180 protein-coding genes, 8 pseudogenes, 3 CRISPR repeat arrays and 2 other annotated features are annotated in these 230,686 nt (G+C 69.4%); of the genes and pseudogenes, 110 read left to right on the top strand and 78 right to left on the bottom strand.

From position 1 onward, the window contains the following. The first annotated feature begins 354 nt into the window (after positions 1-354). Positions 355-3,636, top strand: a complete 3,282-nt coding sequence (locus NGK70_RS14715) for a coiled-coil domain-containing protein (RefSeq protein WP_251969274.1) — start codon at positions 355-357, stop codon at positions 3,634-3,636. A gap of 6 nt (positions 3,637-3,642) precedes the next feature. On the opposite strand, the gene NGK70_RS14710 is transcribed toward NGK70_RS14715, so the two are convergent. The 3 genes from NGK70_RS14710 to NGK70_RS14700 all read right to left on the bottom strand — a co-directional run bounded on the left by NGK70_RS14710 (position 3,643) and on the right by NGK70_RS14700 (position 7,430). Then, positions 3,643-4,974, bottom strand: a complete 1,332-nt coding sequence (locus tag NGK70_RS14710; protein WP_251969273.1) for a hypothetical protein — start codon at positions 4,972-4,974, stop codon at positions 3,643-3,645. 67 nt (positions 4,975-5,041) lie between these two features. Continuing rightward, positions 5,042-5,539 carry a retropepsin-like aspartic protease family protein gene (locus NGK70_RS14705; RefSeq protein WP_251969272.1) on the bottom strand — a complete coding sequence of 166 codons (498 nt, stop codon included), beginning with the start codon at positions 5,537-5,539 and terminating at the stop codon, positions 5,042-5,044. A 43-nt stretch (positions 5,540-5,582) separates the two neighbouring features. Continuing rightward, entirely contained in the window at positions 5,583-7,430 is a 1,848-nt protein-coding gene (locus NGK70_RS14700; protein WP_251969271.1) for a glutamine--tRNA ligase/YqeY domain fusion protein, read from the bottom strand. Between the two features lie 315 nt (positions 7,431-7,745). Here NGK70_RS14700 and NGK70_RS14695 point away from each other — a divergent pair, with 315 nt between their 5' ends. Further along, positions 7,746-8,420 (top strand): hypothetical protein, encoded by a 675-nt coding sequence (locus tag NGK70_RS14695; RefSeq protein ID WP_251969270.1) that lies wholly within the window; start codon positions 7,746-7,748, stop codon positions 8,418-8,420. Between the two features lie 22 nt (positions 8,421-8,442). Here the strand turns inward: NGK70_RS14695 and NGK70_RS14690 are convergent, their stop codons facing one another. The 8 genes from NGK70_RS14690 to NGK70_RS14655 all read right to left on the bottom strand — a co-directional run bounded on the left by NGK70_RS14690 (position 8,443) and on the right by NGK70_RS14655 (position 16,914). Then, the gene (locus NGK70_RS14690; RefSeq protein WP_251969269.1) at positions 8,443-9,321 is read right to left on the bottom strand and encodes a LytR/AlgR family response regulator transcription factor; all 879 of its coding nucleotides are present in this window, start codon (positions 9,319-9,321) and stop codon (positions 8,443-8,445) included. Further along, positions 9,318-10,436 (bottom strand): sensor histidine kinase, encoded by a 1,119-nt coding sequence (locus tag NGK70_RS14685; protein WP_251969268.1) that lies wholly within the window; start codon positions 10,434-10,436, stop codon positions 9,318-9,320. The genes NGK70_RS14690 and NGK70_RS14685 overlap by 4 nt, the downstream gene beginning before the upstream one ends. 43 nt (positions 10,437-10,479) lie before the next feature. Continuing rightward, positions 10,480-11,778: a hypothetical protein gene (locus tag NGK70_RS14680; RefSeq protein WP_251969267.1), complete on the bottom strand. Its 1,299-nt coding sequence runs from the start codon at positions 11,776-11,778 to the stop codon at positions 10,480-10,482. A gap of 5 nt (positions 11,779-11,783) precedes the next feature. Then, complete coding sequence (locus NGK70_RS14675) at positions 11,784-12,590, bottom strand: outer membrane lipoprotein-sorting protein (RefSeq protein ID WP_251969266.1); 807 nt, start codon at positions 12,588-12,590, stop codon at positions 11,784-11,786. 76 nt (positions 12,591-12,666) lie between these two features. Then, complete coding sequence (locus tag NGK70_RS14670) at positions 12,667-13,911, bottom strand: ABC transporter permease (protein WP_251969265.1); 1,245 nt, start codon at positions 13,909-13,911, stop codon at positions 12,667-12,669. Next, the gene (locus NGK70_RS14665; protein WP_251969264.1) at positions 13,908-14,648 is read right to left on the bottom strand and encodes an ABC transporter ATP-binding protein; all 741 of its coding nucleotides are present in this window, start codon (positions 14,646-14,648) and stop codon (positions 13,908-13,910) included. The genes NGK70_RS14670 and NGK70_RS14665 overlap by 4 nt, the downstream gene beginning before the upstream one ends. Next, positions 14,645-15,202 carry a hypothetical protein gene (locus NGK70_RS14660; RefSeq protein WP_251969263.1) on the bottom strand — a complete coding sequence of 186 codons (558 nt, stop codon included), beginning with the start codon at positions 15,200-15,202 and terminating at the stop codon, positions 14,645-14,647. Before NGK70_RS14660 ends, NGK70_RS14665 begins: the two co-directional genes overlap by 4 nt. A 152-nt stretch (positions 15,203-15,354) precedes the next feature. Then, positions 15,355-16,914, bottom strand: coding sequence for a helicase HerA-like domain-containing protein (locus NGK70_RS14655; protein ID WP_251969262.1), 1,560 nt, complete (start codon positions 16,912-16,914; stop codon positions 15,355-15,357). Between the two features lie 179 nt (positions 16,915-17,093). Between NGK70_RS14655 and NGK70_RS14650 the strand changes: the two genes are divergently transcribed. From NGK70_RS14650 to NGK70_RS14595, 12 genes and pseudogenes are all read left to right on the top strand, one after another. After that, the gene (locus tag NGK70_RS14650; protein ID WP_251969261.1) at positions 17,094-17,819 is read left to right on the top strand and encodes a YebC/PmpR family DNA-binding transcriptional regulator; all 726 of its coding nucleotides are present in this window, start codon (positions 17,094-17,096) and stop codon (positions 17,817-17,819) included. A 257-nt stretch (positions 17,820-18,076) separates the two neighbouring features. After that, positions 18,077-19,381 carry a phosphoribosylamine--glycine ligase gene (gene purD, locus NGK70_RS14645; protein ID WP_251969260.1) on the top strand — a complete coding sequence of 435 codons (1,305 nt, stop codon included), beginning with the start codon at positions 18,077-18,079 and terminating at the stop codon, positions 19,379-19,381. 112 nt (positions 19,382-19,493) lie between these two features. Next, the gene (locus NGK70_RS14640) at positions 19,494-20,102 is read left to right on the top strand and encodes a 1-acyl-sn-glycerol-3-phosphate acyltransferase (protein WP_251969259.1); all 609 of its coding nucleotides are present in this window, start codon (positions 19,494-19,496) and stop codon (positions 20,100-20,102) included. Positions 20,103-20,173: 71 nt separating this feature from the next. Further along, the gene (gene hemF, locus NGK70_RS14635) at positions 20,174-21,142 is read left to right on the top strand and encodes an oxygen-dependent coproporphyrinogen oxidase (protein ID WP_251969258.1); all 969 of its coding nucleotides are present in this window, start codon (positions 20,174-20,176) and stop codon (positions 21,140-21,142) included. Positions 21,143-21,148: 6 nt separating this feature from the next. Beyond that, a complete protein-coding gene (gene nadD / locus NGK70_RS14630) occupies positions 21,149-21,814 on the top strand; it encodes a nicotinate-nucleotide adenylyltransferase (protein WP_251969257.1) in 666 nt (221 codons plus the stop codon). Positions 21,815-21,877: 63 nt separating this feature from the next. Beyond that, positions 21,878-22,672, top strand: coding sequence for a ribosome silencing factor (rsfS, locus tag NGK70_RS14625; protein ID WP_251969256.1), 795 nt, complete (start codon positions 21,878-21,880; stop codon positions 22,670-22,672). A 34-nt stretch (positions 22,673-22,706) separates the two neighbouring features. After that, a complete protein-coding gene (rlmH, locus tag NGK70_RS14620) occupies positions 22,707-23,177 on the top strand; it encodes a 23S rRNA (pseudouridine(1915)-N(3))-methyltransferase RlmH (RefSeq protein ID WP_251969255.1) in 471 nt (156 codons plus the stop codon). A 23-nt stretch (positions 23,178-23,200) separates the two neighbouring features. Further along, the gene (locus NGK70_RS14615; protein ID WP_251969254.1) at positions 23,201-23,800 is read left to right on the top strand and encodes a Maf family protein; all 600 of its coding nucleotides are present in this window, start codon (positions 23,201-23,203) and stop codon (positions 23,798-23,800) included. Positions 23,801-23,844: 44 nt separating this feature from the next. Beyond that, positions 23,845-25,338, top strand: a complete 1,494-nt coding sequence (gene rng / locus NGK70_RS14610) for a ribonuclease G (protein WP_251973790.1) — start codon at positions 23,845-23,847, stop codon at positions 25,336-25,338. Positions 25,339-25,486: 148 nt separating this feature from the next. Next, positions 25,487-26,716, top strand: a pseudogene (locus NGK70_RS14605) (IS3 family transposase). Beyond that, positions 25,765-25,881: a sequence feature (AL1L pseudoknot), on the top strand. It overlaps the preceding pseudogene by 117 nt. A gap of 92 nt (positions 26,717-26,808) precedes the next feature. Then, positions 26,809-27,435, top strand: coding sequence for a tyrosine-type recombinase/integrase (locus tag NGK70_RS14600; protein WP_310742534.1), 627 nt, complete (start codon positions 26,809-26,811; stop codon positions 27,433-27,435). A gap of 451 nt (positions 27,436-27,886) precedes the next feature. Next, entirely contained in the window at positions 27,887-28,873 is a 987-nt protein-coding gene (locus NGK70_RS14595) for a sigma 54-interacting transcriptional regulator (protein WP_310742533.1), read from the top strand. Position 28,874: 1 nt separating this feature from the next. Here the strand turns inward: NGK70_RS14595 and NGK70_RS14590 are convergent, their stop codons facing one another. The 23 genes from NGK70_RS14590 to NGK70_RS14480 all read right to left on the bottom strand — a co-directional run bounded on the left by NGK70_RS14590 (position 28,875) and on the right by NGK70_RS14480 (position 62,943). After that, the gene (locus NGK70_RS14590) at positions 28,875-33,038 is read right to left on the bottom strand and encodes an eCIS core domain-containing protein (protein WP_251969252.1); all 4,164 of its coding nucleotides are present in this window, start codon (positions 33,036-33,038) and stop codon (positions 28,875-28,877) included. Positions 33,039-33,041: 3 nt separating this feature from the next. Further along, positions 33,042-34,718 (bottom strand): eCIS core domain-containing protein, encoded by a 1,677-nt coding sequence (locus tag NGK70_RS14585; RefSeq protein WP_251969251.1) that lies wholly within the window; start codon positions 34,716-34,718, stop codon positions 33,042-33,044. A 32-nt stretch (positions 34,719-34,750) separates the two neighbouring features. Continuing rightward, on the bottom strand, positions 34,751-36,757 hold the full coding sequence (locus NGK70_RS14580; protein WP_251969250.1) for an ATP-binding protein: 2,007 nt from the start codon (positions 36,755-36,757) through the stop codon (positions 34,751-34,753). Next, positions 36,754-38,241: a hypothetical protein gene (locus NGK70_RS14575; RefSeq protein WP_251969249.1), complete on the bottom strand. Its 1,488-nt coding sequence runs from the start codon at positions 38,239-38,241 to the stop codon at positions 36,754-36,756. Before NGK70_RS14575 ends, NGK70_RS14580 begins: the two co-directional genes overlap by 4 nt. Positions 38,242-38,248: 7 nt before the next feature. After that, positions 38,249-40,459: a hypothetical protein gene (locus NGK70_RS14570; RefSeq protein WP_251969248.1), complete on the bottom strand. Its 2,211-nt coding sequence runs from the start codon at positions 40,457-40,459 to the stop codon at positions 38,249-38,251. A gap of 13 nt (positions 40,460-40,472) precedes the next feature. Then, on the bottom strand, positions 40,473-42,149 hold the full coding sequence (locus tag NGK70_RS14565; RefSeq protein ID WP_251969247.1) for a hypothetical protein: 1,677 nt from the start codon (positions 42,147-42,149) through the stop codon (positions 40,473-40,475). Between the two features lie 10 nt (positions 42,150-42,159). Continuing rightward, the gene (locus tag NGK70_RS14560) at positions 42,160-44,661 is read right to left on the bottom strand and encodes a hypothetical protein (RefSeq protein WP_251969246.1); all 2,502 of its coding nucleotides are present in this window, start codon (positions 44,659-44,661) and stop codon (positions 42,160-42,162) included. Between the two features lie 12 nt (positions 44,662-44,673). Beyond that, positions 44,674-46,878, bottom strand: a complete 2,205-nt coding sequence (locus NGK70_RS14555; RefSeq protein ID WP_251969245.1) for a hypothetical protein — start codon at positions 46,876-46,878, stop codon at positions 44,674-44,676. Next, complete coding sequence (locus NGK70_RS14550) at positions 46,875-48,854, bottom strand: putative baseplate assembly protein (protein ID WP_251969244.1); 1,980 nt, start codon at positions 48,852-48,854, stop codon at positions 46,875-46,877. The genes NGK70_RS14555 and NGK70_RS14550 overlap by 4 nt, the downstream gene beginning before the upstream one ends. Positions 48,855-48,867: 13 nt before the next feature. After that, entirely contained in the window at positions 48,868-49,272 is a 405-nt protein-coding gene (locus NGK70_RS14545; RefSeq protein ID WP_251969243.1) for a GPW/gp25 family protein, read from the bottom strand. Then, positions 49,269-50,039, bottom strand: a complete 771-nt coding sequence (locus NGK70_RS14540) for a hypothetical protein (protein WP_251969242.1) — start codon at positions 50,037-50,039, stop codon at positions 49,269-49,271. The genes NGK70_RS14545 and NGK70_RS14540 overlap by 4 nt, the downstream gene beginning before the upstream one ends. Positions 50,040-50,048: 9 nt before the next feature. Beyond that, positions 50,049-50,555: a phage baseplate assembly protein V gene (locus NGK70_RS14535; RefSeq protein WP_251969241.1), complete on the bottom strand. Its 507-nt coding sequence runs from the start codon at positions 50,553-50,555 to the stop codon at positions 50,049-50,051. A 1-nt stretch (position 50,556) separates the two neighbouring features. Further along, positions 50,557-51,804 carry a phage late control D family protein gene (locus NGK70_RS14530; protein ID WP_251969240.1) on the bottom strand — a complete coding sequence of 416 codons (1,248 nt, stop codon included), beginning with the start codon at positions 51,802-51,804 and terminating at the stop codon, positions 50,557-50,559. Positions 51,805-51,812: 8 nt separating this feature from the next. Next, complete coding sequence (locus tag NGK70_RS14525) at positions 51,813-52,511, bottom strand: CIS tube protein (RefSeq protein ID WP_251969239.1); 699 nt, start codon at positions 52,509-52,511, stop codon at positions 51,813-51,815. Continuing rightward, positions 52,508-52,717 carry a hypothetical protein gene (locus tag NGK70_RS14520; protein ID WP_251969238.1) on the bottom strand — a complete coding sequence of 70 codons (210 nt, stop codon included), beginning with the start codon at positions 52,715-52,717 and terminating at the stop codon, positions 52,508-52,510. The genes NGK70_RS14525 and NGK70_RS14520 overlap by 4 nt, the downstream gene beginning before the upstream one ends. After that, positions 52,717-53,265, bottom strand: coding sequence for a phage tail protein (locus NGK70_RS14515; protein ID WP_251969237.1), 549 nt, complete (start codon positions 53,263-53,265; stop codon positions 52,717-52,719). Before NGK70_RS14515 ends, NGK70_RS14520 begins: the two co-directional genes overlap by 1 nt. 1 nt (position 53,266) lies before the next feature. Continuing rightward, positions 53,267-55,285 carry a phage tail sheath family protein gene (locus NGK70_RS14510; RefSeq protein ID WP_251969236.1) on the bottom strand — a complete coding sequence of 673 codons (2,019 nt, stop codon included), beginning with the start codon at positions 55,283-55,285 and terminating at the stop codon, positions 53,267-53,269. A 1-nt stretch (position 55,286) separates the two neighbouring features. Then, the gene (locus tag NGK70_RS14505) at positions 55,287-55,736 is read right to left on the bottom strand and encodes a phage tail protein (protein ID WP_251969235.1); all 450 of its coding nucleotides are present in this window, start codon (positions 55,734-55,736) and stop codon (positions 55,287-55,289) included. 13 nt (positions 55,737-55,749) lie between these two features. Beyond that, positions 55,750-59,193, bottom strand: a complete 3,444-nt coding sequence (locus NGK70_RS14500; RefSeq protein ID WP_251969234.1) for a phage tail sheath C-terminal domain-containing protein — start codon at positions 59,191-59,193, stop codon at positions 55,750-55,752. A 30-nt stretch (positions 59,194-59,223) separates the two neighbouring features. Continuing rightward, positions 59,224-60,384, bottom strand: coding sequence for a hypothetical protein (locus tag NGK70_RS14495; protein ID WP_251969233.1), 1,161 nt, complete (start codon positions 60,382-60,384; stop codon positions 59,224-59,226). 2 nt (positions 60,385-60,386) lie between these two features. Beyond that, on the bottom strand, positions 60,387-61,025 hold the full coding sequence (locus NGK70_RS14490) for a Pvc16 family protein (RefSeq protein WP_251969232.1): 639 nt from the start codon (positions 61,023-61,025) through the stop codon (positions 60,387-60,389). Positions 61,026-61,037: 12 nt separating this feature from the next. Further along, on the bottom strand, positions 61,038-61,295 hold the full coding sequence (locus NGK70_RS14485; protein ID WP_251969231.1) for a hypothetical protein: 258 nt from the start codon (positions 61,293-61,295) through the stop codon (positions 61,038-61,040). 421 nt (positions 61,296-61,716) lie between these two features. Further along, positions 61,717-62,943 (bottom strand): IS110 family RNA-guided transposase, encoded by a 1,227-nt coding sequence (locus tag NGK70_RS14480; RefSeq protein ID WP_251969229.1) that lies wholly within the window; start codon positions 62,941-62,943, stop codon positions 61,717-61,719. A 390-nt stretch (positions 62,944-63,333) separates the two neighbouring features. Between NGK70_RS14480 and NGK70_RS14475 the strand changes: the two genes are divergently transcribed. Beyond that, entirely contained in the window at positions 63,334-63,903 is a 570-nt protein-coding gene (locus NGK70_RS14475) for a hypothetical protein (RefSeq protein ID WP_251969230.1), read from the top strand. A gap of 130 nt (positions 63,904-64,033) precedes the next feature. Here the strand turns inward: NGK70_RS14475 and NGK70_RS14470 are convergent, their stop codons facing one another. From NGK70_RS14470 to NGK70_RS14445, 6 genes are all read right to left on the bottom strand, one after another. Further along, positions 64,034-65,260, bottom strand: a complete 1,227-nt coding sequence (locus NGK70_RS14470) for an IS110 family RNA-guided transposase (protein ID WP_251969229.1) — start codon at positions 65,258-65,260, stop codon at positions 64,034-64,036. A gap of 328 nt (positions 65,261-65,588) precedes the next feature. After that, positions 65,589-66,194, bottom strand: coding sequence for an IncC plasmid conjugative DNA transfer DtrJ family protein (locus NGK70_RS14465; RefSeq protein WP_251969228.1), 606 nt, complete (start codon positions 66,192-66,194; stop codon positions 65,589-65,591). An 8-nt stretch (positions 66,195-66,202) separates the two neighbouring features. Beyond that, positions 66,203-68,110, bottom strand: coding sequence for a conjugative transfer system coupling protein TraD (traD, locus tag NGK70_RS14460; RefSeq protein WP_251969227.1), 1,908 nt, complete (start codon positions 68,108-68,110; stop codon positions 66,203-66,205). Between the two features lie 13 nt (positions 68,111-68,123). Then, positions 68,124-69,737: a MobH family relaxase gene (gene mobH, locus NGK70_RS14455; RefSeq protein ID WP_310742532.1), complete on the bottom strand. Its 1,614-nt coding sequence runs from the start codon at positions 69,735-69,737 to the stop codon at positions 68,124-68,126. A 176-nt stretch (positions 69,738-69,913) separates the two neighbouring features. Continuing rightward, positions 69,914-70,783 carry a nucleotidyl transferase AbiEii/AbiGii toxin family protein gene (locus NGK70_RS14450; protein WP_251969225.1) on the bottom strand — a complete coding sequence of 290 codons (870 nt, stop codon included), beginning with the start codon at positions 70,781-70,783 and terminating at the stop codon, positions 69,914-69,916. Continuing rightward, complete coding sequence (locus tag NGK70_RS14445) at positions 70,780-71,385, bottom strand: type IV toxin-antitoxin system AbiEi family antitoxin domain-containing protein (protein WP_251973789.1); 606 nt, start codon at positions 71,383-71,385, stop codon at positions 70,780-70,782. Before NGK70_RS14445 ends, NGK70_RS14450 begins: the two co-directional genes overlap by 4 nt. 213 nt (positions 71,386-71,598) lie before the next feature. Between NGK70_RS14445 and NGK70_RS14440 the strand changes: the two genes are divergently transcribed. Together NGK70_RS14440 and NGK70_RS14435 are read left to right on the top strand one after the other, a co-directional pair. Continuing rightward, positions 71,599-71,901, top strand: coding sequence for a type II toxin-antitoxin system ParD family antitoxin (locus NGK70_RS14440; protein ID WP_251969224.1), 303 nt, complete (start codon positions 71,599-71,601; stop codon positions 71,899-71,901). Further along, entirely contained in the window at positions 71,888-72,205 is a 318-nt protein-coding gene (locus NGK70_RS14435) for a type II toxin-antitoxin system RelE/ParE family toxin (RefSeq protein WP_251969223.1), read from the top strand. Before NGK70_RS14440 ends, NGK70_RS14435 begins: the two co-directional genes overlap by 14 nt. A 197-nt stretch (positions 72,206-72,402) precedes the next feature. Here the strand turns inward: NGK70_RS14435 and NGK70_RS14430 are convergent, their stop codons facing one another. The 7 genes from NGK70_RS14430 to NGK70_RS14400 all read right to left on the bottom strand — a co-directional run bounded on the left by NGK70_RS14430 (position 72,403) and on the right by NGK70_RS14400 (position 75,885). Then, entirely contained in the window at positions 72,403-72,972 is a 570-nt protein-coding gene (locus NGK70_RS14430) for a TraK domain-containing protein (protein ID WP_251969222.1), read from the bottom strand. Beyond that, positions 72,920-73,294 carry a TraK domain-containing protein gene (locus NGK70_RS14425; RefSeq protein ID WP_251969221.1) on the bottom strand — a complete coding sequence of 125 codons (375 nt, stop codon included), beginning with the start codon at positions 73,292-73,294 and terminating at the stop codon, positions 72,920-72,922. The genes NGK70_RS14430 and NGK70_RS14425 overlap by 53 nt, the downstream gene beginning before the upstream one ends. Further along, on the bottom strand, positions 73,284-73,847 hold the full coding sequence (traE, locus tag NGK70_RS14420) for a type IV conjugative transfer system protein TraE (protein ID WP_251969220.1): 564 nt from the start codon (positions 73,845-73,847) through the stop codon (positions 73,284-73,286). Before traE ends, NGK70_RS14425 begins: the two co-directional genes overlap by 11 nt. 15 nt (positions 73,848-73,862) lie before the next feature. Then, entirely contained in the window at positions 73,863-74,162 is a 300-nt protein-coding gene (gene traL / locus NGK70_RS14415) for a type IV conjugative transfer system protein TraL (protein WP_251969219.1), read from the bottom strand. 29 nt (positions 74,163-74,191) lie between these two features. After that, positions 74,192-74,536: a hypothetical protein gene (locus tag NGK70_RS14410; RefSeq protein WP_251969218.1), complete on the bottom strand. Its 345-nt coding sequence runs from the start codon at positions 74,534-74,536 to the stop codon at positions 74,192-74,194. Between the two features lie 87 nt (positions 74,537-74,623). Then, entirely contained in the window at positions 74,624-75,373 is a 750-nt protein-coding gene (locus tag NGK70_RS14405; RefSeq protein ID WP_251969217.1) for an OmpA family protein, read from the bottom strand. Next, the gene (locus NGK70_RS14400; protein ID WP_251969216.1) at positions 75,370-75,885 is read right to left on the bottom strand and encodes a lytic transglycosylase domain-containing protein; all 516 of its coding nucleotides are present in this window, start codon (positions 75,883-75,885) and stop codon (positions 75,370-75,372) included. Before NGK70_RS14400 ends, NGK70_RS14405 begins: the two co-directional genes overlap by 4 nt. A 345-nt stretch (positions 75,886-76,230) precedes the next feature. Here NGK70_RS14400 and NGK70_RS14395 point away from each other — a divergent pair, with 345 nt between their 5' ends. After that, positions 76,231-76,515, top strand: a complete 285-nt coding sequence (locus NGK70_RS14395) for a helix-turn-helix domain-containing protein (RefSeq protein WP_251969215.1) — start codon at positions 76,231-76,233, stop codon at positions 76,513-76,515. A 10-nt stretch (positions 76,516-76,525) separates the two neighbouring features. Then, entirely contained in the window at positions 76,526-77,782 is a 1,257-nt protein-coding gene (locus tag NGK70_RS14390; RefSeq protein ID WP_251969214.1) for a type II toxin-antitoxin system HipA family toxin, read from the top strand. A 295-nt stretch (positions 77,783-78,077) separates the two neighbouring features. Here the strand turns inward: NGK70_RS14390 and NGK70_RS14385 are convergent, their stop codons facing one another. Then, the gene (locus NGK70_RS14385) at positions 78,078-79,109 is read right to left on the bottom strand and encodes a universal stress protein (protein ID WP_251969213.1); all 1,032 of its coding nucleotides are present in this window, start codon (positions 79,107-79,109) and stop codon (positions 78,078-78,080) included. A 182-nt stretch (positions 79,110-79,291) separates the two neighbouring features. Here NGK70_RS14385 and NGK70_RS14380 point away from each other — a divergent pair, with 182 nt between their 5' ends. From NGK70_RS14380 to NGK70_RS14345, 8 genes are all read left to right on the top strand, one after another. After that, positions 79,292-82,054 (top strand): winged helix-turn-helix domain-containing protein, encoded by a 2,763-nt coding sequence (locus tag NGK70_RS14380; protein WP_251969212.1) that lies wholly within the window; start codon positions 79,292-79,294, stop codon positions 82,052-82,054. Between the two features lie 205 nt (positions 82,055-82,259). Continuing rightward, the gene (locus NGK70_RS14375) at positions 82,260-83,096 is read left to right on the top strand and encodes a TauD/TfdA dioxygenase family protein (RefSeq protein WP_251973788.1); all 837 of its coding nucleotides are present in this window, start codon (positions 82,260-82,262) and stop codon (positions 83,094-83,096) included. Positions 83,097-83,286: 190 nt separating this feature from the next. Beyond that, positions 83,287-84,342, top strand: coding sequence for a beta-keto acid cleavage family enzyme (locus NGK70_RS14370; protein ID WP_251969211.1), 1,056 nt, complete (start codon positions 83,287-83,289; stop codon positions 84,340-84,342). Next, positions 84,342-84,941, top strand: coding sequence for an RBBP9/YdeN family alpha/beta hydrolase (locus NGK70_RS14365; protein ID WP_251969210.1), 600 nt, complete (start codon positions 84,342-84,344; stop codon positions 84,939-84,941). Before NGK70_RS14370 ends, NGK70_RS14365 begins: the two co-directional genes overlap by 1 nt. 18 nt (positions 84,942-84,959) lie before the next feature. Further along, positions 84,960-85,952, top strand: coding sequence for a quinone oxidoreductase family protein (locus NGK70_RS14360; protein WP_251969209.1), 993 nt, complete (start codon positions 84,960-84,962; stop codon positions 85,950-85,952). 104 nt (positions 85,953-86,056) lie between these two features. After that, positions 86,057-87,394, top strand: coding sequence for an MFS transporter (locus tag NGK70_RS14355; RefSeq protein ID WP_251969208.1), 1,338 nt, complete (start codon positions 86,057-86,059; stop codon positions 87,392-87,394). A 12-nt stretch (positions 87,395-87,406) separates the two neighbouring features. After that, positions 87,407-88,474: a YeiH family protein gene (locus NGK70_RS14350; RefSeq protein WP_251969207.1), complete on the top strand. Its 1,068-nt coding sequence runs from the start codon at positions 87,407-87,409 to the stop codon at positions 88,472-88,474. 37 nt (positions 88,475-88,511) lie between these two features. Continuing rightward, positions 88,512-89,504 (top strand): Bug family tripartite tricarboxylate transporter substrate binding protein, encoded by a 993-nt coding sequence (locus NGK70_RS14345; protein WP_251969206.1) that lies wholly within the window; start codon positions 88,512-88,514, stop codon positions 89,502-89,504. Positions 89,505-89,541: 37 nt separating this feature from the next. Here the strand turns inward: NGK70_RS14345 and NGK70_RS14340 are convergent, their stop codons facing one another. The 6 genes from NGK70_RS14340 to NGK70_RS14315 form a co-directional block, all read right to left on the bottom strand. Then, positions 89,542-89,856, bottom strand: a complete 315-nt coding sequence (locus NGK70_RS14340) for a hypothetical protein (RefSeq protein ID WP_251969205.1) — start codon at positions 89,854-89,856, stop codon at positions 89,542-89,544. After that, positions 89,849-90,136 carry a BrnT family toxin gene (locus NGK70_RS14335; RefSeq protein WP_251969204.1) on the bottom strand — a complete coding sequence of 96 codons (288 nt, stop codon included), beginning with the start codon at positions 90,134-90,136 and terminating at the stop codon, positions 89,849-89,851. Before NGK70_RS14335 ends, NGK70_RS14340 begins: the two co-directional genes overlap by 8 nt. 611 nt (positions 90,137-90,747) lie before the next feature. Continuing rightward, complete coding sequence (locus NGK70_RS14330; RefSeq protein WP_251969203.1) at positions 90,748-93,207, bottom strand: efflux RND transporter permease subunit; 2,460 nt, start codon at positions 93,205-93,207, stop codon at positions 90,748-90,750. Between the two features lie 79 nt (positions 93,208-93,286). Further along, positions 93,287-94,282 (bottom strand): WD40/YVTN/BNR-like repeat-containing protein, encoded by a 996-nt coding sequence (locus NGK70_RS14325; protein ID WP_251969202.1) that lies wholly within the window; start codon positions 94,280-94,282, stop codon positions 93,287-93,289. 25 nt (positions 94,283-94,307) lie between these two features. Further along, the gene (locus NGK70_RS14320; protein ID WP_251969201.1) at positions 94,308-95,720 is read right to left on the bottom strand and encodes a DUF1329 domain-containing protein; all 1,413 of its coding nucleotides are present in this window, start codon (positions 95,718-95,720) and stop codon (positions 94,308-94,310) included. 34 nt (positions 95,721-95,754) lie between these two features. Then, positions 95,755-97,395: a DUF1302 domain-containing protein gene (locus tag NGK70_RS14315; protein ID WP_251969200.1), complete on the bottom strand. Its 1,641-nt coding sequence runs from the start codon at positions 97,393-97,395 to the stop codon at positions 95,755-95,757. 270 nt (positions 97,396-97,665) lie between these two features. On the opposite strand from NGK70_RS14315, the gene NGK70_RS14310 reads away from it, so the two are divergent. Beyond that, positions 97,666-98,858, top strand: a protein-coding gene (locus NGK70_RS14310) for an IS3 family transposase (protein ID WP_251969199.1) whose coding sequence is annotated in 2 segments (ribosomal slippage) — positions 97,666-97,921 and positions 97,921-98,858 — 1,194 coding nt in all. Because the reading frame shifts where the segments join, the coding sequence is not laid out codon by codon here. A 285-nt stretch (positions 98,859-99,143) separates the two neighbouring features. On the opposite strand, the pseudogene NGK70_RS14305 reads toward NGK70_RS14310, so the two are convergent. From NGK70_RS14305 to NGK70_RS14295, 3 genes and pseudogenes are all read right to left on the bottom strand, one after another. Continuing rightward, positions 99,144-100,265, bottom strand: a pseudogene (locus tag NGK70_RS14305) (IS5 family transposase). Between the two features lie 324 nt (positions 100,266-100,589). Beyond that, positions 100,590-101,159 (bottom strand): TIGR01841 family phasin, encoded by a 570-nt coding sequence (gene phaP, locus NGK70_RS14300; protein WP_251969198.1) that lies wholly within the window; start codon positions 101,157-101,159, stop codon positions 100,590-100,592. A 193-nt stretch (positions 101,160-101,352) separates the two neighbouring features. Continuing rightward, the gene (locus tag NGK70_RS14295) at positions 101,353-102,111 is read right to left on the bottom strand and encodes a TetR/AcrR family transcriptional regulator (RefSeq protein WP_251969197.1); all 759 of its coding nucleotides are present in this window, start codon (positions 102,109-102,111) and stop codon (positions 101,353-101,355) included. Between the two features lie 180 nt (positions 102,112-102,291). Between NGK70_RS14295 and NGK70_RS14290 the strand changes: the two genes are divergently transcribed. From NGK70_RS14290 to NGK70_RS26485, 9 genes and pseudogenes are all read left to right on the top strand, one after another. Continuing rightward, on the top strand, positions 102,292-103,464 hold the full coding sequence (locus tag NGK70_RS14290) for an isovaleryl-CoA dehydrogenase (protein ID WP_251969196.1): 1,173 nt from the start codon (positions 102,292-102,294) through the stop codon (positions 103,462-103,464). 10 nt (positions 103,465-103,474) lie between these two features. Beyond that, a complete protein-coding gene (locus tag NGK70_RS14285) occupies positions 103,475-105,109 on the top strand; it encodes a carboxyl transferase domain-containing protein (RefSeq protein WP_251969195.1) in 1,635 nt (544 codons plus the stop codon). 212 nt (positions 105,110-105,321) lie between these two features. Next, positions 105,322-106,353 (top strand): CocE/NonD family hydrolase, encoded by a 1,032-nt coding sequence (locus NGK70_RS14280; protein ID WP_251969194.1) that lies wholly within the window; start codon positions 105,322-105,324, stop codon positions 106,351-106,353. Continuing rightward, positions 106,353-107,129, top strand: a complete 777-nt coding sequence (locus NGK70_RS14275) for an enoyl-CoA hydratase/isomerase family protein (protein WP_251969193.1) — start codon at positions 106,353-106,355, stop codon at positions 107,127-107,129. The genes NGK70_RS14280 and NGK70_RS14275 overlap by 1 nt, the downstream gene beginning before the upstream one ends. Positions 107,130-107,209: 80 nt before the next feature. Next, a complete protein-coding gene (locus NGK70_RS14270; RefSeq protein WP_251973787.1) occupies positions 107,210-107,860 on the top strand; it encodes a DUF4126 domain-containing protein in 651 nt (216 codons plus the stop codon). Between the two features lie 26 nt (positions 107,861-107,886). After that, complete coding sequence (locus NGK70_RS14265; protein ID WP_251969192.1) at positions 107,887-109,917, top strand: acetyl/propionyl/methylcrotonyl-CoA carboxylase subunit alpha; 2,031 nt, start codon at positions 107,887-107,889, stop codon at positions 109,915-109,917. A gap of 7 nt (positions 109,918-109,924) precedes the next feature. After that, positions 109,925-110,863, top strand: coding sequence for a hydroxymethylglutaryl-CoA lyase (locus NGK70_RS14260; protein ID WP_251969191.1), 939 nt, complete (start codon positions 109,925-109,927; stop codon positions 110,861-110,863). Between the two features lie 407 nt (positions 110,864-111,270). Then, a pseudogene (locus NGK70_RS26640) lies at positions 111,271-111,391 on the top strand (IS3 family transposase); the annotation flags it as partial. A gap of 219 nt (positions 111,392-111,610) precedes the next feature. After that, on the top strand, positions 111,611-113,494 hold the full coding sequence (locus NGK70_RS26485; protein ID WP_310742531.1) for a methyl-accepting chemotaxis protein: 1,884 nt from the start codon (positions 111,611-111,613) through the stop codon (positions 113,492-113,494). 167 nt (positions 113,495-113,661) lie between these two features. Here NGK70_RS26485 and NGK70_RS14245 read toward each other — a convergent pair whose 3' ends face one another. Beyond that, positions 113,662-114,573 carry a LysR family transcriptional regulator gene (locus tag NGK70_RS14245; RefSeq protein WP_251969190.1) on the bottom strand — a complete coding sequence of 304 codons (912 nt, stop codon included), beginning with the start codon at positions 114,571-114,573 and terminating at the stop codon, positions 113,662-113,664. Between the two features lie 205 nt (positions 114,574-114,778). Between NGK70_RS14245 and NGK70_RS14240 the strand changes: the two genes are divergently transcribed. Both NGK70_RS14240 and NGK70_RS14235 read left to right on the top strand, forming a co-directional pair. Then, a complete protein-coding gene (locus NGK70_RS14240; RefSeq protein ID WP_251969189.1) occupies positions 114,779-115,744 on the top strand; it encodes a Bug family tripartite tricarboxylate transporter substrate binding protein in 966 nt (321 codons plus the stop codon). A 224-nt stretch (positions 115,745-115,968) separates the two neighbouring features. After that, positions 115,969-116,385 carry a cupin domain-containing protein gene (locus NGK70_RS14235; RefSeq protein ID WP_251969188.1) on the top strand — a complete coding sequence of 139 codons (417 nt, stop codon included), beginning with the start codon at positions 115,969-115,971 and terminating at the stop codon, positions 116,383-116,385. Between the two features lie 683 nt (positions 116,386-117,068). Here NGK70_RS14235 and NGK70_RS14230 read toward each other — a convergent pair. Beyond that, complete coding sequence (locus tag NGK70_RS14230; RefSeq protein ID WP_251969187.1) at positions 117,069-117,212, bottom strand: hypothetical protein; 144 nt, start codon at positions 117,210-117,212, stop codon at positions 117,069-117,071. A 554-nt stretch (positions 117,213-117,766) separates the two neighbouring features. Between NGK70_RS14230 and NGK70_RS14225 the strand changes: the two genes are divergently transcribed. From NGK70_RS14225 to NGK70_RS14200, 6 genes are all read left to right on the top strand, one after another. Next, positions 117,767-118,936 carry a protein NO VEIN domain-containing protein gene (locus NGK70_RS14225; protein WP_251969186.1) on the top strand — a complete coding sequence of 390 codons (1,170 nt, stop codon included), beginning with the start codon at positions 117,767-117,769 and terminating at the stop codon, positions 118,934-118,936. A gap of 950 nt (positions 118,937-119,886) precedes the next feature. Continuing rightward, a complete protein-coding gene (locus tag NGK70_RS14220; protein ID WP_251969185.1) occupies positions 119,887-120,273 on the top strand; it encodes a hypothetical protein in 387 nt (128 codons plus the stop codon). Between the two features lie 12 nt (positions 120,274-120,285). Then, positions 120,286-121,517 (top strand): IS3 family transposase gene (locus tag NGK70_RS14215; RefSeq protein WP_428985519.1). Its coding sequence is split into 2 segments (ribosomal slippage): positions 120,286-120,577 and positions 120,577-121,517, totalling 1,233 coding nucleotides; the frame shifts between segments, so codons are not numbered across the junction. Beyond that, positions 120,564-120,680: a sequence feature (AL1L pseudoknot), on the top strand. (Overlaps the previous gene by 117 nt.) Positions 121,518-121,600: 83 nt before the next feature. After that, positions 121,601-122,629 carry a hypothetical protein gene (locus NGK70_RS14210; RefSeq protein ID WP_251969183.1) on the top strand — a complete coding sequence of 343 codons (1,029 nt, stop codon included), beginning with the start codon at positions 121,601-121,603 and terminating at the stop codon, positions 122,627-122,629. A gap of 97 nt (positions 122,630-122,726) precedes the next feature. Beyond that, positions 122,727-123,656, top strand: coding sequence for an SOS response-associated peptidase (locus NGK70_RS14205; protein ID WP_310742530.1), 930 nt, complete (start codon positions 122,727-122,729; stop codon positions 123,654-123,656). Positions 123,657-123,844: 188 nt separating this feature from the next. Next, on the top strand, positions 123,845-124,507 hold the full coding sequence (locus tag NGK70_RS14200) for a hypothetical protein (RefSeq protein ID WP_251969182.1): 663 nt from the start codon (positions 123,845-123,847) through the stop codon (positions 124,505-124,507). A 182-nt stretch (positions 124,508-124,689) separates the two neighbouring features. Here the strand turns inward: NGK70_RS14200 and NGK70_RS14195 are convergent, their stop codons facing one another. From NGK70_RS14195 to NGK70_RS14185, 3 genes are all read right to left on the bottom strand, one after another. After that, the gene (locus tag NGK70_RS14195) at positions 124,690-125,088 is read right to left on the bottom strand and encodes an endonuclease domain-containing protein (protein ID WP_251969181.1); all 399 of its coding nucleotides are present in this window, start codon (positions 125,086-125,088) and stop codon (positions 124,690-124,692) included. 1,172 nt (positions 125,089-126,260) lie between these two features. Continuing rightward, entirely contained in the window at positions 126,261-126,755 is a 495-nt protein-coding gene (locus NGK70_RS14190; protein WP_251969180.1) for a hypothetical protein, read from the bottom strand. Positions 126,756-126,764: 9 nt separating this feature from the next. Then, complete coding sequence (locus NGK70_RS14185; RefSeq protein WP_428985518.1) at positions 126,765-127,487, bottom strand: arylesterase; 723 nt, start codon at positions 127,485-127,487, stop codon at positions 126,765-126,767. Here NGK70_RS14185 and NGK70_RS14180 point away from each other — a divergent pair. Genes NGK70_RS14180 through NGK70_RS14165 form a run of 4 tightly spaced genes read left to right on the top strand, consistent with a single transcriptional unit; the run spans position 127,486 to position 130,181 of the window. Next, positions 127,486-128,268, top strand: a complete 783-nt coding sequence (locus NGK70_RS14180; protein WP_251969179.1) for an ABC transporter ATP-binding protein — start codon at positions 127,486-127,488, stop codon at positions 128,266-128,268. The two genes, NGK70_RS14185 and NGK70_RS14180, sit on opposite strands and share 2 nt — an antisense overlap. A 19-nt stretch (positions 128,269-128,287) precedes the next feature. Then, positions 128,288-129,118, top strand: a complete 831-nt coding sequence (gene rlmB / locus NGK70_RS14175; RefSeq protein WP_251969178.1) for a 23S rRNA (guanosine(2251)-2'-O)-methyltransferase RlmB — start codon at positions 128,288-128,290, stop codon at positions 129,116-129,118. Between the two features lie 39 nt (positions 129,119-129,157). Next, positions 129,158-129,781: a uracil phosphoribosyltransferase gene (gene upp / locus NGK70_RS14170; RefSeq protein WP_251969177.1), complete on the top strand. Its 624-nt coding sequence runs from the start codon at positions 129,158-129,160 to the stop codon at positions 129,779-129,781. A gap of 31 nt (positions 129,782-129,812) precedes the next feature. Further along, on the top strand, positions 129,813-130,181 hold the full coding sequence (locus NGK70_RS14165) for a hypothetical protein (protein ID WP_251969176.1): 369 nt from the start codon (positions 129,813-129,815) through the stop codon (positions 130,179-130,181). 30 nt (positions 130,182-130,211) lie between these two features. On the opposite strand, the gene NGK70_RS14160 is transcribed toward NGK70_RS14165, so the two are convergent. From NGK70_RS14160 to NGK70_RS14145, 4 genes are read right to left on the bottom strand one after another with little or no spacing between them, the layout of a single operon-like run. Continuing rightward, positions 130,212-130,748: a chromate transporter gene (locus tag NGK70_RS14160; RefSeq protein WP_251973784.1), complete on the bottom strand. Its 537-nt coding sequence runs from the start codon at positions 130,746-130,748 to the stop codon at positions 130,212-130,214. 50 nt (positions 130,749-130,798) lie between these two features. Further along, positions 130,799-131,407 carry a chromate transporter gene (locus tag NGK70_RS14155; RefSeq protein WP_251969175.1) on the bottom strand — a complete coding sequence of 203 codons (609 nt, stop codon included), beginning with the start codon at positions 131,405-131,407 and terminating at the stop codon, positions 130,799-130,801. Continuing rightward, positions 131,400-132,590 carry an MFS transporter gene (locus NGK70_RS14150; RefSeq protein WP_251969174.1) on the bottom strand — a complete coding sequence of 397 codons (1,191 nt, stop codon included), beginning with the start codon at positions 132,588-132,590 and terminating at the stop codon, positions 131,400-131,402. The genes NGK70_RS14155 and NGK70_RS14150 overlap by 8 nt, the downstream gene beginning before the upstream one ends. Positions 132,591-132,594: 4 nt before the next feature. Continuing rightward, complete coding sequence (locus NGK70_RS14145) at positions 132,595-133,602, bottom strand: D-2-hydroxyacid dehydrogenase family protein (RefSeq protein ID WP_251969173.1); 1,008 nt, start codon at positions 133,600-133,602, stop codon at positions 132,595-132,597. Positions 133,603-133,709: 107 nt separating this feature from the next. Between NGK70_RS14145 and NGK70_RS14140 the strand changes: the two genes are divergently transcribed. From NGK70_RS14140 to NGK70_RS14130, 3 genes are all read left to right on the top strand, one after another. After that, positions 133,710-136,229, top strand: coding sequence for a penicillin acylase family protein (locus NGK70_RS14140; RefSeq protein WP_251969172.1), 2,520 nt, complete (start codon positions 133,710-133,712; stop codon positions 136,227-136,229). Positions 136,230-136,396: 167 nt separating this feature from the next. Beyond that, entirely contained in the window at positions 136,397-136,804 is a 408-nt protein-coding gene (locus tag NGK70_RS14135; protein ID WP_251969171.1) for an MbcA/ParS/Xre antitoxin family protein, read from the top strand. After that, entirely contained in the window at positions 136,801-137,568 is a 768-nt protein-coding gene (locus NGK70_RS14130; protein WP_251969170.1) for an RES family NAD+ phosphorylase, read from the top strand. The genes NGK70_RS14135 and NGK70_RS14130 overlap by 4 nt, the downstream gene beginning before the upstream one ends. Positions 137,569-137,743: 175 nt before the next feature. Here NGK70_RS14130 and NGK70_RS14125 read toward each other — a convergent pair whose 3' ends face one another. Beyond that, on the bottom strand, positions 137,744-139,405 hold the full coding sequence (locus NGK70_RS14125; RefSeq protein ID WP_251969169.1) for a hypothetical protein: 1,662 nt from the start codon (positions 139,403-139,405) through the stop codon (positions 137,744-137,746). A gap of 111 nt (positions 139,406-139,516) precedes the next feature. Here NGK70_RS14125 and dapC point away from each other — a divergent pair, with 111 nt between their 5' ends. From dapC to NGK70_RS14030, 19 genes and pseudogenes are all read left to right on the top strand, one after another. Beyond that, on the top strand, positions 139,517-140,752 hold the full coding sequence (gene dapC / locus NGK70_RS14120) for a succinyldiaminopimelate transaminase (protein WP_251969168.1): 1,236 nt from the start codon (positions 139,517-139,519) through the stop codon (positions 140,750-140,752). A 106-nt stretch (positions 140,753-140,858) separates the two neighbouring features. Then, positions 140,859-141,692, top strand: coding sequence for a 2,3,4,5-tetrahydropyridine-2,6-dicarboxylate N-succinyltransferase (gene dapD / locus NGK70_RS14115; RefSeq protein WP_251969167.1), 834 nt, complete (start codon positions 140,859-140,861; stop codon positions 141,690-141,692). A 106-nt stretch (positions 141,693-141,798) separates the two neighbouring features. Next, entirely contained in the window at positions 141,799-143,019 is a 1,221-nt protein-coding gene (locus NGK70_RS14110) for a PilT/PilU family type 4a pilus ATPase (protein WP_251969166.1), read from the top strand. A 75-nt stretch (positions 143,020-143,094) separates the two neighbouring features. Beyond that, entirely contained in the window at positions 143,095-144,243 is a 1,149-nt protein-coding gene (gene dapE, locus NGK70_RS14105) for a succinyl-diaminopimelate desuccinylase (RefSeq protein ID WP_251969165.1), read from the top strand. Next, complete coding sequence (prmB, locus tag NGK70_RS14100) at positions 144,240-145,298, top strand: 50S ribosomal protein L3 N(5)-glutamine methyltransferase (RefSeq protein ID WP_310742529.1); 1,059 nt, start codon at positions 144,240-144,242, stop codon at positions 145,296-145,298. The genes dapE and prmB overlap by 4 nt, the downstream gene beginning before the upstream one ends. Before the next feature lie 8 nt (positions 145,299-145,306). Continuing rightward, complete coding sequence (locus NGK70_RS14095; RefSeq protein ID WP_251969164.1) at positions 145,307-145,774, top strand: signal peptide prediction; 468 nt, start codon at positions 145,307-145,309, stop codon at positions 145,772-145,774. A 191-nt stretch (positions 145,775-145,965) separates the two neighbouring features. Next, positions 145,966-146,295, top strand: coding sequence for a DUF485 domain-containing protein (locus NGK70_RS14090; RefSeq protein WP_251969163.1), 330 nt, complete (start codon positions 145,966-145,968; stop codon positions 146,293-146,295). After that, positions 146,292-147,278, top strand: a pseudogene (locus NGK70_RS14085) (sodium:solute symporter family transporter); the annotation flags it as partial. The gene NGK70_RS14090 and the pseudogene NGK70_RS14085, both read left to right, overlap by 4 nt. A gap of 111 nt (positions 147,279-147,389) precedes the next feature. Beyond that, positions 147,390-148,814 carry an IS66 family transposase gene (gene tnpC / locus NGK70_RS14080; protein ID WP_251969162.1) on the top strand — a complete coding sequence of 475 codons (1,425 nt, stop codon included), beginning with the start codon at positions 147,390-147,392 and terminating at the stop codon, positions 148,812-148,814. A gap of 73 nt (positions 148,815-148,887) precedes the next feature. Then, positions 148,888-149,592 (top strand): annotated as a pseudogene (locus NGK70_RS14075) (sodium:solute symporter family transporter); the annotation flags it as partial. Between the two features lie 269 nt (positions 149,593-149,861). Beyond that, a complete protein-coding gene (cas1f, locus tag NGK70_RS14070; RefSeq protein ID WP_251969161.1) occupies positions 149,862-150,863 on the top strand; it encodes a type I-F CRISPR-associated endonuclease Cas1f in 1,002 nt (333 codons plus the stop codon). Then, positions 150,860-154,228 carry a type I-F CRISPR-associated helicase Cas3f gene (cas3f, locus tag NGK70_RS14065; RefSeq protein WP_251969160.1) on the top strand — a complete coding sequence of 1,123 codons (3,369 nt, stop codon included), beginning with the start codon at positions 150,860-150,862 and terminating at the stop codon, positions 154,226-154,228. Before cas1f ends, cas3f begins: the two co-directional genes overlap by 4 nt. A gap of 68 nt (positions 154,229-154,296) precedes the next feature. Then, positions 154,297-155,595 (top strand): type I-F CRISPR-associated protein Csy1, encoded by a 1,299-nt coding sequence (gene csy1 / locus NGK70_RS14060; RefSeq protein ID WP_251969159.1) that lies wholly within the window; start codon positions 154,297-154,299, stop codon positions 155,593-155,595. After that, positions 155,588-156,670: a type I-F CRISPR-associated protein Csy2 gene (csy2, locus tag NGK70_RS14055; RefSeq protein WP_251969158.1), complete on the top strand. Its 1,083-nt coding sequence runs from the start codon at positions 155,588-155,590 to the stop codon at positions 156,668-156,670. The genes csy1 and csy2 overlap by 8 nt, the downstream gene beginning before the upstream one ends. Positions 156,671-156,686: 16 nt before the next feature. Next, the gene (gene csy3, locus NGK70_RS14050) at positions 156,687-157,730 is read left to right on the top strand and encodes a type I-F CRISPR-associated protein Csy3 (protein WP_251969157.1); all 1,044 of its coding nucleotides are present in this window, start codon (positions 156,687-156,689) and stop codon (positions 157,728-157,730) included. A gap of 3 nt (positions 157,731-157,733) precedes the next feature. Continuing rightward, the gene (gene cas6f / locus NGK70_RS14045) at positions 157,734-158,312 is read left to right on the top strand and encodes a type I-F CRISPR-associated endoribonuclease Cas6/Csy4 (RefSeq protein ID WP_251969156.1); all 579 of its coding nucleotides are present in this window, start codon (positions 157,734-157,736) and stop codon (positions 158,310-158,312) included. A 129-nt stretch (positions 158,313-158,441) separates the two neighbouring features. Beyond that, positions 158,442-161,771: direct repeats of the CRISPR family, unit length 28 nt; unit sequence ATTCACTGCCGTGTAGGCAGCTCAGAAA. Positions 161,772-161,854: 83 nt separating this feature from the next. After that, a complete protein-coding gene (locus NGK70_RS14040; RefSeq protein WP_251969112.1) occupies positions 161,855-162,868 on the top strand; it encodes an IS701 family transposase in 1,014 nt (337 codons plus the stop codon). A 97-nt stretch (positions 162,869-162,965) separates the two neighbouring features. After that, a CRISPR array of direct repeats spans positions 162,966-166,538; the repeat unit is 28 nt; unit sequence ATTCACTGCCGTGTAGGCAGCTCAGAAA. A 172-nt stretch (positions 166,539-166,710) separates the two neighbouring features. Continuing rightward, the gene (locus NGK70_RS14035) at positions 166,711-167,676 is read left to right on the top strand and encodes an agmatinase (protein WP_251969155.1); all 966 of its coding nucleotides are present in this window, start codon (positions 166,711-166,713) and stop codon (positions 167,674-167,676) included. Between the two features lie 133 nt (positions 167,677-167,809). Continuing rightward, positions 167,810-168,364, top strand: a complete 555-nt coding sequence (locus tag NGK70_RS14030) for a hemerythrin domain-containing protein (protein ID WP_251969154.1) — start codon at positions 167,810-167,812, stop codon at positions 168,362-168,364. Between the two features lie 76 nt (positions 168,365-168,440). Here NGK70_RS14030 and NGK70_RS14025 read toward each other — a convergent pair whose 3' ends face one another. After that, positions 168,441-168,920, bottom strand: coding sequence for an Lrp/AsnC family transcriptional regulator (locus NGK70_RS14025; protein WP_251969153.1), 480 nt, complete (start codon positions 168,918-168,920; stop codon positions 168,441-168,443). 161 nt (positions 168,921-169,081) lie between these two features. Here NGK70_RS14025 and aptA point away from each other — a divergent pair, with 161 nt between their 5' ends. The 12 genes from aptA to NGK70_RS13965 all read left to right on the top strand — a co-directional run bounded on the left by aptA (position 169,082) and on the right by NGK70_RS13965 (position 183,843). Then, entirely contained in the window at positions 169,082-170,389 is a 1,308-nt protein-coding gene (gene aptA / locus NGK70_RS14020) for an omega-aminotransferase AptA (RefSeq protein WP_251969152.1), read from the top strand. 15 nt (positions 170,390-170,404) lie between these two features. Beyond that, positions 170,405-171,715, top strand: coding sequence for an NAD(P)/FAD-dependent oxidoreductase (locus NGK70_RS14015; protein WP_251969151.1), 1,311 nt, complete (start codon positions 170,405-170,407; stop codon positions 171,713-171,715). 151 nt (positions 171,716-171,866) lie between these two features. Then, positions 171,867-172,655, top strand: a complete 789-nt coding sequence (locus tag NGK70_RS14010; protein ID WP_251969150.1) for a gamma-glutamyl-gamma-aminobutyrate hydrolase family protein — start codon at positions 171,867-171,869, stop codon at positions 172,653-172,655. Between the two features lie 126 nt (positions 172,656-172,781). After that, positions 172,782-174,149: a glutamine synthetase family protein gene (locus NGK70_RS14005; RefSeq protein WP_251969149.1), complete on the top strand. Its 1,368-nt coding sequence runs from the start codon at positions 172,782-172,784 to the stop codon at positions 174,147-174,149. A gap of 117 nt (positions 174,150-174,266) precedes the next feature. Further along, on the top strand, positions 174,267-175,649 hold the full coding sequence (locus NGK70_RS14000; protein ID WP_251969148.1) for an aspartate aminotransferase family protein: 1,383 nt from the start codon (positions 174,267-174,269) through the stop codon (positions 175,647-175,649). A gap of 185 nt (positions 175,650-175,834) precedes the next feature. Further along, positions 175,835-176,953: a polyamine ABC transporter substrate-binding protein gene (locus NGK70_RS13995; protein ID WP_251969147.1), complete on the top strand. Its 1,119-nt coding sequence runs from the start codon at positions 175,835-175,837 to the stop codon at positions 176,951-176,953. A gap of 38 nt (positions 176,954-176,991) precedes the next feature. Next, the gene (locus tag NGK70_RS13990) at positions 176,992-178,131 is read left to right on the top strand and encodes an ABC transporter ATP-binding protein (RefSeq protein WP_251969146.1); all 1,140 of its coding nucleotides are present in this window, start codon (positions 176,992-176,994) and stop codon (positions 178,129-178,131) included. Beyond that, on the top strand, positions 178,128-179,075 hold the full coding sequence (locus tag NGK70_RS13985) for an ABC transporter permease (protein ID WP_251969145.1): 948 nt from the start codon (positions 178,128-178,130) through the stop codon (positions 179,073-179,075). The genes NGK70_RS13990 and NGK70_RS13985 overlap by 4 nt, the downstream gene beginning before the upstream one ends. Continuing rightward, on the top strand, positions 179,072-179,920 hold the full coding sequence (locus NGK70_RS13980) for an ABC transporter permease (protein WP_251969144.1): 849 nt from the start codon (positions 179,072-179,074) through the stop codon (positions 179,918-179,920). Before NGK70_RS13985 ends, NGK70_RS13980 begins: the two co-directional genes overlap by 4 nt. Positions 179,921-179,971: 51 nt before the next feature. Further along, on the top strand, positions 179,972-181,393 hold the full coding sequence (locus NGK70_RS13975) for a DUF3138 family protein (protein ID WP_251969143.1): 1,422 nt from the start codon (positions 179,972-179,974) through the stop codon (positions 181,391-181,393). A 2-nt stretch (positions 181,394-181,395) separates the two neighbouring features. Then, a complete protein-coding gene (locus tag NGK70_RS13970; RefSeq protein WP_251969142.1) occupies positions 181,396-182,892 on the top strand; it encodes an aldehyde dehydrogenase in 1,497 nt (498 codons plus the stop codon). A 27-nt stretch (positions 182,893-182,919) separates the two neighbouring features. Next, entirely contained in the window at positions 182,920-183,843 is a 924-nt protein-coding gene (locus tag NGK70_RS13965; RefSeq protein ID WP_251969141.1) for a DMT family transporter, read from the top strand. 45 nt (positions 183,844-183,888) lie between these two features. Here the strand turns inward: NGK70_RS13965 and NGK70_RS13960 are convergent, their stop codons facing one another. Further along, entirely contained in the window at positions 183,889-184,173 is a 285-nt protein-coding gene (locus tag NGK70_RS13960; protein WP_251969140.1) for a type II toxin-antitoxin system HicA family toxin, read from the bottom strand. 245 nt (positions 184,174-184,418) lie between these two features. Between NGK70_RS13960 and NGK70_RS13955 the strand changes: the two genes are divergently transcribed. The 5 genes from NGK70_RS13955 (at position 184,419) to NGK70_RS13935 (ending at position 186,565) form a co-directional block, all read left to right on the top strand. Next, positions 184,419-185,045 (top strand): FMN-binding negative transcriptional regulator, encoded by a 627-nt coding sequence (locus tag NGK70_RS13955; RefSeq protein WP_251969139.1) that lies wholly within the window; start codon positions 184,419-184,421, stop codon positions 185,043-185,045. A gap of 17 nt (positions 185,046-185,062) precedes the next feature. After that, positions 185,063-185,422, top strand: a complete 360-nt coding sequence (locus NGK70_RS13950; RefSeq protein WP_251969138.1) for an antibiotic biosynthesis monooxygenase family protein — start codon at positions 185,063-185,065, stop codon at positions 185,420-185,422. A gap of 148 nt (positions 185,423-185,570) precedes the next feature. After that, positions 185,571-185,933, top strand: coding sequence for a LiaI-LiaF-like domain-containing protein (locus tag NGK70_RS13945; RefSeq protein ID WP_251969137.1), 363 nt, complete (start codon positions 185,571-185,573; stop codon positions 185,931-185,933). Between the two features lie 67 nt (positions 185,934-186,000). Next, a complete protein-coding gene (locus tag NGK70_RS13940; RefSeq protein WP_251969136.1) occupies positions 186,001-186,222 on the top strand; it encodes an FmdB family zinc ribbon protein in 222 nt (73 codons plus the stop codon). A 37-nt stretch (positions 186,223-186,259) separates the two neighbouring features. Beyond that, complete coding sequence (locus NGK70_RS13935; RefSeq protein WP_251969135.1) at positions 186,260-186,565, top strand: hypothetical protein; 306 nt, start codon at positions 186,260-186,262, stop codon at positions 186,563-186,565. 156 nt (positions 186,566-186,721) lie between these two features. On the opposite strand, the pseudogene NGK70_RS13930 reads toward NGK70_RS13935, so the two are convergent. Continuing rightward, positions 186,722-186,958 (bottom strand): annotated as a pseudogene (locus NGK70_RS13930) (acyl-CoA thioesterase); the annotation flags it as partial. A gap of 827 nt (positions 186,959-187,785) precedes the next feature. Here NGK70_RS13930 and NGK70_RS13925 point away from each other — a divergent pair. Both NGK70_RS13925 and NGK70_RS13920 read left to right on the top strand, forming a co-directional pair. Then, the gene (locus NGK70_RS13925; RefSeq protein WP_251969134.1) at positions 187,786-189,144 is read left to right on the top strand and encodes a DEAD/DEAH box helicase; all 1,359 of its coding nucleotides are present in this window, start codon (positions 187,786-187,788) and stop codon (positions 189,142-189,144) included. Between the two features lie 90 nt (positions 189,145-189,234). Further along, on the top strand, positions 189,235-190,350 hold the full coding sequence (locus tag NGK70_RS13920; RefSeq protein WP_251969133.1) for an MFS transporter: 1,116 nt from the start codon (positions 189,235-189,237) through the stop codon (positions 190,348-190,350). Between the two features lie 43 nt (positions 190,351-190,393). Here the strand turns inward: NGK70_RS13920 and rocF are convergent, their stop codons facing one another. From rocF to NGK70_RS13895, 5 genes are read right to left on the bottom strand one after another with little or no spacing between them, the layout of a single operon-like run. After that, positions 190,394-191,341 carry an arginase gene (rocF, locus tag NGK70_RS13915; RefSeq protein ID WP_251969132.1) on the bottom strand — a complete coding sequence of 316 codons (948 nt, stop codon included), beginning with the start codon at positions 191,339-191,341 and terminating at the stop codon, positions 190,394-190,396. Between the two features lie 32 nt (positions 191,342-191,373). Then, positions 191,374-192,324 (bottom strand): LOG family protein, encoded by a 951-nt coding sequence (locus NGK70_RS13910; RefSeq protein ID WP_251969131.1) that lies wholly within the window; start codon positions 192,322-192,324, stop codon positions 191,374-191,376. A gap of 34 nt (positions 192,325-192,358) precedes the next feature. Beyond that, positions 192,359-193,675, bottom strand: a complete 1,317-nt coding sequence (locus NGK70_RS13905) for a sulfatase family protein (RefSeq protein WP_251969130.1) — start codon at positions 193,673-193,675, stop codon at positions 192,359-192,361. After that, the gene (locus NGK70_RS13900) at positions 193,675-194,676 is read right to left on the bottom strand and encodes a Bug family tripartite tricarboxylate transporter substrate binding protein (RefSeq protein WP_251969129.1); all 1,002 of its coding nucleotides are present in this window, start codon (positions 194,674-194,676) and stop codon (positions 193,675-193,677) included. The genes NGK70_RS13905 and NGK70_RS13900 overlap by 1 nt, the downstream gene beginning before the upstream one ends. A gap of 4 nt (positions 194,677-194,680) precedes the next feature. Continuing rightward, positions 194,681-195,649, bottom strand: a complete 969-nt coding sequence (locus NGK70_RS13895; RefSeq protein WP_251969128.1) for a Bug family tripartite tricarboxylate transporter substrate binding protein — start codon at positions 195,647-195,649, stop codon at positions 194,681-194,683. A 120-nt stretch (positions 195,650-195,769) separates the two neighbouring features. Here NGK70_RS13895 and NGK70_RS13890 point away from each other — a divergent pair, with 120 nt between their 5' ends. Further along, on the top strand, positions 195,770-196,237 hold the full coding sequence (locus NGK70_RS13890; RefSeq protein WP_251969127.1) for a MarR family winged helix-turn-helix transcriptional regulator: 468 nt from the start codon (positions 195,770-195,772) through the stop codon (positions 196,235-196,237). A gap of 45 nt (positions 196,238-196,282) precedes the next feature. Here the strand turns inward: NGK70_RS13890 and NGK70_RS13885 are convergent, their stop codons facing one another. After that, positions 196,283-197,041 carry a HesA/MoeB/ThiF family protein gene (locus tag NGK70_RS13885; RefSeq protein ID WP_251969126.1) on the bottom strand — a complete coding sequence of 253 codons (759 nt, stop codon included), beginning with the start codon at positions 197,039-197,041 and terminating at the stop codon, positions 196,283-196,285. A 147-nt stretch (positions 197,042-197,188) separates the two neighbouring features. After that, a complete protein-coding gene (locus tag NGK70_RS13880) occupies positions 197,189-198,640 on the bottom strand; it encodes a S41 family peptidase (RefSeq protein ID WP_251969125.1) in 1,452 nt (483 codons plus the stop codon). A gap of 333 nt (positions 198,641-198,973) precedes the next feature. Here NGK70_RS13880 and queF point away from each other — a divergent pair, with 333 nt between their 5' ends. The 13 genes and pseudogenes from queF to NGK70_RS13815 form a co-directional block, all read left to right on the top strand. Next, the gene (queF, locus tag NGK70_RS13875; protein ID WP_251969124.1) at positions 198,974-199,858 is read left to right on the top strand and encodes an NADPH-dependent 7-cyano-7-deazaguanine reductase QueF; all 885 of its coding nucleotides are present in this window, start codon (positions 198,974-198,976) and stop codon (positions 199,856-199,858) included. Positions 199,859-199,906: 48 nt separating this feature from the next. Then, positions 199,907-200,257: an ArsC family reductase gene (locus tag NGK70_RS13870; RefSeq protein WP_251969123.1), complete on the top strand. Its 351-nt coding sequence runs from the start codon at positions 199,907-199,909 to the stop codon at positions 200,255-200,257. Between the two features lie 80 nt (positions 200,258-200,337). Beyond that, positions 200,338-201,618 carry a metallophosphoesterase family protein gene (locus NGK70_RS13865; RefSeq protein ID WP_251969122.1) on the top strand — a complete coding sequence of 427 codons (1,281 nt, stop codon included), beginning with the start codon at positions 200,338-200,340 and terminating at the stop codon, positions 201,616-201,618. Between the two features lie 38 nt (positions 201,619-201,656). Beyond that, positions 201,657-205,205 carry an ATP-binding protein gene (locus tag NGK70_RS13860; RefSeq protein WP_251969121.1) on the top strand — a complete coding sequence of 1,183 codons (3,549 nt, stop codon included), beginning with the start codon at positions 201,657-201,659 and terminating at the stop codon, positions 205,203-205,205. Beyond that, positions 205,202-206,770, top strand: a complete 1,569-nt coding sequence (locus tag NGK70_RS13855) for a TIGR02677 family protein (protein WP_256490673.1) — start codon at positions 205,202-205,204, stop codon at positions 206,768-206,770. The genes NGK70_RS13860 and NGK70_RS13855 overlap by 4 nt, the downstream gene beginning before the upstream one ends. Further along, on the top strand, positions 206,767-208,053 hold the full coding sequence (locus tag NGK70_RS13850) for a TIGR02678 family protein (RefSeq protein WP_251969120.1): 1,287 nt from the start codon (positions 206,767-206,769) through the stop codon (positions 208,051-208,053). The genes NGK70_RS13855 and NGK70_RS13850 overlap by 4 nt, the downstream gene beginning before the upstream one ends. A gap of 4 nt (positions 208,054-208,057) precedes the next feature. Further along, positions 208,058-212,287, top strand: coding sequence for a TIGR02680 family protein (locus NGK70_RS13845; protein WP_251969119.1), 4,230 nt, complete (start codon positions 208,058-208,060; stop codon positions 212,285-212,287). A 16-nt stretch (positions 212,288-212,303) separates the two neighbouring features. After that, positions 212,304-213,617 (top strand): TIGR02679 family protein, encoded by a 1,314-nt coding sequence (locus tag NGK70_RS13840; RefSeq protein WP_251969118.1) that lies wholly within the window; start codon positions 212,304-212,306, stop codon positions 213,615-213,617. Between the two features lie 272 nt (positions 213,618-213,889). Further along, on the top strand, positions 213,890-214,840 hold the full coding sequence (cas6, locus tag NGK70_RS13835; protein ID WP_251969117.1) for a CRISPR system precrRNA processing endoribonuclease RAMP protein Cas6: 951 nt from the start codon (positions 213,890-213,892) through the stop codon (positions 214,838-214,840). 70 nt (positions 214,841-214,910) lie between these two features. Next, positions 214,911-216,542 carry a hypothetical protein gene (locus NGK70_RS13830; protein WP_251969116.1) on the top strand — a complete coding sequence of 544 codons (1,632 nt, stop codon included), beginning with the start codon at positions 214,911-214,913 and terminating at the stop codon, positions 216,540-216,542. Beyond that, the gene (locus NGK70_RS13825) at positions 216,539-218,395 is read left to right on the top strand and encodes an RAMP superfamily CRISPR-associated protein (RefSeq protein WP_251969115.1); all 1,857 of its coding nucleotides are present in this window, start codon (positions 216,539-216,541) and stop codon (positions 218,393-218,395) included. Before NGK70_RS13830 ends, NGK70_RS13825 begins: the two co-directional genes overlap by 4 nt. Positions 218,396-218,413: 18 nt before the next feature. After that, positions 218,414-222,166: a TIGR03986 family type III CRISPR-associated RAMP protein gene (locus NGK70_RS13820; protein WP_251969114.1), complete on the top strand. Its 3,753-nt coding sequence runs from the start codon at positions 218,414-218,416 to the stop codon at positions 222,164-222,166. Positions 222,167-222,374: 208 nt separating this feature from the next. Next, positions 222,375-223,055 (top strand): annotated as a pseudogene (locus tag NGK70_RS13815) (IS701 family transposase); the annotation flags it as partial. A 49-nt stretch (positions 223,056-223,104) separates the two neighbouring features. On the opposite strand, the gene NGK70_RS13810 reads toward NGK70_RS13815, so the two are convergent. Then, entirely contained in the window at positions 223,105-224,118 is a 1,014-nt protein-coding gene (locus NGK70_RS13810) for an IS701 family transposase (RefSeq protein ID WP_251969112.1), read from the bottom strand. Between the two features lie 82 nt (positions 224,119-224,200). Between NGK70_RS13810 and NGK70_RS13805 the strand changes: the two are divergent. The 6 genes and pseudogenes from NGK70_RS13805 to cas2 (NGK70_RS13780) form a co-directional block, all read left to right on the top strand. Next, a pseudogene (locus NGK70_RS13805) lies at positions 224,201-224,551 on the top strand (transposase); the annotation flags it as partial. Between the two features lie 174 nt (positions 224,552-224,725). Continuing rightward, positions 224,726-225,428: direct repeats of the CRISPR family, unit length 35 nt; unit sequence GGCCACACTCGGCTGAATTTGCAGCCGGTTAAGAC. A gap of 261 nt (positions 225,429-225,689) precedes the next feature. Then, a complete protein-coding gene (locus tag NGK70_RS13800; protein ID WP_428985517.1) occupies positions 225,690-225,911 on the top strand; it encodes a DUF559 domain-containing protein in 222 nt (73 codons plus the stop codon). A gap of 386 nt (positions 225,912-226,297) precedes the next feature. Then, complete coding sequence (locus tag NGK70_RS13795; RefSeq protein WP_251969109.1) at positions 226,298-227,461, top strand: hypothetical protein; 1,164 nt, start codon at positions 226,298-226,300, stop codon at positions 227,459-227,461. Between the two features lie 15 nt (positions 227,462-227,476). Beyond that, a complete protein-coding gene (cas2, locus tag NGK70_RS13790; protein ID WP_251969108.1) occupies positions 227,477-227,779 on the top strand; it encodes a CRISPR-associated endonuclease Cas2 in 303 nt (100 codons plus the stop codon). Between the two features lie 41 nt (positions 227,780-227,820). Then, complete coding sequence (gene cas1 / locus NGK70_RS13785; RefSeq protein WP_251969107.1) at positions 227,821-230,184, top strand: CRISPR-associated endonuclease Cas1; 2,364 nt, start codon at positions 227,821-227,823, stop codon at positions 230,182-230,184. Positions 230,185-230,189: 5 nt separating this feature from the next. Beyond that, positions 230,190-230,477: a CRISPR-associated endonuclease Cas2 gene (gene cas2 / locus NGK70_RS13780; RefSeq protein ID WP_251969106.1), complete on the top strand. Its 288-nt coding sequence runs from the start codon at positions 230,190-230,192 to the stop codon at positions 230,475-230,477. The last annotated feature ends 209 nt before the right edge of the window (positions 230,478-230,686 follow it).

Here is a 230,686-nt window from a genome sequence, read left to right as displayed (position 1 = left end):
CCCTGCTCCGCGCTGACCGCGCGGTGCGCCGCTGCGCCGCTGCGCCGCGGTTGCGCATCGACGTGTCCGGCCAAGGCGGGCGTGCAGGAATGCGCGCAGATGAGCCGGGCAGGGCTTTTTTCCGGTTTCGGCTTGCCTCAACATGCGTGGCGGCCTGTCCATCCCGCGAACATGGGGCCGGGTGTGCAGGGTTTCGCAGTCCCCTCGGCTACGATCGTTCGCTGGATGGCGGGGCGTTCCGGGGCGAGCGGCTTGGCGCTGCCCGGAAGGTGTGGCGGCTGAATCGGGCTGCTGGTTCAGGTCGCTGCTTGGAGGGATGTCGTGCTCGGAAATCAACCAGTTGCTCGGCCTGGAGTGCTTGGCCGGATCGGCATGTTCGCGGCGGCGCTGGCATCGGCCGGCTGGCTGGTGCCGGCGGCCCTGGGCATCGACCGTGTGCTGGCCTTCCTCAATGAGGACATGGCCCGCCTGAGCGTGCTGCGCAACACGCGCCCGAGCCTGGCGCTGCCCACCGAGTTCAACGCGGCGCCCAACCTCCTCCAGGCGCGTGAATACCTGACCGTTGCCGGGGTCTGGCTGGCGCTGGTCATCGCCGGCTGGGCGATCTATTTCGTGCGGTCGCGCCGGGCGTTGCAGCAGGCGAACTCGGTCCCGGCCGGTGACCTGCTCACCGCGCACCGCCACGCGCTGGACCACCAGTTCAGCGAGTTCACGCAGCAGATCGACCGCCATCGGCGCGACCTGAGCAGCGAGTTCGGCAGCCTGACCCAGGCGGGCGAGGGGGCCCAGGGGCTGCTGCAGGTGCGTTTCGACGCGGTGCAGGCCCGCTTGGGCGAGGTGGACAGTGCCGTGGCGCACCAGACCGAAACCTTGCGCGCCGTGGCCACCTGGCTGGAAGGCAGCCTGCAGGCGAGCACGGCCCAGCTGGGTGACGCGATCCGGGGCGCGCGAGAACAGGCCGAGACCCAGCATCGCAGCGAGCAGGACCAGCGCTTCGTCTCGATCCACAACGCCGTGCAGGTGCTGGGCGCGCAGATCGAAGCCCGCATGGAGGTGGCGCAAACGCAGGCCGAGGCGCGGTCCGAGCGCCTTGATGCGGCGGTGCAGGATTGGTCGCAGCAGATGGCGCAGGGTCAGGCGCAGACGGCCCTCCAGCAGCAGGAGCAGGGCGAGGTGCTGGCGGCCCGGCTGGAGGAGCGGCTCGGAGCGCATTTGGGCAAGCAATTGGGTGAGCAGTTGGGCGAGCAGTTGGGTGAGCGACTGGGTGAGCAGTTGGTTGGCCACCTGACCCAGCAGGTTGGCCCGCAACTCGATGAACGGCTTGGCGAGCGCCTGGGTGCGCTGCTGGGCGAACTGGGCCAGCGCTTCGAATCGAAGGCCGAGGCCCGCCAGGGCGAGTGGCAGGCCAGGCTTGATCAGCGCCTGGGCGCCGACGCGCAGCGTCAGCAGGAGGGGTTTGGCGCGCTGCAGTCGCTCGTGCAGGCCCTGCGCGACCAGCTCGGCGAGGCCCTGCAGCTGCAGCGCGATGCGGGCAGTGAGACACGCCGCCGTGCCGAGTCCGCCATTGACGCCCGCCTCGCCCACCAGGAGGCCCAGACCCGGGCGCTGGCTGATCTGTCCGAGCGGGTCGAAGCGCTGGGCCGCATCGCCCAGGCGCTGCATGGGGAGCGCAGCGCGGCCGACCACGAGCGCTCGCAGGCCCTGGCCCTGCAACTGCAGGGCTGGGTCGAACAGGCCCAGGCCGTGGCGCGCTCGCACAGCGAGGCATTGCCGGCCCCCTGGCTGGCCCAGACCGAGTCCTTGCTGCGGGCCGTGACGGCGCTGGAGGCCGCGCAGCTGCAGGTGGCCGACCGTGCCGAGGCGGCTGCAATGGCGGCGGCGCAGCAGGCGGCTACGCAAGTAGCCACGCAGGTGGGCGATGCCATCGGCCGCCACGCCACCGCGCAGGCCGAGCAGTGGCAGCAGACCATGCAGACGATGCAGTCTGCCCTGGGCGATGTCGCCGGCGTGGCTGCGCGGCAGGCGCTGGAACAGGTACAGCCGCAGGTGGCGGACGAGCTGCTGCAGCGGGTGGCCGGCCAGGTCGCCGCACCGCTGGTGGAGCGGGCCGCCGAGGCGGGGGAACAGCTCGGCGCTCTGCAGGAGGGCATCACTTGGCTGGCCCGGCAGGTCGAGCGCTCGCAGCAGGTGGCCGAGCAGCACCAGCTGGCTGCCGAGGCGGCGCGCGAGACACAGGTGCGCCAGTTGGCCGAGCTGGCCGACGTGGCGGGCCGCGTCGACCGGCAGGTGCTGGGGCTGCAGGGCCAGGGGGATGTTCAGGCGGCCCACCGTGCCGATCAGCTGCAGGCGCTGCAGCAGCAACTGGCCGCGCAGGCCGGGCAGGCGGCGGATCAGCAGGCCGCGCTGGCCGAGCGTTCGCAGGCCCTGGAAGCCGCGCTGCAGGGGCTCTCCCAGCGGCTGGACGAGGGCTGGCGTGCCCTGGAGCGCCAGCAGCGCGACGACTGGCAGGCGCATGAAGCGGCGCTGCGCGCACGCCTGGACGGGCTGGGCGTTCAGCTGGAGCGGACCCTGGCGCAGACCCTGGTACAGACGCAGGCCGAGCTGGGCTCTCAGTTGGACCAGCAGTTCGGAACCCAGTTGCAGGGTCTGCAAGAGCGCGTGCTGGCGGGCGTGCCCTCCGGCGAGGCCCTGCGCGAGCCGGTCGAGCGGCTGCTGCAGGTGCAGGCCGGCTTGCAGGCGCTGGCCGATCAGGTCGGCGGGCACCAGGCGGCCTCGCTGCAGCAGCGCCGGGACGATCAGGCGCTCTGGCAGCAGGCCTGGCAGGGGCTGGCCACCCAGGTGCGTGATGAGCTGGCCGCCACCCGGCAGGCGCTGGCCGCGCCGGCGGCCCAGGCCGCCTCGGCTGCCGAGACCGTGCAGGCGGGGCAGGCCCAGGCCCTGCAGCGCGTCGAGGCGCTGCAGGGCGCCATCGCAGGGCTTGGCGAGCGGTTCGAGGCACAGCGCAATGCCTGGGTGCAGGAGCGCCAGGCGCAGCAGGCCGCGCAGACGCAGGCCCTGCAGGCCCTGGCGGCCGACCTGGAGCGTGGCCTGGGGGCCGCGCAGGTCGAGCGGGTGCAGCAGCAGGAGCAGCGCCTGGGCGATCTGCAGGTGCTGGTGCAGCGCATCGACCAGCAACAGCAGGCCTCGCAGCAGCAGCGCCAAGCCGAGCAGGGCGCGATGATGCAGGCCCTGGAGCGGCGCCTGGGCGCCCTCGACACGCTGGAGGCGCAGGTCGAGCGCCTGGAGGGCCTGCTCACCCGGGCGGGCGTGCAGGGCGTGGCAGCGCGGCTGGCGCAGATCGAGGCCATCCTGTCGGCCCAGGGGCCGGCCCGGCTGGAGACCCGCCTGGGGCAGCTGGAGGCGGTGCTCACCGACACATCCAGCCGCATCGACAGCCGTCTGGGCGAGTTGCACGGGCTGGTGACGCAGCAGGGGGCCTTCGTCGAGACGGCGCCCGCGCCGTTGACCGGGCGGCTGGTCGACGAGCGCAAGCTGCAACAGGTCTTCCTGAACCTGTCGGACCTGCAGGAGAACCTGCGCCTGGAGCGGCGCCAGCTGCGCAAGAAGGCCGAGAGCCTCAACCAGCCCATTGGCTGAGGCCGCCTACTGCAGCACGGGCAGGGTGTCGATGCGCTGCTCGATGCGCTGCAGCATCTCGCGGTAGGCCGGCGAGCCCACCTCGCCGTAGCGCTGGCGGAAGTCCTCGCTGGTCAGGAACTCGGGTAGGTCGTCCAGGGGGGGCAGCAGATCGGCCTCGCGCAGGCCAGGGCCGATGCGCTGCGACAGCCGCTCGGGCTGCTGCGCCGAGCGCTGCCCGAAGCGCGTGCCGGTGCGGTCGGCCGCAATGTCATTGAAGCTGAAGCCGCTGCCGCCGCGGGTGTCGGCCATCTCCTTGTAGACGCCGATCATGTCGGCCAGCCGGCCGCCGCCCTCCGCCGCCAGCACCGCCGAGACCAGGAAATGCAGCGCGAAGTCGTCGCGTCCACGCAGGGTGACGGTGCGCGGGTGGGGGTGTGGCCACTGGCGGGCGGCAGCGACGATGCGTGCCATCGGCTGCCCAGAGGCGTACATCGCCAGTGTGATCAGCACGGCCCGCTGCTCCGCGGCGAGCCCGCCCTGGCCGGTGATCGCCGCCATGCCCGCGGAGCGCTGCTGGGCCCGCTCGAACAGCGGCGCCAGCAGGTCCGCCAGTGGCACGGGCTGGCCGGCCGGGCGCTGGGCGCTGGGCGCCACCAGCGCCAGCAGCTCGGCGTTGCAGGCGAGCAGGCGCTGTTGATCGGCCGGTTGGATCAGGGCTTCGCGCAGGCGGTCGCGCCACTCGGGCCGCCAGTGGTAGCTGAGTTCGACGGCCTCGGGCGTGATGCGAAGCAGCTCGACCAGGCCCAGCGCCAGGTCGTACTCGACCCCCAGGTTCAGCTGCGCTGCCAGGCGGCGGGCCAGCCAGGTGGCCAGCGCGGCAGGCACACGCAGGCGGCCGATGTGCAAGGCGTCCAGCGCGGGCAGGCCCTGCGGCGTGGCGCGCAGGCGGGCCCGCAGGTTCAGCCAGGGCCCGAAGGCCCCCAGAAGGCGGGCCGGCCCGAGCCGAGCCAGCGGCCCGCTGCGCAGTGGCAGGCTGGCCTGCAGCTGGGCCGAACCCTCGGCCAGCTCCACCCGGGCGGCGCCCTGCACGGCGCGCTGCAGGCCGTCGTGGGCCAGCAGGTCGAGGTCCTGCCGGCTCAGGCGCAGCAGGCGGGGTCGGTCGGCACTGGCGCCGCGGGGGTCTTGCTGCAGCAGCAGCGCCTTGACCCGCCCGGCGGTGTCGGCCGACGCGGCGCCGTCGCGCTGAACCGCCGGCTGCGGCTGCACCATGGCCCAGAGCACCAGCAGCAGGGCGAGGCTGCCCGCCAGCAGTGCCGCCACCAGCACCTGGGCAAGGAGTCGGAGCCGGCGGTTCATGGGTGAGGTCGCGCAGGGGCGAACGGGTGGATGGCGGGTGGATGGTCAGGGCCGGGGGACCGGGCGCTCAGCGCACCGCTGCCTGGCCGGACTCGATGTGCAACTCGCCGCCGCGCTGGCTGAAGTGCAGCCGGCCGAGCACGTCCATGCCCAGCAGCGGCGTCTCCAGGCGCGGCAGTACTGCCACGCGCAGCCGGTCGACCTGCACGCCGCCACGCAGGCGCAGGTCGGCGCGCGAGGCGTGCCCGTCGGCCAAGCCGCCCGCGGTGGCCGAACGCAGCGGGGCGCCCTCGGCCAGCCCGGCTTCGCGCGCCAGCCGCAGCGGCAGTGCCGTGGAGGTGGCACCGGTGTCGACCAGGAAGTCCACGGCGACACCGTTGACCTCGCCGGGCCAGTGGAAGTGGCCATCGGGCGCGCGCCGCAGCACGATGGTCTGCTGCAGGTCGTCCACACTGAAGCGGCTGCGCTGGCGCTGCCACTGCGCCCACTCCACCCCCAGCCAGACGGCGGTGATGATGAGCAGCCAGACCGTCACCAGCTTGGCGGTGCGGGGCAGCTCGTTCATGGCCGGCCCGCAGCCGGTGACCGAGCGGGTGCCGGGGCCAGTCTCACTTGGCCCAGCCGTCCTTCAATCCGGTGATGCGATTGAAGACCGGCCGGCCGGGTGCATGGTCGACGCGGTCGGCCACGAAGTAGCCAAAGCGCTCGAACTGGAACTTCTGGTCCGGTTGGGCCGCCGCCAGGCTCGGCTCGACGTAGGCGGTGATGACGCGCCGGCTGGCCGGATTCAGGCTGGCCTTGAAGTCACGGCCACCCGCATCCGGCTGCGCCTCGGTGAACAGGCGGTCGAACAGGCGCACCTCGGCGGCCACGCCATCGGCCACGCCCACCCAGGTGATCGCGGCCTTGACCTTGACGCTGTCGGCACCCGGCGTGCCGCTCTTGGTGTCGGGCACCAGGGTGGCCAGCACGGTGGTGACGCGGCCATCGGCGTCCTTCTCGCAACCGCTGCACTCGATCACGTAGCCGCCCTTCAGGCGCACCTTGTTGCCGGGGAACAGGCGCTTGTAGCCCTTGGGCGGCACTTCCTCGAAGTCCTCGCGCTCGATCCAGACCTCGCGGCCGATGGTGAACTGGCGCGCTGGCGGAGGCTGCTGGTCCTCGGCCACGTGCGGCAGCGCCGGCAGGCTGCAGGGCTCCAGGTGGCCCGCGCCCATGACGTCATCCCAGTTGGTCAGCACCAGCCTGACCGGGTCCAGCACCGCCATGCCGCGGTGGGCCTTGCCTTCCAGGTCGTCGCGCAGCGCGATGTCCAGTGTGCTGTAGTCGATCCAGCTGTCGGCCTTGGACACGCCGATGCGCTCGGCGAAGAGCTGGATCGCCTCGGGTGTGTAGCCGCGCCGGCGCAGGCCGACGATGGTAGGCATGCGCGGGTCGTCCCAGCCGCTGACGATGCCCTCGTCCACCAGTTGCTTGAGCTTGCGCTTGCTGGTGATGACGTAGGTGAGATTGAGCCGGGCGAACTCGTACTGCCTGGGCAGCGGGTGAGCCAGCAGACCACCGACGACGCGGCCATCGGGCAGCGTGTGGCTCTCGGTCAGGCGCTCCAGCACCCAGTCGTAGAAGGGCCGCTGGTCCTCGAACTCGAGCGTGCAGATGCTGTGGGTGATGTTCTCCAGCGCGTCTTCGATCGGGTGCGCGAAGGTGTACATCGGGTAGATGCACCAGCGGTCGCCGGTGCGGTGGTGCGTGGCGCGCTTGATGCGGTAGATGGCCGGGTCGCGCAGGTTGATGTTGGGCGAGGCCATGTCGATCTTGGCGCGCAGCACCATCGCCCCGTCCGGATGCTTGCCGTCGCGCATCTCCCGGAATCGAGCGAGGTTCTCGGCCGGCGTGCGCGCGCGGAAGGGGCTGTCGGTGCCGGGCGTGGAGAAGTCGCCGCGGTTGGCGCGCATCTGCTCGGGCGTCTGCTCGTCGACGTAGGCGTGGCCGGCCTCGATGAGGAACTCGGCCGCCGCGTACATGAAGTCGAAGTAGTTGCTGGCGTAGTACAGGTGGCTGACCCGCTCGCCGCCGAATTCGGAATCCCAGCCGAAGCCCAGCCACTTCACCGCGTCCAGGATGGAGTCGACGTACTCCTGCTCTTCCTTTTCCGGGTTGGTGTCGTCGAAGCGCATGTGGCAGACGCCGCCGTAGTCGCGCGCCAGTCCGAAGTTCAGGCAGATGCTCTTGGCGTGCCCCACGTGCAGGTAGCCGTTGGGCTCGGGCGGGAAACGCGTGCGGATGCGGGCAGGGTCGAGGACACCGGTCTGGTGGTGGGCCGCATCACCTGGCGTGCCTGCAAAGCGGCGCTGGGCGTGCGTACCGGCGGCGAGGTCGCGTTCGATGATGCCGCGCAGGAAGTTGCTCGGCTTGACGGATTCGGGTGCTGCGGGGGTCTTGCTCGCGTCGCTCATGGGGGAGGGAGTCGGCTCGTTCGCGGACGGCACTGGGCTGGCCGGGCTGTGACAGGTGTCAGGACAGGGGCACCCGCGGCCAGTCCGGCGGTCAACCCCCTCGAATGATTGTAGCCAGCGGGGTGGCCTGCCCCCCTGGGCTGCAGGGCGCCGCGGGCTGGTCGGTCGATGGCGGGCAAAGTAACATGTTGATACAACAAGGTTTGCCAAACGCGATTCGATGTCATGAAGCCAAACACAGGTCGCCAAGATGGATTCCCGGGCCGAGGGCGAGGAAGGAATGTGCTCTATCCGCGCGTGGAGGCGTGGCTGCCGATGGCACGCATCACCCGGGCGGCAAGGGGGGAGCCCCCGCCTGTTTCGACCGTTCCGGCCGATGCGAAGGGGAGTGACGACTGGGTGGCGCTGCGCATCGACTGGCCCGATCCCGCTGCGCTGGCTGCGTGCAATGTGGACGATTACCAACCAGTCCAGGCTGCAAGTGCACCGGCAGGCCTCGCAAGCGGTAACCCTGCTGTGCAACCGGAGGTAACGCAGGGCACAATGATTTTGCAATTTGAAGGCTCAGGAGTCACGATGGACGGCAAACCGGTTTCTTCCGACGAGCGAGCGTTTGCACGCACGGAGGTGGCCGGCCTCGATGACGTGCCGAACGAGAGGAGCAGTGTCATGCAGGATCGCAGAGGCGCCGAGGCGTCGCATGGGTTCCACGGCACGCACGCGCCCCCCCTGGCCGGGGAGCGGCTCACTCCGGACGGCGATCGCTGGCTGAAGACGCTTCCCGTCACGGTGCGCCCGGTGATCACCGCCCGGCGCCACCCCCACATCGTCAACAAGCTGGCGCGGGTGTGGGACCGGCCGGCGGCGCTGGCCGCCTACATGGATGAGCTGCTGATCAGCAGCCGGCCCGGGCGTCGCGGCTTTGCGATGGAGGTGCTGGAGGAGCTGGTCGACCTGCAGCGGGCGCTGCAGGAACGTCGGCGGATCTGAGCGTCCACGTCCCCGTCCCCGTTCACATGCCCTTGAATAGGTGCGCGTACAGGCGGCTGACGCTCAGCGCCTGCGGCCGGCCACGCAGGCTCAGCGAGATGCGCCCGGCCTCGTCGCGTACCGCCCGCTCGATCCACCGCACCTGCACCACGGTGCCGCGGTGCACCTGCCAGAAGCGCTGGGCATCGAGTTGCGGCAGCAGCTCGCGCATGGCGGTGCGGATCAGGTGCTCACGCTCGGCAGTGACCACGCGCACGTACTTGTCGGCCGCCTCGAAGTAGATCACCTCGTCGATCGGCACCAGGTGCACGGTGTGGCCCACCTGCGCCTGGATGACTTCCAGCCGCCGTGGCGGGGCCGATGGTGTTGCCGAACCGGGCAGGGCCAGGCTGGCGGCCAGGGCGCGCAGCTGTTCGACCGCCCGCGCGAGCTCTTCGGCCCCGCTGGCGGGGGCGGCAGCCGCCGCCGCCGCGGGGCTGGCCTGGGCCGAGGGTGCGCCGAGGGCCAGGCGGGTTTTCAGCCGCAGCACGCAATCCGCCAGCCGCGGGGCGGCCACGGGCTTGAGCAGGTAGTCCACCGCCTGCCGCTCGAAGGCCTGCACCGCGTACTGGTCGTAGGCGGTGACGAAGACCAGCAGCGGGAACGCGGCCACATCGTCCGGCCAGTCCTCGGCCAGCGCCTCGGCAGCTTCGAGGCCGCTGAGGCCCGGCATGCGGATGTCCAGGAAGCACACCTGCGGCCGCAGCGTCAGCGCCTGCCGCAGCGCCGACTCGCCATCACCCACCTGGGCGACGACCTGCAGCTCGGGCCACAGGCGGCCCAGCTCCCGGCGCAGGTGCGCAGCCAGCAGCGGCTCGTCCTCGGCGATCAGCGCCGTGGGTGCGGAAGGGAACGTGGTCATGTCGTGATCGGCAAGGTCAGCGTGGCGAGGGTGCCACCACCCGCGGCAGGCTCCAGCGTCAGGCTGGCCTGCGCGCCATGGAGCGTGGCCAGGCGCTCGCGCACCTGGGCGAGGCCGAAGCCGGTGCCGCGGCTCGGCCGCGTGGGGTCCAGGCCGACGCCGCTGTCGTGCACCGTCAAGAGCAGAACGGCGCCTTCGCGCCTGGCGCGCAGCGTGATGCGCCCGCCCGCCACCTGCGGCTCCAGGCCGTGCAGGATGGCGTTTTCCACCAGCGGCTGCAGCAGCAGCGGCGGCACCGGCAGGGTGCGCAGGTCGTCGGGCAGGTCGAGCTCGACCTCCAGGCGCTCGCCCATGCGCACCCGCATCAGCGCCAGGTAGTCGGCCACGCGTTCGAACTCCGCGGCCAGCGGGTGCCGGGCCGCCCGGGAGGCGCTGAGCGTGGCGCGCAGGAAGGCGATCAGGTGGTCCAGCATGGCCTGTGCCTGGACCGGGTCGAGCCCGATCAGCACGCGCAGGTTGGCCAGCGTGTTGAACAGCATGTGCGGTTCGAGTTGCGACTGCAGCAGCATGAGCTGCGTCTCGGCGGCGCTGCGCTGCGCCGCCTGGGCGGCTGCCTCCGTGGCGGCGAGCTGGGCGCGGCTGTAGAACACCCAGGTGGTGCCAGCCGACACCACCAGCACCACCACCGAGATGACGGCCAGGTAGCGCAGGTCCCCTTCCATGAGGCTGTGCAGGTGGCGGGTGTCGGTGAGCGCACCGGCCAGCGTGGCGCCGGCGAGGTAGCCCAGCACCACGCTCACCAGGATCCAGGGCCCCATCAGCCCCCAGCCGGGCCAGGGGCGCTGCGCCGCCGGGTCGTTCGGCCGGCGCCGGGCCATCCATGCGGCCAGGGCGTAGCGCCCGGCTTCGATCAGCGCCTGGATCGTCAGGCCGATGCACAGCGAGTAGACCAGGTTGAGGTGGAAGGGGTCGTGGAAGACGGCGGTGAGAAAGAGCGCGACGCCCAGGCACAGCGGGATGCCGATGCGCAGCTCGCGCAGGAACACCTGCCGCCAGGTGTCGGCCTGGCCGCCGCAGAGGGCGTCCTGGGGTTGGAGGGGGGGGCGTGTGGGCATCGGCGATCGATTGTGCGCTGCAGGCTGCATCAGGACGCCAGCGTCAGAACGACCGGGTGGCGGCCAGAACGGCCTGAGTGCGGGTGGGCAGTTGGGCCAGCACGCTGGTGGCCGGCCCGCCGACGTGCCGCCAGGCGGCGTTGAGGCGCCAGCGGTCGCCCTGCCACTGCAGGCCGGCGGTGACGACGCGGCCGTGGTCGGCGGGGTGGTAGAGCCCGTCCAATGACGCCTGCCAGCCCTCGGGCTGCCAGGCCAGCCGGATGTAGAGGTTGTCGCGCTGCAGGCTGGCGCCGTCGAACGGGGTGGTCTGCCAGGCCAGGTTGCCGGCCGTGGCGATGCGCAGCCCGTCGGGCAGGCCCAGCTGCGTGCCAACAGAAGCCAGCGCGGTGTTGCGGGCCTGCCAGTCGCGCCACTGGCGGCGGCTGGGGGCGCTGCCGTCGTGCCAGGCCTCGGCCAGCAGGCTGATCTGGCGGGCGCCGGTCCAGCTGGCGCCGAGCAGCCACTGCGAGGCAGCGCCCTGCGTGCCGAGCTGCCAGGGGTTGGCGGCCACCGGAGCGCCGCCGGTACCGTCGGCCAGGGCCCAGCCGTAGTGGCGCTGCAGCCTGCGGGCCGACGCATGCAGCTCCACCTCGTCACCCGCCACCCAGGCGAACGCCACGCCCAGGCTGGCGCCGGTGCGCCGCCCCAGGCGCGCCGTGCCGTGCCAGTCCAGCGCGCCATCGCGGCGGTACCAGCGCGCGGCGAGGGCCGATTCCTCCGCGCGGCGCTGCTGCTCCAGCGCTGCGTTCAGGCGGTGCGGGTTGACCCAGACCAGGCTGAGCGCGTCGTCGGCGCCGAAGCGCTCGGCCTGCAGCAGTGGCCGGCCTTCCGGCGTGCTCGCCAGCAGGCTGCGGCGCTGCTCCTGCTGCACCACGTCGTTGGGGCGAAAGCCCTGGCCGACGTCCCAGCCGACGATCTTCTTGCCAACATTCCAGGCCCAGCCGGCCGCCTCGCAGGACCACTCCAGCTCGTTGAAGCGGGCGGTCGATTCGCCGGGGCCGCCGTCCGTGTGCTCGTGTGCCAGCAGCGCGTCGGCCGACAGGCCGCGCCAGCGCGCGCGGCTGTGCAGTTCGAGGCCGCTGCTGGACGCGGGCGCGGCGGTCAGCCCGGGCTGTAGCCGCAGCGCCTCGGCGAGGGGGCCCGCCGTGTTGCCTCCGCGCCAGGTGCGCAAGGCGCGCAGCTCGGTGTCGAAGGTCCACGGCGAGGGCGTCGGCATGGGTTCCGGTGCGGGCTGCGATGCCTGGGCAAAGGCAGCCGTGCCGGCCAGGGCCAGTGCGGCAACCGGCAGGGCGTGCAGGGCCATGGCCATCACTCCAGTGACGGGTTGCGGGCCAGGAACATCGGGTTCAGCCAGGCCTCTGGCACCGTCTTCGGCGCACGGCTGAGGTACTTCACCCGGGTCTCCTTGTGGCTGGCGAGCTGGTCGAGCAGCACCATCTCCTCGACCTGGCGCGGGTTGGCGGGCCGGTCGGTGATGAAGCGGGCCTGCTTGGCCAGCTTGTCGGACTGCACGTAGAGCTCGGCGCGCAGCGGCTCGTGGTGGCGCTTTCCGATCCACAGCTCGATGCGCTGATAGGTCACGCCCTTGCGAGCGGCCTGCAGACTGAGGTGCAGGCAGGGCTGGGCCGCACCCGCACCCACACCCGCAACGGGCGACACAGGTTCGCAGCGCTCCTCGCCGACCAGGGTGCCGCTGTAGTCCTCGGCCCAGCGCAGTGTGGCGATGTCGCCGGTGGAGGCGTCGCCGAGCAGCTTCTGGCTGGGCGTGATGCGCATCGGCCGCTGGCTGCCGGGCATCAGCAGCCAGAAGTCGTCGCCCAGCATCAGCACCTTCTGGCCCGCCTCGGCGGGCGAGCGCATCAGCACCAGCGAGCGGTGGCCGCCCTGGGCGTAGACGGTGTAGCGGCGCTCCTTGTCCAGGCTGCCGTCGCGGCCGAAGACGCTGACCTGGGTCTCGACGACCAGGTGCTCGCTGCCGGTGCGGTAGCGGTCGGCATCGACCAGCAGGGTGGCGATGTCGTCGGCGGCCCGGGCCGGGCTGACCACGCCGACCAGACCGAGCAGACCCAGCGCCGCGGCGAGGCCGAGGGCGCGAAAGACAGGGCGCGATGTCATGCGGAACTCCGTGGGGTTTCTCCCTCTCCCCATGCGGGAGAGGGCGGGGGTGAGGGGGCCGGTGCTGCGGGGCTTTTCAGACATGGGCCAGCGCCTCGACTACCGGCGTGCGCACCGTGCGCCGCGCCACCCAGGCCGAGGCCAGCGTCGCCAGCAGGACCATCGCGACCAGGGTGCCCGCGTAGAGCGCCGGATCGATGGCGATCTGCAGCGGGTAGCCGCTGCTGCGCCCGGGCGGCGGGGGCATCTCGACCGGGACGATCAGCAACATCACCGACACGCCCAGCGCCACCAGCGCGCCGATCAGCGCCCCGGCGCCGCCCAGCACCATGCCTTCGAGCGCCAGCGTCTGCAGCATCTGGCCTGGGAGGGTGCCCAGCGCACGCAAGGTGCCGATCTCGCGGGTGCGCTCGATGATCGCCATGGCCATCGCGTTGGTGACCACGAAGACCACGATCACGCCGATGATCAGCCCCAGCGCGCCGAAGATGCGGTTGTAGAGCTCCTTCACGCTGCGGTAGAAGGCCGCCTGCTGCACCCAGGTCTGGAGCTCCAGGCCGTGCAGGCCGGCGGCCAGCCGTTCGCGGGCCGGGTCGGTGGCGTCCATGCGGTCGAGGAAGATGCCCAGGCTGGAGACGCGCTGCGTCACCAGCAGCTTCTGCGCCGTGGCCACGTCGGTGTAGACCAGCCGCTGGTCCAGCTCCGGCACGCCAGTGGAGATGACGCCGCTGACGCTCACGTCCAGCGCATTGAGTGCGCCCTCGGTGGTGCTGGCCAGCAGCGTGAGCGAGCTGCCCGGCTGGGCCTTCAGGCTGCGCGCCAGCCCGGTGCCGAGCATCACCGCCAAGGTGGGACGCCCGTCCCGGGCGGTCGCCAGGACCCGGCCGGACTGCACCGTCACGAAGGGCCCCTTGACGGCGAACTCGGCGTCCGCATCGATCCCGACGGCCATCATCACGGTGGACTTGTCGCCGTTGCTGATCAGGCCGCTGAACTCCACCCGCGGCAGCACCTGGCGTACGTGCTCGTCGGCCAGCAGCGTGCGGGTGAGCGCGGCCGCATCGTCCAGGCCGTGCTGCAGCGGCACGTCCTCGTCGCGCTGGAACTGGGCCGGCCTCGCGAGGATGAGGTGGCCGGTGCTGCGGGCCGACATCTGCGCCAGGCCCTGGTAGGTGTAGAGGGCAAACCCACCCGCCAGCAGGATGGCCGCGGTGCCCAGCGCCGCGATCGACACCGTCACCAGCGAGCGGCGCCGGTTGCGCAGGGTGTTCAGCCCGGCAAAGCGCAGCCAGGCGAGGGCTTCACGGAAAGGTGCGTTCATGCCGGGCTCCGCAGGGCAGGTCGAAGGGGGGCCACAGCGGCCTGGATCTGCCCGTCCAGCAGGCCGATGATCCGGTCGCAGCGGTCGGTCAGGCGGGCGTCGTGCGTGGCGATCAGGAAGGCAGCGCCCTCGGCATGGCCGAGCGCGCGCATCAGGTCGAGCACCTGGTCGGCGGTGTGGCTGTCCAGGCTGGCGGTGGGCTCGTCGGCGATCACCAGACTGGGGCGCTTGACCAGCGCCCGCGCAATGGCCACGCGTTGGCGCTGCCCGCCTGACAGGGCGTCCGGGCGGTGGGCGGCGTGTTCGGCCAGGCCCACCGCGGCCAGCATGTCGGCCACCCGCTCACGCCGCTCGCGCAGCGGCACGCCGGCCAGGAAGAGCGGGTAGTCGACGTTGTCGGCCACCGTCATCACCGGCACCAGGTTGAAGCCCTGGAAGATGAAGCCGATCGCGTCGCGGCGCAGCAGGGTGGCGCTGTGCGCGTCGGCATCGTGTACACGCCTGCCCTGCAGCAGCACTTCGCCCGCGTCGGCGTGGTCGATCAGCCCGGCGATGTTCAGTATGGTGCTCTTGCCGCTGCCCGAGGGGCCGGTCAGCGCGACCAGCTCGCCCCGTTCGACGCGCAGGTCTACGCCCTGCAGCGCGGGCACGGTGTGCGCGCCCAGCCGGTAGGTCTTGTGAACACTGCGCAGTTCGATGGCCGGCGGCTGCCCGTCCTTGCAAGGGCCGCTGCTCACGATGCGGCCTTCGCTGTGAGCTTGCGCGCGGTCTCCTGGAAGCCGGCCGGCGTGCCGGCATAGGCCGGGTGCTTGAGCACCTCGTCGAGCAGGCGCCGGCCGCGCTCGCCGCGGTTGAACATCGAGGGCAGGGCGAGGAAGGTGCTCGCCGCCGTCAGCTTGGTCTCCAGCGCCACCGGCACGCCGTTGTGCAGCGCGGTCTCGTGCGCCACGCCGAGCAGGGCCAGCGCCTTGTCGATCTGCGCCAGGCCGTCTTCGGCGTGGGCCATCTTCTTCCAGGGCGCCCAGGTGGTGCGCGCCTGCAACGCGGTGGCCGAGCCGGCGTAGGCCAGCCACAGCGGGTGACCGGGTTCGGCCCGGCTGATGGCCGCCAGCTGGGTGGCAGCGGCGTCGATGCGGCTGTCGTCACCGCCGCGGGCCTGGCTGAAGGTGGCCAGGGCGGCGCGCTGGGCGGCTTCGTCGGCGCAAGCCGGGCCGGTCAGCGCAGCCAGGCCGATCAGCAAGGCGGCCGCGAGGGCGGTGACCTGGAATGTGGGGCGGGGCAGGGCGGTCATCTGAGCTCCAAGGCAAGTCGGTTGCGATGGAGCTCATCCTCGGCGCACCGGGCCGCGCGGTCAGCCGGCTTGCGACGCTTCGCCGGCTGCGGGCGCGAAACGCCGCGGTGGCGGCGCGAACGGCGAGGGGAAAGTGGGCGGGAAAGACCGCGTCAGCGCCGCCGGCTGCCGCCCAGCAGTCCGCCGAGCACCCCGCGCACGATCTCGCGCCCGACGGCCGAGCCGACGGTGCGCACCGCTGACTTGACCACCACCTGCGCCACGCCGTCGCGCCGCCCGCCGCGCGGGCCGGTGCTGCCGAACAGCAGGTCCGACAGCCCCCCCATGATGACGCTGCCCATGCCGCCGCCGCCTGCCTCCTCGGCCGCCGCGCTGGCGCCGCTCACCGTGGCTTGGCTGGCCTGCTCACGCAGGTCGTTGCCGACGTCGGCCGACTGGACGGCACGGCCCTTGAGCTTCTCGTAGGCCGATTCGCGGTCGACCGTCTTCTCGTAGACGCCGGCCACCAGCGAGCCCTCGATCAGCGCCCGGCGCTGGGCCGCGTCGATCGGCCCGATCTGGCTGCCCGGCGGCAGCACGTAGACGCGCTGGGTCACGCCGGGGCGGCCCTTCTCGTCGAGCAGGCTGACCAGGGCCTCGCCGACGCCGAGCTCGGTGATGACCGTGGCGATGGCCAGCCCCGGGTTGGCGCGCATGGTCTCGGCCGCCGCCTTGACGGCCTTCTGGTCACGCGGCGTGAAAGCGCGCAGCGCGTGCTGCACGCGGTTGCCGAGCTGGCCCAGCACGGTGTCGGGGATGTCCAGCGGGTTCTGGGTGACGAAGTAGACCCCCACGCCCTTGGAGCGCACCAGCCGCACCACCAGTTCGATGCGCTCGGTCAGTGCCGCGGGTGCGTCCTTGAACAGCAGGTGGGCCTCGTCGAAGAAGAACACCAGCTTGGGCTTGTCCAGATCGCCCACCTCGGGCAGCGACTCGAACAGCTCGGAGAGCATCCACAGCAGGAAGGTGGCGTACAGCCGCGGCGCGTTCATCAGCTTGTCGGCGCTGAGGATGTTGATCACGCCGTGGCCGTCGACCGTCTGCATGAAGTCGGTGATGTCGAGCATCGGCTCGCCGAAGAAGCGGTCGCCGCCCTGTTCCTCGATCTGCAGCAGGCCGCGCTGGATCGCACCCACCGAGGCAGCGCTGATGTTGCCGTACTCGGTCTGGAACTCGCTCGCGTTGTCGGCGGCGTACTGCAGCATCGCGCGCAGGTCCTTCAGGTCCAGCAGCGCCAGGCCGTTGTCGTCGGCGATCTTGAACACCAGCGAGAGCACGCCCTGCTGGGTTTCATTCAGGTTGAGCATGCGCGCCAGCAGCAGCGGGCCCATGTCGGACACGGTGGCGCGCACCGGGTGGCCCTGCTCGCCGAAGACGTCCCAGAGCGTGGCGGGGCAGGCGCTCCAGTCGGGCTCTTCCAGGCCGCGTTCGGCCAGCGCCTTGGCCAGCTTGGGGCCCAGGTTGCCCTTCTGGGTGATGCCGGTCAGGTCACCCTTGACGTCGGCCATGAACACCGGGATGCCCAGGCGCGAGAAGCTCTCGGCGAGTTTTTGCAGCGTGAAGGTCTTGCCGGTGCCGGTGGCGCCGGTGATCAGGCCGTGCCGATTGGCCAGCGCGGGCAGCAGGTGGCATTCGACATCGCCGTGGCGGGCAAGCAGGATCGGTTCAGCCATCGTGGGGTCTCCGGGAGAGCGGGGTAGCGGGCATCTTCGGTGGGTGCCAGCCCGAAAAGTAGAATGGCAGTCTAGCGAAGAAACCCGGTGGCCGGCCCTGTGGCCTGCCACCCGCCCCCATCCAGGGCGCCGGCCCTGCAGGGCTGGCGGCCGTCAGCCTCCAGGAGCAGCAGAGCATCATGGCCGGACATTCCAAATGGGCGAACATCCAGCATCGCAAAGGCCGGCAGGACGAGAAGCGCGGCAAGGTGTGGACCCGCATCATCCGTGAGATCACGGTCGCGGCGCGCCAGGGCGGCGCGGACGTCAGCGCCAACCCGCGTCTGCGTCTGGCCATCGACAAGGCCAAGGCGGCCAACATGCCCGCCGACCGCATCAAGTACAACGTCGACAAGGCCAGCGGCAACCTCGAAGGCATCAACTACGAGGAAATCCGCTACGAGGGCTACGGCATCGGCGGCGCCGCGATCATCGTCGACACGATGACCGACAACCGCGTGCGCACGGTGGCCGAGGTGCGCCACGCCTTCTCGAAGTACGGCGGCAACCTGGGCACCGAGGGTTCGGTGGCCTTCCAGTTCAAGCACTGCGGGCAGATCGTGTTCGCGCCCGGTACGTCCGAAGACAAGGTGATGGAAGTCGCTCTGGAGGCCGGCGCCGAGGATGTGGTGACCGACGACGACGGCGCCATCGAGGTGCTGACCGCGCCAGCGGACTTTGAGGCGGTCAAGGACGCCTTGGAAGCCGCCGGTCTGAAGGCGGATCTGGCTGAGGTGACGATGCGTGCCGAGAACCCGATCGACCTGGCCGGTGACGATGCCGCCCGCATGCAGAAGTTGCTGGATGTGCTGGAGGACCTCGACGACGTGCAGGCCGTTTTCCACAACGCCGTGATCGAACAGTGACCACTGGGCAGTGATCGCGCACCGGTCGTACGGTGTTCGGGGCCCGGTCCTGCGGTTCAGCCACCCTGGGCATGGCAACGTGTCTGTGGTGTATTGGCGACGAATGACGCCCCTTGCCGGGGGATGCCCAGACACTGTCGGGAATATGGCGAGCGGGTAGGATCGAAAAGAGCCGGTGTGTGAGGCGCAGGTGCCTGTCCGCGAGGAAGGGCGCCAGTAGCCCGGCGTGACATGAAACAAACGACTTGGTTGGATACATGAGAGTTCTGGTGATCGGCTCAGGGGGCCGCGAACATGCCCTGGCGTGGAAGCTGGCCCAATCTCCCCGCGTGACGAAGCTCTACGTCGCGCCGGGCAACGGCGGCACGGCGCTGGACGCTCGCATGGTCAATGTGGCGATCACCGATCCCGTGGCGCTGGCGGAGTTCGCGCTGGCCGAGAAGATCGGCCTGACGGTGGTCGGCCCCGAGGCACCCTTGTCAGCGGGCGTGGTGGACGTGTTCCGCGACCGCGGCCTGCGCATCTTTGGCCCCACCCGTGCCGCCGCGCAGCTGGAGAGCTCCAAGGCCTTCGCCAAGGATTTCATGCAGCGGCACCGGATCCCGACCGCTGCCTACGAGACCTTCACGGACGTCGCGGCCGCGCACGCCTACGTCGACCGCATGGGCGCCCCGATCGTCATCAAGGCCGATGGCCTGGCGGCAGGCAAGGGCGTGGTCGTGGCGATGTCGTTGGACGAGGCCCACCAGGCGGTGGACTGGATGCTGGCCAGCGACGGCGACAACCGGCTGGGCGTGCAGCACAACGCCGGCGCGGATGGGCAGGCGGTGCCGCGGGTGGTGATCGAGGAGTTCCTGCAGGGCGAGGAGGCCAGCTTCATCGTCATGGTGGACGGGCGCCACATCCTCGCGCTGGCCACCAGCCAGGACCACAAGCGCCTGGGCGATGGCGACACCGGCCCGAACACCGGTGGCATGGGCGCCTACTCGCCCGCGCCGGTGGTCACGCCCAACGTGCATGCCAAGGTGATGCAGGACATCATCCGCCCGACGGTCGAGGGCATGGCGCGCGACGGCATCCCGTTCACCGGCTTCCTCTATGCCGGACTGATGATCGACCCCAAGGGCCAGGTCCGCACGCTGGAGTTCAACACCCGCATGGGCGACCCGGAGACGCAGCCCATCATGATGCGGCTCAAGAGCGACCTCTTCGAGGTGCTGCTCAAGGCCACCGACGGGACGCTCGACCAGGTGGAGCTGGACTGGGACCGCCGCGTCGCGCTCGGCGTCGTGCTGGCTGCGGCCGGTTATCCGCTCGATCCGCGCAAGGGCGACGTCATCCGCGGCCTGCCGGCGGCCAGCGACGACTGCGTGGTCTTCCACGCCGGCACGGTGCCCGCGGGTGGCAACACCGTCACCTCGGGCGGGCGGGTGCTCTGTGTCACCGCGCTGGGCGACTCGGTGCGCACGGCGCAGCAGCGCGCCTACCAGGTGCTCCAGGGTGTGCAGTTCGACGGCATGCAGTACCGCCGCGACATCGGCCACCGGGCGATCAAGCGTTGAGCCTGGGGCGGTGGCCGCGCCTGTCTGTGGCAGGCGACGGTTGCTGCACTGCATCGTGACGCAGGTCACATCGCGCCGTATCGTTGTCCGCGCTGCATGACGGACGACCACGATGGCGCACAAGACAACGGATCCGGCGGCCCTGTTCTTCCCGGGCCGCTCCTGGGCTGGCCAGTTGCTCAGGCTGTTTGGCTGGCGCATCGAGTTCTCGGGCCTGCCGGGCCGCCAGGGGGTGATCGCGGTGTACCCGCACACCTCCAATTGGGATTTCCCTGTCGGCCTGCTGGCCAAGTGGGCGCTCGGCCTGCCGGTGCGTTTCTGGGCCAAGGACAGCCTGTTCCGCACGCCGCTGCTGGGCCCCTTCATGCGATGGGTCGGTGGCATCGCGGTGGACCGCAGCGCCGCCCACGGCCTGGTGGGCAGCACGGTGCAGCAGATGCAGGCCGCCCGGCAGCAGGGCGAGTGGTTCTGGCTGGCGCTGGCACCAGAGGGCACGCGCCGGCCGGTGCCGGGCTGGCGCTCCGGCTTCTACCGGGTGGCGCTGGGGGCGCAGGTGCCACTGGGCGTGGCCTCGCTGGACTACGGCCGGCGCGTGGTGCGCCTGACGGACTTCCTGACATTGAGCGGGGACGAGGCACAGGACCTGACGCGCATCGCCGCCTGCCTGGAAGGCGTGCGGGGCTTCAACCCGGCCGCGGCGGGGCCGGTGCGGTTGGTCTGACGACGCCCCCTTTCCAGTTTCACCGATTCCTTTCCCCATTCCTCAGATTCGACGACCCGAGCACGCGACCGATGAGCGATACCGACCTGTCCACCCCCCTGTCCACCTCCTTGTCCACCGAGACCGTGCGCGACTGGCTGCTGGGCCTGCAGGAGCGCATCTGTGCCGAGGTGGGCCGCGCCGACGGCCAGGCCTTCATCACCGATGCCTGGGAGCGCCCGCCTGGCGGGCGGCTGGAGGGCCGCGGCATCACCCGCTTGCTGGAGGGGGGCGAGCTGATCGAGCGCGGGGGCTGCGCCTTCTCGCAGGTGCGTGGCAGCGCGCTGCCGTCTTCGGCCACGCAGCACCGGCCGGAGCTGGCCGGCGCGCCTTTCGAGGCGATGGGCGTGTCGCTGGTGTTCCACCCGCGCAACCCCTATGTGCCGACCGTGCACATGAACGTGCGCATGCTGGCCGCCACGCCCACCCAGGGGCCGGCCGCCGGGCAGACGGTGCGTTGGTTCGGCGGTGGCATGGACCTCACGCCCTACTACGGTGAGGTCGAGGACACCGTGCACTTCCATCGCACCTGCCGCGATGCGCTGGCGCCGCACGGGCCCGATCTCCACCCGCGCTTCAAACGCTGGTGCGACGACTACTTCTTCCTGAAGCACCGCAACGAGGCGCGCGGCGTCGGCGGCATCTTCTTCGATGACTTCTCGGAGCTGGGCCCGGCGGGCAGCTTCGCGATGCTGCGCTCGGTGGGCGATGCCTTCCTGCCGGCCTGGCTGCCGATCGCCGAGCGCCGCCGTGGCCGTGCCTACGGTGAGCGGGAGCGCGAGTTCCAGGCGCTGCGGCGCGGACGCTATGTCGAGTTCAACCTCGTCTGGGACCGCGGCACGCTGTTCGGCCTGCAGTCCGGCGGGCGCACCGAGTCGATCCTGATGTCCATGCCGCCGCAGGTGCAGTGGCGCTACCAGTGGGCGCCCGAGCCCGGCACGCCGGAGGCGGCGCTCTACACCGACTTCTTGCCGGTGCGCGACTGGCTCGAAGCGGCCTGAGCGCCGATGCCGGCCACCACGTCCAGTTCCAGTCCCGCTCGGATACGCCGCATCGGCCTGTTCGGTGGCAGCTTCGACCCGGTGCATGTCGGCCACCGCCAGCTGGCCGAGTGCGCGCTGGCGCAGCTGGGGCTGGACGAGCTGCGCTGGGTGGTCGCCGGCCAGCCCTGGCAGAAGGAGCGCGCCCGGGAGCTGGCCCCGGCGGCCGACCGGGCGGCGATGGTGGCGCTGGCGATCGCCGACGAGCCGCGCTTTCGCCTGGAGCGCTGCGAGCTGGACCGCAGCGGGCCGAGCTACACCATCGACACCGTCGATCAACTGCAGGCCCGCCCCGATGCGGCCGGCGCGCAGTGGTTCCTGCTGCTCGGCCAGGACCAGTACGCCAACCTCGCCACCTGGCACCGCTGGCCGGAGCTGCTGCAGCGCGTCGAGCTGGCCGTGGCGGCCCGCGATGGTCAGCCGCCCCGCACGAGCGCCGCGCTGGCGGCCGTGCCGCACCGCCTGAGCGTGCTGGCCATGCCCCCGGTAGCGGTGTCATCGACGGCCCTGCGCACGGCTCTGCAAGGGGGCGCGTCGGCCCGATCCCTGGTTCCCGACAGGCTCGCCGCAGCTGTGGCGCAGTACGTCGAGCGCCGCGGGCTGTACCATTCCACCCCCGCACGGCCCGGCTGATGCATCTGCATGGCCGAATCGTCCTCTCCCTACCCCACCTAATCACCGCCCCGACGGACCTGAATGGACATCCGCAAGCTGCAACGCGCCATCGTCAATGGACTCGAAGATGTGAAGGCCCAGGACATCGTGGTCTTCAACACCGAGCAACTCTCGCCACTGTTCGAGCGCGTGGTGGTGGCCTCGGGCACCAGCAACCGGCAGACCAAGGCACTCGCCTCCAGCGTGCGCGAGGCCGTCAAGGCCGCGGGCGGGCAGATCCTCAGTGTCGAAGGAGAGGATAACGGCGAGTGGATCATCGTCGACTGCGGTGCCGCCGTGGCGCACATCATGCAGCCAGCCATCCGCCAGTACTACCACCTCGAAGAGATCTGGGGTGGCAAGCCCGTGCGGCTGAAGCTTGGCAGCACCGCACCACGCGGTCTGCCCAAGGCCTCCGAGGGGCAGATGATGGACGACGAGGGTGAAGGCACTTCCGCCGGCGTCGACGTGGCGAGCAGCAGCCGAGCGCGCGCGCGCCGCAGCGGCAGTGCGGCCGAGGCTCTCGCTCCCGTGAAGAAGCCAGCCCGCAAGGCACCGTCCACCAAGGGCGGGGCGGCAGATGCCGACGCCCCTTCGGCCGCACGCAAGACGGCCCCCCGCAAGGCGGCGCCGCGTCGCAGGCCGGCGGCCGAGGCGCCGGTGCAGACCGTGGTGATCCAGCCGGCCCGCAAGAACACCGGCACCGCTCCGGCGGGCAAGACCGCTGCCCGCAAGGCGCCGGCCCGCAAGCCTGCCGCTCCGGCGACGGCTCCCGCCCGCGCCCCTGCGGCCAAGAAGGCAGCGCCACGCAAGACCGCAGCCGGCCCGCGCGGCTGAGACGGCGTAGACCGATCAACGCTGGCGCCTTGCGATGAAGCTCTGGCTGATGGCCGTGGGCCAGCGCCTGCCGGCCTGGGCCGAAACCGCCTACGACGACTACGCCAAGCGCTTCCCGCCCGACTGCCGCCTGGAGCTGAAGGCGGTCAAGACCGAGCCGCGCACCACCGGCAAGCCGGTCGATGCGCTGATGGCGGCCGAGCGGGCCCGCCTGGAGGCCGCGCTGCCCAAGGGCTGCCGCCGCGTCGTGCTCGATGAACGCGGCACCCGTCTGACCACCGCCCAGCTGGCCGACCGCCTGCGGGCCTGGCAGCTCGACGGCCGTGACGTCGCGCTGTTCGTCGGCGGGCCGGACGGGCTCGACCCCGCCCTGCGCGCCAGCGCCGACGAGGCGCTGCGCCTGTCGGACCTGACACTGCCGCACGCCTTCGTGCGGGTGATGCTGGCCGAGGCGCTGTACCGCGCCTGGTCGGTCAGCGTCGGCCACCCCTACCACCGCGAGTGAGGCGGGCTGCGGCCCGCACCGACTTGGACTTCATCTACCTCGCCTCCCAGAGTCCCCGCCGCCGCCAGCTGCTCGACCAGATCGGCGTGCGCCACGAGCTGCTGCTGCCCGAACCTCATGAGGACGCCGAGGCGCTGGAGCACCTGCTGCGGGGCGAGTCCGCGACGGCCTACGTGCAACGAGTGACCTGGGCCAAGCTCGAAGCCGCGCGCACCCGGCTGGCCACGAGCGGCCGCACCCCCGCGCCGCTGCTGTGCGCTGACACCACCGTGGCCATCGGGCGGCACATCCTCGCCAAGCCGAACGACGCGGCCGATGCGGCACGGATGCTCGGGCTGTTGTCCGGGCGGGAGCATCGGGTCCTGACGGCGGTGGCGCTGGCGGTCGGTTCGCACCAGCAGCTGCTGCTGAGCACCTCCACCGTGCGCTTCGCCACGTTGAGCGCCGCGCAGATCGACACCTACGTGGCCAGCGGCGAGCCCATGGGCAAGGCCGGCGCCTATGCCATCCAGAGTGCCGCTGCGGCCTGGGTGCAGGCGATCCGCGGCAGCTATTCGGGCATCATGGGCCTGCCCCTGTACGAGACCGCCCAGTTGTTGCGTGGCATCGGCTGGCCGATCTGAACGAGAACACGAGAGACATGCTTCCCACCACCCACCACGCACCGATGCAGGACATCCTCGTCAACTGGGCGCCACAGGAGACCCGCGTCGCCGTCGTCGAGAACGGCGCGGTGCAGGAACTGCACGTCGAGCGGGCCGCCGAGCGCGGGCTGGTCGGCAACGCCTACCTGGGCAAGGTGGCGCGGGTGCTGCCGGGCATGCAGAGCGCCTTCGTCGACATCGGGCTGGATCGGGCGGCCTTCCTGCACGTGGCCGATGTGCACGTGGCCGGGCAGGTCGGGCGCCACGGCGGCCATGGCGGGCGCGCCGATGCGCCGCCCGTGCAGCCGATCGAGAAGCTGGTCTTCGAGGGCCAGTCGCTGGTGGTGCAGGTCATCAAGGACCCGATCGGTACCAAGGGTGCACGCCTGTCCACACAGATCAGCATCGCCGGGCGCATGCTGGTCTACCTGCCGCAGGACGACCACATCGGCATCTCGCAGAAGATCGGCTCGCACGAGCTGCGCGAGCAGCTGCGCCAGCGCATGGCCGCGCTGGTGGGCACGCGCGAAGAGGGCGGTGGCGGTGGTTTCATCCTGCGCACCAATGCCGAAGAGGCCTCGGACGCCGAACTGGCCGACGACATTGCCTACCTGCGCAAGACCTGGGCCCACATCCGCGCCCAGGCGCTCAAGGCACCCCCGGCAACCCTGCTGCACGAGGACCTCAACCTGGCCCAGCGCGTGCTGCGCGACCTGGTCAACGAGCGCACCGCGACCATCCGCATCGACTCCCGGATGCAGTTCGACGCCCTGCGCGAATTCGGCCAGCTGTACACGCCCAGTGCGGTCAATCGCCTGCAGCACTACAAGGGCGAACGGCCGATCTTCGACCTGTTCAGCGTCGACCAGGAAATCGAGAAGGCCCTGGCGCGCCGTGTCGACCTCAAGTCCGGTGGCTACCTGGTGGTCGACCAGACCGAGGCGCTGACCACCGTGGACGTCAACACCGGCGGCTTCGTCGGGGCGCGCAACTTCGAGGACACGATCTTCAAGACCAACCTCGAAGCGGCGCTGGCGATCGCCCGCCAGCTGCGCCTGCGCAACCTGGGCGGCATCATCATCATCGACTTCATCGACATGGCCCGGGCGGACCACCAGGAGGCGGTGCTGGGCGAGCTGCGCAAGCAGCTTTCGCGCGACCGCACCAAGATCACGGTCAGCGGCTTCACCCAGCTCGGGCTGGTGGAGATGACGCGCAAGCGCACCCGCGAGTCCCTCGCCCACATGCTGTGCGAGCCCTGTCCGGCCTGCGCCGGTCGCGGCCAGGTCAAGACCGCCCGCAGCCTGTGCTACGACATCCTGCGCGAGATCCTGCGCGAGGCCCGCCAGTTCAACCCCAAGGAGTTCCGCATCATCGCGTCGGCCCCGGTGGTGGAGATGCTGCTCGACGAGGAAAGCCAGAACCTGGCCGGCCTGAGCGACTTCATCGGCAAGCCGATCTCCCTGCAGGCAGAGGCGACAATGACGGCAGAGCACTACGACATCGTCTTACTTTGATGGTTCACGGGGTGTCGCCCCGTGTCGGTCGCCACACGTAAGCGGTTGTCGCGCAAGGAGTTTTTTCCGGGCGAGTGTTTTCGAGTGTCTTGAAGTCCTGAATCGCCCCGGGTTTCGAGGAGGCTCCAACCTTTGAGAAGATGGAGCCATGAACAAGTCGAACAAGTTCTCACCTGAGGTCCGTGAGAGGGCCGTGCGGATGGTGCAGGAGCATCGCGGGGAGTACCCGTCGTTGTGGATGGCGGTGGAGTCGATTGCGCCGAAGATCGGCTGCGTGCCGCAGACGTTGCTGACCTGGGTCAAGCGTCAGGAGATCGATGCCGGTGTGCGTGAAGGCGTCACGACATCGGAGGCCCAGCGCGTCAAGGAGTTGGAGCGCGAGGTCAAGGAACTGCGCCGGGCAAACGAGATCCTGAAGGTAGCGAGCGCTTTTTTCGCCCAGGCGGAGCTCGACCGCCGATTCAAGTTCTGAGGGAGCTCATCGACGAGCACCGGGATACGTTTGGGGTCGAGCCGATCTGCAAGGTTCTGCAGATTTCCCCATCTGGGTATCGACGGTACGCGGCGCTTCAACGCGAGCCGCACAGACGCTGCACACGAGCCCAACGCGATGACGTTCTGGCGCCCCAGATCGAACGCGTATGGCAGACCAACATGCAGGTCTACGGCGCCGACAAAGTCTGGCGTCAACTGGCCCGCGAAGGAACGGCGGCAGCGCGGTGCACGGTCGAACGCCTGATGCGTCGCCTCGGCCTGCGCGGCGTGATGCGCGGCAAGGTCGTGCGCACGACGATCAGTGACAAGAAAGCGCAGTGCCCGCTGGACAAGGTCAACCGGCAGTTCAAGGCCGATCGACCGAACCAGCTCTGGGTCTCGGACTTCACCTACGTCTCGACCTGGCAGGGGTGGCTGTACGTGGCCTTCGTCATCGACGTATTTGCCAGACGCATCGTGGGCTGGCGCGTCAGCAGCTCGATGCGCACGGACTTCGTCCTCGACGCCCTGGAGCAGGCGCTCTATGCAAGGCAGCCCGAGCGAGACAGCAGCCTGATCCACCACTCGGATCGCGGCTCGCAATACGTGTCCATCCGGTACTCAGAGCGGCTTGCAGAAGCAGGCATTGAGCCCTCTGTGGGCAGCAAAGGAGACAGTTATGACAACGCCCTGGCCGACCATCAACGGCCTCTACAAAGCCGAGCTGATCCATCGTCGAGCCCCCTGGAAGACCAAGGAAGCGGTAGAACTTGCCACGCTCGAATGGGTGGCTTGGTTCAACAACCATCGTTTGCTCGAACCCATCGGCTACATCCCGCCGGCAGAGGCTGAGGCAAACTACTACCGGCAGCGCGCCAGTCAGACCACCACGGTGGCGGCCTGACTTAAACCAAACAGCCTCCACGGAAACCGGGGCGATTCAGGATCATGATCAGCTCTCTCCTGGGGCCTCGACCACCGGTTCGCAAGCGCCTGATGCTGACCCGTCAGGAACTGCACCTCCTGCTGAACGCCCCGATGCGGCGTCCGAACGCGCTGGCGATTCGCATCCTGCTTGGCACTGGCGTGCGTGGCGCGGAGCTTTTCACCGCCAGATGGGAGGACGTGCATCTCGACGAGGCCCGCTGGCACATCCCGGCGAGCAAGACAGGGACCTCGATGGACGTACCGCTCGCTCCAGCAGTCGTCGACTGGTTTAGAGAGCTCCGGACACTTGCCTCTCAGTCTGACTTTGTGTTGCCTGCAAGGGCGAGTAGCCGTGCAAAGCGAAATGGCGGCGATACCTACCTGGGCAAGGGTACCGTGCACCGGGCGATCATGTACTGGCTTGCCCTGCACAAGCCGAAGGTACGCCGATTCACTCCCCATGACCTGCGCAGCACCATGAAGTCGCACATGCGCGCGCTCGGCGTGCCACGGGATGTCTCGGAGATGTGCCTGAATCACAAGCTCTCTGGGGTGGAAGGCATATACGACCAGCACAGCTACTACCCGGAACGCCGGCAAGCACTGCTGACTTGGGCGCAGTTCCTTATCACCTGTGAGGCTTCGTCGGAGCCGGGGGTTGGTGCGGATGGACGGCCAGTCCGGACGTCTATGTGAAGCGGACCATCTCTCTGGATCGGCTCGGGCGATGTGAAGTGGGTCTTGAGCGTCTTTGCCAAGGGATCGCCCCTCAGGGGGATCGATCCAGCGTGGCGGGCTGCAATGCAGCGGTTGAAGTCGTTCAGCTATCGAGGCTCGACCGGCCGCAGTCGGCCATTACCCGTCCTTCGCCGATGACCGCTTTGGTGCATGCCAGTACGGCGGTGTCTCCGCGCTCGCGCGACGGGCAAGCGAATCCGTCAGACTGCGAACTCCGCCTTGGTGCCAACTGACTGACTTCGGCGCCTGGGGCCGTGAGCAACCGTGAGCACTTGGCGCCGGCGCCGTGCGAGGTAGCGCGTGGCCGGTCCGTTCTTCCTTTGAGGCTGCTACCTTCGGCTAGGGTGGGGTTGTCGCGTCCCAGGGTCCTATTGCATAATTTTTCCGAATTACGCGCCGGGAGGTCACCGTGTTGCTGTCGAATGCGCTTCAGTGGGAGTCTGCGTGCGAACGCGCGGGGCTAGTGGGCCGCAGCCCGGCCTTTCGCACCATGGTCGACTCGCTGCTGCGGTACGCGGCGGTCGACGTCACTGTGCTGATCGAAGGCGCGACCGGCACCGGCAAGGAACTCGTCGCGCGCGCGCTGCATTACATGGGCCCGCGCAGCGGCCATCCCTTCGTGCCGGTCGACTGCGGCGCGCTGCCCGAGACGCTGTTCGAGGACGAGCTCTTCGGCCACGCGCGGGGTGCCTTCACCGACGCCAGCCGCGACATGCACGGCTTGGTCGCGCAGGCCAAGGGCGGCACGCTTTTCATCGACGAGATCCACACGCTGTCGCCGCGCTCGCAGGCCTCGATGCTGCGCTTCCTGCAGGACCTGCGCTTCCGGCCGCTGGGCGGGCAGCGGTGGTTCGACGCCGATGTGCGCGTGGTGGTGGCGACCAACCGCGACCTGGAGCGCGGCGTGCGTGAGGGCTGGTTTCGCATCGACCTGTACTACCGGCTGAACGTGGTTCGCGTGCACGTGCCCACGCTGGCTGAGCGCGCGAAGGACGTGCCGCTGCTCGCCCAGGCCATGCTGGCGCGACTGGCCAAGCGCTACGGCGTGGCGCCGCGCGCCTTCGACGACGCGACGCTGGCGCGCCTGGGCACGGTGCCGTGGCCGGGCAACGTGCGCGAGCTGGAGAACGTGGTGCACCGCGCCTTCATCGAAGGAGAGGATGGCGCGCCGCTGCGCCTGCCCGGAGAGGCGCGCGCGGTCGAAGCCTCGCCCTGCGATTACGCCAGCGAACGCGCGCAGCTGCTGGACGCCTTCGAGGCGCGCTACCTGCGCCGCGTGCTCGCCGCAGCGCACGGCAACGTGACGCAGGCCGCGCGGCTGGCGGGCAAGGAGCGGCGCCTGTTCGGCCGCATGATGAAACGCCACGGCATAGAACGCGCCGACTTCGCCGGCTGAGTCATTTCTTCGCCGCCGCCTTGCGCGTGCGCGCCTCGCGGATCGCGGTCTCCATCGAATCCAGCGCGGCCCCCATGTCGACCGTGTTGGTCACGAGGTCGAAGTCGGCCACGGTCTTCGGCATCTGCAGCACCAGCGTGCGCGCCGGCTTGGCCTTGTTGCTGTAGTCGGTCTCGATGCGCACCGCGAACAGCTCGCGCCGTTCGCCGTTCTCGACCACCGACAGCCTATAGTCGATGAACTGTTGCATCGTCGTGCCCTCGAAGCTGCGGTGCTCGGTCGACAGGCGCAGGTCCAGGGTGGGGCGCGCCTTCTTCAGCTCCGACAGGTACAGCTCGATGCCGCGCGCCTGCAGCGTCTGGTTGACGTAGGTCGGCGCCAGCAGGATGTGGTTGTACAGCTCGAAGCCGGTGCCCTGGCCGCGCGCGTGCGCGCGCTCGTGGTCGACGCCGGTGGACTTCATCACGTCGACGCCTTCGTTCGACACGCCGTGCTTGTTGATTCGCAGCTGCGAGGGCGTGCCGGCCTCCCAGCCCTGGCGGCCGATCGGCGCGCCCAGTGGGGCGTCGGTGGCGATGGTGTTGTGCGGGGTGCGCCACGCGCGCCGGCCGCCGGGGAATTCGAAGATCGTGCCGTGCGGTATCGCCTCGGTGCCGAAGTCGACCAGGTTGTCGTCGTTGATCTTCACCAGCACCCAATCGGTCGGCCGGCGGCCCTTGAACGGCGACGCCGGCCGCAGGCGGCGCAGGTCCTCCACCTTGGTGATGGTCTCGACGATGTTGAAATCCTTTGTCTCGCTGGTGGCGCGCACCTGCGCCTCGACCGCCGGGTCGACCTGCGGGAACAGCGGCTTCTCCTTGTTCTTGACGAACTGCGTGCCGTCCCATTCCATGCGCGGCACGTAGATGCTCTTGCGCTGGAAGCGCAGCGTCCCGGTCTTCTTGACGAAGATCCAGCCGTACTTGTCCTTGTCGAACTGCTGCGCGGCGTCGCCGTAACGCTTGCCCGCCTCGGTGAAGCCGCCATCCTCGTAGGCCAGATTCTCGTCGTCGATCTTCTTGCGCAGCGTCGCCATCTCGTCTTCGATGGCCTTGGCGCGCGCCAGCACCGCGTCGCCCGCCGCCTTCTGCTTGCCCTTCGGCATGCGGCCAACTGCGGCCGCCACCTCCTGCAGGTCCGACGCGCGGCTGGCCAAGTCCTGCAGCGCTGCGTGGTGCGTGCTCTCGGCCAGCATGTGATCGGACATGTCGGTCACGCGCTCGACCAGGCTGCGGCTCATCAGCAGGCAGGGCGGCTCGCTGCAGCGCGTGATGCGGCCGTCGTCCCACAGCCGGTAGGTGTGCACCTCGCGCTTGTGCGGGTCGATGTGTTCGAGTGTCGTCACCTCCTTGGCCTTGGTCCCCTTGCGCGCGGCGTCGTGCTGCGCGGCCTCGGCGGCGGCCTCGCCGACCTCGTCGAAGGTGGCGATGCGGCGCGCCGGGTCCGCCGGGTCGACGTCGATCCTCAGCACCGGCTTCTTGTTCCAGTCGCGCACGCCGGCGCGCAGCGACACGTAGCTCAGCGCGCCGCTCAGCAGGCCCATCGCGAACAGCTCCTGCAGCGCACGCTGCTTTTCCCCGGCGTTCATCTTCGAGCCCTGGATCGCCTTGTACTGCGCGATCAGGTCGTACGAGACGATGCCGACGTTGACCGCGTCCATCGCGATCTCGGCGCGCCGCACGTAGAAATACGCGCTCTCGGCCACGCGCGCCACGCGCGCGGCGTTGGCGGCGCGCGCGACGGTCGCCACCTTGCCCAGGCCCAGGGTCAGCATGTTGGCGATGTCAAGCGCGATGTCCCAGTACAGGCGGTCCTTCGCCGACTCGGTCAGCTTGCCGACCTCGCGCATCTCCTCCATCTGCGCGAAGCTGCCGGCGATCGACAGCGCGGTGCCGCCGGCCATCGCCGCGAACGCGACCGCGGCCGGCGCGCCCAGCATTGGCAGCAGCACGCCGCCGATCAGCGCCACCGCCATGCCGATCAGCTTCAGCCAGTCGCCGAACGAGCGCGGCGCGGTGGTCTCCAGCGAGCCGGGCTTGCCGCTGACGGGGTAGCGCCAGTACAGATGGCCCTCCGGGAAGAAGAACTTGTTGTTCAGCTTCGCGAACAGTTCGTAGGGCGGGTCGATCTTGTTGACCGGCGTGCCGCCGTATGCGAAGTCGGAGATCTGCGCGTCCAGCATGGTCATCTGCTTGGTATGCGTCACCGTGCGGCCGTCGTCGCGCTTCGGCGCGGTGATGTCGATCAGCTCCCAGGTGTAGCCGGCCGGCATCCTGGTCTGGTAGTCGGACAGCTTGGTGCGCAGCAGGTAGAAGTGCCAGGGGATGCCGCGCGCGCCTTCCTTCGTGCCGCCCTTCTCGTCGGGGACCTGCTCGAACTCGTGCTTCGGGTAGAAGACCGCCTGCACCTTCAGCGCTTCGGGGTCGCGGTCCTGCACCTCCTGCTGGCGCTCGAGCGGGCCCTGCGTGAACTCGAGCTGCTCGACGCGCTCCTTGCCGCCCCAGCCGCCGCCGCCCTTGGCCTTGAGCACCGTGTCGAGCTGCGACACGGTCCAGCGGTAGTCGAGGCGCGCGCTCTTCCAGGTCTCGATGTCCTTCGCACCCTGCGCGGACTTGATCGCCGCGTTCGCGCGCGTCACCAGCGGACCGAACTCGGTCTTGTAGGGGCGGAACAACGCGATCGCGGCGTCGGCCATCGGGGGCTCTCGGTCGGGGTAGGCGTCCAGCAGCGAGGGCCCGAGCAGGAAGTCGTTGTCCGGCGCCGCGGGCGCCGAGTGGCAGCTGTTGGTCGGGCAACCTAGCTTCGGCCGCGAGCGCTTCTTCTGCAGGGCCGCGGCGCGGCGCCGGGCGATCTTGTCGTTCAGCCGGTCCATCGCGCCGAGCAGCTGGCTGATCGTGCCGTAGTAGGTCACCCAGGCCTTCTGCACCGGCGCCATAGTGTCGGCCGCGATGCTGTCGGGCGGCGCGAGGACGAACTGGTCCACCAGCACCGCAGCCTGCTCGGCCAGCAGCCAGTGGCTCTTCAGGTCCGGCGGCAGCTGCCCGGCCGGGATGCCCAGCAGTTCCTCATCGCCGAAGGACGGCGCGGCCGTGGCTGCGGCGTCGAACAGCGCCAGCCGCGACTGCGCGGCGGCCAGCCGCGACGACAGGATGTCCTCGCGCAGGGTCTTGGCCTGCTGGTCGAGCGCCCCTTCCTTCTGCGCGGCGTGCATGCCGGGCCAAGCCGCCTCGCGCCGCTCCTTCGCCTGCTCGGCCTCGCGCCGCTGGCGCTCGGCGCGCACTTCCCAGGGTCGCTTGTGGCAGCTCGGGCATTGGTTGCTGTAGTCGGCTTTCGGGTCGATCCAGACGCCGTTCTCGAAGCGCGGCAGGTCGCTGCCCCAGTCGCCCGGCTTGCTCCAGTGCACGCGCGGGTCCTGGTTCGCCGGCGGGCTGAAGTCCTTGAACGCGCTCTGCTCGTTCCAGCGCGCGAACAAGGCCAGCTTCTCCGGCGTGAACTGCTTGCCGTTGTCGCCGCGCACGCGCGCCGGACCGCGCTCTCGCGCCGCGCCGGCGCCGCGGCCCTGCTGCACCGTGTGCACCACCTCGTGCGCGATCAGGCGCCGGCCCTCGGTGGTGTGCGGCGCGTACTGGCCGCGGCCGAATGCGATGTCGCTGCCGTGCGCGAACGCGTGAGCGCCGATGCGTTCGTTCGCGCTCGCCGCGCGCTGATCGGTGTGCACACGGACCGCCGACAGATCGGCGTCGAGGTGGCGCTCCAGCGGGGCGCGCAGGGCGCCGGCCAGCGGCGTGCCTTCGCCCAGCGGCAGCCGGTCCACCGCGGGTTGCGCCGCCGCGCCGGGCAGCGGCGAGCGCCGCACGGTGCCCGGCGGCGTGGACTCGGCGCAGCTGTTGCAGCAGGGCTTCGGAATCGCGGCGCCGAACGCGAAGCTGTCGGCGAGCCGGTCAGCTTCCTGCTCCGCGGGGTCGTGCGTGGCGCCGACGGTGAGCTTGGCCTGGAGGCCCGCGGCCCGCAGCGCCGCTTGGTTGGAGCCGCCACTGGCGCGCCGCGACGCGTGCGCCGCCTCGGCCGCATGGCTAGGCGCATCGGCCGAGCGGGCCGCTTGCGCGCATTTGCCGGCGCAGGCCATGGCTTAGTCCTGGGCCGCGATGCCGACCCGCACTCGGCGCAGGTCAGGCGGCAGGATGCGCTGCCCGTAGTGCAGCACGTCGCGGTGCGCGCGGATGATCTCGCGCAGGCGCTGGCCGGTGGCGACGAGCAGGGCCAGCGCGACGTCCGGCGGCGAGCCCCAGGGCACGTTGTGCCGCATCGTCTTCTCAACCCAGTCGTTGTAGTCGAGCGCGATGTCCCACCAGATGCCGCGGCGCGCCTCGGCCGTCAGCATGCCCTTGGCCTCCATGTCCTGCATCTTCAGCACGCTGCCGCCGATCGTCATCGCGCCGCCCACGAGCGCGCTCGCCAGGGCCAGCGCTGCAGGTCCGCCCAGCACCGGCACCAGCAGCCCGCCGACCAGCGTCAGCAGCATGCCGATCTCCGTCAGCCACTGGTAGAACGGCTTCGGCGCCGTCATCGTCATCCGGTCCGGCAGGCCCGACTTCGGGAAGCGCCAGTACAGCTCGCTTTCGGGGAAGAAGTCGCAGTCGTTGAGCTTGTCGAACAGCTCCTTCGGCGGGTCGATCTCGTCGATCGACTGCGTGCCGTGCCGCTGCATGATTAGCGCGTTGATGTTGCTGATGCCGACCTCGTGCACCACGCTGCGGCCGTCCTTGCGCAAGGGCGCCGTGATGTCGTGCAACTCGAACATGAAGCCTTTGCGGATCAGGTAGAAGCTCCACGGGATGCCCTGCGCGCCGGTCTTCGCGTCGACGTAGGCGTCGACCAGCACCTCGGCCTGGGCGGCCATCAGCATGTGCGTGCGCAGCTCGGGCGGAATGACCGCGGTGGGCGAGGCCAGCAGGTCGTCGCCCAGCTCGGGCGGTAGCGCGAGCGCCGCGTCCAAGAGGGCCAGCCGTGCCTGCGTGACCGCCAGGCGCGAGGACTGCAAGTCGGCGGCCAGCGAAGATTCCTGCGCGTTGAGTACCTGGTTGTGCTGGGCCGTGTGCATCGAGGACCAAGCGGCCTCCAGCTTGCGGCGCTTCTCGTCGGCGTCGCGCTTCTGCTTCGCCTCGCGCGCTTGCGCACCGGTCTGGTGGCAGGTCGGGCAGACGTCCTCGTACTTGTCCTTCGGATCGACGAAGCGGCCGAAGCGCCACTCCAGCCTGCCGTCCAGGTTGTCGATGATGCCGGTCTTCGGGTTCGGCAGCAGGTCGAGCCTCAGGCGCGAGTCGCGCGCCGGCGTGCCGAAGGACTGCAGGCTGCTCGCCTCCTGGCGGTCGATGTTGGCGGCCAGCTTCTGCATGTCGGCGACCGTGAAGTCGGCGCCGGTGTCGCCTTGCACGCGCGGCGGCGCGCCGCCCTGCTCGACCGTGTGCGCGAGCTCGTGCGCGATCAGGCGCCGGCCCTCGGCGGTCTGCGGCGCATATTGGCCCTCGCCGAATGCGACGTGCTGGCCATGTGCGAACGCGCGCACGCAGATGCGCTCGCGGGCGAGCGCGGCGCGCACGTCGGTGTGCACGCGCACGGCCGACAGGTCGGCGCCGAGGCGCTGCTCGATCGGCGCACGCAGCGCCAGGGCCAGCGGCGCGCCGTCGCCCAGGCCCTGCACGTCGGCCGCGATCAGCGCGGAGGGGTTTGGCGTGCCGGGGTGCGCCTTGGGCGGGCGTGTGGGCGCGGGCGTGGCCTGCTCTTGCGCCGCGTCGGCGGCGGCCATGGCGCATCGGGCGGCTGCGCAGGCCATCGCGTTCAGCGCGCGTAGCGCCCGTGGCCCACCGACTGCCCTTGCTGCGCCTGCCGCCGCGCCAGCGCATGCAGCAGATGGCGCATGCCCAGCGGCTCGTCGGCGGCGGCCGCGAGGAAGGCGGCGTCGAGCGTCGCGGCCTGGATCTCCCCGCCGGTGACCTCGAAGCGTTCGGCGAGCCACGCGAAGTCGATGTCGTCGCTGCGCGGCAAGGCCGGCGGCAGCATGCCGCGCCACAGGCGCTCACGCAGCGGTGAAGCGGGCCGCGCGAATTCCACCGTGTAGTGCATGCGGCGCGCGAACGCGCTGTCGAGGTTCTTCGGCAGGTTGCTCGCCAGGAGCACCACGCCGGCGTGCTCTTCCAGCTTCTGCAGCAGGTAGGCGACCTCAAGGTTGGCGTAGCGGTCGTGCGCGTCCTTCACTTCCGAGCGGCGGCCGAGCAGCGCGTCGGCTTCGTCGAACAGCAGCACCGCGCTCGAGCGCTCAGCAGCGCGAAACACGCGGTCCAGGTTCTGCTCGGTCTCGCCGATGTACTTGGACACCACCGCGGCCAGATCCACGCGATACATCGGCAGGCCGGCCGCGGCCGCCACGACCGCGGCGGCCATGGTCTTGCCGGTGCCCGACGCGCCGCAGAACAGCGCTGTCAGCCCGGCGCTGCGGCCGCTGCGCGCGCCCAGGCCCCAGTCGCCGTAGACGCGGTCGCGCACGCGCACCGCGTCGGCCACCTCGCGCAGCTGGCGCAGCGTGACCTCGTTCAGCACCAGGTCGGACCAGCCGTGCTGGCGCTCGACGCGGCGCGCGACGCGGCTCAGCGCCTGGTGGGCGCGCGCCTGCGCTTCGTCCTCCAGCAGCGCGGCGAGGGTCGCGGCGTCGTCGTCGGGCAGCAGCGCCCACGCTGCCGACGCGGCGGCGGCGCGGATGCGTGCGGCCGGCAGCGGGTGCCGCGCCGCGAGCGAGGCCAGCGTGCCTTCGTCGATCGCCAGACCCTGCCGCGCCAGCGACTGCTGCCACAGCGCCTGCCGTGCTTCGGGCGCGGGCGGTTCGGCGGACAGGCGTAGGTGGGGCCAGGCGGCCAGCCACGCGGCCGACGGCGACGACGGCTCGGTCGACAGCAGCAGCGGCACGCCGCGACCGGCCAGCGCCTCGAGGTCGCGCAGCAGCGCGGGCGCGGGGCCGTCTTCGGCCTCGACCATCAGCGCCGCATCCGCGAGCCGCGCAGACAGAAGCAGCGATCGCGCGTGCGCCGTGGCCACCGGCAGCGGCATGCGCAGCAGCGCCAACCCGCGCGCGGCGGCCCACGCGGCGGCGGCCTCGCGCCGGTCCTCGGGGTCGTCGCCGTGCACGTGCACCAGAGGCTCGGCCGCGGTGCGCTCGGCGCCGGCCGGCGCTGCGGTCCATTGCGCATCGCGCTGCCACGCAGGGTCGGCCAGTGGTAGGCCGAGCGCGAACTGCAGCACCGGTTCGCGGGCGCGCAGCTCACGGCGCCAGCGGCTGCGCGGCTCCGGCGGCTCCAACACCTCCAACACGCCGGCATCGACCAGCCGCGATGGCGGCGACACGCGCGCCAGCAGGTCGCCCACGTCGTCGAGCAGGCGGCGCGCGAGGTCTACCGTGACCAGTCGGCGCGAGATATCGTCGTTGAGGTAGGCGTAGAAGGCTTCGTAGCGCGGGTCGAGGTCCGGCGCCAGCGCGAGCAGCAGCAGCGCGAGATCGCCATCGTCGAGTTGCAGCCGCGCCGCGAGCGCCGCGCCCACGCCCTCGGCGGAGACCGCGGGCGCGAGATGGCACGCCTGAGCGGTCAGCGCGTCGATCTGCTGCGCGTCGTCGGCGTCGGGCTCGCCGTCGGCGCCGAGCAGCGCGTCGACGAAGGCGTGCGTCACGTGCAGCCCGCGCCACTCGTCGAGCGACGGCGCGTAGCGAGAGCGCAGGCGCAACATCTCGCGCTCGACGAGCGTGTCGAGCCAGCGACGCCACACGTCGACCGCCTGGGGCAGTTCCTCGCGTTTCATGAGCCGTGAAACTCCAGCATCAGCAGCCGCGCGGGCGGACCGCGCCACACGTGCTCGCGCGCGGTGAGCGTGGTCATCGCCAGCAGCACGTGCAGCGGCGCGCGCGGCACACGCCAGTGCCAGTGATCGTCGTCGACGCGGCGCGCGCTGCCGTCGCCGCCCAGCAGGTTGCGCCGCAGGTAGCCGATGCTGGCGCCGGCCATGCCGGGCACGCGCCACGCGACGCGGCGCCAAGCGTACTGCGCGGCGGTGGTGACCAGCGCGCGCCAGGCCGCTGGCAGGCCATGCAACAGCGGGGTGTCGAGCGCCGCCGCGTCGTCGTCGCGCGGTGCTTCGACGCCGAAGGCCGCGGCCGCGTCGAACACGGCCTGCGCGTCGGTGTCGCCCAGCAGGGTCGCGAGTTCGTCGAGGCCGAATGCGGCTTCGACGCCGAACAGCGCGCGCCAACACGCGTCGTGCCATAGGCGGGCAGCGTCTTCGGCCGGCGCGGCCGCGGCCAGCGCCGCGAGCGCGAAGGCGCTGCGGAGCGCGTCGGGCAGCGCGCGGGTCCAGTCGCCAAGTTCGTCGAGCAGCAGCACCAGGCCGGCGGCGGCGCAGGGCGTGTCCTCGAAGAGCGCGAACTCGTCCTGCGACAAGCGCGACGCCGCTGTCGCCGACGCGGTCGCGGCCCGCGCGGCGGCCCGTGCTGCGGGCGAACGTTCACGCAGCCGTTGCTCGAGCGCCGTGGGCGATGCGCCCGACGAGGAAGCGGCCCACGGCGTACCGGGCCGCGCCACGGTCGCGCCGGCGAGCGCGGCCGCGACCAGCACCTCGTCGAGCCGGCAGCCCGATGCCGCGGCGCGCGCCAGGCGCTCCAGCACCGCCGCGGCGGGACAGGCCAGCACGCTGGGCGGCGGCAAGGCCGGCGCCGCGGACGCTGCATCGGCGACCATTGCTTCAGCGATCAACACATCGAGCACGCGCAGCCCTTCGGCGCCTTCCAGCATCGCGAACACCGCCGTCTCGCGCGCCAGCCGCGCCAGCAGCGGCCACGCCTCCGCGGGCCGCTCCTCGAACAGCGTGCGCAGCGCCGCAGCGCGCGGCAGCGAGGCCAGCCCGTCGAACTCGTCGAACACCCAGCGCGCATGTGCATCGCCGGCCGCGAGCGCGACCGCAAAGGCCGCGTGGTAGGCGATGCGGTCCGCAAAGCACACCACGTCCGGCCCGCCATCGTCGATCGCGTCGACGATGTGCCGCGCCAGCGCCGCCGCGTACGCCGGCGCCGCCTCGTCGGGGTGGCGCGCGACGTCGATCGCGAGCGCGACCTGGAGCTGGCGGATGCGGATCACCTCGCCCGCGTGGCGTGGGAGGCAGGCGTCCAGCGCGCCCGCGAGCAATGCGCTGGCGTGGCGCGCGATCGCCTCGGCGCGGTCCGGCACCGCCCGTGGATCGCGCTGCGGGCCGCGCAGCGCGAGCGCCTGGTGCCAGCGATCGATCGTCAGCACCGGCGCCTCACGTGAATTGCCCGACGGCGATGAAGTTGAAGGCCGAGTCCTGCGGTGTCGAGCCGTCGGCGGCCGTGCTGTCGATGTCGCGGATCACGACGTCGAAGCCGTTGCCCGACACGTTGCGCACGCAGATCACGTTGTCCTCGGCCAGCGGATCGACCAGCGTCGCCGTGACCACCGGCGTGCCGGTGAAGGCCGGCGCGAAGGTCACGCGCACCAGCCCGACGCCGTTGCGCACCGCCGACCAGTCGGTGCCGGCACTGGCGAAGACCTGCGGTACGCGGCCACTGACCATGCGCACGTTGTCGCGCGAGCCGACCGCGAAGTGCAGCAGCGACGGCCCCATCCGCACGTTGCCGGCCAGGTCCACCGACATCCGGTCGACGCCCGACCACAGCCGCGCGACGCTGTTCGCTGCGTACAGCACCCAGCGTTCGCCGTTGGCGGGGATCTCGACGAAGGCGCTGCCGCGGTTCGAGAACGAGTAGCCGCCGCCGAGCCCGCCCGAGTGCACCTCCTCGCCCTCGACGTGCAACATACGCGCCGGCACCTGCGTGTTGATGCCGACGCGGCCGCCCTGCATCGACAGGTCCGGCGAGTTGCCGCGCGCCTGGCCGATCCAGCTGATGTGCTGGGGCGCCTCCTCGCTGCCGGCGCCGAGCTGCTGGAACTGGAGGCGCGGGGGGTCGTCGAGGTCGCTCATCACCATCAAGGGCGCGAGCTGCGCGCCGTACTGCATCCACACACGCCCCGTGTCGCCGCCGTCGCCGGCCTGGAACCACTTGTTCGCGCCCAGCGCATTGCCCTGCGGCGCCGGCACGCCGCGCACGTCGAGCTTGGCCTGCGGCGCGCTGCTGCCGATGCCGACGTTGCCGGCCGGGTCGATGAAGAAGTTGGATTGCGCCGGGTCGGCCTGCGCGATGTTGAAGCCCGGCGGGCCGGGCAGCGTGTTGATCTGCCAGGTCACCGCGCCGGCCGCCGACTGCAGCGCCAGCGCCTGCTGCTGAGCGCCGGTCACGCGCAGCGTCAGCGGGTGCGCGAGCGGGCTGTCGACGGTGCCGACGCCGACCTTCGCGTCGTGCTGCACGACCACGCCCGAGCGGAAATCGAAGTCGGGCCGGCACGGGTCGGCGGGCGCGCCCTGCAGCGTCGCGCCGCCGACGACGAGGCGGCTCGGCCCCGGCGCGTTGCTGCCGAGCAGCAGCTGCAGGTCCTCGCCGCCGAGCGCGTTGGCCGCGGGCGCGCGGCGCAGGCCCAGCACGGTGCCGCCAGCCGCGTAGTCGGTGCCGCCCTCGGCCTGCCATTCGACGCGGCGGCCGCGCAGCCGCAGGTCGCCGGTCAGGCGGGTGTGCTCTTCCAGCCAGATCGGCTCGGTGGCCTCGATGCGGTCGTGGCAGGTCTGCAGGTCGCTTGCGAGCGGCGCGGCCGCGGCCTGCAACTGGTCGTTTGTCTTGCCGGCCTCGCGCTCGGTCCAGCGCGCACGCAGGCGCAGCAGGCCGCCGGCGGCGATCACCGATTCGGCGAATACGCCGGCCTGGTGCCGAAAGATCATCGACAGCTTGCGCGCCGTCTCGTCGGCTTCGGCGAAAGCGCCGGGCGCGCCTTGCACCCAGGCCACGCGGCCCAGCGGCACCAGCCAGCGCGGCGTGTCGTCGTCGTTGGGGAAGAGCTGCGCGCCGACGCTGCCGTCGAGTGCGATCGGCTGGCCCGGCAGCAGCGTGCCGGGCGCGGTGCGTGCGTCGGGGTACAGCGTGGCGCCGAGTTCGACGCCACTCTCGCGCTGCGCCACCGTGTTGCGCGGGCCGACCTCGACAACCACGCTTTCGGAGATGCGCGAGTACGCGTCGCTGGAGCCACAGACCTCGAAGCCTGGGCGCACGCCGCCGGCCGAGACCTCGCTGTGGCGCAGCCACACGTTGACCAGGCCGCTGGGCTGCAAGGCGAACAGCGCCGCGTCCAGCTTGGTTGGCGCCAGGATCGCGAGCAGGCGCCCGTGGCCATCGACGGCGACGCCGGGCGCCACCGTGTAGGTGATCGCACCGCCCGGGTCGGTGCCCTGCACAAGTTCCAGCCCCGACACGATGCCCCAGCTGCGGCCCGCCAGGCGCTGGCGCGCGAGCTGTTCGCGCAGGTATTCGAGCAGAACCGCGAGGTCGGCGGCGCCCAGGTACTGGCCTTCGAAGAAATGCGGACGTTCGGCGAAGAGCGTGTCCATGCGCGGCTCCCTGTCACTTGCGGCTTCGCTTGGCGCTCTTGGCCGGCGCCGGCGCGGGCGGCGGCGCAGCCATGGCGGCCTTGCGAAGCGCACCGATCTCGGCTTGCTGGGCCTGCACGCGGGCGTCGAGGTCGGCGATGCGCTTCTCGAGTGCATCGATCGACCCGCCACCGCGCTGGCGTTCACCGAGGCCCGCCAGCGTCGCGAACGGCCGCGCCAAGTGCTGGCTGAGCAGCCAGGTGGACAGGTCCGCGCGCCGCACCTGGAAATCGCCCTTGCCGCCGAGCAGGCCCTGGACCAGCGCGCGCGCCGACGTGTCGGGCGCGGTAGCGGTGTCGGCGAAGATCCGCGCGAAGGCTTGCGTGCGCTCTGACGGCTCGACCGTGGTGTTCAGCCGCGAGTCCGCGACGCCGGCCACGCCCACGATGCCGTTGTCGTCGTCGCGGCGGAAGATCGACGCCAGGTCGAAGCAGCAGAAGCGCTGCAGCAGCTCGCGCAGGATCGTTGCGATCGGGAACGGCGACAGCCAGTATTCGATTGCCGGCCACGTGACCGCGATCGCGCGCTCGGTCGACCAGTTGCACACGCGCAGCACCCGGCAGTCGCCGCCGGAGATGTGCAGCGTGGCCAGCGGCACGCGGCCATCGGGGTCGGGCAGTGGGCAGGGCGGCAGCAGCGCCGAGCACAGGCAGTTCAGCATCGCGTCGATCGCGACGACGAACAGCAGCTCGATCGCGTCTTCCAGCGCCGCGGGATTGTTTGCGCTCGGGATGGCCAGCGATTGCAGGCGCGCGATCAGCTCGCAGTGGGTGCCGGGCGGGTCGACCAGCTTCAGCAGCAGGTGCGCCTTGATCTTCACGGCCCATGACTGCCAGCCGGCCGGGTTGCTGGTGATGCTGCCGTCCGGTGTCGTCGGCGCCCCCTTGATCAGCGCTTCGAGGCAGCACTGCAGGCGGTGCATCAACGGCGAGTCGGTCGCGTTGTCGTCGTCGGTGTCCTTCGGCGGCTTGCGGTAGACCTCGAAGGTGTAGCCCTCGCAGACCACGGTCGGCTCGCACTGCACCGGCGCGCCGCGCGGGCGCGGCGGCGGGCACAGGGCCTTGGACTGACCGCCGCAGCCGCAGCCGCCACTGCCGTTGCAGCCGGCCTTGCCGCATCCGCAACCACTGCCGGTGCCGCAGGACACGGGCGCGCTGCCATACAGCGGCTGCACGCCGCGCGTCGGCGTCTCGGCATAGCGGATGGCGAGCACCCATTCCTGCTCGCCTTCGGGGCAGGGCAGCCGGTTCGGGCGGTGCGGCGGGTCGCAGGGCGGCAGCTCGGGCATGCAGTGGCCGATCAGCGCGCAGACGTCGACCGCGACCGAATCACAGACCACGATGTCCTCGCCGCATGGCGACAGCGCGTAGCCGCAGCTCACGGTGACGCCGTTGCCGCAGGGGCCGCAGGTCACTTCCAGCCCGTTGACCACGCCCCAGCCGTGCAGCTGGCGGTTGTGCAGCCGGTGCTTGGCGCGGATGTAGGCGTCGAGCCGGTTGAGGTCGTCGGCTGTCAGCACCTGGCCGGCGAAGAAGCGCGGCCGGCACAGGCATTCGAGCATGCCGCAGCGGCTGCAGGGCGGCGCGGGCGCGTCGCAGTGGGCCACGCTGGCCGCGCGCCGGCTGCGGTAGAGGTCGGTGATCGTGCTCATCGTGAGTTCCTCAGACCTTGACGTCGAACCAGCTCTCGAAGTCGCCGCCTTCGATGCCGTCGCCGCTGTGGCGCTTGTCCACGGGTTGCATCCACTCGGGCGTCACGTCGGGCTGCGGCGGGCCGGGCGGCGAGCGCGGCTCCAGCGTCGGCAGGTGGTCGGCGTCGACCGCGCGCAACTCGCCGGTCTTGCGGTGCACGCCGCGGATGAAGTCGCCCTTGATCACGACCCGCACGCGCACCAGGCCGTCCTCGCCGCGGAATGCGCCGAGCAGTGGCAGCCGGATCTGGAACGCGGTGACGAACGGACCGCCGCTGCGTTTGAAGGTGTTCGCGTTGCATTCCTCCTGCGTGTTGCCGGGGGTGATCCGCTCGGTCAGGTCCAGGTCGCACCAGCAGCGCAGCCGGATGCGTTCTTCGCCGTCGGTGGTTCGGGTGTTGATGCGGCCGAGCTGCACGAAGATGCTGCGGTCGTTCAGGTCCTTGGCGAGCACCTTGGTGTCGAAGGTGACGACGAGCTCGGGCGGCGGCTCGTTCGGGCCGTTCGGCGTGTCGTGCTGCCAGCTGAAATCGCAGATGTGCGGCAGGTCCCAGTCGAGGCCGGGGTCGCCGTCCCTGCCGGGTTGGCCGTCCTCGCCGGGCGTGCCGGGTGCGCCTGGGGCGCCGGGCGCGCCGTCTTCCCCGTCCTGGCCGTCCTCGCCAGGCAGGCCTTGTGGACCGGGCGGCCCCTGCGGGCCTTCGCCGCCGGCGCCCGGGCGCGACAGCAGGCAGCGCAAGGCCGCCGCGAGGTCCGCCACGCTCGGCAGCACCACGCGGTGCGTGGTGTCGTCGATGCGCACGATGCCGTTCTGCGCGTCCGCCGCGGGATCGCTCGCCGGCACGGCCGGGTCGAGCAGGCGACGGTCGGGACGCCAGCGCGCGAAGGTCGCCAGCACGATGCAGTCGGCGGTGTTGCAGCCGGGGCAGGCGTGCGGGTCCAGCGACGCACCGCAGTCGGTGCCGATCAGGTCGAACAGTGCCACGCCGTCGTCGTAGGCGACGTACAAGCGGTACTCGACCGCGAGCGCGTTGCCGCCAGGGCCGACGGCCTGCGCCGCGCCGAGCACACCGGTCTCGCCGGCCGCGAGGCGCGCGAGGTCGGCGCTGCGGACCTGCGTCGTGCCGCCGTCGTTGGTCAGCACGATCGCGGTCGAGGCGCCCGGCGCGACCCACAGCGCGAGCGGCGGGTCGCCGAGCGCGGCGGACTTCACCGCGCTGCCGTCGGCGGCCGCGTGGCGCAGTTCCTCGGTGCCGCCTTCGAGCCACACCAGCACGTCGGGACCGGTGCTCGTGCCGACGACGAAATCCACCGGCGCGAGCGCTGCGGCGACCGCCAGCGTCTGCGGATCGAGCCCCGCAGCGGTGGTGTCGAAGTGGTGCAGCGCGCCAGCGGCCAGCGCCACCAGCCGCCCGTCCTTGCGCAGGGCGCCGCCCGCCAGCGCGGCGGCGACTACGGCCTGGCGGCCGGCGACCACGGCGCCGCCCGCGTCCCAGGCTTGCAGCGTCGTGGATGCGCCGGCGACCGCGATCGACACCGACCCGCCCGACGCGAGCACGACGAGCTTCAGCGATGTGGCGCCGACGCTGCCGGGGATGTCGATCGGTGGCACCACATCCACCTGGAATGCGGCGTCGGTGGTCGTGTCGACCGTGTGCAGTTGCGCGGGATCGGCCGCGGTGGCGCCTGCGACCGCGGCGTACAGTCGCGTGCCGTCGGGCGACAGCGCGATCGCGAGCACCGGCCGCGTGAACGTGCGCGGCGCGCCGGCCAGCGGCAGCAGCGTGCCCAGGTCGTAGCGGTGGACGCTGCCCACGCCGGGCGCCTGCGTCGCGGCGACGTAGAGGCGCGCACCGGCGACGTCGAAGGCGAGCGCCGACGCCCCGGGCAGCGCGAGCGGCGGCCCGCGCCATTCGAGCGCGGGCGCGTTCGGCAGCGGCAGCTCGGGATCGACGCGCACGTCGAACGCATAGCTTTCGAGGATGCGGTTCGGTGCGCAGCGCGTGTCGTCGCACCCGCACTCGTCGTACAGGATGGGCACCTCCTCCGTCGTGCACTCGCGGTAGCGGATGCACAGCTGCAGCAGGTGGTCTTGCGGCTCCTGCTCGTCGAGCAGCTTCTTCACGTCGGGGAAGCCGTACAGGTCGACCGTCTCCTCGTCGAGCACGAGGATCTCGTTGCCGCAGCAGTCGATCGCCATGCCGGGCTTCACCAGCACGTGGCGGGGCTGGCAGGCCGGGTTCGGGTGCTGGTCCACTTCCAGCCCGCAGACGACGCCGCTGCCGTGCAGCCGCGCGTGGTGCCGCTTGAACTTCTCCACCAGGTAGGCCTGCTCGATCTCGAAATCGGGCACGTCCATCAGCTTGCCGAAGAAGTAGTGGTTGCGCAGCGGCGTGCTCAGCGTGCAAGGGGTGCACGGCATCGGTCCGCCGCAGCCGGCGCAGTGGTGGTGCTGCTGGTGTTCGGAGTGGCCCATGGCGTCCTCGGATCAGCGGATGACGGTCGAAAGGCCGACGCGCTGGCGGCCAGCGCCGCGCGGCGGTTCTGCGAAGGTGCTACCGGCCGCATGCAGCACGGTGCCGCGGCCCAGCGGGGTGTCGGCGTCGTCGAGCACGGGTAGCTGCGTGCGCACGCCGATCACGGCGTCCAGACCTAGCATGGCCTGCACGCCGACGCGAAAGCGCGGCTGCACGACGACGAGCTTGGCTTCGGTGTGCGCCGGCACCTCGGCGGCGATGAAGTCCTGCAAGGCTTCGCGCCGTCCGGGCGCGGCGATGCAGCCCGCGGGCACGAACACCGACAGCCGGTGCGCGTACACGTGGAAGGGGTCGCGCAGCGGGTCCTGCACGGTCAGCAGCTGCGTGACGCCCAGGCGCGCGCCGCCGCTGCCGCCGCCGGATTCCAGCGTGCGGTCGGCCTCAAGCCGGCTGCGGTTGACGACGCGATCGCCCCACAGCCTGGCCGCGTCCGACAGCCGCGCGTGGCCGACGGCCATCCAGCGCCGCAGCTGGTAGTGCTCCAGCAGCAGGCGCGGCGGCCGCCAGCGCGGCAGGTGGCGCAGGCCGGCGGTGCAGGGCACGCAGCGCGCGTGCGCCGGCACGTGTCGCGACCAGCGGTCCAGCCCCAGCAGCAGCGACAGCGACGCGGCGAAGCCCGCGCGTGTGCCGCGCCAAGGGTAGAGCGCGGGCGCCGACGCCAGCACGCGGCGCTGCTGCGCGAGCGGCCAGCCTGAGGGCAGCACGACGCCCACCCACGACGCGATGAAGCGCAGGAAATCGCGCGACTCGCTCACTTCGGGCGCGGCTGGCGCGGCCAGCGGGTCGAAGAAGCGCGCCTGGCCGTCGACCGTCGCTTCGATGTCGCGCAGCGTGCGGTCGAAGATGGCGAGCCAGCGGTCGCTGAATTCGGCGGCCACCGGGTCGGCGCCGAACACCGCGGGCAGGTAACGGCGCAGGCTGGTGCGAGCGAAGTCGAGCTGCACGCAGTGCAGGCGCGGCGTGCCGCGCGTGTCGCCGAGCAGTTCCAGCTTCAGCCAGCCGTGGCGGCCCGTGCTGCTCGACAGCATCCAGTCAGCGCGCGCGCAAGCCAGCGGCTCGGAGTCGCCCGGGTGGCGCCATTCGCCGCCGCCGCGCCAGCGCGACGGTTCGGCAAGCTCGGGGTCGGTGAGCAGCGCGTCGGCTGCCGTCGCGCTGATGCGCACGCGCGCGCCGGCGGGTAGGTCGGCGACCAGCGCGACGCGGTCCCAGGTGCAGCCGTCCTCGCCGCTGTCGATCGGGCCGGCGATCCAGGTGCCGGTGGCCGGGTAGGCGGGCAGCGCGGGCGGCGGCGCGGCGATGGCGTGTCCGTCGGGTCCGACCCAGTGCGGCTCGCTCGCCGGGGGGGCGCAAGCCGTCGCGATGTCGATCGCGCCGTCGGGGGCCGTGTCGAGGCCGAGCGGCGTGAAGCGGTGCGCGACCTCGCCGGGCTGCGTGGCGTGGCCGATGGTCCGGCCGCTCGCGAGTTCGACGATGGCGACGCTCTCCTCGCCATCGCGCTGCACGTACAGGCGGCCATCGCGGTCGGTGGCCAGCGCACGCACCGCGCCGAGTCCGCCGATGAAGCGCAGGGAGCGTCCGCGCCGGCTGCACAGGTGCACGCCGCCGCGCGCCACGTCGGCCACCGCGACGAGGCCGCCGTCGACCCCGATCGCGTGCACCGGCGACCACGGCGGCGCGCCCGTCGGCGAGGGCCACGCCGCGCGCAGCGCGCCGTTGCCGGCGTCGAGCACGAGCACGCGTTGCAGCGCCGGCAGCGCGACGTAGACCTCTCCGCAGCCCACGCCGAGCCCCGCGGCGCCGTCCGGCACGCGCAGCACGCCCGCGTCGAGGCAGGGCCATGGCGATAGCGTGCACCCGCAGCGGTCCATGCGCCACAGCCGTGCCGCCGCGCCATTCAGCAGCAGCAGCGTGCCGTCGGCGAGCTGCACCGCATGGCGCGGCAGCACCAGGCCGCCGAATCCGCCACCGGGTTCGGCGAGCAGGCGCCCGGTGCCCGGTAGCGGCGCGAAGGCGAGGGCGCCGTCTTGCGGATCCTGCGCGACGCCACCGGTCACGCCGGTCAGCCCGTAGCCTGCCCAGCCGAGGCGGGCATCGAGCACGCGCGAACGCGGATCGTGCGGCGCGCGCGCGACGGGCGGCAGGTAGGGCGCGTTCATCGCTCGGTCACCACGGACAGCTGGTGCGCGCCGCTGCTCAGCAGCACGCCCGGTGCGATCTCGACGTCGCTGCACGCCGGCTGCTCGACGCCGTCGATCCACACGCGCAGGTCGTTGACGCGGCGCACGCCGGGCAGCAGCAGCCGCTGCACCAGGGCCGAGTGGTACAGGTCGCCGCCGAAGGGCCAGCCGCTGGCGTCGTCGCCGCCGACCAGGGGGTGCAGCCAGGTCGCGAGCGCGGCCTGGGCCCGCTGCTTGACCGCCGCGGTGTCGGTGCCGGCGCGGCACGACAGCGTGGCGCCGATGACGACCTCGCGGTAGCGCGGCGCGACGACGTAGAGCTCGGTGGTCAGCAGGCGGCGCGCGTCGAGCTCGGCGCAGACCTCGTGCAGCAGCGCCTCGGTCGGCTGCGGCGCCGGATCGGCCAGCGGGTCGAGCTCCTTTGACGGCGGCACGACGACGACGCTGACCACGCCCGGCACCTGCAGCCCGGGGAAGTCGGGGTGCGACAGCGGCAGCGCGAGCGCGCGCGCGGCGCCGGCGCCCTTCGCGTGCAGCTCGAAATCCTCGGCGGTGACCGCGCGCTCGCGGCTCTTCAGCTGCTGGCGCGCGCGCTCCTCGGCGGCTTCCAGCGACTCTTCGTCGGTGCCGCCGCCGGCGGCCTGCAGGTTCGCGACCGCGTCGCTGTCGATGCCGGGCACCGAGGCGCGCAGCGCATTGATCGCGCCGGCCGGCACGTTGCCCACGGCGCCGCCGCCGAAGCGGTAAGACAACGCGAGCAGGTTGGACGGCCGGTTCGGGTTGGCCATCGGCACGCGCAGCTGCGTGCCGCGCCCGAAGCGGACCTCGCCGGTGCTGCGGTCCAGCACGTAGTGGCGGTCCTCGGGCCCCGACGCGAAGAAGTCGGGCACTTCGGTCCAGGTCTCGAAGCCCGGGCCCTCGTCGACCTGCAGAACCAGGCTGCCATCCAGCACCGGCGCGTTGGCTAGCCGGTAGACTTGGTCGTCGAGCCCAGTCGCGCGGCCGATCAGCTCGGCGTCGACCGTCTGCGCCTGCAGCGCGCGCGTGGTGTTGGTGCGCACAGCGGCCAGCACCGGCGCCCGCGTGTAGGCGCCGGCGGTGATGCGTACGCGCAGCCAGTAGCGCGCGCCCGTGGCCAGGCCCATGGTTGCCGTGGCCGGCGGGCCGGCCGGCGCGTTCGATGCCGGCAGCTGCAACAGCACGTGGCCGCTGCGCGTGAAGGCGAGCGTCTCTTCGGCCAGCACGTCGAGCGCGATCCACTCGCTGCCGTTCCAGTAGTCCCAGGCCAGCGTCGCCGGCGCCTGCGGCGCGGCGCCGCCGCCGGGCACGACCAGCGGCGTGCTCTTGCGGCCGGTGGCGGCCGGCGCGCGCGTGAAGAAGGCGAGGTCCAGCGGCCCGGTCGCGAACGCGAGGTCCGACGTGAAGCCCAGCATCAGCGCGTTGCCGGAGCGCACGCTGCGGCCGAAGGGCGCGAAGCCGGTGATGCCGTCGGCGTTGGCCGCGCTGACATCCGCGATCTCGGCGCCGCTGTCGAGCAATACGGCATCCAGCTGCGCGCTGATCGCCACCAGCGCGTCCTCGGTTTCGAACACCACCGGCACCGGCGAGCCCGGCACCTCCGCCGCGACCTGCGTGCGCGGTGGCACGATGACCGTCGCGGCGCCGAAGTCAGCGACGGTGCCGAAGGTGATCTCGGCCGACGCCGCACGTGCGGGCTCCAGCGTGGTCCCGATCAGTTCGAGGAACTTGATGCGGTTGAGCTGCGGCACCTGGCCGAGCCGGAACAGCAGCATCTCGGACAGCCACGCGAGCAGCTGCACGACCGCGATGCCGGGCTCGTTGTCGTTCAGGTCGGTCCACTCGGGCGCGTAGCGCGGGATGCGCGCACGTGCCTCGGCGACCAGGTCCGCGTGGCGGCGGTCGTCGATGACGGGGAGGTGGTCGGACAGCGGCATCGTCGTGCTCTCCTCAGGCCGCCTCGAGCAGGAAGAACGGGTAGACCAGGTTGCCCACCGCGTTGTTGGCGCGCAGGCGGTAGTCCACGCGCAGCAGCAGCAGGCTGGGCTCGACCGCGCTGGTGTCGGCGCGCACGTCCAGCACGTCGATGCGCGCCTCCAGTTGCGTCAGCGCGCGCCGCACCGCGTCGACGGCGCGCGCGCGCGTGGCCGCGTTGTTGGGCGCAAACACCAGGTCGTGGATGGCGCAGCCGAAGTTCGGCAGCATCACGCGCTCGCCGGGGCGGGTGGACAGGATCAGGTGGATAGAGTCCTCGACGCGCGACTCGCCGGCGGCGCTCGCGAGCCGGCCGGCCGCGTCCACGCGCAGCGGGAAGGCGATGCCGCGGCCGAGGAAGTCGCGCAGGCCCGTGCTCATTGCGCAACCAGCCCTTCGGCAACCGTCCGCAGCGTCTTGGCCAGCGTGTCCAGCACGTCGATCACCGCGGTCAGGCCCTCGATCGATTCGTCGCTGCCGATCTGCGGCGTCTGAATGGGCGACACGTCGGCCAGCCCGAACAGCGGTTCGCACAGCGACAGGATCACCAGCAGCGGATCGACAGCGGTCAGCGCGTGCTGGGCCGAGGCCTGCGCCTGTCCATGCGCGCATTCCAGCGCCGCGAGCAGCGCGGTGTTGTTGTCGGCCCGCGCCGACGCGATCTGCAGTTGCAGCCCCGACATCACCGCCAGCGCGCTGCGCAGCGTCTGCACCACGCAGCCGAGCAGCTTGGCCAGCATCATGAGCAGGTCGCGCAGGAACAGCGGCACGCCGACGAAGAACTTGGCGATGCAGTCCACCAGCGGCGGGACCGCGTCCAGGAACTTGGGCAGCGCCTGCGCGATCGCGGGCAGGTCGGCCTTGCCGAGCGCGGTGATCAGCGTGACCAGCGGCTCGACGACCTTCAGCGCCTCGATCAGGCACTTCATGTTCGCCAGCAGCGGCGCGACCTGCAGCATCAGGGAGAAGTTCAGCGAGCAGTCGTCCGGGATGCCCTTCGTGATGTCGTTGAAGGCCTGGATCGTCGCGCCGCCGAAGGGCAGCGTGATCTGCGCCTTGCCGGGCTTGGGCATGGGAATGCAGATGGGCGTCTGCAGCCGCTCCTTCACGTTGGCGGGCAGCGGAACCTCCAAGGTTTTCGTGACCATCGCGTGCCCTCAGATCGGCGGCCCGACCTGGCGCACCGGCCGGCCGAGGATGGTGACGCGCGGCGCGACGATGTCCACGCCTGCCTGGTGCGTGATCGTGATGTGTGTGTTGCACATGACGATCGTGTTGTGGTTGGCGTCCTCGATCACGATCGAGCCTTTGTCGCCGTTCTGCTCGGGCGAATCGATGAAGCGGATGCAATGGCCGTTCTTCGAGCGGAAGATGCGCTGGCGCGTGTCGTCCGACGGCGGCTTGTGCTGCTTGTTCCACAGGAAGCCGATCACGTAGCCGTGGTCGTGGTCCTGCTGGTCAAAGGCCACCAGCACCTCGTCGCCCTTGACCGGCATCACGAACCAGCCGCTGTCGGCGCCGGTCATCGGCGACGCGACCGCGAGCCACTGCTGGCGCGGCTGATCTTCCCACGGCAGCTGTACCCGCACGCTGCCGAGGTTCTCGCCTTCGCCGACCTCGTGCACGCTCGCGACGGTGATGCCGCTGTTCTGGGGGTGTTGCATCTCAGATCCTCATGCCGGTGTCCGGGTCCTCGCGGCGCGCCGAGAAGCGCGTGATGTAGCCGGAGGCGTTGAAGGTGTGGGTGGTCTCGGTCACGAAGTACTCGCCCGAGATGCGGCTGCCCAGGCCCTCGATCAGCACGCGCGAGCCGGCACGCAGCTTGGGGCTGCCGACCACGCTGCCGGAGAGCTTCACGAGGTCCTGCGCGCGGCCGAGCAGCAGGTCGCGGGCGAGCGTGCGCGCGTGCTCCTTGCTGAACACCGGCTGCGTCACCACGCGCTCTTCGCGCGGGTCGCAGCGCTCGACGATCTCCTGCAGCTTGGGGTTCAGGCGTTTCAACTTCGGGTCGCTCCAGTCGGCGCTTTCCGCGATCGCCTTCTGCGCCTTGCGGTCCCAGCCGTGCACCGTGACCTTCTTGACCTGGTTGGCGGTGGTCAGCGTGACCTTGGCGTCCAGCAGGCCGGCGCCCCAGACCAGTCGGTAGGGCGCCGGCGCCTTCGTGCTGGGGCCGAAGTACAGGTGCTCGGTCTTGTTCTCGGCGTCGGGCGGGCGCACCTCGACGACGTAGCCGCGCTGGCGCGCGCGCCGCCACAGGAAGTCGATGTCGTACTCGTTCTTCTGCGCCACGTACTCCAGGCGCGGCTCGTCTTTGATCGCGTTCTTGTCGATCACGACCGGCATCGGGATGCGGCGCGCGTCCTGGCCTTCGTTGCGCCACTTCGGATCGACCAGACCGTCGAAGGTCTTCGCGATCTCGCTGTCGGTGAGCTGCTTCGCGTTCTTGGAGTTCGGCCACTGGCCGTCGTACTTGGCGCGCCGCATGCGGTGCAGGCGGTTCAGGCCGCGCACCGCGAGCGTCGACGGCGTGCTCTGCGCGAAGGTCGGCTCCATCGTGACGAAGTTGCCGATCAGCATCGGGTGCAGCTCGTCCACGTAGCCCATGGCCAGCGTCACCGTCTTGCAGCAGGGCTCGAACAGCGTTTCCAGCTCGTGCAGGTCCTGGTCGGCCTCGCTGGCCGCGGTCTCCGAGCCCATGTACTTGTGGCGGCGGCGCTCGCCGTCCCAGTTGGCAACCACCAGCTCGAAGCCGTCGATCTCCTCGACCTTGTCGCGGTAGGTCAGCTCCATCACGTCGCGCAGCACCTGGCGCGGCAGGCTGACGCCGTCGATGCGCAGCTCGAAGCGCGGCACGCGCAGCTGGCCCAGCCGTATCGACTCGGCCTTGAGTTCGACGAATTCGGTCGTGCTCATGTTGAACGTCAGGGTGTCAGCGGCGGTACGTCGAGCAGTACGCCGGGGCGCAGCCGGCGCGGGTCCTCGATGGCGTTGGCCAGCGCGAGCTCGCGCCACAGCCCGGGGCGCTGCCAGTAGCGCTGCGCGATCGACGGCAGCGTCTGCGCGGCGGCCAGGCGGTGGCGGTGCGTGCGGTCCGGCGACGACAGGTTCAGCTCGTGCAGCTGCTCTTCCAGCGCGCGCCATTCCCGCAGCACCAGGTTCACGGTGGCGCGCAGCGGCACCCCTTCGGGACTGAACAGCGTGAAGCGCTGGCGCACGCTCTCGGCCATGCCGGTGAAGCTGGTGCGGCGGTTGTTGCCCCAGGCCTTGTGCAGCTTGTTGCCGGGGAACTCGTCGTGCCAGAACACCGTGGCGATCGGCGGCGCGTGCACCTCGGGCAGGATCTTCACGAGCTGGAACAGCTTGTCGGTCTGCTCGGTCACCGAGGTCGCGCCCAGGCCCATGCCGGACTCGGTGCTGTCGCAGAAGATCTCCAGCGTCAGCTTCTCGGCGTTGCCGCGGATGAACTGCGACAGCGGCGCGTCGAGCCCGGGAATGCCGATCTCGGCGAGCTGCACCCCCTTGTCGAAGGTCATCTCGGCCGGGTTGTAGGTCAGCACGTGTTCGTCGTACGCGTTCGGACCCACCTGGATCATCAGCGACAACTTGGCGGGGATGGTCATGTGGCCCCCTTGGTCATGCGGTCGAGCGGGCTGTCGTGCATGGTCAGCTCGCGCTTCACGCGCTCGTCGTGCTCGAGCATCTCGCGCACTAGCGGCAGCAGTGCCTTGGCCAGCGCCTGCAGCGCGGCCGCGTCCTGCCAGCCGCTGCTGTCCCAGGCGCCGACGTGGCTGGTCAGCGATCCGATGCGCAGGTCGGCCGGGTCCATCAGAACATGCTACCCACGGCCTTCGCCGCGCTGCCGATGGCGTTCGCCAGTTCGGCGGCGCCTCCCAGTGGCACCAGGCCCTCGTGCACGAAGGTGATCGATTCGATGGCGATGGTCGACTGCTGCGCGTTCAGGGCCGGGCCGCTCCACTTGGTGGGCAGCGCGCGCCGAAAACTCCAGACGGTGAGCGGCCGGTGCGAGGCGTCCAGCAGCGTGATGACGCCGTCCTTGCGCTTGCCGATGCCATGCGCGAAGCCGCCGAGCCAGTCGAACAGCGCCGGGCTGCGCGTGACGCCGCGCTTCAGCGTGATCTCGCCGTACTTCACCCGCTTGGGGAACTTCAGCACCTGGCCGTTGTTGCCGCCCTCGTTCCAGTCCTCGGTCTCGAGCGACATTTCCAGGCCGGTGCACTCGGAGAAGCCGGCCAACGGGTTGGCGATCAGCGGCGACAGCACGATGCTGGTCAGCAGCTTGCCGGTGCCGGCCGCGGCGTCGGTCAGCGACAACTGGAAGTTGCACGCGAGCACGGGGTCGTTGCGGATGGCCATGTCAGCGAGCCTCCATCGCTTCGCCGTGCGCGTACAGCTCGACCTGCGGCGTGCCGGCCTGGCGTCCGATGCGCAGCACGATGAATTCGGCCGGCGCTGCGGGCGCGATGCCGACCTCGGCCACCAGGCGGCCGGCGTCGATGCCGCTCTGCGGATTCAGCGTCCCATCGCACAACGCATAGAACGACGTGGCCTCGGTATCGCCGGCGAAGGCGCCCTGGGCATGGAAGAGCCGCAGGATGGCCAGCAGCGTCGCTTCGACCTGGGCGCGCAGCGCGGCGTCGTTCGGCTCGAAGACCGTCCACTGCAGCGCGGTGTCGGCGGCCTTGCGGATCGTCAGCACCAGCCGCACGACGTTGATGTAGCGGTAGGCGGGCTCATGGCTGGTGGTGCGGGCGCCGCTCACTTCGGCGCCGTTCGACGGGCCGATGCGCAGCGCGTTCACGCTCCCCTCGTTCCACAGCGCCCAGGTGGTCGGGTCGACCGGGCGCGAGACGTCGACGACGTCGGACAGGCGCCGGATCGCCGGGGCGCGCTGCACGCCGTCGGCCAGGTCGGTGGCGGCGATCGCGCCCAGCACATGGCCGCAGGCCGGCACCAGCCGCGTGGTGTCGGACGCGCGCGGGTCGGCGACGCGCAGCCAGGGCGCGTACAGCGCGGCGCAGCGGGCGCCGAAGCGCGCGCGCCAGGCCAGAACGTCGTCGCGCGAGCGCTCGGGCAGCGCCAGCGCCAGCGGCACGCCCAGCACCACGAAGCGGTCGCCCGCGCGTTCGGCCAGCGCCACCAGCGCGGCCTGTGCGCGCGCGACCTCGTCGTCTGAGAATGGGCCGGCAGTCTCGCCGAGCGGCAGCGGCACGGCGGGCGCGGGCGGCGTCGCCGGCGGCGGGCAGCGGCGGCAGGCGTCGACCGAAGGCGGCGGCAGCGGCAGCAGATCGGGCCGCGGGACCGGGCGGATCAGCAGGTCGGGCGCAGCGAGCAGCGAGATCTCGTCGATCGGCATCAAGGCGCGCACGCCGCGCGTCTTTACCGCACGCACAAAGTCGCTGTCGCCCGGCGCGTCGTCCTCGCCTATGAACTCGTCGACCGACAGGTCGGCCAGGCCGTCGGTGCCGCCGGCGAGCCACAGCGTGTCGCCGGGCACGACGGCCAGCGGCAGTACCGGCGCCAGCGGGTCCTCAACCAGGCCGTCGGCCAGCACCGGCGGTGGCGGGCGCGGCACCTCGGTGTCGGCGGGCAGGGCGCTGGCGATCGCCGGCGCGCGCAGCACGGTGCCGATCCAGCGCGGGTGATGCGGCGCCGGGTGCAGGTCCGCGTGGCTCGCGACCACCTCGCCGCGTTCGCGCACCACCAGGCCGTAGGCCACGCGCACGAGGCGCAGCGGGCGCGTGGCGTCGATGCCGACGAGTGGTTGCTCGGCGGAGCGGCGCAACGCGGGGTCGGGGTGCACCCAGTACACGGTGCGCGTCGTCGCGTCGATGGCGGCGATCACGCGGTGCAGCACCGTCGCGTCCTGTTCGATGCGCACGAGCTCGGCCGGCGCGAAGCCCCTGACCGAGGCGACCACGCTCTTGCGCGGGTCGGTGGTGCTCGCGCTGGTGGTCACCACGCTGCCCGAGGCCGACCACTGCAGCGCGAGCGCATTGCCCCAGACGCCGGGCGAGGACGCGGCCAGCGACAGCACCGGGTGTCCGGCCAGGTCCTGCACCGTCGCGCCTGCGGCACGCGCGGCGTTGGCGGCAGCGTCGCCGCCAAACTGGCGGTGCGCGGCGCGTACCACCCACAGCCGCCGCCCGCCGTTCTCGAAGAAGCCGCGTGCGGCCCAGGCCGCGAAGCCGCCGTCAATGAAGCCGCCGAAGTGCGCGTGGAACTGGCGCATCGATTCGACCGGCACCGCCGTGTCCAGCGGCCCGCGCTCGGTCAGGCCCACCAGGCCGGCGACGTCGGTGCGCAGCACGACCGCCGGGGGTCGTGCCGCGTCGCGGCGCTCCAGCGCCACGCCCGGTGTGCGCAGCAAGGACATCTCAGGCGCCCTGCGACTCGAGCTCCATCGTGAGCCCCTCGTGCGCGATGTCCATCGCCTCGATCGCGATCTCGTTGCCGGCGGCCTTCAGCATCGGGCCGTCGATCTTCGTGATGAACGCGTTGACGAAGTTCCAGCGCATCACCGGCTTGCGCGCCTCGTTCAGCAGCACGATGCTGCCGTTGTAGCGTTCGTTGGCGCCGTTCGCGAGGCGCGCGTACCACTGCCACAGCCGGTCGTCGGGGGTGTAGCCGCGGCGGAAGGTGAGGTTGGCGAACTTGCGCAGGCCGGGCAGCTTGCGCACATTGTTGAAGCGCTCGTTGCCTTCGCGGTAGTCGACGACGTCGCTGTCGACCGCGATGCCGCTGATCTCGCTGAACGAGATCTCGCCCAGCCCGATGAAGACGGCGAGGAAGTTGTAGGTGCGTGACGGGTCGATCCTGGTGGCCATGTCGGGGGCTCCTTCAACGCTGGGCGTCGGCCGTCCACAGGCCGATGCGGAAGATCACGTACTCGGCGGGCTTGACCGGCGCGACGCCGATCAGGCAGATCAGCCGCCCGTTGTCGATGTCGTCGCGCGTCATCGTCGTTTCGTCGCAGCGCACGAAGAAGCCTTCCTCAGGCTTCTCGCCCTGCAGCGCGCCGTCGCGCCAGAAGGTGGTGAGGAAGTCGGAGATCGCGCGCCGCAGCGCGGACCACAGCGCCGGCCCGTTCGGCTCGAAGACCACCCACTGGGTGCTGCGGTCGATGGAGTCCTCGATGTTGATCAACAGTCGACGCACGTTGATGTACTTCAACGCGGGGTCGCTGGTCATCACGCGCGCGCCCCAGACGCGGATCGCGCGGCCCTGCGGCCGGAAGTCGCGCAGCACGTTGATGTTCACCGGGTAGGGGTTGAGCTGGTCCTGCTCGGCCTTGGTAAAGCTGCGCGCCAGGCCGGTGATGCCGCGCACGACCTCGTTGGCCGGCGCCTTGTGCACACCGCGCTCGTTGTCGCTGCGCGCATAGATCCCCAGCACGTGGCCGGACGGCGGCACCGGGAGCTGGCGGGCGACCGCGATCGACGTCGGGTACGGGTCGGGGATCAGCACCCATGGGTGGTAGAGCGCCGCGTAGGAACTGTCGAACTGCTGGCGGTGCACCTGCACGTCGACCAGCGTGTCGTTGTTGGGCGCCGGGCCGTCGAGCACCGCGAAGCGGTAGCGCATCAGCTCGCAGTGGTCGATGACGGCCTGCTGGAGGAAGGCGCCGGTCTGGCCGGGCACCGCGACCAGCGCCACCGTGAGCAGGTTGCGCAGCGTCTGCAGGCCGGTGCGGTGCGTCGGCTCGTTGCTGTCGGCGCCGATGTACATCGCGTCGTCCATCGCCGGCACCTGGTCGTCGCCGCCCGCGAGCGCGAGGCGCGCCGGGCGCACCAGGCCCGAGGGCAGCACGTCTTCCAGCGGCTCGGGGCCGAGGCGTGTGGCCTCCCGCGCGGTCGAGGGCGCGGCCGGCGCGAGGTCGCGCACGCGGATGTACGACGAAGCGCCCTCGCTGCGGCGGTCGCTGCGGCGCACCGGCTCGCCGTTGTCGTCGGCGTCGTTGCCGGGCGTAAAGGTCACGCCGACGAGGCGCTCGACGTAGCGGCTGTGGCGCGGGTCCATCGACACGTGGCGGAAGACCTCCTGGTCGAGCAGGTCCTCGTCGCGCGACGGCGTTGCCGGGTCGGGCCGGCGGCGCAGCATCACGAACAGTGTGAACTCGCGCGAGCTGACGTGCACGTGCTGGCCCAGCATTCCGGCCGCGCCAACCGCACCCATGTGGGCGGCGGTGAGGCCCGGCATGTCCAGCAGCACCAGGCGCGTCGCGCGGTCGACGCGCCGCACCTTCAGCAGCCCTTCGACCAGCGTGCCGTCCGGGTTGCGCATCTCGAGCACCGTGCCGGCCTCGACGCCGGTGATCGACTGCAGCTGCATCGACGAGAACATGCCGGGGCCCAGCGGCGGGTTGGCGTTGAGAACGTCGGTGCTCGCGGCCAGGCCGCTGGCCTCGTTGGCGGCGCCGACCAGCAGCCGGTTGCCCCAGGCGCCAGGGTCGATTGCGACGATGTCGAACAGCGGCTGCCGCTCGACGACCGGCAGGCCGACCGCGTGGCTGAACCCGAGCGCGGCGTCGAGCGTGAGCTCGCGCGGCGCCGCGGCGGCGAAGGCCGCGCCGGCGCGCGCGAAGGCGCGCGAGCCGTCGGGCAGCGTGATGCGCAGCACGTCGCGGGCCGCGAGGCCGCTGCCGTTGCCGATCACGAGGCGCGTGGCGCCGGCTGTCGCGTCCAGCACGATCAGCACCGGCTGCTCGGCGTTGTCGACCTCGACCGCCTGGCGGCGCAGCGTGCTGCCCGCGGCGTGGTCGGAGGCCAGCGGGCGTTCCAGCAGCACGCTGCCGGCGTCGGGCGCGGGCCCGCGTTCACCGGGAATCGCGCGCACCACGGCCACTTCGTCGGTGCCGAGCAGCAGCACGTCGCCCACATCCAAGCCCTGGCGGTCGGCGAGCGCGATCGAGACCGCGCAAGGCGCCGCGTCGACGGTCAGCGCCTTCGGCGCCAGCGTGACCGTGCCGACCGGCGCCCACGGCAGCGCGGTGCGCAGCGTGACTTCCGACGTGGTGGCGTCGATCGCATCGACGAAGCGCGTCTCGAAGGACACGCCGTCGCTGAAGGTCAGCTCCATGCCGGGCACGAGGTGGGCCACGTCGTCGAGCTCGACCACCTGGTTGCCGGCGGACACCGAGACCACGTTGCGGTCGTCCGCGGCCAGCGTCACGCGCTGCGCCAGCGAGCCGGCCGCGACCGCGGCCTGCAGTGGCGGGTCGAGGTCCAGCGTCGCCAGCGTGCCGATCGCGGTGGCCTCCGGGTGGGCGGCGCCGAGGTCGATCACGATCACGTTGGTGTCGGTCGTGTAGGCGCCGGGCAGGGGATCGTCGACCGGGTACACGAGCATGTCGCCGACGTTGGCCGGTACCTGCAGCGTGCTCGCGGTGCCGCCGCTGGTGTCGAGGAAGTTGGCCATCACGCCGGCGGGCAGTTCGGTCTGCACCGGGCGCGCGAGCCAGACCCGCGCGTCGGTGCCCGCGGCCTCGGCGCAGGTTGCGAAGACGTAGTCGCTGATGCCGTTGTCGATCAGCTGCAGCAGCAGCCAGCTCGCCGATGGCGTGCCGCTGGGCAGCAGGTCCAGCAGCGTGGCGGTGCCGGGGCCGGCGAGCACCAGCTCGGTCGCGCCGGCGTCGACGTGGTTCACCGTCGTGAAATTCGATTCGCCGGCGACCGGGAAGTTGGGCGTGTCGGGCGCCGGCACCAGCACCACCACCGGCGCGGCGCCGGCGTGGCCGTGGCGCAGCGGCGTGCCGAGCGTGACGTGGCGCTGGTTGGCGCCGATGCCCTGCAGTGCATGGTACTCGCTGCGGCTGCCGGTGCCGATGCGCAGGTCGTCGTTGACCGCGAAGTCGGTCGGGTCCAGCACGTACAGCGCGGGCGGCGTGGCCAGGCTCGCGCTGCCCTGCTGCGCGGGACGCAGCAGCACCGTGTCGCCGGGCGTCGCCACGTTGGGGTCCGCGAACATCGCGGTGCGCTGCGCTGAGCTGGCGCCTACGGGCAGCACGCGCGTGACGTACATGCGCTTGCCGCCGTTGGTGAAGAAGGCATCGACCGCATGCGGCAGGTGGTGGTGCGTGCGCGCGCCGTCGCTGAATTCCGCGGCGGGCAGCGCGCCACCGAAGACGCGTGCGAACTCGCCGTTGCTGGTCACCAGTTGCGGCGTGTTCAGCGGACCGCGTTCGGTCACGCCGACGACGCCGGCGGTGCTGGTGCCAACGCCTTCGATCGGCCTCGGGCCGGCCACCTCCTCGACGTAGACACCTGGGGCAAGGTACTCGGGCATGGCAGGTCTCCGTGGGTGGTCAGCGGTTCGTCACTCGAGTTCGAGCGACAGCCGTGGCGTGGCTGGATCGATCGCGACGATCGGCCGCGCGTCGCCGATGGCAGGGTGCTGCACGAGCAGTCGCACGAGCGCGACGCGCGCGAGCGGCGGCAGCGCGAAGAAACCGTCGGCGTCGGTGCTCGCCGCCGCCCGTGCCACGCGTGCGTACTCGCGCGGTGCGACGCCGTCGTCGATCTCGGCCCAGGCGCCGTCGGCGAGCGTCGGCGCGGAGGCGAGGAAGACGGTGGGGTCGGCGGGTTCGGCGTCGCGGTCAAGCGTGTCGATGGTGACGACCGGTTGCGGCGTTGCGATGGCGCAGCGCACGCCGTCGCGGTGCAGGCGCGCGGTGGGGTGTTCCAGCGTCACGCGCACCGGCAGGTCGGTGGCGCTCGCGGGCGCGACCGACGCGATCACGATCACCTCGGTGGCCGACGGCGTGTCGATGTCGATCGCCAGCACAAGGCCGGCGGCGAGGCCGTCGTTGTCCGACAGTTCGAGGCGCGTCGCGCCGGGCCCGACCGGCTTGAGCAGCGTCTGCGGCGGGGCCGCGAAGGTCAGCGCGCGTTCGCTGAGGGTGGTGCCGGCGGCGCGCGCGCCGCGCAGCGCGGGCGACAGCGAAACGAGGTTCGGCGGCTCCGACAGCGCGGGCGCGATCCAGTATGGCGGCGGCGACTGCGACCACAGCGCGTCGACCTCGACCGTCGCGCCCGCGAGCGGCACCGAGGCCGGCGCGGCGTTGCGCAGCACGCGGCCCGCGATCACGACGCCGGGCCGGTGCAGCGGCACGTCGCCCAGGTCCACCGGCGCGAACGCGTCGGGAAAGCCGGCGATCGGACCCAGCGTGGCCCGAAGCGTTCGTGGCAGGAAGCCGGGGCTGCGCACTTCGAACGACAGGTCGACCGGCGTGGTCGCGAGGTCGGGCAGCATGCGCGACGGCGCGGAGACCAGGCCGACCAGGCCGTCGGCGCTCGCGCGCGTCGACACGTCGTCGCGCGACGCGCGCAACGCGATCGGCGCGACGACCGGCGTGCCGTTGATCTCGTCGACCAGGCGCGCGCGGACCAGCGCGCGCAGGCGCTCGCCGGGCAGTGCGACCGCGTCGGCGTCGAAGAGCCAGTCGTGGCCGTTGGCGGAGACGGTGCGCGTGGCCATGCTCAGGCTCCGACGCGGCGCGCGACGCCGACCTCGGCCAGCAGCGAATCGACCGGCACCGTCGGCGCCGGCTGCTGGCCGGACTCGACCGGCACGACGCTGACCTCGTACGACACGCACAGCTGGTACGGCACTTCGAGCGCGTCCCACACGCGCGTGATATGGTCCAGCGGCAGTGGCTCCAGGCGCACGAAGAACTCGTCAGTGCTGCCGCTGAGGCCGTCGACCAGCTGGTTGCCGGCCAGGCGCGGGCTGTCGTGCAGCAACTGCAGCGCCTTGCCGAGGATCAACTGCTCCAGTTCGCCGGCCTGCGCGCGCGTGACGTGGTCGACGCGCGGCGTCAGCAGGTAGTGCAGGCGCAGCGGCAGCGGCACCGACGGCAGACGGCCGGGCGCGGTGCGGCGCGGCGGCAGGTTCAACGTCTCGGCGTCGCGCTCGATCAGGTACAGCCACAGCGACACGCCCTCGAATTCCCGTGCGGCGAATTCCTCGGGGTTGTTGAGGTTGACGACGAAGGTGCCGATCGCGGTCGGCGACGGGTCCAGCGGGTCGAAGAACGGTGACAGGTCGACGTCGTCACGCAGCGCCTGCTCGAGCATCATGCGCAGGCTGTTGCTGCAATCGCGCAGGGCGGACTTCATGCGCGTCCCCCGTTAGTTCTGTGGCGCGTACCAGAGGCGCTCGCCAGACGGCAGCACGCGCGAGCGCAGCAGTCCTTCGGCGACCAGGCGCTGGAGCGCGCGTTCGAGTGTCTCCGGCGGCAGAGCCGAGATCCACCAGCGCTCGATGCCGACCGCCGTGTCCGCCGCGTGCGGATGGCGGCGGAGGTGGTTACGGAGGATCTCGCAAGCGGCGTCGAGCAACTCGTCAGATGCCGACGGGGTGGGTGGCTCGGTAGTGTCATTTGTCATCAAGAAGCGGGCTACGCCTGCCTAATTAAGCGAAGGCTGTGCCAGCGGCTGGAAGACTGGATTGCAGAGGTAAGGCCGGGGCGGATCGCGCGTGCCGTGGGTCTCGGGTGACCCGGTCGCATGTGCGCAGACGCTGGTGTTTTGAGTCGGCGGGCGGCAGCGGGTGCTTGCAGACCCGGGGCGGGGCACCGCCGGCCCTCATGTGTCACTTGGTCTTCGAACTGTCGGACGAATCTCCGTGCCCGTGATCCACGACGAAACGTAGGGCTGGTCGCGACGCCGGCGCTGCAAAGGGCACGAGCCGCTTGCTCAGCCGGACACAGGAGCGCTTCGGCGTTAATGTGGAAGACACCCAAGCGCGGACGTGTGGCTGCCTGACCTGAGGCTGGTCGGGGCCGCAAGGTCAGCAGGCAAGCGAGTCTCAGGTGGCGGTGGGGGTGGCGATGAAGCCGTGCTTGCGCAGCATTTTGAGCCAGCGCGGGGCGTTGCGCTGGACGTTCAGGGCCTCGTAGTCGACCTCCTTGTCTTGGTAGTGGGTGCCGTTGGCCAACATGGCGTAGACGGTACGCAGCATCTTGTGGGCCAGCGCCACGATGGACTTCTTGTGTCCCTTGCGAATGGCCAGCGCGTCGAACTTGGCCTTGAGCGCGCAGCGGGTACGCGCTGCAGCCTGGGCGAACTCGCACAGCAGCCTTCTGACCCAGGCGTTGCCCTTGCGGATGCGCCCGGTCTTGCGCTTGCCCGCGCTCTCGTTGTTGCCCGGGCAGATGCCCACCCAGCTGGCCAGCCGCTCGGCACTGCCGAAGACGTCCATGTCCGCGCCGATCTCCACCAGCAGCATCGCCGCGCCCTGGATGTCGATACCCGGCAAGGTCTGCAGCAGCTTGAGCTGCGGCTGCCAGGCGCGCAGTCCGTCCAGCAGGTATTGGTCCATGCGGGCGATGCGGGTCTCGATGTGCTCGATGTGCTGCATGATCTCCTGGGCCACGAAGCGGTGCGCGGCGCTGAACTGCTCGGTGCTCAGGGCCTCGAACAACTCGTCCCGGCTGGCCCGAAGGCGCCCCTTTTGATCCAGCACCTCGTACATGGCTTGGCCCGCAATGAGCGCCTTGACCATGGCGCGTGCACTGGCACCGTGGATGTCGCTGACCACCACGTTGATGCGCATGCCCGCATCTACCAGCACCTTGTGCAGCCGGTTCTTCTCGGCGCTGCACATGCCCACGAGCTTCTGCCGCTGACGCGCCACCAGACGAAGCTGGCGCAAGTCCACCGGTGGAATGAACGAGGCGCGCAACAGGCCCGCACGCGCCAGCGTGGCCAGCCACTGCGCATCGGCCATGTCGGTCTTGCGCCCGGGCACAGCTTTGACATGGCGCGCGTTGACCACCCACGCGATGATGCCCACCGCCTCCAGCGCCGCAAACGGGCTCTTCCAGTACACCCCCGTGCTCTCCATCACCACCACCTCGGGCCGAATCTCCAGCGACCATTGCGCCAAGGCACGGCGGTCGCGTCTGAAGGCTCCGAAGTCGCGCTTGGTGACCTCCACTCGGCCATCGTCATGCTCGACCACCGCACAGGCGGTGATCTTGGCCTGGTGTACGTCCAGCGCGATCACGCGTTTGTGCATCGGGGTCAGATCCATTGCCGGGCTCCTGCAGCTTGAACAACAATCACAAGCGTGCGGGCCCGCGCAGGTGCCGCCGACCAACGGCCTGCCGGGACAAAGCCTGGCGGCTCTCTTTAATGTGGGCTGTCGGGCGCCCGGGCTCCGCAAGGAACTCAGCAGCGCCCGCAGGCAATCCTGGGTACGAGTGGTCGGCAGCGGGTCAAGTTAGCGATCGCGGTCGAGTGCCATCAAAATATTGACCGACCTCTACCCGCTCAGGCCCGCACACCCTCAGTGTCTTCCATCATCCAGGGTGACCCGCCCGGGCCATGACAGTTAGGGCCGAAGCATGGTCGCCTGTCGCTGCCACAGGAGCTTTACGCATTACGCCACTGGCTTGCCGACGCTCGAAGTCGATGCCTATGCATGGAACCGCTTGACCGGCTCGACGGCTGGTGCGGCAAGAACATGACCGACGGCACGCTCGCCTGGGCCGACGATCTGCAGGAGACACTGCGCGTCGGCGATCAGCACTATCGCGCATTCGTTTGCGAGGTCGATGTAGACGTTGTGCGGGCCGGCATCGACGTGCCGCAGGGGCCGGACGCTGACGACGTCTTGGCCCGATCGCGCGCGCACGGCGCAGCTCGTAGCGGGCGCCGTGATCCGGGCCACTGGCTACATGCTGGACTTCGGCTGGAACGAGATCCCGCTCTTCGATGCAGCGGGGATGCCACGGTAACGCGGGGCGCGACCTCGGTACCGGTCTGTACTTCCTCGGACTGCATTGGCACTACAAAGCCAAGTCATCGTTCCTCTACGGTGTCGGCACGGCTGATGCACCTCGGTGACGAGGTGCGGATCAATCGCGATGACCGCTCGAATGGCGAGCGGCCAACGACTCCTCTCGGGTCACCAACTCTCAGGCTCGAAGGGCCGCAGCGGGTCGATATCCGCCGGTCGGCGGCTCCTCATGGACGGCCGCACCCAGTCTGAACTAGTCCTCCTGAACCCGCGACCAGCACATGGCGTCGCTGCCATTTAATGTGGAAGACACCCAAGCGCGGACGTGTGGCTGCCTGACCTGAGGCTGGTCGGGGCCGCAAGGTCAGCAGGCAAGCGAGTCTCAGGTGGCGGTGGGGGTGGCGATGAAGCCGTGCTTGCGCAGCATTTTGAGCCAGCGCGGGGCGTTGCGCTGGACGTTCAGGGCCTCGTAGTCGACCTCCTTGTCTTGGTAGTGGGTGCCGTTGGCCAACATGGCGTAGACGGTACGCAGCATCTTGTGGGCCAGCGCCACGATGGACTTCTTGTGTCCCTTGCGAATGGCCAGCGCGTCGAACTTGGCCTTGAGCGCGCAGCGGGTACGCGCTGCAGCCTGGGCGAACTCGCACAGCAGCCTTCTGACCCAGGCGTTGCCCTTGCGGATGCGCCCGGTCTTGCGCTTGCCCGCGCTCTCGTTGTTGCCCGGGCAGATGCCCACCCAGCTGGCCAGCCGCTCGGCACTGCCGAAGACGTCCATGTCCGCGCCGATCTCCACCAGCAGCATCGCCGCGCCCTGGATGTCGATACCCGGCAAGGTCTGCAGCAGCTTGAGCTGCGGCTGCCAGGCGCGCAGTCCGTCCAGCAGGTATTGGTCCATGCGGGCGATGCGGGTCTCGATGTGCTCGATGTGCTGCATGATCTCCTGGGCCACGAAGCGGTGCGCGGCGCTGAACTGCTCGGTGCTCAGGGCCTCGAACAACTCGTCCCGGCTGGCCCGAAGGCGCCCCTTTTGATCCAGCACCTCGTACATGGCTTGGCCCGCAATGAGCGCCTTGACCATGGCGCGTGCACTGGCACCGTGGATGTCGCTGACCACCACGTTGATGCGCATGCCCGCATCTACCAGCACCTTGTGCAGCCGGTTCTTCTCGGCGCTGCACATGCCCACGAGCTTCTGCCGCTGACGCGCCACCAGACGAAGCTGGCGCAAGTCCACCGGTGGAATGAACGAGGCGCGCAACAGGCCCGCACGCGCCAGCGTGGCCAGCCACTGCGCATCGGCCATGTCGGTCTTGCGCCCGGGCACAGCTTTGACATGGCGCGCGTTGACCACCCACGCGATGATGCCCACCGCCTCCAGCGCCGCAAACGGGCTCTTCCAGTACACCCCCGTGCTCTCCATCACCACCACCTCGGGCCGAATCTCCAGCGACCATTGCGCCAAGGCACGGCGGTCGCGTCTGAAGGCTCCGAAGTCGCGCTTGGTGACCTCCACTCGGCCATCGTCATGCTCGACCACCGCACAGGCGGTGATCTTGGCCTGGTGTACGTCCAGCGCGATCACGCGTTTGTGCATCGGGGTCAGATCCATTGCCGGGCTCCTGCAGCTTGAACAACAATCACAAGCGTGCGGGCCCGCGCAGGTGCCGCCGACCAACGGCCTGCCGGGACAAAGCCTGGCGGCTCTCTTTAATGTGGGCTGTCGGGCGCCCGGACTCCGCAAGGAACTCAGCAGCGCCCGCAGGCAATCCTGGGTACGAGTGGTCGGCAGCGGGTCAAGTTAGCGATCGCGGTCGAGTGCCATCAAAATATTGACCGACCTCTACCCGCTCAGGCCCGCACACCCTCAGTGTCTTCCATCATCCAGGGTGACCCGCCCGGGCCATGACAGTTAGCGTCAGTTTCACCGCCGCCGATAGTCACCCCTTGAACCACCCCCAAGCCCGTACCGCCGAGAAGGCGACGAGCACCGCCGCAGCCGGCCACACCAACGGGTTGATGGCACCCGGCCAGACCAATCCCAACGCCGCCGCGCATGCCAACCCGATGCAGCCGCTGGCCAGCAGCGCAAAGCGCTCCGGTTGCCCACTCCGCAGCTCGCGGGATCGCACCTGGCGCTGCAGCCAGGCATCCCCCAGGCAGGCCAGACCGAAGGGGGCCAGCGCCGGTAGCCACTGGAGCAAGGCCGCCAGCCGGTAGGCGGCGAGCAGGAACAGCGCATCGACCGCCCGGAAGTACCGGTTGTGGAAGAGCCGCAGGTTGACCGCCGCCATCTCCTGCCCGACCGCATCCGGGAGTGCCTCGGTTGGTGGCGCCACGACCAGTGACGGGATCGGCGTGACGTTGCTCGTGGCTTCCTGCAGCCGGGCAGCTCGGTTCAGAATCTGCTCGGCCCGCGCCCAGCCCCACAGAGCTGCGACGGCCTGGTGTTCCTCGCGCATCACCGCCAGGAACCGCTCGGCCGGCGTGGCCGACGGCAGGTAGAGCACCAGGACCAGCCAGGCGCTCAGGGCGAAGACGGCCACCGCGCGGATCATTGCGCCCTCGCGGAACCGCTTGGCGATGGCTCCCGGTCCGGGTCAAGGATCGGGAAACGCCCCTTGATGATCCGCCCGCCCGACACCGACGCGAAGTACTGCAGGTTCGGCAGCTTGCCCAGCACGTCCGCCGGCACCCTCTCCTCGAAGCTCTCGGTGATCTGGGTCGATCGGCTCGCGGAGTAGTCCCCCAGATGCGTATCGCTGCCCTGGCTCAGGCCTATGCGCAGTGTGTGGATGGCGGTCTTGCCGAAGGTCTCCACCACGAAGTCCTGGGTGGGCCGGTCCTTGGTGCGCAGCGCGATCAGGTTGTTCAGGTTGCCCAGCGCCATGCGTGCCGCGTCCTCGCTGCCCAGGCGGCGCGCCAGGTCGGCCAGCGTCTGCATCGCGCAGGTCGTGAAGATCCCGCCCTCGGCGCCCTTGTTCAGGATTTCGATCAGTGGCGGGTTGATCACGTTGGCCACCTCGTCCACGAACAGCGCAATGCGCCGGTACTGGCCCAGGTTGTAGCGCATGCCCGCGCGGGCCGCCTGATCGGCCAGCGCCAGCGCGCCGATGGCCGAGGCCACGGACGGATCGGGCAGCGAATCCAGGCACATGTAGAGCACATGGCCGGCCCGCTCGATCTTCTCGAAGTTCATGATCGGCCGCAGGTCGTCGGCATCAAACGGATCGGGCGACAGGCTGCGGCCCAGGTCCCCCGACGTCAGCATCGACAGAATGGGCAGCAGGTTGGCCGTGATCTTCTGGTAGTGCTCGCGGTTGTGCCGGAAGGTGCGCACCTGCGCGTCGATCACCTTGTGGCGCTGGTTCTGCGGAACGTGGTGCTCGTAGAAGGCCACGTAGGCCATCAGATCGGCACTGGCCGCTTCGGAGGGGCGCTTCATGCCGCCGCGCTGGGCGTCCTGCAGCAGCCGGCGCATCTCCGGGCGCTCGCGCCAGTCGGCGCCCAGCACGCGGGCATAGAAGCGCTTGAGCGAGCCCTCCAGCACCGGCTCGATCCCGCCCTCGATGTACTTCGTGAGCTTGACCAGGTTGGGCCGCTCCTCCAGCTCGATCAGGCCCTGCACCACCACATTGACCGCATCCCACCCGAACGCCGAGAAGGCCCCCGCCGTGTCGGGCGGCATGATCGACTGGATGCGCGAGGCGATCTCAGTGGGCTTCTGCCAGTTGAACGTGAAGTCCAGCCGCACCCCCCGATCCGGGAAGGCCGGGTGGAACTCCAGGAAGGTATCGGCCTCCCGGTAATCGGCGCAGGCCTGCTGCACGACCCGCTTGAGGCGGTGGCTGTTCTTCGGGTCGATCACCACCACCACGTCGCCGCGGCGCACCGCCTGGGTGATCAGGTGGGCCAGTGCCACCCCCTTGCCGGACTGGGTGGTGCCCACCAGCAGCGTGCCACCCTCGAAGTTCTGCAGCGGCCGAAGCAGTGGCACTTCACGGGGTTCGACGCCGTGGATGTACGGCAGCCCCACCTCCGCATCCGGCTGCACGGGCGCGCGGTGTCCCAGCCAGCGCGCCAGACGCGGGGAGACCGTGAACTCGCGGAAATCGACCTTCGCCAGCTCGTACAGCCGCTGGGCATGTACCGGCCGCCATTCGAACCCGAAACCCAGGAAGACCTGGCCGGGGTCCTGGCAATAGCGGGCCACCTCCCGGCTGCCGAGGATCTCGATGCCATGCCCCAGTAGCGACGCGCGCAGCGCCAGCACCTGGCGCGCCTGCCAGAGCCGAAGCGCGGCCATCGCCCCACCCCACAGGGCGAGAGGTCCGGCGAGCTCAGCAGGCAGCTGGCCCAGGATCCACGCAGCCAGGCCGTAGCACCCCGCGGCCAGCCAGCCCACCGCGGCCAGACCCTCGTAGGCCGGGCGCCAGGGCATCTCGTAGCGGCGCAGCAGCATGGCGGGGCAGCGTTCAGGGTTCGGCGTTGGCGTTGGTGTCGGCGCCGAGCCGAACGAATCGCGTCGGCAGCAACAGCCCCGGGACCGCCTGTCCATCGATGCGGCGAACGACCGTCGGTGGACTGCCCGGTTCGATGTGCAGCATCCCCGACTCCCTGAGGGCGCGCAGGACCACGGCGGGCGCCTGCCCGCTGCCGTCCAGGGCCGACAGCGGCACGAAGAGCGGACCGCCGGCTGGCGCGGCCAACAGGGCAGCCTCCACCTGCGGCCGCATGGCCACCGAATTGAGCACGGAGACAACGGCCTGCCGGACGCTGGGGTTCAGGCGCAACGGAGCATCGAGGCTCCAGGGTCGAGCGCCCCCGGCTACCGGTTCGGTGTCGGGCACCACCGTCGCCTCGGGCTCGTCCTGCAGCAGCGGCAGCTGCATTCCGCCAGCGGCCGGCGCTGTAGGCTCCGGCGGCTCCACTGGGGGCGAGGCAGAGGGGATTGATGGTGAACTGGGGGCAGGGCGCTCTGGCGCGGGCGGGCTCTCAATCGGCGCCAGCCGGGTTGGTAGCGGTGCCTGGCCCCCGCCGTCCAGCCCCAGTAGGGCGGGTGAGTTCAGCCGCACAGCAGCCACGGCCGACCTCGTACCCGGAGGCTGGATCGACCAGATCGCGGTGCCCTGGGCCGATGGCTCGATCGCACCGGACTTCACCAACACCTGTGCCATGGATTCGCTGGACTTCGGCATGCCGTTGAGACTGGCCGCCTCCAGCTCGCGGCGCACGTCTTCGGCGGCGCCGGGCCAGACCAGGTACGCCCCATCGGCACCCCACCACAGCCGCGACTTGTCCCGGTTGACCACCCAGGCCGGGTCCGAGCGGGCGAGCTGGCGCATGGCGTCGAGCAGCTCGCGTATGACATGGGTGGCCGCATCGCCGGGGTCCGCCTCACCGGCGGTGGCCAAGTCGTCCCGCTCGATGCACAGCGCCAGCGACCGCCGCACCAGGGCGTCGAGCACGTTGTGCTCCGGGAACACCGGCACCCCGCCGATGCTGGCCAGCAGGTGCGGCAGCACGAGGTCGTTGCCGCTGGCCAGATGCTGCAGCAGCTCTGCCGGCACCACCTGGGGCAGCAGGAACAACCCGAGACCCCGCGATCCCTGCCGGGGCGCCGTCCATCGCAGCAGGAACTCCGGCGCCTGCCGCTCGGCGAGCCAATCCGCCAGGGGACTGAGCAGAGGCGGCCAGCCAGCGCCCGCGGGATCACGCACCGTTATCCGGTCGGCGACCCGGTACCACTCGCTGCACAGCCCGCCGATGAAGGTGGCCAGGCGCCAGCGGGGCTCCAGCGCCTGCCGGGTCGAGAGGTGGGCCTGCCCCGCGAAGATGCGCGAGTCGGTGCCCTGCAGCGCGAAGAAGGCGATCTGCAGCCCCAGCTGGAACAGCCCGCCGGGCCGGCTGAAGGCCCCCGAGGCCGCGGCCGGCAGGAAGTGGACGCAACGTGCGTAGCGCTGCACCAGCGGCAGCAGGTCGCGCTCGAACCCTGCCGTCCCGGCGCCGTAGGCCAGTTTGATGCGCGACAGCCAGCCGGACTCCGCGGCGAGGAGGTCGGCCACAGAGATGGCCGGCAGCCGGGTCACATCGGTCCGGCCCGCTGAGGTCAGGGGCCGGTGCAGCAGAGCTTGGGCGTGGGGCACAGGGGCAGGCGACTGGGTGGTCGGTGCCCCCGATTCTTCGACCCGGTGGCCCGATGAACACGCCGCAAACCGCGCGGCGGGCGGGGGGTTTCGGGATCAGGGGGGTGATGCAGCCGAGTTCAATCCGCCGCTCGCTTGAGCGCGGGGGCCAAGCCGGATCGCAGCCGCTCGACGACGGCCGGCAGGAGCGAGGGGGCCAGCTCGTTCTTCTTGAGAAACGCGAGCCACAGGGACTGCCGTGAGGGATCGTGCGAGAACTCATCGGACAGCCCGATCGGCAGTGTCCCGGGTACCGCCATGCCGCGCCGCTCGAAGGTCGCCTGGATGGCGCGGGCCAGCAGGTCGGTGTCCAGCACTTCCCGCTCAAGCAGCACCGACAGATCGAAGTAGTCCTTCAGGCGGCTGTTGGTCATGCCCAGCAGGGCGATGGCGTGGAGCTTTTCCGCGATGACGGTGTACGCGGGGTAGGTCCGAAGTCGGGGCGCCGGCAGATCGGCCAGCAGAACCGGATACACCGAATCGACCGGCGCAGGAGTCACGTCATCGCCAAAGCCAACGTCGATCTGCGTCTTGCACCGTGCCCTGGCCAGTTCTCCCGCGATGATCACGCGCACGCCACCGTAGCCGGCCTCTTTGCGGATCTCTTCGGCCGTGACCGAGGTCGGGTCGAACACCATGCCGTCGTCCACGGCGATGGCGGCAATGTCACGGAAGGTCGCGGCCACGGCAGCCAGATCGCTGGCGCCGAAGCCGAGCAGGTCGGCGTCGCGCGTGGCCCGGTGCGGCATGTCGTACCAGAGCGTGAACAGCAGCGCGCCCTTGAGTAGAAAACGCTCGGCGTGCTGCGATTCGGCGAGGCGGTAGAGGATGCGTTCCAGGGCGAAGCGCACCAGCACCTGATTGAAGTCGACGCCCTGCGCCTTGGCAACGTTCAGCAGGCGAGCGCGGACCGAGGTGGCCACAGACGCCGGCTTCGGCGCAGGCGTCATCCGATGCTCTCCAGGTAGGGGCGCATCACATTGGCGACGCGGCAGATCTTGGCGAAGTGCCAGAGGTCATCCATGGAGGCCCTGCGGTGGGCCCGGGCGTCCTTCAGGGCTTCCAGCGCCACATCAAGGCCGATCTTGTTGCGATGTTTGAAGCAGTCCACCACCGTCTTGGCTACGCCGTAGACCCGCAGCTTGGCGCCATCACGGACCACTTCCTCGACGCCTGCTGTGTAGCCTTCGCCCGTGAACTGCACCATCTTGATGGGGGGAAAGTCGATTCGGGGGGCATGACTGCCCCGTGGCATGGCGATCCAGACCTGACGGGGCAGTTGGGTCGTCAGCTCGTGGAACTGCAGTGCCGTGAGCAGGCAGAACACGGCCTGCGGCACCTTGGTGGCGATGGTGACCAGGCCTTCATGCTCCGACCCGTGGGCGTCTGGCAGCCGGTAAAGCCCGCGGCCGACCCTTTCCAGCTGGCCAGCGGCGGTCAGGCGCGTCAGGACGACCCGGGGCGCATCGATGGTGACCAGATCGCTGGCGCGCAGCAGTCCTTTCTGGCTGGCCAGATCGAGCACGCGCTGGGTGTGGGTGTCGGCGAGCATGGTGTGAGTGTGTTCCTTTATTTCGTCGAATTCAATGGATCGAAGAAAAAATGGAACAAGCTGTTCATCGGACACGCCACAAAACGGGTTGTTGTTCCCAGGGTATCGCCATCACGAAGTCAATCGGGGCCGATCCTTGTTCTGCAATGCGAGGGAGGGATTCGGGCCCTCGCTTGAAGTCTATCCATGGAATGGATACGCTATGGATATGAAATGCAAGGTTCTGCCATGACGATGCACATCAATTTGTCTCCCGAGATGGAGATCTTCATCAAGGGCAAGGTCGCCGGCGGCTTCTACGGCAACGCGACCGAGGTCATTCGTGACGCCATCCGACGCATGCAGGCGGAGGACGACCGGACCCGGGCCTGGCTGGCTGCGATCCGTGCTGGCGATGTGGAGCTGGAGCGGGGCGAGGGCATCCCGTACACAGCCAAGGCCCTGGACGCCATCACCAAGGCGGCGCTGGCCGGCATGAACAGCGGCCAGCCGATGGAGCCCGATGTCCTCCCCTGAGAAACCCCGCCGGATCGTCCTGTCGCCCAGGGCGCGGCAGGACTTCATCGACATCCTGCGCTACACCGGTGAGCATTGGGGCCAGGGGCAGTTGCACACCTATCGCGACAAGCTCAACGAGGCCCTGCAGACGCTCGCCGTGAATCCGCTGATGGGACGGCGCAGCGGCGAACTGCCCGAGACCCACCGCCTCCATCGGGTCGGCTCGCACGTCATCGTCGACCGTAACCACGACGGAACGCCGGCGGTCGTGCGCGTCCTGCATCAGCGCATGCAGCTGGCTGCGCACATACAGGGCAGCTGACCGAGAGGTCGCCGGCGTCGATAACCGCTGGTCCCCGGCGGTCACGCCGCGCGGCGGGCCACCCCAACCGGTGAGAGCAAGTACCGGCGGTGCAGCTGTTCGATCAACGCCAGATGGAGGTCGTCAGGCGCCTGCCCCCTCCGGTCTCGGTACGAAGCCTGGATGCGCGGGTCATGATCAATGCGTGCCATCAGCTTTCAGAACGGACACTCGGCATGCGTGAGCAGGGGTGTGCCGATCGCGGCGAGGTGGTCGCAGCCACATTGGGTACACCGGCTCACGGTGAATGCCGGGGCACGGGCCAGCCAGATGCCGTCGATGTGGGAAGCGAGGTTGAAGGCCCGGTCCAGGCTGATGCGGCTGGGCTGGCTGCTGACGTTCTGGAGCAGGTACTTCTCGCCGACCAGGTCGCGCCCCTCGAAGCGCCGCGCGAGGAAAAGCCGGGCCTCTGCCCAGAGCTGCACCGGTCGGCCGACCTCCTCGACGCGGATGTCAGGGGGCACCCGGTCGCCGGCCATCGCCACCAGCAGCGCCTTCATCGAACGCAAGTGGCTTGGCGCCGGACCTTCCGGGGCACCCGGGGCACGTGGCGAGCTGGACCGGGTGGTCCGGTCGCGGATCACGATGGTGTCGGCCGGGATGTCGGCGGGGCGCAGCAGCAGGGTGTAGGTGGCCTGGGCCGACGAGACGAAGAGGTTGATCGGCTTGGTGCCGTTACTCACTGGCCGGATGTAGATCTCGCCCTTGTCTCGATCGCACTCGACCACCAGCTCGCCGGAGGGGTTGACCGGGCCCGCGGAGAGGCCGGGCGCAGTCGACGTCGTTCCACCCCCCCAGGCTGCCGGCGAGGGACGCTGCCGATCCCGCGCCCGAATCGCAGCGGCTGGCGTAGAGGTTGCCGAAGACCTCGGTGATGGCATGGCCCTCGATGCGGATGCGCGTGGGCTCCTTCATCGACAGCAGGGCTTCGGTGGCCACGCCGTCGCGGGCGTCGATGGACTGCAGGGCCTGCACGGAGCCGGCGCAGAACAGCGGTGCGAGCAGCGTCAGATGCGACCAGTGGCGTGCCCGGGTGCGATCACTTGGCATCACCAACCTCCTTGAAGCTCAGCAGGTGCATGCGTGCCCCTGCGTAGCCGAACTCCAGCCGGTAGGACTTGCTTTCGTTCGCGGTTTCCATCCCGTTGACCAGCGTGCGCAGACGGCCGCGCACGACCACGCTCTGCGCGTCCTCGCTGGCAATCAGCTGCTGGGGTGCGAACAGCGTGGCCGCGTTGATGCGCTTGAGGCGCTCGGCCTCGACCTCCTGGCGGGTCTTGAGCGCGCCGTACTGTGCCGGCTCGACGTAGCCCAGCAGGAGATCCTTCTTCCAGTCGATCGACGCCGGGGTCACATCCAGCACCAGCCAGGCCAGGAAAGCGCCCATCTGCTCCAGGTACTCGCTGCTGGCCCGGTCCCGGGTGACCCAGAAGCTCTTGTTGAGCGAGGGAGGGACCACCACGGTCCGCGTCGTGCCCAGCAGGTTGAGGATCACCAGCAGGGCCACGACCTGCCCGGCGGCGAGCAGGCCGATGCCCCAGGCCAGACTGCGGTTGCGGCGCCGCAGCTCCTTGAGGTCACCATCCAGTCGATGGAAGTCCATGGCATTGGCTCCTCATCAGCCGACCATGCGCCGCAGGTGCGAGGGCGGCGTGACCGACATGGCCGTCAAGGGGCTGGTGGGCAGGTGCCAGTACAGCCAGTGGATGGCGAAGGCCGGGTGTTTGTCCGCCTTGAGCCGGGCGATGGCGCGCGACAGCAGCAGACCCGCCCCCAGGCTGGCCGCGAAGGCGATGCGTGTGCCCGCTAAGTAGCCGACGAAGACGAAGAACAGCACCGGGGCGGCGACGTCAACGTCCCAGAAGCCGATCTTCCACTGGTCGTCCAGGCGGCGCGGGATGTAGGTGTCGGCCTGCATGGCGGGGCTCCGAGTCCCGTAGCGCGCGGTCAGATGACCGCACCCATGATGGCGCCGGAGATCACCAGGCCCACGGCGCCGAAGATCGCCAAGCCCACGTAGAACAGCACCGGCCCGAAGTTGCGCAGCGCCGCCAGCGAGATCAGGGCGACCACGAAGCCCACGAAGCCGACCAGCGCCTTGATGCCCGGGCCGAGTGCCGCGATCTGCGTGAGGGCCGAGGTCATCGGCCCGGTGATGCCGGAGAAGGCCACGAGGTCCAGCGCATGGCTTGGGGCGACCGCCATGGCACCGAGCAGCAGCAGGGCCAACAGCGCCAGGCGCTCGCGGGACTTGCGCAGTGCAATGCGGCAGCGGGAGGACGGGGTCAGCATGGGACATCTCCTGGAACGAATTGCGCCGAAGCCCGGCGCGGGCGGGATCAACGGAACGGCCGGTCGCTCAGGGTTTTGGTGGGCCGCTCAGGACCTGACGCCGGGCGGCGTGTAGAGCAGCTCGACGCGGCGGTTGCGCGCCCGGCCGTCTTCGTCGGTGTTGGCCGCGACGTAGCAGCAGCGCCCACGGGCATCGATCTCGATGCGTGCCGGCAGGTCCGGCGCCAGCGCCAGCAGGTGACGGCGGATGGCCAAGGCGCGGCTCACAGCCAGTGCCTGATTGAGTCGCTCGCTGCCCTGGTCGTCCGTGCGGCCGGAAATCACCAGCCGGTCCACGCGACGCAGTTCGTTGAGAGCCTGCTTCAGTTGGCTTCGGTGGGCCGCTGTCAGGTCGGCGCTGTTCGAGCCGAACAACAGCGTCAACCGGCGGGGTGTGGGCGGTGGCGTGACGACGGGTGGCACCGGCGCTTCGACGGGCCCCGAAAGTGTCTCGGTTGAATCCGCTGCGGCGCTGCTTGCTGGCGGTGTCGATGGGGCGGGCCTGTCCCGCCGGGCGGGTTCCTGGTCGACCGCCTCCGTCGCCACGGGAGCTGGCGCTGCCGCCGCAAGGGTCTTGGGCGTGACCGAGGGGCAATGGGGCGGCGTGCAGACCCCAAAGGCCGCATCGCTCTGGAAGCCCAGCTGGGCCACGCGCTGGCCAAGCGTGGCCGTGTCGGGCCGCGAGGGCAGGGCGGGTGGGTCCTGTTCGACGCCGGGCCATGTGCAAGCTGCCAGCAGCGTGGCGAGCAGCGAGGAGCCGGCCAGCGCGACGCGGTGGGTGGTCCGTGGCGTGCTCATTGCGGCCGCTCCTGCGCAGAAGTGGCGACCAGACGCTGGTGCACGCGCCAGGCGTAGCGGGTGCGGGCACGGCGGCAGTCCGAACCGCGCAGCCGCGAGCAGGCGGCGTTGTAGGCACCGACACCGTTCCAGTTCTGCCCGTGGCGCGAGAAGGAATCGGCCAGCAACCAGGCACCGACCTGGATGTTGGTGCAGGGGTCGAAGAGATCTGCCTCGCGGATACCGAGCTGGGCCAGCCTGGGCAGGTGGCTGCTGTTGATCTGCATGAGGCCGATGTCGTAGCTGCCGGTGCGCTGCCAATGGCTGCGGTTGACCGCCAGGGGGTCGAGGCTGGATTCCGCCTGGGCGATGGCGTGCAGCAGCTCGGGCGATACGCCGTAGCGCTGGCCGGCGGCTTCCCAGCAGGCTGCGGCGGGCAGGGCCAGGGTGAAGGCCAGTGAGCCGGCCGCGAGGCGCTGGGGCTGCCACCGGCCTGAAGTGGTACGCAGCGGAGCAAGGGGAGTGACGCACATGGCCCAGATTCCCTTCCTGGCGCTCGCTGGAGGTGCGAGCGGTTGGATGAAGGGTAGGTGGGCCGCTGCGGTACGTCAGGGGAGGAAAGGGGGCGCTGTGAGGGGGGTATCGGGATTGGCTGCTGCCCTCACGTACACCGCGCGCGAGAAGTGACCTACGGGTCACCCCGCGAGACAGAATCGACCCGGGCATAGAAGCTATGGCAATTCAATGAGACTTGACCGGATGGATGCGATTGACGCATGCACACAGTCGGGCCAGTCGGTTACCGATCGGTCACTTTCAACTTGACCTCCAGTAGGTCGATGTCGAAAATGACCGAAAGGTAACTTCAAGAGCCTGCCATGCTGCCCTCGGGTCAATTGTTGCCGATCGGTAACTCAGTGAGTACGGACACTCCGATCCGCTCCTCCGTCGAGCTGGGTGCCGTCATCCGCGAGCAGCGCAAGCGGCTGGCCTTGAAACAGCTCGACCTGGCCGGCCTGGGCAACACCGGCAACCGTTTCATCGTGGACCTGGAAAACGGCAAGCCGACGGTGCAGTTGCAGAAGGTGCTCGATCTCATGGACCTGCTGGGCCTGGAGGTGGTGGTGCGCACCAAGGCCTCTCGGTCGGCATCGTCGCTTTGAGGAGCGGGTGATGCAGCCAAGGCCTGACCGGCTGGACGTTTACTACGGCAACGACCTGGTCGGCGTCGTGCACGACAGCCTGCCGCTGGCCTTCGAGTACGCACCTGCGTGGCTGGGTCACCCCCATCGCATGTCGCTGGCCGCCATCCCGGTGCAGCCCGGCCCGCAAGCCACGCCCGAGGTGCAGGCCTTCTTCGAGAACCTGCTGCCCGAGGGTGAACTGCGCGACTACCTGGCGGCCCAGCGCAAGGCGTCCACCCTGTTCTCGCTGCTGCTGGAGGTGGCTGGCGACACCGCGGGTGCCTTCGTGCTGGTGGCGCCCGGGCAGACGCCGGAGCCGCCTCGCTATGAGGCCACGACCTGGGAAGCCATCGCAGCCATCCTGGCCAAGCGGTCGGCCTCTGCGATCGACATCCACGAGCCAGGCGCCCGCATCTCGCTGGCCGGGGCGCAGGACAAGACCGGCCTGGCGATCTTCGACGACGGCGTGCCGCGGCTGCCCAAGGGAACATCGCCCTCGACCCACATCCTCAAGCCCAACATCCGGCGCCTGGCCAAGGTCTGGCACTCGGCGGCGAACGAGGTCATCGTGATGCGCGCGGCTGCGCTGGTGGGACTGCCGACGGCTGAGGTCTTCTATGAGGCGCACACCGAAGCCTGCGTTGTGCGCCGCTTCGACCGCCAGTTGCGCGCCGACGGCACGCTGGCTCGTCTGGTGCAGTACGACCTGTGCCAGCTGGCCGGCACCGTTTCGGACCGAAAGTACGAGAAGGAGGGCGGCCCAGGCTTGGCCAGCTGTGCCGAACTGATCCGCCGGTACAGCTCGCAACCCGCCGTCGATCTGCGCCTCCTGATGCGCTGGGTGTTCTTCAACCTGTACGTGGGCAACAACGACAGCCACGCCAAGAACCTGTCGATCTACAGCCTGCCTGACCGGGGTGTGATGCTGACGCCGTTCTACGACCTGATGTGCACGAGGCTGTACCCTGGGTTGTCGAACGAATTCGCCTTTGCCATCGGCGGCGAAGTCATGCCCGGTGAGATGACTACGGACCACTTGGCACAGATGGCCAGGCAGCTCGGCATGCAGCCTCGGTTCGTGGTGCGACAGGCCAGCGAGATGGCGGAACGCCTGCCGGCCGCACTGGCTCAGGCGGTCCAAGAGGTGGCGCCAGGCTTGGCGCCGTCCGCACAGACCCTGGCCGAGCGGCTCGAGCGCTTTGTTCGGGCGACGACAAAGAAGATGGCCGCCCGGCTCTCAACGTGACCGCTCCACGGCATCCACTGGATTCACAATGCCAGATGCGCCCGGTTGCCTTGGGTAGACCCAGGACGCAGCACTGCGTCCCGGACCTCCCGGGTAGCCAGGCGGGTAGCCAGGACCGCAAGATTCGAGAACATCATCCGTAAGTTGTTGTTTTTTCAGGAAATTGTTTTCAGATCCGAGCAATACGACATCGTCTTACTTTGATGGTTCACGGGGTGTCGCCCCGTGTCGGTCGCCACACGTAAGCGGTTGTCGCGCAAGGAGTTTGTAGGTAGGTCTGCGGCGGGTTCCGAGCTCAGGGCGCCGACAAGTTGACGATGCGCGAGAACAGGCGCTTGTACTCGCGGTCCAGGTCGGTGTCGAGGCGGGGGTCGCCGTTGGCCGCGAAGGCCGCATCGATGCCGATCCAGTCCTCTTCGAGCAGGTGCTGCTGGGCCGCTGGCAGGATCACGCCTTCTTCGCGGCCCATGTGCTCCCACAGGAAGGTGGCATAGCGTCCAACAGCTTGTTCGAGCGCCTGCCGGCCGTCCATTCGCTCGGTATCGTCACTGGCGGTGGCCAGCGCTTCGACCAGCCCTGCGAGTTCATCGACCAGCACCACATCGCGCTCGTGCTGGCGCGCCAGCTCATCGAGTTCGATCGCAACGGCCGGGGCGCGCTCGCGCAGGCGGGCGAACAGGAAGGCCTCCTCCTTGGGGTGGTGCAGCCGCAACGGGAAGGCGCGCAGATACTGCACGATCGAGCGCATCAGCGCGACGTCGGGGTCCGTGCCGGCGCTGCGGGCCTGCGCCAGCAGGTGCATCCAGGCGTGCAGCACGGCCGCCAGCGAGCGGTGCTCGTCGCGGATCACCGCAATGGCCCGCGCCGGTGCGCGGCGCTCGCCGGTGGAGGACACCAGCACCGGCAGGCCGGCATTCATCAGCACCGCCAGCGTTTCCGACGCCAGCGCCATGCCGATGCGGCTGCGCTTGCCGTGCGAGGCCATGAAGATCAGGTCGCAGCCGCGCGCGCGTGCCGCGGCGATGATGGCCGCGGCCGGTTGATTGCCGACGGCGTGCAAGGGCTCGCAGGGCACGCCGAAGGCGCGGGCGGCGGCTTCGGCCTTGGCGAGCAACTCGCGCGCCTTGCCTGCGACGGCGTAGTCGTAGTCTGCCGGTGCCGCAGCGCGCAGCAACTCGGCCTCGCCACGCAGCGAGCCGGCGTGGTCGGCCACGACGTGGAAGAAGGTGATGCGCGCGCCCAGCGAGCGGGCCAGCGCGACGGCGTTGCCGACCACCTCGACCGACAGATCGGTGGCATCGATGGGCACCAGCAGGTGACGGTACATGGCGATTCTCCAGAGCGGGGCTGCAAGCGGGGCTGGCGGTCGACCCTGCGATGCATGCTAGGAGGTGCCTGGCCGGGGTAACCCACTCCTGGCGGGGGGGGCTCGCAGACCCTAGTGGAGGGCCACACCCCCCGCGTCTAGGATGCGCCGCATCGGCCTTCACAGCGCTCCATTCCGCCGTCGTGTCCTTCGTTTCCGCTCCTGGCTCCGCCCCACTCCCCGACGACCTGCTGCTCAAGGTGACTCCGCCGCGCGTGCCGCGGCAGCAGCTGACGCGTGGGCGCCTGGCCATCGAGGGGGGGACCGGGCGGCAGCAGCGCGGCATCCTGGTGCAGGCGCCAGGGGGCTTCGGCAAGACCTCGCTGCTGGCGCAATGGCGGCGCGAGTACCTGGCACGCGGGAGTGCCGTGGCCTGGTTGTCGGCGCAGGGCGTGGACGATGCGGCCCGGCTGCTGCACGCGTTGGCGCTGTCGGTGCGCGTGGGCGCGGCGCGGCCGGCCTTCGGGCATACCCTGCTCGATGCGGCCACCCCGGGTGACCTGGAGGGCTGCACGGTCTGGCTGGCCGAGGTGGCTCAGGCGGCGCTGGACCTGGTGCTGATCGTCGACGAAGCAGACCACCTGGGCGGCGGCGCGCGCGACGCGCTGGGCTACCTGCTGCGCAATGCGCCGCCGAACTTGCGCATGGTGGTGGCTGCGCGCAGCGACTGCCAGCTTGGCGTCGATGACCTGCTCACCTACGGGCACTGTCGGCTGCTGGGGCCGGTGCAGCTGCGTTTCGAACTCGACGAGACCCTGGCGCTGGCGCAGGCCCGTTGCGGCGACCGGCTCGACGCCGACACTGCCGCCCGCCTGCACGAACTCACCGAGGGCTGGCCCTTGGGCCTGCAGCTGGCGCTGACCGTGCTTGCTGGCGGGCAGGACGCGCGCAGTGAGGTGGCCGCCATGGCGGCGCACGGCAGCGGGGGCCTGCGCGAGCACCTGGTGGCGCTGCTGCTGGCCAACCTGGTGCCCAGTGACCTGGACTTCCTCGTGCGCATCGCCGCACTGGAGGCGCTGCATCCGCAGCTGTGCGATGCCGTCATGGGCGCCACGGCGGGAGCGGCAACGGCTGTCGAACGCCTCACCCGCCTCGCCCGGGACACCCCCATCCTGGCCGCCAGCGAGGGTGGCGAGTGGCTGCGCATGCACACCCTGGCACGCGATGCGCTGCGCCAGCGTCTGGCTGCGCTGCCGCGGCCCGAGCAGGACGAGCTGCATCGCCGCGCCGCTGACTGGCTGGCCGCGCATGGGCAGGTGGAGCCTGCGGCCCGGCATGCCTGGGCGGCCGGAGAGACCGAGCGTGCCTACGGCCTGCTGGAGCGCAGCCTCTACGACTCCATCATGGCGCGCGGCCGCCAGGGCGCCGTGCTCGACTGGCTGGCGCGCCTGCCGCCGGCCGAGCTGGACCGCCGCCCGCGCCTGCTGCTGGCCGCGGCCTGGTCGCTGGCCCTGAGCGAGCGCCACCTGGAGGCCGAGCGGCTCATCGTGCGCCTGCTTGCCCAGGACGGCGTGGACGATGCCCTGCGCTGCGAGTGCGCCCTGATCCGCGGCGGCGCCGCCATCTTTGCCGACGAGCCGGACCGTTTCGTCGACCACTTCGCGCCCTGGCCGGATGCCTCGCTGCTGCAGGACCCCTTGCTGCAGCAGGTGCACGCCAATCGCACCGCCTTCCGCACCCTGCTGGAGGGCCAGCCGGCGCTGGCGCGGCGCCGCCAGCAGCAGGCCCCGCAGGAGGCAGCTGGCGGGGCCCTGGGGGCGGCGCAGGGCCACCTTGACCGGTGGGGCGAGTTCATCATCGGCCTGACCCACCTCTGGGAGGGCCAGGTGCTGCTGGCCGAGCGGGTCCTGCGACCGGCATTGGCGCGTGCCGAGGCCGAGTTGGGCCGCCGGGCCCCGCTGCCCAGCATGCTGGCCGCGCTGCTGGCCGCCGCCACCTGGGAGAAGGGGCTGCCCGGCGAAGCCGCCGCCCTGCTGGCCAACCGCCTGGATGTGCTGGAGCGCAGCGGCGTACCCGAGGCCGTGCTGCTGGCCTATCGCACGCTGGCGCGCATCGCCGGGGCGGCTGGGGACGAGCCGCGTGCGCTGGAGTTGCTGGGCGCGCTGGAGGCGGTGGGGCAGATCCGGGCGCTGCCGCGGCTGCGCCTGGCCAGCCTGGCCGACCAGGTGCGCCTGCATGCCCGGCGCTTCCGTGCCGAGACCTGCCGCGCCCTGTGCGAGCAGATGGACGCCCTGCTGGCCGAGCCCGGCCTGCCGGAGGGCCCCCTGTGGCGGCGCAGCGTGCAATTGCTGCGCGATCTGGCGCAGGGGCATGCCGCCATCGCCGCACAGGCCTGGCGGGCGGCCGAGCTGCCGCTGGAGCGGGCCGACGCGCTGGCGCGGCTGTGCCGGCTGGGGCGGCTGCACATCGAGCTGGTGGGGCTGCGCGCCTTTGTGCTCGACCGCTGTGGCGAGGACAGCCGCGCGCGGATGCAGGAGGTAGCCGACCTGGCGCAGTCGGCCGGGCTGGCGCGGGTGTTCGATGACGCGCACCCTGCGCTGGGCGACTGGGTGCGGCAGTCCGGCCGCGAACCACGGGGCCTGCGCGACGCAGGCGGCCAGCCGTTTGGGCTGCCATTGGGTGGCCCGGGCCCGCTGGCCGCGCCGATGCGTGCCCCGCTGCCGCCGCCGCCTGCCGAGACGGCCCCCCGCGCGGCGCCCAGCATGGCGCTGACCCCCAAGGAGCGCGAGGTGATGGTCCTGCTGGCGCGCAACCTCTCCAACAAGGAGATCGGCCTGGCGATGCAGGTGGGCGAGGAAACCATCAAGTGGCACATGAAGAACCTCTTCGCCAAGCTGGACGCCGGCACGCGCAAGCAGGTCGTGCAGCGCGCCCGCATCCTCGGCCTGCTCGAAGTCGAGGGTTGAGTCCCCACCCGCGGTGCCCCACCCCCCGATCCCCCTCCTCGCCGGGGGGGATCCCGAGCGACTGACTGCCTAACCTTGTCGCCATCCCGAGCCGCAAAGCCAACCTGGCCGCGGCCGCCACGATGGAGACAAGCCCATGTCCGTTGCCGCTCCCAGTGCCGCTTCAGTTACCACCCCCGAAGCCCCCGCCGTCGTGCGGCCGGCCCTGCGCGTCGAGCCGCTGACCTGCGCCATCGGCGCGCAGCTGTCCAACGTGAACCTTGGCGTCGCCTCGCGCGACCCGGCCCTGGTGGCGGAGATCCGCGCACTGCTGCTGCGCCACCGCGTGCTGTTCTTCCGCGACCAGGACATCACGCGCGCCGAGCATGTGGCCTTCGCCCGCCACTTCGGCGAGCTGGAAGACCACCCCGTGGCCGGCAGCGACCCCGACCACCCCGGGCTGGTGCGCATCTACAAGAACCCGGACACGCCCAACGACCGCTACGAGAACTCCTGGCACACCGACGCCACCTGGCGCGAGAAGCCGCCCTTCGGCTGCGTGCTGCGCTGCGTGGAGTGCCCGCCGGTGGGGGGCGACACCATGTGGGCCAACATGGTGCTGGCCTATGAGCGACTGCCGGAGCACATCCAGACGCAGATCGCCGGCCTGCGCGCCCGCCACAGCATCGAGGCCACCTTCGGCGCCGCGATGCCCATCGAGAAGCGCCTGGCGCTCAAGGCGCAGTACCCCGACGCCGAGCACCCGGTGGTGCGCACCCACCCCGAGACGGGCGAGAAGATCCTCTTCGTCAACGGCTTCACCACCCACTTCACCAACTTCCACACCGCCGAGAACGTGCGCGTGGGCCAGGACTTCACGCACGGCGGCTCCGACCTGCTGCGCTACCTGCTCAGCCAGGCCTTCATCCCTGAGTACCAGGTGCGCTGGCGCTGGCAGCCCAACTCGATGGCCATGTGGGACAACCGCTCGACCCAGCACTACGCGGTGATGGACTACCCGCCCTGCCACCGAAAGATGGAACGCGCCGGGATAAAGGGTTAACCCCCAACCTCGCTGGCGCTCGGTACCCCCGGGCCCCGCAGGGGCCCACTGCGTGGGCCTTGGGGGCCGTCCGCCAGCGGACCGGCGGAGCCGGATCCGCGGCGGGAAGCTGGACACACACCTCGCAACAGGCCAAGCAACAGGCCAAGCAACAGGCCTCGCAATCCCCCTTGCTCAAGGACATCACACCATGAACTTCCAAGACGGCTCGCTCTTCCCCGAGAACCAGGAACCCCTCGTCATCACCTGCGCGCCCTACGGGCCGGAGTGGATGCCCTCGGACTTTCCCGAGGACATCCCCGTGTCGATGGCCGATCAGATCCAGAAGGCGGTGGACTGCTACAACGCCGGTGCCACCGTGCTGCACCTGCATGTGCGGGAGGAGGACGGCAAGGGCAGCAAGCGCCTGTCCAAGTTCAACGAGCTGCTGGCCGGCATCCGTGCCCGGGTGCCGGACCTGATCCTGCAGGTGGGCGGCTCGATCAGCTTCGCGCCGGAGGGCGACGGCGAGGTCGCCAAGTGGCTCTCCGACGACACGCGCCACATGCTGGCTGAGCTGCTGCCCACGCCCGACCAGGTGACGATCGCGATCAACACCAACCAGATGAACGTGGTCGAGCAGATGTGCGAGGCCGACATCGCCGGCACCTCGCTGGCCAGCCCGGCCGGCTACCGCGCCTACCGCGAGATGACGATTCCCGCCGGCCCGGAGTGGGTCGAGGAGCACATCCGCCGCCTGTCGGCCAAGGGCATCCAGACCCACTTCCAGCTCGCCAACATCACGCAGCTGGAGACGGTGGAACGCATGATGCGCCGCGGCGTGTGCAACGTGCCGCTGATCCTGACCTGGGTGGCCATCGGCGGCGGGTTCGATGCGCCCAACCTCTACAACCTGGCCAACTTCGTGCGCGCGGTGCCCGACGGCGCGGTGCTGACGCTGGAGACCAGCATGCTCAACGTGCTGCCGCTCAACATGATGGCCATCGCGATGGGCCTGCACGTGCGCTGCGGCATCGAGGACAACATCTGGCAGCAGGACCGCCAGGCCAAGATGGGCACGGTGCGGCAGATCGAGCAGCTGGTGCGCATCAGCCGCGAGTTCGGCCGCCCCGTGGCCGACGGCAAGGAGGCCCGCCGCATCTACCGCATCGGCGAGTTCTACGGCAGCGCCGAGCAGACGCTGGCGAAGAACGGCTTCGCGCCGAACCGCCGGCATGGCCAGCGCGGCTTCCTGCAACACGCCTGATGGACGAGCCGACCGTCCTGATCGTGCCGGGGCTGCGCGATGCCGTCGCGCAGCACTGGCAGACCTTGCTCGAAGCCGAGCTGCCGCGCGTGCGCAGCGTGCCGCCGATGGGCCGCAGCGACCTCGACGTGCATGCGCGCATCGACGCCATTGAGCGCGCCGTGCAGTCCATCGCCGGCCCGATCGTCATCGTTGCGCACAGCGGCGGCTGCCTCATGGTGGCGCACTGGGCCCGCTGGGCCCAGTCGTCGGCTTCGGCGCAGCAGGCCGCGCGCTCGGTGCATGGCGCGGTGGTGGGCGCACTGTTGGCCACGCCACCCGACTTCGAGTCGCCGATGCCCGAGGGCTACCCGACGATCGCCGCCCTGGACGACGCCGGCTGGCTGCCGGTGCCGCGCCAGCGGCTGCCGTTTCGCAGCATCGTCGCCGCCAGCCAGGACGACCCGCTGGGCCGCTTCGAGCGGGTGGCCCAGCTGGCCGCCGACTGGGGCAGCGAGCAGGCCGACCTCGGGTCGGTCGGCCACCTGAACCCGGCCTCGGGCTACGGCCCCTGGCCGGCGGCCCATGACTTCATCGCGCGGCTGTCGGCCGCGCACTGACCCTTGTTGAGGACTCCCATGGCCCGTGCCATCCGCTTCCACCAGACCGGCGGCCCCGAGGTGCTGAACCTCGAAACCGTCGAGGTCGGCGACCCCGGCCCCGGCCAGGTGCGCCTGCGCCACCGCTACGTGGCGGTGAACTTCATCGACATCTACTTCCGCACCGGCCGCTACCCGCACCCGCTGCCGGCCGGGCTGGGCTCGGACGCCGTGGGCGTGGTCGAGGCGGTGGGGGAGGGCGTCGATTTCGTCCGGCCGGGCGACCGCGTCGGCTACCTGCTGGGGCCCCAGGGCGCCTACAGCGACGTGCGGGTGATGCCCGCCGAGGTGCTGATCCCGCTGCCCGACGGCGTGAGCGACCGCAGCGCCGCCACGCTGATGATGAAGGGCCTGACGGCGCAGTACCTGTTCCGCCAGGTGTTCCCGCTGCAGGGCGGCGAGACCATCCTCTACCACGCGGCCGCTGGCGGCGTGGGCCTGGTGGCCTGCCAGTGGGCGCGCGCACTGGGCGTGACGATGATCGGCACCGTCAGCAGCGAGGCCAAGGCCGAGGTGGCGCGCGCACACGGCTGCGCGCACACCATCGTCACCGGCGGCATGACGCCCGAGGACCTGGTGCGCGAGATCCCGCGGCGGGTGCGGGAGATCACCGGCGGCAAAGGCGTGCCGGTGGTCTACGACTCGGTGGGCCGGGACACGCTGATGGCCTCGCTGGACAGCCTGGCCCTGCGCGGCACGCTGGTCAGCAACGGCACCACCTCCGGCCCGGTGGTGGTCGACACCACGCTGCTGGCCGTCAAGGGCTCGATCTGGCTGACCCGCCCGGCCATGGTCCATTACGCCACGCCGCGCAGCCACATGCTGGCGATGGCCGACGAGCTGTTCAGCCACGTGCTGGCCGGGCGCATCGTCGGTGAGCCGCAGCAGGAGTTCCCGCTGGAGCGCGCCGCCGATGCGCACCGCGCGCTCGAATCCCGCCAGACCACCGGCGCCACCGTGCTGACGCTCTGATCTCTCTGCAGCAGCCCAGCAGTCCGGAGGCCCACGCGCCGCCCGGTCCCGACGATCCGCCCCGACGACTCGCCCCGACAGAGGGCCACCCGGAGACAAGCACGATGGACCTGCACGCGATGGAAAACGGAGCGAAGCCCTCCGCGGCCGACGGCTACCTGTACGGCCGCGGCCCGGCCTGGTTCGCCTTCGCGATGACGATCGCCCTGATGGTGTTCGACTACGTCGACCGCCAGGTCATCGTCTCGCTGTTTCCCCACCTCAAGGCCGAATGGGGCCTGTCGGACAAGCAGCTCGGCGCGCTGGTCTCGGTGGTGTCGGTCACCGTCGCCCTGGGTGCGCTGCCGGTGGCGCTGTTCGCCGACCGGGTCAGCCGGGTGCGCAGCATCGCCACCATGGCCACGCTGTGGAGCCTGGCCACGCTCTCGTGCATGTGGGCGCGCAGCTATGGCGTGTTGCTGGCGCTGCGCGGTGTGGTGGGGCTGGGCGAGGCCGGCTACGGCGCGGTGGGCTCGGCGCTGATCGCCAGCCACTTCCCGGCGCGCATGCGCGGGGCCCTGCTGGCCGGCTTCTTCGCCTCGGCCTCGGTGGGCTCGGTGCTGGGCGTGCTGCTGGGCGGGCTGATCGCCGCACGGTGGGGCTGGCAGGCCGCCTTCGGCGTGGTCGGCCTGCCGGGCCTGCTGCTGGCCCTGCTCTACCTGAAGGTGCGCGACTACCCGACCGTGGCGATGGCTCCCGCGCTGGAGGCCAGGCGCCAGTCGCTGGGCGAGGCTGCGGCCCACATCGTGCGGCTGCTGGCGCGCTCGCGCAGCATGTTCTGGGTCTGCGTGGGCGGTGCGGCCCAGCTCATCGTGGTGTCGGCGCTGTGGGCCTGGCTGCCCAGCTTCCTGAACCGGGTGCACGGCGTCGCCCCCGCCCAGGCCGGCGTGCAGGCGGCACTGGTGGTGCTCTGCGGTGCGGCCGGCGCGGTGGTCTGGGGCGCGGTGGTCGACCGGGCCGGCCTGCGCACGCCGCGCCGCAAGCTCGCCATGATGGCGCTGCTCTGCCTGGTCTCGATGGCCGTGCTGGTGGCCGCCGTTGCCTGGGTGCCGCCCGCGCAGCAGTTTGCCGCCATCGCACTGGGTGGCTTCCTGGCCACCTGCACGGTCGGGCCGGTCACGGCCATCGTGATCGACGTCGTCCACCCTGGCGTGCGTGCCACCGGCGCATCGGTGCTGGCGCTGTTCCAGAACCTCTTCGGCCTGGCCGCCGGGCCCTTCCTGGCCGGCGTGCTGTCCGATGCGCTCGGCCTCGTGACCGCCCTCAGCGTGCTGCCGCTGGCCGCCCTGGGCGCCGCCGCGGCCTTCCTGCTGGCCGCCCGAAGCTACGAGGCCGACAAGGCCCGGGCCGCCGAGCCGCTGCCCCCCGCCGAGTTACTGCCGGCCCGCCCGGCCACCGCCTGAGCCCCCGCTGCGATGCCTCTTCAACCTGCCGACCTCACCCCGGCGCCTGCTGCCGACCGGCTGCGCAGCCTCATCCCAAGGCTTTTCCCCGGCGTCATGGCCTGCGCCGTCGTCGCTGCCGCGGCCGGCTTCCTGGGCGAACACTACGGCGCACCGACGCTGCTGTTCGCCCTGCTGCTGGGGCTGGCGATGAACTTCCTCTCCGAGCAGGGCCCCTGCGGGCCGGGCATCGCCTTCTGCGGCCGCACGCTGCTGCGCATTGGCGTGGCGCTGCTGGGCCTGCGCATCACGCTGGCGCAGGTGGTGGCGCTGGGCTGGGGGCCGGTGCTGCTGGTGCTGCTGTGCGTGGCGCTGACCATTGCGCTGTCGATGCTGGCGGCCCGGCGCCTGGGCTTCCAGGGTCTGTTCGGCCTGCTCACCGGCGGCGCCACCGCCATCTGCGGTGCCTCGGCGGCGCTGGCGCTGTCGGCTGCGCTGCCGGTCCACCCGCAGAAGGAGCGCGCCACCCTGTTCACCGTGATCGGCGTGTCGGCCCTGTCCACCTTCGCGATGGTGGCCTACCCGATGCTCACCCAGGCCCTGGGCCTGTCGCCGCGCGCGGCCGGCATCTTCCTCGGCGCCACCATCCACGACGTGGCGCAGGTGGTCGGCGCCGGCTACGGCATCTCGCGCGAGGCGGGCGACGCCGCCACGCTGGTCAAGCTGCTGCGCGTGGCCATGCTGCTGCCGGTGATCCTGCTGGCCGCCACCCTCACCCGCCGGGCGGCCGCACTCAGCAGCAACGGCAGCAGCGCCGTGCCGGGCGAGCCCGCCGGCGCGCGCCCGCCCCTGCTGCCCGGCTTCGCGGTGGGCTTTGCGCTGCTGGTCGCCGTCAATAGCACCGGCTGGGTGCCCGGCTGGGCCCAGGCCGCGGGCAGCGAGGCCTCGCGCTGGTGCCTCGTCACCGCGATGGCCGGCATCGGCATGAAGACCCAGCTGCGCGATCTCGCCACCGTCGGCCTCAAGCCCGTCGCCCTGATGCTGGGTGAAACCCTCTTCCTCGCCGCGCTGGCGCTCGTTCTGATGCGTTGGCTCGCCTGAGGGCAACCTTCCCTGAAACTCCCGCGAGAATCCGCCCATGACCCGACCCCCGAGCCTTGTCCGTCGTCACCTGCTGGGCGCCGCTGCCCTGGCCTGGATGGCCGGTCCCGCGGTGCGGGCACAGGGGGGGACCTTTCCGACCAGGCCGCTGCGCCTGATCGCCGCCGGCCCGGCCGGCGCCACCGCCGACCTGATCGCCCGCCTCGTCGCCGACCCGCTTGCCCGCGCGCTGGGCCAGAGCGCCATCGTCGAGCCCAAGCCCGGCGCCGCTGGCGCGCTGGCGGTGGGCGACCTGGTGCAGGCCCCGCACGACGGCCACACCCTGCTGGTGGGCGTCAGCTCGCTGGTCAGCGAGATCCCGCACATCGTCAAGCTGCGGCTCGACATGGCCAAAGAGCTGCGTCCCCTGGCCGAGCTGGCCCGCGGCGGCCTGGTGCTGGTCGGCCACCCCGGCCTACCCGCGCGCAACCTGGCTGAGCTGATCGCCCACGTCAAGGCCCGCCCCGGCCAGGTCAACGTGGCCTCCTACAGCCCCGGCACCCTGAGCCACGTGCTCGGCCTGCTGCTCAACCAGGCTGCCGGTATCGACCTGCAGCACGTCGGCTACAAGGGCAGCACCCCCGCGCTGGCCGACGTGATGGGCGGCCACGTGCCGCTGATGTTCGACGGCATCGGCACCAGCCTGCCGCTGATCCGCGCCGGCAAGCTGCGCGCCTTCGCCGTCAGCCTGCCCCGGCGCTCGCCCGTGCTGCCCGACGTGCCTACCTTCACCGAGCTGGGCTACCCGAGCCTGGAAGCCCTGTCCTGGATGGGCCTGTGGTGCCCCCCGGACGTACCCGCCGCCGCCCAGGCCCGCCTGCGCGACGCCGCGCTGGCCGCCCTGCAGCAGCCGGCGCTGCGCAGCCGCCTGCAGGAGCTGGGCTTCGAAGTCGGCAGCCCCCGCAGCCCGGACGAACTGGCCGCCGGGTTGAAGGCGGAGTACGAGCGGGTGGGGGCGGTGCTGCGGGGGATCGGGTTCAAGGCGGAGTAGGGGCGGAGCAATGGCTGGCGCGGACCGCCGCAGCGGGTCAGCTTGAGCGAGGGGTTGCGCGCCGCTTGGCGACGGCCGCAGGCGGGCGGGTTTCGGACAGCTTGCCGGTGACGTACTTGTGCAGGACGCTGGCGATCAGCGTCTGGTACGGCATGCCCTCTTCAAGGGCTTTCGCCTGGATGTTCAGCAAATCCACAGAAGACAGGCGGATGTTCACGCGCTTGTCTTTGAGGGCCGTGGTTCGGGCCGCAGCACGCAGGCGTTGCAACTCGGCGCTGCCGGCGCTGGGCTTGAGCTTGCCCGACTCATAGGCTTCGAGCACTTCGAGTTCGTAGGGATCGAGCTTAGACATCGTCTGACTCCTTCGCGATGAAGTCCCGCGTGGCCTTCCGACTGGGAATGATGGTCTTCAGGAGGAAATGGTCATCCTCTTCCACGAAAGGCACCAGGTAAGCGTATCCGGCGACTTCAACCACCATGACCTTCTGCCGTGGGTACTTCGCCGGATTCGGGTGTGGCACCACATCGAGCAGCGCCCCGGCCTCGACGGCGACCGTGACCTCCTCGAAGGAGATTCCACGCTCAGCCTTGAGCAAGTCGTTCTTGTCGGAGGGCCATCTGAACGGCTTCATCACAGCGATGATAGCGGCGTGTGTGCCGATTGTCTTCAGGTGCGCCGTGGACCGCAGATGGACGTATGGCCCGGCGTGCCCGAGCTTCACTGAGCAGGGTGACCCGAGCCTGGAAGCCCTGTCCTGGATGGGCCTGTGGTGCCCCCCGGACGTGAGCGCCGCCCAGGATCGAGTGCATGACGCAGCGCCCGCCGTGCACAGCCGGCTGTGGCCGAGGCTTGGGGCCGGGTACATCGGGCGCCCCCCGCAGTGGGATGCGACATGAGACCACGTCGAGGAAGCGCGGCAGCCTCACCGCCGGGAAAACGCCAGCGTCACGCCCAGCTCACGCATGTCCGGCGTGATGCGCACGCTCGATTCCACGCCGTGCATGCGCGCCGGACATTGCTCCGGTGTCTGCGGCTCGTACATCCGTTCGTCATGGTGCGCCTTCAGCGCCGCCAGGACCGCTGCCCGTGCAGTGCACTTGCCCGTGTCGGCGTTGACCTGGGCGATGATGTCTTTCGGCAGTTAGAAGGTCAGTATGGTCATGGCGATCGCTGAAGGTTGGCTGCATGACCGAGGCGACAAGTAGCTTGACGTGCGCCGATCTTCTGCGCGGCACCCGTGTTTCATTCACCCCGCCCGCGCAGCAGAAAGTGCGACAGCGCCGGGATCATCACCACCGCGCCGATCATGTTCCACACGAACATGAAGGCCAGCAGGATGCCCATGTCGGCCTGGAACTTGATGGGGGAGAGGGCCCAGGTGGCGACGCCGGCGGCCAGGGTGATGCCTACCAGCACGACCACCTTGCCGGTGAAGCGCAGTGCGTTGGCATAGGCCTCGGTGAGCGGCACGCCGGCGCGCTGCTGGGCGAGCTGGACGGAGAGCAGGTACAGCGCGTAGTCCACGCCGATGCCCACGCCCAGCGCGATGACTGGCAGCGTGGCCACCTTGACGCCGATGCCCAGCGCGACCATCAGCGCCTCGCAGAGCACCGAGGTCACCACCAGCGGCACCACCGCCACCACCACCGCGCGCCAGGAGCGGAAGGTGATGAAGCACAGCACGATGACCGCGGCGTAGACCAGCCCCAGCATCTGCACCCAGGCCTGGCGCACGACGATGTTGGTGGCGGCCTCGATGCCCGCGGAGCCGGCGGCGAGGAGGAAGCGGCGTTCGTTACCCGGATCCTGCGCGTCGTGCGCCTTCGCGAAGCCGTCGGCCGCCGCCACCACGCGGTCGAGCGTGTCGGCACGGTGGTCGGCCAGGTAGGCGATCACGGGCATCACCGAGCAGTCGGTGTTGAACAGGTCCGGGTTGTTGACGCTGGCCTGCTGGGCGCCGTAGTTGAGTACGTCCTGGTTGCGGGCGATGGTGAGCCACTTGGGCGCGCCCTCGTTGCTGCCGGCGGTGATCTGGCGCACTGCGTTGGCCAGGCTGAGGGTGGTCTGCACGCCGGGGACCTGCTGCAGCGCCCAGGCCAGGCGGTCGGCCTCGACCAGGGTCTCGTACTTCAGGCAGCCCTCGTTGGGTGTCTTGACGATGACCGCGAAGCTGTCGCTGGACAGGCTGTAGTGCCGGGTGACGAAGGCGTTGTCGCGGTTGTAGCGGCTGTCGGCGCGCAGCTCGGGGGCGCCGAGGTCGAGGTCGCCGATGGCCAGGCGGGTGCTGACCGCATAGCCGCCCAGCAGCAGCCCGGCCGAGGCCAGCACGGTGGCGGTGGCCCAGCGCCGCCGGGTGAAGGACTGCAGGTGCTCGAAGAGGCGGTCGAAGCCGCCGAGTTGGCCAGCGGGTTGTCCTGCCGGCTGTCCGGCAGATTGCCCGGTCGATTGCCCGGCCGGCGGGTCGGCCGCCACGGCCCGCGCTGCGGCGCCAGCGCTGACGCCGACGTAGCTCAGCAGCACGGGCAGCAGGATCAGGTTGGTGAAGATCAGCACCGCCACGCCCAGGCTGGCGGTGATCGCCAGGTCGCGGATCACGGCGATGTCGATCACCACCAGCACCGCGAAGCCCACCGCGTCGGCCAGCAGCGCGGTCAGCCCGGCCAGGAAGAGGCGGCGGAAGGTGAAGCGCGCGGCCACCAGCCGGTGTGCGCCGCGGCCGATGTCCTGCATGATGCCGTTCATCTTTTGCGCCCCGTGGCTGACGCCGATGGCGAAGACCAGGAAGGGCACCAGGATCGAGTACGGGTCCAGCTCGAAGCCCAGCGCAGCCACCAACCCGAGCTGCCAGACCACCGCGATGAACGAGCAGGCCATCACCAACGCGGTGGAGCGCAGGCAGCGGGTGTACAGCCAGATGATGGCGGCGGCCACCGCGGCGGCCAGGGCGAAGTACAACGCCACCTGCCGCAGGCCCTCGATCAGGTCGCCCACCAGCTTGGCGAAGCCGATGATGTGCACGCTGGCCTGGCCGCCGGCCTCGGTGCGCTGGCGCAGCTGCTCCAGCCGCTGGGAGAGTTGCTGCACGTCCAGCCGCTGGCGGGTGGTGGGGTCGGTGTCGAGCAGCGGTACCACCAGCATGCTGGACTTGAAGTCATTGCCGACCAGGCTGCCGACGATGCCGGCGCGGGCGATATTGCCGCGCAGCTGCTCGGTGGCGGCGGCGCTGCCGTCGTAGTTGTCGGGCATCACCGGGCCGCCGCGGAAGCCCTCTTCGGTCACCTCGGTCCAGCGCACACCGGGCGCCCAGAGCGACTTCACCCAGGCGCGGTCGACGCCGGGCGTCAGGAAGACCTCGTCGTGGACCTTCTTCAACGTGGCCTGGTAGGCCGGATCGAAGATGTCGCCCTTCGGGTTGGCCACCACGATGCGCAGGGCGTTGCCCAGGCCGCGCAGCTCGTCCTTGTGGGCGAGGTAGTTCTGGATGAAGGGATGGCTGCGCGGGATCATCTTCTCGAAGCTGGCGGCAAAGCGCAGCTTGGAGGCGGCCATCGCGGCCAGCAGCAGGGTGACCAGCACGCAGGCCAGCACGACCATCAGGCGGTGGTTGAAGACGGCGCGCTCCAGCAGCGAGCCGCTGCGCGGATCGAAGCCGGCCAGGTCGCCGGGGGCGTCGCGCCCGGGGGGCGCAGTGACGGCATGCATGGGCCGTGCTCCTCGAAGAAGAAGGTGGGGAAAATCGGCGGGGGCGCGGCGGACTGGACGCTGCCCGCCCCGTGGAGGGTCAGAGTGGCAGACGGCTCAGCCCGCGCGGGCCCGCCAGCACCAGGTGGGCGTCGCCGGCAAAGGCCACTGCGGCGGCGGGCGCGGCCCGCTCGGTCTTGAGCATCGCGAAGCTGGCGCCATCGTCGCGGCTGAGCAGCACGTGGCCGGCCTGGCTGACGATGGCGATGTCGCCGCGGCCGTTGACCGCGCTGCCGGTCAGGCCCACGCCCAGGCCGGTCGGCACGGTCTGCCAGCTGCGCCCGGCGTCGGTGCTGCGCAGCAGGCTGCCGCGCAGGCCGTGGGCCAGCAGCACGCGTGCGCTGCCGACCACACCGAAGAGCGTGCCGGGATAGGGCTGGGCCAGTGGCACGAAACCTTGATCAAGGCGCTGGCCATCGCGCCGCAGCAGCAGGCCCTGCTCGCCCGCGATGTACCAGTCGCTGCCGACCTGACGCAGCGCGTACAGGTGCAGGCCCTTGGGGTTGTCGACCAGCTCGGGGGCGCTCACCCAGCTGCGGCCGCCGTCGTCGGTGCGCAGCAGGCTGCCGAAGGCGCCCACCGCCAGGCCCTGGCGGGCGTCGCGGAACGCCACGTCCAGCAGCGGGTTCTCGGCGCCCCGGCCGCCGAGGCGCCGGCCGTCCCACTGGCGCTGCCAGCGCTGGCCGCCGTCGGCGGAGTGCAGGATGACGCCGTCGTGGCCCACCGCCCAGCCGTGGCGTTCGTCCGGGAAGCACACGGCCACCAGGTCACTGGACACCGGTACCTCGGCCTGCCGCCAGCTCCCGCCCTGGTCATCCGACCAGAGGATGTGGCCGCGCTGGCCCACCGCCACCAGCCGGGCCCCGGCGCGGGCCAGGCCGGTGACGAGGCCGCGCGGCGCCAGCGGGCTGGGCGTGGCTGGCAGGTCCAGCGCGTCGCGGAAGGCCGCGGCGGCTGCAGCGTTGGCATTGGCGCCACGCGCCGCGGCCAGCAGGGTGCCGGCACCGACGGTGCAGAGCAGGTGGCGGCGCTTCATGGCCGGATGCCCGTTCGGCCGCGGCTCAGCGCACACCGGCGCCGGCCAGCGCATCGGCGGTCCACTCGCGTTCGTTGAGCGGCTTGGTGTGCTTGAGCCCACCGGTCTCGGCGATGAAGCCGGTCAGCGAGTACTGCCGCGACACCAGGTCGTAGTGGCCGAACAGGTCGCTGTACGGCGCCGGCAGGTCGTAGCTGGGCGCCATGTAGGCGAAGCCGGCGCGGTAGATCTGGCCGCGCGCGTCGTAGTTGTCCGCGGCCACGGCCGCCCAGCTGTCCTCGTCGAGGTAGAAGGTGCGCTTGCCGTAGACGTGGCGCTTGCCCTCCTTCAGCGTGGCTTCCACCACCCAGACGCGGTGCAGCTCCCAGCGCACCAGGTCGGGGTTGAGGTGGTTGGGCTTGAGCAGGTCGGCCTGCTTGGCGCCGTAGACCACGGCGTAGGCGTTGTAGGGCACGATCATCTCCTTCTTGCCGATCAGCTTGAAGTCGAAGCGGTCCATCGAGCCATTGAAGAGGAAGACGTCGTCGAAGGTGTTGCCGCCCGCGGTGCCGGGGTTGGGCGTGTCGTGTCCCAGGTCGGGCGCCACCTTGACGCGGCGCTGGCCGGGCAGATAGGTCCAGGCGCGGCGGTCCTTGCTGCCCACGTCCAGCGGGTCGACGATGAGCAGTGCCTCGCCCGCCCGGCGCGCCGGGCCGGTGTAGGTCAGCTTGATGCGCCAGTAGGTGTCGGCGCTCGCGCGGGCCGGATCCCAGTACGGGTACTCCTGGTTGCTCACCCCCTCGGTGGCCAGCGTGACGCGCCCGCTGGCATCCACCGACAGGTTGCGGTACTTGGCCTCGTAGGCCTGGCCGTTGAAGCGCAGCAGGTGGTTCCACATCGCTTCGTGGCCGTTCTTCGGGATCGGGAACGGGAAGCCGGCATGCGCGCCCTCGATGGAGCGCCCGCCGTTGCCGGTGTGGGCCTTGAGCGCGATCTTCGCGGTGTTGTCGCCCACCCATTTCGGGAAGGCCACACTGCGCTGGGTCGGGTAAACATCCACGCGCATGCCTGGGTAGGCCTGCAGCAGCGCCTTGGTGCCCTCGGTGAGCTGGGCAGCGTGCTGCGGCAGGTTCTTCTGGTCGATCACCAGGCGGGGCTTGTCGCTCGCAAAGGGGTTCGGCCGCAGGCCGTCACCGGGCTTGAAGCTGGCCGGCGGCGTGGTCAGCCCCCCCGTGTAGGCCGGGATGGTGCCGGCGGCGTTGCCAGCCTTTTCCGCGCCGATGGCGGTGAGCGTGCTGCCCAGTGCACGGGCTTCGTCGGGCGTGATCGCGGCGTGGCTGCTGCCGGCGGGAAGGGCGGCCAGAGTGGCCGCCAGGGTGGCCGCCAGGGCCAGCTGGGTCGGGGAGGTGCGGGACTTGAGGGACTTGAGGGACCTGAGGGACCTGAGTTGGGAGCGCATGGTGGGAATCCTCTTGGGCTGCCGTGCTGGCGGGTCAGAACGTGGTCTTGAAGGTCAGGCTGACGAAGCCGCGGTCCTTCAGGAAGGTGGTGAAGCCGTTCTGGGTGGTGACGGCGGTGCCGTTGTCGCGGTAGCGGCCCACGTAGTCGATGTACTTGAGGTCGAAGCGGTAGCGCTGCTGCACGTCGGCGCTCAGGCCCACGCTGTAGTTGCCCAGCCCCTCGTTGCCGCCGAACACCGTGGCCGCGTTGCCGGACAGGCCGATCGCATAGCTCAGCGGCAGCTGCAGGTCCACGCCCGGCAGCACCTGGAACCAGCTGGGCGTGAAGCCCAGGCCGATGCCGACGTACTCCTTGGTGGCGCAGCCGTCCCACTTGTCCCAGTCGCGGGTGCGGGTGGTGCCGTTGGCCATGCAGGGGGCGTAGCCCACCGCGTTGAAGAGGTTGGCACCGCTGCGCACCTTGCTCCAGCGCGACCACTGCAGCTCAGCAGCCCAGGTGGCGGCGTCGAACACCGGCGTCTTCGCGACCGTGCCCAGCAGGTTCACCAGCGCATGCCAGGTGTCGCCGCGCGGGCCCTTGGTTTCACCGGCCTGCGGCAGGCCGATCGACACGCCCAGCACCTGGCTGGTCAGCGGTGTGTTGCGGCGCTGCGAGAGTTCGGCGCCCACGCTGACGCCGCCGACGTTCTTGGCCAGGCTCAGGCCGAAGAGTTCGACGTCGCCCGCGTAGATCAGGTTGTAGCGTGCCGACCCGAGTGGCGGCGCCTGGGTGATGAAGGTCTGCGGCATCTTGTCCGCATAGCGCCGGTAGTACAGGCCTGCGGTGCCGTCCAGCCAGGCCGGGCTCCAGCGCGCCGCCAGGCCCCACTCGCCGCGCTGCTCGGGCTCGCTGGCCTGGCCGCGTGCAACAAAGCCCAGGCCGGGCACGAACTGGCGGTCGGGCCCGTTGAAGGCGAAGTCCACCGGGCCGAGGTAGGTGCCGCCCTCGGGGTAGCGGGCGCTCTCCCACTCCAGCATGTAGTTGGCCGCCAGCGACAGCGTGTCGGTCACCTGGGCCTGCAGCGACAGCTGGTTGAGCGGGCGGAACAGCTCCTTGGCCTCGGTGCCGGGCGTCGCGAAGCCCTTCTGCAGGTCCAGCGGGTTCTGCGCGTAGGCCACGCTGTGCATGTGCCCGCCCAGCAGCAGCGACTCGCCCCAGTACACCGTGTGCCGGCCCAGCTTGGCGTTGACGGGCACCTCGCCCAGGTCCACGCCGCCGAACACGAAGGCATCCAGGATCTCGCCGGTGCCGCCGTGGTAGAGCCGCTTCGTGGTGCTGCTGTACTCGTTGTTGGCGTAGCTGGGGATGCCGCTGAGCGGTGCGTTCGGATTGGAGCGACCCTTGCTGCCGTAGGCTGCGTCGTACCAGGCGGTGGCGCTGACCCGCGCACCGAAGCGCTTGCGCCAGACCAGGTCCATTTCCGTCAGCCAGTCCAGCCGGTTGGCCACCGCGTCGCCGCGGTCGAAGCTGTAGGTGCCCTCGTCCGAAATGGCCGAGTTGCCGATCTTGGAGTCGCGCTGTTCCACGCGCACGCCGTAGTTGTAGCGCAGCGTGTTGTCCCAGCGCAGCGTCAGGTCGGGCACGCCGGTGTCGATCTCGAAGGCTCGCACGCTGGAGGAGGCGGCCAGGGACATGACCAGACACAGGGCGGCCGCACAGGTGGAGGACAGGCGCAAGGGCGGGACGAGGCCGGCCGGGCCTCCGGGATGGGCAGCAGGGTTCACGTTGTCTCCGATCGTGGTGTTTGGGCGATCCGCTCGCGGCAGGGCGTGCGCGACCGTGGAGAAATTGTGTGGACCCAGCTCCTCTGGCACCCCCCTCTTGACTGGGGGGCGCGGCCCTGACCATACCCCCGAAGAACGTAGTTCTTGGCTGATGATGGAATCAGAGACAGGAGCTACGAGATGAGCGAGAAGCAGATGCGTGGTCAGTACACGCAGGAGTTCAAGCTGGAGGCGGTCAGGCTGGTCAAGGCGGGGCAGTCGGTGGGGATGACGGCCAAGGTGCTGGGCATCCCGAAGGCGAGCCTGAGCAACTGGGTGCGTTCCAGCGAGCGCGGCCAGCTGGGCGGCGCGGGTGACCGGCCGGTGACGCCGGAGCAGATGGAGCTGGCCAGGCTGAGGGCGGAGCTGGCGCGCGTGAAGATGGAGCGCGACATCGCAAAAAAAGCGGCGGCGTACTTTGCGCAGGATGTTCTGCAAAGTACGCCTGGATCCGGACGATGAAGGACAGCTGGCCGGTGAGCCTGAGCTGCGAGGTGCTGGGCGTGAGCGTCAGCGGGTACTTTGATCACCAGCGCGGGCAGCGGCGGCGCGGGCCCAGCCAGCCGGGCTCGGGGCGCCTGAGTGACGAAGCCCTGCTGGCGCACATGCGCGCCAGCCACGCCGAGGTGCGCCAGGAGTACGGCTGGCCGCGGATGACCAAGGAACTCTGTGCACGAGGCCACCGCGTGGGCAAGGAGCGGGTTCGACGCCTGATGCAGCAGCACGGCATCAGGGCTCGGGGCCGACGCAAGTTCGTCGTCACCACCGACAGCAAACACAAACTGCCGATCGCGCCGGATCTGCTGCAGCGGGACTTTGCAGCCGATGCCCCCAACCTGAAGTGGACCAGCGACATCACCTACATCGCGACCGATGAGGGCTGGCTGTACCTGGGGGCCTTCATCGACCTGCACAGCCGAATGGTGGTGGGGTGGAGCATGCGGCCCCACATGCGCGCCAGCCTGGTGACGGATGCGCTGCGTATGGCGTGGTTCCGCCGCCGCCCCCCGCCGGGGCTGATCGTGCACACCGACCGTGGCAGCCAGTACTGTGGCGAGGCGTTCCAGACGGCGCTGACCGGGTACGCGATGCGGTCGTCGATGAGCCGCAAGGGCGACTGTTGGGACAACGCGCCCACCGAGAGGCTGTGGGGTCGGTTAAAGGTAGGCAGACTGCACGGGCGCAGGTTCGCCACGCGGCGGCAGGCCATGGATGAGGTGATCGACTGGCTGGCCTTCTACAACCACCGGCGACTACATTCCACCCTGGGCTACGTCAGCCCCAGGCAATACGAGGAACGCTGGGTCGCGGCACTGCTCAACAAGGCCGCGTGAAAAGGGCGCTAAGAGCTACGGGATTCAGGGGCAAGGTCAACCGAATACCAGGTGGCGCCGCCACTGCTGGCCGGGCTTGATCACCTCCCCATCGCGAACGCCATTCGCCAGTTCGAACGCAGGGCCAGTTCACGCGTGTAGCCGGCAGGCCCTGGGCGCGAGCAAAGTCGGCCAGTTGCTCCCACACTCGCTTGTAGCGATTGACGGTGCGGATGGTGTCGCTGCGCATGGGCGTTGTGATTCCACCCAGGAAAAAGTTCCCTCAGAGGGTGTCCCCGAAATGACCTATTGCGCCAGTCTGGTTGCGAGGATACGCGCTTCGGTGAGCCAGACCCAGGCGACCGGAGCCCAGGTGGATCGGTCATGGTGAGCTACCAGGCGGCGCGCACGCTCGTTCCAGGCGTGGGTGCGCTCGACGACCCATCGCTTGGGTTGCACCACGAAGCCGCTGGCCACGACCTCAGGCCACAGGGGCTGTTGCGTGCTGTTCCACGTGCCCGTACTGCGGTTTGCGGGGTGGCGCACCACCTCCACGCTGATACCGTGGGTCTTCTCGATGGCCAGCGCACATTGCCCGCCATATGCGGCATCGGCGTAGAGCTTCTTCAGGCCTGGCACCTTGGCGCAGGCCTTGGCCACGACACTGGCCGCACCGTCCCTGTCCTGCACGCTCGCTGCCGTGACAGTCACTGCCAGCAGCAGCCCCAGCGTATCGACCACCAGATGGCGCTTGCGCCCCTTGACCTTCTTGCCAGCATCGAAGCCGGTGTCCCCGCCCTGGGCGGTGCTGCGCGTACTCTGGGCGTCGATGATGGCGGCACTGGGCTCGGGTGTGCGTCCCATGCGGTCGCGCCACTGCTGGCGCAGTCGGTCGTGCATAGCCTCAAAAGTGCCAGCCGCGGCCCAGCGACTGAAGCTCTTGTGCACCGCCTTCCACGGCGGGAAGCTCTTGGGCAGCTACCGCCACGCGCAGCCCGTGCGCACCAGATACATGCAGGCGTTGACAACCGTACGCCGGTCGTAGCGCGGCGGGGCGCCACGCATGCCCTCGCGCTCGAACAGGTCAGCCACCAGCGCCCATTCCGCCTCGGTCAAGTCGGTGTTCATGCCGCTGGGGCCATCCTCACGCCGGTGGGCATCGGTGTAGCCCACGCGCAGTGGCGTGCCGCCTCGCACCAACGCGCGCTGCGTCGGCTTGCGAATCGGCTTTACCCGCTCGATGCCCGCCTGTCGAAGTGCCTTGCGAACAGTGACCGTACAAACGTTCATCCCTGTGCGCCGGCCCAACTCACGCGTAACCTCGCCCAGCGACGAGCGCGGCTGCTCTGTGGTGATCGCTCGCAGCACCTCCACATGCTCATCGTTGAGCAGCGGTGGTCGCCCGCCCTTGTACTTGCCCTCGCCCATGATCGCCCTCCTGCGTGGCCCAATTCTCTCGGCCCACGCAGGTTAGTCAATCATTTCGGGGATACCCTCTCAGAGGGTCGACACGACATCGTCCTGATGTGAGCAAAAAAAAACCCGGTGGGGACACCACCGGGTTTGAAGGTACCTGGAAAGAGACTTTCGAGAGGTACCGAGGAGACAACCAATTGCGCAATCAGGAAACCGAGGAGGTGCTTTCCAGCTTGACGCCCTCTTGTGATCGGGGCGGTGGTGGAAAGTTCAAGCCCTTGTTGTGCGGTTTTCGCGCCTGACTGCGTCAGATGTGTCGTTCCCGCGCTGGCCTGATCAGGCGGCGCGGCGCGGAGCCTTGGGAGCGGCAGCCGTGGCGGCCTTGGCAGCCTGGTTGGCGCTCTGGCTCATGGCTTCGAAGTTGGCTTCGGCGACGCCGACGGCCTGCTTGGCGGCCTTCTGCACGTTCTCGACGGCATTGTTGGCAGCGGTCATGGCCGACTTGATCAGGGCGGCAGCGTTCTCGGTGCCGGCCGGGGCGTTCTTGATGGCCGTGTCAACCAGCGCGGCAACCTTCTGCTGGGTGGCAGCGAACTGGGCTTCGACCAGCTTGGACACTTCAGCCTGGGTGGCAGAGGTGATCTCGTACACCTGACGGCCGTAGGACGAGGCCTTTTCGGCGGCGGGCTGGAAGTAGGCCGACTGCAGGGCGAACACTTCCTGAGCGTCCTTGGCGGCCAGCAGGGCCTTGGCCTGCTCGGCGGACTCGGCCAGCGTGGCGCGCACGGCTTGCAGGTTCAGTTCCAGCAGCTTCTCGACGCCTTCGAAGGTCTTCTGGCTCAGCTCAACCAGGGTTTCGAGGTTGGCCTTGCCGGCGGCGACGAATTGCTCGGGAGTGGTGTTCATGCGGGGCTCCGTGGGTTGGGATCAGGTTTCAGTGCCTTTGTTGCACTGCAGCATGGTTGAAAGTATAGGACCCCGGTAGGTGAATGCAAGTGATTTGCTGCATCGCAGCAATGATTAGGGAATAACCTCTAACAAGTCGCTTTGGTGACAACGTGAAACCGCATTGGTGCGGCCTGGCGCTGCGAGCGCTGGGTCAGGAGCTGTTGCTGCGCTGCAGCGCAAAGGCCACGTCGTCACGCAATTGGCGCAGCGCGGCCAGCTCCGACGAGGGGGCCTGCACCGCCGACCAGAGCAGCGTGACGAGTTGCTCGGCCACCCGGTCAATGTCCACCGTGCGGCTGGCGGCCGGCGCGGCGACCACCTCCCACAGGATGTGCTCCATCGGCCCGAGCACCGCCGAGCGCAGCAGGCGCAGCGGCATGTCCTGGCGGATCTCTCCGCTGGCCTGGCCACGTGCCAGCAGGTCCATGAGCGGGGCGGTATAGCGTCGCTGCAGCGGCAGGAAGCTGTCACCCAGTTCCTGGCCCTTGGAGCGCCCTTCGGACAACACCAGCGCACACAGCCCGGTGCCCTGGATCAGGAACAGTCGCAGATGGGTGCGCACCAGGTAGTGCAGCTGCTCGCGCATCGGGCGGCCGAGCGGCATGCCCTGCTCGGTGGCGGCAATGATCTCGTCGTACCAGTCGCCCAGCACCCGCACGCACAGCTCACGCTTGCCACGGAAGTAGGTGAAGACGGTGGCCTCGCTGATGCCCAGGCGCTGCGCGATCTCGGTGGTGGTAGCGCGCTCATAGCCCTTTTCGGCGAAGACCTCGCGGCCGACGCGCAGGATGTCGCGGATGCGCTGCTCGCTCTTTGCGCTGGCGGGTGAGCGTCGGGTGCGCGGAGCGGCCGCAACGGCGGCGGGGGCGGCGATGCTGGTGGACGGGTCTTGGGCGCTGGGTTCGCTCATGAGTTGAGTATCACTCAAAAATGCTTGATCGTCAGCCACCATGCTGTTAGATTGGCGGCCATGATGCACTTGGTCAGATGCTGGACGGCTGGTTCAAAGGCTGGTTCAGGGTTTGTATTGAGTGTTACTCAGACAAGTCGATCGCTGCCCACAAGCCGGCCGCCAGGCCAGGAGACACCGATGTTCGAATCCACCTTCACCTTTCCCCTGGGCGACGATGTCGCCGCGCTGCGCGAGGCGGTGCGTGACTTCGCCCAGGCCGAGATCGCCCCGCGTGCGGCGCAGATCGACCGTGACAACCTCTTCCCGGCCGACCTGTGGAAGAAGCTCGGTGACCTGGGCGTGCACGGGCTGACCGTGCCGGAGGAACTCGGCGGTACCGCGCTGGGCTACGTCGCCCACATGGTGGCGATGGAGGAGATCAGCCGTGCCAGCGCCTCGGTGGGTCTGAGCTACGGCGCGCACAGCAACCTGTGCATCAACCAGATCCGCCGCAACGGCAGCGACGCGCAGCGCGCCAAGTACCTGCCCAAGCTCATCAGCGGCGAGCACGTCGGCGCGCTGGCGATGAGCGAGCCGGGCGCCGGCTCGGACGTGGTCAGCATGAAGCTGCGTGCCGACAAGCGCGGCGACCGCTACGTGCTCAACGGCAGCAAGATGTGGATCACCAACGGCGGTGACGCCGACACCCTGGTGGTCTACGCCAAGACCGAGCCGGAGCTGGGCGCGCGCGGCATGACGGCCTTCCTGATCGAGAAGGGCTTCAAGGGCTTCAGCAAGGGCGAGCACCTCGACAAGCTCGGCATGCGCGGCAGCAACACCTATCCGCTGTTCTTCGACGACTGCGAGGTGCCCGAGGAAAACGTGCTGGGCGGTGAAGGCAACGGCACCAAGGTGCTGATGAGCGGGCTGGACTACGAGCGCATCGTGCTGTCCGGCGGCCCGCTGGGCATCATGGCCGCGTGCATGGACGTGGTCGTGCCCTTCGTGCACGAGCGCAAGCAATTCGGCCAGGCCATCGGCGAGTTCCAGCTGATGCAGGGCAAGATCGCCGACATGTACTCGACCTTCCAGGCCTGCCGCGCCTACGGCTACGCGGTGGCCCAGGCGGCCGACCGCGGCGACCACAGTCGCACGCTGCGCAAGGACGCGGCTGGGGTGATCCTCTACACCGCCGAGAAGGCCACCTGGATGGCCGGCGAGGCGATCCAGGCGCTGGGCGGCGTGGGCTACACCAACGAGTACCCCACCGGCCGGCTCTGGCGCGACGCCAAGCTCTACGAGATCGGCGCGGGCACGTCGGAAATCCGCCGCATGCTGATCGGCCGCGAGTTGTTTGCAGAAACCTGCTGAGGTCACCGAGATGGCTGTCATCGAGTCGAAGCTGAACCCGCGCTCGGCGGATTCGCAGGCCAACGCGGCCGCGATGCGCGCGGTGGTCGAGGACCTCAACGCCCGGCTGGCGAAGATCGCCGAGGGCGGTGGCGTGGCCGCGCGGGCCAAGCACACCGCGCGCGGCAAGCTGCTGCCGCGCGAGCGCGTGGAGATGCTGCTCGACCCCGACACGCCCTTCCTGGAGATCGCGCCGCTGGCTGCGCTGGGCATGTACCCCGAGAAAGACGGCCGCGGCGGCACGCAGGACGCTGCCCCCTGTGCCGGCATGATCGCCGGCATCGGCCGCGTTGGCGGCGTGGAGTGCGTGATCGTCTGCAACGACGCCACCGTCAAGGGCGGCACCTACTACCCGCTGACCGTCAAGAAGCACCTGCGGGCGCAGGAGATCGCGCAGCAGAACCGCCTGCCCTGCGTCTACCTGGTGGACTCGGGCGGCGCCAACCTGCCCAACCAGGACGACGTGTTTCCGGACCGCGACCACTTCGGCCGCATCTTCTACAACCAGGCCAACCTGAGCGCCGCGGGCATCCCGCAGGTGGCGGTGGTGATGGGCTCGTGCACGGCGGGCGGCGCCTACGTGCCGGCGATGAGCGACGAGACCATCATCGTCAAGAACCAGGGCACCATCTTCCTGGGCGGCCCGCCGCTGGTGAAGGCGGCCACCGGCGAGGTGGTCAGCGCCGAGGACCTGGGCGGTGGCGACGTGCACACGCGCCTCTCCGGCGTGGCCGACCACCTGGCCGAAAACGACCTGCACGCCCTGGCGCTGGCCCGCCAGGTGGTGGGCACGCTGAACTGGCGCAAGGACGTGCCGGTCAGGCTGCAGCCCGCGCAGCCGCCCAAGTACGCCGCCGAGGAACTGCTCAGCGTCATCCCGACCGACACCCGCAAGCCCTTCGACGTGCGCGAGATCATTGCCCGCATCGTCGACGCCAGCGAGTTCGACGAGTTCAAGTCGCGCTACGGCACGACGCTGATCTGCGGCTTCGCCCACATCGAGGGCATGCCGGTGGGCATCGTCGCCAACAACGGCATCCTCTTCGCCGAGAGCGCCAACAAGGGCGCCCACTTCATCGAGCTGTGCTGCCAGCGCAAGGTGCCCCTGGTGTTCCTGCAGAACATCACCGGCTTCATGGTGGGCCGCAAGTACGAGAACGAGGGCATCGCCCGCGCCGGCGCCAAGATGGTCACCGCGGTGGCCTGCGCCAACGTGCCGAAGTTCACCGTCATCATCGGCGGGTCCTTCGGCGCCGGCAACTACGGCATGTGCGGCCGGGCCTATTCGCCGCGCTTCCTCTGGATGTGGCCGAACGCGCGCATCAGCGTGATGGGCGGCGAGCAGGCCGCCAGCGTGCTGGCCACGGTCAAGCGCGACGGCATCGAGGCCAAGGGTGGCACCTGGAGCGCCGAAGAGGAGGCTGCGTTCAAGGACCCGATCCGCCAGCAGTACGAGGTGCAGGGCCACCCGTACTACGCCAGTGCGCGTCTCTGGGACGACGGCGTGATCGACCCGGTCGACACCCGCCGCGTGCTCGCGCTGGGCCTCTCGGCCAGCCTGAACGCGCCGATTGCGGACGCGAAGTTCGGCGTGTTCCGGATGTGAATTGCCCGGGCCTGCGCTGCGTGGCTACAGTGGTTCCTCGACCATGGAGGTTTCTCATGGATGTTGAGGATCGTCATGCCTTGACCGGGGTCCGGTGGTGGCCGGTGGGGCTGTTCGTCGGTGCCATGTTGGGTTTGTCGGGTGCTGGCGTCGCCCAAGAGCCCGCTCAACCGTCCCAGCCCGCGCAGGCTGCAACCCTGGTCGAGAACGTGATGACCGTCCCGGCCGGCGGACTGAGCGAGCCCGAGCTGGAGGTCACCGTGTTCAGGCCGCCTGGCCCGGGTCCCTTCCCGGTGATGGTGGTCAATCACGGCCGGGCGCCCGGCAATGCCCGCTTCCAATCCCGGTTTCGGCCAATGGTGGTCGTGCGCGCCTTCGCGAGCCGGGGCTGGGCCGTGGTGCTGCCCATGCGGCAGGGGTTTTCCAGGTCGGGCGGGGTCGAGATCTCGGCCGGTTGCAACGTGGCCAGCAATGGCGAGCAGCAGGCCCGCTCGGTCAGCCGGACGCTGGTCTGGCTGGAGGGCCAGCCCTGGGCCGACACCGCGCGCAACGTGGTCATGGGCCAGTCGCACGGCGGTCTCGCCACGCTGGCCTACGGCATGGCGCCTCATCCCGGGACGAAGCTGCTGGTGAATTTCGCAGGGGGACTGCGCCAGGAGGGCTGCGTGGGTTGGCAGCACGAGCTGATCCGGGCCATCGGCGGCTATGGCGAGAAGTCCCGGCTGCCGTCGCTCTGGTTCTATGGCGACAACGACAGCTACTTCCAACCGTTCGTGTTCCGCGAGGCCCACGAGCGGTACGTGAAGGCGGGTGGCCCGGCAGAACTGGTGGCCTACGGCCACTTTGGCAGCGATGCCCACGGCATGTTCGGCAGCCAGGCCGGCTTGCCGATCTGGCTGCCCAAGGTGCTGGCGGCACTCTCGGCGCAGGGCTTACCGACCAAGGTGGCCTACACCGCGCAGGATCCCGCCGACATCGCCGCGCCGCAGGGCACTGGTTTTGCCGCCCTTGCCGATGTCGAGCGCGTGCCGCTGCGCAACGAGCGGGGCCGGCATGGCTACCGTGCGTTTCTCTCCGCGGAGCTGCCGCGGGCCTTCGCGGTGCATCCGGACAAGGGCAGCTGGGCCTCGGCCTGGGGCGGTGAGCGGCCCAACGCACGCGCCCTGGCGAATTGCGAGAAGTCGGCTGGCAGCCCCTGCCAGTTGTATGCGGTTGATCTGGACGTGGTGTGGAGAGACAAGTGATGCCGATGCTCGATGTACAGCGCGATGGCCCGGTGGCACGCGTTTACCTGAACCGCCCGGACGTGCGCAATGCCTTCAACGATGGCGTCATCGCTGAGTTGGCGGTCGCGTTCCTGGGCTTTGCCGAGGATCCAGATCTGCGCGTGGTCGTGCTGGGCGGCCACGGCAAGGCCTTCTGCGCCGGTGCAGACCTGAACTGGATGCGCGCCATGGCCGACTACGACTGGGCGCAGAACAAGGCCGATGCCCAGGCGCTGGCCGACATGCTCTGGGTGATCCACCGCTGCCCGGTGCCGGTGATCGGCCGCATCCACGGCGACTGCTATGCCGGCGGGGTCGGGCTGGCGGCGGTGTGCGACATCGTGTTGGCCGCCGAGGGGGTGAACTTCTGCCTCAGCGAGGCCAAGCTGGGCCTGCTGCCAGCCACCATCGGCCCCTACGTGATCCGCGCGATGGGCGAGCGCGCCGCCCAGCGCTGGTTCACGACCGCCGAGCGTTTCAGCGCCGCCGAGGCGCACCGGCTCGGCTTCGTGCACGAGCTCTGCCCGGCCGGCGAGATCGATGCCAAGGTGCAAGGCTTGGTCGATGCGCTGGTCGCCAACGGCCCGGCGGCGGTGAAGGCCTGCAAGAAGCTGGTGCAGGACCTGGCCGGCGAGCCGCTGAGCGCCGCGCTGCGCGAGGACACCGCCCGGCGCATCGCCGACATCCGCGGCAGCGCCGAGGGCAAGGAGGGCGTGTCCTCCTTCCTGCAGAAGAGGGCCCCGTCATGGATCTGAGCCTGCCCGGCGCGGCGGCGTCGGCCGCCTCCGCCATCGGTGCCGCGGTCGGTGCGGCCGGCCCTGTGGTGGCCGAGTCGATGGGTCAGGTGGGGCAGGTGGTTGCCCCGGCCGTCGCCGGCCTGGACACCACCCAGCTGCTGGCCGTGGCGGCCGCGCTGGGCTGGGCGAGCGGGCTGCGGCTCTACCTGGTGGTGTTCCTGACCGGCCTGGCGGGCTGGCTCGGCTGGGTGCCGCTGCCCGCCGGCCTGCAGTTGCTGCAGAACCCGCTGGTGCTGGGCACGGCGGGGCTCATGCTCTTCATCGAGTTCTTTGCCGACAAGATTCCCGGGCTGGACAGCCTCTGGGACCTGGTGCACAGCGTCGTGCGCATCCCTGCCGGCGCGGCGCTGGCGGCGGCGGTGTTCGGGGCCGACGCGGGCGCCTGGACGATGGTGGCCGCGCTGATGGGCGGCACGCTGGCGGCCACCTCGCAGGCGGCCAAGACCACCACGCGTGCGGCCATCAACACCTCGCCCGAGCCGTTTTCCAACATCGGCGCGTCGCTGCTCGGTGATGTGGCGGTGCCCGGCATGCTGTGGCTGTCCTGGGCACACCCGGTGGGTTTTTTCATCGCGCTGGCCATCGTGCTGGTCGTGATGGTGGCGTTGATCGCCGTGTTCTGGCGCTTCCTGCGCGCCGTCCTGCGCAAGCTGCGCGAAGTGTTCAGCCCGGCGCCCGCCCAGGGCTGAGCCGGAAGATCCTGGAGACGAGTTCCATGTTCAAGAAGATCCTGATCGCCAACCGCGGCGAAATCGCCTGCCGCGTCGCGCAGACCGCGCGCCGCCTGGGCGTGATGACGGTGGCCGTCTACTCCGACGCCGATGCCCGGGCGCAGCATGTGCGCGCTTGCGACGAGGCGGTGCACATCGGCGGCAACGCCGCCAAGGACAGCTACCTGCAGTGGCAGCGCATCCTGGACGCGGCCCAGGCGACCGGTGCGCAGGCCATCCACCCCGGCTACGGCTTCCTGAGCGAGAACGAGGATTTCGCCCGCGCCTGCGCCGCCGCCGGCCTGGTCTTCATCGGCCCACCGCCCGAGGCCATCGCGGCCATGGGCAGCAAGGCCGCCGCCAAGTCGCTGATGGAGCGCGCCGGCGTGCCGCTGGTGCCGGGCTACCACGGCGCCAACAATGAGCCGGCCTTTCTGCAGGGCGAGGCCGAGCGCATCGGTTTTCCGGTGCTGATCAAGGCCAGCGCGGGCGGCGGTGGCCGCGGCATGCGCCGGGTCGACCGCGCCGAGGACTTCGCCGCTGCACTGGCCTCCTGCCAGCGCGAGGCCAAGGCCAGCTTCGGCGACGACCACGTGCTGGTGGAGCGCTACGTGACGCGGCCGCGCCACGTCGAGATCCAGGTCTTCGGCGATACGCAGGGGAACTGCGTCTACCTTTTCGAGCGTGACTGCTCGGTGCAGCGGCGCCACCAGAAGGTGCTGGAAGAAGCCCCGGCGCCCGGCATGAGCGCCGCGCGCCGGGCCGAGATGGGCGCGGCGGCGGTGGCCGCGGCGAAGGCGGTGGGCTATGTGGGCGCCGGCACGGTGGAGTTCATCGCCGAGCCGACCGCCGACGGCGATCTCAGGTTCTATTTCATGGAGATGAACACCCGCCTGCAGGTGGAGCACCCGGTCACCGAGGCGATCACCGGCCACGACCTGGTCGAGTGGCAGCTGCGGGTGGCCTGCGGCGAGCCGCTGCCGGCGGGCCAGGATGAACTGAAGATCCACGGCCATGCGATCGAGGCGCGCATCTGCGCCGAGAACCCGGACGGCGGCTTCCTGCCCGCCACCGGTTCGCTGGACGTGATGCGCTGGCCGGCGCATGTGAGCTTCCAGCGCAATGCCGACGCCGAGCGCTTCCATGACCCTGCCGCGGTGCGCGTGGATGCCGGCGTGCGCGAGGGCGACGCCATCAGCCCGTACTACGACTCGATGATCGCCAAGCTCATCGTCTGGGGCGCCGACCGGGCCCAGGCGCTGGCGCGGCTCGATGCGGCCCTGCGCGACACCCACATCGTCGGCCTCAGCACCAACGTGGCCTTCCTGCGCCGGGTGGTGAATGGCCGGGCGTTCTCGACCGCCGACCTGGACACCGCGCTGATCGAGCGTGAGCGCGACGCGCTGTTCAACACCGGTGCGCTGCCGCTGGAACAGGCCGCCGCGGGCGTGGCGGCGCACACCCTGGCGGCCGAGGCTGCGCTGGAAGGGGCGGACCCCTGGTCGCGCCGGGATGGCTGGCGCATCTTTGGCGGCGCGCGCCGCCGCATCGAGCTGCAGGTGGGCAAGGCCCGCCACATCGCCTTCCTGGAACGCCTGCACGACGGCGCGTTGCGCCTCACGGTGGGCGAGCAGGGCTGGCGCTTCACCGCCAAGTCACTGGGTGAGGGCCGCCACGACGTCCTGCTGGGCGAGCAGCGCCTCACGCTGACCGTCTACGCCCAGGGGGAGAAGGTGGCCGTGTTCGGCGCGGCCGGCACGCTGGAGCTGCAGGAGATCGACCCCATCGCCCACGCCGGTGAAGGCGCGGCCGAGGGCGGCCGGCTCACCGCGCCGATGCCGGGCAAGGTCATCGCCTTCCTCGCCGCAGCCGGCGACGTGGTGACCAGCGGCCAGCCGCTGGCGGTGATGGAGGCGATGAAGATGGAGCACACCCTGGCCGCGCCGCGCGACGGCACCGTCGCCGAGCTGCTCTATGCGGTGGGCGACCAGGTGCCCGAAGGTGCCGAGTTGTTGAAGCTCGCGGCACAGGAGTGATCCCGTCATGAGTCTGCTGAAATCGCTCCCCTCCTTGCCGGCCAAGGTCACGCTGGTCGAGGTCGGCCCGCGCGACGGCCTGCAGAACGAGAAGCAGCCGGTGCCCACCGCCACCAAGATCGAACTGGTGCACCGCCTGCAGGCAGCCGGCCTGCGCGAGATCGAGGTCACCAGCTTCGTCAGCCCCAAATGGGTGCCGCAGATGGCCGACAACGCCGAGGTGATGGCCGGCATCACCCGCGCGCCCGGTGTGCGCTACTCGGTGTTGACGCCCAACCTGAAGGGCTGGGAGGCCGCGGCGCTGACCCGGCCGGACGAGATCGTCGTCTTCGGCGCCGCCAGCGAGGCCTTCAGCCAGAAGAACATCAACTGCTCGATCGCCGAGTCCATCGAGCGCTTCGCGCCGGTGGTCGCTGCCGCCCGCGCGGCCGGCGTCAAGGTGCGCGGGGCGATCTCCTGCACGGTGGGCTGCCCCTACGAGGGTGACATTGCGCCCGAGCGTGTCGGCCTGGTGGCCCGGTTGATGAAGGAGATCGGCGTGCAGCACGTCGGTGTGGCCGACACCATCGGCGTGGGCACCCCGCGCAAGGTGCAGCGTGCGCTGGAGGCGGCGCTGGCGCACTATCCGCTGGAAGAAGTCAGTGGCCATTTCCACGACACCTACGGCATGGCGGTCGGCAACGTCTACGCAGCGCTGGAGCTGGGCATCGCCACCTTCGATACCAGCGTCAGCGGCCTGGGCGGTTGCCCCTACGCCAAGGGCGCGACCGGCAACGTCGCCACCGAGGACGTGGTCTGGCTGCTACACGGCCTGGGCATCGAGACCGGGATCGACCTGGATGCGCTCAGCGACGCGGGTGGATTCATCCGTGCGGCGCTCGGGCAGGGCCGTGACGCCACGGCGTCGAGGGTGGCCCGAGCCATCGGAGCAAACCGGCGACAGTGAGTGAGCGTCCAGCGCGGCCACGTTGACCTGGTCGCCAGGGGGGCAGCTTGCCGCAGGTACCCAGCGCTGCGGCAGAAACCCCTCGCCCAGCTGCCAGCGCTTGAAGCGTGCGAGCTCGAACTCCAGAGCGGCAGTTCGACCGTGGGCAGCACCCGCACCCAGGCGTTTGCCCAGCGCGTCAGCAAAGCTGGAGATCCAACCCTCGCTGCCAGCCGTCAGCGCCTGGTTGTCCAGGTGCGCGTAGCTGATGAAGACGTCATCGCTGAATGCCATGGTGTGGCGCGGCGCGCTCCAAGGGAGCGGTGGGGACAAGGGACTGGCTGCATTCAGGCTGCCGAATTCACATGGATGAAGCCAGCCGCCCTCCTCTGATGCAGCCAGCCATCTGGCCGTTCACGATCGATCCTGTCTTCAACTACATCGAACTGTTCTACAACCGCCATGCGGCGCCACTCGACGGCTGCCGGCCTGTCGCCGGTAGAGTTCGAGCAGCGCCATTCCGCGAGGCTCCTGGGTCTTGACATCTAGGAAACCCGGGGCGATTCGGAGATGGCCCGGATCGAGTCGACATGGCAATACCGGCAACAAGGCCGAGAGCGTGCCGCGAATCTGCGGCTCGGGTGCTCGTGAAAACGGGTCAACTTCACCACTGGACTGGGCCGGCTGGCTTGACTCAAGTTCGGTTGGCCAGCCCCGATACCGCTGACGCCGATATCAAACGCCTCAGTTCATCCGGAGCCGCCACAAATGTTCGCAAACCTCAAGATCCGCCACCTGATCGGCACCCTGGTCATGTCGATCTCGCTCGTCTGGGGCGTGGCCGTGGTCATGGCCAACGCCAGCGGCCCCTCGCACGTGCTTCAGCAGTCGTACCAGGAAAGGGGCGACCTATTCAACAAGATCTTCGCCGGTCAGGTCCATGAGCAGTCGGAGTCCCTGGCCATGGCACTGACGGCCCTGACCAACGACGGGGCCCTCGTCGACACATTCGTGGCCGGCGACCGCGACGCCCTGCTGGTAAAGGCCAAGCCCATCTTCGAGCAATTGAAGGCCCGGTATCAGATCACCCACTTCTACTTCATCGGCACCGACGACAAGATCGTGCTGCGCGTTCACAACCCATCCAGCCACAGTGACGTCGTCAAGCGTGCCACCTTCCTGCGGGCCAAGGAGAACCGCAAGCTGGGCAAGGGCATCGAAATGGGTGCCAAGTTCTTCTCCCTGCGGGTGGTGATGCCGGTCGAACGTGAGGGCAAGGTCGTGGGCTACATGGAACTCGGTGAAGAGCTCGATCACCTGGTTTCGGCATTCGGCGACTCCACCGGCGCCAAGATCTCCATGTGGTTGAGCAAGGACTACGTGGAGAAGAAGAAGCTGAAGGAAGAATTCAAGAAGGTGGGCGACTACGCGCTCGTGATGGCCTCCGACGCCGCCGAGCAGCAGAGCCTGATGCAGCAGTACCTGGCCAGCAGCGGCGGCGGCCTCGGTTTCGCGAAGATCAAGGTCGGCGGCCTGAACTTCGGGGCCAAGGCGATGCCGTTCAAGGACGCCTTCGGCGACGAGGCGGGGGTGGTTCTCTACGCCTACGACGTTTCGCTTGCGGACAGTGCCTTGAGCCGCTTCAACGTGACGATCCTGAGCATCGTGGTAGTCATGCTGGTCGTCTCCGCTTTTCTAGGCGTGTGGCTGTCGCGCCGCATCAGCCGCCCGATCGGTGAAGCGGCTCGGCTGGCCGAGGCGGTTGCCCAAGGCGACCTGAGCCAACGCCCGCAGGTCTCAGGCAACGATGAAGTCGCGCAGCTGTTGCGGTCATTGAGCCGGATGCAGGCGTCGCTGGCCGGCGTCATCGGCACGGTGCGCGGCAATGCCGAAAGCGTGGCCACGGCCGGCGCGCAGATCGCGCAGGGCAACCAGGACCTGTCCAACCGCACCGGACAACAAGCCTCCGCCCTGCAGCAGACCGCGGCGTCCATGGAGGAACTGTCGTCCACCGTCAATCAAAACGCCGCCAACGCCAATCAGGCCAACCAATTGGCGCTGGGCGCGAGCGAGGTCGCCATCCAGGGCGGCAAGGTGGTCGGTGAAGTCGTGCAGACGATGAAGGGCATCAACGACAGCAGCAAGAAGATCGCCGACATCATCGCCGTCATCGACGGCATCGCCTTCCAGACCAACATCCTGGCGCTCAATGCGGCCGTCGAGGCGGCGCGCGCCGGCGAGCAAGGAAGGGGCTTCGCCGTCGTGGCCAGTGAAGTGCGCAGCTTGGCTGCCCGCTCGGCCGAAGCCGCCAAGGAAATCAAGACCCTGATCCACGCCAGCGTGGAACGCGTCGAACGGGGCACGGCACTGGTCGACCAGGCCGGCGCCACGATGACCGAAGTGGTGGGCGCCATCAAGCGCGTGACCGACATCATGGGCGAGATCAGCGCTGCCAGCACCGAGCAGAGCCAGGGCGTGGCGCAGGTGGGCGAGGCGGTGACCCAGATGGACCACACGACGCAGCAGAACGCGGCGCTGGTGGAACAAGGCGCTGCTGCCGCCGAGAGCCTGAAGGTACAGGCGCAGCAATTGGTGCAGGCGGTCGCAGTGTTCAAGGTGCCGCAGCACAACGCGGCCATTGCTCACGGCTGAACGCACATCGCAGACGTCAGGGCAGCCGCGAGCGAAAGCCGCGGCCTGGGCTGCCGCAGGAACTTCTTGCGACCAGTTTCAAGGCGAAATGTGCCGCACCACCTGCACAGGCACTGGACGAATTCAGCAGGGGCAGAGTCAGGCCGCCGGCAAGGCGCGTGCGCCGATCAGGACTGCGGTGGCTGCCTCTGCAACAAGCTGCGGCCGATCTCCGCCAGCAGCCGGGCCAGGGCGGCGGCGGGCCGGGTCAACGGCGCGTCGGCGCGGGTGTGCAGGCCCACGGTCATGCCCGGCAGGCGCTCCGCGATGGGGATCTGCTGCAGGGCCTTGTCCACTTGTGGCATGCCGAGAACCATGTCGAGGAAAGGGTGCTGCACGATGGCCAGCATGTCGGAGCCGGCGAGCAGCGCGCTCATGGTGCTGAAGGACTCGCACTCCATGACCTGCCGGGGCTCGGGCGCGCCGATCGCTCGCAGCGCCTCGGCGGTGGCCGCGCGCCGCAGGTTGCTCACCCACTCCTGGCTGGCCAGCGCGGCCGCCGAGCGGGCCTGGGCGAGTGGATGCCCCTGGCGCGCGACGACGATCTGCTCCAGATGGGCAATGGGCTTGAAGCGGATGGCCGGATCGTCCTGCCCCTGCGGTGCGCGCGGCGCCAGGCTCATGTCCAGGGAGGCGTCGCGCACCATCGGGCCGGTGGCGTGCCGCAGGCCCTCCACCAGGCGCAGCTGCACGTCCGGAAACTTCTCGCGCCAGCGCAGCACCGCCTGCGGCACGACCTGGGCGGCGAAGAAGGGGCCGAAGCCGAGGGCCACCTGGGCCTTGGCCTCCCGCGCGAGCTCTTCCTGGGCCTTGGCCAGCTCGGCGTAGCCGGCGCGCACCCGCACGTGGAAGAGCCGCCCCAATGCGGTGAGCGTGACGCCGGTGGGCGAGCGCTTCAGCAGCGAGGCACCGAGCTCTTCCTCCAGCGAGCCCAGGCTCTTGGTGAGGCCGGGCTGGGACACGCCGAGCCTGCGGGCCGCGGCGTTGATGCTGCCTGCATCGACCACGGCAAGGAAGTCGCGGATCTGCGTCAGTCTCATCGAAACCTTGCCTTCCTTCCGGGACGGCCCCTGTCCCCGTGTACAGCCCGGGTACAGCCCCGGTAGAGGCCGGGTAGAGCCCGGGTATAGCTGGCGGTTATGTCCCAGATGCCGGATGCATCTTACGAGGCGCGCGCAGAAGGGGTCCACTGGGGCCTCGGTCAGGAATCTTCCGACCCTGCCTGCACCACCACCGGAGACCCCCATGCGTTCGACTTCACTCCTCTTCGCCGCGGCGCTCTCGTGGGGCGTTGGCACCGGTGGCCACGCCGTCGCACAGAGCTGGCCCAGCAGGCCCATCACCGTGATCTCGGCCTTTCCGCCCGCCAACAACGACCAGATCATCCGCATGGTCGACGGGCCCTTCCAGGCGGTGTTCAAGCAACCGCTGGTGATCGAGAACCGCCCCGGCGCGGGCGGCAACCTCGGCGCCGAGGCCGTTGCCCGGGCAACGCCCGACGGCCACACGCTGCTGGTGACGGTGGACACGGTGGCCACCGTCAACCCGCGGGTCTATCAGAACCTGAAGTTCAAGGCCGATGTCGACCTGGTGCCCATCATCTACCTGGCGAACTCGGCGCAGACGCTGGTGTGCCATCCGTCGGTGCCCGTCAAGTCGGTGGCCGAGCTGGGGGCCCATGCCCGGTCACATGACCTGTCCTACGCCTCCGGCGGGCAGGGCGTGCCCGGCCATCTGGCGGCCGAGATGTTCCTGGCGGCCACCGGCCTGCGCATGACGCACATCCCGTACAAGGGGCCTACTGCGGCGCTGCAGGACCTGATGGGCGGCAACGTGCACTGCGGCTTCCTGGCCACGCCGACGGTCATGCCGCATGTGAAGAGCGGCCGGCTCACCGGCCTGGCGGTCACTTCGGCCAGGCGCTCGCCCATTGCGCTGGAGCTGCAGACGATGAGCGAGGCGGGCGTGGCCGGCTTCGAGGCCAGCTTCGGGCAGCTGTTGCTGGCGCCCAGGGGCACGCCGGCACCGGTGGTGGCGGCCCTGAACGAGACCTTCGCAGCGGCGCTGGCGCAGGACGACGTGCGCGCCCGGATGCTGGCGATGGACCTGGAGTTCGTCCCCAACACGCCCGAGCAGGCGGCCGCGCGCTTGCGCAAGGAGGCCGACAAATGGGCGCGGGTCGTGGAACGCCTGGGCTTGAGGGCCGATTGACCCCTCGCTGACGCCGCGCGGTGCCGTGCCGTGCCGTGCCGTGCGATAGGCCGTGGGCGCCGCCGGGGCCACCAGTGATTTGGTTTTCCTTTACGGGACCTGTTTCCACGGCCTGCCGATTGCGCCAGGATGGGCAGCAGCGCCATGGCCGGTCCAACCCCTTGGGCACCCAAGGGATGGTGAACACATGGAGCATGGAGCACATGGACTCGGAGGTCGCAAGCATGGGTGCAGGCAACGCATTGCAGGTGGGTCGCGTCGTGCAGGGCGCGGGCAGCTACACCAGCCAGCAGGGCTCGGTCTATGCGCCGGGCATCAGTGCCGAGACCGTCGGCGCCAAGGCCGTCTTCCTGGGGCGGGTCACCATCCCACCGGCAGGCCGCACCAAGGCGCATCTGCACGAGTTCCATGAGTCCGCCTTCTACCTGCTGAGCGGCGAGGCCGTCGAGCTCTGCACCGGGCCGCGCCTCGAACACCGCGAGCTGGCCCATGCGGGCGACTACCTGTTCATTCCCGCCAACGTGCCGCACGTGGCCGTCAACCGTGGCACGTCACCCGCGGTCTTCATCGGCGTGCGCAATGAACCCACGGCGCAGGAGAGCGTGGTCATGCTCCCGGAGCTGGACGCCCTGGTGCCATGAGACAACCTGTGCCGGCGCCCACAAGCGGGCCGAGAGCCGGGCCGCCCCCAAGCCGGCCCGCCATTCCCTGGCGCGTGTCGGCGCACTGAGCAAGGGGTCTCGCGCCCAGCCCTGCGGTCGCAGTGCGGACCAGTCGCTCAGCCGCGGCCCAGGCAGACCTTGGGCCCTGATCCAACCACGGTAGCCTGCCCGGCAGCAACGCCGCAGCACACCGGAACGAGCTGGCTCTGCAGCTCATCAGGGCGGACCGACAGCGCAACATGTGCGACCCACTGCTCATCAAGGGCTGCCCGCAGGTCTGCAGACAGCCTTGTGCGTGCTGCAGGCCAGTACCGACACCCTGCAGGCAGCGTCCCGCAGCTCGGCAAAACCACCCTTTGAGGCCCGCAAGCGCAGCTTGCCCGGCGTCTGGCTCACGTTGCCGCCTCATCGACTGCGCCTGTCAGGGTGTGACGCGCCTCTGTCAGCTCGTCGGGCGCTGTCTGCAGGGTGTGACGAGCCGCCTGCAGCTCGTTTGCAGGACCTGTTCAGCACTCGGGTCGCACCCGCCTCGCGTCGGTCCGGCCTCGCGGTGCGCGCAAGCGCTGCCCGACCGCTGCACTTCAACGCTGGACTCACATGGCCGGCCGCCTATCGCTTCAGGACGGCTGCCGCCGCGGTGCCCTCCGCTCCGGGCAGAAGCCCTACCGGACGCAGGCCTGGGCCACCTCGGGCGCATAGCAGACCAGCTTGGGCAGGTAGGTGGCCCACTCCGCCGCGCTGAACGGCCGGTCGGCACGCTGGCACCGGGCCTGCACCAGCAGCCCACTGCGCGTGGCGCCCAACATGGCGCCGGTGGCCGCGCTGTCGGGTGACAGCAGCGCCGTCGCCGCGGGCGCGTCGAGCTGGCGCAGCGCAGGCCACAGGGCGTTTGGGGTCGCTCCAGATACACAGTAGTTTCCCCATCACCTCACTCAGGCGTTTGCCCAGCGCGTCAGCGAAGCAGGAGATCCAACCCTCGCTGCCAGCCGTCAGCGCCTGGTTGTCCAGGTGGGCGTAGCTGGTGAAAACGTCATCGCTGAATGCCATGGCACGGCGCGCTCCAAGGGAGCGGTGGGGACAAAATCACGCAACGCGCGCCTGGTGGCAGGGAGCAGGCGTGCAGTGATAGCTCCCGCCTCCAACGGGCAGCGGGTCGCGCTGAGCGCGAGCGCCTCCACGTTCAAAGTCAGCAACCAGGCCACCCTTTGGCAAAAGGTTGGCAAGGGGGAGTTGCCTCCGCCCAAAGCCGTCCACAGCCACCCCACAGCGCCGCAAGCGCACTCCACAGCGCGCCAATGGCCGGTCTGCAGAGCCGGCGCCTGGTAACCTGGTTCGTACTCGCCCACGAGTTTCCGCGCCCATGTCCAGCCCGCTTTCCTCGCTCCACCGCAGCGCCGTAATCCAGGCGCTCGACCTTTTCGCAGAGAGTGGCCGTCAGGCCTTTTTGGGCCAGCATGGCTTTGGGCCTGCCCGGGTCTACTTCGTGAGGCACCCGCGTACCGGCGAGCTCTGCGATTCCAACGCCATCGTCGGCGTCGCTTGCACGCTGCAATTCGGCAAGGCCCTGACGGCGGAAGAATTCCCAGGCGGCGATGCCACCGTTCGCAAAGTACTGGAGCGATTGGGCTTCGAGGTGGTCGTTCAGAACGAGGGCGCGGCGTTTGAGTTGGCTGAGCCGCGTGGTCGACGCGATTGGTCCGCCGACGAGGTCCGATTGCTGGTGGCCGACCACCTACAGATGCTGACCCAGTACCTGAATGGCCAGAGCTTCAACAAGTCGGCGCACCGCCGCGCCCTGCTGTCCAGGCTGGATGGCCGCTCAGAAGCCGCGATCGAGTTCAAGCACCGCAATGTCAGCGCCGTGTTGCAGCGATTGGGCTACCCGACGCTGGCGGGTTACGTCCCGGCCGAGAACGCCCAGACGCTGGTGCTCACCGAAGTCGTCCTGGACCAGATGGAACGTTTCGCCGACCTCGACCGCGCCGCCGAATCCTTCATCGACCGCCCAGCCATCGAGGTCACCAACCCGGACTTCATGCGCGTGCTGGCCGACGTTCCACCCCGTCAAGCCCGCATAGAGGAGCCTGCAGCACCCTACCGGGTGCGAACACCGATCAAGCGCAACTATGTCGAACGCGAGACCCACAATCGCCAGTTGGGTCTTGCAGGAGAGAAGTTCGTCGTGGCGTTCGAGCGCTGGCGACTGGCAGAACGCGATGGCCTCGGCCAACTCGCCGACCAAGTGCGCCATGTGGCGCTGGACGATGGCGACGGACTGGGCTATGACGTTCTCTCCTTCGAGCGCGACGGCAGTCCGCGCTACCTGGAAGTGAAGACCACCGCCCTGGGCGACACCACGCCCTTCTTCGTCACCGCCAACGAACTCGAATTCGCCCGCTCCGAGCCCGAGCGCTTCCGCCTCTGTCGCGTCTTCGACTTCCGCCATAGCCCTCGATTCTTCGAGCTGGTTGGACCGGTCGAGCAGCACGTGCATCTGGATCCGGCGACCTGGCGGGCCAGCTTGCAGTGAGATTCCGGAGGCAGCATCCGCGTGGGGCACTCGCCCAGCGGCGAGCTGCAGGGCCTGCAGCTCGTCACCAGTAGCGACGGGCCGGCCGACATCGGCCGCACCGGGCGAGGCAGGTGCCGCGGTGCCGAAAGAGGTGCCACCACCCGCCACAGGCCCCTTCCTGCAGCTCATCAGGCCGGCCCGACGCCGCATCAAGCCCGGTCCACAGCGCAACAAAGCCACTCCGCAAGCCAGCTGGCAGCACCCCGCCTGATTGCATGCCCGCGCCCACACCCTGCAGGCAGCGGCCTGCAGCACGGCATGACCCCTCCGCGGGCCGCACAAGCCCAGCCTGCACCGCAGCAGGCCACTGCCGCGCACCCGTCAGCCCGGTCCACCGACGCCGTGACGCCATCCGGCCAGGCCATCGGCCGGTGTCCGCTGCCCATTGGCTGTGGCTGTTTCGGCAACCAACAGTCCTGCGCAGGATAGTCAGCGGCCTGCACGCACGAGTGTGTACAGCTGGATAGCTTCGAGCAGACTGGGTCTGACCTGTCGGAGGAGCAGCGGCCACTGCGCATCCGCCATGGGGTCGGCAGCGCTGGGCTGTCTGTTGTTGAGGAGCGGGTTTCGACACACCTTCCCGGCTACGAACGGCTGCGCGTAGGTGCTGGGGAAGAGTCGCTCCAGACTGAACCCCGGCATTCACAGTAGACATGTTGACCGTCAGCTTTGATGAGCAGAGCGACCAACGCGGTAGTTGCTAGTCGGCACCTTCTGACGTCGGCGCGGGCGCGGCTAGTAAGATCCCGCGACCAGCGAGGAGCCGGCCGTTGTCTGTCTATCGCAGCCCGAAGAACTCGGCCCAATGACAAACGAATCCTTGACCCGCGGAAAGATCGACGCACTGCTCGCAGCACAGGGCTGAGACGTGCTCGCTGCGCTCCTCGCCGGGGTGTTTGGAGGTTGAATTGAACGAGCACTCGGAACGCCAGCTCATTGCCTACTTCGAGGCCATCGCTGGTTGGCGTGCCGCGTACACAGTGGCGCGGCTCCATGTCCTTGGCGTACGCAGCGGCGAGACCCTGGAACTAGTGTCTGGCCGGATCGTCCTCGACGTCGGTAGTGACACTGAAGTCAAGGCGCCTTTTCGGGCGGGCCGCGTTGAAGCCCACCAGGTTCTGCTGAACCAGGAAGAGACAGACGTACAAGGCGCAACGCGCGCGCTTGCATCGGCCGCTGGGTTTCACGTAGCCGGTCTCGGGTGCTTCATGCTGCCAAGCAACGAACAAGTCGGAATCTACGTCGCGCCACCGACACTGAATCGCCCCGGGTTTCGAGGAGGCTCCAACCTTTGAGAAGATGGAGCCATGAACAAGTCGAACAAGTTCTCACCTGAGGTCCGTGAGAGGGCCGTGCGGATGGTGCAGGAGCATCGCGGGGAGTACCCGTCGTTGTGGATGGCGGTGGAGTCGATTGCGCCGAAGATCGGCTGCGTGCCGCAGACGTTGCTGACCTGGGTCAAGCGTCAGGAGATCGATGCGGGTGTGCGTGAAGGCGTCACGACATCGGAGGCCCAGCGCGTCAAGGAGTTGGAGCGCGAGGTCAAGGAACTGCGCCGGGCAAACGAGATCCTGAAGGTAGCGAGCGCTTTTTTCGCCCAGGCGGAGCTCGACCGCCGATTCAAGTTCTGAGGGAGCTCATCGACGAGCACCGGGATACGTTTGGGGTCGAGCCGATCTGCAAGGTTCTGCAGATTTCCCCATCTGGGTATCGACGGTACGCGGCGCTTCAACGCGAGCCGCACAGACGCTGCACACGAGCCCAACGCGATGACGTTCTGGCGCCCCAGATCGAACGCGTATGGCAGACCAACATGCAGGTCTACGGCGCCGACAAAGTCTGGCGTCAACTGGCCCGCGAAGGAACGGCGGCAGCGCGGTGCACGGTCGAACGCCTGATGCGTCGCCTCGGCCTGCGCGGCGTGATGCGCGGCAAGGTCGTGCGCACGACGATCAGTGACAAGAAAGCGCAGTGCCCGCTGGACAAGGTCAACCGGCAGTTCAAGGCCGATCGACCGAACCAGCTCTGGGTCTCGGACTTCACCTACGTCTCGACCTGGCAGGGGTGGCTGTACGTGGCCTTCGTCATCGACGTATTTGCCAGACGCATCGTGGGCTGGCGCGTCAGCAGCTCGATGCGCACGGACTTCGTCCTCGACGCCCTGGAGCAGGCGCTCTATGCAAGGCAGCCCGAGCGAGACAGCAGCCTGATCCACCACTCGGATCGCGGCTCGCAATACGTGTCCATCCGGTACTCAGAGCGGCTTGCAGAAGCAGGCATTGAGCCCTCTGTGGGCAGCAAAGGAGACAGTTATGACAACGCCCTGGCCGAGACCATCAACGGCCTCTACAAAGCCGAGCTGATCCATCGTCGAGCCCCCTGGAAGACCAAGGAAGCGGTAGAACTTGCCACGCTCGAATGGGTGGCTTGGTTCAACAACCATCGTTTGCTCGAACCCATCGGCTACATCCCGCCGGCAGAGGCTGAGGCAAACTACTACCGGCAGCGCGCCAGTCAGACCACCACGGTGGCGGCCTGACTTAAACCAAACAGCCTCCACGGAAACCGGGGCGATTCACACTGCTCCACCCCGAAGGTCTCAGTGCGGGCAATCGGCTGGCCGTGTTGTCCATCGGTGGTGGGCACGTTACCGATCTGCTGTCGCAACCGGAGTCGGATTGGCTTCTGAAGGCTGCAGACTTCCCATACGACACTGTGCAAGAGTTGGCCATCGACTACGGTCTCGGCACTTTGCGCGGCGATCGCGCATTGCTCGAAGTGGTCGCGCGAACTGCGATCGAAGTGCTTGCCGAGTCTTCGGTCACCGGAACACGGGCAAACGTCGGCGTTTGGATGGCGAGTTCACTGGACCGCGCGCAGGCGAAGCTCGGCTTTCGTATCGTCCATCAAGGTCGAGTAGTTCACCGCGGCGCCATTCGAGGCACGGACTTGACTTGGAGTGAACGCGACCTTGCCGTCGTCGGCGTTGGCAGTATCGAGGTTCCAGCCGGCTCCGTCGTTCAGTGCATCGCATCATACGCTGGCGAGGCTCACCACGTTCAGTGGCGCGCTGATCCCACATCCTTCCTGAACCCCCGGGGCGCCATCCTCTCGCTGGTCGATCCCTCGGGCTCGCTGACACAGACCTACCTGCACCCCGAGATGCCGCCAAGAGGCAAGGCAGCCGACGACTTTGAGGCAGCGATTGCCTGGCTGCTTTGGGCACTGGGTTTCTCCGTCGCATCTTTCGGGACGCACGCCAAGACGCGCGACACCTTTGATGTCATTGCGACGACGTCGCACGGGGATTTCTTGGTGGTGGAGTGCACACTGGGTCTGCTGCGCGCGGAAGGAAAACTATCGAGGCTGGCGGCTCGAACAGTCAATGTGCGAGATTCGCTGGCCGCATCCAACATGAAGCATCTGCGGGTGCTGCCGGTCATCGTCACCGCCATGACGGGCGAACAGGTTGCTGCGGATGCCGGGCCAGCGGCTGATCTGGGTGTATTGGTCATCACGCGCGAGGATCTCGACGAAGTGCAGAACGAGCTCGTACGGTTCCCCGACGCAGACTCGTTATTTGAACGAGGTCTTCGCGCCGTGCAGGACCGCCAGTCTGCGCGCAAGGCGCAAGACGGCACGGACCGATAGAGTGATACACAGGGAGCTGCCGATGCGACTTGATCCAAGAACACTGGATCGACTGATTCACGCCGCCCGCCGGTTTGAGAGGATCGAGCAGCGATTCGTGGAGTTCAGCGATGCACGCGACTGGTTCAAGTGCCCGCAGTGTCTGTTGGGTCCAGTGACGGTGGAGCAAGGCGAAGACTTGCGCTGCGTGATCGCGTCGTTCGGCACAACCACCGTGGCGAGGTGGTCCATCGAGGGTTCGATCCACACCGGCACCCGTTCCCCACCCGCACAGGTCTTCAGCTTCGACCTGCAGGACCAGGGTTTCCGCGAAGCGCGGCCAGATTGGCATGGACAGCGCGCGGCCGCTAGAGTCACGCGCATGTGCACCCGCTACATCACCCCCGAGCAGGCGGCCATCGAGCGCTTCTGGCACATCGGCGCGCGCAACCAGCCGCGATGGTGGGCGCATGACATGTTCCCGGCCTACGCCGGCCCATTTCTCCGCGCTGCCCGTGACACCGTTGCGCCCGGGCGCGAGCTGGTGGTCGGCCAGTGGGCCCTGATCCCTTGGTTCGCCAAGGAGCGCAAGCTCAAGTACCCCACCTGCAACGCCCGGTCGGAAGAGCTGGCCCAGAAGGCCAGCTACAAGCACCCCTGGGCGCGTGGACAGCGCTGCGTCATCCCGGCGGCCGCCTTCTTCGAGCCCTGCTGGGAGACGGGCAGGCACGTGCCATGGCGCTTCACTCGCGCAGATGGCGAGCCCTGGAGCCTGGCCGGGCTGTGGAGCACCTGGACCGATCCGGCCACGGGCGAGCTGGTCGAGTCCTACACCATGCTCACCCTGAACGCCGATGCCCACCCGCTGATGGCGCGGATGCACAAGCCCGACCCCAAGCGGCCGGCCCACCTGCAGGACAAGCGGTCGGTGGTGCCGATCGAGCCTGAGGACGTGGACACCTGGCTGCACGCGCCCCTGGAACAGGCGGCCCAGCTGGTGCGGCTGGCATCGGCCGAGCTGTTCGTGGCCGAGCCTGCGCCGACCTGAATGGCACCGGTGGCCGCGTCTGGGAACAGCGGCTGCAGGTTCCTGGTGCCCCCAACCCAAAAGGGGGTCCGGCGCTGCGGAACATTCACGCCCGCTTCCCCCTTTCGAGTGACCCCCCGCGCCGCCAGGGCTCAGCAAGATGGCTGGGCATCACGGTGATGCGACTTGATTCGATGGGGGAATTCATCATGCTTCAGCCGAAGTTGATTCTTGGCCTGGAACGGCGCAGCGACCCGGATTTGCTCGCCTACGGCGGCGCAGCGGTGACTGCGATGAAGGAGAACCCGGTGTTTCCTCAGCCCTGGGGCGACGCCACACCCAGCTGGGATCAGCTGGATTTGGCCTACCAGGGGTACCGGGACGCCTACTACGCAGCGTTGACGCACGACTCGCAGAAGATCGCGGTGCGCAAGGAAACGCGGCGCAGCTTCGTCGAGCTGCTGAAGCGCCTGGCCGCTTACGTGGAGTTCACGGCCAACGGCGATGTGGCCAAACTGGGCAGCACCGGCTTCGAGCTCAGGCAGGAGCAGGCGCGCGCCTCGAATGGCAATGGTGCGCTGCCGGGGCCGATGGCTGGCCTGCGCGGTGCACCGACCGAACACACCGGGCGGATCGAGCTGCATGCCAACCGCGCCGAGGGTGCGCTGGGCTACGAGGTGCAGACCGCGTCCACCGACCCGAGCAGCGTGAGTACTGAAGCCTCGGTCTGGTCGCACGTGCAGACGGTGTTTTCGGTACAGCGCTTCACTGTCGATGACTTGAGGCCCGGCTTCGTCTGGGTGCGCATGCGCGGGGTCAACAACCGGGGTTCCGGACCCTGGACGAGCCCGCTGCGGGTGCTGGTGACCTGAGAGGCTGAGCGGGGGCGAGGGCGGGAGGAGGGCAGGGGGGCAGGGTCACTGGCCAGCGCTGCCTTGCCGGCGGAGTCGCCGGTGTGGCTCATGTGTCCGAAGTTGCCGACATGGGTGAAATCGAACGGCAGGGCCGACGCGGCGACTGCCAGGCCAGCCATCAGCGGAAAGTGACGGCACAGTCAGCGTGAGTGACCCAGGCAACGGCTTGAATCCCAGGTCACGGCGCCCTGCGGGTCAGGAAACATCTGCTGCATCAAGAAGCCCATGACAGCGGCCATGTCCTGCTTCACGTCCTTGTCCAGGATATGGACCACATGCAGGCCCAGCCCCGCCAGAAAGGCGTCGCGTTGTGCGTCATAGTCCGCCTTGTCGTCGTGACTGCTGCCATCCACCTCGACGACGGTGTTCTTCTCGGCGCAGAAGAAGTCCACGATGTAGTTGCCAATGATCTTCTGCCGGTCGAAATCCAGCCCCTTGAACTGCCCCTTCCTGAGCTGATTCCAGAGCAGCACTTCGGACAGATTGCCCGCCTTGCGCAATGCCTTGGCCCGTTCCTTCAACCGAGGGTTGAACGGCAACGACCGATAGTTCCGGGTGAACCTGGAACCGTCCCCATTCCCCTCCTCCGGAGGGGTGCCCCGCAGGGGCGGGGTGGTTGCATTCAAGTCTCGTTGTGCCATCGTGAACCACCCCGTCAGGCTTCGCCTGCCACCCCTCCAACGGAGGGGAATCAATGCTGCGTTGCCTGCCCCTGGCGGCCGGCGTCTCCATTCCCCTCCTCCGGAGGGGTGCCCCGCAGGGGCGGGGTGGTTGCGTTCAAGTCTCGTTGTGCCATCGTGAACCACCCCGTCAGGCTTCGCCTGCCACCCCTCCAACGGAGGGGAATCAATGCTGCGTTGCCTGCCCCTGGCGGCCGGCGTCTCCATTCCCCTCCTCCGGAGGGGTGCCCCGCAGGGGCGGGGTGGTTGCATTCAAGTCTCGTTGTGACATCGTGAATCACCCCGTCAGGCTTCGCCTGCCACCCCTCCAACGGAGGGGAATCAATGCTGCGTTGCCTGCCCCTGGCGGCCGGCGTCTCCATTCCCCTCCTCCGGAGGGGTGCCCCGCAGGGGCGGGGTGGTTGCATTCAAGTCTCGTTGTGACATCGTGAATCACCCCGTCAGGCTTCGCCTGCCACCCCTCCAACGGAGGGGAATCAATGCTGCGTTGCCTGCCCCTGGCGGCCGGCGTCCCCATTCCCCTCCTCCGGAGGGGTGCCCCGCAGGGGCGGGGTGGTTGCATTCAAGTCTCGTTGTGCCATCGTGAACCACCCCGTCAGGCTTCGCCTGCCACCCCTCCAACGGAGGGGAATCAATGCTGCGTTGCCTGCCCCTGGCGGCCGGCGTCTCCATTCCCCTCCTCCGGAGGGGTGCCCCGCAGGGGCGGGGTGGTTGCATTCAAGTCTCGTTGTGCCATCGTGAACCACCCCGTCAGGCTTCGCCTGCCACCCCTTCAACGGAGGGGAATCAATGCTGCGTTGCCTGCCCCTGGCGGCCGGCGTCTCCATTCCCCTCCTCCGGAGGGGTGCCCCGCAGGGGCGGGGTGGTTGCATTCAAGTCTCGTTGTGCCATCGTGAACCACCCCGTCAGGCTTCGCCTGCCACCCCTCCAACGGAGGGGAATCAATGCTGCGTTGCCTGCCCCTGGCGGCCGGCGTCTCCATTCCCCTCCTCCGGAGGGGTGTCCCGCAGGGGCGGGGTGGTTGCTGAACCTCACCTGTCCGATCGTCCCGGTGGCTGACAGCCGCCCTCCAGCCACGCTGCGGCGCTGGCACGCGTCAGCTTGAAGCTGGGCGGCACGCGCACTTCGGCGATCGTGTCGCCCCAGGCGCCGCGTGCGCTGAGCAGCGCGTAGGGGTGCTCCTCGTCGGGCACGATGTCGATCATCACCACCACCGATCCATCCGTGCCGGTCAGCGTGAACTCCTTGTGCAGCTCGGCGTGCCGCTGCTGCTCGTGGCGGCGCAGCACCTCGCCCGCCGTCTTGACCAGGGTGTTGAAGGCGGCCTGATCGAGCGGCTTGGGGTTCTTCTTGTCGCGCCCCATGGTCCAGGGGCCGACCAGGGCCGGCTCGGCTTCGCCGGCCTTGTACATCGCGACGGCCCAGCCGTCGTCGTCGTTGTTCTTGATGACCTGGGCGGTCCAGCCGTTGTCACGCCAGCGGCGTGGCTCGTGGATGGCTTCGTTGTCGGGGCTTTCGGTGGGCATGGTCAGGCTCTATCCCTTCGCGCCAGGCTGCTTCAGCCAGGGCAGCAGCACCGGCCAGACGTTGGCGAGGATGCGCGGATGCGCCGCCTCGTTGGGGTGGATGCGGTCGGCCTGGAACCAGCGCATCGGGTCGGCATCGTCAGCCACGCCGGCCAGCAGGAAGGGCAGCAGGGCGGCTGACTCCTGTTTGGCGACCTGGGGGAACAGGGCCTGGAAGTCCCGCGTATAGCCCGGCCCGTAGTTGGGCGGCACCTGCATGCCGATGAGCATGACCTTGGCGCCGGCGGCCTTGGCCTGTTGGGCCATGGCGGCCAGGTTGGCGCGGGTCATCTCCAGGGGCAGGCCGCGCAGGGCGTCGTTGCCGCCGAGCTCGATCACCACGTGGGTGGGGCGATGCTGGGCGAGCAGGGCGGCCAGGCGCGAGCGCCCCCCGGAGGTGGTGTCGCCGCTGATGCTGGCGTTGACCACCTCGGTGCCGGGCAGTTCGGCCTTCAGGCGCTGGTCGGCCAGGGCCACCCAGCCGCTGCCGCGGCGCAGGCCGTATTCGGCCGAGAGGCTGTCGCCGACCACCAGCAGGCGTCGTTTCGGTGAGGGGGCCGCGGTCGTGGTCGGGGTCGAAGCGGCACAAGCCATGCCGGCGGCGCCGGCCAGCCCGAGCAGGATAAAGTGCCGCCGGTCGACACTGACACCAACACCTACGCAGCCGGCGCGCTGCCAGGGCTGCAAACGCATGGGCAAGAACATCATTGAAGTCAAGGGCGTGACCAAGCAGGTCCGCGATGCCACGGGGGTGCTGACGATTCTGCACGAGATCGAATTCAGCCTCGCCGAGCGCGAGTCGGTGGCGATCGTCGGCGCCTCGGGCTCCGGCAAGAGCACGCTGCTGTCCATCCTGGCGGGGCTGGACCTGCCGACCAGCGGCCAGGTCCGGCTGGCGGGGGTGGACCTGTTCACGCTGGACGAGGACGCCCGCGCTGCGGTGCGGGGCGAGCGCGTGGGCTTCGTGTTCCAGAGCTTCCAGCTGATGGGCCACCTGAGCGCACTGGAGAACGTGATGCTGCCGCTGGAGCTGCGCGGGGACCGCCAGGCCCGCCGCCTGGCCACCGAGATGCTGCAGCGCGTCGGCCTGGGCGAGCGCCTGGGGCATTACCCGCGCCTGCTGTCGGGCGGCGAACAGCAGCGCGTGGCGCTGGCGCGCGCCTTCGTGCTGCGCCCGGCGGTGCTCTTTGCCGACGAGCCCACCGGCAGCCTCGACCATGCCACCGGCGAGGCGGTGATGCAGCTGATGTTCGACCTCAACCGCGAGGTGGGCACCACGCTGGTGCTGGTGACCCACGACCCGGCAATCGCCTCCCGTTGCGACCGCCAGATCCGCATCGAGGCGGGGCGGATCACCGCCGACGTGGCCGTCCGCGCCCCTGGCGGCGATGCCGCTGCGGCCCTGGCCGGCGGTGCCGCCACTGATGCCGCTGCTGATGCCTCCGCCGTTGCCGCCACCGCGGCAGCCGCTTGAATTCCTGATCGGACCCCTGATGCCTGCCAACCTGCTGTTCGGCTTCCATGCCCTGACCGTGCGCCTGAAGATCGCGCCGCAAACCGTGCGCGAGCTGTACTTCGACCCGTCGCGGCGTGACGCCCGCATGCGCCACTTCGTCGAGCGCGCCCGCGCCGCCGGCGCCACGCTGGTGGAGAGCGACGACGCCCGCCTGTGCAAGCTGGCCCACTCGCCGCGCCACCAGGGCGTGGCCGCGCGGGTGGACCCGCTGCCGCAGCGCCACTCGATCGACGAGCTGCTGGAGGAGCTGGAGGCCGTGGGCGGCGTGCCGCTGCTGCTGCTGCTCGACGGCGTGACCGACCCGCACAACCTCGGCGCCTGCCTGCGCGTGGCCGATGGCGCGGGCGTGCAGGCGGTGATCGCGCCGCAGAAGAACGCCGCGGGCATCAACGCCACCGTCGCCAAGGTGGCCAGCGGCGCGGCCGAGACGGTGCCCTATTTCATGGTGCCGAACCTGGCGCGCACGATGGGCGAACTCAAGGAGCGCGACCTGCGCCTGATCGGCGCCAGCGACGACGCCGAGGCGTCGATCTACGACGTGGACCTCACCGGCCCTGTGGCCCTGGTGCTGGGCGCCGAGGGCGACGGCATGCGCCAGCTCACCCGCCAGACCTGCGACCAGCTGGTGCACATCCCGATGAGCGGCGCGGTGGAGAGCCTGAACGTCTCGGTGGCCACCGCGGTGTGCCTGTACGAGGCGCTGCGCCAGCGCCGGGCGGCGGCGCAGGAAGCAGAGGATGCGCAGGAGCAGGAGCCTGTGGAGCCCGAGGAGGCTGACGCAGATCGTGAAAACGACACACCCGGCTGAGTACACTGCGGGCGTTGCCACGCACCGCCGTCACGCCCGATGCCCGTCCTCGCCGTTCCTCACCCCCTGATTCGCCACAAGGTCGGCCTCCTGCGCGAGGAAGGCTCGACCAAGAAGTTCCGCGAGCTGACCGGCGAGATCGCCCGGCTGCTGGTCTACGAGGCCACGGCCGACTTCCCGCTGGAGCCGGCCACGGTCACCGGCTGGTGCGGCGAAATTCCGGTGGAGCGCATCGCCGGTCGCAAGGTCACGCTGGTGCCGATCCTGCGGGCCGGCCTGGGCATGCTCGATGGCGCGCTGGACATGATCCCGAACGCGAAGGTCAGCGTGGTGGGCGTGGCGCGCAACCACGAGACGCTGCAGCCCGAGCCCTATGTGGACCGCTTCGTCGGCCACCTGGACGAGCGCACCGCGCTGATCCTGGACCCGATGCTGGCCACCGGGGGTTCGATGATCGCCACCGTCGACATGCTCAAGGCGCGGGGCTGCCGCGACATCCGCGCGCTGGTGCTGGTGGCAGCGCCCGAAGGCATTGCCGCGCTGGAGAAGGCCCACCCCGACGTGCGCTGCTGGACGGCCGCCATCGACAGCCACCTCAATGCCGACGGCTACATCCTGCCCGGCCTGGGGGACGCGGGCGACCGCATCTTCGGCACCCGCTGAGCCGCGCCGCCGACTGACAAGGATCCACTTGATGAAGACCTCCCTGAGCCCACGTCGCCTTGGCGCCACCTGCACGCTACTGGCCGGCGCCGCCTTGCTGGCCTTGGCCGGCTGCACCCAGGAAACCCAGAACGAGATCCGCCGCGGCATCCAGAACTGGACCGGCACCAACGGCGTGCTGGAGATCTACGCGGGGGACAAGGTGGTCAAGCGCTTCGTCAAGATCGACAAGATCAGCACCGCCTACGGCACCGACGACACCAATCCGCGCCCGTATCGCTACGGCTACGGCATCCTGGACGAGAACCTCAACGGCACGGCCGACGACGGTGAGAAGCGGGTCTACTTTGAGATCAGCGACTACTCGACGCCCTACGTCTTCCACGAAAGCCCGCGCTGAGCCCCAGGCCGGCGCGACATCGATCTCGGCTCAGACCCAGCCGGCCGCGCCAACCAGCGCGCCCAGGCCGATCAGCCACATCGGACTGACCTGGGTGCGCAGCATCACCAGCAGCGTGAGGCCCAGCAGCAGCCAGGCGCTCCACTGGTGGCGCACGGGCGTGGCCAGCACCCAGCCGGTCGACCAGAGCAGGCCGATGGTCAGCGGCGCCAGACCGGCGGTGAAGGCGCGCACGCCGAGCCGCTCGCGCCGGCTGCCCAGCCAGCGTGAGGCCGCGAAGGCCAGCGTGGAGCTGGGGATCAGGATGCCGGCCATCGTGGCGACCATGCCGGCCAGGCCGGCCACGTTCCAGCCCAGCACGGCGACGAAGAGGATGTTCGGCCCCGGCGCGGCCTGCGCCAGGCCGATCGAGGCGCTGAACTGCGCATCGCTCAGCCAGCCGTGCTCCTGCACCAGGTAGCGCTGCATGTCCGGCGCGGTGGTGATCGCGCCGCCCACCGCCAGCATGGACAGCAGCAGGAAGTGGCCGAACAGGCCGAACAGCGCTGCCGTATCCATGCCGTGCATGCCCAGCACTGCCGACCAGCGCGACAGGTCGAGGAGGGCGTCGAGCGCGCTCATCGCGGCCCCTTGGCCGCGCCACGCCGCAGTACCCAGGCCACGTGCAGCATGGCCACGCCGCCCAGGCCCAGCACCACGGCAGCCATCGGCCAGCGCAGCCCACCGACCAGCGCGGCCGTGAGCAGGGCATAGCCCAGGGCCACCGTGCGGCCGAGCGGGTGGCGCTTCAGGCCAGCCAGCTGCTTGCTGCCGGTGGCGATGACCAGCCCGGCCGCCACCACCCCCATGCCGCGCAGGGCGCCGGCCACCATCGGCTGGGTGGCCAGCTGCTGGTACAGCACCGTGGCCGCCAACACCACCCCCAACGGCAGCAGCAGCAGCCCGCTGCAGGCGGCCAGCGCGCCGCGCCAGCCGAAGCAGCGGTCGCCGTACATCAGCGCGACGTTGACGATGTTCGGCCCCGGCAGCACCTGGCCCACCGCCAGCAGCTCCAGGAACTGCGCCTGCGTCAGCCAGCCGCAGCGCTCCACCAGCTCGCGCTGGGCGATCGGCAGCACGCCGCCAAAGCCCTGCATCGCCAGGCGGGTGAAGACGCGGAACAGCTCGGCCGGCGATGCCGGTGCGGCACGGGCCTGTTCCGCTGCGGGGGAGGTGATGTCAGACATGGTGGGGGTCGCGGTCCATGCGCCGGGCCGCCCAGTGGCTCAGCGACACCGCCGCCAGCAGCCACACCAGGCCGACCCAGTTCAGCCACTGGTAGCCCGAGCCGCTCAGCATCAGCCCGCCACTGGCCGCACCGGCGGCCTGGCCGAAGTAGATGGCCGAGGTGTTCAGCGCCATCAGTGCCGGTGCCAGCACCGGGGCGGCCTGGCCGAGGCGGGCCTGCTGGGCGGAGTTGGACGCGAAGCAGCCCAGCGCCCAGGGCACGATCACCAGCATCGTCACCGCCAGCGAGCCAGCGAGTGCGCCCAGCGGCCACAGCAGCATGCCCACGGCCATCAGCGCCACCGCCCAGCCGGCCGCCCGGGCCGGGCCGATGCGGTCGATGTGCCGGGTGATGAGCACATTGCCCAGCACCCCGAAGGCGCCAAAGCCCATGAACAGCAGGCTGATCTCGCCCGCGCCGGCGTGCATCACCTCGCGGTAGTAGGGCGCGAGGTAGGAGAACAGCGTGAACTGCCCGGCGCTGGACAGCGCGGTGACGGCGACGATGGCCATCAGCACCGGGTGGGTGAAGACCTCGCGCCAGGCGGCCAGGGACAGCGCGGGCGGGCGCACGCCGTCGGGCATGACGCGCCACACCCAGGCCGCGCCGCTGGCCGACAGCAGCACCACCAGCGCATAGGCCCAGCGCCAGCCAAAGGCCTCGCCGATGTAGGCGTGCACCGGCATGCCGATCACCGAGGACAGCGACCAGCCGAGGAAGATCGTGGTGATCGCCCGGCCGCGCTGCTGCGGCGCGGTCATGTGGCCGATTGCCGCGGCGGCCTGGGGCGTGAAGACCGCTGCTGCCAGCACCGCGAGGGCGCGCAGCGGCAGCAGGGTGGCGAAGTTGGGCGCCAGCGCACACAGCGCGTGGCCGATGGCAAACCACAGCAGCGCGGCGGTGAGCAGCCGGCGGCGGTCCCAGCCCGCCACCGCGGCGGCCAGCAGCGGCGCGCCAAAGCACATGCAGGCCGCCCCGACGCTGATGAGCTGGCCGCCCACCGCCACGGACACGCCCAGCGAGCGCACCAGGTCGTTGAGCGAGCCGGCCACCACCATCACGCCGCAGCCGATCGCGAAATTGCCGTAGAGCAGGGCGGCACGCACGCCGAGCTGCTGGCGTTCGTCGGCGAGGGTGTTCAAGCCCTCACCCGATCATGCGCAGCGCCTGCGGATTGACGATGTTCGTCGGCGAGCCGGCCAGGTAGTTCAGGATGTTGTCGAACGCGGCATTGAAATAGAGCTGGTAGCTGTCCAGCTCCACGTAGCCGATGTGCGGCGTGCACACCGCGTTCTCCAGCCGCAGCAGCGGGTGGCCCTGCAGGATGGGCTCGCTCTCGAACACGTCCACCGCCGCCATGCCGGGCCGGCCGCGGTTCAGGGCGGTGATCAGCACGTTGTCGTCGAGCAGTTCGGCGCGCGAGGTGTTGACGAACAGCGACGTCGGCTTCATGCGCGCCAGGTCCTCCGCCTTGACGATGCCGGTGGTGTCGTCGGTCAGCCGCAGGTGCACGCTCAGCACGTCGCTCTCGGCGAACAGGGCCGCGCGGCTCTCGAACACCGCAAAGCCGTCCGCCGCGGCCTGCGCGCGCGAAGGCTCGCGGCCCCAGATGCGCACCTCCATGCCGAAGGCCCGCCCATAGCCGGCCACCAGCTTGCCGATGCGCCCGTAGCCCCAGACGCCCAGCGTTTTGCCGCGCAGCACCATGCCCAACCCGAAGTTGGGCGGCATCGACCCGGCCTTCAGCCCCGACTGCTGCCAGGCGCCGTGCTTGAGGTTGGCGATGTACTGCGGCAGCCGGCGCATCGCCGCCAAGATCAGCGCCCAGGTCAGCTCGGCCGGCGCCACCGGCGAGCCCACGCCCTCGGCCACCGCGATGCCCTGGCGCGTGCAGGACTCGACATCGATGTGTGGGCCGACCCGCCCGGTCTGGGCGATCAGGCGCAGGCGGGGCAGCTTTTCCAGCAGGGCCCGCGGGAACTGGGTGCGCTCGCGGATCAGCACCAGGATCTCGGCGTCCTTGAGCCGCACGGCCAGCTGCCCGATGCCCTTGACCGTGTTGGTGTAGACCTTGACGTTGTGCCCGGCGAGCCGCTCCGCGCAGGGGAGCTTGCGGACCGCGTCCTGGTAGTCGTCGAGGATCAGGATGTTCATGGGCTCAGAGGGGCTGCACGGGCTTGACACACAGACGTGACATTGTGCCTGCGCAAGCTCGGCTAGGCTTGTGCCCTGGCCGGATCCCGGCCGTCACGGAGAGGTTCATGGCAGCTTGGCGACGGTGGGCGGGCAGGGGGGCTGCGGCGCTGGGCGTGATCGCCCTGGGCACGGCGGGCGGGGCATGGCTCTACCGCGAGCGGGCCCTGCCGGTCGACAGCGGGCGGCTGGCGGTGCGGGGGCTGCCGGCCTCTGTCGGTGGGGCGCCGGGCGAGGTGACGATCGAGCGCGATGCGCACGGCATCCCGACCATCCGCGCGGCCAGCGCCGCTGCAGCCTGGTTCGGGCTGGGCTTCGCCCATGCGCAGGACCGGCTCTGGCAGATGGAGACGCACCGCCGCATCGGTGCGGGCCGGCTGGCGGAGGCCTTCGGCCCTGCGGCGCTGGACACCGACAAGTTCCTGCGCGCCCTGGGCGTGCGCCGCGCCGCCGCCGCGCAGTGGGAGCGCCTGCAGGCCCAGGGCGGCGAGGGCCGCGAGGCGCTGCTGGCCTACACCGCCGGCGTCAACGCCTACCTGGGCGACCACCTGCGCGCCCGGCCACCCGAGTTCCTGCTGCTCGGCCTGCACCCGCAGCCCTGGGAGCCGGTGGACAGCCTGGCCTGGTCGATCATGATGGCCTGGGACCTGGGCGGCAACTGGACCGGCGAGCTGCTGCGCCTGCGCCTGGCCAGCCGGCTGGACCTGGCGCGCATCCGGGAACTCCTGCCCCCCTATCCCGGGGAGGCGCCGCTGCCCACGGCCGACTACCCCGCGCTGGCCCGCGAATGGCGCGTCGCCGATGGCGCCCACGGGCTGGATCGGACCATCGACCGGCTGGCCGCCGCGGCGCCCGAATCCGGCATCGAGGGCGTCGGCTCCAACAACTGGGTGGTTGCCGGCAGCCACAGCCGCAGTGGCAAGCCCCTGCTGGCCAACGACCCCCACCTCAAGTTGAGCAGCCCGGCGCTGTGGTACTTCGCCCGCATCGAAGCACCCGACCTGCACGTGGCCGGCGCGACCCTGCCGGGCCTGCCCGCGGTGGTGCTGGGGCAGAACCGCGACATCGCCTGGGGCTACACCAACACCAACCCGGACGTGCAGGACCTCTACCTGGAGCGCCTGGACCCGCGCGACCCCCAGCGCTACCAGACGCCCGGCGGTGGCTGGGCACGCTTCGAGACCCGCGAGGAAACCATCGCCGTGCGCGGCCAGGCCCCGGTGACGCTGCGCCTGCGCAGCAGCCGCCACGGCCCGGTGATCTCCGACGCCGCCACGGCGGCCACCGCCGGGCTGACAGGCGGCGAGGCGGGCGACGGATCGGGCGAACGCTACGCCATCGCGCTGCGCTGGACGGCGCTGGAGCCCGACCCCGGTGCCATCACCGCCAACCTGCGCTTCAACCGGGCCAGGTCGGTGGCAGAGTTCATCGCCGCCGCGGCCAGCCACACCGCGCCGATGCAGAACATGGTGGTGGCCGACGCCCAGGGCGGGCAGGGCCACATCGGCTTCGTCGCACCGGGGCGTGTGCCACTGCGCAAACCCGAGCACGACCTGCGCGGGCTCGTACCTGCCCCCGGCTGGGAGGCCCGCTACGACTGGGACGGCTGGCTGGACGCCGAGTCCACCCCGCGCGAGCGCGACCCGGCGCGCGGCTGGATCGCCACCGCCAACCAGCGGGTGGTGCCCGCCGACTACCCGCACTTCCTGACCAGCGAGTGGACCGCGCCCTGGCGCCAACAGCGCATCGAGCAGCTGCTGGCAGCCCAACCGCAACACGACCTGGACAGCCTGGCCGCGATCCAGCGCGACGAGCGCTCCCTGGCGGTGCAGCCGCTGCTGGCGACCTTCCGCGCGGCGCGCAGCCAGCACCCGGGGGCCGCCGCGCTGGCCCCGGCGCTTGCCGCCTTCGATGGCCAGATGACCGCCGACGCGGCCGCCCCCGCGGTCTTTCACGCCTGGCTGCGGGCCTTCACCGCACTGGTGCTGGCCGACGAACTCGGCCCGTTGTGGAACACCGCCTTCAGCGAGCGCCGCACCTTCCGCGAGGCGATCGAGGGCATCGTCAGCCGCCAGGACGGCTGGTGGTGTGACGACAAGGCCACCCCCGCCGCTGAAACCTGCGCCAACCGGGCCGACACCGCGCTCGACCAGGCCCTGGCCGAACTCAGCCAGCGCCTTGGCCCGGCCCCGGCGAAGTGGCGCTGGAGCGACCTGCACGTCGCCCGCTCGGAGCACCGGCCCTTCAGCAAGGTGGCCGCGCTGGCCCGCTTCTTCGAGGTGCAGGTTCCCACCGGTGGCGACACCCACAGCGTCAACGCCACCCGCGTCACCCTCCACCCCGGGCCCGTGGGCAGCCACACCTACGCCAGCGAGCACGGCCCGAGCCTGCGCGCCCTCTACGACCTGGCCGATCCATCCCGCTCGCGGGTGATCCATTCCACCGGCCAGTCGGGCCTGTTCTTCAGCCCGCACTACCGCGATTTCGCCGCCGACTGGGCCGCTGTGCGCTACGTTTCGCTGTGGCCGCAGCCCGCTGGCACCGTCCGCAAGCTGGTCCTGACAGCCCAGGACGGGGCAGGGCAGTGACAAGGTCCACTTGAAGGTCACTTCACAAAAGGACTACAAGCCATTGAATGACAACGTGTTCCACGAACCTAAAGTGATTTATTAAGTCCGGTTCAGGAATAAAGTCTTTAGTTAATCCGCTACAGGAGTACAGTAGGACATCAAATCACCTCGCAAGGTGGCACGTCATGAGTGCACTCAGCCAAGCCAACGCGCCCGTCGACCTGCACAGCGCCGAAGCAGCCGCCGCCGCACTGCGCACCTTCTGGCGCCTGGCGGAGGCCTGGAAGCTGTCGGCCCAGGAGCAGATGGTGCTGCTCGGCGCCCGGCGCAGCACCTTCTACCAATGGCGCCAGGGCAAGGCCGGCCCGCTGGACGGCGCGGTGCTGGAGCGGCTGTCCTACCTCTTCGGCATCTACGCCGCGCTGCAGGTTTTGCTGCCGGTGCCCGAGCGGGCGCACGAGTGGCTGCGCAAGCCCAACTCGGCACCGCTGTTCGCCGGGGCCAGCGCGCTCGACCGGATGATGGGCGGCCAGGTGGCCGACCTCTACGTCGTGCGCCAGTACCTGGATGCCCAGCGCGGCGGCAAGGCATGAACCCCTCTGACGAGGCGCTGCTGGCCAGCATCCCCGTCACCGACGAGGCCTGGCAGCCGAGCTACCGGCTGATCGCCTCGCGCTTTCCGACCGCCGGCCTGTACGACCAGATTGCCGACCCGGCGGACCTGGAAGTGGTGTTCGCGATCGAATCGCTCACCAATCCGCGCCTGCGCCAGGAGCTGGGTGAGCTCAGCCTGGTGCGCCCGGCCGACCGTGTCAGCGGCCCGGGCAGCACGCCCATCATGGCCGCCTTCACGCACCTGAACCCGGACGGCTCGCGCTTCTCCAACGGCAGCTGGGGCGTCTACTACGCCGCCGACCGGCTGGAAACCGCGGTCGCCGAGGTCAGCCACCACCGGGCGCGCTTCCTGTCGTACACCCGCGAGGGCCCGATCGACCTGGACCTGCGCCTCATCCTGGCCGACGTGGTCGCTCCGATGCATGACCTGCGCCAGTGGGCCGCCACGCAACTGCCAGCCGTGGAGGATCCGGAGGCCTATGGCACCGCGCAGATCCTGGGCCAACGGCTGCGCGAGCGCGGCAGCTGGGGCGCCTACTACCGCAGCGTGCGCGACCCCGACGGACACTGCGTCGCCGTGTGGCGCCCGCGCGCCCTCGGCCCGGCACGCGTCGACCGGCACCTCGGCCTGCACTGGGACGGCCGGCAAATCAGCCACTGGTATGTGAAGGAGCGCCCAGAGCCCGTGCGCTCCGTCAGCCGCCTGGTGCCGCTGCCGCAGCGGGGGGATGAAGACTTCTGAAGGCAGGCCCTTCTCCACGACCCCCGCATTCGCAATGCATGACGATGTGTATTATGTAAAATAACAATGTGAAGCAAGCTCCACTTTTCTTACCGACCTTATCGACGGTAGCAGCGCTCCGCTGCCGTCGCGTGCGGCCTAGCCGGCGACATCTGCCAGGTCGCGGACGCGGGAATCACCGTTCACCGCCCGATCCGTTGTTGTGTTCGTTGCCTCGCTCGACGAGGCGCGCCGACCCTGCAGAGATGGGCTTGACCGGGGACTTGACCACACAGTCGGTGACCTCCAGGGTGTCACCATCGGTACGGCCCTGGAAGTTGATGGCGTGTCCCGGCAGCATCGATTTCTCGCCGGAAAACTCCCCGCCGGTGATGGTGACCTTTTCGACGCCGAAGAAGGTCTTTCCAGCGGATTGCATGAAAATCGAACCGGCGGAGCCGAATCCGAGCGCACGGGGTCGGTCGATGTACAGGCTCTTGATGGTTCGGCGCGCGTCCGAAACGTTACTACCGTTCAGAACCTCGATCAGGGGCCCATTCAGCCGCTGCGAGCCTTGAATCTGGACCACCCTGTAGTGAGATTGCGCGCTGCCGTCATTGCCGACCAGCAGTAGCCCCACGGCGGCTGACTGTGTGTGGCAATCGATGCGCACATCCTCGATTCCGACGATGCCGGATAGGGTCGAGGACACTCCCACGTCGAATGACGGCCCTAGCTGGGTCGTCTCGCCATCCAGGATCGCCTGGATGTTGCGGATGACGGCACCGCCACCGGTGTTGTCGGGCAACCCGCTATGGACATGCACTGCACCGCACAGCCCCATGAATGCCCCTGTCCGTTGGGCGTACGGGATGGAACGGGCCAGGATGCCGACGATCTCAAGGCCCTTGCAGCGATACTGGTAGTAGCGTACGGGGCCGAGAAAGTTGGCTCCTGCCATCTTGGCACTGGGCTGGTGGTAGTACGCACCGGTACATGCCTTGGCCGTGATCTGCTGAAAGCGCGCATCGCTGTACGCCACACCCCAGCATCCGTAGCCGTTGTGCCCGTCCAGGAACGTAATGTCGTGAAGGTAGAGCCCGCGGTTCTGCGTGTCTTCGCTGGCCGCTGCAGAATCTCCCGAGGCAAAGACACTGAGGATCTTGTGCCCGTTGTTGTTGTCCACGCCGTGGGGGGCATTCGTGACTGAGAAGGCCCCCTGCGGGTGAAACAGCTTGAAGCTCAGGTGGTCGGCCTCGAAGCCAGAACAGAGAGTCGAGCTTGGTGTGGCCCCGCCATACTTGTCGAATGCCATCACGCCGCCACAGAGGGAGTATCGTCGCGCGAGGGTGTTCCAGCCCGTGAACGACATGTCGAAATGGATGCCCGTGACACGGCAATCCGGCGCGTTCTTGAAGAAAGCAAACAGCAGCCCGCCCTTCGCGTCGATCGGGTGGTTGACGGTACGCACGGTCGATCCGTTGAAGTCAATGGTGATAGCGCGCTTGCGAATGATGGATACCACGGCCCTGCCACGACCAGGCAGGTCCACCGGATCAGAGTCGGAGAACGCCTCCCACGGATGGTCGATGAGGAATGCACTACTGGCTGGTGCCCACAGCACATCACCGTCTTGTAGTGATGCTGCTGCTGCCTCGATGGCGAGGGTAGCCGAACGGCTTCCCGTCGGGTCAGCCCGCCAGGGGGCTGCGGTCACGTCCACCTGCTTCCCGGTGCCCCGGCCGACCGGACTGACCGGCAGGTTCTGCGCGGCGCTGAACTCCGCCCAGGAAGCTCCGGCCAGCGTGGTGACGGAGGACATCAGAACCGCACGTCGTGTTTTCATGGCGATGATCACGCAGAGGATGGATGGTAGAGCCCGGCCATTGTGATCGTGACACCCGAACCGTTCCGGGAGTCCATGTGTCGGATCGTCAGGCGTTACGCGCCAATGCCACAATCGCGCCCCATGAATCCTCTGCTCCAGCGGCTGCAGCCCTATCCCTTCGAGCGGCTGCGCGCACTTTTCCAGGACGTGACGCCGAATGCGGCGCTGCGCCCGATCAGCCTGGGCATCGGCGAGCCCAAGCACGCGACACCGGCCTTTCTCAAGGAGCGGCTGACGGCCTCGCTCGACGGGCTCGCGGCGTACCCGGCCACGGCGGGCGAACCGACCCTGCGGCAGTCCTGCGCGGCGTGGCTGCAGCGGCGTTATGGCGTGGCGGTGGATCCGGCCACACAGGTGCTGCCGGTCATCGGGACGCGCGAGGCGCTGTTTTCGCTGGCGCAGACCGTGCTCGACCCGACGCAGCACCGCGGAAACGGGAACGACAACGGCGGCCCCGTGGTGGTCTGCCCGAATCCGTTCTATCAGATCTATGAAGGCGCGGCCTACCTGGGCGGCGCCACGCCGGTGTTTGCCAACAGCGACCCGGCCCGCAACTTCGCCGCCGACTGGTCGCAGATCGACGACGCAACCTGGGCACGCACCCAGCTGCTCTACACCTGCTCGCCCGGCAACCCGACCGGCGCGGTGATGCCGCTGGAAGAGTGGGCGCGGCTGTTCGAGCTGAGCGACCGCCACGGCTTCGTGATCGCCTCGGACGAGTGCTACTCGGAGATCTACTTCCGCGACGATGCCCCGCTGGGTGGCCTGGAAGCGGCCATGAAGCTGGGCCGCACGGATTTTCGCCGCCTCGTGCTGTTGACCAGCCTGTCCAAGCGCAGCAACGTGCCGGGGCTGCGCTCGGGCTTCGTGGCCGGGGATGCGCAGATCCTGAAGCAGTTCCTGCTCTACCGCACCTACCACGGCAGCGCAATGAGCCTGCCGGTGCAGCAGGCCAGCACCGCGGCCTGGGACGACGAGGCGCACGTGGTCGAGAACCGCGAGCTGTACCGCCGCAAGTTCGCCCAGGTCACGCCCGTGCTGGCCGAGGTGATGGACGTCGCCCTGCCGGACGCCGGCTTCTACCTCTGGGCGAAGGTGCCCGATGGCGTCTGCGACGGCTCGGACACCGCCTTCGCGCGGGAATTACTGGCTCAATACAATGTGACCGTGCTACCAGGTAGCTATTTGGCGCGCGAGGCGCACGGCAGCAACCCCGGTGCCGGGCGTGTGCGCATGGCGCTGGTGGCCGGCGTCGAGGAGTGCCTGGAGGCTGCCCGGCGCATCGCCGAGTTCGTTCAGCGCAGCCGCGGCACCTGACCGCTCGGCCGGGGCGTTTCCCTCGCGCGGGCGGCAATCCACCAGGATGTCCGGGGCGCCCTGCCCTGTTTCGATGTTTCCCTTTTCTTCAGAACAGTCCACACCCATGTCCAGCCAACTGCAATCCGTCATCGAAGCCGCGTGGGAGAACCGCGCCAACCTGTCCGTCTCCAGCGCCCCGGCCGACGTGCGTGACGCCGTGGACCAGGCCATCGGCGAGCTCAACGCCGGCCGCCTGCGCGTGGCCACCCGCGAGGGCGTGGGCCAGTGGACCGTGCACCAGTGGCTGAAGAAGGCCGTGCTGCTGAGCTTCCGCCTGAACGACAACGTGCGCATGGGAGCCGGCGACCTGACCTTCTTCGACAAGGTGCCGACCAAGTTCTCGCACATGGAAGAAGAAGGCCTGCGCGCCACCGGCGTGCGCGTGGTGCCGCCGGCCGTGGCCCGCCGCGGCAGCTACATCGCCAAGGGCGCGATCCTGATGCCCAGCTACGTCAACATCGGCGCCTATGTGGACGAGGGCACGATGGTCGACACCTGGGCCACCGTCGGCTCCTGCGCCCAGATCGGCAAGAACGTGCACCTGTCGGGTGGTGTGGGCATCGGCGGCGTGCTGGAGCCGCTGCAGGCCAACCCGACCGTCATCGAGGACAACTGCTTCATCGGCGCGCGTTCCGAGGTCGTCGAAGGCGTGATCGTCGAGGAAAACTCGGTGCTGGGCATGGGCGTCTACGTCGGCCAGAGCACGCCGATCTTCGACCGTGCCACGGGCGAAATCTCCTATGGCCGCATCCCCAGCGGCTCGGTGGTGGTCAGCGGCAACCTGCCCAAGACGGGCGCCAACGGCGCCCCATACAGCATGTACGCGGCCATCATCGTCAAGCGGGTGGACGCGCAGACGCGCTCCAAGACCAGCATCAACGACCTGCTGCGCGACTGAGCGGTCGGCCTGCCCCGGGTGTCAAAGCCGCGGCACTGCGGCGCCGTCTGGGGCATGATCGGCACCGCCAGCAGACTTTGGCAGACCGCGACAGAACAAGAAGGGGATGCGCACGATGAGCGCCACGCCAGGCAAGAACATGGAGCGCATCCTGCGCCTGATGGCGGACAAGCGCGCCTCCGACATCTTCCTGTCGGCCAACATGCCGGTGCTGATCAAGATCCACGGCCAGATCCTGCAGCTCACGCAGGAGCAGCTGGGGCCCAACCAGCCGCGCCAGCTGATCGCCGAGCTGCTCACCCCCGTGCAGCTCGAAGAGCTGGACGAAACCGGCGAGCTCAACGTGGGCATCCCGCTGGAGGGCGCGGGCACCTTCCGCCTGTCGGCCTTCAAGCAGCGCGGGACGGTGGCGGCGGTGTTCCGCTGCATGCCCACCGACATCCCGGCGCTCGACACCCTGCACCTGCCCGAGGCCCTGGCCAACCTGGCGATGGCGCGGCGCGGCCTGGTGCTGATGGTGGGCGCCACGGGCACTGGCAAGAGCACCACGCTGGCGGCGATGCTGCAGCACCGCAACCGCCACATGGCCGGGCACATCCTCACGATCGAGGACCCGATCGAGTTCCTCTTCCCCAACCTCAAGTCGGTGGTGAACCAGCGCGAGGTCGGCCGCGACGTGCAGTCGCTGCAGATCGGCCTGAAGAACGCGATGCGCCAGGCGCCGGACTGCATCTTCATCGGCGAGATCCGCGACCGCGAGACCATGAGCGCGGCGCTGTCCTACGCGTTGTCGGGGCACCTGGTGCTCTCGACCATGCACGCCAACAACAGCCACCATGCGCTCAACCGCATCCTGTCGTTCTACACGCCCGAGGCGCGCCCGGCCCTGCTGACCGACCTGTCCTCGGGCCTGAAGGCGGTCGTCTCGCAGCGCCTGCTGCGCTCCACCCGTGGCGGGCGCGTGCCGGCCGCCGAGGTGCTGCTCAACACCCAGCTGATCGCCGAGCTGATCGACCAGGGCAACTTCGCCGGCATCAAGGACGCGATGGAGCGCTCCATCGCCGAGGGCTCGCAGACCTTCGAGCAGGACATCGCCCGCCTGATCACCGAGGGCATCGTCACCCGCGACGAGGGCCTGTCGCACGCCGATTCCCCCACCAACCTGCTCTGGCGCCTGCAGAACGACGGCGCACCGAGCCGCCGCCAGGCCGAGTCCGAGCAGGAAGCGGCGCCTGGCCCCTCCTTCACCGAAATCACGCTGGACGTGCACGCGCCGGCCCAGGACAAGGGCCGCCCCCGCGCCACGCTCACCCGCATCGGCGGCTGAGCGCCCTGCCCTGCCTGCTTCGGCAAGCCGCTGCCCGCTTCACCGACTGTTCTCGACCGTTCCTGACCGTCCCCGATGGACCACGCCACCCTCGCCCTGCTTGAGCAGCTGATCTCGCGCCGCTCCATCACCCCCGACGACGCCGGCTGCCAGGCGCTGATCGCCGCGCGGCTCGCGCCGCTGGGCTTCGAGTGCCACCACCTGCCCTTCGGGCCGGAGGGGGGCACCGTCGACAACCTCTGGGCGATGCGCCGCGGCAGTGGTGCCGGGCCGACGCTGGTCTTCGCCGGCCACACCGACGTGGTCCCCACCGGGCCGCTGGCCCAGTGGCGCTCCGACCCCTTCGTGCCCACCCACCGCGATGGGCGGCTGTACGGCCGGGGTGCCGCGGACATGAAGGCCTCGCTGGCCGCGATGGTGGTGGCCACCGAGGAGTTCATTGCCGCGCGCCCCGGCCATGCCGGCAGCATCGCCTTCCTGCTCACCAGCGACGAGGAGGGCCCCTCGGTGGACGGCACCGTCAAGGTTTGCGAGTGGCTGAAACTGCGCGGCGAGCGGCTGGACGCCTGCATCGTCGGCGAGCCCACCTCGGTGCAGCACCTGGGCGACATGGTCAAGAACGGCCGGCGAGGCTCGCTGTCCGGGCGGCTCACCATCAAGGGCATCCAGGGCCACATCGCCTACCCGGACCTGGCGCGCAACCCGATCCACCAGGCCCTGCCGGCGCTGGCCGAGCTGGCCGCCATCCGCTGGGACGAGGGCAACGACCACTTTCCGCCCACCTCCTGGCAGGTCTCCAACGCCCACGCCGGCACGGGCGCGACCAACGTCATCCCCGGTGACTTCGTGCTGGATTTCAACTTCCGCTTCAGCACCGAATCCACTCCCGAGGGCCTGCAGGCGCGCGTCGAGTCCCTGCTGGCTCGCCACGGGCTGGATTTCCACATCGCCTGGAGCCTGAGCGGGCGGCCCTTCCTGACCCGTCCGGGCCGGCTGCTGGACGCGCTGGCCGCAGCGATCCACGCGGTCACCGGTGTGCACACCGAGCTGTCCACCTCCGGCGGCACGTCGGACGGCCGCTTCATCGCCTCCATCTGCCCCGAGGTGGTCGAGTTCGGCCCCCTCAACGCCAGCATCCACAAGATCGACGAGCACACGGCGGTGGCCGACCTCGGCCCGCTCAAGGAGGTCTACCGGCGCACCCTGGAGGGACTCGTGGCATGAACACCCCACAAGGCCGCCCCTTCGCCGATTCGGTCACCGGCTCGCCCGCCTCGCCCACCTCGGCCACGACCGCCACCACAGCCACCGTCGCAGGGCAAGCGGACGACGCGCTCGACCTGCCACTCGACCTGGAGGTCGGTGGCGCCCAGCCCCCGGAGCGGGCCACCACCGTGCTCGGCCTGGTCGAGGCGATGGCGCGGCGGCTGGATGAGGCCGGCGTCGCCTTCGGCCACGGCACCACCAACGCCCACGACGAAGCCGCCTGGCTGACGCTCTGGAAACTCGGCCTGCCGCTGGATGAGCTTGACGAAGTGGCCGACTCCCCCGTGACCGCCGAGCGCGCCACCCAGGTGCGCGCGGTGGTCGAGCAGCGCATCGCCAGCCGCCAGCCCGCGGCCTACATCACCCGCGAGGCCTGGCTGCAGGGCGTGCCCTTCTACGTTGACGAACGCTGCATCGTGCCGCGCTCCTTCATCGCCGAGCTGCTCGGCGACCCCGAGCTCGGCATGCAGCTCGATGCCTGGCTGAGTGCCGACACCCACCACGTGCTGGACCTGTGCACCGGCAACGGCAGCCTCGCGGTGCTCGCCGCGATGGCCTACCCGCAGGTGGAAATCGACGCGGCAGACCTTTCGCCAACGGCGCTGGAGGTGGCCCGCATCAACGTGCAGCGCCACGGTGTCGGCGAGCGCATCCGGCTGCTGGAAAGCGACGGCCTGGCCCAGCTGCCGCACTGCTACGACCTGATCCTCTGCAACCCGCCCTACGTCAACGTCGCCTCGATGGCCGCGCTGCCGCCTGAGTACCGCGCCGAACCCGAGCTGGCCCTGGCCGGCGGCAGCGACGGCATGGACTTCGTGCGCCGCCTGTTGCGCGACGCCCCGGCCCACATGACCCCGGGGGCGGTGCTGGTGCTGGAGATCGGCAACGAGCGCGGGCACTTCGAGGCGGCCTTCCCCCACCTCGAAGCGGTCTGGCTGGACACCAGCGCCGGCGGCGACCAGGTGCTGCTGCTCACCCGCGAAGCCCTGAGCCGCGCAGCACGGCACGGCTAAGTACCTGCATGCGCCGCCCGCTGCAAGCCCGGCCTGACCACGGGCATCGCCCGGTGCGGCGCTGGGCGGGCCGCTGGGTGGTCCGCTTGTGGGCCGCACCCTGGACGCTGCTTGGTCTGGGCTGCGGCCTCCTGGCCTGGCTGGGAGGCGCCTCGCTGCAGCGCCACGGCGGTGCGATCGAAGTCACCGGCGGCCGGTTCGGCCACTGGCTGGCCGCCCGGCCCGGCGCCTGCTGCGCGATCACGCTGGGCCACGTCATCCTCGCCACCGACGCCGCCACGCTGGCCACCTTCCGGCTCCATGAGCAGGTGCACGTGCGCCAGTACGAGCGCTGGGGACCGCTGTTCGTGCCCGCCTACCTCGTGGCCGGCGCCTGGGCCTGGCTGTGCCGGCGCGATGCCTACCGCGACAACGCCTTCGAGCGCGAGGCCTACGTCACGCAGGGCTGCGCCCGCCCGCGAAGCGCCGGCGAATAACCCCAGATACCCCAATTTCCAGGGTACTGACAATACCCTGACATATTGGCAAAACCACGACAACAAGACGGTGTCCTTGGGTTTCCGTTTCCTGATCCGCATCAGATCATTCAAAATTATTAGAGTCTGGCACCTAGTAAACTACGTGTTTTCCCGTAGCCTAGTTTCTGTTCGCGCAGAAATCTCCTCCCATGAGTGCCGACGTCTATGGCCGCATCAAGGCCAATCCCAAGTTCCAGGAACTGGTACAGCGTCGCAGCCGTTTTGCCTGGCTGCTCTCGCTTGCCGTGCTGGTGATCTTCTGCGGCTTCATCCTGCTGGTGGCCTTCAACCCCGCCATGATGGCCACGCGCCTGGGCGGCGAAGCCTCGCTGGTCACGCTCGGGCCGGTGGTGATCCTGTCGATGTTCGTGCTGTTCTGGCTGCTCACCGCCCTGTACGTGAAGCGCGCCAATGGCGAGTTCGACGAGCTCAACCGCGCCATCGTCCAGGATGCCGAGAAGAAGGGAGCCAAGCGATGAGCCGCCTCACAGCCACCTCCACCCGCCTTGGCGCGGGCCTGGCCGCCCTCGCCCTCCAGGCCAGCGCCTGGGCCGGCCCGGCCGTCGAGGCCACCGAGAAGCAGCCGCTCAACCTGCACGCCATCGTGATGTTCCTGATCTTCGTCGCAGGCACGATGGGGATCACCTACTGGGCCTCCAACCGCACCAAATCGGCGGCGGATTTCTATACCGCCGGTGGCGGGATCACGGGTTTCCAGAATGGCTTGGCGATCGCGGGTGACTACATGTCCGCCGCCACGCTGCTGGGCCTGACCGCCATGACCTATACCTCGGGTCTGGACGGCTATATCTACATGATCTGCTTCTTCGTCGGCTGGCCGCTGATCCTGTTCATGATGGCCGAGCGCCTGCGCAACCTGGGCCGCTTCACCTTTGCCGACATCACCGCCTACCGGCTCGACCAGGGCAAGGTGCGCACCATGGCCTCGATCGGCTCGTTGACCGTGGTCTGCTTCTACCTGATCGCGCAGATGGTCGGTGCCGGCCAGCTCATCAAGCTGCTGTTCGGCCTGGACTACGCCATCGCCGTGGTGGCCGTGGGCGCGCTGATGACCGTCTACGTCATCAAGGGCGGCATGCTCGCCACCACCTGGGTGCAGATCATCAAGGCCTGCATGCTGCTGGCCGGTGGCACGCTGGTGATGCTGCTGGCCATCAGCCAGTTCGGCTTCAGCTACACCGAGATCCTCGCCAAGGCCACCGCCGCCCACAAGGACGGCCTGAAGATCCTCAGCCCCGGCAAGCTCACCGCCGACCCGGTCACCGCCGTCTCGCTGGCCCTGGGCCTGATGTTCGGCACCGCCGGCCTGCCGCACATCCTGATGCGCTTCTTCACCGTGACGGACGCCAAGGAAGCGCGCAAGTCGGTGCTCTACGCCTCGGGCTTCATCGCCTACTTCTTCAACGTCATCTTCCTGATGGGCCTGAGCGCCATCGTCATCGGTATCTATTCACCCCCGCCCCCCAAGCGCCAACGCAGGCTTGCACCCTTACCTCAGCCGTGACTTGAAGGTCTACTTGTAAGTGGATGATTTTGCGAAGACACTGGCCGCATGAACAGCGCTGAGAGCGAGGACAAGGCACCGTTCCAGCCGGTATCGATGACGATGCCGGCGACGCTGCCGGAGTGCCACGCGGTGATCGAGACGATGGCCCTGGAACTCGCCCAACTGCGCGAGCAGATGGCGTGGCTGCAAGAGCGGCTGAAGGTGGACTCGCGCAACTCATCGAAGCCGCCGTCGTCGGATGGACCGGGCAGCGGCAACCGCGCCCAGCGCCGCGCCAGCCAGCGCAAGCGCGGTGCCCAGAAGGGCCACCCCGGCGCGTACCGGGCGCTGCTGCCCGAGACGGAGGTGGACGGTGTCCAAGACTGTGTGCCCCCGGCGCAGTGCAACTGCGGCGGCGCGGTGAACGTGCAGGGCAAACCGGTGCGTCACCAGGTCTTCGACATCCCGCCGGTGACCCCCGATGTGCAGGAGTACCGGCTCTACAGCGGTGTGTGCACCCAATGCGGGCTGGGCCATCGGGGCGTTCTGCCGCAGGGTGTTCCCAGCGGGCAGATCGGGCCACGCGCGCTGGCGCTGGTGGGTGTGCTGGGCACGCGCTTTCACCTCACGCAGGGCAAGATCCGGGACCTGCTGGCCCAACTGCTGGGGCTCGATTTCAGCGTGGGGGCCATCTCGCAGGCCCACGGCAAGGTAGCCGCTGCGCTGAAGGCGCCGGTGGCGGTCGCGGTGGCCTCGCTGGCGCAGGCCCCGGTGCTGCACATGGACGAGACGCGCTACCCGCGTGAAGGCTCGGCCAATTGGGTGTGGGGTGTGATCCAGCCCAAGCTGGCGGTCTTCAGCATCCTGCCCTCGCGGGCACGCTATGTCATTACGGACCTGATCGGCCAGGCGCCGCAGGGCGTGGTGGTGTCGGACCGCTATGCCGGCTACGCCCACCTCGACGCCAGCCGGCGCCAGGTGTGCTGGGCGCATCTGCTGCGCGACTTCACGCGCATCTCCCAGCGCAGCGGGCGTGCCGGGCACATCGGCCGGCGCCTGCTCGGGCTGGGCTGCGTGCTGTTTCGCTGGCGCGAGCGCGGCAAGACCACCGCAGAGCAGTTCGAGCCGCTCGTGCCGCGTCTGCGTGCTGCCCTGGAGCAAGGCGCCGCACAGCGGGCCTGCAAGCGCACGGCCAACACCTGTGCCAACGTGCTCAAGCTGTGGCCGGCGCTGTGGGGCTTCATCACGCATGCGGGTGTGCAGCCCACCAACAATGCCGCCGAACAGGCCCTGCGCACCATCGTGCTCAAGCGCAAGATCTCCGGGCCCACCCGATCGCGCCGCGGCGACGAGTTCATCGCCCGGGGCTTCAGCGTGCACGAGACCTGCCGTCGCCAGGGCCTGGATCTGTGGGCCTTCCTGCACCGCGCCGTCACCGCCTGGATCGACAAGGCCACCCCGCCCAGCATGCTCCCGGCACCCACCGGTTGACTCCCCTCCTCGGGGCTGATCACCTCTGCTGGCGTTCACCTCAGCACTTCAGCGGGGGGGGGGTGAATAGATACTCGTCATCGTCGGCCAGAACCCGGACTTCTTCGAAGGCGGCAAGGTCGGTGGCAAGCTGCTGGGCGGCGGCAACATGGTGGCGATGCACCTGGCCAAGGCGGTCGGTGGCAACCTGCTGCTGGGCTTCCTGGCCGCGGTGGCCTTCGCGACCATCCTGGCCGTCGTGTCCGGCCTGGCGCTGGCCGGCGCCTCGGCGGTCTCGCATGACCTGTACGCCCGCGTCATCAAGAAGGGCCAGGCCAGCGAGACCGACGAGATGAAGGTCTCGCGCATGGCCACCGTCGTGCTGGGCGTTGTCGCCGTGCTGCTGGGCATCGCCTTCGAGAAGCAGAACGTCGCCTTCATGGTCGGCCTGGCCTTCGGCATCGCCGCGTCCAGCAACTTCCCGGTGCTGATCCTGTCGATGTACTGGAAGGGCCTGACCACCCGCGGCGCCCTGGCCGGCGGCTACATCGGCCTGTTCGTGGCCGTGGCGCTGGTGGTGATGTCCAAGTCCGTGTGGGTCACCGTGTTCGGCAACGCCCAGGCCCTCTTCCCCTACGACCAGCCGGCGCTCTTCTCCATGCCGCTGGCCTTCCTGGTGTGCTGGCTGGTGTCCGTCACCGACAGCAGCGCCTCCGCCGCCAAGGAAAAGGACGCCTTCGAAGACCAGTTCGTGCGGGCCCAGACCGGCTACGGCGCGGCGGTGGCGTCGAAGCACTGATCGGCCACACTGACCGATGGCGCGCAGCCCTGCTGCTGCCGCGCCCCGTGACTGCAAACAAGGCGCCTTGAGGGCGCCTTGTTTTTTTGGCAGAAGCACCGTTCAGGCGAGGTGCAACGGGGGCCCGAGGCGCCAGATTTCGCAAATTGTTCACATTCCAACCCGTCCCCCTGCCCTGCTGGCGCAGCTGGTGAGCCAGTGGCCCTCTATCGTCGATCCGAGGTCGCACCAGAAGAGTGCAACCATCGTCGATACATCAGGGAGGAACCATGTCTTCAACGCCGGCCATCCAGGCCTCCGATCTCAAGACGATCCTGCATTCCAAGCGCGCCAACCTCTACTACCTGGAGCACTGCCGCGTGCTGGTCAACGGCGGGCGCGTCGAGTACGTCACCGACGCGGGCAAGCAGTCGCTGTACTGGAACATCCCGATCGCCAACACCACGACCGTGCTGCTGGGCACCGGGACGTCGATCACCCAGGCGGCGATGCGGGAGCTGGCCAAGGCCGGTGTGCTGGTCGGTTTTTGCGGGGGTGGCGGCACCCCCTTGTTCGCGGCCACCGAGTTCGAGGTGGAAATCGCCTGGCTCAGCCCGCAGAGCGAATACCGGCCGACCGAGTTCCTGCGGCACTGGGTGAGGTTCTGGTTCGACGACGCGCTGCGCCTGCGCGCTGCCCAGCTCTTCCAGGCCGCCCGCCTGGCGCGCATCCAGCAGCAGTGGAGCAGGCTGGCGGCCCAGCGTGACTCGCGGTTCCAGCCGGATCTGGCGGCGCTGGCGGCCTGCCTGGCCCAGTCGGCACCGGCCATGGCCGCAGCACCCGACAACATGTGCCTGCTGACCGAGGAGGCGCGCCTGACCAAGCAGCTCTACCGCCTGGCCGGCGATGCCACCTCGTACGGCGAGTTCACCCGCAGCAAGCGGGGCGAGAGTGCGGATGCCGCCAACCAGTTTCTGGATCACGGCAACTACCTGGCCTACGGCCTGGGCGCCACCGCCACCTGGGTGCTCGGCCTGCCGCATGGGCTGGCGGTGCTGCATGGCAAGACTCGTCGCGGCGGCCTGGTCTTCGACGTGGCCGATCTGGTCAAGGACGCCAGCATCCTGCCGCAGGCCTTCATCTCCGCCACCCGTGGCGACAGCGAGCAGGAGTTCCGCCAGGCCTGCATCGAGGCACTGACCCGCAGCGAAGCCCTGGACTTCATGATCGACACCGTCAAGGCCACGGCGTTGCAGGTGGGCCAACTGGCCCGCACGCAGGGGCCGGCATGAACGTCCTGCTGATTTCGCAGTGCGACAAGCGCGCACTCACCGAGACCCGCCGCATCCTCGACCAGTTCGCCGAGCGCCGGGGTGATCGCACCTGGCAGACCCCGATCACGCAGGACGGCCTGGACACCCTGCGCCACCTCCTGCGCAAGACCGCCCGCAAGAACACCGCGGTGGCCTGCCACTGGATCCGCGGCCTGGACCACAGCGAGCTGCTCTGGGTCGTGGGCGACGGCCGGCGTTTCAACGCCCAAGGCGCCGTGCCGACCAACACCACCACCCGCGACGTGCTGCGCCGCAGCAGCGAGAACGACTGGCGCCACGGCGAGGTCATCCACCTGCTGACCGCGCTGGCGGCGCTGATCCACGACCTCGGCAAGGCCAGCCTGGCCTTCCAGTGGCGGCTGCAGGGCAAGTTGGCCGAGCGCAACCAGTACCGCCACGAGTGGGTGTCGCTGCGCCTGTTCGAGGCCTTCGTGGGCCGCGACGATGACACGCGCTGGCTCGAACGCCTGGCGCAGCCCAATGGGGCCGACGAGACGTGGCTGAGATCGCTCCGGGTGGACGGCCCGGGCAGCGCTCACCCCTCCCCCTTCGTCGGCCTGGGCCATGCGCCATTGGCGCAGGCGATCGGCTGGCTGGTGGTCACCCACCATCGGCTGCCGGTCTTCCACGGCCGAACGCCAGATGTGAAGCCGGCCGCGGGCCATTTTCAGGGGCCATTGCGCCACCTCACCTCGGCCTGGAACGAACCGCCGAGCAGCGACGACCCCGCCGTGGTGGACCCGTACTGGCAGTTTCCGCAGGGGCTGCCGGTGGCCCACGAGGCCTGGCGCGAGCGCGCCGCCCGCATTGCCCGGCGCCTGCTGGCACTGCAGGCCCAGCCGGGCGCCGGCGGCTGGCTCGCCAACCCCTATGTGATGCACGTGTCGCGCCTGGCGCTGATGCTGGCCGACCACCACTACTCCAGCCTGGAAGGAGCCCACCCCGAACGGATCAAGTTGACGGCCCCCGGCCCGCTGTACGCCAACACGACCCGGGATGGCGACATGAACCAGACGCTTGACGAGCACCTCGTCGGCGTCGCCCGGCTGGGTGCCGAGCTGGCCCACTTCCTGCCCCGCTTCGAGCGCCACCTGCCCCGGCTGGGCCGCCACCGCGCCCTGGCCCGGCGCTCGCAGGATGAGCGCTTCCGCTGGCAGGACCGGGCCGCCGAACTGGCTACGGCCCTGCGCGAGCGCAGCGCCCGGCAAGGCGCCTTCATCGTCAACATGGCCTCGACCGGCTGCGGCAAGACGCTGGCCAACGCCCGGGTCATGTACGCGCTGGCCGACCCCGAGCAGGGCCTACGCTGCGCCTTTGCGATGGGGCTGCGCAGCCTCACGCTGCAGACCGGCCGGGCCTTCCGCGACCTGCTCAGCCTGGGGGACGATGAGCTGGCGATCCGGGTGGGGGGCACGGCCAGCCGGGCGCTGTTCGACCACCACGAGAAGCAGGCCGAGGCCACCGGCTCGGCCTCTCGCCAGGCGCTGCTCGACGAGGACACCCACGTCGTCTACGAAGGCCAGCACGACCAGCATCCGCTGCTGCGCCGCGCCTTCGCCGACTCCAACGTCCGCCGGCTGCTGGCCGCGCCCCTGCTGGTGTGCACCATCGACCACCTGACGCCCGCCACCGAAGGGCTGCGCGGCGGCCGGCAGATCGCGCCGATGCTGCGCCTGATGAGCGGCGACTTGGTGCTGGACGAGCCGGACGACTTCGATATCGCCGACCTGCCCGCCCTGACCCGTCTGGTGCACTGGGCGGGCCTGCTGGGCAGCCGCGTGCTGCTGTCCTCCGCCACCCTGCCGCCGGCCCTGGTGCAGGGGCTGTTCGAGGCCTACCGCAGCGGGCGCGCCCACTACCAGCACAGCCGAGGCGAGCCGCTGCCTCCTGGCGCCGCCCCCCCGCCGGTCTGCTGTGCGTGGGTGGACGAGTACGCGCGCGAGCAGGCCGATTGCCCCACGCCCGCCGCCTTTGCCGAGGCGCACGAGCGCTTTGTGCGTCAGCGTGCCGAGCGCCTCACGCACGCCGAGCCTCGCCGCCTGGCCGAGATCGTGCCGCTGGCCGACCTGCCGCGCGATCGCGATGCCCAGGCCGAGCCCTTTGCCAGCCGCGTGCTGGCATCGGCTGCGGCGTTGCACGCTGCGCACCATGACATCGACCCGGTGAGTGGCAAGCGCGTCAGCTTCGGCCTTGTGCGCATGGCCAACATCGAGCCGCTGGTGGCCGTGGCGCTGGCGCTGTTCCGCCTCGGCGCCCCTGCAGGGCTGCGCATCCACCTCTGCGTGTACCACTCGCAGTTCCCGCTGCTGCTGCGTTCAGGTATCGAGCAGCGGCTCGACAGGGCCCTGAACCGGCGTGACCCTGCGGCCGTGTTCGCCCTGCCCGACGTGCGCCAGCCGCTGGACGCACACCCCGAGCCCGACCACCTCTTCATCGTGCTCGGTTCGCCCGTCACCGAGGTGGGGCGGGACCACGACTACGACTGGGCCGTCGTCGAACCCTCGTCGATGCGCTCCCTCATCCAGCTGGCCGGCCGCGTGCGCCGCCACCGGCCGGGGCTCTGCCGCCTGCCGAACCTGCATGTGTTCAGCAGCAACCTGCGGCACTTCCGGGCACCCGGCGAGCCGGCCTTCTGCCGCCCTGGCTTCGAGACCGGTGGCTTCCTGCTCGCCAGCCACGACCTGCGCAACCTGCTGTTGCCCGACGAAAGCCGCCACATCGACGCCCGCGCGCGCATCCTGGCCCGGCCCGCCGACCAGCTGCGTCCGCGCGAACGCTGGGTGGACCTGGAGCACGCCCGCATGCGCGCCGCGATGCTGCCATCGACCGGCGTACAAGCAACACCTGCAACCAGCAACCGACGCCGCGGTGCGACCGCTCCCGCGCCGCTGGCGATCAACGCGGCCACCTGGTGGCACCTGCCGCCGCAGGACGCGCTGCTCACCGGCCTGCTGCAGCAGGCCACACCCTTCCGCGCCGACGGCCGGCCGCAGGCCGACCTGGTACTGCTGCCCAACGAGGACGGCGACGACTACGCCCTCCACCGCGTGGTGGACCCGCGCGCTGGCTGGCGCACCCGGGCGTCGTACACCCTGGTGGACGCGTCCCAGAACCGCCGCATCCCGGATGAAGCGGTATCGGGCCGTGGGATCTCGACCTGGGGGCAGACCGATTACCTCGCCGCCCTCGCCGAACTGGCGCAGGACCTGGACTGGCCGCTCGACGCCTGCGCCAAGCGCTTCGGCACGGTGACGCTGCCCGAACACGACGACGGCTGGGCGTTTCACCCGGCGCTGGGATTCACGAAAGGAAGGAGGCCCTGAACGAACGATCTGAATTTCCCGTGCCACAACCACCGCATCAGCCCGATCGTTGATGCAGGGAGAAAACAATGGAAACCATCCATCGACCACGGGTCGATGCCATCCGGGCGCTGATTTCGGAGTTTCTCCAGAGTCAGCTCGACGAAAAGCTCGATGAACTGAAGGAAGGTGACACCAAACGCGCCAAGTTGCGCTTGAAATTTGAATATGCCACCTGGATCGATGACGCGGCCAATCGCTCGGTACAGATTCAGGCCGTCACTCACTCGCTCAAGCCTATTCACCCGTCAGCCAAGGGCACCAACGTCTACACGGCACCGAGCCAATTGCCAGACCATCGTGTCGTCGGAACACATTGCCTATGTGACACATTCGAAGGCGATGTGGCAGGCAATGCCGCCGCGCTGGACGTCTACAAATTCCTCAAGCTGAGCCTTGATGGCCGCAGCCTGCTGGATCTCGCGGTGGCCGGTGACGCCGACCTGGCCGCAGCGCTGACGGACGACGCCGAACAGGCCCGGTCCTGGCTGGATGCCTTTGCTGGCGTGGCCAAGCAGCGCGGCCGGCCCGCTTCACATACCCTGGCCAAGCAGTTCTACTGGCTGACTGGCGAGGATGCCCACGACGACACGGGGTTTCATCTGTTGGCGCCTCTGTACGCGACCTCCTTGGCGCACCGGGTCTACCAGACTGTTCAGCTGGACCGGTTCGGCGACGAGGCCAAGGCGGCATGGGAAGCTCGCAAGGCCGGCCGCTTCCACCCGAGACCGGTGCGTGAATATGGCGAACTGGCGGTGCAAAAACTCGGTGGCACCAAGCCCCTGAACATCAGCCAGCTCAACAGCGAGCGCCTTGGAAGAAACTACCTGCTCGCGTCGCTGCCACCCGTCTGGAAAACCGTCGCCGTCCAGCCAGTGCATGGCGTGGACAGCGTCTTCCAGCGCTATGGCCGCCGCCGCGAGGTAGTGAGGCTGGTTCGGATGCTGCGCGATTTCCTCGCCTCGGACCCCGCGCCCAATATCAGGACCCGCACGCGCATCGATACCCTGGTCGCCGACCTGCTCGATGAGCTGCTCCACCTCGCCGCCGAAGTGCGCAGCCTCGCCCCTGGCTGGAGCCAAGACCCCGCCTGCCGGCTGAGCGCCGCCGAGCGGCTGTGGCTGGACCCTGGGGCGGGCACCGAGGAGGGGGCCGCGGCGGTGCCCATCACCGACGAGGCCGCCGAGCGCATCGCTGCCGGTTTTGCCAACTGGCTGAACGCCCGCCTGCGCAAACCGCTGCCGATGGGCGACCCCGAGTACCAGCACTGGCGCAAGTTGGCGCTGGAGCAGATCGAAGACGACCTCCGGGAGGCCCACGATGAGTGACACCGACCTCACGCGGCAGCCCGAAGAGCCCTCCAACCCCGCCTGGCTGGTGCTGCCGCGCCTGCGGGTGCAGAACGCCAACGCGATCTCCAGCCCGATGACCTGGGGCTTCCCGGCCATCACCGCCTTCCTGGGCCTGATGACGGCGCTGGAGCGGCGCCTCGGCCGCGGCGCCGGCATCACGCTGGACGGCGTGGGGGTGGTGTGCCACGGCTTCGAGCCGCAGGTGAGCGCAGGCGGCTACACGCGCAGCTTCGCCCTCACGCGCAACCCGGTGGGCCACGATGGCAGCACCAGCGCGATCGTGGAGGAAGGCCGTGCCCACCTGGAGCTGACGCTGGTGTTCCAGGCCCGCGTCGCATCGCCGTTGCTGGACGCGGCGGCGCGCAGCGACCTCGTGCATCGGGTGGCTGAACAGGTGGCCGGCATGCGGGTAGCGGGCGGCTCGGTACTGCCTCACCTGGCGGACACGCCGGGCGGCCCCCACCGGCGGCCCGTGCCGGAGCTGGTGCTGACGCCAGCGGACGAGGAAGAAGCCCGCAAGGCCTTCCGCCGCATCGCGCGCCGCTGCCTGCCCGGCTTCGCGCTGGTGTCGCGTCACGACCTGCTGGAGGCCCGGCATGCCGAGCTGCTGGCCGCCACGCCCGGGGCCAGCCGCCTCGATGCCTGGCTGGACCTCTCCCGCTGGAACCATCGCGCCGTCCTGCACCCGCGCCCCGACGGTGCAGCGCCGCCAGCCCCGGAGGCCGCCCAGCCCGCCGACTGGCAGCAGGACGCCCGGCCCGGCTGGATCGTGCCCATTCCCGTCGGCTTTGCCGCGCTGGCACCGCTGCACGAGCCCGGCACGGTGGCCGGCGCGCGTGACCCACATGTGCCCTTCCGCTTCGTCGAGAGCGTCTATTCGATCGGCCAGTGGCTCAGCCCGCACCGCCTGCGCGCGCCGACCGAGCTGTTCTGGTTCGCCGAGCGCCCCGACGAGCAGGGCCTGTACCTCTGCACCAACGATTACGCCCTTCACCTGGCGCGGCGCAGCAATGCATCGCCGGACGTTCAACCCGTTTCTTCCGACCAGTAAACCCAAGGAGTTCACCATGGCCACCAACGTTTCCTCCACGCTCAAGACCCCGACCGTTCTCGCCTTCGACCGCAAGCTGGACCCTTCTGACGCTCTCCTTGCATCTGGCCGTTGGGTCGATCGGGCCGATGTTGCAGCTTGGACGCCCGTTTCCGTGCATGAGAAGTCCGTACGCGGCACGATGTCGCACCGAACTAAGGCAGGATCCACCGACGCAGCGAAGCTCGATCGGCCTCTCGATGTTCCGAATCCTCAGACCGTCGACGTCGCCACCCTGCCCGCCGAGGCCGACACCCTGCGCGTGAGCTTCACGCTGCGCGTGCTCGGCGGCGCCGGAACCCCGTCGGCCTGCAACAACGCCGACTACCAGGTCAAGCTGCTTGCCACGGTGCAGGGCTACGTGCAGGCGCAGGGGTTTGACGAGCTGGCGCGCCGCTACGCCTGCAACCTGGCCAACGGCCGCTTCCTGTGGCGCAACCGCGTGGGCGCCGAGCAGGTGGAGGTGCAGGTGCGCCACATCGTCGGCGGGGACGCTGCGGCCACCTGGACCTTCGATGCCCTGACCCTGCCCACCCGCCACTTCGACCTGCCCGCCGAGGCCGCCACCGCCGCTGGCGACATCGCGGCGCTCATCGCCAAGGGCCTGGCCGGGCAGGCGCACGTGCTGCTGGCCGTGACCGCGTTTGCCCGCGTCGGCGCCGGGCAGGAGGTGTTCCCCTCCCAGGAACTCCTGCTCGACAAGGCGGCCAGCAAGAAAAGCAAGACGCTGTACACCGTGCACGACGTGGCCGGCATCCACTCCCAGAAGCTCGGCAACGCGCTGCGCACCATCGACACCTGGCACCCGGACGTGGCCGAAGTCGGCCCCATCGCCGTCGAGCCCTACGGCTCCGTCACCACCCTGGGCAAGGCCTGCCGGCGCCCGACCGACAAGCTCGACTTCTACAACCTGCTGGACAACTGGTTGCTCAAGGACAAGGTGCCGCCGGTGGAACAGCAGCACTTCGTGATGGCCACGCTGATCCGGGGTGGCGTGTTCGGCGACGCCGGCAAGGACTGAGCCATGGACCACTACGTGGACATCACCTTGCGACCGGACCCCGATTTCCCGGCCCCGCTGCTGATGAATGCCCTGTTCGCCAAGCTGCACCGAGCGCTGGTGAGCCACAGCGCGCAACTGGGTGGCCGCCTGGGAGCGAGCTTCCCGGGGCACGTTGGCACTGGTCGCGCCCTGCAGCTGGGCGAACGGCTGCGCCTGCACGGAGAGGCGAGCGCGCTCGACACCCTGCTGGCCAGTGACTGGCTGTCGGGCATGCGCGACCACAGCCTGCCCGCTCCCGTCGCCCCGGTGCCGGCAGGCGCCCAACACCGCGTCGTGCGCCGGGTCCAGGCACAAAGCAGCCCGGAGCGCCTGCGCCGCCGCCTGGCCCGCCGGCACCAGCTGGACGCCGCCGAAGCCGCACAACGCATCCCCGACAGCGTCGCCCAAACCCTGCGGCTGCCCTGGGTGCAGCTGCGCAGCAGCAGCACGGACCAGAACTTCCGCCTCTTCATCGAGCATGGCCCCCTGCTGCCTCACCCCCTCCCAGGCACCTTCAGCCCCTACGGCCTGAGCCTCGGCGCCACCGTGCCCTGGTTCTGACCCTTTTTCCGGGAGCTCCGGAAGCTCTTTAAAAATCAACCACTTAGGCGGCCCGTCAAGAAGAGGGCCGCCACCCCCTTTCAAGCCGAATTCCTTGCTGCGACAATGAGTTGCAGCGGAAGGAGCCTGATTCACTGCCGTGTAGGCAGCTCAGAAAAGTGGCGATGTCAGTGATTGCGCTCGTTGTGTATTCACTGCCGTGTAGGCAGCTCAGAAAACCAAGGCGGACGGTGGCGTTGAGGAAAAGCGATTCACTGCCGTGTAGGCAGCTCAGAAATCTCGGCATTGGCTGTGTCGGCCTCGCACCACATTCACTGCCGTGTAGGCAGCTCAGAAATCGGCGCCGTGTCGGACCATGTGCGCAACCAGATTCACTGCCGTGTAGGCAGCTCAGAAAACGCTGGCCGATACGTCGCTGGCGCATGGCGAATTCACTGCCGTGTAGGCAGCTCAGAAATGATCGAAGGAGCACCCATGTACATCGACAAGATTCACTGCCGTGTAGGCAGCTCAGAAATCAACGGGGCCAGCCACGGTCAGATCCCGTCAATTCACTGCCGTGTAGGCAGCTCAGAAATGCAAGAGCGGTTCCTGCGCTCTTGCAACCTGGATTCACTGCCGTGTAGGCAGCTCAGAAATCCAGGCCCTTCGGCCGCTTCGATGCGCGGCGATTCACTGCCGTGTAGGCAGCTCAGAAAACCTGGTGCCCAGCTGCCCGCATGGTGTCGATATTCACTGCCGTGTAGGCAGCTCAGAAATCGGGATGCGCCTCCAGGCCGGAGTCCTTGAGATTCACTGCCGTGTAGGCAGCTCAGAAAATCGAGCAGCACGCCACCGATACCGAATGGCAATTCACTGCCGTGTAGGCAGCTCAGAAAAGCTCGGCCACGCCGCTGTGATCCTGGGCGGCATTCACTGCCGTGTAGGCAGCTCAGAAATCGCCGATGGGCCATGGGCAGTTACTCGCCCGATTCACTGCCGTGTAGGCAGCTCAGAAAGGTCCGGCGGGATCATGGCTGGGCCGGAGTTCATTCACTGCCGTGTAGGCAGCTCAGAAATGCACCCGTCGGCCGCTCATGGGAGCACCTCCATTCACTGCCGTGTAGGCAGCTCAGAAATCCGCCGTCGACGCCCGCCTGATGACCCTGGAATTCACTGCCGTGTAGGCAGCTCAGAAAGAGCTGGCGCGTGAGCTCGGCGTGTCCCGCCAATTCACTGCCGTGTAGGCAGCTCAGAAAAGCACGTGCAGCAGCAACGCCGCCACCTTCGAATTCACTGCCGTGTAGGCAGCTCAGAAAAGCGAGCGGGGCCGGAGTGCGCCACTACGGCAATTCACTGCCGTGTAGGCAGCTCAGAAAGCCACCGCGTGCGCAACGTCAAGCGCGCCGCCATTCACTGCCGTGTAGGCAGCTCAGAAACGTTGGCACCTGCTGTAGGATTATCTGACTGCATTCACTGCCGTGTAGGCAGCTCAGAAATTGTTGACGATCTGCCGACGCAGGTAGCTGGCATTCACTGCCGTGTAGGCAGCTCAGAAAACGTCGTTGCTCTGGACGTAGCGCAAGCCGAAATTCACTGCCGTGTAGGCAGCTCAGAAAACGTTGACGCTCAGGGGGATGTCACGTCTAGTATTCACTGCCGTGTAGGCAGCTCAGAAATGTCCGTATGCGTCTGCGTGATGCGGCGTTGCATTCACTGCCGTGTAGGCAGCTCAGAAAGTCACGACGTCGACTACCTGGCGGCAGCCGGGATTCACTGCCGTGTAGGCAGCTCAGAAATGAAGGCCATCCTGGGAATCGCCGAAGACGGCATTCACTGCCGTGTAGGCAGCTCAGAAAGCCTGGCTGCAGAGGCGCAGGCTGAGCTTGACATTCACTGCCGTGTAGGCAGCTCAGAAAATCCGCAAGATCGGTCAGCTGCAGCCGCGACCATTCACTGCCGTGTAGGCAGCTCAGAAATGTTCGACTGGACCATTCAGCGGCACATGAAAATTCACTGCCGTGTAGGCAGCTCAGAAAATGGCCATCAGTAGCGCTGCGAGTACCAACCCATTCACTGCCGTGTAGGCAGCTCAGAAAAGGTGCGCTGCGCAGTAGTGCAGGTCTGGGCCATTCACTGCCGTGTAGGCAGCTCAGAAAGGGCGCATCGCCGCCAAACAGCACGCCCTGCCATTCACTGCCGTGTAGGCAGCTCAGAAATTGGATCGCATCGCGTCAAAGGCCTTGCCGGTATTCACTGCCGTGTAGGCAGCTCAGAAAAGGCTGCCAAGGTGGCGATGGACGCCTACGCCATTCACTGCCGTGTAGGCAGCTCAGAAAGAGACGCAGGCGCAGGCATCGGGCCTGCTGGCATTCACTGCCGTGTAGGCAGCTCAGAAAGCCCGCTCCGCGTGCAGCTTTGCGCACTGGTCATTCACTGCCGTGTAGGCAGCTCAGAAATCGCTGTTCGCCCGGTCGGCCAGCGCCGAGACATTCACTGCCGTGTAGGCAGCTCAGAAAAATGCGTCGCACGTCGAGTCCATACAGGCGCAATTCACTGCCGTGTAGGCAGCTCAGAAATGGGTGACGAACGCACCGGCGCTGTACAGCCCCATTCACTGCCGTGTAGGCAGCTCAGAAAGTTAAGTACATTGGAGTGCGCACCCTTGTCAACATTCACTGCCGTGTAGGCAGCTCAGAAATGTGAAATGCGAGTTTGTGACATCGACCTGTCATTCACTGCCGTGTAGGCAGCTCAGAAATGGTCGAGCCGTAGGAAGAGCAGCGGCTCGCTATTCACTGCCGTGTAGGCAGCTCAGAAATTGGTGCATGGCGGAGATGCGGCCTGGCTTGCATTCACTGCCGTGTAGGCAGCTCAGAAATGCAGGCGTCGCTGGCCGATGACAGCCGGGCCATTCACTGCCGTGTAGGCAGCTCAGAAAGGCAACGCAGCGACCGCGCGCTGCCCTTCGGCATTCACTGCCGTGTAGGCAGCTCAGAAATCGCTGTTGGCCAGCGCGTGCAGCCTGTGCGCATTCACTGCCGTGTAGGCAGCTCAGAAATTCGCCACTTCGCTGTTCGCGAGGGCGTGCAAATTCACTGCCGTGTAGGCAGCTCAGAAACGCTGTCGGGGCGGCGATCCGGCGGGCGGACGATTCACTGCCGTGTAGGCAGCTCAGAAACAACCATGGGCGGATTCGGCACCGCCGGTGAATTCACTGCCGTGTAGGCAGCTCAGAAAAGTCGTCAGCCATGACGCTTCACTCCGATCCTATTCACTGCCGTGTAGGCAGCTCAGAAAGTGATCCGCCTGAACCGCGCCGCGTTGTAGGCATTCACTGCCGTGTAGGCAGCTCAGAAAAAATAGTAAACCGTCATGCCATACCAATCTGTATTCACTGCCGTGTAGGCAGCTCAGAAATGTCGCGATCAAGGCCATCGCCGACCTGCCGCATTCACTGCCGTGTAGGCAGCTCAGATAGGACTTACGCAAACGTTTAAATCAAACTAGATTATTTAATATATCGGCGCCGATTTCGTGGTATTTGTGATAATATATTCACCATGAAACCCACGAGCCGAGACTACTGCCAATTTCTGATATCCACACAAATCAACTACACGCAGACCTATTTTGCGGATCACCATCAGAGGTTTTCTCATGACGCCATAAATCGCTACTTGCAGGCTGCCAATATCAGCCCGGCCGATGTCTGGAATCTGGCCCGACGAAACATCGAATTTGACGACGATGCCTGCCTGGTTTTCGATGACAGCGTTCTGGACAAGAACCACTCGCACAAAATCGAGCTGGTGCGCAAACAGTACAGCGGCAACGCCCACGGCCTGATCAAGGGCATTGGGGTGGTCAACTGCCTGTACGTGAACATCAAGACCGGCCACTACTGGATCATCGACTGGCGCATCTATGCGCCTGACGAAGACGGCAAGTCCAAGCTGGATCATGTCCAGGAGATGTTCGACAATGCCATGGCGCACAAGAAGCTGCCCTTTCGCACCGTGCTGATGGACTCCTGGTACGCCACCATGGATCTGATGAAGCACATCCACCGGGCGGGCAAGCACTTCTACTGCCCGCTCAAGAGCAATCGCAAGGTTGACGACAGCCAAGGCCAGCAGCCCTACAAGGCGGTCAGTACGCTGCAGTGGAGTGCCCAAGAACATGTGCATGGCAAACACGTCAAACTGTTCAAGTTTCCCAGTGACATCAAGCTGAAACTGTTCCGGGTTGTGGTTGATACCAATCGCACGGACTGGGTTGTGACAAACGACCTATCTCAAGATTCGACGGACGATACGCATGAGATGTGTGCCGTGCGCTGGAAGATTGAGCAGTACCACAGGGAGATCAAGCAGGTTCTTGGCATCGAAAAATGTCAGTGCAGAATGGCCCGGTCACAGAAGAATCACATCGCCTGCGCGATATTGGCCTGGGTCCACCTCTGCGAGACGGCCAAAGCGCTGAAGACAAACATCTACAGCCTGAAGAAGGGAATCCTCTCGGAATTCCTCAAGAAGGAACTTCGGTCACCAACCATTCGCATGGCACCCATCTGACATATTGAGTCGAAATGGCGAATCATTGCGCTAGCTGAAGTGACCCTGCGTAAGTCCTATCAGAAAAGCCTGCAGCGCATCGAATCACGCCTGTACGGATTCACTGCCGTGTAGGCAGCTCAGAAAGCCCGCCGGTGTCGGGCTGCACCTCGCTGCCAATTCACTGCCGTGTAGGCAGCTCAGAAACGCGCGTCATCCGCATCGTGTCCGCACTTTGTATTCACTGCCGTGTAGGCAGCTCAGAAATTGGAGTGAAACGTGCAATCCGGGCTGGCCCAATTCACTGCCGTGTAGGCAGCTCAGAAAACCAAGCCCCGCTTTGCGCTGGTGATAGTCGAATTCACTGCCGTGTAGGCAGCTCAGAAAAGGAGATTCGCGCGCAGTGACGCCAAGTTATCATTCACTGCCGTGTAGGCAGCTCAGAAATCTTCCTGCAAAGCACGTCGAGGCCATCGCGCATTCACTGCCGTGTAGGCAGCTCAGAAAGAACCGATGCGCAGTGGGCGGCCGATCTGGTCATTCACTGCCGTGTAGGCAGCTCAGAAATGACGCACTAACCCGATTATCCGGGGCTTGAGATTCACTGCCGTGTAGGCAGCTCAGAAATAGCCTGATAGGCTTACACACACTGCCCCGTGATTCACTGCCGTGTAGGCAGCTCAGAAAATGATAATACATACATGGATCGGAAACGGTCCATTCACTGCCGTGTAGGCAGCTCAGAAATGCCCCGCGTGTTTATCGCGGGTCTACAGAATATTCACTGCCGTGTAGGCAGCTCAGAAATGACGTGAGTCACCAGCTAGACGCATGCAACCATTCACTGCCGTGTAGGCAGCTCAGAAATGGCGGACTTCGGCGTGTCCTGCATGGCAGGCATTCACTGCCGTGTAGGCAGCTCAGAAAGAAGAAAAAATGCGTGAAGAGATCCGCGCAGAATTCACTGCCGTGTAGGCAGCTCAGAAATGCACCCGCCGACCTGCACCCGCCGACCTGCAATTCACTGCCGTGTAGGCAGCTCAGAAAGATCCAGGGCTCGCCTGAATGGCTGGCCTACCATTCACTGCCGTGTAGGCAGCTCAGAAAACGGCGCAACAGCTCGGTGAGAGTGTGCGATTATTCACTGCCGTGTAGGCAGCTCAGAAAGGTGCAGTGCGCCGCTTCGGGGTGCGCACGATATTCACTGCCGTGTAGGCAGCTCAGAAAGTGACGAGAAAGCCGCAGTGACGAGGAAGGCGATTCACTGCCGTGTAGGCAGCTCAGAAATCTCGGATGGCCTGCGCCTTCTGATCCGGCGAATTCACTGCCGTGTAGGCAGCTCAGAAAACGAGTCATCGCTGCCTGACGCCTGGGTGGAGATTCACTGCCGTGTAGGCAGCTCAGAAAAGGCCACATCACGCCCGGCCAGCGGGCTCTCGATTCACTGCCGTGTAGGCAGCTCAGAAATTTCGATTGAACATCATGAGCTGCCGGTCTATATTCACTGCCGTGTAGGCAGCTCAGAAATTGCCCTCCTGGCCGTTATATGGGGTGGTAAGATTCACTGCCGTGTAGGCAGCTCAGAAATCGTTGCGCACGGTGTCGGCCGTCCAGCCCGAATTCACTGCCGTGTAGGCAGCTCAGAAATTGGAGACCTTCGATGTCGCGCCACGAGTCATATTCACTGCCGTGTAGGCAGCTCAGAAATGAGCGAGGCTCGCTGCGATCACGTCACTGATATTCACTGCCGTGTAGGCAGCTCAGAAAAGGACTCCAGGGCCGCGTCGCAGGCTTTGAACATTCACTGCCGTGTAGGCAGCTCAGAAAGAGCGGGAAATCAACCGAACCAAGCCCCTTGCATTCACTGCCGTGTAGGCAGCTCAGAAAAGAGCCATTGCGCGCCACCTGCGCGCGCCACAATTCACTGCCGTGTAGGCAGCTCAGAAATTGTAGGCCATCTCACCGGCCCGACTGCGCAGATTCACTGCCGTGTAGGCAGCTCAGAAATCTACGCCCGGCAGGATCGGCCCGCGGTGGACATTCACTGCCGTGTAGGCAGCTCAGAAAGGCGCATCGACATTGCCGGGCGCCGCGTTGTGATTCACTGCCGTGTAGGCAGCTCAGAAATTGTTGCGCGGCGCCCTGGTGCCGCCATCTACATTCACTGCCGTGTAGGCAGCTCAGAAACTGCTGCGGCACCAGGTACTTCTCGGTCTCCTCATTCACTGCCGTGTAGGCAGCTCAGAAAGTCAACGCCACGGCGGGCATCATCGAGACAGAATTCACTGCCGTGTAGGCAGCTCAGAAAGTCGACCAGGCGCACCCAGGCTGGGTCCTTGCATTCACTGCCGTGTAGGCAGCTCAGAAATGCTGGTGATCGTGCTCGGCGCGCTCGACCAGGATTCACTGCCGTGTAGGCAGCTCAGAAAGCCCGTGACGAATTCGCCCGTTCTCCCTCCGACATTCACTGCCGTGTAGGCAGCCCAGAAAAGCGAGGCGCGCAGCGAGTGGGTGCCGATGCCATTCACTGCCGTGTAGGCAGCTCAGAAAATTTGCCGCACGCACGGCTGCGCAGTTGAGGAATTCACTGCCGTGTAGGCAGCTCAGAAAATTCATCGCCAACAGAATTATCCCTGGCCTCTATTCACTGCCGTGTAGGCAGCTCAGAAAGCGGCAGGCACGGCCGACTTCGGCACGATCTGCATTCACTGCCGTGTAGGCAGCTCAGAAAACATGCAGGCACTGGAGGCCGCAGCCCGCGCCATTCACTGCCGTGTAGGCAGCTCAGAAATCATCGACGCCAGCGCATGGGCCGCCGGCCAGATTCACTGCCGTGTAGGCAGCTCAGAAAAACGCGCGACCGTGCACACGCTGCGCCACTCGATTCACTGCCGTGTAGGCAGCTCAGAAAATGCCTCCTTCGTCAACGGGTCCACGCCCGGCATTCACTGCCGTGTAGGCAGCTCAGAAAGTGCGGGTGCCGTTGACGCCGTCGGCGCCGTCATTCACTGCCGTGTAGGCAGCTCAGAAATTCTCCCACAGCGCGCGCACACCTTCGGCCTTATTCACTGCCGTGTAGGCAGCTCAGAAATACCTGCGGGCGCGCCTGTCGTGCTGGCGGACATTCACTGCCGTGTAGGCAGCTCAGAAAAAGCTCACCTGCCACACCGGCATCCAGCCCTGATTCACTGCCGTGTAGGCAGCTCAGAAAATCGTCGTGATGCCGCAGCGGGGGGCGCGGTAATTCACTGCCGTGTAGGCAGCTCAGAAATGAGGAAAAGCTAGCGGTGGACTGGTCGCGTGATTCACTGCCGTGTAGGCAGCTCAGAAAACGGCCAGCAGGAGGAAGAACTGCCGTGGGATATTCACTGCCGTGTAGGCAGCTCAGAAAAGTGCCGCCCCGGAGTCGCCCCGAAATGCTGTATTCACTGCCGTGTAGGCAGCTCAGAAATACAACACCGTGGACCCCGAGACCGGCGAGAAATTCACTGCCGTGTAGGCAGCTCAGAAAGAGCCGCTGCGTCACCTCATCAACGAGAGCCCATTCACTGCCGTGTAGGCAGCTCAGAAACTGCGGCACCGCCATGCGCAGGCCGAGGCGCGATTCACTGCCGTGTAGGCAGCTCAGAAATTGGACCCGTTTCAATAACTGTACGCGTCGGGATTCACTGCCGTGTAGGCAGCGCAGAAAAAATGAGTTGTCGGTGGTAATACTGCGTCGCGCGATGCCGGCCGCGGGGAGCATCATCCACGGCAACTTCAGCTTCTCGTACGGGGTGACGCCCGAACGCGGGTAGGCTTGGCACTGTGTCCGAAATTCTTTCGGCCTGGCGTTCGACCACGACCAAACCCGCCCTCGCACCATGACCGACTTCGCCTTCCGCAGCGCCGCCAACTTCCTCAAGGCTCCTTCGGCCTCGGCCGGGCAGCGCTATGCGCTGGCGGGCATCGCCTGGGATGGGGCGGTGACCAACCGGCCGGGGGCGCGGTTCGGGCCGCGCGCGATCCGGCAGGCCAGCCACATGCTGTGCGATGGCATTCACCCGCTGTTCGATGTCAGCCCGCTGGATGCGGGTGGGGCAGGTGGCCTGCCCTGGTTGGGCGACCTGGGCGACCTGCCGCTGCCCAACACGGCGCTGCCGGCGCTGCGCGCGGCGCTGGAGCTCCAGGTGGCGGCGCTGTTGCCGCAGCACCACATGGTCTGGCTGGGGGGGGACCATGCGGTGACGCTCAGCCTGTTGCGGGCCTACCGCGCCTGGCTGGGTCGGCCACTGGCGGTGCTGCACTTTGATGCGCACTGCGACACCTGGGCGGACCACTTCGGTGAGCCGAGCGGGCATGGCACCTGGGTGAGCGAGGCCTTCGATGAGGGGCTGGTGCTGCCGGAGCTGTTCACGCAGATCGGCATCCGCTCGTCCGGCGAGCGCTCGGCGCGGGAGTACGTGGCCGACCGGGGCGGTCGCATTCACACGGCGCGTGCGCTGCGCGGGGTCGACCGGCCCGCTGAGCTGGTTGCCATTGCGGAGGATCTGCGCCAGCGCTGGCGCGCGGCCGGCGAGCCGCCGCTCTACCTGAGCCTGGACATCGACTGCCTGGACCCGGCCTTTGCCCCGGGCACCGGCACGCCCGAGCCGGGTGGGCTGAGCAGCCACCAGGTGCTCAGCCTGCTGGAAGCGCTGGCCGACCTGCCGTGGGTGGGCATGGACTGCGTGGAAGTGGCGCCGGCCTATGATCACGCGGAGATCACCTCGCTGGCAGCGGCAACGCTGGTGTGGACCTACCTGTGCGGGCACATCCGACACCACGGGACGTCGGCAGGCCACGCCTGAGAGCCTGCGCGCGCCAAGTGTTGTGTGACCGAGGCCACAGCACGCAGGTTTTGACATTGCGCAACTCGAAATGTTGCACCGCGGCAAGAATGCGCCATCGCCCCGCCCCGGGGAATCCTCAAAGGAGCCTGCCATGTCCGTGACTGCCACTGCGTCTGCTGCCCCCGCCACTGTCACCGCCGTCACGGCGACCGCGTTCGAGGCGCTGGACAGCTGCCACCGGGAGGTGCTGAAGACCCTGGACGAGTTGGCCCGCCTGATCGATCACCTGGAAGACAAGGGCGTGGATAGCGAGGCGCAGACGCTGGCTGCGGACATCGTCAAGTTCTTCAACGAGAACGGGCGCCAGCACCACCTCGATGAAGAGCGCATGATCTTCCCGGGGCTGCTCGCCAGCGCCGATGCGGAACTGGTGCAGCACGTGCAACGCCTGCAGCAGGACCATGGCTGGCTGGAAGAGGATTGGCTGGAACTGGAGCCGCAGCTGGAGGCGATTTCCAAGGGCTACAGCTGGTACCAGCTCGACGGGCTGCGCGCCGCGCTGCCGGTCTTCAAGGCGCTGTACCTGGACCACATCGACCTGGAAGAGTCGCTGATCTACCCCGAGGCCAAGAAGCAGATGGCGGCCCCGGCGGATGCCGGCAGCGGCCGTGACGGTGCGGCAAGCCGCCGTCGGGCCAAGGCCTGAGCCAGCTCGGCCCGACCAGACCGAACGAGCCGCCCCGACCGGGCGGCTTTTTTCATGCCCGCTTCACATGCCCGCCTCACACCGCCAGCGCGGTGGTCTTCTTGACGGTGCGCAGCACCAGCATGGAGTTGGAGCGCGCCACGCCCGGTAGGTGCATCAGCACCTCGGTGTGGAAGCGCTCCAGGTCCTCGGCGTCGCGGTAGGCGAAGCGGATCAGGTAGTCGTTGGAGCCGGCGACGTAGTAGCAGTCCAGCACGCGGGGCTCGTCGCGCACCGCCTGCTCGAAGGCGCCGAGCAGTTGGTTGCTCATCGTCTCCAGGTTGATGATGGTGAAGCTGGTGCCGTGTTGCCCCACCGCCTTGGGGTTGAGCAGGGCGACGTACTGGGCGATCACGCCCTCCTCCTCCAGCTGGCGCACCCGGCGCAGGCAGGCTGACGGCGAGAGGTGCACGCGCTGTGCCAACTCGACGTTGGAGAGTTTGCCGTCGCGCTGCAGCTCGGCCAGGATGTGCCGGTCGATCGCATCCAATTGCAGAGCGTTTTTGATGTCTCGCATGATCTGCGGATTGTGGCATGTGCCTTCGCAGAAAATTGCGTTTGGCAGGGTGAGCACCGGCCCATCGTGCATGCACATTGCGCACCACCTTGGCTAGACTGATTCGGACCGAATTCACGGCCAACGAATTCACCGCCAACCCACTCCCTTCACAGCGCACGATGAGCAGCTCCCTCGACGCCTACTGGATGCCCTTCACCGCCAACCGCCAGTTCAAGAAGGCCCCGCGCCTGCTGGCCCGTGCCGAGGGGATGCATTACTGGACCGATGACGGCCGCCAGATCCTGGACGGCGTGGCCGGCCTCTGGTGCGTCAACGCCGGCCACGCGCGGCCGAAGATTGTGCAGGCCATCCAGGCGCAGGCGGCGCAAATGGACTACGCGCCGCCCTTCCAGATGGCCCACCCGCAGGCCTTTGAACTGGCCGACCGGCTGGCGAAGCTGGCCCCGCCGGGGCTGAATCGCGTGTTCTTCACCAACTCCGGGTCCGAGTCGGTCGAGACGGCGCTGAAAATTGCCATCGCCTACCAACGCGCCCGCGGCGAAGGCACCCGCACCCGGCTGATCGGCCGTGAGCGGGGCTACCACGGGGTCAACTTCGGCGGCATCTCGGTGGGTGGCATCGTGGCCAACCGCAAGGCCTTCGGCACGCTGCTGGCCGGGGTGGACCACATCCGCCACACGCACGACCCGGCGCGCAACGCCTTCAGCGTGGGCCAGCCCGAGCATGGGGCGGACCTCGCCGATGACCTGGAGCGGCTGGTGGCGCTGCACGACGCATCCACTATTGCCGCGGTGATCGTGGAGCCGGTGGCGGGTTCCACCGGCGTGCTGATCCCGCCGCAGGGCTACCTGCAGCGCCTGCGCGACATCTGCGACCGGCACGGCATCCTGCTGATCTTCGACGAGGTCATCACCGGTTTCGGGCGCACCGGGCAGCCCTTTGCGGCACAGACCTTTGGCGTCACGCCGGACCTCATCACCACCGCCAAGGGCATCACCAACGGGGCGGTGCCGATGGGCGCGGTGCTCGTGAAGCAGGCGATCCACGACACCTTCATGAACGGGCCGGAGCACCTGATCGAGCTGTTCCACGGCTACACCTACTCGGCCCACCCGCTGGCCTGCGCCGCCGGCCTGGGCACGCTGGACACCTATGCCGACGAGGGCCTGCTCACCCAGGCCGGCGAGCTGCAGGGCTACTTTGCCGAGGCGGTGCACTCACTGCGCGGCTGCGCCCACGTGATCGACATCCGCAACATCGGCCTGGTCGGCGGCATCGAGCTGGCGCCGCGCCCGGGCGAGCCGGGCAAGCGGGCCTTCGACGTGTTCCTGGACTGCTACGAGCGTGGTGTGCTGATCCGCACCACGGGCGACACCATCGCGCTGTCACCGCCGCTGATCATCGAGCGCGGCCAGATCGACCAGATCGTGGACACGCTGCGCGGTGCGATCAACCGGGTGGCCTGACCGGCGCCTGGCGTCATGGCCCTGCTCGACACCGACCTGAGCCTGGCGCGCGACTCCTACTACGCCGCCACGGCGCCACGCGGGGCGGATCGGCCGGCGCTGCAGGGGCGCATCGAGGCGGACGTGGCCATCGTCGGCGGCGGGCTGGCGGGGCTCTCCGCCGCGCTGGAGCTGGCCGAGCACGGCCGGCGCGTGGTGCTGCTGGAGGCCCGCCAGGTCGGCTCGGGCGCCAGCGGGCGCAACGGCGGCCAGGCGATCCACGGGCTGGCCTGCTCGATGGGACAGATCGAGGCGCAGCTGGGGCTGGACGAGGCGCGGCGCATCTTCGCGATGTCCATTGACGCGCTGGCGCTGATCCGCAGCCGCTGTGCGCGCCACGGCATCGACTGCGACTGGCGCGACGGCTTCCTCGGCGTGGCGGTGCAGGAGGGCAAGGCGCGCGGCCTGTACGACGATGCCGAGCGGTTGGAGCGCCTCTACGGCTGGCAGCAGCGGCCGATCGAGCGGGCCGACCTGCCGAACTGGATCGCCAGTCCGCGCGTGCGCGGCGCGGTGTACGACGCCCGTTCCGGCCACCTGCATCCGCTCAAGTACACCCTGGGCCTGGCACGCGCGGCCGAGCAGGCCGGGGCGCAGCTGTTCGAGCACAGCCCTGTCACCGCGCTGGTCGAGGGCCCGGAGCCCGTGCTGCGCACCACCCAGGGCGAGGTCCACGCGCGCCAGGTGCTGCTGGCCGGCAACGTCTACCTGCAGGGCTTGGTGCCGGCGCTGCAGGCCCGCATCATGCCGGTCGGCACCTACATCGTCGGCTCCGAGGCGCTGACGCCCGAACGTGCGCGGGCGCTGATCCCCTGCGGCGCGGCGGTCTGCGACAACAACTGGGTGCTGGACTACTACCGGCTCAGTGCCGATCACCGCATGCTCTACGGTGGGCGCGCCACCTACAGCACGCTCACGCCGCTGCGCATGGCCGAGGGGCTGCGCCAGCGCATGGTGCAGACCTTTCCGCAGCTGCAGGGCGTGGCGGTGGCGTACGCGTGGGGCGGCTTCGTGGACGTGTCGATGAACCGCGCGCCGGATTTCGGCCGCCTGCCGGCACGGGGCCATGTCGCCAATGTCTACTACCTGCAGGGCTTCTCGGGCCACGGCCTGGCGCTCACGGGGCTGGCAGGGCAGCTGGTGGCACAGGCCATGGCCGGGGACGCCGAGCGCTTCGACACCTTTGCGCGGCTGCGGCACCGCCCCTTCCCTGGCGGGGCGCACCTGCGCACGCCGCTGCTGGTGCTGGGCATGGCCTGGTACCGGCTGCGCGACAGCTTCTGGTAGCAGGCGTCCCTCGACAGGTCGGAGATCGGGCCTTGGTGGAACCCCGCGCACCGGCCCCCAACGCCTCTGGCACACTCCCTGCACGAGCAGGAACCATCCATCACTTCAGTAAGCCCAGAGCCGCGGACTCAGCCCCGTGGCGGCAAGCCCAATGAGCACCCTACCCCCGTCCAGCCAGCCGCTCGTGCTGGTCCCGGCCTGCAACCGGATGCTTGGACAGCATCCCTTCCACGTGGCAGGCAAGAAGTACGTCGACGCGGTGCGCCTGGCCGGCGCGCTGCCGCTGGTGGTGCCTTCGGCCTCGCCCGCGGAGCTGGACGTCCTGCTGGACTTGGCCGATGGCGTGCTGCTGACCGGCTCGCCCTCCAACGTGCACCCCAGCCACTACGGCGAGGAGGTCTACGACCAGCGCCTGCCGCTCGACCCGGTGCGTGACGACTGGACACTGCCGCTGATCCCGAAAGCGCTGCAGCGCGGCATCCCGCTGCTGGCGATCTGCCGGGGCTTCCAGGAAGCCAACGTCGCGCTGGGCGGCAGCCTGCACCAGGCGGTGCAGGAGGTGCCCGGCAAGCACGACCACCGCGCCCCGGAAGCGGCCCCCGCCGAGGTGCAGTACGCCGCGTCGCACCCCATCGTGGTGCAGCGCGGCGGCTGGCTCGAAAGGCTCTTCGGCGTCGGCGCCGAACTGCAGGTCAACAGCGTGCACGGCCAGGGCGTGAACCGCCTGGCCGACGGCCTGCGTGTCGAGGCACTCGCGCCCGATGGGCTGGTCGAGGCCTTCTCGACGGTCCCTACCGCCGACACCCCCGGATTCGCCCTGTGCGTGCAGTGGCACCCGGAGTGGCTGGCAGCCGACAACCCGGTCTCCATGGCCCTCCTGCGTGCCTTCGGTGCGGCCTGCCAGGATTACCGCGACACCCACCGCCCCCCCGATCGCTGACCGGGTGCCGGCCGCCTCATCTGGCGTCGCCGGCACCTGCTTCCCAGGCCCATGCATCCCCGGCCTGATGCCCGGGCGCCCTGAGCGCATCGAAGGCACCGAACGGGATGGTCAACGGGAGACCCCATGGTCAGCAGCAGAGAACATTTCACTTTCGCCGAACTCGAGAACTGGCTCAACGAGCGGCGCGTCACCGAGATCGAATGCCTGGTGCCGGACTTGACCGGCGTGGCGCGCGGCAAGATCCTGCCGCGCCAGAAGTTCACCGAGGACCGCGGCATGCGGCTGCCCGAGGCGGTGGTCGCGATGGGCGTGACGGGCGAGTTCCCCGAGGAGGGGCCTTACTACGACGTCATCAACCCCACCGACCGCGACATGCACCTGCGCCCCGACCCGCGCACGGTGCGCATCGTGCCCTGGGCCACCGACCCGACCGCGCAGGTCATCCACGACTGCTACGACAAGGACGGCCGCATGGTGCCCTTCGCGCCGCGCTCGGTGCTGCGGCGCGTGTGCGACCTGTACGAGGGTGCGGGTTGGAATCCGATCGTGGCGCCCGAGCTGGAGTTCTACCTGGTGGCGCGCAACACCGACCCAGACATGCCGCTCAAGCCGCCCATTGGCCGCAGCGGCCGGGCGGAAACCTCGCGCCAGGCCTACTCGATCGACGCGGTCAACGAGTTCGACCCGCTGTTCGAGGACGTCTACTCCTACTGCGAGCAGATGGAGCTGAACGTCGACACGTTGATCCACGAGATCGGTGCCGGGCAGATGGAGATCAACTTTTTCCACGACCACCCGCTGGGGCTGGCCGACGAGGTGTTCTTCTTCAAGCGCACGGTGCGCGAGGCGGCCATGCGGCACAACATGTTCGCCACTTTCATGGCCAAGCCGATCGCGGGCGAGCCGGGCAGCGCGATGCACATCCACCAGAGCGTGGTGGACCAGCAGGGCCAGAACATCTTCAGCAACCCGGACGGCTCGGCCAGCGACGCCTTCCGCTGGTACATCGGCGGGCTGCAGCACTACATCCCGGCGGCGATGGCGCTGTTCGCCCCCTACGTCAACAGCTACCGCCGGCTGGCGCGCTTCACCGCCGCGCCGATCAACATCCAGTGGGGCACCGACAACCGCACCGTGGGCATCCGATCGCCCGTGGCCAGCCCGGCGGCGCGCCGCATCGAGAACCGCGTGATCGGCGCCGACGCCAACCCCTACGTGGCCCTGGCCGCCACCCTGGCCTGCGGCTGGCTGGGCATCCAGAACCGCATCGAGCCCACTCCCGAGTGCAAGGGCGACGCCTACCTGGGCGACTACCAGCTGCCGCGCAGCCTGGGCGAGGCGCTGGAGAAGCTGCGCGCCGAGAAGGACCTGGCGGCGGTGCTCGGCGAGGAGTTCGTGACCGTCTACACCGAGGTCAAGGAGATCGAGCACGCCGAGTTCATGAAGGTGATCTCGCCCTGGGAGCGCGAGCACCTCCTGCTGCACGTGTAGCCCACCCCCGTTGCGGCTGACGCCGCTCCCCCTCAAGGGGGCGACACCAGCGGCCCGGCAAAGCCGGCTCCGCGGTGTCTGCTGGACGAAGACCCAACGCCATCCATGGAGTACGTCATGACAAGAACCACCGCCGAATGGCAGGCCGCGGACGCGGCGCACTTCCTGCACCCCTTCACCGATTTCCAGGCGCTGGCCAAGAAGGGCTCGCGCATCATCACCAGCGCCGAGAACATCTACCTGCGCGACAGCGAGGGCCACCGCATCCTCGACGCGATGAGCGGCCTGTGGTGCGTCAACGTCGGCTACGGCCGCCAGGAGCTGATCGACGCGGCCACCCGTCAACTGCGGGAACTGCCCTTCTACAACAGCTTCTTCCAGACCACCACGCCGCCGGCCGTCGAGCTGGCCGAGCTGCTGGCCGAGGTGATGCCGCCGGGCTTCCAGCACGTCTTCTACGCCGGCTCGGGCTCGGAGGGCAACGACACCGTGGTGCGAATGGTGCGCCGCTACTGGGACCTGCAGGGCCAGCCCGAGCGCCAGGTCATCATCAGCCGCTGGAACGGCTACCACGGCTCCACGATGGCGGGCGCCTCGCTGGGCGGCATGAAGTACATGCACGCCCAGGGCGGGCTGCCGATTCCCGGCATCACGCACATCGAGCAGCCCTACTGGTGGCTGCACGGCCGCCCGGCGGGGCTCTGCCGCGCCGAATTCGGCAAGGTGGCGGCCGGCTGGCTGGAGCAGAAGATCCTGGAGGTCGGCCCGGAGAAGGTGGCCGCCTTCATCGCCGAGCCGATCCAGGGCGCCGGCGGCGTGATCGTGCCGCCCGAGACCTACTGGCCCGAGATCCAGCGCATCTGCGACCAGTACGGCGTCCTGCTGGTGAGCGACGAGGTGATCTGCGGCTTCGGGCGCACCGGCCACTGGTTCGGCTGCCAGACCGTGGGCAGCCGGCCGGACCTCATCACCTTCGCCAAGGGCGTGACCAGCGGCTACATCCCGCTGGGCGGCGTGATGGTGGGCGAGCGCGTCGCCAAGGTGCTCATCGAGCAGGGTGGCGAGTTCGAGCACGGCTACACCTACTCCGGCCACCCGGTGGCCTGCGCGGTGGCGCTGGCCAACATCCGCCTGATCCGCGAGTTGAAGCTGGTCGAGCACGTGCACGACGAGTTGGGGCCCTACCTGGCCGAGCAGTTCGCACAGCTGGGCGAGCACCCGCTGGTGGGCGAGGCGCAGACCTGCGGCGCGATGGGCGCACTGCTGCTGGTCAAGGACCGGGCGAGCGGAGAGGCCTTCCCCGGCGAGCTGGAGATCGGCATGCTCTGCCGCGGCCACTGCTTCGGCAACGGGCTGATCATGCGCGCGGTGGGTGACCGCATGATCATCGCGCCGCCGCTGGTGATGACGCTGGCGCAGGTCGACGAGATGGTGGCGCTGATCCGCCGCTGCCTGGACCTGACCCTGGCCGACGTGCGCGCACGCGGCTGGATGCCATGACCCGCCCGGCGGCTGTTGTAAGCAAGTCATCGTGGGGAGGCGGTGGGCAGATTTCGGCCGCCGCGCCGGCCCACCGGGCCGGCCTCACCTTAGACTCGTTGCAAACATCACGTGCGTTACGGCGCGTCACGCTCCGACACTGCTGTCCCCAGGCCCCACGGCCTCACCTTCCTGGAGGTTCCTTCATGAAACTGATGTCTGTCCGATCGGTCGTCTCCCTGGCGGCTGCGGCCCTCTCCCTCCTTGCTGGCGCCAGCGCGATCGCGCAGGAAGAGGAGAAGGTGCTGAACATCTACAACTGGTCAGACTACATCGCCGAGGACACGATCCGGAACTTCGAGAAGGAAACCGGCATCAAGGTCCGCTACGACAACTTCGACAACAACGAGATCGTCCACGCCAAGCTGGTGGCGGGCAAGACGGGCTACGACATCGTGGTGCCCTCGTCCAACTGGGCCAAGCTGCAGGCCGACGGCGGCCTGCTGCGCAAGATCGACAAGGCCCAGATCGCCAACTACAAGCACCTCGACCCGGCGGTGCAGGCGCAGCTCGCCCGCATGGACCCGGGCAACGAGTACATGGTCAACTGGCTGTGGGGCTACACCACGGTGGGCATCAACGTCGAGAAGGTCAAGGCCGCGCTGGGCAGCACACCGATGCCCGACAACGCCTGGGACCTGGTCTTCAAGCCCGAGTACGTCTCGAAGATGAAGTCCTGCGGCGTGTCCTTCCTCGACTCCGCCACGGAAGTGATCCCCGCCGCCCTGCACTACCTCGGCAAGCCGGCCTTCAGCAAGAGCCCCGGGGACTACACCGCCGCGGCCAACCTGCTCAAGAGCGTGCGCCCCTCGGTGACGCTGTTCAGTTCGTCGGGCTACATCAACGACATGGCCAACGGCTCGATCTGCCTGGCGCTGGGCTGGTCGGGAGACATCAGCATCGCGCGCCAGCGTGCCATTGACGGCAAGACCGGCCAGAACATCCAGGTGCTGATCCCTAAGAGCGGCGGCATCCTCTTCTTCGACGTGATGGTGATCCCCGCCGATGCCGCCCACCCCGGCAACGCCCACAAGTGGATCAACTACCTGCTGCGCCCCGAAGTGCACGCGGCGCTGACCAACAAGGTGTTCTACGCCAACCCGAACAAGGAATCGCGCAAGTTCGTCAAACCCGAGGTGGCGAGCAACCCGACCGTGTTCCTGTCCGACGCGGACATGAAGAAGATGGTCGCCCCGGATGCGCTGAACAACGACCTGCGCCGCCTGATGACGCGCACCTACACCGGCTTCAAGACCGGCATGTGACCTGATCGCTGGCCCGACGGACCGGAAGGAGCGCATCGATGGCAAGCAGCAGTGCGGCGGCGGCGACGGTGTCACCGGCCGCAGCAGGAGCCGGGCAACCGGCTTTCCTGCAGATCCGCGACATCGTCAAGGACTTCAGCGGCTACAAGGCCGTCGACCACGTCAGCCTGGACATCGCCAAGGGCGAGATCTTCGCGCTGCTGGGCTCGTCGGGCTGCGGCAAGACGACGCTGCTGCGCATGCTGGCGGGCTTCGAGACACCCACCTCGGGGCGGATCATCCTCAACGGGCAGGACCTCGCCGGGCTGCCGCCCTACGAGCGGCCGCTGAACATGATGTTCCAGTCCTACGCGCTGTTCCCGCACCTGACGGTGTGGGAGAACATCGCCTTCGGGCTGCAGCGCGACGGCTGGGCCAGGGACCGCGTGGCCGAGCGGGTCGAGGCCATGCTCAAGCTCACCCAGCTGGCCAAGTACGCCAAGCGCCGGCCGCACCAGCTCTCCGGCGGGCAGCAGCAGCGCGTGGCCCTGGCGCGCAGCCTGGCCAAGCAGCCGCAGCTGCTGCTGCTGGACGAGCCGCTCGGCGCACTCGACAAGAAGCTGCGCGAGCAGACCCAGATCGAGCTGGTCAACATCATCGAGCAGGTCGGCGTGACCTGCGTGATGGTGACACACGACCAGGAAGAGGCGATGACCATGGCCTCGCGCATCGCGGTGATGAGCGAGGGCCGCTTCCTGCAGGTGGGCCACCCGAGCGAGATCTACGAGACGCCAGCCACCCGCTTCGTGGCCGACTTCATCGGCAACGTCAACCTGATGGACGGCACGCTGGCGGTGGACGAGCCCGACCACGTCGTGATCGACTGCCCCGACTGCCGCCACTACGTCGGCCACGGCATCACCGGCACCGAAGGCATGGCCGTCACGGTGGCGCTGCGGCCCGAGAAGATCCACATTGGCCGCCACGCACCCAGCGACGCGTTCAACACCGCACGCGGCACGATCAAGGAGCTGTCCTACTTCGGCGGCTACACGGTCTACCACGTGCAGCTGGGCAGCGGCGCGGTGCTCAAGGTCACGCTCGCCAACACGCAGCGCCACCGCGACGACGAGCTGACCTGGGGCGACGAGGTCTGGGCGCACTGGTCGCGTTCGGCCCACGTGGTGCTGACGCAATGAGCCTCGCCTCGCTCGGGTCCCTGGGGTCGCGCCTGCGTGGCTGGTTCACGGGCCGGCGCGTAGTGATCGGCATCCCCTACCTTTGGCTGCTGGTGTTCTTCCTGCTGCCCTTCCTGATCCTGGCCAAGATCAGCGTCTCCGAGATGGAGACGGTGCAGTTCAAGGACTTGGTCACCTACCGGGATGGCCTGCTGCAGCTCAGCATCAAGCTGGGCAACTACGTCTTCATCACCCAGGACGAGCTGTACTGGCGCACCTACCTCGCCAGCCTGAAGTACGCCGCGGCCACCACGCTGCTCTGCCTGGGCATCGGCTACCCCTTCGCCTATTTCATGGCACGGGCGAAGGCCACCGTGCAGCCGGCCCTGCTGATGCTGGTGATGCTGCCCTTCTGGACCTCGTTCCTGCTGCGCGTGTACTCCTGGAAGGCGCTGCTCTCCGAGCATGGCTGGGTGGCCGACCTGCTGATCGCCACCGGAGCCGACCAGCTGCTGGCCGCTGCCGGCCTGATCACCGCGCCGGGCAAGCTGATGAACACGCCCTTCTCGCTCGTGCTGGGCATGGTCTACACCTACCTGCCCTTCATGGTGCTGCCGCTGTACGGCAACCTCGCCAAGATGGACCTGCGCCTGCTGGAAGCCGCCGCCGACCTCGGCGCCACGCCCTGGGTGACGTTCTGGAAGATCACCGTACCGCTGTCCAAGGCAGGCATCATCGCCGGCTCGATGCTGGTGTTCATCCCCTGCGTGGGCGAGTTCGTCATCCCCGAGCTGCTCGGCGGACCGGAGACGATGATGATCGGCCGCACGATGTGGGACGAGTTCTTCTCCAACAACGACTGGCCAATGGCCTCGGCGGTGGCGGTGGTGATGATCCTGCTGATCATCGTGCCGCTGGCCATCTTCAACAAATACCAGGCCGAAGCACAGGAGGCGCAGCGATGAATCGAGGCACCTCCGCGGCCTTCAACCGCCGCTTCGCGTTCGGCTGGCTGGCCGCTGGCTTCGTCTTCCTCTACCTGCCGATCGTCGCGCTGGTCGTCTATTCCTTCAACGACTCGCCGGTGGCCAACGTCTGGCGCGGCTTCACGCTGAAGTGGTACGCCGCGCTGGCCGAGGACCACGAGCTGCTCGCCGGGCTGTGGCTGTCGGTCAAGATCGCCTTCCTGACCGCCTGCGGCTCGGTGCTGCTGGGCACGCTGGCGGCCTTTGCGCTGATCAAGTACCGCCGCTTCACTGGCCGCACCGTGTTCAACGGCATGGTGAATGCGCCGCTGGTGATGCCCGAGGTGGTGGTGGGCCTGTCGCTGCTGCTGATGCTGGTGTCCGTCCAGAGGGCGATCGGCTTCCCCGAGCGGGGCATGATGACCATCTGGCTGGGCCACCTGCTGCTCGGCCTGGCCTACGCCACCGTGGTGATCCAGGCCCGCCTGGGCGAGTTGAACCCGCAGCTGGAAGAGGCCGCGATGGACCTGGGTGCCCGGCCTCACCAGGTCTTCCGACTCGTCACGCTGCCGATGATCACGCAGTCCATGCTGTCGGCCTGGCTGCTGACCTTCACGCTGTCGCTGGACGACGTGGTGCTGTCGGCCTTCCTGTCCGGCCCTGGCGCGACCACGATGCCATTGGTGATCTTCTCGCGCGCCCGGCTGGGCCTGAGCCCCAGCGTCAACGCCATTGCCACCGTGGTGGTGGTGGTGGTCGCGATCGGCGTGGTCGCCGCCAGCTACGCCATTGCCCGCGCCGAACGCCGCCGCCAGCTCGAAATGGCCGAGGCCGCCCGCCGCTGATTTCCCCATCCGCACCCATTTCACGAACCCCGACCCGAGAGGAGAGCCCCGATGACTTCCAGGCAACCCGCCCCCCTGCTGCTGGCGCCCGTCGTGCTGGCGCTCGCCGCTGCCTTTCCCGGTGCTGCCGCCGCACAGAGCAACGAGGACCTGCTGAAGGAGCTGCGCGCCCTCAAGGACAAGGTCGCCGAGCTGGAAAAGAAGCTGGAGGCCAAGCCCGCGACTGCGGCGGCCGCCGGCGAGCGCCAATGGGGCATGACGCCCGAGCAGGTGGCCGAGCTCAACCGCGTGGCCGTCAAGGCTGAAGCGCTGGAGGACGGGCGTGACGCCGCCGGCATGAAGCTGCTGAAGATCAGCGGCTACATGGACCCGACCTTCTTCTATAACCGGGCCCAGGACCGCGCCGGCTTCCAGTTCCTGAACCGCGTGGCCGATGACGGCTACAACTACGACAACTCCTACTTCGGCGCCGCGGTGATCGACTTCCAGAAGGAAACCGACTCCGGCACCAAGTGGCGCCTGACGCTGGCGCCCAACCGCGGCGTCGGCTCGGTCTTCGACGGTACGTCGCCGGTGCACGAAGCCAGCGTGTCGGTGCCGCTGGGCGACCTGCAGACCCGCTTCATCGCCGGCCAGATCCCCGACTGGTCGGGCTACGAGTACCTGCAGCCCACGCTGAACAAGCTGATCACCCACAACCTGCTGTTCGACTTCACCCTGCCCACCGCCTACACCGGCGCTGGCATCGAGCTCACGCGCGGCAAGTGGATCGTCAAGGGCGTGCTGGCCAACGTCAACGCGGCCAAGAAGTCCAGCAGCAACAAGACCCCGGCACTGGCCTACCGGGTGGACTACTCCAAGGGCGAGTTCCAGGGCTTTGGCTTCGCGGGCATGCATGGCAAGGTGGCCAACTTCCGCGCTCTCGACGACACCACGGCCGACGGCGTCGGTGTGAACCCGGTGACCTCCCTGCCCTACTCGACGCGCGACACGATGGCGCACCTCTTCGAGGTCGACGCCTACTTCATCCGCGGCGACGTGACCTGGCAGGGCCAGCTGAGCTACGGCACGCAGAAGAAGGCGGCGGTCACTGCCGACCCGGTCACCGGCGAACTGCGAGACTCGCAATGGATCGGCCTGTCCACCCTGTTCGCCTACAAGTGGATGCCGCGCTTCGAGACCACGGCGCGCTTCGACTACCTGCGCAACCAGAAGAACGGCGGTGGCCTGCTGGGCTACACCGGCGCAGACGGCCGCAACGGCATCGGCCCTGACGCCGCCGGTGACGCCGAAAAGGGCGCCAACCGCATGGCACTGACGGCAGGCGCCTCCTACCTCTGGGACCTGAACACCACCTTCAAGGCCGAGTACCGCCTGGACCGCGCCAACCTGCCGGTATTCGAGTACGTCAAGGACGGCCTGTTCAAGAAGAGCAACCAGATCTTCGGCGCCTCGGTGCTGGTGAGCTTCTGACCATGGCCACCACGACCCCGAGCTGGGCCGAGCGTGCCGCGGCGCTGGTGCCCGATGGCCGCTGCCTGATCGACGGCCAGCGCCGCGACGCCGCCAACGGCGCCACCTTTGCCAAGCACTCGCCCATCGACGCCCGCCTGCTCGGTGCGGTCGCGCGTGGCCAGGCCGCCGACATCGACGCCGCGGTCGCCAGTGCCCGCGCCGCCTTTGAGGATGGCCGCTGGGCGCGCCGGGCGCCGGCGGCACGCAAGAAGGTGCTGCAGGCCTTCGCCGACAAGATCCTGGCGGCCAAGGACGAACTCGCCCTGCTGGAGACGCTGGACATGGGCAAGCCCATCCAGTTCGCCCGCACGATGGACGTGCCCGCCGCCGCCCGCTGCATCCAGTGGTACGCCGAGGCGATCGACAAGGTCTACGACGAGATTGCGCCCACCGGGCCGAACGCGCTGGCACTGATCACCCGTGAGGCGATGGGCGTGATCGGCTGCATCGTGCCCTGGAACTACCCGATGATCATGGCGGCCTGGAAGCTCGGCCCTGCCCTGGCCACCGGCAACTCGGTGGTGCTCAAGCCCAGCGAGAAGTCGCCGTACACCGCACTGCGCCTGGCCGAGCTGGCCATCGAGGCCGGGCTGCCGCCGGGCGTCTTCAACGTCGTGCCGGGCTTTGGCCACGAGGCCGGCGAGGCGCTGGCGCTGCACCCGCAGGTGGACGCCATCGGCTTCACCGGCTCCACCCGCACCGGCCGGCGCATGCTGGATTACGCGGCGCGCTCCAACCTCAAGCGGGTCTACAACGAGCTGGGCGGCAAGAGCGCCTTCCTCGTCTTCCCGGACTTCGAGGACCTGCCCCGCGCCGCCAAGACCCTGGCCGAGTCGATGTTCTTCAACCAGGGTGAAAGCTGCAACGCGCCCTCGCGCGTGCTGGTGCACGAGGACATTGCCGACCGCTTCGTCGAGCTGCTGGCCTCCCACGCCCCGGCCTGGCAACCGGCCGACCCGCTGGCGCCCAGCACCGTGATGGGCGCGCTGGTCGACGAGACCCAGCTGCGCACCGTGCTGGGTTACATCGACGCGGGTCGCGAGCAGGGCGCCCGCTGTGTGGTCGGTGGCCACCAGGCGCGTGCCGAGACGGGCGGCTACTACGTCGAGCCCACCGTGTTCGACGGCGTGGACCCGGCCATGAAGATCGCCCAGGAGGAGATCTTCGGCCCGGTGACCTCGGTGATTCGTTTCAAGGACGAGGCGCAGGCAATCGCGATCGCCAACGGCACCCCCTATGGCCTGCAGGCCAGCGTGTGGAGCGACCACCTCAACCGCGCCCACCGCGTGGCCCGCGCGCTGCGCGCCGGCACCGTGCACGTCAACCAGTACGACGAGGACGACATCACCGTGCCCTTCGGCGGCTACAAGCAGAGCGGCAACGGGCGCGACAAGAGCCTGCATGCATTCGACAAGTACACCGAGCTGAAGACCACCTGGGTCCGCATCGATGACTGATTTGTCGTTCCGGGGCCGCTGACCGCGATGCAGCACCCCGTTCCCTGGCTCGCCTACGCGAGCCTGGCGGCCAGCATGGCGCTGGTGGGCTCCTACGTCGGTCTGTCCAAGCTGCTGGTCGCCCTCTTCCCGATCTTCCTGCTCGCTTGGCTGCGCTTCGGCATCGCCGCCGTGGCGATGGCTGGGTGGGTGCGCCGGCCGAGCAATGAGCCGCCGCTGGACGTCCGCCACCGCCGCCTGCTGTTCTGGGAGAGCTTCCTCGGCAACTTCCTGTTCTCGATCTGCATGCTCTACGGCGTGGCGCTGTCCACCGCGTTGGCCGCGGGGGTGATCATGGCGGCGCTGCCGGGCGCGGTGGCGCTGCTGTCGCGCCTGTTCCTGAAGGAGCGCATCGCCCCGCGCGTGCTGGCCGGCATCGCCTGCGCGGTGGGCGGCATCGCGCTGGTCTCGCTCAGCAAGGCGCCGCCCGGCGCCACCGGGGCGGGCGCAGCGCCTTCGGCCTGGCTGGGCAACCTGCTGCTGCTGGGAGCGGTGTTCTGCGAGGCCAGCTACGTCGTCATCGGCAAGCAGCTCACCGGCCACATCGGCCCCAAGCGCATCAGCGCGCTGGTCAACCTCTGGGGCCTGGCGCTGGTCACCCCGCTGGGGCTGTGGCAGGCGCTGAGCTTTGACTTCGGCCAGATCGGCACTCCCACCTGGGCCCTGCTGCTGTTCTACGCCCTGGCCGCCAGCATGGTCACCGTGTGGCTGTGGATGACCGGCCTGCGCCATGTGCCGGCCGCGCAGGCGGGCGTCTTCACCGTGATGCTGCCGCTGTCTGCTGCAGCGGTGGGCGTGGGCTTCCTGGGGGAGGCGGTCAGCCGCGCGCAGGGCGCCGCGTTTGCGCTGGCACTCGCAGGGGTGGTGCTGGCCACTTGGCCGGGGCGGGCGGCCCGCCGGGATGGCTCATGACGCCGGTCAGGCGCCAGTCACCCATCCCCTGCTTCAATCGCCCCTTCAGCTGCCGCCTTCCCCCACCCCCTCATACGCCGCCGGCGTCACGCCCGAGCGGCCGAGGAAGGCCCGGATGTGCTGCACGGAGTGCCGGTCTACCTCGTTGCCGTGGGGGCGGTGCAGCACGTCTTCCATGCCATTGAGCGTGACGCGCACGCGGTTGCCGGTGATCGGCTCCATCTCGGCGCCAACGTGGCGCAGCAGGGCTTCGATGTCGCGCCAGTGCAGGTTGTGCGCGGGCGGATCATGGAAGAGCGCCCGGATCAGGGTGGCGTGGTGCTTGCTCATGGTGCGTGGCTCCCGTCTGTCGTCAACGCAGCCAGCGTACTCCAACGCAGCCGCTTGCCGACACCCGCGGATCAACGGGGGTCAACCGGGATCAAGGTCACCGCAGATGCCGCTGGCGCGCCAACAGGCCGGCCGAAGGCCTTGTCACGGAAACCGATTGACGGGACATTCCGCAGCTCGCCCTGATGAAGGCCACATGCCAAGGCCAGTGCCAAGGCCCTCGGCGCCACCACACCACCCCGCCCATGTACCTGCCCACCCACTTTGCCGAGACCCGCAGCGAGACGCTGCAGCGCATCCTGCGTGAGCACCCGCTGGGTGCGTTGGTCACCACCGCCGGGCCCGAAGGGCTGGACGCGGACCACCTGCCCTTCGAATTCGACCCCACCACGGGTACGCAGGGCACGCTGTGCGCCCATGTGGCCCGCGCCAACCCGCTGTGGCAGCGCTGCGCCGAGGGGTCGCCGGTGCTGGTGATCTTCCGCGGCGCGCAGGGCTACATCTCGCCCAGCTGGTACCCGAGCAAGCACGAGGCGCACCGGCAGGTGCCGACCTGGAACTACGAGGTGGTGCACGCCCACGGCACGCTGCACCTGCACGACGACGAGCGCTGGCTGCGCGGCCTGCTCGCACGCCTGACCCGGCGCCACGAGGCCGGCGAGCCACTGCCCTGGAAGATGGGCGATGCCCCCACCGACTACCTGGATGCGATGCTGCGCCACATCGTCGGCATCGAGGTGCGCATCACCTCCCTGGTCGGCAAGTCCAAGCTCAGCCAGAACAAGGAAGCGCGCGACCGCCAGAACGCCGCCGACACGCTGGATGCGCGGGGGCAGGCCGCGCTGGCCCGCTCGATGCGCGAGGCCGGCTGAGGCGGGGCTGACACACCATGTACACCGCCACCTTCACCTTCGCCCCGGGCGAGTATGACGACGAGTTCCACCGGCTCGATGCGGCCATTGCCGCGCTGGCGAAGTCGCTGCCCGGCTACCTGGGCGAGGAGGCCTGGGAGAACCCGGCCACCGGGCTGGTCTCGAACGTCTACTACTGGGCGACCCGCGAGGCGCTGCAGGCGCTGATCGACCACCCGGACCACCTGGCGGCCAAGCGGGCGCAGGCGCGCTGGCTGAAGGGCTACCAGGTCGTGATCGCCGAAGTGCTGGCCAGCTACGGCGACGGCGGCATCGCGCACCCGCTGGCGGGGCGGCCGGTCAGCAGCACCACGGTCAGCCGCGCCGCGGTCGGCTGAAGCGCGGGCAACGGGGCCTGCCATTCATCGCCGCTGGCGTCGTTTGGCGGTCTCGCCGGGGTGTTTCGTCGCTTCCCGCTTTGCGCGCCTGGGCCCAGGCGTTCCACTGGCGTCACGGCTTCTCCAACACCCAACCCAGCACGCCACCATGCACACCACCACCGCCTCCCTCGCCCCGGCAACGCGCCCCATCGCGCGCCAAGCAACGCTCGGCATCGCCGCCATCGGCATCGGCCTGCTGGCGCTGGCGGACAACCTGCAGCTGACGGACCTGCGGCTGCTGCACACCTTCTGGCCGATGGCGCTGGTGCTGCTTGGCCTGGGCAAGCTCTTCGGCAGCCGGCATGGCGGCCTGCGGATCGGGGGCCCTGCGCTGGTGATCGTCGGCAGCCTGCTGACCGCCGGCCACCTTGGCATGCTCCCCGCGCTGCACCTGCGGCAGTGGTGGCCGCTGCTGCCGATCGGGGCGGGCGTCCTCCTGCTGCTGCGCACCTGGCGCCCACAGCGCTGAACGCGGGGGCGGCGAGCGGCGGAGGCTGCGCGACAATCACGGCCATTGCCTCGGGAGCCCTTCCACCATGCCCATCTTCGAATACGCCTGCCAGGACTGCAGCCACGCCTTCGAAACCCTGGTCCGCTCGGACACCGTGCCGGCCTGCCCGCGATGCCACTCGACCCGGCTCGAGAAGCTGCTGTCCGTGCCCGCCAAGCCGATGGGCCAGGACGCTGCGCCGGCCCTGCCGCCCGGTTGCGGGGGCTGCGGCCAGGCGGCCGGCGGCGGCTGCCCGATGATGCAGTGAGGCCGCGCGTCGTCGCGCTGCACTGCGCATCCCCCCGATGACCCTGCAGTACCTGACCTGCGAGGTGGTGGACACCACCGACGGCATCACCGTGCTGGAGTGGCTGGCCTCCACCCGCAGTGCACAGCACGGCGCTGCCCTGGCTGAAGCACAGCGCCTGCTCGACTGGGCCTGGCGGCACTTCGGCCACAGCCACGGCCCCGCCGAAGACGGCGGCGACTGGAACCACGACCTGCAGGTACAGGCGGAAGCCGACGGTTGGCACACCGTGGCCCTGACGCTCACCGGCAGCGAGCGCTTCGCGCGGGCCTGCCTGGCGGAGTTCGGCGAACCGCCCGGGTGAAATGCACCCCACGGTGCACCCCCACCCGCAGATCGCCAGATCGGCCAGTGTCGGCGCAGACCTGCTGCACAGGTGGCGAGCCTCCCGCGAATCCCCCTTCCGCAGAGAGGCTCTCAGCCCGCTGCCAGCGCCGCCCGGCGCTGGAACTCCTGGCGCGGTATGGTTCACCGAGGCCAGGAAGCTCACCAACTCGCCGACATGCACCGGCTGGCGGAACACCACCTGGTCCACCGACAGCGTGACGACGTAGCGGCCCGCATAGCGGCTGGCGCAGGCGTAGGCCACCTGGTCGAGCAGCTTCAGGATGGTGCCGCCGTGCACGTTGCCGGCAAAGTTCGCCGTGTCGGGCGTCATCAGCACCGTCATGGTGAGTTGGTGGGCAGGCAGGTTCATGGCGGGGTCCCGGTGCGGATCAGGTGGAAGGGGCCACCGCAGCACCTTCCATGCCATGCCGCGCCTCAGCCACGAAGCCGGTGCGCTTGATGCCGTCGGCAGTTGAAGCGACGCTGCGGCTGACAACGCAGCACCCGAGGCCACTCGTATCATCTCCGTCACTGCAGCAAAGAGGCTCAAGGGAGTAGGCGATGGCGCAGGTCGGCTGGGTGCCGACATTCGAAGTGCCCGATGGCCTACGCACAGCGGTAGACGGTGTGACAGCGGCGGCAAGCAGGCAAGACGGAGTTGCTCGACAGGCAGATGACCGCGACCAGTGACCCTGCAGGCCGCGACCAACGGGGTGGACAAGACCGCGTCACACCCTGGCAAATCGGTCCCGATGTGCGCCATGCTGCCGCCCGCTGCTTTCGGAAGTGCCTTTGTTGGAAGCGTGGGCCCCCCAGCTGGACTGTAGGTGACTGCCTGCGGGGTGTGAACGAGGCCCTGCACGCGTGCAGGCTGGCATTGCGGGCTTGTAGCGTCGTGGAGTAGGACCGGCCCGATCCCCCGACGTCCGAACATCCTCTTCATCATCGCCGACAACCTCGGCCGGGCCGGCCTCAGCGTCTAGGAACAGTCGGGCGGCCCAACAGCAAGGACTTGCCGCCTGCGTCCACCGCCAGACACCCAGCGGTGGCCACCGGGCCGGTGTTTCGTCGTCATCCTGGCGCCGGCTCGCCGAGCGCCACCCGCGTACACTCGCGCGCCCCTTCCACATGCAGTACTGTCGCTGAACCGTCAGGCCCGTCGTGCACCCTATTTCCCCTGTGCCCCCAGTGCCCCCTGTGGCTGCTGTACTCCCAGTGTCCGCGGCGGACACCGCACCGCCTGATCTCACCCTGGCCGCGCTGGGCGTGGCTCCACCGCTGGCCACCGCGGCGGCGTCGATCGGCTGGCACACGGCCACGCCGATCCAGGCGCAGGCCCTGCCCGCCGCCCTGCAAGGGCGCGACGTGCTGGGCCTGGCGCCCACCGGCACGGGCAAGACCGCCGCCTACCTGCTGCCGCTGCTGCAGCGCCTGCTCGGCGAGCCCGGCGTGCTGACGCAACGCCCGCGACCGCTGCGCGCGCTGGTGCTGGCGCCCACGCGCGAGCTGGCCGCGCAGATTGCCGCGGACGTGCAGGCGCTGGCGCCCGAGCTGCGCACGGTGGTGGCGGTGGGCGGCCTGTCGATCAACCCGCAGATGATGGCGCTGCGAGGCGGTGCCCACCTGGTGGTGGCCACGCCCGGGCGGCTGCTGGACCTGCTGGAGCACCGCGCGCTGCAACTGCGCGAGCTGCGCTGCCTGGTGCTCGACGAGGCGGACCGGCTGCTCGACCTCGGCTTTGCCGACGAGATGGCCCGCCTGCGCGCGGCCCTGCCCGAGCGCCACCAGACCCTGCTGTTCAGCGCCACGCTGCCTGCGGGCGTGGCGACGCTGGCTGCCGATGCGCTGCGCATCGACCTGCGCCATCCCGCTGATGACGGGGCCGACGGGCGTTTGGCGCCGCCTTTGCCACAACAGGTGCCCCAGCGCGCCATCGTCGTGTCGACCGCCCAGCGCACGCCGCTGCTGCGCCACCTGATGGCCAGCGAGGGCTGGCAGCGCGTGCTGGTCTTCGTGGCCACGCAGTACGCCACCGAGCACGTGGCGGACAAGCTGCGCCGCGCTGGCATCGCGGCCGAGCCGCTGCACGGCCAGCTCAGCCAGGGCCGGCGCGCCCAGGTGCTGGCCGATTTCCATCAGCGCCGCCTGAACGTGCTGGTGGCCACCGACCTGGCCGCGCGCGGCATCCACATCGACCAGCTGGAGGTGGTGGTCAACCACGACCTGCCTCGCTCAGCGACCGACCACGTCCACCGCATTGGCCGCACCGGCCGCCTGGGCGCCAGCGCCGAGGCCCCGGGCCTGGCGGTGAGCTTCATCTGCGCGGATGCGCCGGGCAGCGAGGCCCACTTCCGCCTGATCGAGAAGCGCCAGGGCCAGCGCGTGGCGCGCGAGCAGGTGCCGGGCTTCGAGCCCGAGACGGTGGCAGCGCCCACCGCTGCGGACCCGAACGGCGGCGTGAAGGGCCGGCGCAAGAGCAAGAAGGACAAGCTGCGCGAGGCCGCCGCGGCCGAGGCTGCGGCCGCTGCCGCAGCACCGAAGGCGCGCCGCCGCTGAAGCGGCCGGCGCGCGCCGGCTGACTCCCTTCTTCCCCGTACTGCCGTGACCTCGTCCGTACCCCCCAAGCCTGCACCGGCACGCGCCGTCGTGACCGCGGTGTTTTTCGCCTATGCCATCGGCCTGGGCCTGTGGGCCGGGTCGATCCCGGTGCTGATGCGGCACGCGGGCCTCGACGTCACCGGGCTCGGGCTGGCCCTGACGCTGCACACGGCGGCCTACATCGCCGCGATGGCCGGCGGCGGGCAGCTGGCGCGCATCGTCTCGCCGCGGCGGCTGATGCAGGCGGCGCTGCTGGCCAACGTGCCCTGCTTCGGCCTGGTGTTCTCCGCCCCCTCGGCGCCGGGGCTGACCGTGGCGCTGGTCGCCATGGGCCTGAGCGCCGGCCTGCTCGACCTGGCGATGAACACCGAGGCCACCGCCATCGAGCGCGAGATGCGCCGCCCGGTGCTGCTGGGCATGCACGCAGCCGCATCGGCCGCCTTTGGCATCGGTGCGCTGGCGGGCAGCCTGATCGCGACGCAGGCCGGCCCCCAGGTCTGTGCCCTGCTCGTGGCCGGGGTCAACCTGCCGGTCGCGCTGGCCGTGCACCGGCTCGGGCCGCGCTTGGACGCCGCCGTGCCCCCGCTGGCCACGCCGCGCCAGGGCGGCGCGGTGCGCGGCGTCCTGCTGATCGGCATCGTGCTCGGGCTGACCATCGCGGGCGAGATGGCGGCTCAGATGTGGTCGGCGCGCTTCCTCGAACGCCAGGCCGGCGAGCTGGCGGCCTTTGCCGGCGCGGGGGCCACCTTCTTCGCCGGCTTCCAGGCCGTGGTGCGGCTGGCCGGTGACCGGCTGCGGCAGCGCTTTGGCGACCGTCGTGTGATCCTGCTGTCGCTGGCCATCGCCGCCGCCGGTTTCGCAACGGTGGCCACTTCCCACTGGTTCGTGCAGAGCCTGCTCGGCTTCGCGCTGGTGGGGCTGGGCACCGCCTGCGTGGTGCCCTGCTGCTTTGCGCTGATCGCCAGGCGGTCTGCCCACCGCGCTGCCGCGGCGCTGGGCAGTGCGTCGCTGGTCGCCGGGGCGCTGCGCCTGCCAGCGCCGCTGGCACTCGGCGCGGCGGCGGCCACCTGGTCGGAGGCGCATGCCTTTGCCGGCGTGGCGGTGGGGATGCTCGTCGCGCTGTGGCTGGCCCGGCCGGCATCGGAGGAACCCGCGGCGCATTGAAGCCGCCGGGCGCGCCCGGGCAACTGAATGTTCAAAGGAGCGATCAGCCGCGCGCACCCTTGCGCATCAGCGTGCTCTTGCCGAACAGGCTTTCCACCAGGTCCACCGCCAGGTCGGCGGTCTGGTTGCGCAGGTCGAGCGCCGGGTTGAGCTCGACGATGTCCAGGCTGGCGAGCCGGCCGCTGTCGGCGATCATCTCCATGCACAGCTGCGCCTCGCGGTAGGTCGGCCCGCCAGGCACGGTGGTGCCCACGCCGGGCGCGATGCCGGGGTCGAGGAAGTCGACATCGAAGCTGACGTGCAGGTGCGTGTGGGCGTCCAGCGTGGCCAGGGCCAGCTCCATCGCGTGGCGCATGCCCATCTCGTCGATGTAGCGCATGTCGAACACGTCGAGGTCCTGGGCGTGCACGAAGCGCTTCTCCAGCGCATCGACGCTGCGGATGCCGATCTGGCGGATCTGCTTCGGGCTCAGCGCCGGGGCGCCATCCGCATGCTGCGCCAGCGCCAGCAGCTCGGCCGGCCCATGGCCGCAGAGGCAGGCCACCGGCATGCCGTGGAGGTTCCCGCTGGGGGTGATGGCGCTGGTGTTGAAGTCGGCATGGGCGTCCAGCCAGAGCACGCGCAGGCGCTTGCCGCGCGCGCGGCAGTGCTGCGCCACCGCGGCGATGGAACCGATCGCCAGGCAGTGGTCACCGCCGAGCAGGATCGGCAGGCGCTCGGCCGCCAGCTCGGCGGCCACCGCGTCCCGCACCGCCCGGTTCCAGGCCGCCACCTCGGCCAGGTGGCGGTAGCCCTCCACCGGCGGCTGCCAGGGGTTGGCCGGGCCGGTGAGGTTGCCGCGGTCGGCCACGTCCAGCCCGTGGGCTTCGAGCCGCTCCTTGAGCTGCGCCACCCGCAGCGCCTCGGGCCCCATCGAGGCGCCGCGCACGCTGGCGCCGATGTCGGTGGGCGCGCCGATCAGGCTGACGGCGCGGGAAACGAGCGGACTCATGGCGGGCTCCAGGGGCTCAGTGGCTCAGTGGCTCAGATGTAGTCGGCGAATTCACCGGTCCTCGTCTCCGGCAGGTCGAAGCCGTAGTGATCGGCCAGGCAGCGCCAGGCGTCCTCGGCCGTCTCGACGAAGTGGAACAGGTTCACATCGCCCGGGCTGATCATGCCGGTCTCGATGAGCCAGTCGAAGTTGATCAGGCGGGTCCAGAACTCGCGCCCGAACAGCAGGATGGGGCGGCGGCGGGACTTGCCGGTCTGCACCAGGGTCATGGTCTCGAACAACTCGTCGAGCGTGCCGAAGCCGCCCGGGAAGCACACCAGCGCGATGCTGCGCATCAGGAAGTGCATCTTGCGCAGCGCGAAGTAGTGGAACTGGAAGCACAGTTCAGGCGTGATGAAGGCGTTGGGCTCCTGCTCGTGCGGCAGCACGATGTTCAGGCCGATGCTCTTGCCGCCCACCTCGTGCGCACCACGGTTGCCGGCTTCCATGATGCCGGGGCCGCCGCCGGTGACGACGTAGATCGGCGTCTCCAGCGTGCGCGAGCGCTCCGTCACCAGCGCGGCAAAGCGCCGCGCCTCGTCGTAGAAGCGGCTCATGTGCTGTTGCATCTGCGTGCGCCGCACCGTCGACTCGTCACCCGGGTCACCCTGATTGGCCTGGGCGGCCAGCAGCGCCGCATCGGCCGCCTCGGGCGAGAGGATGCGCGCGCTGCCGAAGATCACGATGGTGGACTCGATGCCCAGCTCGGCCTGCACCAGCTCGGGCTTGAGGAGTTCGAGCTGCATGCGCACCGGGCGCAGCTCCTCGCGCAGCAGGAAAGCGTCGTCGGTGAAGGCCAGGCGGTAGGCACTCTCCGGCCCGGCGTAGCGCGATGGCGCCTTGAGCGCCTGCGCCTCCTCGTGTGCGGAGGGGAAATTGCGGGCGGTCAGTTCGACCGCGGTGTCGGTGCGGTGTTCGGCGGGGTTCTTGTTCGGGGGCGTCATGCCGGCAGCATAGCGCCGCGCCGGAGCGCGGGCCCTACCGTTGCGGCATGTCCTTGGCGCCGTAACCCAGGCTGACGGTGGCATCGTCCGGGATCGGCGGCATCGTCGCGTTCCAGGCCTCCCAGTCAGCACGCAGCGCGGCCAGCCGCTCGGGCTCGCGGGTGGCGTGGTTGGCGCGCTCGCGCTCGTCGGCAGGCAGGTTGAACAGGTAGTCGTGCCCGTCCACGCGCAGGTACTTCCAATCGCCGTCGCGCAGTGCGCGCTGGCCGCGGTGGTTCATGCGCCAGTACAGGGGGCGCCGGAAGGTGGCCGAGGGCGCGCGCAGCACGCCCAGCAACGACACGCCGTCCAGCGGGTGTGCCGGGTCGGCGGCCACGCCAGCGGCATCGAGCATGGTGGCCGACCAGTCCATCGTCAGGCAGTGCTGCGGGCTCACGCCGCCCGGGGCGATGACGGCCGGCCAGTGGGCGATCCAGGGCACGCGGATGCCGCCCTCGGTCAGGTCCATCTTGCCGCCCACCAACGGCCAGTTGTCGGAGAAGCGCTCGCCGCCGTTGTCGCTGGTGAAGACGATCAGCGTGTTGTCGAGCTGGCCGCTCTCGCGCAGTGCCTCGACCAGCCAGCCGATGCCCTCATCCATGTGGTGGATCATGCGGCGGTAGGTGTGGATGTTGCCGCCGTGCAGGTGGAACAGGTTGGCACGGACGTCGTCGACGATGGCCGCGTCGTCGCGCGTCTCCCAGGGCCAGTGCGGCGCGGTGTAGTGCAGGCTGAGGAAGAACGGTTGCTCGCTCGGCCGTTGCACCCACTCGCAGGCGCGGCGCGACAGCAGGTCGGTCAGGTAGCCCTCGGAGTGCTGCTCCTCCTCGCCGAAGTAGAGATCGTGCTGGCCGGTGTTGCTGCAGTGGCTGAAGTAGTCGACGCCGCCCGACATCGGGCCGAAGAACTCGTCGTAGCCCGACTTCAGCGGGCTGAAGTGCGGCGGATAGCCCAGGTGCCACTTGCCGATCAGCGCGGTGCGGTAACCGCTGGCCTGGAGCAGCGAGGGCAGCGTGGGGTGCTCGGGCGGCAGGCCCAGGGTGCTGCTGCCCTTGCTCCTGCTGTTGATCGGCTCGTCGGCCGCGCCACGCAGGCGGTACTGCCAGCGGCCGGTGATCATCGCGAAGCGGGTGGGCGAGCACACGGGGGAGTTGGAGTAGCCCTGGGTGAGCTTCAGGCCGTTGGCGGCCAGGCGGTCGAGCACCGGGGAGACGGGGCCGAACTCGGCCTCGCGGCCGCCGTAGCAGCCCAGGTCGGCGAAGCCGAGGTCGTCGGCGACGATGAAGACAATGTTCGGGCGGGAGGCGGTCATCAGTCGACCCTCATGCCGGTGGCCTTGACGATGCGCGCGTAGCGCTCGGACAGTTCGGCCAGGCGCTTGCTCGCCGCGGCGCCGCTCAGGCCCTGCCAGTGCATGTCGAGCTGCGCGAGGCGGGCCTGGTTGTCGGGGCGCTGCAGCGCATCGGCAATGGCCTTCGCGAGCTGCTGCACCAGTGCGTCAGGCGTGCCGACCGGTGCCATCACGAGGTAGTACACCTCCTGCTCGAGCTGCGGCAGGCCCAGCTCGCCGACGGTGGGCACCTCGGGCGCGAGCCGGCTGCGCTGGCGGCTGGTGACGGCCAGCGCCGTGACCTTGCCGCTCTTGACGTGCGGCAGCATCCCCGGGGTGGCCAGCATGCCGCCGGTCACCTCGGCGGCGACCACGGCCTGCACGGCCGGCGTGTTGCCCTTGTAGGGCACATGCGTGATCTTGGCCTGGGTGAATTCGGTGAACTGCTCGCTGGCGAGGTGACCGGGGCTGCCATTGCCACCGGAGCTGAAGGTCACGCCCTTGCTGTCCTTGGCCTTGCCCTCGGCGATCAGCTCCTTCATCGACTTCAGCCCGGTGGCTGCGTTCACGCCCACCAGCAGGCCCGAACTGCTCATGATCAGTACCGGCTTGAGGTCGGCCGGCTTGAAGGGCATGGCCTTGTAGAGGTGCGGATTGACCGTGAAGGTCGAGTCGATGCCGAACAGCAGCGTGTGCCCGTCGGGTGCGGCCTTGGCGACCGTATCGGCACCGAGGTTGCCGCCCGCGCCGGCCTTGCTTTCCACCGTCACCGGCTGCTTCCATTGCGCCTGCAGCACGTCGGCCACCGAGCGCGCGAGGATGTCCGACGGGCCGGCGGGCGGGAAGTTGTTGACGAAGCGCACCGGGCGCTGCGGAAAGGCGGCGGCGTCCTGCGCTTGCGCAGGCCGGGTGGCCGAGCAGGCGGCGACCAGCATGAGTGCAGCGGCGCAGCGTTGGCCGAAGTGGCGATGGACGAGGGGCATGACTTCACTCCAGGCTGATGCCGGTGGATTGGATGGGCTTGCGCCAGCTCGCGAGGTCGACGCGTTGTGCCGCGGCCAGCTCCGCGCCGGTGGAGCCGACGGGCTGGTAGCCGAGCTTGACGAGCTTGTCGCGCAGGCCTGGCTGGCGCACGGCTGCCGCCGCGGCTTTCTCGATCTTCGCGGCCACGTCCGCCGGCAGGCCGGCCGGCCCATAGAGACCGAACCAGGCGGTGATTGCCATGTCGACGCCCTGTTCCTTGAGCGTGGGCACCTCCGGCACCTGCGGATCGCGCTCCGGTCCGGTGACGGCGATCACGCGCACCTTGCCAGCCCGGTGCAGCTCGGCAGTCTCGCTCACCACGTCGATCTTGTAGCCCACGTGGCCGCCCACCAGCGCGGTGTTGGCCGGCGCGCCGCCCTGGAAGGGCACGTGCAGGAAGGGCACGCCGGTGGTCTGCTCCAGCATCACGCCCAGGAAATGCGGCGCCGTGCCCTGGCCGGCGGTGCCGTAGGTGGCGGCGTCGGGCCTGGTCTTGGCGAGCGCCACCATCTCGGCCATGTTCTTCGCCGACGAGGCGGGGCCGGCGGCGATGCCGAACTGGAAGCGTGCGATCAGCGAGACGGGCGTGAAGTCCTTGGCCGGGTCGAACTCCAGCTTCTTGTAAACGTGCGGGAACATCACCATCGGCCCGCTGGGCACGAGCAGCAGGGTGTGGCCGTCGGGCTTGGCGGCCTTGACGGCGTTGATGGCCAGGCGGCCGGCGGCGCCGGGCTTGTTCTCGACGAGCACGGTGCCGAGCGCGGGGCTCATCGCCTCGGCCATCAGCCGCGCCAGCACGTCGGCCGAGCCGCCGGGAGGGAAGCCGACGAGGATCTTCGTCGGCGGCGCCGACTGTGCGATCCCGGCCAGGGGCAGGCAGGTGAGCGCTGACAGCAGCGCGCGTCGGGTCCAGCGGCTCAGGGGCGAGTTCATGTGCATCAGCCAGTCTCCTTGTGTGCGTCACGGCCGCTTGCGGGCTGATCTGCATATTGGCGCCACTCTAAACACCGGACAATCGATTCACCTAGTCAATCATCCTGGGTGGATTCCCCGATGCCCGAGCATCCCTTGCGCCAGCCCAAATCACTCAACGAGTTGTTCCTGTATGGCTTGGCACGACTGACCGCGTCCGCGCGACTGCCGGTGGTGCGCCTGTGCGAACGCGAACACGGCATCACCCGGCGGGAGTGGCGGCTGCTGAGTGCCCTGGCTTTGGGCGAGGGGATCACGTCGTCCGCGCTGGCCGAGCGCTCGCTGCTCGACCGCGCCCGCACCTCACGCGCCGTGACCTCGCTGGTCGCCAAGGGGCTGCTGCTGCGCAGCGCCGCCGCGGCCGACCGCCGCGAGGCGGTGTTGGCGCTGACCGACGCTGGTCGGGCCACCTACGAGACGCTGCTGCCCCAGGTGGCTGCCATCAACCGGGAGTTGCTGTCGGTGCTGGACGATGGCGAACTGGACGCCCTGGCCCATGCGCTGAAACGCCTGACGGCACAGGCCGAGCGGATGGCCGCCCGACCGTGACTCGGCAAGGAGCGGCCTGAAGGCCCGTCGTCGGTTGTCAGGCGGTCAGCCCGTGCGCACTGCGGCGCACACCGGGCAGGCGGGGTCTCGCCCCATGCGGATCTCGGTCCAGCTCAGGTCGCGCCCGTCCAGCATCTGCAGCCGCCCGGCCAGCGAGGTGCCGAAGCCGGCCAGCAGCTTGAGCGCCTCGGCCGCCTGCATGGTGCCAATGATGCCTACCAGCGGGGCGAACACGCCCATCGTGGCGCAGCGCACCTCGGGCGCCTCGGCCTCGGGCGGGAAGACGCAGGCGTAGCAGGGGTGGTCGGCGCCGCGGCTGTCCCAGACCGAGATCTGCCCGTCCAGGCCGATCGCTGCGCCCGACACCAGCGGGCGGCGGTGGCGCACGCAGGCGGCGTTGACGGCCTGGCGGGTGGCGAAGTTGTCGCTGCAGTCCAGCACCACGTCGACGGCAGGCACCAGTTCGTCGAGCAGCGCCGCGTCGGCACGCTGCTGCAACGTGCGCACGCGCACCTCCGGGTTGAGCGCGGCGATGGCCTGGGCGGCCGAGAGCACCTTGGGCTCGCCGACGCGGGCATCGGTGTGGGCGATCTGGCGCTGCAGGTTGGTGCGATCCACCGTGTCGTGGTCCACCACGGTGATCGTGCCCACGCCCGCGCTGCCCAGGTAGAGCAGCACCGGCGAGCCCAACCCGCCCGCGCCGATCACCAGCGCATGGCCGGCAACGATGCGCTGCTGGCCCTCGACACCCAGGTCGTCGAGCAGGATGTGGCGGCTGTAGCGCAGCAGCTGGTCGTCGTTCATGATCGGCTCACTCGGTTCAGGGTGGGGTTGCGCGGGGCAGCAAGCATAGGGCGGAACACTGCCGGGAAGCGGCCGGACGCCGTCGAAAAGCACCGAAGCCGCCCGCAGGCGGCTCCGGCACTTTGCAGGCAGCGCCCGCAGCGTGGCTCAGTTGGACTTGGTGGCGTCCACCTTGCGCTCGGTCTGGCTCTTGCTGACCATCACCGGCTTGCCCTTCAGGCGGTTGAGCGCCTGCTGCAGCTGGAAGTCCTCGGCGCTGCCGAACTCCGGCAGGCGCACCGGCTTGGTGTTCTTGGCGTTGGCCTCTTCGAGCTTCTTCAGCGCCTCTTCGCGCTGCTTCTCGCGCGCCGGATCCTTCTTTTCGTCCTCGGCGCTGCCGGTGCCGTTGCCCAGGTGGCGCTCCAGGTCCGCCTCGCGCACGCGCAGCGCGGCATAGGGGCTGCCCTCGGCCGTGTCGTCCACCATCACGTCGGGCACGATGCCCTTGGCCTGGATCGTCTGCCCCGAGGGCGTGTAGTAGCGCGCCGTCGTGATCTTCAGCGAGGTATTGGGCATCGGCAGTCGGGTCAGCTCGGTCTGCACCGAGCCCTTGCCGAAGGTCTGCGAGCCCATGATCACCGCGCGCTTGTGGTCGCGCAGCGCCCCCGCGACGATCTCGCTGGCCGAGGCCGATCCCTCGTTGACCAGCACCACCATCGGCACGGACTTGATCGCCGCCGGCAGCCCGGCCAGCGTGTCGCTGCCATCGCGCGAGTAGAAGTTCGGCGCCGCCTTGTAGGTGGCACGCTGGTCCTGCATCTGGCCGTTGGTGGTCACCACCACCACGTCCTTGGGCAGGAAGGCCGCCGAGATGCCGATCGCGCCGTCGAGCAGGCCGCCCGGATCGTTGCGCAGGTCCAGCACCAGGCCCTTCAGGTTCGGGTCCTGCTTGTACAGCTCCTTGAGCTGGTCGGCGAAGTCACGCACCGTCGGTTCCTGGAACTGGTTGATGCGGATCCAGGCGTAGCCGGGCTCCACCACCTTCGAGCGCACGCTCTTGTTCTTGATCTCCTCGCGCACGATCGTGACCGGGAAGCTGCGGTTCTCCGCCTTGCGGAACACCGTCAGCAGCACCTTGGTGCCGCTGGGCCCGCGCATGCGCTTGATCGCCTGGTCGAGCGTCAGGCCCTTGACGGCGGTGTCGTCGATGCGGGTGATCAGGTCCCCGGTGATCAGCCCGGCGCGGAAGGCCGGCGATCCTTCGATCGGAGAAACCACTTTCACCAGCCCGTCTTCCATTTCGATCTGGATGCCCACGCCGGTGAATTTGCCGTGGATGCTCTCGCGGAATTCCTTGAAGGCCGCGCCCTCGAAATACTGCGAATGCGGATCCAGCCCCGAAACCATGCCGCCGATCGCATCGCGGATCAGCTTCTTTTCGTCCACCGGTTCGACATAGGCGCGTTTGACGAGGTCGAACACCGTCGCCAGCTGCTGCATTTCTTCGAGCGGCAGCGGGGACATGCTGCTGCGCGCCGTCGCCTGCAGCTGCATCGTCGTCAACGCCCCTGCCACCACGCCCAGAGACACCCAACCTGCCACCTTGAGCTTGTTGCCCATCATCAAGATCCTCTCGGCCGTCTGCCGACACCTGCCAAGTACTGCTGATCGGCACGAAACGTGCCGCCTGAAACCCTTCCGGATACCCGGAGCGCGGGCAGTATAGGACGCAGCACGCCCGGCTCGCTGCATGAATGCCACGAATTGCACCAGCAAAAGGGTTGTTCCCCGGTTCGCCCCTGCGAGCCGGGGGTGCATCACCGCAATTCGAACTTGCAGTCGGATACAGGATCGCCTCAAACCCGAACCTGCCAAGCCGGCAATCCTGCGTGCCGCTGCCGCTGCGTTTACCATTTCGCCCGTACCCGATCCACGCTCTGCCTGTTCGCGCCCATGCCGCCCTCTGCCGCTCCCACCCCAGCCCCTGCCGCAGCCGCTCCGGCCAGCCCCACCGCGGCCGACTCCACGCTGGGCAAGGCGGTGGCCTACGGCACGCAGTACGACCCCACCCTGCTCTTCCCGCTGCCACGCCAGGCCCAGCGCGCCGCCCTCGGCCTGGCGGGTGAACGCCTGCCCTTCACCGGGGCGGACCTGTGGACGGCCTACGAGCTGTCCTGGCTCACGCCGCGCGGCCGGCCCCAGGTGGCGCTGGCCCTGCTCACGGTGCCCTGCGAGTCGCCGAACATCGTCGAGAGCAAGTCGCTCAAGCTCTACCTGAACAGCTTCACCATGACCTGCCTGGAGTCCGCCGATGCGCTGCGCGCCGCGCTGGTGCAGGACCTCAGCGCCGCCTGCGGCGCCCGCGTGGGCGTGAAGCTCATCCTGCCCGAGGCCTTCGACGCCCAACCGATCCGCGAGCTGGCCGGCGTGAGCCTCGATCGGCTGGACATCGACTGCGACCGCTACGACCACCCCACCCCTGACCTGTTGGGCGCCGCACTGGACGAACAACCTGTCACCGAAACGCTGGTCTCGCACCTGCTCAAGAGCAACTGCCCCGTCACCGGCCAGCCCGACTGGGCCAGCGTACAGATCGCCTACACCGGCCCCCAGATCGACCAGGCCGGCCTGCTGCGCTACCTGGTCAGCTACCGCGGCCACAGCGACTTCCACGAGCACTGCGTCGAGCGCATCTTCACGGACCTGTGGACGCGCTGCCAGCCGATCCGGCTGCAGGTCTACGCCCGCTACACCCGCCGCGGCGGGCTGGACATCAACCCCTGGCGCAGCAGCCACCCGGCCTCCCTGCCGTCCGCGGTGCGCACGGCACGCCAGTGACGGCACGCCATTGACCCCAGCCCTTCCGAATCGAACGGAGCACCCGCCATGCCCCTGATCGTCCACGGCATCCCGAACTGCAACACCGTCAAGAAGGCCCGCGCCTGGCTCGAAGAGCGCGGCCTGGCCTACACCTTCCACGACTTCAAGAAGCAGGGCGTGCCCGAGGCCGCGCTGGACGGCTGGATCGCCGCCCTGGGCTGGGAGAAGCTGGTCAACCGCAAGGGCACGACCTGGCGCCAGCTCGACGAGGCCACGCGCGACGGCGTGGTCGACACCGCCAGCGCCCGCGCGTTGATGCTGGACAAGGCCAGCGTCATCAAGCGGCCGGTGGTGCAGTGGGTCGGCGGTATGGTGACGGTGGGCTTCGATCCGGACGATTGGGCCGGGCGGGTCTGACCACCGTACCGCCCAGCCCTCCCACTGGGGAGGTGCACGGGCCATCGTAAGCTTCGGCTTCCAACCCGGAGCTGTCCCCCTTGCGCTTCATCCACACCGCCGACATCCACCTCGACAGCCCGCTGCACGGGCTGAGTGCCTACCCGGACGCGCCGGCCGAGCAGTTGCGGGGGGCGACGCGGGAGGCGTTCCGCCAGCTGATCTCAGTGGCCATCGAGGAGCGGGTGGACTTCGTCGTCATCGCGGGGGATCTGTACGACGGCGACTGGCCGGACTTCAACACCGGGCTGTTCTTCTGCGCCGAGATGGGGCGGCTGCAGCGCGCGGGCATCCCGGCCTTCGTGCTGTTCGGCAACCACGACGCGGAGAGCCAGATGACGCGCTCGCTGCGGCTGCCGGACAACGTGCGGCGATTCTCGGCCAGCGAGTGCGAGGTGCACACCATCGAGGCGCTGAAGGTGGCGCTGCATGGGCGCAGCTTCAAGAAGCGCGACACGCCCGAGAACCTGCTGGCCAGCTACGGGCCGGCGATACGGGGTTACGTGAACATCGGCGTGCTGCACACCGCGCTGGAAGGCCACGTGGACCACGCCAGCTACGCGCCCTGCACGCTGGAGCAGCTGCACGCCCAGGGCTACGACTACTGGGCGCTCGGCCACGTGCACGAGCACCAGGTCTGGACCGGGCGCTCGACGATCTGCTTTCCCGGCAACCTGCAGGGCCGCAGCATCCGCGAGACGGGGCGCCGCGGCGCGGTGATGGTGACCATCGACGGCGACGGGCCGCCGCAGGTGGAGCGGCTGTTTGTCGACGTGCTGCGCTGGGAGCACCTGGATCTGGATGTGTCGGCCTGCGAGGACCTGGACGCGGTGGGCCGCGCCACCGGCCAGGGGCTGGCGCGGCTGCTGGAATGCGACGCCCAGGTGCCGCGCGCGGTGCGTGTGACGCTGCGGGGCGAATCCGCGGCGCATGGCGAGCTGTTCCAGCGCGGGGGTGAACTGCGTGCCCATGTGCTGGCGGAGATCGCCGCGCTGGGCCCGGAGCGGCTCTGGCTGGAGAAGGTGAAGCTGGCCACGCGGGCGCCGGCCCCCGCGGACACCCTGGACGCCCTGGACGCCGCGGCCCCCTCCGCGCTGCTGGGCGCCGACGCGCTGGCCGACCTGCAGGCACTGCTGGCCGAGGCGCGCCACGACGACGCGCTGCTGAAGGAGCTGCGCGACGACTTTGCCCAGATGCTGGGCAAGGCGCCCGACCTGGCCAACGAGCTGCCGCTGCTGCGCCAGGTGCGCGAGGGGGATCTGTCGGCGCTGTTCGACGCGGTGCTGCCCGGCCTGCTAGCGCGGCTGGCGGCGCGTGAGTAGGAACAACCAAGAGAGAACAAGAAGACTGAGCAGAACCCATGCGCCTGCAGACCCTCGAACTGATCCGCTACGGCCGCTTCACCGATGAGAAGCTGGTCTTCCCCCACTCGGACTGCGACTTCCACCTCGTCGTCGGCCCCAACGAGGCGGGCAAGTCGACGCTGCGCCGTGCGGTGTCGGAGCTGCTGTTCGGCATGCCCCTGCGCAGCGACATGGACTTCCGCCACCCGCTGGCGGAGTTGCGGCTGGGGGCGGTGATTGAATCGGCCGCGAGCACATTGGCCTTTCACCGTGCGCGCGGGCGCAAGCCGCTGCGGCGACCCGACGACAGCGTGCTGGCCGATGCGGCGCTCACCGAGCACCTGGGCGGCACGACGGCCGGGCTGTTCGAGCGCATGTTCTGCCTGGACCTGGCCGGCCTGCTCAAGGGCGGGCATTCCATCCTGGATGCGTCCGATGATGTGGGGCAACTGCTGTTCCAGTCCGCCGCCGGCCTGTCCAGCCTGGGGGCGCTGCGCGATGCCCTGGCCGCGGAGGCGGACAGCCTGTACGCGCCGCGCAAGTCCGGCAGCCGGGCCTTCTACGCCGCCCTGGACCCGTACGAGGCGGCCCGGCAGACGCTGCGTGGCGCCACCGTCAACACCCGGGCCTGGAGTGCGGCGCAGGGCGAGGTGGAGCGCCTCGACGCTGCCTATGGCGAGGCGGGAGGGCGCTACCGGGCGCTGTCGGCCCAGCGGCAGCGGCTGGAGCGCATCCGCCGCATCGCGCCGCGGGTGGCGCAATTGCATGACCTGCAGGCGCAGCTCGCGGAGCTGGCGCAGGTGCCGCTGTTCCCGACCGAGGCCGCGCAGCGCCTGGCCGATGGCGAGGTGACGCTGGCCACGCAGACCGCCCGGCTGGAGCTGCTGCGCCAGGCCGAACAGGCGCTGCAGGTGCAGCGGGCCGCGCTGACGGTGGATGCGGCCGTCCTGGCACAGGCCGGCGCGGTGGAGGCCCTCGCCGCCCAGGGCCAGGCCTGCAGCCACCACCCCCGCGACATCGGCCGGCGTGAAGAGGAGGTGTCGACCCGCCTGCGCGACGCCGCGGCGCTGGCCGCGCAGCTCGGCTGGCCGGCCGACGAGGCGGCGCTGCGCGCGCGGCTGCCCTCCCCGCTGGCGCTGCGGGCACTGGCCACGTTGATGCAGCAGCGCGGCGCACTGCTGCAGGTGCGGCAGTCGGCCGAGGAAGGGTTGCAGCGCACCCGCACGGCGCTGGAGCGGCTGCAGGGGCAGCCTGGGCTACAACCGCAGGCCGGCAGCGCCCCGGTGGCGGCAGCCAGCATCGTGGCGGACCTGGCCGCAGCGCTGCAGGAGGCCCAACCGCTCAAGGCCGGCGCCGCCCGGCAGCGCGCACTGGATACCGCCATGGCGCAGGCAGGCGTGCAGCTCGATGCCGCGCTGGTCGCGCTCGGCGCCTGGCGCAGGGAACCGGCGGCACTGGCCGCGTTGAGCCTGCCCAGCGAGGAGCGGCTGACCGTGCTGAAGGCCGAGCGTGCCAGGCTGATGGCCGATGCGGACGCCGCCCGGCGCCAACTCACTCAGGCGCAGGAGCAGGCCCGCCGCTCCGCCCTGGCGCTGGCGCAGTTCACCGCCGCCACGGCGCAGGTGGTCACGCTGGACGACGTCCAGCAGGCCCGCTCGGCGCGCGACCAGGTCTGGGGCGGCATCAAGCGGCAGCCGGCGGACCTGGCCGAACGCGCCCCCGAGCTGGACCACGCCATCGAACGGGCCGATGCGCTGGTGGACCGCCAACGCGACCAGGTCGACCAGTCCGCCCGGCTGGCCGGCCTGCGCCAGGACAGCGCCCGCGACGAGGCCGCCGCCGCCGCGGCCCGGCAGCAGAGCGACGAGGCTGGGCGCCGGCTGGTGGACTTCGACGCCCGCTGGGCCGAACAGGCCGGTGCCGCCGGCCTGCCGCGCATGGCGCTGCTGGACCTGTCGGGCTGGCTGGTCCACCGCCGGGCGGCGCTGGACGCGGCGGCGACGCTCGACGCCCGCCGCATGGAACAGGTCGCGCAGAAGCAGGCCGAGGCCCAGGTCACCGCCGCCCTGCAGCAGGCGCTGCGGGCCTGCGTGGGCGAGCTGCCTGGCGCCAGCGCTGCGACCGGTGCGTCCGGCACGACCGGCACGACCGGAACCCTCAGCCTGGCTGCGCTGTGCAGTCGCGCCGAGCAGTGGCTTGCGGCTCAGCAGGCCGAGCGGGCGCAGGCCGAGGCGCGGGCCATGCAGATCACCCAGGCGCAGGCCGAACTCGACCACCAGGCGCAGCGGCTGCATCGCGGCAGCGCCGAGGTGGCGCAATGGGAGATGCGCTGGCAGGAGGCGGTGAAGGCCGCTTCGCTGGAAGGGCCCTGGATGACGCCCGAGGCGGCCGCCGATGCCGTCGAGCAGGTGGACCGGGTGCGCGAGCTGCTCGCCCAGGCGGACGAACTGCGGGTGCAGCGCATCCAGACGATGCGCCGCGACCTGGCAGATTTCGACCAGGCCGCCCAGGCGCTGCGACAGACCCTGGGTGCACCCGATGAAGCTGGCCACGGCGGCACTGACCCCTTCGCCTGGGCCCGCTCGCTGCAGGAGCGCCTGCGACGGGCCCAGGAGGCGAAGAGGGAGAGCGAGCGCCTGCAGGCCGAACTGCAGGAGCACGCCAGTGCGCTGCGCAGCGCCGAGACGGCGCTGGCCGCCACCCATGCCGCGCTGGGGCCGCTGTACACCCTGGCGCAGACGCCCGACCCCGCCCGGCTGCGCACCCACATCGCCGCCAGCGACCGCCGCCGCCGGCTGGAGGCCGAGGCGCAGCAGCAGCGCCAGGCCATCGTCGAGGCCGGTGACGGCCTGGCGCTCGACGCCCTACTGACCGAGCATGCCGCGGCCGAGCCTCAGGCCCTGAAGGCCGACATCGAGGCGCTGGACGCCCAACTGGGCGCCGAGGTCGAGCAGCAGACCCGCCTGGCCGGCGAGCTGGCGCAGGCCCGCGCCGCGCTGGCGCGCATCCATGGCGGCAGCGAGGCGGCGGTGGCCGAATCGAAACGCCTGGAGGCCCTGGCCCAGCTGGGTGACACGGCCGAGCGCTACCTGCACGTCGCCACCGGCCACCGCCTGCTGCGCTGGGCGGTGGACCGCTACCGCGAGCGCCGCCAGGGCCCGCTGCTGCAACGCGCCAGCACGCTGTTCGCGCAGCTCACGCTGGGCCGCTTCGCGCGCCTGACGCCGGACTTCGAGGTGACGCCGCCGCGGCTGATTGCGTTGCGCCCGGACGGTGAGCGGGTGCACATCGACGGCCTGAGCGAGGGCACGCGCGACCAGCTCTTCCTGGCGCTGCGGCTGGCCGCGCTGGAGCTGCACATCGCCAGCGACCGGTCGCTGCCCTTCATCGCCGACGACCTGTTCGTCAACTTCCACGACAGCCGCTCACGCGCCGGCCTGGCAGCGCTGGGTGAGCTGGCGCGCCGCACGCAGGTGATCTTCCTCACCCACCACGAGCATCTGGTCGACGTGGCGCGCGAGTGCGTCGGGCGGGAGATCAACGTGGTGACGCTGGAACCGGCATGACGATGGTCGCCCCCTTGCCGGCGCGCCGGCAGGCCGAACTCTTTCGCCACGTCAGCGCCGAGAAGGCGGCGCTGTACCGCGCCGTGATGGACGCCTTTGCCGCCGCCAAGCGCCAGTTCCGCCTGCACCTGCGGCCGGATGAGCTGCTGGCCGAGGGCCGCTGGGACGCCCTGCCCGCACCGCCGCGGCTGGAGGAACTGCAGACCGCGCTGAATCAGCTCACCGAATGGGGCAATCTGGAGTCACAGCCCGACACGACACGCGTGGCCAGCATCGCCGACTTCTACCGTGCCAAGTACCTGTACCGCCTGTCGCAGGGCGGCGAGGCGGTCGAGGCGGCCCTGCAGACCTTTGCCCAGACGCTGTCGCGCCGCGCCGAGCTGCAGACCGTGGCGCTGGAGGACATTGCCCAGCTGCTGGAGACGCTGCAGGCGCTGGCGGAGGACAACGCACCGGACGCTGCCAAGGTGCACGCCACGCTGCGCGACCTGGTGCGCGTGTTCGAGGGCCTGGCTGACAATGCCCAGGCCTTCATGGCCGGCATCGCCCGCAGCATCGAACTGCAGCAGGCCGACGCTGAGGCGGTGCTGGCCTACAAGCGCCGGCTGATCGACTACCTCGAGCGCTTCATCGGCGACCTGGTCGGGCGCTCCGGCGGCATCGCCCGGCGCATCGTGGCGCTGGCGTCGCGCATCGAGACTCTGCTCGAGTTGGCCGTGCAGCGCGAAGCGCGCGACGCCGCGCCGGGTGACGAGGCTGGCCAGCGCGACGCACTCACCCGCGGCCTGCTCGACTGGCGCGAGCGCTGGCATGGCCTGCGCCATTGGTTCGTGGCCGATCGGCACGAGCCGCCACAGGCCGAACTCCTGCGCGCCAAGGCCCGCGCAGCCATCCCGCAACTGCTGGCGGCCGTGGCCGCGCTCAACGAGCGGCGCAGCGGGCGCAGTGACCGCTCGGCAGACTTCCGCATGCTGGCGCACTGGTTCGCCGCCTGTGCCGACGACGATCAGGCGCACCGCCTGGCGCGCGCGGCCTTGGCACTGCAGCCGGCGCGCCACTTTGCACTCGACCCCGCACGGCAACCCGGTGCACAGGAGCTTCCGGCCAGCACGCCGTGGGCGGCGGCGCCCGCGCTGCGCATCCACCCGAGGCTGCGCGAGTACGGCGAGGCAGCGCCGCGCGGCGCGCTGCCGCGCGTGCAGGTGCGCGACGAGGAGCGCCGCCTGCTGGCCGCCCAGTTGCAGGAGGAGCACCGCCAGATCGAAGCGGCCCGCCAGCGACTGGCCAACGGGCAGCCCACGCGGCTGTCGCAGCTGTGCACGCCAGACGGGCCGCAGGGGCTGGACACCCATGCCTTCAGCCTGTTCCTCGCGCTGTTGGGCGAGGCACTGGCCGCGCAGGCCCACCCGGATGCCGCCGTGGAACGCCTGAGCGGCGACGGCCTGCTGCGCATCCGCTTGGAGCCGCTGGCGCGGGGCAGCCATGCCGAGATCCGCACGAGCGCCGGCATACTGGCCGGTCGTGACCACATGCTCACCATCACCGCGGTGAAGGACGGAACATGAACGCGCCCATCGCGCCCATCGCGGCGGTGCGCACGCCAGCCCGAACGATCGCCCTGCAGCAAAGCCTGCACCGTGACGAGGAGCGCTGCCGCGCGCTGCGGGCCTTGCTGATGACGCCGCTGATGACGGCCACTCACCCCGAGTTTGCGGCCGTGCGCCGGCATGCCGACGAGCTGCGCACCTGGTTTGCGCGCGAGACCGGCTGGCCGCTGCACGTGGAACGCGACTGTGCCCGCCTGTACAAGCGCCCGGCCGATCTGGGCGATGCCAGCCGCGGATTGGTCGGCTACGAGCGGCGCCGCTACGTGCTGCTCTGCCTGGCCTGTGCGGTGCTGGAGCGTGCCGAGGCGCAGATCACCCTGCGCCTGCTGGGCGAGCGGCTGCTGGCGCTGGCGGCAGACCCGCTGCTGAAGTCGCGCGGCTTCGAATTCACGCTGACCGTCGTGCACGAGCGCCGCGAGCTGGTGGCCGTGTGCCGCAGCCTGCTGGCGCTGGGCATCCTCCAACGCGTGGCGGGCGATGAGGAAAGCTACGCGCGCGACAGCACGGCCGGCGCTGGCGAGGGCGCGGACGCCCTGTACGACGTCCAGCGCCGCGTGCTGGCCGGCCTGCTCGCCGCTGTGCGCGGCCCGTCCACCTGGGCGGCGGAGCAGGCGCCGGTGACGCTGGACGAGCGCCTGGCCTCGCTGGTCAACGAACAGGTGCCCGACAGCGACGAGGGCCAGCGCACGGCCTTGCGCCACCACCTGGCGCGCCGCCTGCTGGACGACCCGGTGGTCTACCTCGACACGCTCGACGAGGCCCAGCGGGCCTACTTCGTCAACCAGCGCGGCGCCATGGCCGCCCGGCTGTGCGAGGCCACCGGCCTGGCCGCCGAGCAGCGTGCCGAAGGCCTGGCCCTGGTCGACGAGGACGGCGAGCTCACCGACGTGGCCATGCCGGCCGAGGGCACGGACGCGCACGCCACCCTGCTGGTGGCCGAACACCTGGCCGAGCGGCTGCGTGCCGACGACACCGCGCGGCCGGTGGCCGAGGCCGACATCGCCACCTTCCTGGCCGGCGTGCGCGAACGCTACGGCCGCTACTGGCGCAGGTCCGCGCGCGAGGAAGGCGCCGAGCATGAGCTGGCCCGCTGCGCGCTGGAACGGCTGGCGCAGCTGCGGCTGGTGGAGCGCACCGCCGCACAGGTACGCCCCCTGCCGGCCCTGGCACGCTACGCCCTGGGCGACACCGAAGTGCGCACCACGCCCGCGGCGCGGACGGCCCAGAGCGATCTGTTCTGACCCCATGAGCATCACCACCGACCCGCTGGCCAGGGCAGACCGCCTTGACCGCAACGATCACGCAGACCGCCCCGCCCTGCCCCTGCCCGCGCGCACGCGCTGGCAACCGCTGCGCCTGGGGCTGGTGGAGCTGTTCCATTACGACAGCGAGGAGTTCTGGTTCCGCGACGGGCATTTGCTGCTGCGCGGCAACAACGGCACCGGCAAGTCCAAGGTGCTGTCGCTGACGCTGCCCTTTCTGTTCGACGCGCAGCTCAAGCCCTCGCGCATCGAGCCCGATGGCGATCCGGGCAAGAAGATGGCCTGGAACCTGCTGCTGGGCCGGCATGAGCGCCGCATGGGCTACTGCTGGCTGGAGCTGGGCCGGCTGGGCGAGGACGGCGCGCCGCAGTACCTGACGCTGGGCTGCGGGCTGTCGGCGGCGGCCGCGCGTGCGCAGGTCGACAGCTGGTTTTTCTTGCTGGAAGGCGGGCCCGCGGGTGGCCGCATCGGTCAGGACCTGTGGCTGATCGGTGCCAACCGCGTGGTGCTCACCCGCGAGCGCCTGCGCGACGCGCTGGACGCCGCGGCAGCGCCGGCACGCGGCCAGCTCTTTCCCAACGCCACCGAGTACCGCCGCGCGGTCGACGAGCGGCTGTTCCACCTGGGCGTGGAGCGCTACGGCGCGTTGATGGACACGCTGATCCAGTTGCGCCAGCCGCAGCTGTCGAAGAAGCCGGATGAGGCCAGCCTGTCCAACGCGCTGACCGAAGCGCTGCCGCCGCTGAGCGCCGACCTGCTGGCCGACGTGGCCGACGCGCTCAACCAGCTTGAGGAGTACCGCCGCGAGCTGGCCGAGTACGAGGCGCTGGAGCGCGCGGTCAGCCAGTTCAGCCAGCGCTACCAGCGCTACGCCGCCACCCGCGCGCGCCGCCAGGCCCGCGAGCTGCGCAGCGCCCAGACCGCCTACGACAACGCCAGCCGGGAGCTCAACGACAGCCGCACGGCACAGGCGCAGGCCCAGGCCACCGAGGCGGCCGCCAACGAGCTGCTCACGCAGGCCGAGGCCACGCTGCAGGCCGCCCGCACGCGCCAGGAGGCGCTGCAAAGCGACCCGGCCATGGCCAGCGCCCGGCAGCTGGAAAAGGCTGAGCACGATGCGCGTCGCCTCCAGGACGATGCCGCCCGCGCACAAGGTGCGCGTCGCGAGGCCGAGACCCGCCACACGCGCGAGCAACAGGCCCACCAGCAGCGCGCCGCCACCAGCACGCGCGCGGCGCAGGCCCTGGCCACGCAGCGCGAAGCCACCGCCCACGTCGCCGGGCAGGCCGGGCTCGGTGCCATGTTGAGCCCCAGCCCGCTGGCCAGCACCAGCGACCCGACAGCGCTGGCGCCGGCCGCACTCGATGCCGACCGCCAGCAGCTGCAACGTGCCGTCAGCACACGCCGCGAGCAGATCGACGTGCTGCTGCAGCGCTGCGACGCCAGCGACCGCGCGGCCGAGGCCCATGCCCGCGTGCAGGAGCAGCGCGACCTGTGCCGCGACGAAGCCGACGCGGCCGCCGAGCGCCGCGCCAGCGCCGACGAAGCGGTGAACACCCAGGCCGACGCGCTCGTCCAGGCCTGGCAACATCATCTGGACGGCCTGCGCCAGCTGCACTGCCCCGATGCCGACGCGGCACTGCTGGCCCTCGGCACCTGGACGCTGAACCTGGAGGGCGAAAACCCGGCGCGAACCGCCCTGCAGCAGGCCCAGCAGGCAGCGGTACAGCGGCTGGCGCAGGACCGCGCCGCGCTGCGGGCCGAACAGCAGGCGCTGGAAGCCGAACGCGACACCCTGCAGGCCGAGCGTGAACGCCTGGCGCTGGGCGAGGATGCTGCACCCACCGCTGCGCCCTGGCGCGATGTGCCAGGGCGCAGCGAGCGCCCCGGTGCACCGCTGTGGCAGCTGGTGGACTTCCAGTCGCAGGTGCCGGCCAGCGAGCGCGCCGGCCTGGAGGCCGCGTTGCAGGCCGCCGGCCTGCTGGATGCCTGGGTGACGCCCGACGGTGCACTGCTGGGCACAGACGGCGTGCCCCTCGTTCACGACACGCAATGGCGCGAGCGGGCTGCCCGGCCGGACTCGCTGGCCCTGTGGCTGACCCCGACCGCCAGCGCCGACGACGCCGGCAGTGCCACCATCGTGGCGCCAGCCCTGGTGGAACGCCTGCTGCAAGGCGTGGCCTGCACCGCGCACGACGCTGGCAGCGCCGAGACCTGGCTGTCGCCTGTCGGGCGCTTCCGCCTCGGCACACTGGCCGGTGCCTGGTCCAAGCCGGGCGCCGAGTTCATCGGCTACGCCGCCCGTGCCGCCGCACGTGCGCGCCGGCTGGAGGACATCGCCACCCGGCTGGCCGCGCTGGCCGACACGGCCACCGCATTGCAGCAGCGCCAGATGCGGCTCGACGCCGCGCAGTTGCAGGCCGCGCAGGAATGGCAGCAGGCTCCAGCCGATGACGCCCTGCGCAGCGCCCACGCCGAGGCCGCCGCCAGCGCGCGCGAGTTGCTGGCCGCCCGTACGCGGCTGGACCAGACCGACCAGCGCTGGCGCGAGGCCGCGCAGGCCTGGGAGCAGGCCCGGCAGGCATTGGCACACGATGCCGAGGACCTGGCCCTGCCGCCCGAGCGCAGCGCCCTGCAGGGCATCGCCCGGGCCGCACAGCGCCTGGGCGAGCAGATCCACGCCCTGGCCCATGCCGCGCGCGAGTGGCGTGACGCGCTGGCCGAACAGGCGCAGCAGCAAGCGCGCGAACAGGAGGCCGCCGCCGACGCCCGGCACGCCGCCGAGCAGGCTGCCGAACGTGCCACGCTGGCCGAGCAAGCGCACATCAGCTGGCAAACGCTGCTGGAGTCCGTCGGCGCCGAGGTCGACGCCGTGCGGCGGCGCTTGACCGAGGCACGGCAGGCCGTGCAGGATGGCGAGGCACAACTCAGGCAGCAGCACGAGCAACGCCGCCAGGCCGGCGAGGCGCGCGCCCGCGCCGAACAGCGCAGCCAGGCAGCCGCCACCCGGCTGGACGAGCGCGGCGGCGCGCGCCAGCAGGCCATTGTTCAGTGGCAGGGCTTTGCCGCCACTGGCCTGCTGGCCATCGCGCTGCCGGACCTGGAGGCCCCACCGCTGAACGCGGCCTGGACCATCGAGCCTGCGCTGAACCTGGCGCGCCGCGCCGAGCAGGCCCTGAGCGCCGTGCGCGACGACGACGAGGCCTGGACCCGTCTGCAGAATGAGGTGTCCAGGGACTACACCGAACTCGGCCGCACCCTCACCGCGCTAGGCCAGCAGGCCCAGGCCGAGACCAGCGACTGGGGCATGGTGGTCCACATCGTCTACCGCAACCGACCCGAGCGGCCCGACCAGCTGGGCCTGCACCTGGCCGGCGAGATCGCCCAGCGCGTCGAGATGCTCACCGCGAGGGAACGCGAGGTGATGGAGAACCACCTGCAGGCCGAGATCGCCGCCGCGGTGCAGAAGCTGCTGCGCGAGGCCGAGCGCCAGGTGGGCGCCGTCAACGACGAACTGCACAAGCGCCCCACCTCCACCGGCGTGCGCTTTCGCCTGCAATGGCAGACCGCGCCGGAGGGCGGCACCGACGGCGCCCCGGTGGGCTTGGCCGTTGCGCGCCAGCGCCTGCTGCACACCAGTGCCGACCTCTGGAGCGCCGAGGACCGCCGCGTGGTGGGCGAGATGCTGCAGCAGCGCATCGCCGCCGAGCGTGCCCGCGCCGATGCCGAGCAGGGTGGCAGCCTGCTCGAACAACTCGCCCGCGCGCTGGACTACCGGCGCTGGCACCGCTTTCGCGTCCAGCGCTGGCAGGACGGGCAGTGGCGCCCGCTGTCAGGCCCGGCCTCCAGCGGCGAGCGCGCACTGGGGCTGACCGTGCCGCTGTTTGCCGCCGTGTCCAGCTTCTACAGCCAATCCGGCAGCGCGATCGCACCACGCCTGGTGCTGCTCGACGAGGCCTTTGCCGGCATCGACGACGCCGCGCGCGCCCACTGCTGGGCACTGGTGCGCGAGTTCGATCTGGACTTCGTCATCACCAGCGAGCGCGAATGGGCCTGCTCGGCCGAGCTGCCCGGCGTGGCCATCGCCCAGCTGCAGCGCCGCGAGGGCGTGGATGCGGTGCATGTGTCGCGCTGGACCTGGGACGGGCACGCTCGCCGGCGCGAGGACGACCCCGACCGGCGCTTTGCACCGCTGGCGGCGCAGGACGCCTGAGCTCGGACAGCGCTGCATGCGCAAGCCCGCCACCATCGACCCGCGCCTGCAGCGCCTGCTGGGCGGCGACACCCTGGCCGCGCTGCGTGCGCGCCTGCGCCGCCACTATGAGCGCGGCGGCGCGGCCGGCGGGGTGCTGCACCTGGGCGACCTGCACGGCGCCGAGCGCGAAGCCCTGGCGCTGCTGAGCGGGCGCCCGGCCAGCAGCGCCCGCTCGTTGCGGCTGGATCTGGCGCAGCTCGACCTCGCCTTGCGCAACGCTGGCATCGCCACATCGCTGCACGACGCGCTGCAGCAGCTGGACGGGCCGCTCACCGACCGGTCCGCCGAGCGCGCTGCGGCGCAGACCGCCTGGCAGGCACTGCTGGCGCAGCCGCGGGCAGACGCCAGGCTCCGAGACTGGCTGGTCACGACGAGCGCTGCGGGCCTGCTCAAGCGCCTGGCCCACCAGGACTGCGCTGCCGCATCTGCCCTGCTCGCCCAGGCCGATGCGGTGCTCCAGCGTCTGCCTGCCCCAGGCCTGCCGCGCGCGCAACTGGCCGCCCAGACCCTGGGCGATGCCCATGCGCTGGACGACGGCCGCCCGGTGGCCACGCTGGTGCTGGCGGCGTGGCGACATGCGCCAGCAACGCTCGCCGCATCACGGTCCAGCGACGCCGGTGACCCTGGTACAGAAACTGACAGCCCCGCCCAGGAAGAGGCCACAGACCCGGCCGCACCAGCCCCCGAGCGCAGCCGCGACCTGTGGGCCCGCGCCGGCGTGCTGGTCAATGAGCTGGCCCGACCGGTGCTCGTGCTCAACCTGCCCAGCCCCACGGGTTCGGGCGCCCTGACCTGGCAGCCGGGCGAGCCGGCCTACCTCTCGCTGCGCTGGCTGCTGCGCCACGCACCGGCCTGGGCGGTGGCCGGACGCACCGTCTACGTCTGCGAAAACCCCAACCTGCTGGCCATTGCGGCCGACCGACTGGGTCCGCAGTGCGCCCCGCTGGTGTGCACCGACGGCATGCCAGCCGCAGCCCAACGAACGCTGCTGCAGCAACTGTCACAGTGCGGCGCACGCCTGCGCTGCCACGCGGACTTCGACTGGCCCGGCCTGCGCATCATCAACCAGTTGCTGAGCCACCCCGGCACTGAGCCCTGGTGTATGGGGACAGCCGACTACGAAGCCGCCACGCTCACCACCAGCGGCTCAAACCTTGCGATGACTGGCCCCGAAGCGACAGCCCTTTGGGACGCCCGACTGGCCCATGCGATGCACAAGCGTGGCAGGGCAATCGCGGAAGAGGCACTGGCAGATCGGCTCCTGAATCACCTGTCACAGACCCGCTGACCATTTCAAGCACACGTGCCACCCGCCTGACACCCGGCCCCTGGTCGTTTTCAACTAGTTACACGCTCGCAAACTCGTCAGTGCGGATACCCGACGTACATTGTTACGAGTCACAGGTCGGTCAGGAGCCCGCCGTGGGGTGGGGAGGCGAGCCGGCCAGCAGGAGCGAGGGTGGACCGACGGCAGGTTGCGCGGCCGAGCGCCGCGTACGAACGTGAGGCTTGGGTTCTTGACGGGGAATTGCACAGCTTCGCATCACGGGGAGCCGATCCATGCTGATGCTCGGACTGACCTCCTCCATCGGTCCGGGTCGCCGCGAGTTGCCGATGCACCTGGGTGGCGTGTTGCACGGCATGGTCGAGGCGGGCGTCCTGGCGCACGACCCGGCGATCCTGGAGGTCCTGCGACCCGCTGGTGCCCAGGCCCCAGCACGCTTCTCCGTTCAGGCTCCGCCTGTCGATGCGCCTGGCAACAACGCCGTCGAACCGACGACTGACGTTGGCGCGGGATTCGAGCTGAGCTTCGGCGTCCTGCTCTTCGGCGCAGCCGTGCCGTTCTGGCCGAGGGTCCTTTCCGCGCTGCTGCTGCAAGCCCGAAACCGGCTGCACGGCCGGCAGATCGACTACACCAACGCCACGGTGGTCACCCCAGGCAGCGAACCCACCTCCGTCTGGTACGAGGGCGCGACGACGATCAAGCATCTGCCTGACCTTCGACTTGCCTGGGCGCGGCAACATGCGGCCCTCCAGGCCGATGCAGATTCATTGCCGCGTCTACATCACCTGTTGCTCCGATCGCCGCTGCTGCTGGCTTCGCGCAGCGCTGCCCGGGAGGGGCTGCAACGCTACGGCCAGCTGCCCTGGCCGAGCCTGGGTAGCGTACTCGATTCGATCGCCCAAAGGTTGATCGCACTGGAGCCCGAATTGGCCCAGGCACTCCAGATCGGACCGGGCTGGTCATCCGGCCCTGCCACCCGATCGGTCATGCCGCTGACTCCGGCCCAATCCCCTGCCGAGCAGATCGTCTGGACCTACCGCGCCGCTGCGCGTGGTGTCCACCCTCCCCGCTCGCGCAGCCTGGAGCTGCCAGGCATCGTCGGCACGCTCATCTTCCCAGGCGGGAACGATCCCCTGGAACGGGCGTTGCTGCACTGGGGCCAATGGATCGGCGTCGGCCAGAAGACCACGATGGGCTGCGGCCAGTACGTCTATCGGGCCTCGTGAGGACCGGGCCGCATCGCGACACATCCACCGTCAAGTACGCACCCAAGACCACAGACAGGAAGGAGCCCTCATGCCGAACCCCGCCACGCCAGCCGCTCCGGCAACTTCCACATCGGGCAGCCGATGGCTGTTGCGCGTCGAGGGGGTGAACCTGGCGAACTGCATCGACGACACCGAAGACCTCTCCACCCGCCGTGGCGGCAGCCTGATGCTGCTGCAGGCCGTCGAGACTCTGGCCGACGCCAGGGCCTTCGGCTCCGAGTTGCGCCCCATCAAGACGGGCGCCAGTGCCGGTCTGTTCGAGGTGCTGCCCGGCACGGACCCTCAGCGCCTGCGTGAGCGCGTGGCGGACCACCTCGGCCATCACCGGCTGTATGGGCACGGCACCTTCGTCGTCGATGTGGCCGAGGCCGAAACCTTTTGCACCGCCTCCGACGCGGTGCTCAACGCCAATCGCTGGCGCCAGATGCAGTCGCTCACGCTGTCGCCCATCGGGCTGGCGGACGATGCGCCCGGGGCCTGCAAGGTGGACGAGCGGCGGCCGGCGGGGAGGCGGGACATTGTCAAAGGTGAGCCGGCCGCCGTCAGCCGCAGCGTTGCCGAGCGCCGCAGCCACGGGCGTGACCACAAGCAGGACCTCTACGAGCGCGAGCTCGGCCAGCTTCCTGAAGGCGAGCGCCCCACCACCTGGAACCGCGCCCGCTTCACGAGGGACTTCGAAGAGCTGGCACAGGCGCCGACCGTTCCCGTCGAGCCTGCCTCGCTGGTCGGCAAGATCGGCGTCTTCTATGCCGACGGCAATGGCTTCGGCAAGCGCGTCAGAGCCTTGCAGAACGCCGAAGAAGTACGCGCCTGGGAGCAGCACTACACGCACTCACGCCGCCGCTTCCTGGCCGCGCTCATCGACCGTGCAGCCCAGGAGCCGCGCTGGCAAACCCGGGACGGCCAGCTGCGGCTGGAAACCCTGCTGTGGGGGGGCGATGAGCTGATGCTGGTGGCGCCGGGCTGGTGTGCGCTGGAGCTGGCCGAGGTGTTCTTCACCAGCTGCGCCGACCTGCGCTGGCCCGCCGATGCGCCACCGGAGCAGGCCGATGCCCGCCTCACGCATGCCTGCGGGCTGGTGCTCTGCCACCAGCAAGCGCCGATCTCGGGCATTGCGCGGCTGGCCAAGCGCCTGGCCGAGCAGGGCAAGGCCCCTGGCCGCAATGACGACACGCTGCACTGGATGCTGCTGGAGAACTTCGATCAGGCGGGTGGCGACCTCGGCGCCCACTTGGCCACCCGCTACCCCGGGGCGGGGCTGTCCTGGGCCAGCCTGGAGTTGTCACCGACGGATCTCGCCAGCCTGCGCCGCCACATGCCCAGGCTGCAATCCGCCCTGCCGCGCTCAGCCATGCTGCGAGCAGTGCGCCTCCTGGCCGAACACGTCATGCCCGACATGGCGGCCCACACGCTGCTGCGGCGCAGCTACCTGCAAGTGGACCGGGCCGCCCGCGAGCAGGATGCGAGCGCTTGGCGAGCCTGCTGGCAGGCCGTCCACCCGGCAGGCAGGCCCTGGCCTGACGACTGGCCGGCGCTCGATCACCCGACCGCCTGGGCCGACCTGGCACCCTCTGCAGACCTCGCCGCCTGGGTCACGCTCCTGGAACTCTGGGACTACGTGGCGGGCACCGCTGACGCTTCATCAGGGGGTGACCAATGACCAGCCCCACCCGTCAATTCCATGAGCTGCGCCTGTCGATCACCCTGCAGTCGCCCTACCTCGTGCACGGCAATGATCCCGGGCGCTACGGCCTGCACGCCACCTTGCTGACCGATCCCCGGGGCGTCCCCATCCTGCCTGGTACGCTGGTGGCGGGGCGGATCGCTGAAGCCTGGACGGCCCACGGCCAGGATCTTGGCGGCGCTGATGCCGACCTTTGGTTCGGCAAGCCGGGCTACGGGCCGCACGATGGCGGGAAACGGGCTCGCCTGCAGGTCGCGGACCTGGGCCTGCAATCGATCAACGGCCAGCCCTTCGACGCCCAGGCACCGCGGCACGACCTGGACATGGCCCGGGTGCAGATCGACCCCGACACCGGCAGCGTCCGGCCGGCCCACCTGCTGATGGTCGAGCAGGTCGCCCCTGCCGGTGCCGAGCTCTGCTTCGAAGGCCGCTGGCACGGTTGGGCCGAGGCAGAGGAGGCCCAGCGCCTCGCCCTGCAACTGCGGGCAGCCCTGCTGCTGCAGACCCAGCTGGGCGCCTGGCGCAATGTCGGCTTCGGCCGGCTGCTGAGCGTGCAGGTGGAGGCCCATCCTCACCGACCGGCAACCGCCCCGTCCTCCGGCCTGACCGCAACGCCCCCCAGGCGCCGCCGCTGGCAGATCCTCACCACCGAGCCCCTGTGCATCGCCAGCCGCAGCCGCCGCGGCAACGTCTTCGAGTCCGGTGACGTGATCCCCGGCTCTGCCCTGCTCGGTGCCATCGCCACCTCGCTGTGCCAGCGGGCCGGAGTCGCCACGGTGAACGCGGTGAGCGGGTCCAGCGTCCTGGCACGCCACTTCGATGCGCTGCGCTGCACCCATGCCCTGCCGGCTCGGCGCGACGGCGCACGGCCAGCCCCGCTGCCGCAATCGCTCGTCACCCATGCCGGGCAATGTGTCGATGCCTGGCGCCATGCCAGCCCACCCCCGGTGGATGTACACGGCCGGACGCTGGGCCCGATCGCCTTCCAGACCGACTGGAAGGACGCCGACCGCGAGCCGGTGGTTCAACGCCAGGGCTGGGGCACCACCCGCCCGTACCTGCGCGTTCGCACCGACATCAACGCAGACGGCCAGGCCAAGGAGGCCGGGCTGTTTGCCTACCAGAGCAGGGTCGCCCCGATCGACCCACAGGGCCAGCCGCTGACCCGGTGGCTCTTCGACCTGGACCTCAGTGCCGTCCCGCAAGCCGACCACGCCGCCGTCTGGTCCGAGCTGGAACCGCTGCTGTCCCACGGCCTGGGCCCGCTGGGCAAGACCGACGCCCGCGTTGACGTGGAGGCCCTCCCCACCGGTGAGGCGGGGCTTGAAGCGGTCTGGCCGGAGCCCCCTCTGGCCGGGCTTCAGCCCGGTCAGGCCGTGCCGCTGCTGCTGGTCAGCGACGCCCTGCTCTTCCCCGTCACCGCGGTGGCCGATTCACCCGGCGTTGACCTGCTGGCGGTCTACCGCGAGGCCTTCGATTCACTGCAGCGCTCGCTCGGGTACCCGGGCGCGCTGCACCTCAGCCACTTCTTCGCCACCCAGCAACTCGCCGGCGGCGACTGGCTCGGCGGGCGCCGCCAGAGCGGTGACCCGTCGGGCAGCTACCGCCCGATGCTGCTCACCGAGGCCGGCAGTGTCTTCGTGCTGACCGTGGGGTCGGATGCCGCTGCCGCACAGGCGGTGCTCGGGCACTGGCAAGCCCACGGCCTGGCCCTGCCCCCGGCCGTGGCCCAAGCCCACGGCGCCACCTGGCGCGACCACCCCTACCTGCCCTGCAACGGCTACGGCGAAATCGCTGTCGCGCCGCTGCACGGCCTGCCCGCACTCTGACCGATCGCGAGGCCCCCGATGGACACCCCTGCCACCCCTGCCACCCCTGCCACCCCTGCCACCCCTGACACCCTTGACGCGGCCGCCCTCCCCCCTGCGTCCCCCTTGACGCGCGACCTGCGGCCGCTCACCCCCCTCTGGCGCATCTCGGGCCGTTTCACACTGCGCACGCCGCTGCACATCGGCACCGGGCGCGACGACTCCATCACCCTGCCCGATCGGCCTGGCCGTGACAGCTCGCCTGGCGGCACCGCCACCGCGGATCGGCACGTCGCCGCCGTCGCCCGTGACCACCAGGGCCAGCCCTGCATCCCTGCCAGCAGCTTCAAGGGTGCACTCGCCGAGCTGGCCCGCCAGGCCGGGTTGCCGCAGGAGCTGCAAGCCCGCCTGTTCGGTGCCGAGGACCGCCCCCATGCCACCACCCAAGCTGGCCGGGTCGAGTTCGTCACCCTCTACGTGGACCCGGCCAAGCTCCCGTCGAGCAGTGACCTGCCTGACTTCGCCACCGAAGGCCACCCCCACGTCGCCCAGCTGCCCCACGTCAGCCGCAATCGCCACACCGGGGCCGCCGAGCACCAGCGCCTCTACCTGCAGAGCGTGCTGCCACCGGGTGCGGAGTTCCCCTTCGAGTGCACCGCCCGCGGCCTGACCGAACCGGAAGTGGCCCAGCTGCTCGGCCTGCTCGCCCTGGCCGGCGCTGACGCCAGCCCCCTGCGCCTGGGCGCCGGCCAGGCGGCCGACCAGGGGCGCATCGCCTGGTCCGAGGGCAAAGTCCAGCGCATCGACAGTGCCGCCGCGCTTTGGGGCTTGCTCCTGGGGGCGGCAAAGGCGACGACCCCAGCGGCGGCTCCGCCATCCTCGTCAGCATCGACCCCCGCCAAACCTCGACCGGGCCAGCGCATCTATTCGACAGCCCACCTTCAGGCCCACGCAGCAGCCAAACCGACAACCCAGGTGACGCCGGCAGCCGCGGTGCCAACGGCTGCCTCCCTTCAGCCCAGGAACCTCTGGAACCACCCCGGGTTGGCCCTCGCCAAGCTTGGCCTGCGGGCCGCTGAACTCACGCTGCCGGACGGAGCCTGGCTGCGCCTGAGCGGCCTGCAGCTCCAGTTCCACAGCCCCTTCCTCGTCTACCAGGCCAACACCCGCAAGCAGCCCGGCAGTGGCGACCCGGATGGTGTGCCCCGCCGCGATCACCAGGGTCGGGGCCTGCTGCCTGCCCACAGCCTGCATGGCGCGCTGCGGGCGCAGGCCGAGCGGATCCTGCGCACGGTGGGCCGCCCGGCCGTGGCCGGCTACGAAGTGCCCGGCGTCAGCGGCCTGGGCGACCTGGCCGGCAAACTCGGCCGCGACGAGCTCGACCTGGCCACCCTGCTCTTCGGTGCCCCCGGCTGGCGCGCCCTGCTGCGCTGCAGCGACTTCGTCGCCGAACCCGGCTGCCCCACCCAGGTGCAGCACCTGCTGGCCATCGACCGCCTCACCGGCGGCGGCAAGGACAGCGCCAAATTTGCCATCGAGGTGCTGGATTGCCCGACGCTGAGCGGCCACCTGGATCTGGATCTGCGCCGCCTGACCCGGGTCGAAGCGCTGTGCCCCGGCAGCACCGCCCGCGCCCTGGGCCTGCTGGCCCATGTCCTGCGTGACCTGGACGACGGTGACATCCCGCTGGGCTACGGTGCCTCCAAGGGCTACGGCCAATCCACCAGCGACTGCGCACACCGACTGGAACGGGCGCTCCAGCCCAGGCTGACCAACCATCCGCCCGACAGGAGCCTGCCTACGCTGCCCGAGGCGCTGGCGGCCTGGGCCGCCGCGTTGCCACCAGCCCCCGACACGCTGCGGGGAGCCGACCTCGCCGCAGCCTCGACCCAGACAGAGCCCACGGCCCACGAAACCCCAGCCCTGCGGACGCTTACCGCCGGGGCCGCCGAGGCCGAGCCGGACCGCTTCCACAATCCCTACATCTTCATTCCCTTCCCGACCCCACGGCCGGATGACCCTCACCTGCCCTGGGCCGCTGCCGACGACCTGCGCAACGGCCGCTCCGCCCACCACAGCCACGCCCGCTACGCCGCCGACGCCCTGCACGGGGAACTCCGCTGCCGCCTGACCACCACCACGCCGGTGTTCATCGGTGCGGGAGATGCCGACGAACAGCACCAAGCCCAAAACCTTCCCAGGCTCAAGGCGCCCTACCTGCTCGGCCGCCGACCGGCCATCCCCGCCACCAGCCTGCGCGGGCTGGTGAGCAGCCTGCACGAGTCGCTCACCGGCTCCGCACTGCGGGTGGCCGATGACGGCATCTGGTCGGTGCGGGCGGTGACCGAACAGGCCCTGCCGCTGCGCGGCGTGTTCGTCGGCACGAAGCGCTTCAAGCTCCGTCAGGGCGATGAGATCGTGGCCATGCCGGCAGTACTCGACGAGGCCACCGGCAGAAGCCACCCCATACCGGACGATGTGATCACGCGGCTCTACCAGCTGGCCGACGAGCGCACCGAAGAAACCGACCGGCGCGGCCTGCCGGCGCTGCCCGCCGTCAAGTCCGCGAGTGCGAACCGCGTCCAGCGCAACCCGGACGATGCCGTGCACGGAAACCGGGCCCGGCTGGTGGAGGGCCAGCGCGTCTTCTTCCGCCTTGATGCCAGGAACCAGGTTGAAGAGCTGGCCTGGTCGGCCATCTGGCGCAAGGCCGTCAACCGACCGCCACCCAATGCGCACCTGCCCTGGCCTTCCCGGGAATCGCTGCCCCAGCCCGAACTCCTGCCGGTGCCCGGCAAGCCCCGGGGGTCGTTGTCGCCCAGCGAATTGCTCTTTGGCAGCGTCGAGCAGCGTCCCGAACGAGCCGCCCAGGGCCAGTCGCCATCTCCGCGCGAGGCACAGGATCCGCCCATCCTCGCCTGGATGGGCAAACTCAGTTTCAGTGCGGCGCTCCCGCTCACGCCCGCCGATGAACGCTGCGGCGAGGAAGTGACGCTGAAGATACTCTCCAGCCCCAAGCCACCCTCCCCGTCGTTCTACCTGCAGCCGCGCAAAGGCCCTGTCAGGGCCACATCCAAGGCCGAACTCGCACAGGCACCCGACCAATACCAATGGCGCGGCCGAAAGGCCTATCTGCACGCCCTGCGCGATGCCGCCCAGCGCGTGCGGCCGCTCAACAGCCTGGGCCGCCCCGACCCGAACGGGCTTCCCCCGTGGAAAAGTCACCCGACCGACGCTGCCACGGCCGCACAGACGGTCAAGCAAAAGGTACGTGTCACCCCCCTCGCTGCAGGCAACCGATTCGAATTCACCGTGCGTTTCGCCAATCTCAGCCTCGCTGAACTGGAGAGCCTGTGTGCGGCACTGCGCCCGGATGAACATTTTCAGCACAAGATCGGCATGGGAAAACCCATTGGCCTCGGCAGTGCGAAAGTCGACTTGACGCAACTCAGGATATGTGACCGCTCAGCACGATACCGGCAATTTGAATTCTCTTCACCCGCGGCAGTGTCGGAGGCAGATCCGGTCATCCTGGCGCAGCGCCACATGGCCCGCAGCGACCCGGCGGTACGGCGTGCACTTCAACTCATCGGTAACCCGGATCAGGTCAAATACCCGGTCCATTACCCGCAGGTGCAGGGCAAGAATATCGAGGGTGAGAATTTCACTTGGTTCGTCACCAACGATGCCATCACCCAGAAACTACCAAAGGAGACTCGTCAACCGCTGGAAGCCCTGCACGCCAGCAGCACCGCCCTGAACGGCCTGCACCGCCGCCGCCGCGGCACCTGACTCGCCCCTGGCCCCGGGCTGGCGGCCACCCCCAGCCAGCCCTCGCTCTTTGAAAATTCAACAGCTTGTAGGCTACTCTTGCTTTTGCGCTTGAAGAAACGAGCGCCCATGGTTGATTCCATTTAGGACTTACGCAAACGTTTAAATCAAACTAGATTATTTAATATATCGGCGCCGATTTCGTGGTATTTGTGATAATATATTCACCATGAAACCCACGAGCCGAGACTACTGCCAATTTCTGATATCCACACAAATCAACTACACGCAGACCTATTTTGCGGATCACCATCAGAGGTTTTCTCATGACGCCATAAATCGCTACTTGCAGGCTGCCAATATCAGCCCGGCCGATGTCTGGAATCTGGCCCGACGAAACATCGAATTTGACGACGATGCCTGCCTGGTTTTCGATGACAGCGTTCTGGACAAGAACCACTCGCACAAAATCGAGCTGGTGCGCAAACAGTACAGCGGCAACGCCCACGGCCTGATCAAGGGCATTGGGGTGGTCAACTGCCTGTACGTGAACATCAAGACCGGCCACTACTGGATCATCGACTGGCGCATCTATGCGCCTGACGAAGACGGCAAGTCCAAGCTGGATCATGTCCAGGAGATGTTCGACAATGCCATGGCGCACAAGAAGCTGCCCTTTCGCACCGTGCTGATGGACTCCTGGTACGCCACCATGGATCTGATGAAGCACATCCACCGGGCGGGCAAGCACTTCTACTGCCCGCTCAAGAGCAATCGCAAGGTTGACGACAGCCAAGGCCAGCAGCCCTACAAGGCGGTCAGTACGCTGCAGTGGAGTGCCCAAGAACATGTGCATGGCAAACACGTCAAACTGTTCAAGTTTCCCAGTGACATCAAGCTTAGGACTTACGCAGGGTCACTTCAGCTAGCGCAATGATTCGCCATTTCGACTCAATATGTCAGATGGGTGCCATGCGAATGGTTGGTGACCGAAGTTCCTTCTTGAGGAATTCCGAGAGGATTCCCTTCTTCAGGCTGTAGATGTTTGTCTTCAGCGCTTTGGCCGTCTCGCAGAGGTGGACCCAGGCCAATATCGCGCAGGCGATGTGATTCTTCTGTGACCGGGCCATTCTGCACTGACATTTTTCGATGCCAAGAACCTGCTTGATCTCCCTGTGGTACTGCTCAATCTTCCAGCGCACGGCACACATCTCATGCGTATCGTCCGTCGAATCTTGAGATAGGTCGTTTGTCACAACCCAGTCCGTGCGATTGGTATCAACCACAACCCGGAACAGTTTCAGCTTGATGTCACTGGGAAACTTGAACAGTTTGACGTGTTTGCCATGCACATGTTCTTGGGCACTCCACTGCAGCGTACTGACCGCCTTGTAGGGCTGCTGGCCTTGGCTGTCGTCAACCTTGCGATTGCTCTTGAGCGGGCAGTAGAAGTGCTTGCCCGCCCGGTGGATGTGCTTCATCAGATCCATGGTGGCGTACCAGGAGTCCATCAGCACGGTGCGAAAGGGCAGCTTCTTGTGCGCCATGGCATTGTCGAACATCTCCTGGACATGATCCAGCTTGGACTTGCCGTCTTCGTCAGGCGCATAGATGCGCCAGTCGATGATCCAGTAGTGGCCGGTCTTGATGTTCACGTACAGGCAGTTGACCACCCCAATGCCCTTGATCAGGCCGTGGGCGTTGCCGCTGTACTGTTTGCGCACCAGCTCGATTTTGTGCGAGTGGTTCTTGTCCAGAACGCTGTCATCGAAAACCAGGCAGGCATCGTCGTCAAATTCGATGTTTCGTCGGGCCAGATTCCAGACATCGGCCGGGCTGATATTGGCAGCCTGCAAGTAGCGATTTATGGCGTCATGAGAAAACCTCTGATGGTGATCCGCAAAATAGGTCTGCGTGTAGTTGATTTGTGTGGATATCAGAAATTGGCAGTAGTCTCGGCTCGTGGGTTTCATGGTGAATATATTATCACAAATACCACGAAATCGGCGCCGATATATTAAATAATCTAGTTTGATTTAAACGTTTGCGTAAGTCCTAAAGCTGAAACTGTTCCGGGTTGTGGTTGATACCAATCGCACGGACTGGGTTGTGACAAACGACCTATCTCAAGATTCGACGGACGATACGCATGAGATGTGTGCCGTGCGCTGGAAGATTGAGCAGTACCACAGGGAGATCAAGCAGGTTCTTGGCATCGAAAAATGTCAGTGCAGAATGGCCCGGTCACAGAAGAATCACATCGCCTGCGCGATATTGGCCTGGGTCCACCTCTGCGAGACGGCCAAAGCGCTGAAGACAAACATCTACAGCCTGAAGAAGGGAATCCTCTCGGAATTCCTCAAGAAGGAACTTCGGTCACCAACCATTCGCATGGCACCCATCTGACATATTGAGTCGAAATGGCGAATCATTGCGCTAGCTGAAGTGACCCTGCGTAAGTCCTACCATTGATAAATGTGGCGTTTGGAGGCTGAAATTGACCACAACATCAGCAGTGTTATCGCTGAGCGCCCATTTCGCCTCTGCAAGCCGCGCCAATGCTGGCTTCCCAGGGAGGGGGGCCACACTCGGCTGAATTTGCAGCCGGTTAAGACAAGGACACGAGGAGGTGGGTTGGCGTCTCAACGGGCCACACTCGGCTGAATTTGCAGCCGGTTAAGACGCCGTGAAGAACTGCTTGCCGACACCCGTGACGCCACACTCGGCTGAATTTGCAGCCGGTTAAGACCTGAGCCAGGCCGACATCAAGGATGGACTTGAGGCCACACTCGGCTGAATTTGCAGCCGGTTAAGACTTCCACGCATCTTTTGCCGTCTGTGCCTGCGCGGCCACACTCGGCTGAATTTGCAGCCGGTTAAGACCCGCCGTCAACAGACCTGTCCTGAACAGAAATGGGCCACACTCGGCTGAATTTGCAGCCGGTTAAGACTTTACACTCATTATTGAGTAGTTCAGAAGCTCGGCCACACTCGGCTGAATTTGCAGCCGGTTAAGACACACCGCGGACGTCGACCCCAAACCCTTGCCAGGCCACACTCGGCTGAATTTGCAGCCGGTTAAGACAAAAGGGCGAACAGCGCTGCAGCGATCACAGTGGCCACACTCGGCTGAATTTGCAGCCGGTTAAGACTGACGGTACCGTCCTTGACTTGCGTCTGGGGGCCACACTCGGCTGAATTTGCAGCCGGTTAAGACCGTGACGACCGTACCCGTCTGGAAAACCAGTGGCCACACTCGGCTGAATTTGCAGCCGGTTAAGACGAACCCTTCCGAGTCCTTGCCAGCCTGCTCGGGGCCACCAAACGGCTGAAATCGCAGCCGGTTGGGGATGGCGCCTGGCGATGGCCCCAAATCCCCCCCAACCCCCCTTTTTCAAAAGGGGGGAGTGACATGGTGCGATCGGTGGGGAGGGGCGTTTGCGGCTACAACGTCAGGGCTCATTCCCCCCTTTGAAAAAGGGGGGCGAGGGGGGATTTCACCAAAGGGGCCACTCCCGTTCCGCTCGATTCACGAGGAGTTTCCATGCTGCCCTACCAACGAACGCTCAAGTCCCGTGCACGGGAGTTGCGTTCCAACGCGACTCGGGCGGAGCAGGTCCTGTGGGCGCAGCTGCGTCGCAAGCAGGTGGCGGGCATGCCCTTCTACCGGCAGAAGCCCATCGCGGGGTACGTCGGCTGGAAGCACTGGGCCAGCGGGTGCTGCGCTTTGGCAACGCGCTGGTGTTGCAGGCGTTGGCAACCGTGATGGAGACCATCGAAGCAGCGGTGTGCCAGGGCATGGCCGAGCTCTGAGAGAACGTCCCCGGTCCCTCAGGAGTTTCCCTAGTTCACGCTCTGCACCCCTCACCCAGGGCATTCCCAGCCTGCAGGATTTTCTGACTTCGGCTAATCTGGAGTCACCGCCAGCACTCATTCAGCGTCGGAACCCAACGGGTCCGGCGCTCGGTGGAGTGTTGCCGTTCGCCCCGGCAGCCCGCAGTTTGTTGCTACGGTTGGGAGGGTTTTCGCCGGGTTTTTCTCGAGTATTGGAATTCACAGCCATGACCATCAGCCGCATCGGATTTCGCCATGTCACCTCGCCACGCCCGCTCGAAGCCCACCCCTTCCTTTGCCTCACGCATCAAAGCCGCCATGAAAACCACCTTCTCCCTCGTGGGCAAGGTCGCCCGCTCGCGTCGCAGCAAGTCCGCTGCAACCACAGCCCGGGGGCACCCAGCCTCGGTTGAACCCGGCGTCTCGGCCCAGGCGGGTGCGACGCGGCTGCAGCGTGCTGCGGCGGCGTCGCACCGGAAACCCAAACCCAAACGAGCCCCCTCCAGTGCCCAGCGGCTGGAGCGGCTGCTGAAGGCCCAGGCCACGCACCTGCTCGCTCTGGGTCAAAGCCTGCAGCAGCGGCTGCGCCGCCCGCTGTGGGCTGCGATCGGGGCTGCGCTGTCCACGCTGCTGCTGGTCGACCTGTCGGACGGCAACCTGCTGCTGTGGCAATTGGTGCGTCAGGCCCACGTCTTCGTGGCCCAGACGGTGCGTCCGGCAGGCGACAAGCCTGCCCCGCCAGCGCTGCCGTCGCCGGCCGTGGCGGCAGTGGCAGGCGCCAGCGCAACGCCCCCCGCGCAGAACACCGCGATGGCTTCCCAGCCCAGCGCTTCGGCGCCGGCAGGATGGTGGCGCGGCGTACCGCAGCGGCTCGCGGAGCCGGACGTGGCCACCCGCCTGCTGGACCTCAATGTCCGGCTCCAGAGCATGGGCAGTGTGCCGGTGACCACCGGGGAGGTGGTGCTCCAGCAGATGTTGGTGGAGTTGACCAGGCCCGCCATGCAGGGCGATCCCTGCGCGCAAGCGCTGCGCCACTACGCGCATGTGCTGGGGTTGTGGCAATTGCGTCGGCCCAGGGCGCTGATACGGGCTGTCCTGGCTGAGGAGGCACCCGTCCTGCCGCCAGGGGACCGGCTGCAGCTGCTGACGCTGTATCTGGAGGCCCTGCTTGCCGATCCGGACGACCAGCCCGCCACGCTGGCACTGCTGCGGCAGCACCCGCAGTGGGCCGGCACAGGGCTGCGCTGGCGGGTGCTGACAGGGAGCAGCCGCGCCATGTCACTGGCCGCAGCGGTGGGGCAGATCGTTCCATCCACCCCCCCAACGGATGGCTCGGCTGCAGCGCCCGTCGCGCCTGCCGCGGAGCCCGAGCCACCGTTGCCACCGCACCCGGAGGCGCCCGGCTTCACCCCCATCCCCGGGGCCGGACCTCATCCCGGGCGCGGCTTGGCCGGCCAACCTGCGGCTGACCCGGCCCACTGAAGCGCAGAGGCCGCCTTGCCCATCAGCAGCACGCCGACGCGCTGGCACATCGCCTACGACATCGCCCACCCCCGCCGCCTGCGGCGGGTGGAGCGAGCCCTGTCGGCGGTGGGCGAGCGGCTGCACTACAGCCTGTTCGTCTGCGAGTTGACGGCCAGCGAGCTGGAGGCGCTGCAGCGGCGGCTGGTGCGGCTGATCGAACCGACCGAGGACATCCTGCGCTACACGCCGCTGTGTGCCGGCGATGCGCAGCGCATCCGTCACCTGGGCCGGCCGGCGCCGGAACTGGTGGTGCAGGCCAATGCCTGGATCGTGTAGCGGCACCGAGCCGGCAACAGACACCCACAGGGGAGAACACCATGGCCAAACTGCTGCGACAGATGCTGGCCCAGACCCGCCTGCGCGCCGCGCTGGACCGGGTGCTGGCCAACCAGGGCCGCCCGGGCGTGGACGGCGTGACGGTGGAGGACTTTGCCGCCCGCATGGGCCAGGAGCAGCCGGCCCTGCAGGGCGAGGTGCTGACCGGGCAGTACCGGCCGCTGCCGCTGCTGCGGCTGTGGCTGCCCCGCCCGGGCAAGCCGCCCCGGCCGATCGGCGTGCCCTGCGTGCGTGACCGGGTGCTGCAGACGGCTGCCGCCCAGCTGCTGATGCCGGCGCTGGAGGCCGAGTTCGAGGAATGCAGCTACGCCTACCGCCAGGGCCGCTCGGTGCGCATGGCGGTGGAGCGCATCGGGCTGCTGCAACGCCAGGGCTACCAGTGGGTGGTGGAGGCGGACATCACGCAGTTCTTCGACCGCATCCCCCACGCCCGCCTGCTGGCCCAGTTGCAGCTGCTGTGTGGCGATGCGGAGCTGGTCGCACTGGTGGAGCGCTGGCTGGCCACGCCGGTGTGGGATGCCGGCGAGCGCGGCCCCTGGCCCGGCCTGACTGGCGCGGCCCCGGAGCTGCCCGCCAACCCGTTGGGCGTGCCACAGGGCTCGCCGCTCTCCCCCGCGCTGGCCAACCTCTACCTGGACCACCTGGACGAGGCGCTGCTGGACGCCGACCACGCGCTGGTGCGCTATGCCGACGACTTCGTCGTCCTGGCACGCAGCCGCCAGCGGGCCGAGGAGGCGGTGGCGCTGAGCGAGGAGGTGCTGCACGACCTGGCCCTGGAGCTCAACCCGTTGAAGACACGGGTGGTCAACTTCGAGCAGGGCTTCAAGTTCCTGGGCTGGCACTTCGTGCGCAGCCTGGCGCTGCCGGCACGCAAGGTGGTGGAGGCGGCGCGGGCCGAGGTGGGCTCTGCCCTGGCGCGGTCGGCCCAGGGCAGCCCGGATCGGGCCGCCACCCTCAACAAGGCGGATGCCGATGCGCATGAGGACGCGCAGGAGGAGGACGACGGCCTGGTCGGCGAGATGGCCACCGCCTGGGCTGAGGCCTTGGCGGCCCTGCCCGGCTGGCAGGCACCGCCGGCGCCTCGGACCGACGACCTGCCGGCCGATGATCCAGGCGGTGCTGCCGAAGCGGTTTCCTGCGTTGATGCCGAGTTTCACCCTGACGCCGACGCCGATGCCGGGGCGTCCGATGCCCATGAGGCAGATCCGCCAACGACCGCGGCCCCCGCCGATCCCGTGGCCGATCCCATGGCCGATCCCGTACCCGAGCAGGACGACGACCCGGACAGCGCCGCCGCCCCCGCCCCGCTGCCCAGCCTGCAGCGCACCCTCTACCTGGTCGACCCGGCCGCCAGCCTGCACACCGAGAACCGCCGCCTGCTGGTGCGCCGCGAGCAGGAGCTGCTGCTGGAGCTGCCGGCGGTGAACGTGGATCTGGTCATGCTGATGGGCCACAACACGGTGACCACCGCGGCGCTGGTGTGCTGCATGCAGCACGGCATCCCGGTGGTGCTCACCAGCCGCATGGGCCGCTTCTATGGCCGCATGGAGCCGCCCGGCGGGGATGCGGTGCGGCTGCAGCAGGCGCAGTTTGCGGCCCAGGCGGATGCAGCGCTGAACCTGGCGTTGGCCCGGCACTTCGTGCACGGCAAGCTGGCCAACGCCGCCCGCACGCTGGCCAGCTATGCCCGCCACCGCCGGGGTGACGCTGGTGCGGCCAACGCCGACGCCGTGCAGGCGGCCCTGCTGCAGCTGCGGGACCTGCGCGGGCGGCTCAAGACGGCCCCGGACCTGGACACGCTGCGCGGGCTGGAAGGCGCGGGGGCGGCGGCCTACTTCGGCGCCTGGCGGCACTGGCTGGCGCCGACATGGACGTTCGGCGCCCGCGAGCAGCAGGCCGGCCGCGACCCCATCAACGCCCTGCTGGACCTGGGCTACACCCTGCTGTACCACGCGGTGGCGGGGCTGATCCAGGCGCGCGGGCTCACGCCCTGGCTGGGGCACCTGCATGCCGTCAAGCCCGGGCACATGGCGCTGGCCTCCGACCTGATGGAGGAGTTCCGCCCCGTGGTGGTGGACCCGGTGCTGCTGCACCTGTGCCTCAACGGTGGCCTGCTGCCGGAGGACTTCATCGAGCGCGGCGGTGTTTACTCCCTGAAGCCCGCGGCGGTGAAGCGCTTCATCCGCGCCATCGAAGTGCGGCTGAACACCGAGCGCCAGCCGCCCGAGGGTGCCGGCGCCGAACTGCAGGACCTGCGCCGCCTCATCGACGCCCAGGTGCGCCGCCTGGCGCAGGTCTACCGCGAGGGCGACGCGGCCCGCTACGCGCCGGCCGTGTTCCGCTGACCGCCATGAAGCCCCGCCTCTGGACCCTGAGCTACGACATCGGCGAGCCGCGCCGCCTGCAGCGTGTGGCCCGGGTGGCGCTGGCGCACGGCGACCGGGTGCAGAAGAGCCTCTACCTCTGCGCGCTGGACCACGACGCGGTGGGCGCGCTGCAGCAGCGGCTGAACGGCATGCTCGACGCGCAAGCCGACCGCGCCCTGCTGCGCCCCATCTGCCGCGCCTGCCGGCGGGCGACGCGCACCCAGGGTGAGGGCGGCGCGCCCGAGCGACAGGAGCCGTTCTGGATCGTGTGACGGCGCTTCTGCCGGCGGCGCAAAAGTGCGAAACTCGCTGCCAGCCGCAGCGTGTCAGCGCGATGGCCGTGCTCTTTGAAAATCAATGACCTGCGCCGATCCCTTCACAAGACGCTTGAAACAACATGCGCAGAAGAATGATTCCATTGAAGAAAGTGGCACTTGGAGGCCGAAATTGACCACACCATCAGCAGTGTTATCGCTGAGCG

It is taken from the genome of Sphaerotilus microaerophilus, from assembly GCF_023734135.1.
Taxonomy (GTDB): domain Bacteria; phylum Pseudomonadota; class Gammaproteobacteria; order Burkholderiales; family Burkholderiaceae_C; genus Sphaerotilus; species Sphaerotilus microaerophilus.
This window is presented reverse-complemented; position numbering and strand designations above follow the sequence as displayed.

Bases quoted from the DNA above. Each gene is read 5' to 3' on its own strand.
- NGK70_RS13895 (WP_251969128.1), bottom strand. From the start codon at position 195,649: ATGAACTCGCCCCTGAGCCGCTGGACCCGACGCGCGCTGCTGTCAGCG.
- csy1 (WP_251969159.1), top strand. From the start codon at position 154,297: ATGGAAACCATCCATCGACCACGGGTCGATGCCATCCGGGCGCTGATT.
- NGK70_RS13995 (WP_251969147.1), top strand. From the start codon at position 175,835: ATGAAACTGATGTCTGTCCGATCGGTCGTCTCCCTGGCGGCTGCGGCC.
- NGK70_RS14520 (WP_251969238.1), bottom strand. From the start codon at position 52,717: ATGGACCCGGCCGACCTGCGCATCGGATCGCTGACCAGCCACGTCGGC.
- NGK70_RS14290 (WP_251969196.1), top strand. From the start codon at position 102,292: ATGTTCGAATCCACCTTCACCTTTCCCCTGGGCGACGATGTCGCCGCG.
- NGK70_RS14280 (WP_251969194.1), top strand. From the start codon at position 105,322: ATGACCGTCCCGGCCGGCGGACTGAGCGAGCCCGAGCTGGAGGTCACC.
- NGK70_RS14500 (WP_251969234.1), bottom strand. From the start codon at position 59,193: ATGCCCGAGTACCTTGCCCCAGGTGTCTACGTCGAGGAGGTGGCCGGC.
- NGK70_RS14530 (WP_251969240.1), bottom strand. From the start codon at position 51,804: ATGAGCACGACCGAATTCGTCGAACTCAAGGCCGAGTCGATACGGCTG.
- rlmB (WP_251969178.1), top strand. From the start codon at position 128,288: ATGCCTGCCAACCTGCTGTTCGGCTTCCATGCCCTGACCGTGCGCCTG.
- NGK70_RS14700 (WP_251969271.1), bottom strand. From the start codon at position 7,430: ATGAGCGACGCGAGCAAGACCCCCGCAGCACCCGAATCCGTCAAGCCG.
- NGK70_RS14265 (WP_251969192.1), top strand. From the start codon at position 107,887: ATGTTCAAGAAGATCCTGATCGCCAACCGCGGCGAAATCGCCTGCCGC.
- NGK70_RS14685 (WP_251969268.1), bottom strand. From the start codon at position 10,436: ATGCCCACACGCCCCCCCCTCCAACCCCAGGACGCCCTCTGCGGCGGC.
- NGK70_RS14180 (WP_251969179.1), top strand. From the start codon at position 127,486: ATGGGCAAGAACATCATTGAAGTCAAGGGCGTGACCAAGCAGGTCCGC.
- NGK70_RS14675 (WP_251969266.1), bottom strand. From the start codon at position 12,590: ATGACATCGCGCCCTGTCTTTCGCGCCCTCGGCCTCGCCGCGGCGCTG.
- NGK70_RS14190 (WP_251969180.1), bottom strand. From the start codon at position 126,755: ATGCCCACCGAAAGCCCCGACAACGAAGCCATCCACGAGCCACGCCGC.
- NGK70_RS14235 (WP_251969188.1), top strand. From the start codon at position 115,969: ATGGGTGCAGGCAACGCATTGCAGGTGGGTCGCGTCGTGCAGGGCGCG.
- phaP (WP_251969198.1), bottom strand. From the start codon at position 101,159: ATGAACACCACTCCCGAGCAATTCGTCGCCGCCGGCAAGGCCAACCTC.
- NGK70_RS14275 (WP_251969193.1), top strand. From the start codon at position 106,353: ATGCCGATGCTCGATGTACAGCGCGATGGCCCGGTGGCACGCGTTTAC.
- aptA (WP_251969152.1), top strand. From the start codon at position 169,082: ATGAGCAGCTCCCTCGACGCCTACTGGATGCCCTTCACCGCCAACCGC.
- NGK70_RS14410 (WP_251969218.1), bottom strand. From the start codon at position 74,536: ATGCTGACCCCGTCCTCCCGCTGCCGCATTGCACTGCGCAAGTCCCGC.
- tnpC (WP_251969162.1), top strand. From the start codon at position 147,390: ATGAACAGCGCTGAGAGCGAGGACAAGGCACCGTTCCAGCCGGTATCG.
- NGK70_RS13880 (WP_251969125.1), bottom strand. From the start codon at position 198,640: ATGGGCAACAAGCTCAAGGTGGCAGGTTGGGTGTCTCTGGGCGTGGTG.
- NGK70_RS14515 (WP_251969237.1), bottom strand. From the start codon at position 53,265: ATGGCCATCCGCAACGACCCCGTGCTCGCGTGCAACTTCCAGTTGTCG.
- NGK70_RS13885 (WP_251969126.1), bottom strand. From the start codon at position 197,041: ATGAACGACGACCAGCTGCTGCGCTACAGCCGCCACATCCTGCTCGAC.
- NGK70_RS14040 (WP_251969112.1), top strand. From the start codon at position 161,855: ATGAAACCCACGAGCCGAGACTACTGCCAATTTCTGATATCCACACAA.
- dapC (WP_251969168.1), top strand. From the start codon at position 139,517: ATGAATCCTCTGCTCCAGCGGCTGCAGCCCTATCCCTTCGAGCGGCTG.
- NGK70_RS13810 (WP_251969112.1), bottom strand. From the start codon at position 224,118: ATGAAACCCACGAGCCGAGACTACTGCCAATTTCTGATATCCACACAA.
- NGK70_RS14580 (WP_251969250.1), bottom strand. From the start codon at position 36,757: ATGAAACGCGAGGAACTGCCCCAGGCGGTCGACGTGTGGCGTCGCTGG.
- NGK70_RS14365 (WP_251969210.1), top strand. From the start codon at position 84,342: ATGGACGAGCCGACCGTCCTGATCGTGCCGGGGCTGCGCGATGCCGTC.
- NGK70_RS14345 (WP_251969206.1), top strand. From the start codon at position 88,512: ATGACCCGACCCCCGAGCCTTGTCCGTCGTCACCTGCTGGGCGCCGCT.
- cas6 (WP_251969117.1), top strand. From the start codon at position 213,890: ATGCTGATGCTCGGACTGACCTCCTCCATCGGTCCGGGTCGCCGCGAG.
- NGK70_RS14230 (WP_251969187.1), bottom strand. From the start codon at position 117,212: ATGTTGGGCGCCACGCGCAGTGGGCTGCTGGTGCAGGCCCGGTGCCAG.
- cas2 (WP_251969106.1), top strand. From the start codon at position 230,190: ATGAAGCCCCGCCTCTGGACCCTGAGCTACGACATCGGCGAGCCGCGC.
- NGK70_RS14035 (WP_251969155.1), top strand. From the start codon at position 166,711: ATGACCGACTTCGCCTTCCGCAGCGCCGCCAACTTCCTCAAGGCTCCT.
- NGK70_RS14155 (WP_251969175.1), bottom strand. From the start codon at position 131,407: ATGTCTGACATCACCTCCCCCGCAGCGGAACAGGCCCGTGCCGCACCG.
- NGK70_RS14030 (WP_251969154.1), top strand. From the start codon at position 167,810: ATGTCCGTGACTGCCACTGCGTCTGCTGCCCCCGCCACTGTCACCGCC.
- NGK70_RS14570 (WP_251969248.1), bottom strand. From the start codon at position 40,459: ATGGACACGCTCTTCGCCGAACGTCCGCATTTCTTCGAAGGCCAGTAC.
- NGK70_RS14360 (WP_251969209.1), top strand. From the start codon at position 84,960: ATGGCCCGTGCCATCCGCTTCCACCAGACCGGCGGCCCCGAGGTGCTG.
- NGK70_RS13970 (WP_251969142.1), top strand. From the start codon at position 181,396: ATGGCCACCACGACCCCGAGCTGGGCCGAGCGTGCCGCGGCGCTGGTG.
- NGK70_RS14095 (WP_251969164.1), top strand. From the start codon at position 145,307: ATGCGCCGCCCGCTGCAAGCCCGGCCTGACCACGGGCATCGCCCGGTG.
- prmB (WP_310742529.1), top strand. From the start codon at position 144,240: ATGAACACCCCACAAGGCCGCCCCTTCGCCGATTCGGTCACCGGCTCG.
- nadD (WP_251969257.1), top strand. From the start codon at position 21,149: ATGCCGGCCACCACGTCCAGTTCCAGTCCCGCTCGGATACGCCGCATC.
- NGK70_RS14395 (WP_251969215.1), top strand. From the start codon at position 76,231: ATGCTGCCCTCGGGTCAATTGTTGCCGATCGGTAACTCAGTGAGTACG.
- NGK70_RS14350 (WP_251969207.1), top strand. From the start codon at position 87,407: ATGCCTCTTCAACCTGCCGACCTCACCCCGGCGCCTGCTGCCGACCGG.
- NGK70_RS14560 (WP_251969246.1), bottom strand. From the start codon at position 44,661: ATGGGCCACTCCGAACACCAGCAGCACCACCACTGCGCCGGCTGCGGC.
- NGK70_RS14565 (WP_251969247.1), bottom strand. From the start codon at position 42,149: ATGAGCACGATCACCGACCTCTACCGCAGCCGGCGCGCGGCCAGCGTG.
- NGK70_RS13955 (WP_251969139.1), top strand. From the start codon at position 184,419: ATGTACCTGCCCACCCACTTTGCCGAGACCCGCAGCGAGACGCTGCAG.
- upp (WP_251969177.1), top strand. From the start codon at position 129,158: ATGCCCGTCCTCGCCGTTCCTCACCCCCTGATTCGCCACAAGGTCGGC.
- dapE (WP_251969165.1), top strand. From the start codon at position 143,095: ATGGACCACGCCACCCTCGCCCTGCTTGAGCAGCTGATCTCGCGCCGC.
- NGK70_RS13980 (WP_251969144.1), top strand. From the start codon at position 179,072: ATGAATCGAGGCACCTCCGCGGCCTTCAACCGCCGCTTCGCGTTCGGC.
- NGK70_RS14655 (WP_251969262.1), bottom strand. From the start codon at position 16,914: ATGGCTGAACCGATCCTGCTTGCCCGCCACGGCGATGTCGAATGCCAC.
- NGK70_RS14555 (WP_251969245.1), bottom strand. From the start codon at position 46,878: ATGAACGCGCCCTACCTGCCGCCCGTCGCGCGCGCGCCGCACGATCCG.
- NGK70_RS13845 (WP_251969119.1), top strand. From the start codon at position 208,058: ATGAGCATCACCACCGACCCGCTGGCCAGGGCAGACCGCCTTGACCGC.
- NGK70_RS14385 (WP_251969213.1), bottom strand. From the start codon at position 79,109: ATGTACCGTCACCTGCTGGTGCCCATCGATGCCACCGATCTGTCGGTC.
- NGK70_RS13905 (WP_251969130.1), bottom strand. From the start codon at position 193,675: ATGACCGCCTCCCGCCCGAACATTGTCTTCATCGTCGCCGACGACCTC.
- NGK70_RS14590 (WP_251969252.1), bottom strand. From the start codon at position 33,038: ATGGCCTGCGCCGGCAAATGCGCGCAAGCGGCCCGCTCGGCCGATGCG.
- NGK70_RS14525 (WP_251969239.1), bottom strand. From the start codon at position 52,511: ATGACCATCCCCGCCAAGTTGTCGCTGATGATCCAGGTGGGTCCGAAC.
- NGK70_RS14445 (WP_251973789.1), bottom strand. From the start codon at position 71,385: ATGCTCGCCGACACCCACACCCAGCGCGTGCTCGATCTGGCCAGCCAG.
- NGK70_RS14110 (WP_251969166.1), top strand. From the start codon at position 141,799: ATGCGCACGATGAGCGCCACGCCAGGCAAGAACATGGAGCGCATCCTG.
- NGK70_RS14285 (WP_251969195.1), top strand. From the start codon at position 103,475: ATGGCTGTCATCGAGTCGAAGCTGAACCCGCGCTCGGCGGATTCGCAG.
- NGK70_RS14090 (WP_251969163.1), top strand. From the start codon at position 145,966: ATGAGTGCCGACGTCTATGGCCGCATCAAGGCCAATCCCAAGTTCCAG.
- NGK70_RS14295 (WP_251969197.1), bottom strand. From the start codon at position 102,111: ATGAGCGAACCCAGCGCCCAAGACCCGTCCACCAGCATCGCCGCCCCC.
- NGK70_RS14600 (WP_310742534.1), top strand. From the start codon at position 26,809: ATGCTGACCCGTCAGGAACTGCACCTCCTGCTGAACGCCCCGATGCGG.
- NGK70_RS14440 (WP_251969224.1), top strand. From the start codon at position 71,599: ATGCAAGGTTCTGCCATGACGATGCACATCAATTTGTCTCCCGAGATG.
- NGK70_RS14690 (WP_251969269.1), bottom strand. From the start codon at position 9,321: ATGACCACGTTCCCTTCCGCACCCACGGCGCTGATCGCCGAGGACGAG.
- NGK70_RS14270 (WP_251973787.1), top strand. From the start codon at position 107,210: ATGGGTCAGGTGGGGCAGGTGGTTGCCCCGGCCGTCGCCGGCCTGGAC.
- NGK70_RS14010 (WP_251969150.1), top strand. From the start codon at position 171,867: ATGAGCACCCTACCCCCGTCCAGCCAGCCGCTCGTGCTGGTCCCGGCC.
- NGK70_RS14200 (WP_251969182.1), top strand. From the start codon at position 123,845: ATGCTTCAGCCGAAGTTGATTCTTGGCCTGGAACGGCGCAGCGACCCG.
- NGK70_RS14535 (WP_251969241.1), bottom strand. From the start codon at position 50,555: ATGCAACACCCCCAGAACAGCGGCATCACCGTCGCGAGCGTGCACGAG.
- cas1 (WP_251969107.1), top strand. From the start codon at position 227,821: ATGGCCAAACTGCTGCGACAGATGCTGGCCCAGACCCGCCTGCGCGCC.
- NGK70_RS14340 (WP_251969205.1), bottom strand. From the start codon at position 89,856: ATGTCTAAGCTCGATCCCTACGAACTCGAAGTGCTCGAAGCCTATGAG.
- NGK70_RS13945 (WP_251969137.1), top strand. From the start codon at position 185,571: ATGCACACCACCACCGCCTCCCTCGCCCCGGCAACGCGCCCCATCGCG.
- NGK70_RS14225 (WP_251969186.1), top strand. From the start codon at position 117,767: ATGTCCAGCCCGCTTTCCTCGCTCCACCGCAGCGCCGTAATCCAGGCG.
- NGK70_RS13830 (WP_251969116.1), top strand. From the start codon at position 214,911: ATGCCGAACCCCGCCACGCCAGCCGCTCCGGCAACTTCCACATCGGGC.
- traE (WP_251969220.1), bottom strand. From the start codon at position 73,847: ATGGACTTCCATCGACTGGATGGTGACCTCAAGGAGCTGCGGCGCCGC.
- NGK70_RS13800 (WP_428985517.1), top strand. From the start codon at position 225,690: ATGCTGCCCTACCAACGAACGCTCAAGTCCCGTGCACGGGAGTTGCGT.
- NGK70_RS14505 (WP_251969235.1), bottom strand. From the start codon at position 55,736: ATGGCCACCAGGATCGACCCGTCACGCACCTACAACTTCCTCGCCGTC.
- NGK70_RS13900 (WP_251969129.1), bottom strand. From the start codon at position 194,676: ATGCCCCTCGTCCATCGCCACTTCGGCCAACGCTGCGCCGCTGCACTC.
- NGK70_RS14135 (WP_251969171.1), top strand. From the start codon at position 136,397: ATGAGTGCACTCAGCCAAGCCAACGCGCCCGTCGACCTGCACAGCGCC.
- rocF (WP_251969132.1), bottom strand. From the start codon at position 191,341: ATGAGTCCGCTCGTTTCCCGCGCCGTCAGCCTGATCGGCGCGCCCACC.
- NGK70_RS14260 (WP_251969191.1), top strand. From the start codon at position 109,925: ATGAGTCTGCTGAAATCGCTCCCCTCCTTGCCGGCCAAGGTCACGCTG.
- NGK70_RS13890 (WP_251969127.1), top strand. From the start codon at position 195,770: ATGCCCGAGCATCCCTTGCGCCAGCCCAAATCACTCAACGAGTTGTTC.
- NGK70_RS14005 (WP_251969149.1), top strand. From the start codon at position 172,782: ATGGTCAGCAGCAGAGAACATTTCACTTTCGCCGAACTCGAGAACTGG.
- NGK70_RS14540 (WP_251969242.1), bottom strand. From the start codon at position 50,039: ATGGTCACGAAAACCTTGGAGGTTCCGCTGCCCGCCAACGTGAAGGAG.
- NGK70_RS14495 (WP_251969233.1), bottom strand. From the start codon at position 60,384: ATGGCCACGCGCACCGTCTCCGCCAACGGCCACGACTGGCTCTTCGAC.
- NGK70_RS14315 (WP_251969200.1), bottom strand. From the start codon at position 97,395: ATGTCCCTGGCCGCCTCCTCCAGCGTGCGAGCCTTCGAGATCGACACC.
- NGK70_RS14325 (WP_251969202.1), bottom strand. From the start codon at position 94,282: ATGAAGCGCCGCCACCTGCTCTGCACCGTCGGTGCCGGCACCCTGCTG.
- NGK70_RS13795 (WP_251969109.1), top strand. From the start codon at position 226,298: ATGAAAACCACCTTCTCCCTCGTGGGCAAGGTCGCCCGCTCGCGTCGC.
- NGK70_RS13990 (WP_251969146.1), top strand. From the start codon at position 176,992: ATGGCAAGCAGCAGTGCGGCGGCGGCGACGGTGTCACCGGCCGCAGCA.
- NGK70_RS14320 (WP_251969201.1), bottom strand. From the start codon at position 95,720: ATGCGCTCCCAACTCAGGTCCCTCAGGTCCCTCAAGTCCCTCAAGTCC.
- NGK70_RS14475 (WP_251969230.1), top strand. From the start codon at position 63,334: ATGGAACCGCTTGACCGGCTCGACGGCTGGTGCGGCAAGAACATGACC.
- NGK70_RS14510 (WP_251969236.1), bottom strand. From the start codon at position 55,285: ATGTCCTTGCTGCGCACACCGGGCGTGGCGCTGGAGCGCCGCGACGCG.
- NGK70_RS13825 (WP_251969115.1), top strand. From the start codon at position 216,539: ATGACCAGCCCCACCCGTCAATTCCATGAGCTGCGCCTGTCGATCACC.
- NGK70_RS13910 (WP_251969131.1), bottom strand. From the start codon at position 192,324: ATGACGCCCCCGAACAAGAACCCCGCCGAACACCGCACCGACACCGCG.
- NGK70_RS14470 (WP_251969229.1), bottom strand. From the start codon at position 65,260: ATGGATCTGACCCCGATGCACAAACGCGTGATCGCGCTGGACGTACAC.
- NGK70_RS14165 (WP_251969176.1), top strand. From the start codon at position 129,813: ATGAAGACCTCCCTGAGCCCACGTCGCCTTGGCGCCACCTGCACGCTA.
- NGK70_RS14490 (WP_251969232.1), bottom strand. From the start codon at position 61,025: ATGAAGTCCGCCCTGCGCGATTGCAGCAACAGCCTGCGCATGATGCTC.
- NGK70_RS13950 (WP_251969138.1), top strand. From the start codon at position 185,063: ATGTACACCGCCACCTTCACCTTCGCCCCGGGCGAGTATGACGACGAG.
- NGK70_RS13855 (WP_256490673.1), top strand. From the start codon at position 205,202: ATGACGATGGTCGCCCCCTTGCCGGCGCGCCGGCAGGCCGAACTCTTT.
- rsfS (WP_251969256.1), top strand. From the start codon at position 21,878: ATGGACATCCGCAAGCTGCAACGCGCCATCGTCAATGGACTCGAAGAT.
- NGK70_RS14550 (WP_251969244.1), bottom strand. From the start codon at position 48,854: ATGCCGCTGTCCGACCACCTCCCCGTCATCGACGACCGCCGCCACGCG.
- NGK70_RS14355 (WP_251969208.1), top strand. From the start codon at position 86,057: ATGGACCTGCACGCGATGGAAAACGGAGCGAAGCCCTCCGCGGCCGAC.
- NGK70_RS14480 (WP_251969229.1), bottom strand. From the start codon at position 62,943: ATGGATCTGACCCCGATGCACAAACGCGTGATCGCGCTGGACGTACAC.
- purD (WP_251969260.1), top strand. From the start codon at position 18,077: ATGAGAGTTCTGGTGATCGGCTCAGGGGGCCGCGAACATGCCCTGGCG.
- NGK70_RS14370 (WP_251969211.1), top strand. From the start codon at position 83,287: ATGAACTTCCAAGACGGCTCGCTCTTCCCCGAGAACCAGGAACCCCTC.
- NGK70_RS13940 (WP_251969136.1), top strand. From the start codon at position 186,001: ATGCCCATCTTCGAATACGCCTGCCAGGACTGCAGCCACGCCTTCGAA.
- traL (WP_251969219.1), bottom strand. From the start codon at position 74,162: ATGCAGGCCGACACCTACATCCCGCGCCGCCTGGACGACCAGTGGAAG.
- cas1f (WP_251969161.1), top strand. From the start codon at position 149,862: ATGTCTTCAACGCCGGCCATCCAGGCCTCCGATCTCAAGACGATCCTG.
- NGK70_RS26485 (WP_310742531.1), top strand. From the start codon at position 111,611: ATGTTCGCAAACCTCAAGATCCGCCACCTGATCGGCACCCTGGTCATG.
- NGK70_RS14545 (WP_251969243.1), bottom strand. From the start codon at position 49,272: ATGAGCACGGGCCTGCGCGACTTCCTCGGCCGCGGCATCGCCTTCCCG.
- NGK70_RS14710 (WP_251969273.1), bottom strand. From the start codon at position 4,974: ATGAACCGCCGGCTCCGACTCCTTGCCCAGGTGCTGGTGGCGGCACTG.
- NGK70_RS14705 (WP_251969272.1), bottom strand. From the start codon at position 5,539: ATGAACGAGCTGCCCCGCACCGCCAAGCTGGTGACGGTCTGGCTGCTC.
- NGK70_RS14425 (WP_251969221.1), bottom strand. From the start codon at position 73,294: ATGCCAAGTGATCGCACCCGGGCACGCCACTGGTCGCATCTGACGCTG.
- NGK70_RS14140 (WP_251969172.1), top strand. From the start codon at position 133,710: ATGGCAGCTTGGCGACGGTGGGCGGGCAGGGGGGCTGCGGCGCTGGGC.
- cas3f (WP_251969160.1), top strand. From the start codon at position 150,860: ATGAACGTCCTGCTGATTTCGCAGTGCGACAAGCGCGCACTCACCGAG.
- NGK70_RS14335 (WP_251969204.1), bottom strand. From the start codon at position 90,136: ATGAAGCCGTTCAGATGGCCCTCCGACAAGAACGACTTGCTCAAGGCT.
- NGK70_RS14405 (WP_251969217.1), bottom strand. From the start codon at position 75,373: ATGAGCACGCCACGGACCACCCACCGCGTCGCGCTGGCCGGCTCCTCG.
- NGK70_RS14695 (WP_251969270.1), top strand. From the start codon at position 7,746: ATGGCACGCATCACCCGGGCGGCAAGGGGGGAGCCCCCGCCTGTTTCG.
- NGK70_RS13850 (WP_251969120.1), top strand. From the start codon at position 206,767: ATGAACGCGCCCATCGCGCCCATCGCGGCGGTGCGCACGCCAGCCCGA.
- NGK70_RS14450 (WP_251969225.1), bottom strand. From the start codon at position 70,783: ATGACGCCTGCGCCGAAGCCGGCGTCTGTGGCCACCTCGGTCCGCGCT.
- NGK70_RS14660 (WP_251969263.1), bottom strand. From the start codon at position 15,202: ATGACCGCCCTGCCCCGCCCCACATTCCAGGTCACCGCCCTCGCGGCC.
- NGK70_RS14670 (WP_251969265.1), bottom strand. From the start codon at position 13,911: ATGAACGCACCTTTCCGTGAAGCCCTCGCCTGGCTGCGCTTTGCCGGG.
- NGK70_RS14160 (WP_251973784.1), bottom strand. From the start codon at position 130,748: ATGCACGGCATGGATACGGCAGCGCTGTTCGGCCTGTTCGGCCACTTC.
- traD (WP_251969227.1), bottom strand. From the start codon at position 68,110: ATGCTGCTGCGCCGCTACGAGATGCCCTGGCGCCCGGCCTACGAGGGT.
- rlmH (WP_251969255.1), top strand. From the start codon at position 22,707: ATGAAGCTCTGGCTGATGGCCGTGGGCCAGCGCCTGCCGGCCTGGGCC.
- NGK70_RS13840 (WP_251969118.1), top strand. From the start codon at position 212,304: ATGCGCAAGCCCGCCACCATCGACCCGCGCCTGCAGCGCCTGCTGGGC.
- NGK70_RS13860 (WP_251969121.1), top strand. From the start codon at position 201,657: ATGCGCCTGCAGACCCTCGAACTGATCCGCTACGGCCGCTTCACCGAT.
- NGK70_RS13960 (WP_251969140.1), bottom strand. From the start codon at position 184,173: ATGAGCAAGCACCACGCCACCCTGATCCGGGCGCTCTTCCATGATCCG.
- NGK70_RS13820 (WP_251969114.1), top strand. From the start codon at position 218,414: ATGGACACCCCTGCCACCCCTGCCACCCCTGCCACCCCTGCCACCCCT.
- rng (WP_251973790.1), top strand. From the start codon at position 23,845: ATGCAGGACATCCTCGTCAACTGGGCGCCACAGGAGACCCGCGTCGCC.
- NGK70_RS14680 (WP_251969267.1), bottom strand. From the start codon at position 11,778: ATGGCCCTGCACGCCCTGCCGGTTGCCGCACTGGCCCTGGCCGGCACG.
- NGK70_RS14435 (WP_251969223.1), top strand. From the start codon at position 71,888: ATGTCCTCCCCTGAGAAACCCCGCCGGATCGTCCTGTCGCCCAGGGCG.
- NGK70_RS13965 (WP_251969141.1), top strand. From the start codon at position 182,920: ATGCAGCACCCCGTTCCCTGGCTCGCCTACGCGAGCCTGGCGGCCAGC.
- NGK70_RS13870 (WP_251969123.1), top strand. From the start codon at position 199,907: ATGCCCCTGATCGTCCACGGCATCCCGAACTGCAACACCGTCAAGAAG.
- NGK70_RS13935 (WP_251969135.1), top strand. From the start codon at position 186,260: ATGACCCTGCAGTACCTGACCTGCGAGGTGGTGGACACCACCGACGGC.
- NGK70_RS13985 (WP_251969145.1), top strand. From the start codon at position 178,128: ATGAGCCTCGCCTCGCTCGGGTCCCTGGGGTCGCGCCTGCGTGGCTGG.
- NGK70_RS14130 (WP_251969170.1), top strand. From the start codon at position 136,801: ATGAACCCCTCTGACGAGGCGCTGCTGGCCAGCATCCCCGTCACCGAC.
- NGK70_RS14185 (WP_428985518.1), bottom strand. From the start codon at position 127,487: ATGCGTTTGCAGCCCTGGCAGCGCGCCGGCTGCGTAGGTGTTGGTGTC.
- NGK70_RS14145 (WP_251969173.1), bottom strand. From the start codon at position 133,602: ATGAACATCCTGATCCTCGACGACTACCAGGACGCGGTCCGCAAGCTC.
- NGK70_RS14025 (WP_251969153.1), bottom strand. From the start codon at position 168,920: ATGCGAGACATCAAAAACGCTCTGCAATTGGATGCGATCGACCGGCAC.
- NGK70_RS13975 (WP_251969143.1), top strand. From the start codon at position 179,972: ATGACTTCCAGGCAACCCGCCCCCCTGCTGCTGGCGCCCGTCGTGCTG.
- NGK70_RS14015 (WP_251969151.1), top strand. From the start codon at position 170,405: ATGGCCCTGCTCGACACCGACCTGAGCCTGGCGCGCGACTCCTACTAC.
- hemF (WP_251969258.1), top strand. From the start codon at position 20,174: ATGAGCGATACCGACCTGTCCACCCCCCTGTCCACCTCCTTGTCCACC.
- NGK70_RS14240 (WP_251969189.1), top strand. From the start codon at position 114,779: ATGCGTTCGACTTCACTCCTCTTCGCCGCGGCGCTCTCGTGGGGCGTT.
- NGK70_RS14650 (WP_251969261.1), top strand. From the start codon at position 17,094: ATGGCCGGACATTCCAAATGGGCGAACATCCAGCATCGCAAAGGCCGG.
- NGK70_RS14585 (WP_251969251.1), bottom strand. From the start codon at position 34,718: ATGGCCGCCGCCGACGCGGCGCAAGAGCAGGCCACGCCCGCGCCCACA.
- NGK70_RS14000 (WP_251969148.1), top strand. From the start codon at position 174,267: ATGACAAGAACCACCGCCGAATGGCAGGCCGCGGACGCGGCGCACTTC.
- NGK70_RS14245 (WP_251969190.1), bottom strand. From the start codon at position 114,573: ATGAGACTGACGCAGATCCGCGACTTCCTTGCCGTGGTCGATGCAGGC.
- queF (WP_251969124.1), top strand. From the start codon at position 198,974: ATGCCGCCCTCTGCCGCTCCCACCCCAGCCCCTGCCGCAGCCGCTCCG.
- NGK70_RS14400 (WP_251969216.1), bottom strand. From the start codon at position 75,885: ATGTGCGTCACTCCCCTTGCTCCGCTGCGTACCACTTCAGGCCGGTGG.
- NGK70_RS14485 (WP_251969231.1), bottom strand. From the start codon at position 61,295: ATGACAAATGACACTACCGAGCCACCCACCCCGTCGGCATCTGACGAG.
- NGK70_RS14330 (WP_251969203.1), bottom strand. From the start codon at position 93,207: ATGCATGCCGTCACTGCGCCCCCCGGGCGCGACGCCCCCGGCGACCTG.
- cas6f (WP_251969156.1), top strand. From the start codon at position 157,734: ATGGACCACTACGTGGACATCACCTTGCGACCGGACCCCGATTTCCCG.
- dapD (WP_251969167.1), top strand. From the start codon at position 140,859: ATGTCCAGCCAACTGCAATCCGTCATCGAAGCCGCGTGGGAGAACCGC.
- NGK70_RS14640 (WP_251969259.1), top strand. From the start codon at position 19,494: ATGGCGCACAAGACAACGGATCCGGCGGCCCTGTTCTTCCCGGGCCGC.
- csy3 (WP_251969157.1), top strand. From the start codon at position 156,687: ATGGCCACCAACGTTTCCTCCACGCTCAAGACCCCGACCGTTCTCGCC.
- NGK70_RS14390 (WP_251969214.1), top strand. From the start codon at position 76,526: ATGCAGCCAAGGCCTGACCGGCTGGACGTTTACTACGGCAACGACCTG.
- csy2 (WP_251969158.1), top strand. From the start codon at position 155,588: ATGAGTGACACCGACCTCACGCGGCAGCCCGAAGAGCCCTCCAACCCC.